This is a genomic window from Desulfobulbaceae bacterium DB1, from assembly GCA_001914235.1.
Taxonomy (GTDB): domain Bacteria; phylum Desulfobacterota; class Desulfobulbia; order Desulfobulbales; family SURF-16; genus DB1.
On record MQUF01000003.1, the window covers coordinates 402,286 to 576,926 of the forward strand.

A 174,641-nucleotide genomic window follows, 5' to 3' on the forward strand; every position below is an offset into this window, starting at 1 on the left:
ATCCGGCAACAGATTGCCCTGGTCCCGGATGCCGTGGGCCACCTTCTTCTGCTCGGCACGTTTCTCCTGAATGAAAAGGATTTACGCGGGGCCGAGGAGGCATTCCGCCTGGCCCGAGAGAAGGCGCCGCAGAGTATCGAACCCGCTGTTTTCCTGGCGGATGTCCTGGTCAAAGCAGGTAAGCCGGATTTGGCCGCAACGGAATTTCAGGCCATTCTTGCCGTAAAACCCGATCATATCCCGGCCCTGATGGGCCTGGCCAACCTCCATGCCCTGCAAAACAATCGGCAGGAGGCCAAGGTGATGTATCAGAAGATACTTGCGCTCTCGCCCAATCAGCCGACCGCGGCAAACAACCTGGCCATGCTCATGACGGATGAGAACAACCCGGATCTCGACGAAGCGCTCCGGCTGGCAATCCTTGCCAAGGAACAGCTTCCCGGCGACGCCAATATCCTTGACACCCTGGGCTGGGTTTATTTCAAGCGCAAATCCTACGGACTCGCCGAGGCGGAATTCAGGCAGGCCGTTCGTCTCGATCCGGACAACCCGGCGCTCAAGAAGCACCTTGAGCTGGCCGCGCGAGAGGCTCGGGGTAAAAAACGGCAGGAAGGATACGCCGCCGGTCGGGAGGAATTCAATCCCGCCGGACTTTCCCTGGACGGCTATGATGTGAACAACGACAAAAAGGAGGAGCTGCCGGAAAACCGCTGAAAGGTGTTGCGGGCCGGCAGGTGTTTGCGATGAAATTCCGCTTTCCGGGAAACCGAACCGCTATCCCGAATTTTCAGGCCCTTTTTTGTCTTATTGGAAGCGTTTTCCTTCCTTCCCTTCTCTTCTTTCCTTTCCGGGGGCAACGTATAATATGTTGAAATCATAAATGAAAAAAAGATAAGACACCAGGGGACGGCAGGAGACGCCGGGATTGTGCTTTCCTGTTTGGGTGGGGCGCGAAATTTGCATAATAATACCCAATAATCTGTTTTTTCCAGCGGTGAAAAGAACAACACACGACAAAAAAAGGAGAAAAAAATGAAAAAACACAAAGTGGGGATTCTGGCGGCGGCCCTGGCCCTGGGGCTGAGCGCCTCACCGGCCTTGGCAGCCATTGAATTGTGGGACTGGGCGTTCAATGTCGACGGGACAATGACGAGGGGATTAGACGACTTTGGCGATCCAACCGGTGACAGCATGCCGACCTCAGGTGCTCTCAATCCCGAAGGCTTGGGCACTCTCACGTGGACGACAAGTGGTGACGGTAATCACACCTTTCTCGCCTTTTTTGATTATGAGATCAATGAAGACGGCGATACTTTCTTTAATGAATATGGCGCGGTCAATAACGAATCCGCTTTGAAAACAGGCCAATCCTGGGAAATCGATGATCCGTGGTTTGGCGATATTTACGGGCATGTCGTCGATGGCACCGGGCTGGATAATGACAATGGTGCGGTCGATGGTGACGTCTCCTTTGCCATGGGCTGGGATTTTACCCTCCTCGCCGACGAGACGGCAACAATCACCCTGAAGCTTTTTGAGTTCGCCCTTGATGCCGCTGGTGCTGCTAATACGCCAACGGGCTTTTTCCTGAGCCACATGGATTATGACAATGATCGTGTGATCTATTTTACCAGTTCCCTGGATATCGGGGGCGGCAATCCTGTGCCCGAGCCTGCCACCATGCTGCTCTTCGGTACCGGTCTGGCGGGTCTGTATGGCGCTCGAAGAAGAAGGATGAAAAAGGCATAAAAGGGGAAAAGCGGCTGGGCGGCGAAGCCGTTTTCGGGGGAAAGCGGCGCCGGCAGCGGCCGGCGGGATACTGAAACCAGAAGTGGGGAAGTGAAAACAATACGATAAAGGGGGAAAAATGAAGAATAGAAAATTATATACCATTGCGGCCCTGACCGGGGCCGGGCTGTTGCTTTCGGCATCTCTGGCCTCGGCGGCGGTTGATAAAGTCCGCTGCATTACTTGGCAGGGCGACCCCGCCAAGTATCACACCGCTATCAGCGGCCAAAACACCAGGCTCAAGGCGGTCATCACTACGGATAATACCGGGACGATCTGGTATCGCTGGGTCTATGGCGATGGCACGACTTCAGCCGTGAGCAGTCTTTCCGGCAGCACGCGCTACAAGGTCGCCATTGATAAAGCCTACACCGCCGCCACCGGCACCCCGTTCACCGCGAAACTCCAGGTGGATGCCACCAGCTCCGCCATGACCAACTATGTGGAAGACACCTACCTGGTCAAGATCGAGGACAACAACTTGGACACCAGGGTCAATATCGCCATTGATAACGGGCTGTGGTGGCTGTACCAGCAGGGGGGCAATCATACATATGCCAGCTATCCCCATACCTATGACGGTTCTCCGCACATGACCTGGCTGCAAACAAGCTACGTCTCTACCCTGGTGACACCGACCGCCTCGGCGGTCCATGCCTTTGGCATCAACGGCCACAAGATCAAGGGGAATGTGAATGAGGATCCCTATGTCGAGGCCGTGCAGCAGGGCATGAATTATCTGGTGAAAGGGTATATGTATTATACGTATTGGCCGGCGCTTCGAGCCAATGCAATCAGCCCGGTCACGCATGGCAGTGTAACCGACAACCCCGAGGCGGGCCAAGCTGCTCCCAATAGCTACGGAATAGATGTCTATGATTGGAACGGTAACCACATTCCCTATCAAAGCGGCCAGATCATGGACGCCATTATCGCCTCCGGAGTCAGTCCCTCTGACCTGACCGGACGGGATTTCACCCGGACCGATGCCACCGTTGTCCGCAACTGGACCTACGGCGAACTCTTGCAGGACATGGCCGACATGCATGCCTGGGGGCAAAATGACTACGGCACCTGCAATGGCGGTATCTGTGGTTCCTGGTGGTACAACTGGAATTATGGTTCCCCTGGAGACAACTCGGCCAGCCAGTGGGGCGCGATCGGCATGCTGCCGGCTCAGCAGGCTCCCTGGAACGTGGTCGTCCCGTCGTGGGTAAAGACATACAATGCCAACTGGCTGGCCTACAGCATGGGCTGCAGCGGGCCATCCGCGGCAGTGACTGCCTGCTCGTATAATTATTTCAGTTATAACGGCGTGGGCGGCTGCGCCGGCGACTCCTGTGAGCAGACCACGACCTCCGGCATGGTGCAGATGATCTTCGATGGACAGACCACCACTGATCTTAAATGGGACAAGGCCGAGAAGTATATTGCCGACCGGTGGCGTTCCTTTACCCATCTCGGGTCATCCTGGGGAGGATCGCGAACCTATGGCTGGTATTCCTTTGCCAAGGCCATGCGGCTTGCGTTGCCCGACCCCACCACCCAGCTCGTGAAAACCTCCGGTGCCTCCTTTGACTGGTACTATGGCGATCCCACCACTACTGACTGCACCACCGAGGCCAACTGTGAGAAGGGCCTGGCGCAGCGCATCCTGGAGATTCAGTCCGCGGATGGGCAATGGGCAAGCGGCAATCTGACCAATCCGCCGTTGACCACCGCCTGGATGATCATCACCCTCAAGCCGTCGCTGTTCGCTTCGTCGCCCATTGCCTGCTTTGACTACAATCCCAAATCGACCTATTCCGGCGACACGGTGAGCTTTGATCCAACCTGCTCCGGCCATTCGGAGCCGGGCAAGACCATTGCCAACCTGACCAAGTTCGAGTGGGATTGGGACAACGACGGCGACTACGACGCGGAAACCACGATGCCCGACATTGAAACCAATGTCTTCACCTGTGATACGCCGCCCTGCACCTTCCCGGTGACGCTGCGGGTCACCGATGACAACGACCCGGCGCTCACCGCCACGGTCAAACAGAACGTCGAGATCACCAATCCGCCGCATCCTCCCACTGCGGAGGCCGGCGGCCCATACATGGTTTCCCTGTGCGTCGGTGATACCCTCACCTTGGACGGTTCGGCCTCCATTGACCCGAATGAGGGAGAATGGGAGGCGGGATGCACCACCTGTCCGCCTGACACCATTACCGCCTGGGAGTGGGATCTGACCCCGCCGCTCACCGGATTTGACGATGAGTCCGGTGAAATGGTGACCGTCGCGCCGGGGACGTACTTCGCTGCCGCCGGAAACCACGATGTCGGCTTGCAAGTGGCCGACAATACCTGGCTTTCCTTCCCCGGCAGCGGCGAGCCCAATCTGACTGATACCGACTTCGGCACTGTCGCCGTTTCCGACGATTGCCTCTGCACCCTCACCGCCAGGGCCAAGCTGAATAAGGTTCAGTTGGTATGGGCCGATACCGGGGCCGCCAGTTATGATGTTTATCGCAGCACAACCGGCCCCAACTCCGGTTTCAGCCTGATAAAGGATGACCTCGTCACGGACTATGCCACCTATCTGGATAGTCCGGTGACGATCGGCACCGCTTACTGGTACCGGGTCGTTGACAGCAACGGCTGCGGCTCCAAGGCTGTCCGTGTTGTGCCAACCGCAAGATAGTAGCCCGCGACAGTAATGTTGCGAAGTAACCTGCCACAAGCCGACAACCTTCCCGGTTGCGGCTTGTGGCTTTTTGTGCGCTGTGAAAAAAATCTTTCTCCTCTGCTGCCAATGACAAAGAATAAATCATTGTTTCTGTTGTTCGTGCGTTGTCGGTCGGCCTGGGTGCCCGCTGTACTTGCCCTGGTTTTTCTGATGGTTTTTCCCTCTCCTGGACCAACAGGCGAACCGCCACCGACATTTACCCTTGCAATGCATGATTCCCTGCTGGATATTGCGGCGGATAATGTGCCCCTGCGGGACATTATCACGGCGATGGCCAAGAAATCGGGGCTCACCCTGCGCTTCGCCGATCAGGAAACGGAGCTGGTCTCCTGTCATCTGAAATCCGTTTCCTTGCCGGAGGCTCTGGAGAAAATCCTAGGCAACTGGAACTATGCCGTGCTCTATCGCAAGAACAGTCAGGGGCGCTCTGTTCCCGACACCCTGTGGGTCATCAATAGAAATCCGCAACGGCCCACTGTGACCAACATGAACGGCCAGCCTCGTCTTGTGCCCATGGTGGAAAAAAACCAACCGTCGGTGGAGGAGCATTTGAAGCAATATAGGAAAGAGGACGTTGCCGCTGTTTTTGCCGACAGCGAAAAAATTCTTCTTGATTTTGACGCAGAACCGGTTGGCCCCTTGGAAGTAATCGACGGCGACCCATCTTCAGTGGGCAATGAGCCACTGCCGGTAAATGAGGGGCAGCCGGGGGGAATCAGGGTCACCAGGCTTTCCGCCACTTCTCCGTTGACCGAGATCGGCTTGCAGGAAGGTGATCAGGTGACGTATGTCAATGGGAATCCGGTTGGTTCTGCCGCCGATCTTGCCCGGAGTCTCTCCGTGCCGCCTGGCGGCGATGTCTCGGTTATCCGTATTACCAGGCTGCGCGACGGGCAAATCCGGCCGATTTACCTGCAACTGCGGTAGCCCTTTGTGTGTCCGTTTTTTTTCTGGAATCCATGTCTGTCTTTTTGGAAATAAGCGGTTTTTTTTGCCGGGGGATCGGTGCGGCTGTACAAAAAAACGACAATACTGAGAATAATTTGTACAGATGCTGCGCTCGGACAAGGAAGAGAAAGAGGTTTTCTTCGGAAATTTTTTCGTAAAATCATCTAGTTGGGGGTTTTTCAGCAGTGCTTTCTTTTTTTTCTTTCCCGGCAGCATTCTTGCTGTGTCAGTATTTTGATATGTCCCCCGCATATCGTTATTTTTCTTTCCCTCATTTTTCCACATATGATGATCTGACCAGACCACCCTCCCCCGGTGGTCTGGCCCGCCATCATTTTCCCACACCCTCAATGCCGCAATGAAAGAACTGGTGGTTCTGGTTGATCGAGCCGGAAAGGAACTCGGCTGCGAAGAGAAAATGTCGGCCCATGTCAATGGCGTCCTGCATCGGGCCTTTTCCATCTTTGTCTTCAACTCCCTGGGGGAATTGCTGGTCCAGCGGAGAAACAAAAATAAATATCATACACCCGGCCTGTGGAGCAACACCTGCTGCAGTCACCCCCGGCCCGGCGAGGCGCTCTCCCGTGCCGCGCGCCGCCGCCTGGCCGAGGAGATGGGTTTTGTCTGTGATGTGGCTGAGGTGTTCAGTTTTTGTTATGAATTGCAGTTGGAAAATAATATGATAGAGCATGAGTTCAATCATGTTTTTATCGGTTTTCATGACAACGACCCCGTGCCGGACCCGGCCGAGGTGGAGGACTGGCGTTGGCGGACAATTCAGGCTCTGTCCGCTGATATGAAGAGATCGCCTGATTCGTTTACCCCATGGTTCACACTGATGATAAAGGATTATAATTCCTTTTTCGCGAAAGCCCTCTTGGGCGGAGGAGCAGGAAACAGATAATGGCAACGGATGCACGGCAAAAGAAAAAGGTTGGACTCTGGCTGATCGGGGCGCGCGGTTCAATCGCGGCAACGGTGATGGTCGGCGTTTTCCTGCTGCGCAAAGGACTGTCCCCGGACTCCGGCATGGTGACCGCGGCCCCCGCCTTTGCGAGTCTTGATTTACCGCTCATGGATGATTTCGTCTTCGGCGGCTGCGATATCCGGAAGGAATCACTGCGGGAAACAGCTTGGCGGGCCATGCGGGAAGACATATCAGCCGACCGGGGACTTTTCGACCGCATTGCCGGGGATCTGGATGAGGTGGAAGCCGATATCAGTCCGGGCACCTGCCGCAACTGCGGCGACATGATTCAAGAGCTGGCTGATACGACTGTCAACGGCGGGAAAACAGTAGCCGAGGAGCTGGAAGAGGTTCGGCGGCAGCTCAGCGCTTTCAGGAGAAAACACGGGCTTGACTCGGTGGTGGTGATAAACATTGCCTCCACCGAGCCTGTTCTGCCCCTGGCGCCCTGTCACCACGACGTGGATATGTTTTTCGAACGGATCGCGGCAAATGACGGCGATGCGGCGCAGGCCAGCACCCTGTATGCCTGCGCCGCTATCATGGAAGGCTGCCCGTATATCAATTTCACTCCTTCCAACGGCGCGCTTATCCCCGCCTTGATCCGGATGGCGGAGCAGAAGGGGGTGCCGGTCATGGGCAATGACGGCAAGACCGGCGAGACCCTGGTGAAATCGGCCCTGGCCCCTTTGTTTCTTTCCCGTAATCTGCGGATTTTGAGCTGGGAAGGGGTCAATATGCTGGGCAACATGGACGGCAAGGTGCTGAACGACCCTAAGAACTGTCAGTCAAAACTGAAATCAAAGGATCAGGTGCTGCAGAAAATCCTTGGCTACGAGGCGCACTCCAAGGTACACATCCATTATGTTCCGTCCTTGGGGGATCAGAAAACCGCCTGGGATTTCATTCATTTCCAGGGTTTTCTCGGCGCGAAAATGTCGCTGCAGTTCACCTGGCAGGGTTTTGATTCCATCCTGGCCGCTCCCCTGGTACTTGATCTGGCGCGACTGGCGGAGCTGGCGCATCGCCATGGCGAAGGCGGGCTGATGCCTCAGCTCGCCGGTTTTTTCAAGTCCCCGCTGGGGGTAAACGAATACCGGCATGCGGCCCAGTATGAGATGCTGCTCGACTATGCGGCAAAAAAGAAAAACCGCTGAGCGGATACAACCTTGATGGTCTCGTAAAAACTAAAAATCAACCACAGAGAGCACGGAGCACGCGGAGATAACTGACTGTAATTCAAAATATTTTCTCTGTGCCCTTTGCGCTCTCAGTGGTAAAAAAAAGACTTTTTACGATTTCATCAACCTTATGAGAAGAGAGGAGGTAGGAACGGTGAAAAGAAAAATATTGAATTATTTTGTCATGTTGTCGCTGGTAGTGCTGTGCGGTGCCGGCACCTCGTTCGGACAACCGGCGCTGGTGTCGCCGGCCCCGCCGCCCCCCCCGGTGGATGACGCCATGGCCCCTCCTCCACCGGTAAAGATGGTTTCCCCCGGTGTCTATGAGATGGGCGGCATTCGGATCATCAAGAATGAGAACCGGATTGAATTCCCGGCCGAGGTTAACATGGACAAGGGGTTGCTGGAGTATGTCCTTGTCGGCAATTCCGGCAAGGTGCATGAAAGCCTGCTGCGCACCGCCATCTCTCCCTATGCCCTGCAGATTTCCTTGCTGCTCCTGGGGGTTGAAGGATCGATGAAGCCGCTGGGTGAACAGGGACAGGCGGCAATGCCGGAAGGTGACCGGGTCGCAATCCTGGTGAGCCGGCAGGACAAGGGAGCGGAAAAAAAAGTGCCGGTGGAACAGTGGATCGCCGGGGGCGTCCAGCCGGCCGGCACAATGCCATGGGTTTTTACCGGCTCCACCGTCATGAACGGAGTTTTCATGGCCCAGTCGGAAAAGTCAATCGTCGCCCTCTTTCATGACCCGGTCGCCCTTATCGATCATCAGTTGACCGAAGGAGCCAGTGATGATATCTGGCATGTTGACAGCGCAGCAGTTCCACCGGTGGGAACAAAGGTGACTGTTGTTATCGAAAAAATTAAATGACGGCAGGATGACGGAATGAAAAAGAGAATGAATTGGCTGATTTCCCCGGCTGCGGTGCTTTTCCTGCTTTTGTATGTGCAAGCGGCGCAGGGCGCGGTGCTGGGAGCTGGAGATCCCGCTCCGGCAACGGACCTTTCTTTGAAAAATGAGGTGCAGCATGCCATAGAACGCGGCCTCGGCTGGCTGGAGAAAAATCAGAACCCCGGCGGCTACTGGTCCCAGCCGGATCATCCCGCCCTCACCGCGCTTGTGCTGACGGCCTACATGGGCGAACCAAGCGGTCGGATGAGGTCAAAACCACCGGAATTTGTCCAGAAGGGGTATCGGTATCTGCTGCAATGCGTGAAACCGGACGGCGGAATTTATGTGCGGGATATGGCCAATTATAACACCTCGGTTTCCATGATGGCTTTGCTCACCGCCGCCAATCCGGCATATGAGGCGGTTATCAGAAACGCCAGAAATTTCGAAGTTGGATTGCAGGATGATTTTGACAAGAAAGGGGAAGCGGACAATCCGCTTGACGGCGGCATAGGCTATGGCGGGAAATATCAGCATTCGGACATGTCCAACACCATGTTTGCCCTGGAGTCCATTTATTACAGCCGCAATCTCGTCCAGGACGGCAAAGAGGCCGATCAGGCCAAGGAACTCAACTGGCAGGCTGCGACCAGATTTATTGAACGCTGCCAGAATCTGCCGGGCGTTAACGACCAGCCATGGGCCAGCGATGATCCGCAGAACAAGGGTGGATTTATCTATTTTCCCGGAGACAGCAAGGCCGGAGAGATGGTGCTGGCCGACGGCCGCAAGGCCCTGCGTTCCTACGGCAGCATCAGTTACGCCGGACTGCTCAGCTATATTTACGCGGATCTGCAAAAAGATGACCCGCGGGTGGTCGCGGCTTTTGACTGGCTGCAGAAAAACTATAGCCTGGATGAAAATCCCGGCATGGGGCCGGAGGGGCTTTACTACTATTATCACACCATGGCCAAGTCCCTGGCTGCGTATGGCGTAAAAGAGCTGGTACTCGCGGACGGCAGCAGGGTGGACTGGCGGCGGGATCTGGCGAAGCGGCTGCTCAATCTGCAGAACGGTGAAGGTTTCTGGATGAATGAGAACGGCAGGTGGTGGGAAAAGGACCCGGTGCTGGTCACCTCCTATGCGGCTATTGTGCTGGAAATCATTTATCGAGGGTTATAATTGAAACTTTCATTCAGCAGCAATGCGTATACCCGGCATTCGATTTTCACGGCGGTGGAAGGGATTGCCGCGGCAGGATATGCGGGGGTGGAGTTGCTGGCCGATATCCCGCATCTCTACCCGTTTTCCTTTGGGCCGGAGGATGTGCAAAAACTGCACGACTTGCTGCGCCGGCATAATCTGGCAGTCGCCAATATCAACGCCAACACGGCAATGGGCTACTACGGCAGGACCTTCTGGGAGCCCCTGTTCGAGCCATCTCTTGCCAATCCGGATCCGGTGGCGAGAAAGTGGCGAATCGACTATACCAAGAGATGTATCGTGCTGGCCCACAGGTTTGGCGCCCCTACCGTCAGTGTCACCTCCGGCTGCATGCTGCCGGGCATCTGGCCGGAAGACTCCCTTCTGCTGCTCCGCGATTCGCTCAAGGAAGTCGTCTCTTTTGCCCGGGACTATGATGTTCGCATCGGCATCGAGTATGAACCCGGGTTGCTCATCTCCTGCGCCGAGGAACTCGCTGCCTTTCTGGTCCTCTTCGATTCTTCTTTCCTGGGGGCAAATCTCGATCTGGGACACAGTCATGTGATCGGTGAAGACCACAACGAGGTGATTTCACTGCTGGGCGAGAAAATTTTTCATATTCATCTGGAAGACATCCACCGGCTCAAACATTATCATCTCGTTCCCGGCCAGGGGGATATGGATTTTCCCGCCATTTTCGCAGCCCTTGAGCAACAGCGGTACAACGGCTATATAACTATCGAACTCTACACATATTCCAATGCTCCAGACGAAGCGGCCCGGCAGTCCATTGCCTTTTTTCAGGCCCTTCCCTTCTGGGCGGACAGGGAGAAAAAATGATGCGCATGATTGAACCTCACATCCATACCATGGTGCGAACCACTGATGATTATTTCAACATGGCGGTAGCCGGAATCGCGGCCTGCGTCGAGCCCTCTTTCTGGTCGGGACTGGACCGCAGTGCGGTAGCCTGTTTCGAGGATTACTGGGAGCACATGATCACCACCGAAACGGCGCGGGCCAAGAAATATGGGATCCGTCATTATGTCATGCTCAGTCTTAATCCCAAGGAAGCCCGCAACGCAATCGCCCATGATGTGCTGGACAGCATGGAGAAATTTCTCGACCGGGAGAATGTGGTCGGCATCGGCGAGATCGGCTTTGACCTCATTGCCGGGCAGGAGGAGGAAATCTTCCGGCGGCAGCTGCGTATGGGCAATGACCGGAAAATGCCGATCTGCATTCACTCTCCCCATCACAACAAGTTGAAGGGCATTGAACGTATCATCGAGATCATTGAAGATGAGGGTGTGGCCCAGGAACGCATCGTCATTGATCACAATACCGAGGAGACCATCGAGCTTTCCCTGCAAACCAGATGCTGGCTCGGCATGACCGTCTATTATGTCACCAAGCTGAGCGCTGAAAGGGCGGTGAATATCATCGGCCGGTACGGCGCGGACCGCATGATCGTCAACGGCTCCGCCGACTGGGGCTACTCCGATCCCCTGGCCGTGCCCAAGGTGGCCATGCTCATGCGAAAAAGCGGAGATTTTCCCGAGTCGATCATCAAGCAGATTGTCTTTGACAACCCCTATAATTTTCTCAAGCATTCCAATAAGTTCGATCTTCCCGCCTAGGCCGCGAAAAAAGTGAAATTTTCCTTCAGCGCCAACGCCTTCCGCCGTTACAGCCTGGTGGAGACCATTTCCATCATTGCCGGGCTGGGGTATGACGGCATTGAAATCATGGCCGACATTCCCCATGCCTATCCGCCGCGGATGACGGCAAAGGATGTGCGTTTGATAGGCGCTGCCTTGGCGCGGCACAAGCTGCAGGTGTCCAATATCAACGCCTTCATGCTCTGGGCGGTGGGCGACACCTGGCATCCTTCCTGGATTGAAGCGGATGAAGCAGGGCGCGCTGTCCGCATCGAACACACCAGGGACTGTATCAGGCTTGCCGCTGAAATCGGGGCATCCACCATCTCCACCGAACCGGGCGGCCCTCTGGACGGCATGGCCCCGGAAGCAGCCCTGGAGCTGTTCCGGCAGGGGTTGATGGAGATTGCCGGTGACGCGGCGCGTTCCGGCGTCAAGGTGCTGATTGAACCGGAACCGGATCTGCTCATTGAAACAAGCAGCCAGTTCCTGGATTTTTTCCAGCAGCTTGATCCCGCCGTCTTTGGCCTCAACTTTGATATCGGCCATTTTTACTGCGCGGGTGAAGACCCGGCGGAGCTTGTTGCCCAATTGAAAGAGTATACCGGCCACTATCACCTGGAAGATATCGCCTCCTCCAGAAAACATCACCATCTCATGCCGGGCGAGGGCGCCATTGATCTCAAGTCGGTACTCCGGGAAATCGACGGAAGCGGCTATGATGGTTTTGTCACGGTGGAACTCTATCCATACGAAGACAGACCGGCGGAAGCGGCGGCCAAGTCGCTGGACTATCTGCGACACATCCGGACGCAGCGGCAGAGTCAATAACAATGGGTCGGATATCCCTTCGCAAAATCAAGGCCTGTCTGCAACTGATGCGGCTGCCCAATGTCTTCACCGCCGTTGCCGATATTGTCGCCGGATACGTCATTGTCCGGGGTTTTGCCGTTGACATTGCTGAACTCGGCGCTCTTGTTCTTGCCACCTCCGGCATCTATGCAGCCGGTTGCGTGCTCAATGATTTCTGCGACCGTGAAGTGGATGCCCGGGAAAGGCCATCCCGCCCGCTGCCCTCCGGCAAGGTGAGTGGCCGGGAGGCCCTGATAGTGACTTTTTTTCTGTTTGCCGCCGGTCTCTGCGGGGCTTATCTGGCCGGGCCTGTTTCGTTCGCTCTTGCCCTGGCCATTGTCCTGCTTGTTATCCTGTATGATTGCCGGAGCAAGCAGCATGACATTGTTGGGCCGCTCAACATGGCCGCCTGCCGGGCCGGCAATCTGCTGCTCGGCATGAGTCCGGCCCTTGCTGTTTCGCTTCCCCTGCTTTTTCCCCTGGTCAGTTTCTGCTATATTTTTCTGGTGACCATGTTCAGCCGTCTTGAAACCGAGGGAAATGCCGGTGGACGGGCATGGTTTATGACGGGCGGCATCGCTGCTGTTTTCCTGTTGTTTGCCGGACTTGTCGCCATGGGTGACGTCAAGGCTGATGCATTCATTTATCTGGTTTTGCTGGCCGGTCTGGTTCTGCCGCCGCTGCGCCGTGCGATCCGGCAAGACACCGCCTCGAGTGTGCAGCAGTCCGTCAGGTCGCTGATTCTGGCCATCCCCTTTCTTGATGCGGCATACGCCGCCGGCATGCAGGGGGTTGTTGCCGGCCTGCCCGTTGTCTTCTGTCTGCTGCCCGCCCTGCTGATAGCCCGTTTTTTTTATGTTACGTAGCATGGATGGAGACAATGCGATGAAAAAAAGAAGAGTTATTGTCCTTGATGTCGTCGGTTTACGTCCCGATCACTTTGCGGTGGCAGAAAAACTGCCTCATCTGGCGGCCCTTGCGGGCAGGGGCCGGCTGCACGGGATGAAAACCGTTTTCCCGGCGCTGACGCTGCCGGTGCAGGCGGCGCTGACCACAGGGGTGTTTCCTGGGCAGAACGGCATCGTCGCCAACGGTTTTTACAACCGGCAATTATGCGAAGTTTCTTTCTGGGAGCAGGCGGCAAGCCTGGTTCAGCATGACAGGATCTGGGATTACCTCAACCGAAGGGTGCCGGGCCTGACCACCGCCGCGCTTTTCATGCAGAATACCCTCCATGCCGATTGCGGCTGCATCGTCACTCCCCGGCCCATGCATACCGATGAGGGGCTCGTCCAGTGGTGCTATTCCAAGCCGGTGGGTTTTTATGAAGAGCTCGCGGCCGATATCGGCCCGTTTAATCTCATGCATTACTGGGGGCCGATGACCTCCATTGAGTCAAGCCGGTGGATAGCCGGGGCTGCGGTCCGAACCCTGGAACGCATCCGGCCTGATCTCATGTTTGTCTATCTGTCCCATCTCGATTACTGCTGCCAGAAGGTTGGACCGGACCATCCCGTTGTCATGGATGAGCTGATGCTGGTGGACGCGGAAGTGGGAAGAATCGTCCAGGCGGTGGATGACCTTGGCCTGCGGGATGAAACGGTCTTTGTCGTGGTGTCTGAATACGCCTTCAACAAGGTGCGGGGCGATATCGCCTTGAACCGGATACTGCGGGAAAACGGCCTGCTCGCCATCAGGTCGATCCAGGGACGTGACTATGTGGATTTTGAATTGACCCCGGCCTTTGCCATGGTTGACCACCAGATTGCCCATATTTATCTGAAGCCCGGATATGAAAAAACAGTGCGTCAGGTGCTGGAAAAGGTCGACGGCATCGATTTTCTCTTGGAAAGGGAAGGGAAAAGAAGATTTCAGGTGGATCACGCCAACAGCGGCGACATTGTCGCGGTGAGCGCCAGAAACAGATGGTTTTCCTATTACTGGTGGGATGACAGGCAGCGGGAGCCTGATTTCGCCGGGCAGGTGGACATTCATCGCAAGCCCGGCTATGATCCCCTGGAACTTTTTTTGGAACCGGGCAGCCGGAGAATTTCCCAGGATACCGGCCTGATTCACGGTTCCCACGGGTATCCGCCTCTGTCGGCGAGCGATGATGTGCCCCTGCTGATCAGCGGCGATCTGCCGGATCGTTTGCAAGCGCTCAACAGCGGGGCGGCGTGCATCACCGCTGTTCCGGCATTGCTTGCCGAGTTGTTGCAGGGGTGAGATCGCGGGTCGCCATGCCGCAATTTTACATTTGACTTCGTCGGATTCTTTATGAGAACATGAGTGCGTGACGGCCTGGTTTTGTTCCTTGACGCTCTTTCCCCCCGGCAAAAGGATGCAACGATATGGCGGAATCCCTTTTCCTGGTTCTCATTTTTTTCCCCTTTGTCGGAGGGATTGGTTGTTTCCTGTGCCGCGCAGCCCTTCCTCGCTTGGTCCTGGTCGGCGGGACGGTGGCGGTGCTGGCGTTCTGCTCGCTGCTTGTTGACAAGGCACCTTTTCCCTCCGTCGCTCGTCCTTTCCCGTCCTTTTACAACCGGTTCATTCTTGCCGCTGATTTTCTCGTGCTGCTCGTCGTTCTTTTCCTGGGCTGCCGTCGCCGTCATTGGCTGATAATTGCATTGTCGGTTTGCCAGGCAGGCATCCTTGCCTTTCTTGATTTTTTTGTCGTGCAGGGGGAAGCCGTCCATTCTCCCTTTTATGTTGATTCCCTTTCCCTTGTTTTGCTCAGGGTTGTCTGTCTGGTGGGCGGCATCATCTGTTTCTTTGCCGTTCCCTACATGCGGGCCCACGAAGAACACGGCCGGCTCCCGCACACAAAACAGCCCGCCTTTTTTGCCCTTCTGCTTTTTTTTCTCGGCGCCATGAACGGCCTTGTTGTAACCAATAATATGCTCCATTTTTATTTTTTCTTTGAACTGACGACACTCTGCTCGTATCTGTTGATCAGCCATGACGGCACGGCAGAGGCGGTGGCCAATGGTCTCACCGCCCTGTGGATGAACAGTCTGGCCGGTTTGTTGCTGCTGCTTGCCGTTTGGGGCTTCTATGGGCAGGCCGCGTCAACCGACATGCAGCTTCTGGCCAGGGGATCAGCCGACGGCTGGGCGGCCATGCTGCCCCTCGGCCTGCTGGTTCCGGCCGCATTTATCAAGTCCGCCCAGCTTCCCTGGCAGAAATGGCTGCTGGGGGCAATGGTCGCGCCGACTCCGGTGTCCGCCCTGCTTCATTCAAGCACCATGGTCAAGGCGGGGGCCTATCTTGTCCTGCGTTTCGCCCCGGCCTTTGCCGGAACCATGCTTGCCGAGGGCTTGACCCTGGCAGGTGGATTTGTTTTTTTTGCCGCCGCGGTCCTGGCAATGGGGCAGCAGAATGCCAAGAAAATTCTCGCCTATTCCACCATCAGCAACCTGGGGCTTATTTTTGCCTGTGCCGGGATCGGCACACCGTCCGCTATTTTGGCCGGCATCCTGCTTCTCGTCTTTCATGCGGTTTCCAAGGGACTGCTTTTCCTCTGCACCGGCGCGGCGGAGCAGCACCTGCAGAGCCGGGACATCGAGGTGATGCGCGGACTTTACCGGCAAATGCCGCTGACCGTGCTGTGTGCCGTGCTGGCCATGATAACCCTTGTCATGCCGCCTTTCGGCATGCTGGTCGGCAAATGGCTGGTTTTGGAGGCCGGGGCGCAGAGCATGGTTTTTTTCGTGCCGGTTGCCCTGGGCAGCGCCTTTACCGTCCTCTACTGGGTACGGCTGGCAGGCACGCTGCTCGGCATCAATGCGCCGGCAGACTTCATGCCGGAGAAAAAACCGCGGCTCACCTTGCTTTGCCTTGCCGGCCTTTGCGCCGCGGCCGTTATCCTTGGTTTTGCCTCACCCCGGCTGGCGGCATGGGTCGCGGCGCCCGCGGACCAATTGAACTTTCATGAATTACCGCCGGCGATCGCCGCCGGTTCGCCGGGATTGATGCCGTTTGTTTCTTTGTGCGCCATCGCCGTGCTGGTTGCGATCTGGTCGTTTCGCGCCGCAAGGAAGGCGATGAAGGATAAATCGGCAACCCCCTACCTGTGCGGGGCGAACAGCGGAATGCCGGGGCAGTTCACCGGTCCGCTGCAACAAGGCATCACGGCCGCAGCCGGCAACTCCTATCTGCTGCCGGTTTTTGGCGAAAAGCGCCTCACCGTCTGGCTTAATATTGTTGCCGGGGGACTTCTTTTCTTTATGCTGACGGGGGACCTATGGCGTTGACAGGTCATCCCCTTTTTATCGTCCCGGCATCCCTGGCTCTGGCGCTGTTTTTGGGCGGGCTGGTGCGCGGAATCGACAGAAAGCTGACCGCCCGCCTCCAGTCGCGCAAGGGGCCGATCCTGACCCAGCCGTTCTGGGACGTGATAAAGCTGATGGGAAAAAAGGCCGTGCTGGTCAATCCGTGGCAGGCGTTCTGCGCCCGGGTCAGTTTCGGGGCAACGGCAACGGCGGTGGTCCTTTTCGCCCTGCAGTCCAACCTGTTGCTTATCATCTTTGTTTCCTCGACCGCAGGGGGATTTCTGGTCCTCGGCGCCATGAGTTCCCTTTCTCCCTACAGTCAGATCGGCGCCCAGCGGCACCTGTGGCAGATGCTGTGCTGTGAATCCGTGCTTTTTTGCCTGGCCTGGGCCATCTATAAAATATGCGGCGGTTTTCGGATCGAGCTGGTTTTTTCACAGGCGGATCCCGTCATTTTTCGCGTCCCCTTGCTTTATGTGTCCTTTCTGTTTGCCCTGGCCGTCACCATGCACAAATCCCCCTTTGATCTTGCCGGGTCGCACCATGCCCATCAGGAACTTGTCCGCGGCGTTTACACCGAATACAGCGGCTCGCATCTCGCCTGGGTTGAAATAGCCCACTGGCTTGAGGTTATCCTTTGTCTTGGTCTCAGCGCCCTGTTCTGGGCAACACCATGGGGCATGCTGCTGCTGCCGGCTGTTTCGTTTCTGACGGTTCTTTTGCTGGATAACATTTCGTCGCGCCTTACCTGGCGGTGGATGACCGGCAAAGGACTTTTCCTGGCGCTCGGCATGGCGCTGCTCAACCTCTGCCTGCTTGCCTGGTGAAGGAAATGACACTTCTTGCCAAGCTGTTTCGTGCCGCGTGCGCCAAGTCGCCCTGGCTGCTTCATTTTGACTGCGGCAGCTGTAACGGCTGCGACATTGAAACCCTGGCCTGCCTGACTCCGCTTTATGACGTGGAACGCTTCGGGGCAATGAACGTGGGGAACCCCAAGCATGCGGATATCCTGCTGGTGACCGGCACGGTCAATTATCGCAACAAAAAGGTTTTACGCGTTTTGTACGAGCAGATGACCGAGCCGAAAGCGGTGGTGGCCATCGGCTCCTGCGGGCTGTCCGGCGGGATTTTCCGGCAGGCGCCCAACGTGGTGGGCGGCGTCGACAAGGTGATTCCGGTGGATGTTTTTGTCCCCGGCTGTCCGGCGAAACCGGAAGCCGTCATTGACGGGGTGGTGCGTGCCCTGAACACCTTGCAAAACAGGTTGAAAGAGGGGGACAGGTGATGATGGAGGCGGAAAGCATCAGCATGGGAAACATGGCCATGAGGATCGAACATCTCAAGGCCCAGGGATATCGATTCGTCACCATGACCTGCGCCGGAGTCACGGAGGGCCGGGCCGAACTGCTTTATCATTTCGACCGGGAGCTCCGTCTCCTGCATCTTCGCCTGTGGGCCGACGCCGCAAGGCCGCTGCCCAGCATCTCGTCCATTTTTTTTGCCGCCTATCTGGTGGAAAATGAAATTCAGGACCATTTCGGCCTTTCTTTTTCCGGATTAACGCCGGATTATAAAGGCACCCTTTATCTTGAGGAGGATAAGGGGGAGCCTCCCTTTCTCCGCAAACTGCAGGACGAAAGGGAGGGGTAAATGGCACAAACCGTGATCCCTTTCGGCCCGCAGCATCCGGTGCTGCCCGAACCCCTGCATCTCAATCTCACGGTTGAGGACGAAATCGTCACCAGCGCCATGCCCGCCTTCGGCTATGTGCACCGGGGGCTTGAGAAGCTGGCCGATATCCGCGATTTCCGCCGGATGATCCAGGTGGTGGAGCGGGTGTGCGGCATCTGTTCCATGATGCATTCGCTCATTTACTGTCAGTCCATTGAGTCCTTGCTCAAGGTGGAGATCCCGCCCAGGGCCCGTTTTTTACGGGTGATCTGGTCGGAGCTGCACCGGCTGCACAGCCATCTGCTCTGGCTGGGCCTTTTTGCCGATGCCATGGGCTTTGAAAGCCTGTTCATGCAGGTCTGGAAGGTGCGGGAGCGCATCATGGACATCAACGAGGCCACTGCCGGCAACCGGGTCATTTTGTCGGTCAATGTCATCGGCGGGGTCAAGCGGGATCTTGACCCAGGACAGATCAGCCGGATAAGGGATGAGCTCTGCCGGGTACGCGAGGAGATGGCGCGCCTGGAGAAGACAATTCTTGCGGATTACACCCTGCAGACGCGGACCAGGGGCAAGGGGGTGCTGACCGGAGACCTGGCCATGGAACTCGGCTGTGCCGGGCCTGTGCTGCGGGGCAGCGGGATCGGGCAGGACATGCGCATGCTCGGCTATGCCGCCTATGGCGAGCTTGATTTTCAGCCGGTGGTGGAAGAAGACGGTGACTGTTACAGCCGGAGCAAGGTCCGTTTCCGGGAGGTGCTGCAGTCGCTTGATCTGATCCGGCAGGCCCTTGATAAACTGCCCACGGGAGAGCTCGTGGTGCAGGTCAAGGGCAATCCCGAGGGGGAGATTGTTTCCAGGGTGGAGCAGCCCCGGGGCGAGTGCCTTTACTATATCAGGGCAAACGGTACCAAGTTTCTGGAAAGGTTGCGCATCCGCACCCCGACCTTTGCCAATATCCCGGCCCTGAGCTTCATGCTGCCGGGGATGGAACTGGCCGATGTGCCGGTGGTGCTCCTTTCCATTGATCCCTGTGTCAGTTGCACCGAGCGCTGAAAGGTGAACCCATGGTTTTCATGACGCCGATCGTTATCGTGAATCTTTGCAAGCGGCCCGCGACCAGGCTCTATCCTCTCGAAAAAAGAGATCCGTTTGCCGGCAGCAGGGGAAGGTTGGCCAACAACCCCGAAATTTGCATTCTCTGCGGCATCTGCGCCAAGGTCTGCCCTTCGCAATGCATTACGGTGCGGCGCAAGGATGAATTATGGGAATACGATCCGTATGCCTGTGTTTTCTGCGGCGTCTGCGCGGCGGCTTGTCCCACCGGCAGCCTTTGTCAGCGTGAAGAGCGGCTGCCGGTTGTTGCGGTCATGGAAAAGGTTGTTGTCACGGTTCATGTGGAAGGGCACACGGATACCGAAAAATCATCCCCCCGGTGACCTGAAGTGCGGCTGTCCCTCGATTCAGATTCAAATCAGTTCTGTAAAAAAAAAGCCTTCTTTCCCTTTTTCCTTTCGGCGCAGGCAGCCATAAATTTGCTTGATTAACCTCAAGGCATCTGCCTAATATATTGTTTAGTAAATCAAGTTGCTGACAGGCAGGCTGGGCGCTTGCCTTGAATCTGCAAGGAAAAACCGGGCAGCACGTCGCATGAAACCGCCTGAACGAAGAAATCTCCGAGCGGCACAAAAAAATATTTGGAGGCAATCCTGGATACGGCACATCTTTCAGGATTCCCCTTGCTGAGAGGGACATCCTGAGAAGCATGTTTTTTGACAAGTTTTCCAAAAAGACAGGTCCGACGCGGCATGATTTCCCTGACGCCTGGCGGCCCTCACTCGATTCCGCCATGGCGGAACTCCGGCAACTGGCCGGTGCCACTGAAAGCGAATTCCTGCGGATCGGCGAGCAGATGCAGGGGATTCACCGGCATTCCGGCGAGATTTCCGGGCTGGCCGATCATCTGGTGGATGCGGCCTCCGGCCCGCGCATGCAGGCCCTGCTTGAACGGTTGCGCCAGATGATGGGGGACATGGAGGATTATCTGGCCAGGGCACGGGCGCGAAGTGTTGAAACCTTCACCACCCTGCAGCGATTTCAGGATCTGCTGGTGCAGATTTCAAAACCATTGGAAGGATTCCAGAAAATGGACATGACCCTGCACATTCTGGGCGTGGCCATTAAGATTGAAAGCGCCCGCCTGGGGGATATGGGAAGCGGCTTTGTCAACCTTGCCATGGATGTAGAGAAACTTTCCCACCAGATAAACGAGAAGTCCGAAGCCATCCTGAAACACCGGCATTTGCTCACCTCGATGGTCAGCGAGAGCATGGCCCTTGTCCAGTCCACGGAATCGTGCCATGATGCCGAGGTGTCGTCAACCCTGGCCAATACGGCGGCAAGCCTGCGAGAGCTCGAAGCAGTCAATGAGCGCTTCACCCGGCTTGGCGCCCGGGTTGCCGCCGTGTCCGGCGAGATTGCCGGCAATATCGGCGAGGTTGTTTCCTCCATGCAGTTTCACGACATCAACCGGCAGCAGCTGGAGCATGTCGTCGAGGCGCTGGAAGGCCTGTCAACGGATATTGACGCTGTTCACGGCTCCGGCGCGGCTGATCAACGCCGGTCATTAATCATCGAAGCCGGCAATGTCTGTGAATTGCAGGAGGCCCAGCTGCATTTCGCTTCAACGGAGTTTCACACCGCGGTTTCGTCCATTGTCGGCAATCTGCGCGAACTCGCCCGCAAGCAAACAGCCATGGCGGAAGAAACGCTTGCCGCCATGGGATTGATGGACGCCTCCGATACCTCCTTTCTCGACGGAATCAGCCACGGCATAGCAACCGTCACCTCCTTGCTCGCTACCTTTACCGACACGGATCGGGACATGTCCGCGGCCATGAAGAAAGTGGCGGAGACAATCGGTGAAATCACCGTTTTTGTCGGCGATATTGAGTCCATCGGGTACGCAACCGTCCATATCGCGCTGAACGCACAGATAAAGGCGGCTCATACGGGAGCCGAGGGAGCGGCGCTGGAGGTGCTGGCAAAAGAAATCAAGCAGCTCTCCGATGAAACGGTGCATCAAACCGATTCGATCGCCACCGCCCTGACGGAAATCAATGCGGCGACCGGTCGTCTCTCCATGAAGACCGATGAAGCGGAAATCATTCTCGGCGCCAAGATCAGCGGCATGGGAAAAGAGGTGTCCGAAATTGTGGAAATGCTTGGCGGCATGAACGCCGAGCTGCTTGCCGTGCTGTCCAGGATGCACGGCATGGTCGATGCGCTCACCGAGGAAGTGGAGATGGTGACGGCGGGTATTGATGTGCATGAACGGAGCCGCGCCACGGCGGACCAGGTGGCGGCCGCCCTGCACGCCATTGTCGACCAGTCCCGCAAGCTGGAACCGGCCAGTGAGGAATTCAAGCAAAACCTGCGTCTCATGGAGGAGCGCTACACCATGGAAAGTGAACGGCGCATTCACGAAGCCATTGCCGGAAAACGCAAAGAGCCGACCGCAGCAGGCGGCCAGTTGCAGATCCCGGAGGCCACCCCCGGCAAGGGTGACTCGGAATTCGGCGACAATGTGGATCTGTTTTAACGGCGAACCGCCTTATCTGCCAGGAGAAAAGTGCATGGAAAATCCGACAACCAGCAGTTCCGGTCAAGCAAACGACCAGACCGTCATCAACAGCGGCAAACGATTGACCATTGAGAACGCCGCTGATTTCACCCAGCGTCTCCGGCAAGGGCTGGCCGGCTCCCGCAATGTCGCGGTGGAGTTTGAAGCCGATGTCGAAATGGACATCACCGCCCTGCAGATTCTTTGTTCGGCATGCAAAACAGCGGCAGCAGCGGGCAGCAGCTTTCGCTATCAAAATGAACGGCCCAAGGCCCTGATCGAGCTTCTTGACGCCTGCGGGGCGCGGTTTCGCGGCGTCTGCAAACATAACAACGGAAATATCTGCACCTGGTTTGGAGAAGGGAAATAATGGGAAAATTGATCATGACGGCCGACGATTCGGCCAGCGTCCGGCAGATGGTGGCCTTTACCCTCAAGCAGAACGGCTATGATGTCATCGAGGCGGTGGATGGGCAGGATGCCCTGAGCAAACTCGCCGCCCAGAAGGTCGACATGCTGCTCACCGACCTCAATATGCCCAATCTGGACGGCATCGGGCTGATCAAGGGAGTCAGAAGCGGCGGGCCCAACAAATTCATACCGATCATCATGCTGACCACCGAATCCCAGGATTCGAAGAAGGCGGAAGGCAAGGCGGCGGGCGCCACCGGCTGGATCGTCAAGCCGTTCAAACCGGAACAGCTGATCGCGGTAACCAAGAAGGTTTTAGGAGGATAACAGCCCGTTGAAAAACCCTGTTGTGGCCATTGATTGAGATTGAATGAATCGGCCGATCGGGTAAAATGTCGTGACAACTCATCACACAACAGGGGTTTTTCTTCATGGCCATCGGTAAACGCAAAAAACATAAACAGCTCCCGCTCTGGATCGCCCATAGCGACCTGGCCCCACGCGGTGGCCATCCCTTTTACACCCGCCTCAACCGTCTTTTTGATGACGATGGATTTGACGTCTGGCTGGAACAGGAATGTGCCCCCTTTTTCTCGGAAGCAGGTCGTCCCTCGATTCCTCCAGGTGTCTACTTCCGCATGCTCTTTGTCGGCTACCTGGAAGGGTTTCAGTCCGAACGCAGCATTGCCTGGCATTGCAGTGACAGGATGTCGTTGCGGGAGTTCCTCGGCTATCAGATTCACGAAAAAACGCCGGATCATTCAAGTTTCACCATCTGGCGGCAACGATTGCCGCTGGAGCTGTACACCAAGGTTTTCCAGCGTATCCTCTGCATTGTCCATCAACACGGGCTGATCGATGCATACGCGACTGGTGTCGACTCGACAACCATTGAAGCCAATGCCTCTCTGCGGCGTCTGGCGCGAAAAGATACCGGTTCCTCCTACACCGACTATGTCAAAACGTTGATGCGCGAGGCAGGTCAAGAGCCAGGTGATGCCGCCGACGTTGCCCGTTTCGACAGGAAACGCACAGGCAAGAAACTTTCCAATCGCGAGTGGCAATCGGAAACCGATCCCGACGCCCGTATCGCCAAGATGAAGAATGGCACGACCCATCTTGCCTACAAGGCGGAACATGCGGTCGATCTTGCCACCGGGGCCATGCTGGGCGTCGTGGTGCATCCGGCTGATCAGGGCGATACGGCAAGCATCGAGGAGACGCTGGAACAAGTCGAGGAGAACCTTGCCGTTCTCGGTGACGAAGCGCCGGAACTGCTGTGCGTGGTTACCGACAAAGGATACCACAAGGCGGAGTTGATCAGGAAACTCAATGCCGACAAAGGGATCACCACCTACATTCCGGAGCGGCAGAGCGAACAGAGACGAAGTTGGCATGGCGACAAAGAGGCCTGCCGGGAATTTCACGGCAATCGCCGCCGCACTCGGGGAGACCACGGAAAACAGTTGTCCCGTCGGCGTTCCGAGATTGTGGAACGAAGTTTTGCCATGCTCAAGCGAGGTGGCAATCTTGCCCGGATGACGCTTCGCGGTCTGGAAAATGTCAGTAAACGCTACCTGATTCATGCCGCTGCCTACAATTTGGGACTTCTCATGCGGGAAATCTTCGGACATGGTACCCCAAAAGGGATGGCCGATGCCCTGTGTCGCCTTATTTTGGGTATTTTTGTCATTTTTGCCACAGTTTCTGCCCTGCTACTGCCCGAAATATTGATCAGGCAGAGGTCTTTTTTGAAAATGACGGACTTTTCATACGGCTGTCGGTTGCGGCCGCTGTTTTTCGAAATTTAAGTTTTTTCAACGGGCTGCTAAGATTTAAAACAGAATAAGGGAAAATGGAGCTCAATAAGCCGATGACCTGAGTGATCAGCTATTCCCCATCACGACACAATGGAAGTCCACCTATCCCCGGAGACCCAAAGTCAAGATAAGTTCTCGAATTTTTCGGGCTCAACTGGGGTCTGACGATTTGGGATGAAGAAATCGTCCAGCAATCAAGAGCAATATTCGACGAGAATCCTGCTTGAAAAGTAAAGCTATCCCAATCCACAAAAGGTCAACCTAAGTCTTGAGGGGAGAACCCATTGACGATGCCGGTTTTCCTTCTTCCGGCGCACATAGATTCTCCGGCATCGAACCAAAAATTGCTATTGATGGATCGAGATTGAGGAAGGGCTACTTCAGGTAGGAGTCGACAAATTCGCGTGGTTTCAATACCGCAATGTCATGGAATCCAGAGACGCTCAATAAATGCCGGTCTCCACTGACTATCAGTTTGCATTTGCTGGCAATCGCACATTCGATGAACATATTGTCGTCAGGATCTTCACTGATCGTGACCGATATGCCTTCCGTATCCACAAATTCCGCGTGAATTGTGAAAAGCTCGATTATTTGCGAGATATCAACTGAAGGGAATTTTTTTGCCAACTCCTGGCCGACCCGACGATATTCATCGAGGATTTCCTTGGAAAGCACGATCTGGACTTTCTTCGCCCGCCATGCTTTCAGAATTTGCAAGGGCGGCCCACTGAAGAAAATACCAGAGATGAACACATTGGTGTCGAGGACGATTTTCATTTTTTTCCTCGAACTTTCAATATCGCTTCCTCAATATCAGTTTTTTTCACTCCTGCCTTTTTGCCTTTTCTCCTGGCGTCAGCAATAAGGGTGTCGAATTCTTCGAGCGAAGGAGGGGTTATGCTCTTCAGAATAACGACATCATTATCGCCTACCACTACGAATTGTGCTCCTGGCTGGAGATTTAACCGTTTACGAATATCCTCTGGAATGACGACCTGCCCTTTTGATGACATTTTGGTTGTTGCGACTTGAGTCATGTTGAACCTCCGCGTATTATTAATCTTACTGGTAAGATTATAAACTACCCTTGGAGGAAATGCAAAAAATATACGTATATGGCAGGAGCATATGATTCATATTCGCCTCTTGGTGTGGTCACATTTTCATTTTTTTCGACCGGTGATATATTGACTCTCAGGGAAGACGGAATGCCAGAAAGGCCTTTGCCCATGATAACAATACGATAATACAATTTTTTTCACCAATCGGGGGTGACCTTGGAAATGTCCATAGTAGGTGTGCGTATCATCCATGTAAATTTTCAATCCACCTGTGCGCTTCAACATCGGTTACTTTCCCAAGATACTGCTGGGTCGTCGCAAGATCTGCGTGGCGAAGGATCACCTTGCTGATTATCTCAAGCGGAACACCTGCCCTTGATGCAAACATTGCCGCATGCCGCCTGAGATCATGGGGCCGCAAACTGGATGTGTCCTATTTTGTAGCAATTCCGGGAAAACGGTCCAGAAATCCGGAAAAACACTCACTCATAGTGTGATTATTCTGGGCGGAATCATCGCAAGTTGTTGTATTAGTGTTTCTTATGTCCCAAACCGCTTGATGGCGCAAAAATTGCTTCATGCAAATGAGAGTTTTTGATATCTTTCAAAAAACCATCATAGTAAAACCTTAAAGCGAGGAATAAAGATGAAGAAGAAGTTATTGGCAGGGTTGGCAATTGGAGTAATGATGTTTGGTATGGACCGGGCAGCAAATGCCTCACCTATTACTTTGGTCGACCAGGGGGCTACTTGGCAATATTCTGTGTTAAGTAGCGATCTGTGGCCCATTTGGAATACTGCCAATTATTCTTCATTCGATTGGTCCAGTGCTACATGGCTCACCGGGCAAGCTGCTTTTGGAAATCCTTATTCCTTGCCATACAATACGACTTGGACTGCCAACACAGACATTGCACTCCAGAAAACATTTAATATTGATGGGTTATTATCAACACCAATTATTCTCAATGTCGCCTCTGATAACGGGTTCATGGTATTCATTAATGGCCAGCAAGTAGCGAAAGAGAATGCGGAAGCTTATACATCTTACTGGGAGTACACATTGAATCTAACTACACTTGGCTTCCTTTCTCCCGGTCAGAACATCATTCAGGTTCTTGCCGAGGACCATGGTGGGGCAACATTTTTTGACCTTAAATTGACAGGAGACGTTGCCCCCGTCCCCGAACCAGCCACCATGCTCCTCATGGGAACGGGATTGGCTGGACTCATCGGAGCACGCAGAAGAAAGAAAGCCTAATATCTGCTCCAACATTATCGGGCACATCACCAGGCAGGGTCATTCGTTTGGCTCTGCCTTTTTTTGTTCCCTCCCGAGTGGCAAGAAGGGGCTCAGGCCAGCGCCACTCTTCCTGTCCAGTTAAAACATCATTAAAAGCCCTTTTCAAGTCTACAGCATATCAAATCTTGACTCCCCTGCCATAGTGGCTATATAATAGCCTCAATCCAGATTCTTCATTCGCTGAAAAAACAACAATGGACTATTAATGGGCTATTATGAATTACTACGAGATGACAGATAAGGCGATAGAGGCCGAGATAGGAATGCGTATAAAATCGCTTCGGCTGCGAAGAAATCTGACCCAACAGCAGGTTGCCGAAGCGGCGGCAGTTTCACTTAACGTAATCAAGGCCCTGGAGTCGGGAAAGGGAAAACTTTCATCTCTCATTTCCGTGCTTCGGGAGCTTGGTGCCCTGGATGAACTGGACCGGTTTATTCAGGACCAAGTGGTCAGCCCATTACAATTGGCCAGGCGACAAGGCAAAAAGAGGCAACGAGCGTCAGGCACACGGAAAACCGTTTCCTCCGAAGAGAGCTCTGAATGGTAGAACAAGTCAGTACCGCCATAATCAGCTTATGGGGCGAAAATATCGCTGCGGTCTCCTGGCTTGCGGACAGGGGCTATGCTGTTTTTGAGTATGAGCCGAGTTTTCTCAAAAAGGGGCTTGATATTTCTCCTATCCACATGAGTCTGGCAGAAGCAGGACAAGGTGATGGTCTCTTTTCGTTTCCGACATTGAACCAAAATACCTTTCTTGGACTGCCCGGACTCCTTGCCGACGCACTTCCAGATAAATTCGGCAATGCCGTTATTGATACATGGCTGGCTCGAAACGGACGCTCCCCCGGCAGTTTCAGCCCGGTCGAGCGTCTCTGTTATACCGGAAGCAGAGGCATGGGGGCCTTGGAATTCAGCCCTCCGGTAAACAAGGAGCTCGACAATCCGGTTCCGATTGAAGTTGCTGAGCTGGTCAGACTGGCCCAGGAGATCACAAACAGCCGCTGCTCCCTGAAGGTCGATTTTTTCGGCGACAAGGGGGATCATGAGGCTATTATGGACATCTTGCGCGTCGGCACCTCAGCTGGTGGAGCAAGGCCAAAAGCCATCATCGCCATGAACGGAAACGGCAATGTCATATCCGGTCAGGGGAAGGCCCCGGCAGGATATGACCACTGGATAGTAAAATTCGACGGAGTAAGCGACCTCGAATTCGGAAAACCACAAGGGTACGGTCGGATCGAATATGCCTATTACCTGATGGCCAAGGAGGCAGGTATCGAGATGACGGAATGCCGGCTCCTTGAAGAACATGGCCGAGCCCATTTTCTCACCAAACGTTTTGACCGGCAAGGCAACAAAAAGATACACATGCAATCATTGTGCGGCTTAGCCCACTATGATTTTAATATGGCCGGAAGCTATAGTTACGAGCAGGCCTTTGCCGTTATGCGCAGACTGCGGCTCAGCAAGGCCGAAGCTGCCCAACAATATCGGAGAATGATTTTCAATGTCATTGCCCGCAATCAGGATGACCATACCAAAAATATCGCTTTCCTGATGAATCAGGACGGAAAATGGCACCTTGCCCCTGCTTTTGATATGACCTATTCCCATAACCCCGCAGGCATCTGGACCAACCAGCACCAGATGAGTATCAACGGAAAACGGGATCATTTCCAACTGGACGATCTCACGTCAGTTGGAGAGAGTATCAGCCTGCCGAGACCAGGCGAAATTATCGGTGAAATTGTAGATGCTGTGCGCAAATGGCCGATATTTGCCGAAAAGGCGGGGCTGAACGAAGAAAAAGCTTCAGAGATCAGCCGGTATCATCGCCTCGATATTTAGGAGCCGTTAGAAAATAACGTGTTCAATCCCGATATTTTGTTTACGGCTCCTTATGCCGATTGGATTCTCGCAAAGAGCTGGGTTAGTTCCATACAACGGCTTAATTCACTTCATGGAAGATTCGATGTTGCGTAATGCCCATGCCGAAAAGCGGATTCTTCGACGCTCTGACCGCGCCAAGTTCAGGAACCAGGTTCTCAGGCCTTTGCTTGATACCGGATTAATTGAAATGACTACCCCGAATAAGCCAACCAGCAGCAAACAGAAATATCGGCTGACGGAGACGGGAAAACAGATTTTGAATCAGGATAAATGAACCACGGAAGACACGGAAGGACGCGGAATAAAAAAATGTGGAGAGAAAAATCTTCTGTGTTTTCCGTGTATTCCGTGGTTAATAAAAAAACATGTTGATTTTCGAAAAGCGAAAAGCTCCCCCAGGTTTATAAACCCGATTTGATGTTGTCCATCAGGGCCAGGAGTAACAGAACTGTGAGAAAGAAAACAAATCATGTTTCAATATGCCGCGTCTTTCCATGATGTGTGGGAAAAAAGAAGATTCCGACCATGACTGAGTCCAACCGTATTGAAAATAAGCGAGAGTTGTCCGATTCGCTTGAAAAAGAAGTCATCGCCTTCCTGAACAGTGCGGAAGGTGGCGTTATTTATCCGGGTATCGACAAAGCAGGGAAAATCATCGGCCTGGAAGATGCCGATGAGGTACAACTCAAAGTAAAAGACCGGCTGAAAAACAATATCCAGCCATCTTGTCTTGGCTTGTTCGATGTCATCCATGAAAGCCACGAAGGTAAGGACATCGTCGAGATTGTCGTGGCCAGTGGTTCTGAAAAGCCCTATTACCTCAAAAAGTACGAAATGTCCGAAAAGGATTACGGCTTCTGCTGTCTCGTCAAGACCTGCAAGCAGGTGCTGGCCCGGCTTGAAGGCATTGAAAATCGAACCATCACCAAAATAACGCCGAGAGAACGGATAAACCGCAACCTCTGGAACCGGGTCGCCCTGCGCGAGGCAGTCATCAATACCATTATCCACAATGATTACACCACCGAACTGGTCCCCAAATTCGAAATATTCGCCGACCGTCTGGAAATGACCTCCGCGGGTTATATTCACCCTGGGGAAGAACGGGAGGACTTCTTTGCCGGGTATTCCATACCCCGCAACAAGACGCTGATGCGAGTGTTCAAGGATCTGGACATGGTGGATGCCTCGGCTCCGGCATGCCCCGGATTCTCAAGCCTTATTCCCGTGACGCGTACATCTTTTCTTCCCGATTCATCCGGACGGTTTTCCCGATGGATCAGGATGCGTTAGTCCTGGAAAAAGAAGAAATTATGGAGGGTGGTGCAATAGGTGGTGCAATCGAACTGACGGATCGACAAAGAGAAATACTGGGACTCATTAAGAACGACAGGAAAATCAGTTACCGGGCTATCGCAAGCACGCTGGGAATCAATGAATCGGCAGTACAAAAACAACTGGATATCCTTAAGGGAAAAGGGGTACTGAAACGAATGGGTCGCACGCGGGGGCATTGGGAGGTGTTGGAATGATAAAGAAGGGGTTATAAAGGGCATATTCAACGCCACGACATGATCGAGCGCTGCTGCGAGGCAGGTCTGCCGGAACCGGAATTCAAGTTGACCGACGGCTTTGTCACCGTTATTCGCCGGAAACCGGGAAAGGCTTTTGAGGCTGTCGGCGGGAAAGTTGGGCAAACATTTTTTAAAACAGATGGATGCAGAAGCAGCAAAACAAATCTTTTCCCAATAAGCTGAAAACAAGGAGAAAAACATTGTCCGTACCTGATTTTCAATCCTTCTTCCTGCCCCTCTTGAAATTCTGCTCGGATGGGAAAGCGCACAGCGCCAAAGAAGCCCATGCCGTCATGGCGAAACATTTCAAACTGAGCGAAGACGATCTGAAAGAGATGCTGCCCAGCGGTAAACAGACCACCTTTAAAAACAGGGTGGCCTGGGCAAAAGTCTATCTTGCCAAGGCGCTTCTCCTTGAAAGCCCGAAACGCGGCATTTTCCGCATCACCCAACGGGGCCACGATTTACTAAAATCAAACCCTGACGATCTTCGGGTCAAGCACTTGAAGCAGTTCCACGAGTTTGTCGACTTCCACACGTCAAGCAGCAAACAAGAAAAAGGTAATGAAAACGCCGGAGATGAGGAACGGACAGCGACCCCGGAAGAAACTTTTGAAAGCGCCTACCAGGAACTCCACCGCAGCCTGGCCGGCGAGCTTCTTACCCATATTTCCAATAATTCGCCGGAATTCTTTGAACATTTGGTGGTTAAACTCCTGGTCAAAATGGGTTATGGTGGCTCCATAAAAGATGCCGGCCAAGCCTTGGGCCGAAGCGGCGATGAGGGAATTGACGGCATCATCAAGGAAGATAAGCTCGGTCTTGATTTTATTTACATCCAGGCTAAGAGATGGAAAGGTTCGGTAGGACGCCCCGAAGCCCAGAAATTTGTCGGCGCCCTGCACGGCCAACGGGCCAAGAAAGGCGTGTTCATCACCACAGGAACCTTCACCAAGGATGCCGAGCAGTATGTCTCCACTATCGACCCCAAAGTGGTATTAATCGATGGCGGCAGGCTCGTTGATTTAATGATCGACCACAACTTGGGAGTTTCCATTGTGGATGTCTACGAAATTAAAAAAATTGATTCGGATTTCTTTTTGGAAGAGTAAGGCAATATCTTGATGAGCAACCAGCAGACTGATCTCACCTTTTTCACCAACGACCGGAACCAGACCCTCCTGGACCGGTTCAAGGCGACCCTTGCCGACACCCGACTGTTCGACGTGCTGGTCGGATATTTTCGCGCCAGCGGGTTTTACCAGCTCTGCGACAGTCTGGAACCCATTGGCAAAACGCGTATTCTTGTTGGCCTGGGCATAGATGACGAATCATATCGCGCCGTGGATGCCTTCCGAGCGCAAGCCGTGCTTGACTTTGAGTCACATAAAGACACCAAAAACCTGTTTCAGGATACGCTCATCAAAGAAATAGAAGTTTCCGAGGAAACAGATGCCAGGCTGGAGCAGGGCCTGAACAAATTCATTCAATTTCTCCAGGCGGAATGTTTTGTCCCTGATGCCGATAAAAAAGAAGGCGGCAACGGCAGAAAACTTGAAATTCGCGCCTTCCCCTCCAAAAATATTCACGCCAAAGTGTATATCGGCCGTTTCGCGCCCGAGGACCGAGATTATGGCTTTGTCATCACCGGGTCGAGCAATTTTTCCTATGCCGGACTCGTTGCCAATCGGGAGTTTAATGTCGAACTGCGCCAACGCCGCGATGTGGAATTTGCTCTCCATCAGTTCGAAGAACTCTGGCAGCAATCTGTGGATATATCCCAGGATTTTATCGACGCCGTGCAGAATAAAACCTGGCTCAATGACTCAATAACCCCTTATGAGCTCTATTTGAAACTGATTTACGAATACATGCAGGAAGATATCAACTTGCAAGACGATATTGAAATCTTCCTGCCCGAGGGCTTTATGCCCCTTCAGTACCAGCAGCAGGCTGTCTTGCAGGCCATCAAAAAGCTGAACGAACATAACGGCGTCTTTCTTGCTGATGTGGTCGGACTGGGAAAGACATTCATCACCGCCCAGCTGTTGCAGCAGATCAAGGGGCGTATCCTGGTGATCTGTCCGCCGGTGCTCAAAAACTACTGGGAAGAGAGTCTTCATGATTTCCGGGTACCGGCCCGGGTGGAATCCCTTGGCAAGATGTGAAGAGTGAGGCGAAAAGAAAGGCCGGGCAACTCGAACAGCTCCACCAGGATTTTTTTGCCGCCAGCTCCCCCGCGAAAAAGCAGGAGATACGGCAGAGCATCAGCGAATTGGAATGGGAGCTGATTGAAGCGACTTTGACGGAAAGAAAACAGCAGGACCTGCTGGACAAACTGCAAGATATAAGACAGAGCGGCGAGAAACCCTTCTTCCTCTGGAAGCTCAACTTCTCCGAGGTCTTCAAGGAGAAGGGCGGCTTCGACGTGGTGATCGGCAATCCGCCCTATTACAATGTAAAATTTAAGTTTTCGTATTTTTGCGTGATATTTGTTATAGTCGTCTTCAAAATACAAGGAGGACGACATGGCACCAAGATACAGAGTGACATTAACAAAAGAGGAACGGGAAGATTTGGAGGCTATTTCAACTAAAGGGAAAAGGGCAGCCCGCACCGTACTGTATGCTCGAGCATTACTTCTGCTTGATGCGGGGGAACATGGACCGAAGTGGGTTGTCACTCAGGTCGCAGAAGCTTTAGGGACAACGACGCGGAGTTTAGAACACTTAAAGAAACGATTTGTTGAAGAAGGTCTTTCTGCCGCCCTTGAACGTAAGGAGCGCGAGACCCCTCCGCGAGAAATTCAATTCGGAGGAGAATTTGAAGCACATCTTTTGGCTTTGGCATGTTCGGATGCTCCAGAAGGTAAAAATCGATGGACAGTACGTCTGTTGGCTGAGAAAATGGTCGAGCTGAAGATGGTAACGAGTGTTTCTCCGATGACGGTATGTAACACTTTAAAAAAAATGAACTTAAGCCTCACCAAAGCAAATACTGGAAGATACCGCCGGATCAAAACGCCAGTTTTGTAGCGGCAATGGAAGATATACTCGAAGTTTATGCGCGTCCGTATAGTCAAGAATTCCCGGTTGTGTGCATGGATGAATCGAGTGTACAGTTAATCGGGGAGGTGCATGAGCCTATTCCGGCAGCCCCTGGCCATCCTGTTCTGATGGATGATGAATATGTTCGCAATGGGGTCGCAAGCATATTACTTGAGGTAGAACCGCTTGGGGGAAAGCGCAAGGTAAAAATTACTGAACAGCGGACACGGATTGATTGGGCCCATTTCATCAAAGAGATGCTTGAAGAGCGTTATGCCGATGCCAAGAAAGTAGTTTTGGTCATGGACAACCTCAATACACACGACACGGCCTCGCTCTATGCGGCTTTCCCACCTGAAGAAGCCAGGGGCTTGGCGGAACGTCTTGAAATACACTACACCCCGAAACACGGGAGTTGGCTGAACATAGCAGAGATTGAACTCAGTGTATTGAAGCGGCAATGCCTTGCAGGCCGGATTGATTGTATCGAGAAGATGCGAGCTGAAGTGGCGGCATGGAACATTGATCGAAATAACCGCCAGACTAAGGTTGATTGGCAGTTTAGAACAGATGATGCGCGAATAAAACTAAAACGGCTTTATCCGAAACTTTAACATATACAATGTACTAGTAATTTAATCAGTGGTAAGAATCGGCTCTATTTATTGGCAATTTTAAATTCCACTGTGGGTGATTATTACATTCGCACCTTGGGGGTCACCCGCAACGGTGGTTATTTTGAATACAAGCCGATGTTTGTTGAAAAGCTGCCGGTTCCCATGTTGGAATGCGTGAGAAGAAAACCGTTTGAAACTCTGGCAAATTATGCCTTGCAGACAACCGCTAAGGATCTCAAACTCCAAGCCGCCTATTTCGAACAGCTCATCGACGGCCTGGTCTACGAACTCTACTTCCCGGACGAAATCAAGGCGGCAGGCAAGGAGATCCTCCCCCATCTCGGCGAACTGCCCCCCATCACCGATACCCAGAGCACTGAGAAAAAACTCGCCGTCATCCAGGCCGAGTTCGACCGCCTCTACGACCCCCGACACCCGGTGCGCAATCACCTGGAGACGCTCGACAGCGTCGAGGTGGTCAAGACCATCCGCGAGGCCCTGAAACGATGACTAATTCTGAAATTCTTATTTACCGGGCCGCCGACGGCAAAATCAAAATCGATGTCCGGCTGGAAGACGAGACGGTCTGGCTGAGCCAGGACCACATGGCCGAGCTGTTCGGGAAAAGCAAGAAGACGATTTCCGAACATATCCGCAATGTTTTTAATGAAGGCGAATTGGACGAGCAAGTGGTTGTCCGGAATTTCCGGACAACCACTCGACATGGCGCCATGCCGGACAAAACCCAGTCCAGAGATGTTCAATTTTACAACCTGGACGTGATCATCTCCGTCGGATACCGGGTCAGGTCCCACCAAGGCACCCAGTTCCGCATTTGGGCCACCCAGCGGCTGAAAGAATACATCGTCAAGGGGTTTGCTCTGAACGATGAACGATTCAAAACGGGCAACTCAATGGCCTATTTCACGGAGCTGCAGGAACGCATCCGCGAAATCCGCCTTTCCGAGCGCTTTTTCTATCAGAAAATTAAGGATATCTATACCACCAGCATTGACTACGACCCCAAGGACGAAAAGACCGTTGAGTTTTTCAAGGTCGTTCAGAACAAGCTGCTCTGGGCCATCAGCCGGCAAACAGCGGCGGAACTAGTGTATCGCCGGGCGAACGCCGCGCTGCCCCTGATGGGGATGCAATCGTTTGACAAGAAGGGTGATCTGGCAGTGCGCAAAAGCGATGTGAGCATCGCCAAGAACTACCTTGCCGAGGATGAAATGAAGTTGCTCGGCCTGCTAGTGGAACAATACCTGGCCTTCGCCGAAACCATGGCTCAGCAGAGAACTCCCATGCATATGGCAGACTGGATTCAGCGGTTGGATGCCATCATTCAGCTCAATGGCCGGGAGTTGCTCACCCATGCGGGTAAAATCAGCCACCAGTTGGCCCAGGAAAAAGCCGCTCTGGAGTATGACAAGTTCCGGGAATCGCAGCGGCGCATCCAGCATGAAGAGAGTCTTAAGGAGCTGGAACAGGACATTAAGACTTTGGCGCCTTACCGTAGAAAAGGAGAAGAGGCATAGAGCTTGATATCTTGGCTCTTTGTGGCATCAAGAGAAGAAGACGCAGATAGAGTGAACTTATGAGCGCCAAAGATATTGGCCGGGAACAGAAAGAAGGCAAACGCGATCCTGATTTCATCAATACTGAAATTGCCATGAAGCGCGCCGCGCAAAAGGCCCGTGAAAAGGCCAGACGAGTTGGGTCCGGTGTGGCAGTCTTGAAGGAAGGTAAGATTGTTGAAGAACAGAACAACCCTTGAGCCATTTCACCGACCCACTCGCCGACCCAGTCAATCGATCCAGTCGGTCGTCTTTTGTAAGCACTGGCAAAAGAAACGATTACTTAATTGATGGGTATTTGATAATCGCGGTTTTTTGAGCGCTCTATTTTTAGAAAACTACGTTTTTACAGTATGTTAGCTTCATATTTTTGATTGATGGGTATTTGATGTTTAACTGCCTTGGTTTCCCAAAATGAAAATTCAAACCATCGAAATAACCGACTACAAGGCCTTTCTTGGCAGCCATAAGATCAACGTGGGTGGCAAGAACCTGTTCATTTACGGTGAGAACGGCAATGGTAAAAGCTCGCTTTATTACGCCCTCAAGGATTTTTTTCAATCCGCCATCGAGGATATTGATATTGCCGGATTGGAAAATATTTTTGTCCCGATCGGGAAGGAAGGCAAGCATTATCGCTGGGACAGCGCCACGAACGATGCACGGGAGGCGGGAGACACCAGCATCCGCGACGGCAATAAACTCAAGAGCTTTCTTACCTACAAACACCTGCTCGCCATTCATCATCTGAAAAAGGACGAGGAGATCAATCTCTTCGATCTATTGGTTAATGGGGTTCTCAAACACTTCAAATACTCGTTGACCGGCGGCAAGGAGTTGGGTGAACTCTGGGCGGCGGTGGAAGATACCCTCTCCCGCCCCACCGGCAAGGAATATCAAACTCCCAAGAAGAAGGCGGATATGAATGCCGCCATCAAGGCCTTCAACGAGGCTTTTGGTGAACTGTTCAAGCAGGAAAGCCCGGAATACATCCTGAAACATGCCCAGCCGTTTCTCGACTACTTCAGCCACAACCTGACCTTGAAGTTGCGTTTTGCCCAGGTGCGTCCGTCCAGCGATTACCTCGGGATGGAAGGCGATCAGGTGCACGTTGAACTCTACTATGCCGGTAAACCCATTGACAAGCCCCACCTGTTTCTCAATGAGGCACGTCTGTCGGCCATTGCCATTTCCATTTATCTGGGCATGATCAAGCGGCATGTCCAGGGCATACCCTGCAAAGTGCTGTTTCTTGATGACATCTTTATCGGACTCGATATCGCCAACCGGCTGCCGCTACTCTCCATTCTTGAAAACGAGTTTCCCGACTACCAGGTTTTCATCACCACCTACGACAAACCCTGGTTCGAACACGCTCGCGGCTTCCTGGAACGACAGACCGGCTGGAAAACCATGGAATTTTACGCGCAATCCTGCGCGGACGGGACAGAAATTCCCATCATTTTCGACAACCAGGACCTGCTGGCCAAGGCAGAGTATCATTTGCAGCAATGTGACTACAAGGCGGCCGCCGTCTATACTCATTCCGCAGGTCAGGGACAGAATGGGTCAGTTTTGCCACCGGGCGAATCCCTGGCTGGAACGGAGAGGGAAGAAAAGCGGAGTGACGTATCATCTTTCTCGGACAGTGGCGGCTGAACTTCTCGGAAAAGGCGTATACACCAGATCCAAAGCCATTTACAAAGTGCAGTCGCCGGCCCTGATCCGGCAGTATGTGGAACAGCACGCCTCCATTAACAACAGCAAATGCCGTGATCTGCTCCTCCTGGGTAACAGGCCGTCCGGCCATACCACACTGAAGTGGGTGCCTGTTCACTGTCACGGTTCAGCGGAAGGGGTGGAAAGGTGCGGTGGCAGTAATTGGTTCGGAGAAAAGTATGGAAGCTGATCAATCGGTGCAGCTATGGCGGGATTCTATGTTCTCTCTGTACAGAAAACAGGGCTGATATTGCCCAAAGATCCACGGATACAAAGAAAACTCCAACTAAAATCAACAACATGGCCACAAATCCACAAAGTTTCTTCCGTTTTGCTGATCGACACTATTCACTGTTGATCGATCTTTTCTACCGCGGCACTGGGCTGACGGAAGCGGACCTGCGGGATTTGATTGAGGCCTCCCGCTCCGAAGGCGATCCCGGTTCCGCAACGACCATCAATCAACTTGCATCCTTCGGGATTATCGAGCCGATTCCCGATGCAACCGCCACTTTCGAACTCACCGCCCCCATTCGTGCTCTTTTGTCATTTCTTCTCCGCGAACACCGCCTGACCTCCGCCAAAGTCATCCAAGGATATCTGAGCGACCTGGAAGACCTGCGCAGCGAACTTGACGGTGCCGCTCTCCAGAAGTTGAACAACCAGGCAGCGAGGGCGCTCGCCGACATTTCACTGGTGGTCGAGCGCATCCGCCAGGATTCCCACGCAAATCGCGAGGCAATTATTGCCGAGGTTCTCAAGCTTAAATCCAACCGGGGTCAACGCAGTATCCGGGAGCGTTTTGAAATCATCAATCGGCTCTGGAACCGTTATCTAGAGCCGCTACGCGACTTAATCGATGTGAAAAAAGCGATGGATGCGAGCCTTGATGACATAGAGCGCAGTTTTATAATGAACGGGAAAACTTTTATCCTCGACGGAGCACTTTCGCGTGAATTTTCCCGCTGCCGGGCGCGGTTACTGCGATTGCGCCGGGAAGTCGCCGAAGATTTTTATGAATCGATGCGAGAGGTGGAACCCCTCTATGTATCACTCAAGCGGGACAGCGAGTTGGTGCGTGGGGCATCTCTTGCCCTGGAAAGGATCGACCGTGCGGGACTTGCAAGCCTGCAACTTGATGCATTGATTGCCATTCCGACTTGGCGGATCGAAGGAACTTTTTCTGATACCTCCTTGGAGGCGTTTTTTCATGGGGTGCACGGATACGAACCAACCGCTCCTGAACCTCTTCCCGGTGCGGATGAGACACCGCTTCATGAGTTTATTATGCCGTCGGAATTGTTTTATCGTCTGGAGTCATCTCTGCCGATTCCCGACCTTTTTACCTGGTTGTTGGAACAATATCCGGAAGCAACCGTTGGCGAACTAGTGAGAGCTTACGGTCGTATTTATCTTGGCGATCCGGGGAAAATGCATTTTGCCGAGGAGGAGCGACGATACGCGCTCCCCGATATTTTCCTGGTCGCCCGTCCCCTTCGAATAGAAAAACGCCTATGAGCCGGAATAGTCCATTTGCCCTGCCCCACCTGAATGAAATTTTCGATAACCTGCGACGGGGGCGACACCTGTGCGCCGAAGACGGCGGGATCTATTTGTCCCTGCGGGAGAATCTGGATGCCTTTCAAGATCTTTTTAAGCATCTTGGTTTCCGACTGGAAGTTCATCCTCGGGATTTTTTTTATTTCCGGGGCAAAGACAGTCTGAGTCCGCAAGCCTCCCGCATGGCGTTGTTCGTTTTCATCCTCATCGAGTCTCTTGCCGATCACGGCAATCCGATTGTCGACACGCTCATGACTCAGACTTTTTCAATCCCGGATCTGCCTCATCTCAAGGCGGCTCGTTTTCGAACCTACCTTAAAGAATCCGGTGTCGTCGATGGGGACGGCCTGCTCGGCATCGTGCGCCAACTGGATCGTTTCGGCTTTTGCCAACGCCTCAGCGATAACACTTTTCGTTTCCGAGCGCCGGCATATCGCTTCTTTGACCTCTGCCTGGAAGTGCTGAAACAGCATGAGGTTCCGCAGACCGAGGAGCAAACGACATGAACATCGTTGGTCCATCAAGACTGATACTCTTGCGCTCCGGCAAATACGACTATGGAGAGATCGAATTAATCAGTCCACTGCATTTGATCGGTCCCAACAACGTCGGCAAAACTTCACTGATTGCCGTTCTCCAGTTTCTTTACATCGACGATCAGCGCAGCATGCACTTTTCACGGGAAATGTCCGAAACGAGAAAATACTACTTTCCCGATCAGAACAGTTACATACTGTTCGAATGTTTGACACGGACCGGTTACCAGGTAGTCGGCGTCCAAGGACTGGGACCCATCCGCGGTTATGAATTTCAACGTTTTTCCTATCAGGGAATGTATGATCCCGCCGATTATCTTGACGATGCGCGATGCGTCCGCCCTTCGGATGAAATACGATCCCGTCTCGCTGTCAAGGATTTTCGTTTGCTCGAACCGCGACATTTGCGGGCCGCACTCACCGGATTGGGGGAGAACCGAGGGGTTAACCTTGGATTAGTGCCGATCCGGCAACGCGATCACTATGAACGGTTCCGCGCCGCGTTTGGAAATCTGCTGCGACTTGCCCATCTGCGCCAGAATGAACTGAAAGAATTTCTTCTGGAAATTAACCAGGGTGATTTCCAACAGCGGTCCATCGACCTGGACGCTGGTTATTCAAGTCAGTACGGCAAGGTCTGCCGGGAAGCCAAGGAGTTGCAGGAACTGCGCACAATTGCCGAGGACGTACGGCGTGTCCTTGAACTTGCTTTAACGCGTGACAGCTTACGCCGTTTGCTTCCAGGTCTCTGGAAAGAAATTACTCGCTCCCATTCTCTGAAAGAGGATGAATTTTCCCGGCAGGAAAAGAAAATCAAAGACCGCCTCGACCAACTCAGCGGCGAAAAACAATCGGTTATCGAAAATATCGAAAAAGGCGACAAGGAACAGCAAGAAATTAACCAGTCCATTGGGAAAATCCTGGGCGCAATTGAACGACATCAAAAGGAAGCACAAGAATTTCAAAATTACCTGGTCGATTTTGAAGTATCCAAGTGCAATCTGCTGGAAATGGAGATGGGGCAGATGGATGCATCTCTCGGGCAGGCATCCGACATTTCCCTTCCCCGAATGCAAGCCAGGATATCCAGAATGAAGGGAGAATTGGCAGGTCTTGAAAAACAGCGTGACCAGTTTTCGCATCTTGCCGCCACCACGATCCTCCGAATGCTTCCCGAAGAAGATATACAAAATGCTTTCAGACTGATCAACCCGGATTTATTAGGGTTAACCCAAGGTGAAGATGAAATGGAATTCCGTAATGAACAAAAAATCAAGAATTCCTTGGAACATGTCCTTGGACACGTACGGGACGGTGTATATCAAGACGACCGGATCCGCCTTGTTCTCTCTTCCCTGAATCCGCCTGATTTATCTCCGTATCGTGATGCCGATATACTCGATACACGCATTGAGGAGCAGAAAAAGGCTCTTGCCAGAGAGCAAATGTTTTATGACGCCGCGGAAAATGTTGAGCCGGCAAAAAGGAAAAAACAAGAACTGCAAAAAGAATGGCAGGAAGTAGCCGGTCGACTGAGCCGTTATAGAAACCACAGGAAAGATCTTCCTGAATTCGAAAAGAACAATCAAACCCTATGTTCTCTCAAAAATCAGTTGGAAGAACTGAATGGAAAAATGAAGCAGCTCAAGGATCGACAATCGTCCCTGAGAGATGAAGAGCGCTCCCTTAACCAAAGCTTGAAAACAATCGAAGCAAAGCGCGACACTCTTGTGCAAAGGCTCAGGAAACTATATAAACCGGATTCGTCATGGCCCCTCGAATCTTTCACCCGGGAAGACCGGGACATCGAATCGCTTTTTGAGATGTACGAACAAAAAAGCAGAGAGCAAAACGAAATCTCGCAACGCTTCAGCGAATATTTTCAAGGTATTAATCAACGCACTTATGATAAGTATCTTGGAGAAGACGAATCCGCCACATTGACTAATCTTCGAGCCGAAATCGAGGCCATTACGGAACGGGAAAATGCTGTCCAGGAACTCTGGAAAAGCCTGATTGCTGGTCTCCAGAGTTCCTTCAAAGGCCTGAGCCGCGACCTGCAAACGCTTATCACGCGGATAGATGAACTCAATCGTCGACTGGGCCGTATTTCCATTTCCAACCTGGCACGGCTGCGGCTCATCTTGCGTGAGCACCCTGAATGGACCAAAAGAATTAAAACCATGGTCGATGCGGAAGTTTCGCCCTTATTCGCGGACAAAGCGGCAGTCAGCGACGCACACAGCCGGCTGGGTGATCTCCTCAAGAAGCACCAGCGCGTGGAACTTGCCGATCTTTTTGACCTGCATTTCGAAGTGACCAGCGTTGATGGACACATCCGACGTTACGGCCATCTTGATTCCATTGAATCAAACGGCACGACGATTACAATCAAGGTCCTCATTAACCTGCTGCTCCTCAAAGGCCTTCTGGGAGACAAGGAGGTTGCCATACCTTTCTATCTTGATGAAGCCTCCAGCCTTGACCGGGAAAATCTGGCTGCAATCGTTCAAGAAGCGCGGAAAATGGGATTTGTCGCGGTACTGGCAAGCCCCGAGGCGATGGAAGCTGCTGATTCGCTTTATTTTCTGCGTGAAAAAAAGGGCCGAATCATGCTCGATCCGAAAACCGCCTTGGTGCGCATCGAAAGGAAAAATGAAAATGGCGGTTGATTCCCTTGCAGGAAAACTTATGCTGCTGCTGGCACAAGGATATCTCGCAGAGAGCCGATTGGGCGTTCGCGACCGAGTCCGCCTGCAAAGTTTGTATGATGCGGGAGTTTTGCGGGCAGCACGCAGCGGAGCGGGGAGACGTATAGTTTTACATGATGTAAACGCCCTTGAATCCTTTATCGCCGGAGCATATCCCTCCGGCCTGCAAGGAATTACTACGAAATTATCATCCCGCGGGAAAGCTGTCGCCGAACTGCGGGATTCCAAAAAAGCACGGGAGGGTCAACCGGTTGCTGTTTTGTTGCGTGGATTTAATAACAGTGTCCTCCACATCGGAAATCGGGTTCTGCCGGTTGCCGAATGGTCAGAAATATCGGGTGTTGCCGCTCTCCGGCTCGACGGCGAAACACTATGGGAATTTTCCGGCATTGTTGCCTTTGTGGAAAATCTTGAAGTTTTCTGGAATTTCGAAAAACTTGAAATTGCGGCTGACCTTGCTATTTACGCCCAGGGCCGTCTGAACAGTAAAGTTTTAAACTGGCTGGCCTCCCCGGCAATGCAAAATGCCCGGATCATACATTGCGGGGACTACGATCCTGTCGGATTGGATGAGTTTTTGCGTTTAAAAGCAGCTTGTCCAGGGCGAACAGAAATATACATCCCGTCGGATTTTGAAACGTTATTATTTCGATACGGCAAGAAAGATCTCCTCGTCGGCAATGCCGCCATTCTCGCAAGACTGAGAAAAAACGATGATCCTCACGTTTGTTTTATCGTGCAGCTGATGGACCGTTGGGGAGTTGGCCTGGAACAGGAAGCGTTATTACTAAATGCACCTGGACAATGATATGGCGCAAATGGAATTATCCAAACAAACCGGGCCACCTCTCCTATCCGAAAAACTCCAGGACATACTTTGTTGCGGTGAAAATGATAACAGCGGCCAGCATCCCCTTGATACCCCTGGCCGGCACGAATTTCTGGCAGCGTGCGCCGAGATACATGCCCATTGTTCCGCCGAGCCCGAACAAGACGCCCAATAACCAGTCCGGCGCCACTGAAACGTTCGGATATAAGGGTGCAATGGCCTGGTAGAAAGCCACTCCGGCCACCGAGGTAACAAAGGTTCCCATCAGGGCGGCTCCGGCCACGGTATAGACGGGCAACCCGAAGAAGGTGACGAAAAACGGAGCGATGATGGAGCCGCCGCCGATGCCGTAAATGCCGCCGACGATGCCGACCACGAAGCTGAGTGAGAAAATGCCCCAGAACGAGACATCAAAGGCCTCGTCATAAAATGTGTATCCGAGACGTTTCAAGTTGAAATGGGTGACCTTGACCGCGGGCAAAAGAGAAGTGTCGGCTGTTTGCCGATCGCACCCCTGCGTCCGGCTCCTTCGAACCATCTCCTGAAACCGCTTTTCACTGCTTGATTTACCGCTGCCGCCCACATCTTTTTTCAGAAGGTCACGCACCATCTTCAGTCCGATATAAAGCAGGACCGCCGCGGCAAACAGTTTGAAATGCTTCGGGTTCGGCAAATAGGCGACGCGCACGACAGCCCCGATAAAAACCCCGGGCAGGGTGCCGGCAATGACAACCCAGGTGAGCGGCCACACCATGCGGCCCTCCTTGCAGTAACGATAGACTCCGCTGGGGATGGCCACGATATTGAACAGTTGGTTGGTGGCGCTGACCGAGGGGTTGGTATAACCGAGAAAGGACATCTGGAAAGGCAGCAGCAGAAAAGCGCCGGACACGCCGCCCATGGAGGTGAAGAAGGAAATGACAAAGGCGACCAAAGGAGGAATCCAAGGAGAAACCTCTATTCCCGCGGTTTGAAAAAACATCCCCCACCTCCTGGATATCTGCTTGACGAAACAGTCACGAATACATATATATTCGTGTTGGTATTATGAATCCCTGCGAATGTCAAGCGATTTATGCTTCCATCCAGAACGCATAAATGTGTGACAACAGGATGTAATCACAGTTTTTTCAAAAAAAACCGGGCAGCCTTTCTCAAAAAAATGAAACAGACAAACAACGGCAAGGAGATTCCACGTGTTGCGCAAATGGAGCGCGCCCAGCACGGGCGCATAGTTGACGTTCCCGATGAAAGCCGATGCCTTAACACGGATCAACTGACCCGCCTGGAACAGTCATTCCGCGACTGGGCCGAAGATACCACGCGCCGGGATGTGCGATTGTCCCGCCGCCGTGTTTTGCTGATATTCTTGCTGATCCGTTACACCGGGGCAAAGCTGAACGAGGTGCTTTCCCTGGATCCGCTTCGGGATATCGACCCGAACCGTCACCTGGTGATTTACGGCAAAACGCAAACACCCACTGACCGGGACACACGGAAAGTTCAGCTTTCGGAAGCCCTTGCCGGTGAAATCGAAACACTGCTGGACGATGCGCGTGTCTCGTCGCATACAAATTTTTTCGCCGTTGATCCCGGCTTTCTCCGTCGCAAATTCTACGAACGAACGGAAAATTGCGGGTTTCCCAAGCGACTCGGCGCACCGGAGATGATTCGCAAGTCCCGCGGGGTGGAGTTGCTGCATAACAACATGCCCTTGCCGGCAGTGCAGATGCTGCTGGGCCATTCAACCCCGAACCGTACCGTTTCCTATGTCGCCTTTTCCGAGGAGGAAATCCAACGGCTGACCAAACGATTCCTGGAAAGGGAATCAACGCGCAACACCAGCGCCCGTAATGTTTTCTGGGGAAAGATCCAAACTATCCGCAAGGGAGACATCCAATCCCTGGTGCGGCTGGTTACCATCGGCGGCCACCAGGTGACCACGATGATCACCAATGACAGCCTGGAACGGCTCGCCTTGCAGGAAGGAAAAGTGTTCGCCGCCGAGGTCAAGGCTCCCTGGGTTATTCTCCAAAAAGGAGCGAATGCGTCGGAAAGCAGCGCCGAAAACCGGTTCCAAGGCGTGATCACACGAATCACCAGCGGAAAAGTCGCCACGGAGTATGTGATCCGGACAGCCGACGGAACTGAAATCTGCTCCGTCGTTTCCGATGAAAGCAACAGGCGATTGGGGTTACGGGAAAAAGACCTGGTTTGGGCCTTATTCAATAGCAGCGCCGTGGTGCTGCATACCGATGAGTAGCGACTTTCCCCTTCATAATCTTCTGCCGGCCAGGCATGGACCCTGGCCGCTCTGGAGAAGGAGGGAAAGATCAGCCGGGGGCACGGCGTCATCAAAATTCACCCTTGATTTCCGACAATGAGAAAAATCGATATGATCGAAATCATATCGCCAGGCAATAAAATCTACTATTGTGACTCATGTTTTCATGATTATTCAGACCGGCCGGGTTTGGTGTTTTACACAAGCTCCTCTTTAAAGCGGACAATGAGGGACCCATTTCGGTGCAATCGGAGAAACAGGCATGCATGACAAGGAAAAGGTTATTATTGAAGTGAAAGGGCTGACCAAGCGATTCGGTGAGGTGCAGGCCGTTGCCGGCGTCGACTTTACCGTGGCCCAGGGTGAGCTGTTCGGCTTTCTCGGCCCAAACGGCGCGGGAAAAACCACCACGATCAACATGCTTACCGGTCTGGCCCGGCCGGATGGGGGTTCGATTCGTATCGCCGGCATCGACTGTTCCGGGTCTCCCAAGGCGGCCCAGCATCTGATGGGCGTGGTGCCGGATGAAAGCAACCTCTATCCGGAACTTTCCGGGTACGACAATCTTTGCTTCTGCGGGGCATTGTACGGCATGCCCAGGCAGGAACGTGAAGACAGGGCGAAAAGCCTGCTGGAACATTTCAGCCTGAAAGACGCGGCCCACCGCAAGTTCGGCGGCTATTCCAAGGGAATGAAACGCAAGCTGACCATCGCCGCCGGCATCATGCATCAACCGCCCATTCTTTTTCTGGACGAGCCCACCACCGGCATCGACGTGGCGAGCGCCAGGCAACTGCGCCGACTGATCGCGGACCTCAACCGATCCGGCACAACAATCTTCCTGACTACCCATTACATCGAAGAAGCCGAGCGGCTCTGCCGGCGCATTGCCTTTATCGTCAAGGGACGGATTGTTCGCATTGACACTGTGGCAGAGCTGATGCGGCAGACGGACGGCCGGCATGTGATGCGATTCGCCGTGACCCATGACGGGACTGAGCTGTGCAAGGCGATCCCTGGAACCTTTCCCCGTCTTCAGTGCCAGGCGCTGTCCGAGGACGAGTTCCGCGTCGAATCTTCGGAAGAGGTCAAAATCGGACCCCTGGTGCGGTTCATCGAAGAGCGGGGCAGCGAGGTGACTGAGGCCCGCAAGGTTCGTCCGTCGCTGGAAGATGTCTTTGTGCAGGTGACCGGACTCGGCGCCTCCTCCCTGGTGCAGGAAAAGGAAAATGCAAAAAAAGGAGGCGCGGCATGAAACGGTGGATCGCTTTCTGGAACATTGTGCTCAAGGATATGCGGGCCTATTATCTGAAGCCGCCGAACATCAGCTGGGGGCTGATCTTTCCACTGGCCTGGACCGGCATGTTTTTCATCAAATCCGGCGGGGAAGTCGAAAACGTGCTGTCACTGCTGCCCGGCGTGGTGGCAATTTCCATTCTGTTCGGCACCACTTCCATGCTGGCCGTCACAGTAACTTTCGAGAAGAAAAATCGCTCTTTTGAACGGCTGCTGCTCGCCCCCATTTCCCTTGAGCTGCTGATGCTGGCCAAGACGGCAGGGGCGATTTTTTTCGGCATGGTCAATGCTTTTGTGCCGGTGGTCATGGCGCTCTTTCTGACTGATCTGTCACAGGTGGCCTGGGATACGGTTGTTCCAGCTATCATCTTGATCGCCTTCACCTCAACCTTTCAGGGCTTGTTTATTGCGGTGTCGGTGAACGAGGTTTTCGAAGCTCAGACCTTTTCCAATTTTTTCCGTTTTCCCATGATCTTTCTCTGCGGGCTCTTTTTTCCCATCTCGCAGCTGCCGGTATTTTTGCGGCCCCTGTCGTACGTGCTTCCCTTGACCTACGGTGCCGACATTCTGCACGGCGGCTTTGTCGGCGGCGGAAGCCGGATGCCGATGCCGCTGGATTTCGGCATGCTGTTTATTTTCTGCTCCGCACTTTTCCTAATTAGTCTGCGCAACATCCGGAAACGCTGGATTGCCTGACAAGAGCCCGGGACGACCGGCATCTTGACGGGCTACCATTTCAATAAAACGGCATGCTTTCTACAAACCTTTTTTCACCAAGCGGCGCAAAGGATAAAAAATGATGGAATTACGAAATATTACCAAATCATACCGGGATCAACGGATCCTGGCTGATGTCAGTCTCGAAATACGGGAACGGGAAATGGTCAGCATCATGGGCAAATCCGGGCCAGGCAAAAGCACTCTGCTCGCCGTTATGGCAGGGCTGGTCAAGCCCGACTCCGGGCAGGTGCTCCTCTGTGTCTCCATTCTTTTCGACTTTTTAATCTTCATCCTTGGTGCGGCTTGTTTTTTTCTGCTCTTCCTGGCGGTGAGCTTTTTTTGTTTCCGTCGGATAAAGAAAATAAAACCGGATGAGTTTGCGGCGTAACCAAGCCGCGTGCCGCTTCTACACCTCAAATCATCCGGACTCTCAAGTGGTTTCCCTTTATTGGGGCTTCTCTCGTTTGCCAAAGGGGAGTATTCCATGCTGACAGCCGACGGAACGGCAATCTATTCCGTTGTTTCCGGCGCATGCACCAGGCCGAAGCCTCCCTGCACTCTGCTCATCCGCCATTATCGCCTCGGTTGTGCCCATCGACTCGCATTCCCGTCGTTGCGCTCTTTTTGAGCGATTTTTCTGTTTTTGCGCTAAAATGAAAAAAACCGCCCCCCCGAACCTTTGCTCGGCGGCAGTGTCTTAAGGTGATAATGGAGAACAATATGAAAACACTTACAAGTATTCTTGTCTTTTTTTGGTTGTTGAGCCTCGGGCTTCCTGCTGCTTCCCATGCCGCCGATCTCGGCGAATTACGGCTCAGCCTTATTGAAGGGGATGTCCAGCAATGGAATATTGAGACAAATGAATGGATACCGGTTACCATCAACATGCCCCTTTACGAAGGGGACCGCCTTTGGATTCCCGAAGGAGGCAAAGCGGAAATCCAGGTCAGAAACGGATCATTTGTCCGCCTCAACGCCTATAGCTCCCTTGAAATCCTGCGCTCCGACGGCAATTCACTCCAGGCATATCTGTCCGAGGGACAGGCATATCTCAACTTCAGCGGCCGCAAGGACACCATGCTGCAGCTTGATACGCCGTTTTCTTCGACGCGTGCCTATGAAGGGACAAAGTTCCTGGCCGATGTGAACCGCACGGGTGAAACGAATATCGCTGTTTTAAGCGGCAAGGTCTTTATCGACAGCAGCCAGGGAAACGCTGAATTGATCAGCGGCCAGGAATTTTCCTTGGGTGATAAATATGCCAACATCGCTCCAATCGGCAGGCAGGGTGCCTGGGAACAATGGAACAGGGAGCGGGATTGGAAAATTGCCGACCGCCGGTACAACGATGAGTATCTGCCTGAGGAACTGAGTCCCTACGCCTCGGATTTCGACCAGTACGGCAGGTGGGTGCACGTCAATGAATACGGCCATGTCTGGACGCCGACCCTTGCCGTGTCCTCCGGCTGGTCACCATACAGCCAGGGCCGCTGGATCTGGCGCGGCGGCGATTACGTCTGGATTTCCTACGAACCGTGGGGATGGGCCCCCTATCATTATGGACGCTGGTCGTTTGTTTCGTCAATCGGCTGGTGCTGGATTCCCCCCCCGCGAGGAGCCGTTTACTGGGGTCCCGGTTATGTCGGCTGGGTCTCGACCCCGAATTATGTCGCCTGGGTCCCGCTCGCCCCCGGAGATACCTACTACGGGTACGGCGATTACGGGCCTTCCAGCATAAACATCATCAACATCAATGTCCATAAACACTATCCAAGACGTTCCTACAGGAATCTGCGGGCAAGAAACGCGGTGACCGTCATCCATCATGACACCTTTTTGCATGGCAGGCGTCATGACCTGAAGGTGAAGGAAAACCCTTTTCTCAAGGATGTCCCCCATGTCGGCCGACCGACAATTCGCCCGGCAAAGGAAACCTATGCCCCGGTTCAGCGAAACATTGACGAATCAAAACGCCCGCCCGAATACATCCGCAAAACCAAGGTGACAACGATTCAGCAAGAGCGCCCCCTGGTGAAAGACAGAAACCTGCGGGTGCTTCAAACCGAGAGCTTCGAAAGGAGCGGCCGGGAATGGAAACGCGAACGCGGCCTGCCGTTTGACGAGGCGAAACAGGGGCAGGAAATAAAGAAACGCGGTGATTCGGGGAAACAGCAGGAAACAATCAAAAATCGTGAAATGACGGCGCCTTCGCCCTTACAGCAGCAAGAACGAACCAGGGAAGAACAGCGCACCGGCGGCGAACCAATTCGTCGCGAGCCCGATTATTCCAAGCAGCAACAGCTGAAACAAGGCGACAGCCCCACCCGGGATAACGCTTTGCGAGATCAACCGGGAAACGGCAAGAAGAAAGGACCAGGCCCTGAACTAAAAAAACAGGATACCCCTGTCGTTGCGCCACAGACTTCCGGCAAGGCGCGAACTCCGGAAAGAGCGGAAAAGGCACCTGCTCCGGCTGTCGGCAAACCGATCACCGAGAGCAAACCGGCTCCGCTTCCCCCTCGTGTGCGCCAGGAGGAGAACCAAGGCGGAAAACAGGACCCAGCTCCTCATGGACAAGGCAGTCCGGATTGGAACACTCATCCTCAACGAGGCCGGCAACCGATACCACCAGAGGTCAGACAAAATTCCGGTCGTGAGCGACCCTCCGACAACGCGATAACGGCCCCGGCACCACGGCCGGGGCAAGCTCCCCAACCAGGTCAGGGAGACGCAAAACGGGGGAAACAGCCCTTCGGCAAAAACAAAAAAATTCCCCAGACTGAAGAAGGGACCGAGGCACAGGAAAATCTTCTCCTGTACCCGGCAGGCCCACCGATTCAATAGTAGAATTCAGTTCGCGCCAAAGAACCCGGTGAAAAATTAAAAATTTCCGGCAAAAAAAAAGCCCCGTTGTGAAACGGGGCTTTTTGCATTCGCGGGTCAGAAATTACTTTTTCTGAACAACATTTGCGGCAGAGGGACCTTTGGGCCCGTCAACAACATCGAAGGAAACCCGGGCGCCTTCCTGCAGGGATTTGAAGCCATCGGCCTTAATTGCGGAGTGATGCACGAAAACATCCTTGCCACCATCCTGTTCAATGAAACCAAAACCCTTTGAATCGTTAAACCACTTCACTGTACCTTCAGCCATCTTGTACCACTCCTTTGTGCTCGGTTCCTGGGCGGAACCTCTTTGTTAAAGAGCCGAGGCATCATTTGATACTTCGACTAGAAGTCTGGGTGTCCAGACAAAAACTGTTATCGCTGCGCAGTTTTGCTCATGCCGAAAACAGAGGAAGGCCCCCTGCCGGTTCGGCTTTTGCCGCGACTGACCGGGGCGGCCGCTTTCTTTCTTCTCGGCACGTCCCGTGAAAATCTTTCTCTTTTTTCTTCCCGGACATCATCTTCCGCGCCACAGGCACAAACAAAGGCCCCCTCCCGGTCCATTTTTTTGCCGAGATTGTTCTCAATGAGAGAAATCATTTTGCGGTCCTCGCTGGTGGCAAAGGTAAGAGCCGTTCCCGTGCGTGAAGCGCGCCCCGTGCGGCCGGTGCGATGGGTGTAGGTTTCCGCCGTGCTCGGGACATCGAAATTAATCACATGGGAAATCCCGGAAACATCAATACCGCGTGCCGCAATGTCGGTGGCTACGAGAATAGTATACTTGCCGCTTTTAAATCCATCAAGAGCAAGTTGACGTTTCTGCTGGGACATGTTGCCCTGAAGGGAAACGGATCTGCAGCCCGTTTTTTCCAATTGCAGGGCCAAAGTCTTGGCTTTGTGCTTGGTTCTGGTAAAAACGATGGTTGAAGTCGGCTGTTTTTCCTGCAGAATTTTTCGCAGGAGAGCGGTTTTGGAACTTTGCTCCACAGGATAAAGCAGGTGCGTAATAGTGGTTGCCGGACGGTCATGATCGATCTGCACGGTTTCCGGATTGGTAAGGATATCCTCGGCAAGGTGACGGATCTCGGCCGGCATGGTTGCTGAAAAGATCAGTGTCTGCCGTTTTCTGGGCAACTGTTTCATGATTTTGCGGATATCGGGCAAAAAGCCCTTGTCAAACATATGGTCCGCTTCGTCAAGGATGAGAATCTCAACCATTTTCAGGTCAATGGACCCATCATTGACAAGATCGAGCAGGCGGCCGGGGCAGGCCACAATGATTTCAACGCCCTCGCGAATCCGCTTGGCCTGTGCGTATTTACTGACCCCGCCATAAATAACGGCGCTTTCAAGATCGATGCCTTGGGCCATCTTGCCGAAATACTGGTGAGTCTGCTCGGCAAGTTCTCTGGTCGGTGCCACAATAAGGGCGCGGACTCTTTTTCGCGGACCGTTCATGAGGCGTTCCAGGGTGGGCAGCACAAAGGCCGCTGTTTTGCCGGTACCGGTCTGAGCCAGGCCAAGCATATCCTTGCCGGCGAGAACCGGGCCGATAGCCTTTTCCTGGATAGGGGTGGGGATGGTGTAGCCGCAATTTTCAACTGCGGCCTGAATCTTCGGGTGAAAATTAAACTTTGTAAAACTCATGTAACTCCTTTGGGTTAAAAAATGATGCGCCGGGATTGTTCCCGAAAAGGTGCACCTTGTCACGCGGCAGTCTCTGCCGCGTTAATCTGTTTATTATTTATTTAATCAGGATTTTCAGTCGGTTGTGGGAAAAAGATGAAAAGTGCCAGACAACTTCAGGGAGGATTTCAATATCCTCGGTGAGGAATGCTTCGGACTTCTCCGTGAATGTTTTTTAGCCTGACGCTCATTTTTCAACCCGGTCCGGGTCGTTTGCCCCGGATACAGGGTGCTTGTTGCCATGAGCCGCCTGTCGCGAATCCCGTCATTCAGTGTTGCACCGGCGTTGTGGCCAACGGTACGTTTTACCATTCCTGCAAAACCAAAACATTTTGACTGCTTGGCAAAATAATCGATGTATTTCGGCGATTTATCAACACGCGACAAGGGATGCGAAGAATGATTCCAGCTGGGGTCTCGATCATATAGTGAACCTGGTTCGGGCATACAGCCGCAATATGCTCTCCTTTGTAAGTGGTCGGCAGACGACTTTAACGATAGCAAACCAGGCAAATGCAACAACGTGGCGGGAATATAACGTGAAAGGAATATGCTTTTACTCCAAATATTATTTCCAGCATTTATAACTCGATAATTTCATAATGGCAACAGAATAATTTTACATAATAATTTCACGAACACGTTTCCCGCCCTCAAAAGGCTCGCCTTGCCGGCTCATGAAATATATCTGGCTTTTTCCTGGATTTCATATTAAATAAAGAGGTTCGTCTTTATGGGAGTGGTTTCCAGAATGCCGCCCAGGCGGAGACTATTATTTAACGTACTCACTGAAAGGAGAATCTCCCTGTGACAACCAGCAATGAAACTTCAGCCGGCGACGATATTGATTCCCGTTGCTTGAAATGCAAGGCCGTCACCAATCATACCATCATCGCCATGATCGCCGGGCAGGTTGCAAAGGTGCAATGCAACACCTGCGGCAGTCGCCACAACTACCGTCCACCCATTGTCGAAAAGGCCACGACCCTGCGCCGCTCCGCGGGGAAAATCGTTGCCGGCGGTCGAATCGCCAAGCCCCGCATGACCAAAGGAATGACGGCTGCGGCCCTGTTTGATGAAATTCTGGCCGGCCAAGACATCGCCACGGCCAAACCCTACAGCATGAGTGGCGATTTCAACTCCAACGACCTGCTCAATCATCCCACCTTCGGATTCGGGGTGGTGACCAAAAAAATAAATTCCACCAGAATAGAAGTCACCTTTAAAGAGGGAAGCAAGATTCTGGTCTGCAGCACAAGTTAGCTCCATGGCCCCTGCCCCTGTGACGCCGGGAGGGCATCTCTGTTTTCTTTGCAAAAAAGCGTCCTTTTTTTTTCCACCTGTGTTATCGTAAAATTTTTATTGAATTTTCCCTCTTGTCCTCCCTGACATGGGGCGAGTTCTTTTTACATATTTCATATTGAAGAGTCCCTGTACTCTGTGCCGCTGTCGATCATTTTTGTGCGTTTGGGGGGATGGCGTTAGTGCAATGAACGTACCTTACCGAGGAAAAAACAAATGAATATTTATGTCAGCAACCTGCCCGTTTCAGTGAATGAAGATGAGCTGAAGGTAATGTTTTCACAATACGGCGAGGTTGCAAGTATCAACCTTATCAAGGACAGATTCTCCGGTCAGTCAAAGGGGTTCGGTTTCATCGACATGCCGAACAATTCAGAGGCTGACGTGGTTATCAAGTCCCTGAACAAAAGCACCCTTCACGGCCGTGTCATCAAAGTCATCCAGGCCGAACCGCAACGCAAGAAACCTACCCGACGGGGCCGCCGATTCTAGCGGGAAAGCATCCCCGGAAATTCCGGCAGATTTTTTCCAAAATTCGACATGACGTGGCGCGACCGCAGGTTCGCGCCTACTCACCGTAATAAGCCGCAGCCAGATCCCGTCCGAGCTTCCTGAGAGCCGCCACGGTTTCCGGATTTTGCTCCAGGGTGTTTATGCCCACGTTCTCCGCCGCGGCATCCGGGCCGTGAATCATCTTGACGCCTGAAACCCGGCATTGGCTGCCGCTTTTGCATTTAACGCAGGGCACATTCCCAAGCACGGAAACTCCCCCCACGTAACGCATCCCCTCCTCCATCATACAAAACCGAATGGCCTGAAGGCCGTTTTCACCGGCGGGCGGCATGCCTTCCCTGCCCGGCGGAACAGCGCAGGTGACAACCGCGGCTCCCGGCTTGCCGGCCATCAACCCATGGCGATGCCGCAGGGCATAAAGCCGCTCCATGAAGGCCTTGGTGCGACTGTCCAGCGAGGAATACGGCGTATAGCCGCCGACAATGACAATATCCGCCTTGAATGCCTTTTCCGCCAGCATGACACCATCATCAGCAATGATGCAACGATTGGTTTTTACACAGCCCAGGCAGGCATTGCAGGGACTTATCGTATAATCGCTCAGCTTATAAAACCACTGTTTGCCGGCCATGGTTGCCTCCATGACCATCCTGACCGCGCGATCCGTGTTACTGTTTTTGACGGGTGATCCTGATATTCCGAGCACTATCATACTGACACTCCGTGAGGGGAAAAAAGATTGAACCAGGGGTATTTCCAATAAATGGCGGAGAGGGTGGCTGTCCAATCCGCAGCGCAACACCTTTAAATTAATGCATTTTTATGTTTTGTTTAAAATTTCTACCCGTTATCCTACCCGTTTGTGTCGCCGGTGAATGGGTTGACCTTATTCGCTCTTTCCATACCAACGGTTATTTTTTCACGCAAGAACTTTATCCAAAGATGCGGGAAGCAGAAAGGGTCTGCACTGAATGCAGGCCCTTTTGAGTAGTAAAATCATGCGGGGCAAAAATCCGGAAAGGCGTTCAGCCACTCTTGCGGATTGAACTCAAGCCCCCTCGCCCGTTTGATCTTTTTCCTTTTGGCGGGAAGTTCCTTGAACATATCCAGGACACCGCCGCAAATCATGTGCTGTGCCTGCTCCGAAGCATACATCATATAGACGGACCGGAAAAGCCGGTCGTGGGCCTCGCCTATTTCCTTTTTCCCGTTCTCCCATCGCGAAACGGTCGCGGCGGTCACGCCAAGCAGAGCCGCCAATTCTTTGGCTTTCAAGTGCAAATCCTTTCGTAAAAATTTTATCTCTTCAGGTTGCAGCAGTGCTTTTCTCTTCTGGCAGATATACGCGCCTATGAGCCTATGCAGTTTTTGCATCTTCGGGATTGAGGCGTATCCTTCACCGCATGACGGGCAAGAATATTGCGTTATGCCGTGCAAGACGACATCAAGCCCGCACTCCTCGTAATGGTATGGCTTGTCTTTAATTACCTTTAGTTCCCCGCCGCATGAGTAGCATTTATTCATCGTGTCCGCCTTTCAGCCCAAAACGGTTATTATGGCGCAAGCCTGACGGCTGACAATGACAGTAACAACTCCGCCCTCGTCGCCTTCAAGATCATCGCCTTTTATCGTGTAGGCCCAACTGTGTGTCGTATCTTTCAATTCCTTTCTCGTAATTTTCCCCCGCGTCAAGATATGCTCAACATCCTGCATTGAATATCGGCGCTCTATCATCCTTTTCTTGGCGTGGCTACTGACAATAACCTCGCCGCCGGAAACAATATCCCGGATGATGGAGTGTGCTTTTTCGTTGTCGATTTCTTCTGCCGGGTTGAATGTCATATTCCCATAATAAACAAAAAGTTGACTTTGGCGCAAGTTTTTTGCGTTTGAGCTAATGGCTTTCTTCGGACTGCACAGGAAACAAAAAACCCGCTTTCCTTTTCTGGAAGCGGGTTTCTGTGTGTTGCTGGGTCTTGTTGGATGCTGATTTGGCGGAGAGGGTGGGATTTGAACCCACGGTACCCTCACGGGTACACCGGATTTCGAATCCGGCTCATTCGGCCGCTCTGACACCTCTCCATTGACCGGGGGCGCCGCCCTGCGGATTGGTTCAACCATTGCTGAGCACCATCCGCAATGCAACTCTTCCGACACGCCCGTTTCCTCCATGATTAAAACAAATCCGCCTGAAAAACAACATGCATTAACGATCCGCCGGTGAAAAAATTCAAATCAGGGGCAAGAAAAAAAGCAAACCCGTGCGGATATTTCCTGAATTGTCCGAGCAAATAAGGTATTCTCCCACCAATATAAAAAAACCGGCCGGATCGTCACTTCTCATACCGTAAAAACATGAATTTCCCGAGATCATTGCTTCTTTTGCTGTCAGGCTGCCTGTTGTGGGCCTGCGCGCCGCATTTCACAATTCCGGGGAAAACAATGACGGAACCGCGACTGACAGACACCCTTTTCATCAGCTTCGACGGCACCGAACTGCCGCTCAAAACCTGGCTGCCGTCCGCTTCTCCCAAGGCAATCATGGTCGCCCTGCACGGCTACAATGATTATTCCAATTTTATCAAGGATGCCGCCGCGTTTTTCAATGACAGGGGTATCGGTGTTTATGCTTATGACCAGCGGGGATTCGGCAGCGCTCCCCACCCCGGCAAATGGCACGGCCACGAAGCCATGGTCCGGGATCTCCGAACCATTCTCCAACTCGCCCAAAATCGCCATCCGGATATCCCGCTCTATCTGCTTGGCGACAGCATGGGCGGCGCGCTGATCATGGCGGCGGACAGACCGGAAAATCCCCTGCCCGGGGACGGTGTGATCCTGGTGGCCCCGGCGGTCTGGTCGCGTGACACCATGCCCTTTTATCAACGCTGGGCGCTGTGGCTGGGGGTCCGGATCATGCCCTGGCTGCGGTTGTCAGGAAAAGGGCTCGACATCACTCCTTCCGACAACAAGGAAATGCTCCTCGCCCTGGGCCGCGATCCGCTGGTCATCAAGGAGTCACGCATCGATGCGATATACGGCCTGGCGAATCTGATGGACGCGGCTTACGCGGCAGCATCCCGGTTTGACAGGAAGGTTCTTTTTCTTTATGGCGCCAGGGATGAGATCATCCCGCCAAAACCGATGACGGATGTTTTCTCCCAAAGGCTGCACGGGCGTTTTGCAAACCGTCAGCGCCTCCTAGTGTACCCAAAGGGCTACCACATGCTGCTGCGGGATCTGCAGGCGGAGGTTGTCTGGAACGACATCCTCTGCTGGCTGGGTTCCCCTGGTGAGACGTTCCCTTCGGTCCGGGAAAAGTCGGCCGTCGAAATAACCAATGAAAACGATTTGCAGGATGTCCTGAACCGGAAAAAAGCAAACTGACCGGATTGCCGGCAAGGATAGCTGGCTTTTCTTTTTCCTTGCCGCCGCATCGTGAATTTTTTTTGAACTTAATCAGGAAAAAAGAGTCACAAAAAAGGAGATATGCATTATTTTTTTTGTTACATAAACAAATCACGTTCCTCGAATTTCTTTTTCTGCCTCCCTGTGCGATTCACAATGAAGCAATTTGGCTTGAAAACACTGACGCTGATCATTTCGCTTACTGCGTATCTCTGCAGCTTTCCCGGTCTGGGAAATGCGGGCATTGTTTGCATCGGCGAGGATGGGCACGTCGCCATTGAGTCAACCGCGACCCCTTCTCTGCCGGTTCACAGCGCAACAGAAACCAGCCATGGTCCCGGGATCGAGCAGGAGAACCACTGCGAGGAAGAGTGCCGCTCCTGCATTGATTTTCCCCTGTCTTTCACCACGGCAGTCCAGCACATCTGCCAAAACAAATTCGAATTTACCCTCGAAAAAAACCCTTTGTACCGCTCACAGTCAGACATGCCGCACATTGCTGCCGCATATTCCGACCATCCATCTCCCCCTGCAAAAAAACCGGTCATCGACCAAAGCATCACCTCCCTGCGGACAACTGTTCTGCTTATTTGATTCCTCTCGTTTTTCTCAAAAAAATCAATTTTCGTTGCCCAAACACACTTCATCCAACCCGCTGAAGTGAAACAAAAGATCCCTGCGGCTCTCTTTCCCTGCAAAGATCGCGTGATGCAAATGCAGGCGAGCTCGTCTTGCCGCACGCCCCAAGGCAACGAAATGGCCGGTTATTAACACACCCGAAATTTTGAAAACGACAAGAGAGGTTTCATCATGGCAATTCCCTATATCTACAAAAGCATTTCATTGCTCGCCGCTCTCGGCATGGCACTCTCGACCGGCGGTTGCAGTCCTCTTGGCCGCAATTTGGTGCAAGAAGATACCGCGAAACTGGAATTCCGCACGGCGAGCAACAGCATTGTTGTCGGCTCAGCGAACGTTTACGAGAAAAACGACAAACTTATCGTGTCCGGATCAGTCAACCGCGCATCAGGCAGCCGCGGCAGAATACGAGGCCATGTCGACATCAACGTCATCGATCCGGACGGCAAACTTCTTACAAGGCAAACAACAGCCCTTCTGCTCCCCGCAAATTCCCATTCAAACGGCAGGTCGTCCCGCTTTCTCGCATACCTCGACAGCGTCCCGCCTCCCGGCTCCGTTATCCAGGTTGCCGCACATAAGGGAAGTCATCAGTAGGCAGCCCAGCCCTTCACCACGGATGGGCGCAACTCGTTGTCTTGCACCAATCACATGAGAAAGGAGAGTCCATTGTGAAACCGGATACAATCCATATAGTCTTCATTTTAATTTTATCCTGCCTTTCGCCATTTACCGCGGCCATGGCCGATACCGCGGCAAAAGAGCAAAGAAAATTCATCGAGCCGACCGGCAAAATCACCCTGGCTGATGCCATTGCAGCGGCGTTGGCCAACAATCCGGACATTGCCGCGGCATCCCACGAAATCAGTGCGCGTCACAACGCGCAGCTCCAGGAAGGAGTGTTCGCCAACCCGACATTTTTCAGTGAGTTCGAGGAATTCGGCGGATCGGGAAACTTCTCGGACGCTGATGCCCTCGGGGCCAGCGCCGGCATCAGCCAGGAAATACCATTGGCCGGCAAACGGGCCAAACGTGTCCGCATCGCCGAATATGAAACAACTATCGCCGGCTTGCAAATGCAGGCAAAAATGCTGGCACTGACACGTGATGTGAAGAAAAAATTTCAGCGCGTCCACTCCCTTGAACAGCAGCTCCTCCTGGAAAATGAAAACATCGCACTGCTTCAGGATATCCAGGATGTCATTATCAGGCAAATTGCCCTGGGGGATATCCCGCCGCTTGATGAAAGAAAAGCGACTGTTGAACTCGCCTTGGCGAAATCCGCCCTGGCCCGGGCCGCGAGAGAGCTTGCAGTGGCCCGTATCGAGCTGGCTTCCAGCTGGGGCAGCAGGGAGGTCCATTTCGATCAAGTTGAACCCGTTGGTCGTGCAATACAGCCTCTCCCAACTGAAGACGAACTCTGGCGGGCGGCGCAGGGACATCCTGAAATGGAAATCAACCGTATCCGGGTCGAACGGTTCAAGGCATCACTGGCCTTAGCCCAGGCAAAGGCCGTTCCCGACCTGGAAATCGAAGGGGGCGTCAAATATTTTAATGAGTCCTCCGACCACGCCTATTTCATAGGATTCAGCATACCCATTCCGGTTTTTGACCGCAACCAGGGCGGCATTCGTGAAGCCTCGGAACATATCCGGGCAGGCAAAAAAGAACTCGACGGCACTGCCAATCGCCTGAGAGCGGAACTGGCTGTCCTGCGTGAACGCCTGCAAATTATCACGGCGGAATTAGAAACAACGGCAACGACGATTCTCCCCGCCGCCCAGGAAGCATATGAAGCTCTCGCAAAGGCTTATCAAGCCGGAGAAAAGGATTACCTCGAGCTTCTTGATTCGCAGCGAACCCTGATTGAGGTCAAACGGCAAAATCTGCTTTTGCAGACTGAACACCAAGAACTGTTGGCCGATCTCGAAGCGATCACGGGAAAAGCTGCCGAATCATTTCCCCGGAACCATCCGACCCTTTCAGAGTAAGGAATATCTCATGCGAAACAAAATTATTGTTTTCTTAAGCATCGTATTTTTTGCCGGTGTGCTCGTATCATTGCCGCTGGCTTCCCAGGAAGAACGACATGATCATCCCGCTGATCGTGAGGAAATTTCCGACAATCATGCAACCCCACACGGCACTGCCGCAGAACCCCATGACGACCATGACGGCCGTGTTGACCAGGAAGAGGACACTCACGCGGAACCTGTCGATAAATCCGACGGGGAAGCCGAACACGAGGAAGAAGAGTTGCTGCTCACCGATGAGCAAAAAAAAGAAATAGGCATTGCAACCGCACCGGCATCCTCGGGGAAACTCCACTCGGAGCTTACCTTGACCGGAGAATTGATGCTGAATGAGGATGCCGTCGCCCATATCGTTCCCCGGGTAAGCGGTGTGGCCGTGCAGGTCGATTTCACCTTTGGGGACACGGTGAAAAAAGGAGATGTCCTGGCTGTGCTTGAAAGCGCGGAACTGGGCAAATCCATATCCGAATACATGGTAAGCCGTAAAATATATGAAAGAAAACGGAAACTGTATGAAGAAAAAATCGCCGGCCAGAACGATTACCTTGAAGCCCTCAATCGCTTTGAACAGGTAACCGCGGATCTCTACATGAAGCTGGGCAAAGAAAAATATCTTCAGGCAGCAAGGATGTTTGAATCGCGTTACCTTCCCGCAACCGATGAACAGGCACATCCCCAGCCTCTCGCCGACAGCCTTGCCTTTGTCGAAAGGACAACCCGATACGAAATTACCGCGCCGATAAGCGGCACGATCATTGAAAAACATCTTACTCGCGGCGAAAAAGTGGGAGAAGACGTCTCCGTCTTCACCATTGCCGATCTAAGTACGGTCTGGGTCGATCTGCAGGTGCCGACCCGCGATATCTCAAGCATTCAGCAGGGAATGAGTGTCGCCATTGAATCGCAGGACGGGCTGAAAACAGAGGGAAAGGTCGCCGCAATCAGTCCTGTCGTCGATGCCGAAACCCGTACCGCAACAGCAAGGATTGCCGTGGAAAATCACCGGGGCGACTGGATGCCGGGCTCTTTTGTCACCGGATCCATCCGTGTTTCCGACGAAAACCTGCCGCTTGTCATACCGCGTAATGCCGTCCAGGGCTTTGAAGGAAAAGAGATCGTTTTTCTGGCCGATGATCATGGCTTTCGCCATGTTCCGGTTGTCAGCGGCCGCCATGACCGTGACAACGTGGAAATTCTGTCAGGACTCCAGGTCGGCCGGCGCATTGTGACAAAGGGTGCCTTTGAGCTGAAAGCCATACTCCAGACCAACGACATGGATTCCCATGCCGGACACGGCCATTAAGGGAGGACGGCATGATCAATAAACTTGTCGAGTTTGCCCTCAAATTTCCCGGCCTGGTCGTCGTCGGACTCATCGCCGTTCTTTCCCTCGGCATCTATAAATACCAGCATATGCCGGTGGACGCCTTTCCGGACATCTCCCCTGTCATGGTGCCGGTATTTGCCGAAGGACACGGCATGGCGCCGGAGGAAATCGAACGCCTGATTACCTATCCCATTGAATCGGCCATGAACGGTCTGCCCAAAGTCACGCAGATAAAGTCGACCTCCGCCTTTGGCATGGCTGTTGTCTATGTCTATTTCGAGGACGATGTTGATATCTATTTTGCCCGTCAGCTTGTTTCGGAACGTCTGACCAGCGCCATGGCGGAATTACCGGAAATGGACGAACCTCCCGCCCTGGGCCCTATTTCCACAGGTCTTGGGCAAATATTCATATATTATCTCAAGGCGGATCACGACAAAGTCAGGACAGACGGCAAGGATGTCAACACCTGGCTGCGGGAGTTGAATGACTGGGTTGTGAAATTTCAACTGCAGACGGTTCCCGGGGTTACAGAGGTCCTTTCGATGGGTGGCCATGTCCTGCAATACCAGGTGAAAGCAAACCCGAATTCCCTCCGGCGCTATGGGTTGTCCCTGCAAGACGTGGTGGCCGCCATCAAGGAAAACAACCGCAATGTCGGCGGCCAGTTTCTGGTGCTCGGCTCGGAGGAGCATCTGGTGCGCGGCGTTGGACTGATTGAGCAGCTTGAGGAATTGCAGAATATACCGGTCAAAGTCAGCAACGGCACACCGGTTTTACTCAAGGATGTGGCTGATGTCGATTACGGCAACGAAATCCGTCGAGGCGCCGTGACACTTGACGGCCGCCAGGAAGTCGTTTCCGGCATCGTCATGAAACTCTATGGGGAAAACACCTCCGATGTCATCAAAAGACTGCATGCCAAGGTGGCCGAGGTGACAAAGGCGCTGCCCGAGGGTGTGGAACTCGTTCCCTATTACGAGCAGTCCGAACTTGTTGAAAACGCCACAGGCACCGTCAAGTCGGCCCTCCTGCAGGGAGGAATCCTGGTTTTGTTCGTCCTGCTGCTTTTCCTCGGGAACTGGCGGACAGCATTCATAGTTGCCCTGTCCCTTCCCGTATGCGCCCTTTTGGCGGTCATCTTCATGGATTTGCAGGATATTTCAGCCAACCTGATGTCGCTGGGCGGCATTGCAATTGCCATCGGCATGCTTGGTGACGGCGCCATTGTCATGGTGGAAAACATTTATCGCCACATGGGTGAACGCAATGAGCTGAATGAACCCAAACTCACGATTATCCGGAAAGCGGCACGCGAAGTGAGCAGGCCCATCGTCTTTTCCATTGCAATTATTATCGTTGTTTTTCTGCCGATTTTTACCCTGGAAGGCGTTGAAGGAAAAATGTTTTCCCCGCTGGCGTTTACCGTGTCCTTTGCCCTGTTGGGATCGATATTCGCCGCTCTTCTTCTTGCGCCTGTTCTTTCCCTTTTCCTTCTGCAACACCGTGAGAAGAAAGAGTTCCGCCTCATCGTCCTGCTGAAAAACGCATACAGACCCCTGCTTGCCATGGCACTCCGTTTCAAAAAAACAGTGGTGGCCTTTTCCGCCGGTTGCTTTCTCCTCAGCCTTGCCTCCCTGCAATACCTGGGAACGGAATTTATCCCGACCCTGGAAGAGGGATCCATCTTGATAGGTGTTGCCATGGCGCCGTCCATTTCCCTGGAAAAGGGCACTGAAACCGTCATGGAAATCGAGCGTAAAATCCTGAAGTATCCCGAGGTGCTGGAAACGGTATCACGCGTCGGACGCCCGGAAGCAGGCAGTCATCCACACCCCGTCAATTACGCGGAGGTCCATATCACCCTGAAACCACATGACGAATGGAAGCGGTTCAGCAGCAAGGAAGAGCTTATCGCGGCCCTGGATAAGGAACTGCGGAAAGTACCGGGCGTCCAATTGAACTTTACCCAGCCCATCCAGAACGCTTTTGACGAACTTCTGTCCGGAATCAAGGCACAGCTTGCCGTAAAGCTGTACGGCGAAGATCTGCACATCCTCCGATCAAAAGCGGATGAAATCAAAAAAGCCATAGACAATATCCCGGGGCTTGTCGATCTGTCCGTTGAGCAGAGCTTTGGACAGCCCCAGGTTCAGGTTGTCGCGGACCGCGCCGCCTGTGCCCGATACGGCGTCAGCGTCAGCCGGATTCTTGAGATGGTGGAGATGGCGGTTGGAGGAGAGGTCATCGACAATATTTATCTCAACACGCGACGCTTCGGCATCCATTTACGGTATCAGGAGAAGTTTCGCGACAACCCCCAGGAAATACGAAACATTTTGCTGTCAACGGCGGACAATAACCTTATCCCTCTCGGGCAGGTTGCGGAAGTGCTTCAGGTGACAGGCCCCATTCAGATCAACCGGGAAAAAAATCAGCGCCGCTGGATTATTCAGGGAAATATTCGCGGTCGGGACATGGGAAGCGTTGTCGAGGACATCCAACAGAGGATTGCGGAAACGATAACTCTGCCGCCCGGATACACCATCGAATATGGCGGGCAATTTGAAAATCAGCAGCGGGCAATGTCCCGGCTGGCCCTCATTGTACCCATTGTCATCGGCAGCGTTTTTCTCATGCTGTGGATGACATTCGGCACATTCCGCCATGCCTTCATCATCATCTTCAATGTCCCCCTTTCCCTTATCGGCGGCATAATCGGGCTCTTTCTCATGAAAGAATATCTCTCTGTTCCCGCTTCTGTCGGATTCATCGCCCTTTTCGGCATCGCCGTGCAGAACGGCATGGTCCTGGTGAGCTATTTCAACGACTTGCGAGACCGAGGAAAAGCGATCCACGAGGCGGTGATGGATGGCGCATTGCTTCGTTTGCGGCCGGTGCTGATGACTGCGGCCACAACAGTTCTCGGCCTGCTGCCGCTGCTTGCCGCCCAAGGCATCGGTGCTGAAATCCAGCGTCCGCTGGCCTCTGTTGTTATCTTTGGGCTCACCACCTCCACCATGCTCACCCTTTTTGTCATACCTGCCGTGTACAGCTGGATAGAAGACTACAATGAAAAAAGGAGGGAAATCCGATGAAAAGAATTGTTGCCGTCATCAAGCCCATTATGCTGGATGACGTTATTTTTGCCCTGCATCAGATTAAGGATTTTCCCGGCGCCACCATGACGGAAGTCCGTGGAATGGGACGGGGATTTCAACGGTATGTTCAGCAAAACAGTCCGGATTTTGCATTCGGGTATCCGGCGCAAGTGCGCATCGAAATTATTTGCCGGGAAAATCAAACAGAGGCGATTGTCAATACTCTTGAGCAAAGCGCCCGCACGGGAAAATCCGGAGACGGTAAAATTTTTATTTCCCCTGTGGATGAGGCTGTCCGTATACGAACAGGCGAACGTGGCGATGGGGTGATCTGACGTTATTTTGAGCCGTCGTTGAAAATCAGGGGGCGGAAGCCGGAATGAAGAATCATCAAATCAACCATTCCGCCTCCAGCCTCCTGAATTCTCGCAAAAAGCCGCGGGAAAAAAACTATTCGCTCGAAGCGCTGCGGCAGGCCTCATCAAGACGGGTTTCAACGTAGCGGACAAGTTCATCATCCCGCTGTTCAATATCAAAGCAGACGGCATCCTCACCGAGCAGACCACCGGGAACAAAAGCACCTTTTTCTTCCGGGTCGGTTATCATTTCGCTGTAAAAACACACGGAAAGCCAGCGCGGGCTGTCTTCAATCACATCGACCATGACAAAAAGCCCTTTTTTTTTCTGCGCGGCATGGACAGCCCGGAGTGAATAGGTGAGGCCCGGCCTGGGGACGAATGCCAGGGAGACTCCCTCTTTTCGACCGAGGTATTCCCTGAAACGCCAAAAGACATCTCGGTTTCCTTCAGGCGTTTCCTGCCACTCCTTCATAAAAGCAATAAGCTCTGAATCCGTTTCTTTTCCCACATCAAACTCCTCAGTAATTCATTTTTATATTTTTAATTTCTTTTGTGACGCAACACAAAAAAACAAATGTACCCAGCCTAAAAACGAATGATCGCCCCGGCCCCCCAGCCGAAATCGGAATGCCATTGGCCGATCAGGGAAAAACTTTTCGACAGCATGTACGTGAGGCCCGCCTTGCCTTCCCATTGTGCGGCATGGGTATCATATTCGGCTTCACCGATCAGGGCCAGGCGCGGGGTCAGGGCGAATTCCTTGTCAAAGGAAAAACGACCGCCGCCGTCGCTGTCCAGCCAATAGCGGGACTCAATCAGCAGCGGCAGCAGCCAGGTGACACCCACAACTCCACGGGAATGTTCCGTATCGCTGCCCTGCCCCAGCATATCGAACCCGGCAAACACGGTGAAAAAACGATTGATATACCTGTCCCAGGACAGAAATCCTTCCCACTCATTTTTATCGACACGCTGCCAGCCCGACTCCCATTCCGCTGAAAGGGTGTTGCGGGTGCCGGCAGCCGTTAAAAAAACCTCGGCCATGTTGCTTGTCAACGCAGCCTCGCCCCAGGAGTGCCACATATCAATGTAAAGTTGCGGACGGATGGCGGCAACCTCGTCCGGCATCACAAAATTATCGTAGTGAAGCAGGCGGGCCATGCCGCTTTCCATGTGGTAAAGGAGATGGCAGTGAAAAAACCAGTCTCCGGTTTCGTTGGCGTCAAATTCGATAACCGTGGTGGACATGGGAGCGACATTGACCGTGTGTTTCAGCGGCGCATGATCGCCCTGTCCATTGACAACCCGGAAAAAATGGCCGTGCAGATGCATGGGATGATGCATCATGGTGCGGTTGATCATAATGAAACGGACAATCTCGCCCTGGCTCACCGGAATGACGTCGGTCTCGGAAAGCGCCTGGTTGTTCATAAACCAGACATAGCGTTCCATATCCCCGTCCAGGGTTAGCCGGATTTCCCGCACCGGCCTGTTGCCGGCAAAGGCGGTTGCGGAGACGGCCCGCAATTTTTCATAAGGCGGCCATGGACGGCTCTGATCCATGCCGTCCATGGCAAGACTGCCGGCCGAGGAAACATCGGAAGCCATCGGCCGGAAATCAGCGCCGTATTTTTTGCCGTTCCGTTCACCCCGGTCTCTTGTCCTTTGCTGTTGCGGCGCCATGTCCCCCATGTCATGACCGGCGTGGCTGACAACAGGTTGCGCCGCTTCACCTTCCCCCCTGCTTTCCGTGGTCGGGGCGGCATGACTCTCCATACCATGCCCCGTATGCGGGGAACCCGCGCCATGATCCATGCCGGGCATAACCGGTTTCTCCATCATCTCCATCCGGTCCATGCCATGCCCCACATGACCCATGTCACCCATGTCATCCATGCCGCCCATTGCCGTCATGCCGGGTTTGTCGAACATGCCGGCGGAGACCGCATCATCATCCATGCCCATTGAGGCCGCCGGGTTCAAAGCGAACAGGGTGCCCAGGCTGAGATCGCCCATGGCATGATAGAGATTCGGTTTCGGCACATCGGGCGCGGGACGGGAATCACCAGTGCCGAGCCACACCGAGGTGAAACCCGACCCATCGTGGGCGGTTGCCCGCAATTCGCAAGCGCCTTTTTGCGGAACCGTGATGAGCACGTCATAGGTCTCCGCAACGCCGATGAGCAAACGTTCCGTTTCCACCGGTTCCACATCGATACCGTCGGCCGCGATGATCCGCATGGGGCCGCCGGCGAATTCAAGGTGAAAAAAGGTGGTGGAGGAGCCATCAATGATTCGCAACCGGATTGTTTCTCCCGGTTGGGCGTCAAGATGCATTTCCGTGCTGCCGTTGGCAAGAAAACGGTCATAGGCGACATCGGCGATGTCCATGGCCGGCATGCGCCCCAGCTCGCGCTTGAAATAATCGGCAAGCATGCCGAGACGAATGGCGCCGACTATACTTTGCGCGCTGCCCTTTTCAACGGCAAACCACTCGCTGCCGCGTTTCAGGGTGCGGATAATCTGGTGCGGGTCTTCATCGGCCCAGTCGGAAAGCAGGATCACATAATCACGGTCAGCCGGGAAACGGGGAACAGTGGGCTCGATGACAATGGCGCCGTACACGCCGCGTTGCTCCTGCAGACCGGTATGGGAGTGATACCAGTAGGTTCCGCTCTGCCGAATGGGAAACTCATAGGTAAAAGTAGTACCCGGGGCGATTGGCGGAAAGCTGACATACGGAACCCCGTCCATGCCGGGGGGCACCAGGATGCCGTGCCAATGAAGAGAGGTTTCGACAGCCATTCTGTTGCTGACGTGAATACGGGCGAGATCCCCCTCCCGGAACCGTAATACCGGACCGGGAATGGAGCCGTTGATGGTCATCGCCGTGGTCGGCGTGCCGGTGATATCGACAGCCTGAGAGGCAATTTCAAGGTGGTACTGACTGGTTTTCGCATGCACCGTTGCCAGACCGAGCAGGACCATGATGACGGTGATCACGGGTTGCCATAAAAAGAATATGCGTTTTTCCCGGGGCATTGGCGTCTCCTTTTTTGCCGGTCGCGCTTCCACAGACATGATGAATCAATCCTACATATTCACCGGGCAAAAAGTCAAAAAAATTCCCGGCCGGATTTCCCATGGGCATCAAAACGCTCCATGGACTGCCCTCGGGCAATGATACTTTCCAGCTCGGAAACCTTTTTCGCGCAGATACCGACAATGTCCGCCATCATTTCGGAAACCTGATCATCCTCGCCCAGAAGAGTTTGCGCTTTGCGCAGCAAGTTTTCCCCTTGGGCCAGGTAGCTCTCCATATCTTTATGCAACAAGGCCCGGTTCTTCTGCTTCTGCTGCTCCGCATCTATCACCGGCAGCAGCCGCTGAATGGAAACCTCCACCAGCACATCCCGCGGAATGTTCCGTTGCCGGGCAACCAGGTCCAGCACCTCCAGGGAGCGCCTGCTGAGCACAAAGGTCTTCTGCCGCCGCTCCCCGTTTTCCGGGCTGTACTCATGGGCCTTTTTCGCAACTTTATCAAGCACGCTCACATCCTCGACAAGCTGATCGAACAGGGATTTCTGCTTGAGATTAAGATGCGCGGCAACGATGCCCAGAAGGTCAATGATATGGATCGGCAACCTGAAGGTGGCCCGCACCGACTGCTTTCCCTTGAGCCCTTCCGCGGAAATAAACAATCCCGCATATTCGGAAGAATTTTCCCCGTCTTTTGTTTTTCCCATAATGACCTCCCTCACAGGACCAGTTATCTTATATTACTATATTTATTTTTACATAAAAAGTAATTAATGAGAAAAAATCATAAAAAATAAATATGCGACATTGACAACACTCTTGATGTAATTATTTTTTTATCAAAGAAAAGCGCAGCAAAAAAAGTCTGATCCCAAAAATGAAAATAAAAAAAGGAGGTACACTATGTGGACACGGTGGAATGACATTGATCGCATGTTTACTGCCATGGATCTGCTGCAATCCAGAATGAACCGGATTTTCCCTGATTACGACAGATTCCGGGTAATGCCGGCCGGCTGGGGCGTGACGGAAAGCGGACCCAGGACAAATCTCTACGATGCCGGTGACCATTTTGAAGTCAAGGTCGAAGTTGCGGGTCTTGCCAAAGAGGACCTCAACATCAAGATTCAGGGCAACTATCTTGAGATAAGCGGCACCAGAAAAGCGGATGCGCCGGAAGGATACACCGCCCACCGGGTGGAACGTGGCACCACGTCCTTCACCCGCAGTTTCACCCTGCCTGCGGATGTCAATGCGGACAAGGTGAAGGCAACGCTGCTGAATGGACTGCTGACTCTGGCATTACCGAAATCAGAGGCGGCAAAACCGAAACAGATCACCGTCAACTGATATCCCGGACGAAACAAAAGGAGAATTGCCATGACCGATAGAAACGATATTGTGAAAAGAGAAGAAACCATGCCGGAAAGAAGCCGTGAGTTGCCGGCAGTTGTGCCTCTTGTCGACATATATGAAAATGAGGATGAAATTCTGCTTTACGCCGATATGCCGGGCGTGGAAAAAAACAACATCACCATCAATATAGAAAACGGCAAACTCGCCCTCTCCGCCATCCGCAAAATTACGGCAAGCGGCGCTGCGGGCTGGGAGGAGTTCAGCGACGTGGAGTATCAACGAACCTTTTCCGTGCCCCAGGCCATTGATGTCGGCAAAGTCAATGCGGAATTAAAAGACGGCGTCCTGCGTCTCCACCTGCCGAAATCAGAGGCGGCAAAACCGCGGCAGATCGAAATAAAAGCCGGCTGATACAGCTGCACTTGCGGCAGGAAAACAAAAACACAACCTGACTTCCGCTAAAAACGGGGCAGGCGTACTGAAAACGGGAAATCATCAGGGCATGGTTTCCCGTTTTTTATTGCGGGCAAACCGCAAGCAGACAAGACGATGTGACACGAGACCGTTGATATTTTGTCAAAATAGTGTTGTTATGATAATGGAAATCACGACAATTTTCTTCCCTTGCAGCAAGAAGCTTTTTTTACGGAATCATGCGACTGGCCATTATTTCCGACATCCACGGCAATTACCGGGCCCTGCAGGCTGTCTTGCGGGATATCGACGCCATCGGCGTGGATGATATCATCTCGCTGGGTGACAATATCGGCTATGGACCGGAACCGGAAGAGGTGGTGCAGACCCTGCTGCAACGAAAAATCGATTCGGTCATGGGCAATCACGAGCTCGGCCTGGCCAGCGCCAGCGCCTTGCAACGACTCAATGCGAGTCCACGCCTTTCCCTTGAACTCACCCGGCAACTGATGACAAAAGAGTCCCTGCAATTCTCCATATCCCTGCCGCCCTTTCTGGTCCGCCACAAGACCCGTTTTGTCCACGGCTGCCCACCCGCATCAATTACCGCCTATCTCTGGAACCCCACCGAAACGCGACTGTCGCGGCTCTTTGCCGGTTATGCCGAAACCATCTGTTTTTTCGGCCATACCCACAATCTCTCCCGCTTTCAAAGGCGAGCGGAACGCTGCTTCACGGAAAACGCCGGCCTGGGGGAATTTGCATTGCTGCCGGATGCCCGATACATCATCAACCCCGGCAGCGTCGGGCAACCCAGGGATACAATCAACAACAAGGCCAAATACGGCATCTGGCATATGGATACGATGCTTTTTGAACAGCGGGCCGTGAGCTATGATGTGCAAGCCACGGTTGCCCTGCTCGCGGAACGCGAATTCCCCTCATCGAACGCGATCAGGCTTCTTTGAGCGAAATCAGGTCATGGAAAAAATAGGTCGCTATCACATTCTACGCAAGCTCGGCAGAGGAGGAATGGGCTCGGTCTACAAGGCCGTCGTACCGGTCATCAACAAGGTGGTGGCGATAAAAGTCCTGGACCCCTTTGAAACGCTCGTCGCCCTCCTTGGAAATGAAAGGTTGCGGGAAATTTTCACATTCGAGGCGGTGACGATGGCCGGCCTCCACCATCCCGGGGTGGTCGATGTCTGGGACTTTGGAGAAGACGAACAGGGACGGCCTTATTTTGTCATGGAGTTCTTCTGCAATAACCTGGGCAATATGACGGGCGAGAGCTTCCAGATGGAAAAGGCCTGCCGCCGCATCAACCCGGACAAGGTCCTCAGCTATGGCAGGCAGATTCTCGATGGTCTTGCCTGCCTGCACCACAACCAGATTATCCACCGGGATATCAAGCCGTTCAACATCCTGATAACAGATGAAGACCGGGCCAAGATCTGCGATTTCGGCATGGCGCTTTCAAAAGGATTTTCTTTTTCCGAACCAAAAAAAAATGCAGATCGGGTCACCTTACTATGCAGCCCCCGAACAGGCGAGTCATCCGGACAGGGTTGACGGCCGGGCCGACCTCTATTCAGCCGGGGTGCTGCTTTACCGCATGCTGACCGGAGAACTGCCGAGCATGCGCAGTTTTTCCCTGAGCCGGGTGAATCCCCTCTATGATAATGCCTGGGACGATTTTTTTTCAAGGTCGCTGAGCCTCCATCCCGACAATCGTTTCCAGACGGCTGACGACATGGCGGAGGGTTTGAATCGACTCCATGTCCACTGGCAGACCGTCACCAGGCAGCAGACGTTGCAAAACCCAAAAAAGAAAAACGAGAAAAGGATCATCCTGCGCAAGGAGCCGAAAAACGTCTGCGGGAAAAAGGCCCGGATCCTTTTCGGCCTGAACGAAATGCACCGCCCTGACAACGCCGTTCCAAACCACTTCATCAATGCGGAAAAAGACATCATCCTTGACGAGGCAACCGGGCTTTTCTGGCAGCATGACTGCAACCAATACAGCCTGTCCTGGCAGGCAGCCGTGGACTATGTCGCAACCCTCAACAGTCAAGCGTTTGCCGGCAAAAACAACTGGCGGCTGCCCACGGTAAACGAACTCGTCTCATTATTGCGCGAAGAGGCCTGGCAATCCGCAACAACCCCCTTTGCCGATCGGGGAAAATGGTTGTGGAGCTGCGATCGCCATGGCGAAAGAGATGCCTGGTATGTCAACATGGATATGGGTTTTGCCGACTGGCAGGATATCACCTGCCGCAACTTTGCCCGGGCGGTCTCCGGCTAACCCCCATCCCCGTGGACGGGAACAACGAAGCATGAAACTTTAAAAGAAATAGGCCATAGTTATCTTCTTAATTTTTCTCGACAAAAAAAGAAGGAGGATAACCATGTGATCAACGGCAATTATTTTCCCCGTTCCCGCGACAATTAAAATTCCAAAAATCGGATTTAAGCTGCCCACTGTGACCGAATAAGGACAAATCAGGTGAAGCTATTATTTTTTTGTGCTATTATAAAAATTGTTCACTATCTTCACCAGCTTCGTCTTTTAGAGGGGGTTTTCTCAGAAACACTCACAGATGTCGAATCCGCGTTTTTCATCACTTTGTGAGTTTCCGCCCTTCATGAGGATATACCCCGATTTATCCGAATCTTCCGACGGTCGCTTAACCGCGAACTGATCTCTTTATATACCCCGAGGGAATTTCTTTGGGGAAATTTATCATTCAAAGTGCATCTCCGCACCGGCACTTTCTCGCTTACAGGACTGGAGCAATTTTCATTTCCGGCTGCAACCCTGCGAAAGCAATGTACTCCACGGTTTCCGGAAGACGGATTACTCTTCCTTGACGTTTGTTGTCCCGCAAATCTTCGCCAGGCGATGGCTCTTTAGTCGCATCACGGATTTCGGCGCGTCAAGAGTCATGGCAGAACAGTTTTCATCCGGGCATCACCAATCAGACTCGACGCCGAGGTCCGGCCGCCGGCCTGAAGAACATTCATCTCTTATGAGGAGCAAAACCATGAGTAAAGAACAAAAAAACATAAAGGCGGATAAAAAAAAACCGGCTATGAGTCCAAAAGAAAAGAAAGCTGCGAAGAAATCCAAGAAGGAATCGAAGAAGCTTTTTGCCTTTGACAAGACGAGCTGAATTTGACTCACTCCGGGACTCTGCCTTTTTTTACCCTGATGACCATCAATACCCGCCGAAACAGCTCATCAGGGTAAAATTATGCCCGACAGAGAATTGACTGATGGCGCTGAAAGCGGGCGGTATAAATTCCCCGAGTCTCACAGGTGAGCCGTTCCGCCGACTTCCTCGGATTTAAGCCGGGAGTATGTCATCGTCATAAAAAAATTGGATTTTCAGAACGCACACGGAATGTGCTGCGTAACGACCGGGATACCGAGCTCCTGCGTTCGGAACTGTTCAGCATCGAACAGCTGAAGCGTCACGCGGTAACCTTGGCCGGCCGGCATAGAATCAACCCACGTTCAGGTCCGGACAGGTTGCAGCCACGCCTGGCGGACAATCCGCGCGTCCTGCTGACAGCCTATGAAATTGTGACAGCTGCCGCAGCCACGCCGGACCGCCCCGCAGATCGATAGAAACGGTTCATTTATCAAAACAACCGGCAAGCAATTTACTAAAAACAATGTTTGAGTCCTCGAGAATATGGGAGTGAAGTTTTTTGAACTGCTCCATCAATTCTTGGGCAAAAGGCGTCAACCGTGACCCTTTTCCTTCCCGCACCACCAAGGTTTTTCCCAATCTCTCCTCCGAGGCCTTGATGCGGCCCCAAAGGGCCCGGTAGCCCATCTTCAGCTCCTTGGCCGCCGCCTGCAGTGATGAATGGCGGGCCACCGCATCGAGAATCCGGTAACGCCCAAGTCCAAATACCACCTTCCCTTTTTCATCCTCGATCCAGATTTTTGACCGTATGATAAACTGCTCACCTGCCATAAATTCCCCCACCGTTTTAATTTTTTTTCCCGCATCAGCCGTGATATTGCACGTCCTTTTACCCTGTTTATCAATACTTTTCCAGCGGACCGTGATTTACCATAGGTACATATGCCAATATTGACATAATAAACAATGAAAGGTAAGAGTAGATCCGGGTCAGATGTCTCTGAACGACCGCACCAGCAGCAAGCGCAAGAAGAATAACCAACCAGAATCGATACAACCAAACTGAAACCGTGTGCAATGAAACTAATTACCTTTTCCATTAATGCAGTCGAATTGACGGTAGCCGGCGGCACCACCATTCTGGACGCCGCGGAAAAAATCGGCATACCCATACCAACCCTTTGCCGTGTAGCGGACAAATCCGAGGCAGACTGCGGCATCTGCGCAGTGGAATGCGAAGGCAGCGAAGAATTGCTTCGGGCATGCAGCACGCAGGCTGCAGCCGGCATGGTCATCCGCACGGACACCGAAACGGTGAAGAAATACCGGCAAAAGCAACTGACTCGCCTCGCGGCAACCCATTTCGGCGACTGCAAGGCTCCCTGCAATCTGACCTGCCCCGGCCAGATTAATGTCCAGGGTTATATCGCCCATGTCGCAAAAGGACAGTATGAAGAGGCGGTTCGCCTGATCATGGAACGCAACCCCTTTCCCTTTTCAGTGGGGCGTGTCTGCCCCCGTTTCTGCGAAACCCGCTGCCGGCGCATTCTGGTTGATGAGCCTGTTTCCATCAACCACCTGAAACGATTTGTCGCGGACTGGTGCATGGCGAACAAGATTGATCTCAAAATCCGCCGCCGATCGCTGACCGGAAAAAAAGTGGCGGTGGTGGGCGGCGGCCCGGCGGGGCTCACCGCCGCCTACTTTCTGGCCGAAAAAGGTCACGCGGTTACGGTGTTTGAGGCCAATGACAAACTTGGCGGCATGCTGCGCTATGGCCTGCCGGAATACAAGATTCCCAAAAAGATCCTGGATTACGAAATCAGCAGCATTCTGCGCCTTGGAATCTCAGTACAGCTCAACCAGCACTGGGGGAGAGACTTTACCCTGGCAAGCCTGAATGAGCAAGGTTTTGACTCGGTGCTGCTGACCATCGGCACCACCGTTGACCAGCCTCTTGAAATTCCGGGTGCAACCCTGAACAATGTGCTGCCGGCTACCCGGTTTCTCCACATGGTCAATGAAGAGGTGGGAAGGGATTACGGCCGAAGAGCCGCTGTGATAGGCGGCAACAATGTGGCCATGGAAACGGCCCGCTGCCTGCTCCGCAACAATGTGGACCAGGTGACCATCATCTATCCCCGGGCGCAGCTCGAGATGCCGGCCAACCAGCGAAACATCCGTGAGGCGGAAAGGGAAGGAGTTCAGTTTCTACTCATGGCCTCCCCCATTCAGATCATGGAAAAAGACGGCGGTCTCGAGCTGGAACTGATCCGCATGAAACTGGGAGAGGCTGACGCCAGAGGAATCCGCCTGCCGGTGGCCATCCCCGGATCCGCCAATATTCTCAAGGTGGATACGGTAATCTATGCATTGGGACAGTCGGCCTGCGGGGAAGAGGGCATTCCCGGTGACCGGCAGGCGGACGACCTTGAATTCACCCCCGGCAACATTATCAAGGCCAACCCGAGAACCTCGCTTACCAATCTTGCTGATGTTTATGCCGCAGGCGATGCGACAAGCGGCCCCCGATCCGTCATCCAAGCCGTTGTTTCAGCCCGGCGAGCCGCGGAAAACATCCACGCCGCACTTATGGCGGTGAGTAAAGAACCGGCCGACAGCCGTTTTAATTTTTCCCGCGGCCGATCATTTGATGACGTTGACATGCGCAACTTCGACGGGGTCAAGGTGCGATTGCGGGAAAAAATGCCGTCACGGCCGCCGGAGCGATGCATCCAGGATTTCGACGAGGTCAAACTCGGTTTCACTGAACAGATGGCCAGGCGGGAGGCGGCACGATGCCTTTCCTGCGGCTGCACCGCTTTTGACCGGTGCGATTTCAAGCGACTGTGCATCGAAAATTTCGTTGATCCGAACAAAACCGGCATGGGGACGTCCCCGCGCTACAAAAAGGATCTGTCCCATCCTGTCATTGCGGTTGATCTCGACAAGTGCGTCTTCTGCCGGCGCTGCGTCAATTCCTGCCAATACGGGGCCCTGGAGATGTCAGCCGCCTCCCTTGACAACGAAGGCCGGCCCCAGGAAATACGTCTTCGTTTCAATGAAAAATGCACCCACTGCGGCCAATGCGTCGACAGCTGCTCAACCGGCGCCCTGAACAAAAAAGACATGTCCGTGCCGATCACGGGCGAAGCGACACGGGAGATACGCACCACCTGCCCTTACTGCGGGGCCGGCTGCCAGATGCTGCTCAAGGTGAAGGGCAATACCATCATGGAGGTGGAGTCGGAGCCTGATCTGGCACCCAATTACGGCGCGCTCTGCGTTAAGGGACGCTTTGCCTTTAACTTCATTCATCATCCGGACCGTCTGACTCGCCCGTTGATCAGGCGGAACGGCCAGCTGGTGGAGACCTCCTGGGAAGAGGCCTTAAATCATGCGGCAAAACGTTTTTTTGATATCAAGGCGATGTATGGCGCGGACGCCATTGCCGGATTTTCCTGCGCCCGGGCAACCAACGAAGAAAATTATCTGATGCAGAAATTCATGCGTACAGCGATCGGCACCAACAATATCGATCATTGTGCACGACTTTGACACGCGCCAACCGTGGCCAGTCTGGCCATCACTTTCGGCAGCGGCGCAATGACAAACTCCATTGCCGATGCAGTCAACGGCAAAACCGATCTCTTTCTGATGATCGGCAGCAATCCCGACACCAGCCATCCCACCATCGGCCTGCGCATCCACCAGGCCGTTGATCGAGGAGCCAAGCTGATCGTCATCGATCCGCGCAAAACAAAACTTGCCGAGCGGGCCGATCATTGGCTGCGCATTCTTCCCGGTACCGATGTGGCAATGCTGAACGGACTGATGCACATCATCATCGAGGAGGACCTCTGGGACAAGGAGTTTGTCGCGGAGCGTACCGAAGATTTCGATGAGCTGCGCACCCTGGTGAAAAAATATCCGCCGGAGATGGTGGCCCGCATCACCGGCATCACCGCTGAGCAACTGCGCCGTGTGGCCCGCATGTATGCCGCTCCGGGCCGGCACGCCATATACCACGGGATGGGAATCACCCATTACACCACCGGCACCGATCGAGTTAAATCCATCGCCAACCTGGCGATGCTCTGCGGCAAGGTCGGGATGGAGGGCGGCGGCTGCAACCCCCTGCGCGGACAGAACAACGTCCAGGGCGCCTGCGACATGGGCGCCCTGTTCAACACCCTGCCGGGCTACGGCGGGCTGGATGACGACGACCTGTTCGATTGCTACGAAAAACTCTGGAATGTCAAACTGCCGCGGCGTCCCGGCAAACCCGCCACCGAGGTGTGGGACAACATCATGAAGGGAGACATCCGCGCCCTCTACATCTTCGGGGAGGATCCGGCCATTGCCGACGCCAATATCGGTCATGTGCGTCAGGCACTGGAGGAAGTCGATTTCCTGGTGGTGCAGGATATTTTTCTCACTGAAACCGCCAAGGCAGCGGACGTGGTGTTTCCTGCCGCCTGTTTCGCCGAGAAAGACGGCACCTTTGCCTCCACCGAACGGAGGGTGCAGCGGGTGCGCAAAGCGGTGGATCCACCCGGTGATGCGAAACCGGACTGGCGGATCTTCTGCGAACTGTCCCGTAAGATGGGTTATCCCCTCGAGTACGAAAGCGTTGAGCATATATTTCAGGAAATCGCTTCCATTCTCCCCCAATACCGGGGTATAAGCTATAAACGGCTTGATACCGTCGGTCTGCAGTGGCCGGTGCCTGATGCGGACCATCCAGGCACCCCGGTGTTGCATATCGGCAATTTCACCCGGGGCAAGGGCTTATTTGTTGCCGAGGACTATATCCCGCCGCAGGAACCGGTAAACGATGAGTACCCGTTGCTCTTTACCACCGGCCGCCATTATGCCCGGTACAACTTCAGCAGCATGACCGGCAAAACCCTGGAGATCGATGATATCGCGCCCGAGGCACTGGCTGAGATCAACCCGAAAGACGCCGAACAGATGGGAATCAACGAAGGCGACATATTGCGCCTGACATCGCGGCGCGGCGCAGTCACCATCAAGGCGACCATTACCGATCGAACCCAGCAGGGCACCGTTTTCACCACCTACAACTACCATGACACGCCGGTCAACCTTCTTACCCTGGATGCACTGGATCGTTTGTCCCGTACCCCGGAATACAAGCTCTGCGCAATCAGAGTAGAGGTGGTTGAGAAAAAAACATCTTGTGAGAGATAAGTTCCCGCTCATAGCACGAAGCATTTTTTTAACGTGGAGGAAATCACATGCTGATTCATGACTGGATGGCAAAGCAGGTTGTCACTGTTGATGAAAACACATCACTGATGCTGGCAACCCGGACAATGAAGGAAAATTCGATACGCCGCCTGCCGGTTGTCTCGAACGGCAATCTTGTCGGCATCATCACCGACCGGGACGTGAAGGATGCTTCCCCAGCCAAAACAACGACGCTTGATGTGCATGAACTGTACTATCTGATGTCGGAAATGAAGGTCAAGGACATCATGACGTCCAATCCCATTGTCCTGCACGGACATGAATCATTGGAAAAAGCGGCGGTCATCATGCTTGAGTGCAAAATTTCAGGGATACCGGTTGTCGACAACGCAGGACAGATCATCGGTCTGCTCAGTGAAACCGATGTCTTGCGCGGTTTTATCCACAGCACGGGTATCAAGGACGGCGCCATGCAGTATGTCTTTGACCTGAAGGATGAACCGGGCGCCGTCACCCATGTGGTCAAGATCCTGCGCGAAAATAATGCCAGGGTCATCAGTGTTCTGACCTCCTTTGAAGATGCCCCGGAAGGCATTAAAAGGGTGGCTGTCAGGGTTTTGCCGGAAAATATCAATGCCGTCGAAAGTTTATCAAAAATACTCGCCGAGAAATTTACCGTTGTTTTTCAAGGCAAGGATGAGCTGAAAGACATGCCGACCAGAAAAGCCTAACACCATCGGTGAAAACAAGGGCCGCGCAACGATCAGCCGGCGGCCCCTCAGCTCCTTCCACGCAAACAAGACCGACAATACGGACTGCCTTCCAAGAGACAGCAATTCGCCGCTGCAACATTTCCCTTCTCCTTGCTGTTTTTTCTCTGCCCGGCAGTGCCGCGGATCTTGACATTTTTCACCTTTTCGACGCACCATGAAAAGAGTGCGAAACAAACACCCAACGCCTGGAAATTTCACCCAAAAGGAGAAAACGATGCTGGAAACCGGAATTTTACTCCTCCTGCTTGCCTCAGCCGTTCTCATGGTTATCGTCTTCTACAACCGTCTGATAACCTTACGAAACCGCTACAAAAACGCATTTTCCCAGATCGACGTGCAACTGCAGCGCCGTTATGACCTGATCCCCAATCTGGTCGAAACCGCCAAGGTCTACATGAAGCATGAACGAGAAACGCTGGAGGCTGTCATTACCGCCCGCAACAATGCCTCCTCGGCCGTTCGCCGGGCATCTGCCGACCCGGCCGACGCCACGTCAATGCAGGGCCTGTCTTCCGCCGACAACCTGCTGACCGGAGCGTTGAGCAGGCTTTTTGCCCTGGTGGAATCCTATCCCGACCTCAAGGCCAACCAGAACATGATGCAGCTTCATGAAGAGCTCAGCTCCACGGAAAACAGGGTTGCCTTTGCCCGTCAGGCATTCAACGATTCGGTCATGCAGTACAACACGGCGCGAGAACAGATTCCGGTGAATATCATTGCCATCCTGTTCGGCTTTGCCGAAGCGCCGCTGTTTGCAGCAGATGAGCCGGAAACCAGGAAAGCCCCGAAAGTCTCCTTCACCTGAGGCAAACCGATTCACGTCCATGCTTGATTTTTTTGAACGCCAGGAGTCCGCGCGCCGCAATACCTTTCTTCTGCTTTTTCTTTTCTTTCTGGCAGTGGTGGTGATCGTCGGCGTCGTTCACTGGAGCGTCGCGCTTTTTCTGCTCTTTACCCCGCGCTATGCCATGACCGCACAGTCATTCGGCAGCCTGTTGACTGACCCGGACATCTCTCTTGTCACCATACCATCCGTCCTGCTCCTGATCTTTATCGGCAATGCCTATAAGTTCTTCACCCTGCGCCGGGGTGGAAGCGATATCGCCCTGCGCCTCGGCGGCCGGCTCGTCCTGCCGGACACAAGGGATCAACGGGAACAACGGTTGCTGCATGTGGTCGAGGAAATGGCCCTGGCCTCAGGACTTCCGGTTCCCCTTGTTTATGTGCTTGACCGGGAAAGCGGCATCAATGCCTTTGCCGCGGGCTTTACTCCGGCCGATGCGGTCATTGCCGTCACCGACGGCGCGCTGGCCCTGCTCAACCGCGATGAACTGCAAGGGGTCGTGGCCCATGAATTCAGCCATATCCGCAACGGCGACATGCTGCTCAATATTCGACTCATCGGCATCGTGCACGGCATCCTGCTTCTTCATCTTGCCGGCGGGTTTATCCTGCGGAGCTTTGAAACAAACCTTTTTAACAAACGAAGGCAAAACGGGGCAATCATTATGGCGGTCGGGTTTCTCCTCTATGCTCTCGGCTTCATCGGCGGGCTGCTGGCCAAACTGATCAAAATGGCCGTATCACGCCAGCGGGAATACCTGAGCGATGCCTCGGCGGTCCAGTTTACCAGAAATCCCCTCGGCCTTGCCTCGGCGCTGAAAAAGATCGGCGGCCTGACGCTTGGATCAAACCTGCGCCATCCCTTGGCTGAAGAGGCAAGCCACATGTTTTTCGGCAACGGCCTGGGCGACAGCCTGCTCGATATTTTCTCCACCCACCCGCCTCTTGCCAAAAGAATCCTTTTGCTTGATCCCGCCTTTGACGGCACATTTCCCCGAGTCAAACGGATTGTCGAGGAGATACCCGTTGCCGTGAAAAGGGCCGCGCCTCCGCCGCCGATGGCGCAGTCGGCAATTGCGTCCGCGGGAAACCTTGCCGGGGCCGCGGTTCCCGCCAATGTTTCAGCCGCGGCGGAACCGCATTCTCAATCGCCAAACCACACCCCGGAACAGGTGATCGACCATCACATGCGGGAACGACGAAAAATGCTTGCGACCATACCGGAAATTGTCCGCAAGGCCTGCCGTGACAACTACGGTGCCCAGGCAGTGGTGCTGAACCTCCTCTTCAGCCCGGAAGAAACGGTGCGGACTGCGCAATGGGAACTCGTCAGAAACTTTGCCGACCTTAAACTCGTCAAGGAAACGGAAAGACTCTTCCCCCTATTAACCACTGTTTCCAGATCAACACGGCTGCCGCTGATCGATCTCTCGCTGCCTGCCCTCAGACTGCTCGACGAAAAGCAATACCGGGAATTCAGAAAACTTGAAAAGCACCTTGCCGACGCCGACCAGAAAACCGATCTTTTTGAATACATGCTGCATCGTGTCCTGGTGAGCCACCTGGAGCAGAATTTCGCCGCGCACCAGCCAAATGATGGGCAAAACGAACCAAAGGGGAATTTTGCCTGGGCATGCTCGATCGTCTTTACCCTCCTGGCGAAACACAGTTATAATAATGACGGGCAAGAAGCACGGGCCGCCTTTGACAGGACCGTATCTCGCATTGCCGCAGGCAAGCGGGACGGAATTATTTTTCTGGCCGATCCCCGCTTGCATCCCCTCCGGGATTTTGATCGTGCCCTGCGGATCCTGGCGGAAACGGGACTAAGCAGCCGAAAAAATCTGCTTGCCGCCTGCCTGGAATGTATCACCAGGGACGGCCGAATCAGTTCGCAAGAGGCGGAACTGTTTCGCGCCATCGGCGAAGGACTGCATTGTCCGATACCAGCGCAACTCATTGCCTGCTGACAAAAAACAAGAAGGAACATGGTATGAAAAAATACTCGGCAATCTTTTTCCTGCTGTACACGCTTCTTTTCCAGGCAGCGCCCCTTTTCGCGGCAAGCGAAAATTCCGTTGAGCCGGAGCCGGAGCCGCCCTCTGCGCCCCTGCAACAGATCCTGCCGCCAACCATTGATGCCGACAAAGAAAAATTGCGGCAAGACGCACGGGAACTCAGCCGGAACTTCCGCCAACTGTTTACCAACCTTTCATCCCTCAGCATGAAACTGGCCAAATCCGTGGTGGACTATATTGCGGAGTGGATAGAAATCAATTATGAAAAACTGACCGAGGAAAAACAGGAAAAACTGCGGCAATTTCTGAAAAAAATGCAAAACGAATACAGCAGTATGAAAGACATGTCGGCTCAGACCATGCAGAAATTCCTGGAAGATTTTCGCGACTTGCTCGAACAGCTCGAAACGCCGGACGACCCTCTTCCTGCCGGTAATGGACCGGAAAACATGGAGCGCATATAAATCCGACTCCTTTCGCCGGTTGTCTGCCCGCCCGGCCACTGACGCCCCAAAAAAAACGCATGAAATCGCCCGCCATGAAAAATCCGGCCTTGCCGCTTCGAGTTCTGCTCCTGCAGGCACTCTTCATCCTTGCTTTCCCGACCCTATCCAGCACCGCGCCACCCCCTTTTTTTCCCCATGGAGAAAAACTCACCTTTCAGATACGCTGGAGTTTTCTGCTGGCCGGGCACGCCACCCTTGAGGTGCGGCAAGGAGAAATAATAGACGGAGAAACGGCCAGCCACTTTGTCATGACGACCCGCACAACCCCTTTTATCGACACCTTTTACAAGGTGCGCGACGTGATTGAATCCTACACCAGCCAGGATATGCACCACTCCCTGCGCTACATCAAGAAACAACAGGGCAAAACAAAACGGGATATCATCGTCACCTTTGACTGGAAAAAAAACCAGGCCCGCTATGCAAACTTCGGCAAGCCGAAAACACCCATTCCCATTCCTCCGGGCACCATCGACCCCCTGGCCGCTCTTTATTTCATTCGCCAGTCGGATTTCAACCACGGGCCACTGATCGAGCGTCCCGTGACAGACGGAAAATACAACGAAATCGGCAAAGCAAAGATCCTGCGCCGCGAAGAAGTCCATGTTCCCGCCGGAATCTTTCAAACTATCGTCGTTCAACCAAACCTCGCCAAGGTGCGTGGCGTTTTCGAAAAAGACAAGAATTCAAGCATGTTGCTCTGGATTACCGATGACCGGAGCCGCCGGCTGGTCAAGGTAGCAAGCAAGGTTAAGGTGGGAAGTTTCGTGGCGGAACTGATCGCTTCAGAATAAATTTGACTCTGATTGACATTTTCCCCCTGAATCATTAAAATAGTAAATATAGTAATTTTTCTTCATGTTTTTCCATTCAGGGAGGCGGTTATGCAGGTCAACAACAAGCCATCCAATATTCCTTTCAAAACTCCCGCCGAGGTTGACGGACAGAACAGGCTGCAAACACGTCAGGCTGCGGCAGGACAAACGCAGCAGACTCAAATCCTTGCCTCCGGGGACAAGCTGTCCATTTCCGGCGAGGCAAAGGCATTAAGCAACAACCAGAATGCCGCCTATGACGCAACCACCCCGGCACGGAACCAGACGCAGGTGCGGGCGCGGACAAATGCGGCGGATGTTGCCGATAACAGCAGCAACACCGCAGCCCAGCTCCGAACCGCGCAAGAGCAGACAATGCGGATGAATCAGCCCCCTGCGCCACCCGAACAGCCCTCGGAAACGGCGGCAAGCCGACCGGAACCGACCAGCAACGGCCAAACCGCCCCGTCGGCGCCGCCAAATACCTTAGCGCCCTCCGCCCCGGAGAGCACGGCACCTGCAACCGCAACCCAGCGCCCGGAGCCCGCTGCTCCCCCGATCCAGACCCTGCCCCCGCAGAGCATGAATACGGCCCAGAAAGCGGCGCAGGAAAGCCCGATATCCGCTGCGGGCGGTATGGCTGCAGGACCATATAATATCAACCTCACGGTTTAGATTTAATCGCTCCTCTTTCCGACGGCAGCAGCCTCCAGCATGATGGACGGCTGCTGTTTTTTTTTGCCCTCCCAGCCCCATGCGATAATTTATCCTATGGCAAGACGTTTCGAGTCAATGATTGCCGACCAGGCCCTTTATTCGGCCAAATACAAGGGGAGAAACCAGGTAGTTTCATTTTCGAGTGCAAGCCGGCCTTCGAAGTGAAGCGCACTTGAAGCACTTCCCGCCTTTTTCCATCTCCTCCCTCGGCTATCATGCCGCTTCTCCTCAAACCGAACAAAATTGTTCGCGCCGAACTCGTTTTGCCGAAAAAGAAATGGGACAAACGACCACCCCGTGGTACAATCCCGGCGACAAACGGTCTTTCTGCAAACAACCCCATGAACACACTGTAAAATGAAAAAGAAACTGAGCAGCTATATTGCCGGCGCGTTTATCATCAATGTTTTCGCCATCCTCAGTGTAGGCGGCATCTGTACCTTGATGGTCAAAGACATGGTGACGAATATCGCCCGTCTGGAAAAGGAAAGCGGGAATGTCTCCACAATTTACCGACTGAACAACAAAATCCAGCATGCCGTCTTCATGGTTCACAATTCCATCGTTGATTATGATGAAACAGCGGAAAATGAAATCATGGCCACCATGGCCAAGGCGGAAAAAGACCTGCTCGACTATATGGGAAGTGAAAAGAGCGGGCACAATCTTCATACGCAGGAGGAATTCATTCTCCTGGAGAAACTTCACGACAATATCAGCGGCATCAAAACCCTTCTGCCCGAAATTTACCGCAACCTCACCCTTGCCGAGCCCCAGGATGAGAACGGGTTCAAACTGCTGGAAAAATATGCCTTTCACGCCCGGAACCTGACCCAGTCCATCAACGATGTTCATTTCAAAGTCGTGTCAGGCCTGGTCAAGGAATCTTACAACAAGATGTTTTTCATCCTGCTGCTCTACCTGACCTGTTCGGTGGTGGGGATCCTCGCCTCCTGCGTCGGCTATGTGGTGTTAAGCCGTCATACGATCAAGCCGATCATCAATCTTGCCACCGCGACCCGCAGAATTTCCGGCGGCGATCTCGGTATCCGGGTTGCAACCGATTCCGAAACCGAAATCGGCACTCTGTATCAATCATTCAATGCAATGACGGAAAAGCTGCAGGAACATCAGCGAAAACGGGAAGATTTCAACCGGATGCTGGAAAAACTGGTAAAGGAAAGGACCCGGGAACTGCTCGAATCAAATGAGTCTTTGTCCCGTACCCAGTCGGAACTGGTCAGGATGGAAAAAATCGCCACCCTGGGCCAGATCGCCACCTCGGTCAACCACGAAATCAAAACACCGCTGAATGTCCTGTACATGAATCTGCAACTGCTCATTCGCAAGATAAACCAGTGCCCCATGGAAGGGGACTCGCTGAAACAGGGCATGCTCGGTCTGACCGAGATCATCAATAATGAAATCGGCAGAATCAATGAAATAATTGAAGAATTCGTCAAATATGCCCGTTTCCCCGCCCCGAAAATCAAAGAAAGCGATATCAACAAAATACTTACCGACATCGCGGAGATGGTCACCCAGAATGCACGGGAGGCGGACATCAGCATCGATCTTCAGCTTGATGACAATTTACAGACCTGCCCGGTTGATGCTAAGATGATGATTCAGGCTCTGCTCAATCTCTGCATGAATGCCATCCAGGCCATGCCCTACGGCGGATCCTTGAAAATTGAAAGCAAAAAACTGGAATCATGCACGAAAATATCGATCATCGATACCGGACAGGGCATTGAAGCGGCCGACCTTGACCGCATCTTCGATCCCTTTTTCACCAAAAAAGACGGAGGCCTGGGTTTTGGGCTTGCAATTGTCCAGCGAATCATCGAAGATCACCGTGGTTCCATTTCCTGCCGGAGCGAGGTGGAAAAAGGGACCGAATTCACCATCATTCTTCCGACAACGACAAAGGCAATCTGTCAGGATATCATATAAGGTGCACCCATGCCGCAGACCACCATACTGATTGTCGATGATGACAAAATGACACGGCAGACGCTTTCCCTGGCTCTTGAGGATCATTATCAGACCATGACGGCCAAGGACGGGAAAACCGCCCTGGAAACGCTCAGGGAGCAGGAAATCGACATCGTCCTTTCCGATCTTTTCATGCCGGGGATGAACGGCATTGAGCTGCTTGAGCAAATCAATCAGTTGCCGGAAAAGCCGCCGGTCATTTTCATAACCGGCCAGGGCACGGTCGAAACCGCCGTGCAGGCCATGAAACTGGGCGCCTATGACTATGTCACCAAGCCGATCAACATCGACCGCCTGTGTCTTATCATCGAAAAAACCCTGGAAAATAAACGACTCAAGGAAGAAAACATCCTGCTGAAGGAAAAGATAAAGGAAAACTATCCCGACCTTTCCCTTATCGGCGATTCCCCGGTCATGCAAAAGGTCAAGGCACTGGCCCATCAGGTGGCCTCCACCACCGCAACCGTGCTCATTGAAGGGGAAAGCGGCACCGGCAAGGAACTGATCACCAACATCATCCACTACAACAGCCCGGTGGCCCACGGTCCGTTCATCAAAGTCAACTGCGCGGCCTTTGCCGAAGGCGTGCTGGAATCGGAACTTTTCGGTCATGAAAAAGGTGCCTTTACCGGCGCCGTGGCCGCGAAGAAAGGCCGTTTCGAGCTGGCCGACAACGGCACCCTTTTTCTCGATGAAATCGGAGAAATGCCCCAGTCGATCCAGGTCAAGCTGCTGCGCTTTCTCCAGGAGCAGACCTTTGAGCGGGTCGGCGGCACAAAAACCCTGAAGGTGCAAGTGCGGATTATCTCCGCCACCAACAGAAACCTGACGGAAATGATCAAGGAAGGGACCTTCCGGGAAGACCTTTATTACCGCCTCCGGGTGGTCAAGATCGAGATGCCCCCTTTACGGGACAGACGGGAAGACATTCCTCCCCTGGTGGACAATTTTCTGAAGAAATTCTCCCACCGGCACGGCAAACCGATTCAGCGGGTGTCGAACGAGGTTATGAACCTGATCAAACAGTATAACTGGCCGGGCAACATTCGGGAATTGATGAACTGTATAGAGAGCTCGGTGGTCATGGCGCGGGGCGACACGCTGACCATCGATTCCATACCGGAATACCTGACCTATACCGAAAATGGTTCGGAACCGGAAAGCAAGGAAGGGGCGCTGCATGAAATGGAGCGTCAGCTTATCACCGATGTGCTCAACAAAACGGCAGGCGACAAGGTGCGGGCGGCGAAAATTCTCGGCATCGGCCTGCGCACCCTGTACCGCAAACTGGACAGATGGGAGATGTGATCAGCCAATCATCCCGATTCGGTGCAACGCCGCCTGATCATCCATTTTTCTCCGCCGGGGAAAACAACGCGTGCGCGGCCTTGATTGCGGCGCAAGCCGGCCCGTCGTCAGGCGCGAGGGCGGAATCCCCGGCTATCCTCTTTTTCGAGGTGCATTCATAGACGATCTCCATTTCCTCCCGATCCAGGGTCTCATTAAGCAGCAGCATATCGGCCAGATAAATGACAAAGTCCTTTTCCGCTGTTAATATTTCCCGCGCCTCCTGGTAGCAGGATTCAACCAGTCTTTTCACCTCCCGGTCTATCCGCTGTCCCGTTTCTTCACTGTAGGCGGACCTGTTCAGCTGTTCCCCGAGAAAGCCCCCATCGTTCTGCAGATAGGCCAGCGGTCCGATTGCCTCACTCATGCCCCACTGGCACACCATCTTGGTGGCAAGACTGATGGCCTGACGGAAATCGTCCTCCGCACCGGTGGTCTGCTGTGACAGGCAAATCTCCTCCGCCACACGACCGCCCATGAGAATCTTGATGCGGCTGAGCAGGTATTCCCTTGAATAGGCGTGGCGATCAGTCAACGGCAATTGCTGGGTATGACCAAGCGCCTTTCCCCTGGGGATGATGGTAATCTTATGGACAGGATCGGTTTCCGGCAGGTGGCGGGCGAGCACCGCATGGCCTGATTCATGGTAGGCCATGGTCTTGCGATCCTTCTCGCTGATGACAAGCCCTTTTCGTTCAACCCCCATCAGGATCCGGTCCTTGGCCTTTTCCATATGCTCCGGCCGGATGGCGCTGTCGCCCATGCGTCCGGCAATAAGAGCCGCTTCGTTCATCAGGCTTGCAAGCTCGGCGCCGGTGAATCCCGGGGTGCTGCGCGCCACATTTTCAAGATCCATGTTCTCGGCAAGCGCCAGTTTCTGGGCATAAACCCGGAGAATCTGCAGCCTGCCTTTGACATCGGGTGGGAGAATACTGATCTGCCGGTCAAAACGGCCCGGCCGCAGCAGGGCCGGATCAAGGATATCCGGCCGGTTGGTGGCGGCGAGAATAATGATCGTCTCTTCAGTGGAAAAACCATCCATTTCAACCAGCAGGGCGTTGAGCGTCTGGCCGCGCTCATCCTGCCCGCCGGTCATGCTGCCCGCACCTCGGTGCCCTCCCACCGCATCGATCTCATCAATAAAAACAATGCAGGGCGTATTTTTTTTCGCCTCCTTGAAGAGATCCCGCACCCTGGAGGCGCCGACGCCGACAAACATCTCGACAAAATCCGAACCGCTGATGGAAAAAAAGGGGACGCCGGATTCTCCGGCGATGGCGCGGGCCAGCAACGTCTTGCCTGTGCCCGGCGGGCCCTGAAACAGGATGCCGCGCGGGATGACCGCCCCGAGTTTGCTGTATTTTTTGGGCCGCTGAAGAAAATCAATCACCTCCAGCAATTCCTCCTTGGCCTCCGGTACCCCGGCGACATCACGAAACGTCACCTGTTTATACTTTTTCTGGGGAGTAAAATGGGCAAGCTTCTCCCTGCCGAAATCCGCCTCGTTTTCCCCGGTCCCATGATTGCGCAGCAGGGAAAACCAGACAATGAGAATAAGCATCATCGGCACGGCGAGTTCGGCAACCTGCCACAGCATTGCCGCCTTTTTCTCCGCCGGCAGAACAACAACATTCTTGGCAAGCAGCCTGGGCAAGAGGGAAGGGACATCCGGGGCAAACGAGGAAAACTCGCGGCCAAATGTATCGGTAAGGGAAATTTGCCCCTGATCAAGGCGGACCTCGGCTATTTCGCCTCTTTCCAGGGTCTCAAGGAATTCGTTGTAACTGATTGGCGGAAGACGGTTTTCAATAGTCCAGAAGACGGCAACGATCCCGCCGACGACAATCAAGGCCACAACGGCAAACAACGTACGAATAAAAAGGGTCAACTCGGCAGACTCCGTTAAGGTGGATTGACGGTCACGACATCATCGACACAAAAATATACTATATAATGGCAACGTATTGCTTGCAAAAGTTATTCCGTAAATCTCCGCCCGCCGAACAGCCCAAACAAGGGCATCCAGCCCTTTCCGGAATCTCCCTTTTGTCAAAATGACAAAACAGCATGCCATTTTGACAACAAAAAAGACCGCCATTTCTCACAACATGTCGGAACAACACAAAAAATACCTTTGGCACGATAATGGCAATAAAACACAAGCAAGAGACACAACAAACAAATAATCCAAAACAGAAAGCATCAGCACCATGGAGGAAGCAAATGAAAGCAACGAACCCCGAAGCCAAGGCCCAGGTAAAAAAACGCTCCACCGTTTCAAGTTCGGAAAACATCCAGGCCAAGGTTGAAGTTTCCAAGGGCGTTGTCATTGCGCTGGGCACAGCTCCGGCGCTGATCGGCATCTGGGCGGCCGCCTGTTTTGTCGGAGGTCTCGTTGCAAGCGGCGGTCCCATCGGCATGGTGAAAAGCTGGTTTTCGGCAATAAGCGGCATGTAAGGATCCTTAAGCAATTTATTCCGAATGTAATCGACGACAACTGATGCAACGGAGGTGCCCCATGAAAGAAGCAACATTGACAAAAAAACAAAACAAGGCACGGACAGGTGAACATATTCAGGCACAGACGGGTCTTGACACGTTTGCCACAGGCACCATCTCCGTCATGGGCGGCATTTCCGCCATCATCGGCATCTGGGCTGCAGCCTGCTTCATCGGCGGTCTTCTCAGCAGCGGCCCGGTTGAATTGGCTTACGGATGGTTCAGGGCGATAACCGGCCTGTAAAACCCGCCCCGAGAGTGAGCATGCTGCACAGACAAACAATCCCTCCCCCTGAGTCCCGCCAACGAATGGACAAGAAAAGCACGCGGCAGAGCCGCGTGCTTTTCCCTGTTTGCGACGCAAATCACCTTCGTCTCAGCCGCCACTGTTGAGCCGAGGAAACCAAAGAAATGAGCAAATCGTCTCCCAGCTTCATGAAAGCGGCGGTCAATCGAATTTCCCGCAGCAAACTTTCCGTTATCGGCGCGGTTCTCCTCATCTTCGTCAGCCCGATTCTCAGCCTCTCCGTTTTTCTCGACATTCAGGGCATCGTCAATAATCCCTATTTCGGCTTTCTTATTTATCTTGTTCTCGGACCGCTGTTTCTTTTAGGCATTATCCTGCTTTTTATCGGCATCATTACCTCCAGGGGCAAGGAGGACATCGGCCTCTTCACCTTTGAATACATCGAAGAACAACTCGCCCGTCCCGGCCGTTACAGCCGTATCCGGCGGCATCTTTACTTCAGCGTCACCCTCACCCTGGTGACCCTGTTCCTGGTCGCCCTTGTTTCCTATACCGGCTTTCACTATACGGAATCAAATGCATTCTGCGGCCAGTTCTGCCATACGGTCATGGAGCCGGCTTTCACCTCGCACTCCAATTCCCCGCACTCTCGGATTTCCTGCGTCAATTGCCATATGGGCAAAGGTTCCCGGTGGATGACCAAAACCAAGTTCTCCGGTGTCAAGCAGCTTTTTGCCGTCATGTTCGACACCTATCACCGCCCCATCCGTCAGCCCATCGACACCCTGCGCCCGACACGGGCTACCTGTGAGGAATGTCACCGTCCAGACATGTTTCACGGCGACAAACTCTATATCAAGGACCGTTTTTTACCTGACAAAGACAACACCCACGTCCAGACGGCGCTGCTTATGCGGATAGGATCGGGCGGCTACCTCGGCAGAAAAGCCCACGGTATCCACTGGCATGTTTCCGAGGACAACCAGGTTTTCTACAAATACAGCGATCTGCATCAGGAGGAAATCGCCCAGGTCTGGCTGCAGAACGGAAACAAGAAAACCATTTACAGCAAAACCGCCTTGCAGCAGCAGGTACCGGCAACCCTGTTGAGTGGCACTGTCCGGAAAATGGACTGCATGGACTGCCATAACCGGCCCACCCACGTTTTTCTCAGCGCGGAAGAGGCATTGGACGAAAAAATTCTCATGGGGGTTATTCCCCGCACCATCCCCTTTATCAAGAAAAACGGGGTTGAAATCGTCAGCCGGCACTATGATTCGGTGGAACAGGCACTGGAAGCCATTTCACAAGATCTGTTCCAATGGTACGAAAAGAATTATCCGGATTTCACCTCAAGCAAAAAACATCTGCTTGACAAGGCGGTCGCTGGAATCCAGCAGGCCTACCGGGAAAACGTCTTTCCCGATATGGAGGTGGGCTGGAATACCTATGACAATTTTATCGGCCACAAGGACGGAAACGGCTGTTTCCGTTGTCACAAGGGAGAGCACGTCAGTGAAGAGGGCAAGGTGATCAGCCATGATTGCGACAGTTGCCATGTGATTCTGGCGGAAAACGAACCCCAGCCCGATGTTCTGCGCATTCTCAAGGAAGAAGCCGCCAAGTAAACGCCGGCAGGCTTGATTCAAAACAATAACGACATACCGACGGAGTAGTTTGCAATGAAAGATGATGAGCCAAATAACGACCAGGAAAACGACTATCCAAAAAATTATGACCACGAGGGAGCCTTTGACCGCCTGCTGAAGGGGCTATGGCGCTCACCCCTGGGCGTTTTCGGTGTGGCGCTGACCACTATCAGCATCACCCTGATGATGATCGGCACCATCATCGACATGACCGGCCTGATCGACAACCCATACGCATCCCTGGTGACATACACCATTCTGCCGGTGGGCATGCTGATAGGCCTTGCCCTGATCCCCCTTGCCGCTTTCCTGCGCAGACGGAAATGGCATAAATACGGTGTCGACCGCGACCATCTGCAGCTCAACCTGAGTAACCCCAAACACCGTCTGGCCCTGATCGGCTTCATCGTTCTTTCCGTGACCAACGTGGCTATTCTCGCGGTCATCGGTTATGAAGGCTATCATTTCACCGATTCGTCCTATTTCTGCGGTGTCGTCTGCCACCAGGTGATGGAACCGGAATATGTGGCCTATAAGCGTTCCCCCCACTCCAGGGTGGCCTGCGTCGAATGTCACATCGGACCGGGAGCGGAATGGTACGCCCGCGCCAAGCTTTCCGGATTGCGCCAGGTGGCGGCCGTTATGCGCAATACCTACAGCCGGCCCATTCCCGCCCCGGTCCATGAGCTGCGTCCGGCCAGGGATACCTGCGAACAGTGCCACTGGCCGGATAAATTTCACGGCAAAAGGATAAAAAGATTTGTTTCCTTCAGCAACAATGACCAAACAAATCCGGAAATCACCGAAGTTGCCCTGCATATCGGCGGCCACAACCCCGAAACGAACGTCTTTGAAGGAATCCACTGGCATGTCAGCCATGAGGTGGAAGTAAGCTATCTGGCGGCGGACGAAAAACGCACGCAAATCGCCAAGGTCAGGGTGAAACGACCGGACGGGACCGCGGATGAATTTATCAAGGGCGACATTGAAGTCCCGGCAACCGAGGAAGAAAACTGGCGGGTAATGGACTGCATCGACTGCCATAACCGCCCCACCCACATTTACAATATGCCGGAAGAAAGGGTTGATTTCGGTCTGCTCAGTAAAAAAATCAACCCTGAAATCCCCGGCATCCGCGAGGACAGCCTCAAGGTAATCACCAAGGAGTATGCATCCCGCGAGGAGGCAAAGGCTTCCATGACCAACGACCTGATTTCCCTGCAAAAACAACGGGATGCCGGGATGGCGGAAACAAACAAAAATGATCTGCTCAAGGCCGGCGATTTCCTGCTGGAAGCATACCTCGGCAACGTCTGGCCGGAAATGAAGGTTGCCTGGGGTACCTATCGCGATCATCTCGGCCACCAATGGGCTGATGACGGATACGGCTGCTGGCGCTGCCACGACGAAGAGCACGTCAACAGCGCAGGGGAAACCATTTCCCAGGATTGCTCCATCTGCCATGATGAACCCTGATCATTCCGCTTGATGATTGACCGGCCCGGTTCCTTTCCGCTCTCGTCAGGGGGGGAACCGGGACGGCAATTTATGAAAAAAAATACTCATCACCGGCGGACGGGTCAGCGACGAGGAAATCCGTGTGCAGGTCTCTGCCCTGCACACGGAAAAAGATATTGATTTTGTGCTCCATGTGTTACAAGGGTTGAAAAAGTCATAATCGGCCCAGGCCGGCAAAACCCAACCCTTTTCGTGACGCCAGTGCACTCAGAAACAGACGCAAATCACATGAATGGGCGCAGACGCGCCTGGCTGCTGCAACTTTACCGGGAACACCGGCAGATCAGCCTGCTGCACCGGCTGCATCTTTCGACGCCGATCATTGAAATCAGCGCGGCCTCGACATACTGGGGAAGCTGGCAGTCGGCGGGCGGCGCCATCCGGATCTCTTCCCGGCTCATCGAACTCCACACCTGGGACGTGGTGATCAATGTCCTCAAACACGAGATGGCCCATCAGGCGGTAAGCGAGCTTTTCCACAGCCGGGAAGGCCACGGCGACCTTTTTGCCAGGGCCTGCGACATGCTGGGAGTCCCGGACGGTTTCAGGGAAGCCGGCGGCGATCTGCCCCGTTCCCTGCCGACCATCCACGAAAAAGCACAAAAGAGTCCGCAACACGCCCTGCTGCTGAAAATAGAAAAAATCCTGGCCCTGGCCCGCTCAAGCAATGAACATGAAGCGCAGCTCGCCATGGAAAAGGCCAACCAGCTCATCACCCGCTACAACCTTGCCCGGGTCACCACGGAAAATGACACCGGTTACGACTGCATCATCATCAATCACAAGAAGAAACGGATCGAAAATTACCAGCGGAGAATCTGCGCCGTCTTGAGCCGCCATTTCTTTGTCCGTATCGTGCTGGCCGATCTTTATGATCCGGATCTCTGCTGCAGCCACAAAACCATCGAAATCCTGGGCGCCCGGGAAAACGTGCTGACCGCCGAATACGTCTATCATTTTCTTCTTTCCCGCATGGAGTCCTTCTGGGAAGAGTTCCGGCGCCGCAACCAAACCGGCGGCAACAGGAAACGATCCTACTGCCTGGGACTGCTGGATGGATTTGACGCGAAACTTACGGCCGGGGAGCAGGAAAACGCCGTTACTCCAAAGGCAGCCGCCGGTCAAAACATTTCCGCCCTGGTCTGCGAAGCCGACAGAGGGCTGAGCCTTTTCATCCGCAGGCGCCATCCCCGCCTGGCGCGCAGGAGCCATGCCGGGGCCGGCGTTTCCCGCCGGGAGTATGAAGCCGGCAGGCAGGACGGTGACAAACTGGTGCTGCACAAGGTGATGGAAAACCATGACGGCAACCGGGGCAAAATGCTGCCTTGTCGGTAATTCAAGAAAAATCACCGCTTCCCATGAAACCGAAAAATATTTTTGCCGATATCCCCGCGAAACTTCAGGATGAACATTTTGAGGCCGTTCTCCAAACCAACGCACTCCTGCTGGAACGGATCATCTCCAGGGGGCATGCCACTCCTCCCGGCCAGTGGTATGATCAGGATCGGGATGAGTGGGTCTTGCTGCTTGCCGGAGGTGCGGCGTTACGCATTGATGGGCAACAAGAACTCATTGTCCTGCGTCCCGGGGATCACACTCTCCTGCCCGCCCGTTGCCGCCACCGGGTCGAGTGGACTGACGGGAAAACGGAAACCATCTGGCTGGCGCTTCATTACAAAAGCTGAAACAGCAGCGGCAGGGTGACAAAAGAAAGAAAGATCCCCAGTCCCACCAGGGCGGCGGTCAGCTCCGGGGCAAGCCCCGCCATGATGGCAAGTGCCCCGGCTGAAACCATGGGCGGCATTCCCGCCTCAAAAACGGCTACCCGAGCCGCCTCGCTATCAAAACCAAAGAGCCGGCAGACGGCAAGAGCCAATAAGGGCGCCAGCACCAGTTTCATCAGCAGCCCGGCTGACATCGGCTTCAGCACCTCCGGCTTTAAGCGCAGGGTCAGCTGATATCCCACGGCAATCATGACCACCGGCACCAGGGTTGCGGCCAGTGCCTGCAGCAGGGCGGTCACCGCACCCGGATAGGAAAAAAAACGCAGGGCAAAGGCAACGAGCAGGGCAAGAAACGCCGGGAAGGTGGCGATTTTTTTGACCACCGAGCTCACGGTGGGCTTGTCCCCTGTCTGTCCGTAGAGAGCAATGATCAGCGACCCGTAGGTGGCAAGGCAGAGAAAGGAACCGAGCTGATCATACAGCACCGCGTACGGGATCCCCTGCTCCCCGAAAAAGGCCCGCACCATGGGAATGCCGAGAAACGAGGTGTTGCCGAGGGGTACGAGCAGCAGCAGGGCGCCCAGAGTCCGGTTATCCCAACGGCAGCAGCGGGAGAACAGGAAAACCAGGGCGGCGGAAGAAACGAGCATGAACCAGGGCATCAGGGCGGTGACGAGGAGCTCCCGGGAAAACACCAGCTCAGGCACCTTGATCAGCACCAGGGCGGGCAGCGAGACATAAATGACAAACAGGTTCAAAACCTGGGCGGTGTTGTCCGGAAACAGGGGCAGACGCCGCAGACCCATGCCGATCAGCAGAAAGGATATGGTGAGAATGAAGTTTTCCATGAATGCGGGGAATGCCGGCTATTTCCCTTCCTGCTCCTGGAGAAGATCCCCCAGGTATTGGGCGGACTCGCCCACCAGTTCAACGCAGATCCGGCGGCGGCCCTCGGGGTCGGCATAGTATTTTTTGACCTCTTCCCTGTTTCTCCAGTCCACCCGGGCAATATCGCAGCAATTGACGCTGCCGTGGTCTCTTGTCAATTCATCGAATTTTTTCATAAACTTATGACTGAGGAGCCACATGCGGGGATCTTCCTTTTCCTCCAGACTGCTCCTGCTGTAAAGCGAAGAGATCATCGCCACGGCGCCGAGCAAAATACCGCAGGCACCGCCCGAACCGGCGATGCCGCCGCCGAAAGCGCCCACCGCCTTGACGGACTGTTCGTCCACTCGCCCTGCTTTTTCCTGGCCCACGGCAAGGATCGCCTGGCTTCAATGAAACCGTTTTGTAAAAAGTTCCACGGCCTTCAGCCGCATCTCTTCCGAATTCATACTTCGCACCTCGGATATGTGTTGACGGGAGATTGGTTCATTGCAAACCGGCCAATGTACCGCATTCCCATCATTCTGCCCAGCTTAAAAATCATCTCCGGGCGGGCCGTTTTTTTCCGGATCAGCAAATCTTCCATCCGACTTGTGCCGCCTCACGGCTTGCACCGCTTCTTCAAGCCATCCGGTACGGATGTCCGCCTGCCCGTCAAATTCCGGCACATGGGGTTTGATATCGAGCAGCGGCGTGCCGTCAAGAATATCAACATTCTCTATTTCAAGCACACATCCCGCAACCCGGAGAAGCTTGACCACGGACATGCCGATGGGGTTGGGACGACGTGGGGCGCGGGTGGCAAAGACCCCGCGCGGCACGGTATCGAGAAAGGGAACAACCGTCAGCTGGAAACCCGAACTCCGGTGAAAATGGTAAAGGAGGACAATATGGGAAAAGCCCTCAAGGTCCTGCAACCCTGCCGCGTACTCAGGAAACACCACCACCCGGCCCTTGATGCCGGATGCACCGGCGGGTTGAATGGGCATGTCCTGCCGCGATGCGTGGGGGGAATGGATAATTCCTATCGGCACATATTCGATTTTCATAATGGCTCAAACCTCCCTGAGATTACATGCATGGGAAACACAAAAAACAACGAAGTGAAGCAGCAATCCGTCCATTCCTTCTTCCCTGTTAAAAGGCTGCATTGTCCAAGGATTGTCAAGTTTTTTCCCCCAGACAAGGGGTATGTCCTCTTTCCACCGGGCTGTTGCCTTGCATTTTCACAAACCTGATTTTTATCATTTGACCTCTGCAACCTGCCGGGCTTATGATCAAAGAAACAGCGCGCAGCAAACGCAAAAGGATCAAGCCAACCACGCGAGAAATTCATTTGATATTATTACATATTTTTTCAATTATCCTGTTATCGTCCTTTGTGCCCGCCCCACTGGCCGCAGGCGGCATGGAAACCATGGATGCCGGCAAATTCTCCGGTGCAACAGCCGACGAGCAGCTGCCCGCGGGATGGGAGCCCCTCCATTTCAAGGACATCCCCAGCCATACCGAATACAGCCTGATCCAGGACAACGGCACCACCGTGGTTCAGGCCGTAAGCCGGGCATCCTCATCCGGGTTGACCCGTAAAATCAACATCGATCCACAAGAATATCCAACCCTTTCCTGGAGCTGGAAGGTGTCGAACATCTATGATAAAGGAGATGTCACCCGCAAGGACGGCGACGATTACCCGGCCAGAATCTATATCACCTTTGCCTATGATGCCGATAAGGTCGGGTTCTGGGAGCGGGTGAAATTCAACACGGTCAAATTCATCTACGGAGAATATCCGCCCATCAATGCCATCAATTATATCTGGGCGAGCAAGGCGCCGCAGGAGCTGATCACCCCCAACCCCTTTACCGACCGGGTCAAGATGATCGTCATTGAAAGCGGCGCGGGAAAAATCAATCAGTGGATCCATGAAAAACGCGATATTGTCAGCGATTATCGGCAGGCATTCGGCGAAGAGCCGCCGCTTATTTCCGGCATCGCCATCATGACCGACTCCGACAACACCAGGGAAAGCGCCACCGCCTGGTACGGCGACATCGCCTTCTCCCGAAAGTAACGACCCTTCGAGACCGCGCCATGGGACACAAATCCCGTCATCATCATGAAAAACATGCCGAACTTCCCCGCCGAGCCGAGCGGCTGGAGGAAAAACCATTGACTCTTGCCCTGGTGGTCAAGGGTGATACCGACGGCTGCGAAGAAGCGGTTTGCAGCACCCTGTCGGCAAACCTCGTGCCGGGGGTTGACATGGAAATTCTGCACAAAGGCGTGGGCGACATCTGCAAAAACGATGTCCTGACCGCGGCAAGCGGCAGCCGCCTGGTGGTGGGTTTCAATGTGGGCGTTCATCCCAGAATAGACGAACTCTGCCGGGAGCTTGATGTCGAAATCCGCCTTTACTCGGTCATCTATCAACTGCAGAAGGATATTACCGAGATTGCCGAAAGCCTCCTTCCCCGCGAAGAAGAGGAAAAAATCCTCGGCAGCGCCAGGGTCATCGCCCTGTTCAAAAGCAGCCGTAAAGGCATCATTCTCGGCTGCCAGGTACAGCAGGGACGTCTGCAAACCGGCGACCGTTTCCGGATCATCGCCGCCATGGGGCCCATCTACTCCGGGGTCATCGAGTCACTGCATATTGAACAAAATGTGGTCACCAGGGCGACACCCGGTCAGCAGGTGGGTCTGAAAATAAGGGATTTCAAGGCGGCCAAACTGGATGACTATGTTGAATGTTATCAACCCATTCGCCCTTCGACAAAGGCCAGGTGGCAACCCAGTGGAAAAATTCTTTATCTGTAACGCCATTTTTCTCGCCCGCCGCAAAAAAAATGAAACCTTTTCCCTTCTCCGTTGTCTCATGAATTTCAAATACCGGACACGCATTTTTTTCGCGTCAACCTTGATGGATTCGTAAAAAGTCTTTTTTTCAGCACTGAGGGCGCAGACGACACAGAGAAAATATCTTGAATTACAGTCAGTTATCTCCGTGCACTCCGTGGTCTCCGTGGTTGTTTTTTTAGTTTTTACGAGACCATCAACCTTTTCAATTTCTTTCGCCATGATTGAAGTAAACAATTTAAGCAAAAATTACGATGAGGTCGCCGCCCTGTCCGACGTGACGTTTTCCGTGCGGGACGGCGAGGTGATCGGCCTGCTCGGGCCTAACGGCGCCGGGAAAACCACCCTGATGAAAATTCTCACCGGCTATCTTCAGCCCGATGCCGGATCTGCCAGGATCGGCGGCCATGATGTGCTGGAAGAAAGCGGCGCCGTCCAGCAAATGATCGGTTATCTGCCGGAAAATGCGCCGCTTTATCCGGAATTGACCGTGCAGTCATACCTCAGGATGATGGCCGACCTGCGCCGGATTCCCGAACAGGACCAGCCGGCGCGACTCTCCGAGGCCATTCGCGGCGTCGGCCTTGAAGAACGGCTTACCCTGCCCATCGGCACCCTGAGCAAAGGATACCGGCAGCGGGTGGGACTGGCCCAGGCCATGCTCCATCATCCCCGCCTGCTCATTCTCGATGAACCGACCAACGGACTTGACCCGACCCAGATCGCCCTGGTGCGCAACCTGATTAAAAAACTGGCCCGCACCAGCACGGTGATGATTTCCACCCACATTCTCTCCGAAGTGGAAGCCACCTGCGACAGGGCGATTATCATCATCAAGGGCGAAGTCAAGGCCGATGCCCGACTCTCCGACCTTGCGGCAACGAGCAGCGCCCGTTTGATTCTGGCGACTGCTGACTCGCAAGGCCCCCTGAAGGAACTCGGCCGCCTGGAGCAGGTGCGGGAAGTGAGCTGCACCAGCCTGCCGAACGGCCGCAGCTCCTATCTCATCAAGACGGTGGGCGACACGGATATTTGTCCCGATCTGTACCGGCTTGCCCGGGAAAAGGATTGGCCCCTTTGCGAACTGCACCGGCAGACCCGCACCCTGGAGTCGGTTTTTAACGAGCTTGCCGCCGGAGGTGTCCAATGAAGCAGATTCTCGCCATCACCGGAAAGGAGCTGCAGACCTCTTTCGGCACGCCGATGGCCTCCATCTTCATCGGCTTTTTCCTCCTCTGCTCTCTTTTTTCCTTTTTTTGGCTGGAAACATTTTTTGCCAGAAATATTGCCGACATACGGCCGCTGTTTTCCTGGATGCCGTTGCTCATGATCTTTCTTGCCGCCGCGCTCACCATGCGCCAGTGGAGCGAAGAGCAGAAAATGGGCACCCTGGAGGTGCTGTTGACCCTGCCGGTGCGCATCCATCAGCTTGTCATCGGCAAATTTCTTGCCGTGCTGCTGCTCACCGCCTGCGCCCTGTTTCTCACCGTCGGCCTGCCAATCACGGTATCAATGATGGGCAATCTTGACTGGGGCCCTGTGATCGGCGGTTACCTCGGCGCCCTGCTCATGGCGGCTGCCTACATCAGCATCGGTCTTTTCGTCTCCTCCCGCACGGACAGCCAGATCATCTCCCTCATGCTCACCGTGCTGCTGGCCGGTTTTTTCTATCTGATCGGTTCAACCGGCATTACCGATTTTTTCGGCAACCGCGCCTCGGATTTCCTGCGCGCACTCGGAACCGGCAGCCGTTTCACCAGCATCGAACGGGGAATCATCGATCTGCGCGACATCGTCTATTACCTGAGCATCGCCCTTTTCTTTCTCTGCCTGAATATCTTCTTTCTTGACCGAACCAGATGGAGCTTCGGCGCCACCACCGCCGCCTACCGCAAAAAGGCGCTTGCCGCCGTTCTGCTGATCAGCGCAAACCTTCTGGCCGCCAACATCTGGCTGGCCCAGGTCAACACGATCCGGGTCGACCTGACCGGCCAGAAGATATACTCCCTGTCGCCGGCTACCCGGGATATTATCGCCAATCTGCCGGAACCGCTTGTGCTGCGCGGCTACTTCAGCGCCAAGACCCACCCCCTGCTTTCCCCTCTGGTTCCCCGCATCAAGGATCTGATGAGCGAATACCAGCACGCTTCCAAGGGCACGGTGCAGGTCTCTTTTGCGGACCCGAAATTTGACGAGGAACTTGAAAGCGAAGCAAACCAGCTCTACGGCATCAAACCTGTTCCCTTTCAGGTTGCCGGACGCTATGAGGCATCGGTGGTCAATTCCTATTTCCACATCCTGATCAAATACGGCGACCAGCATGCGGTGCTGGGTTTTAATGACCTGATCGAAGTCAAACCCCAGGCCGACGGCACCCTCGATGTCGCTTTGCGCAATCTGGAATACGACCTGACGAAATCCATCAAGAAAGTAGTCTACGGTTTTCAGTCCCTGGCCTCGGTTCTCGCTGAAAACCCGGACAAATTCAACCTTGTTTCCATTGTTACCCCGGATTCCCTGCCCGAACCTTTCCGGCAACTGCCGGCCACAATCAGCACCGTGCTGGAAAAACTGGAAAAAGAGTCCGGCACCCGACTTCACGTCGAGGAAATCAACCTGGACGGCCAGACCGAGGAAGCCCGGGCCGCTGTTGCCGGCAAATACGGAATCGAGCCGATCACGGTATCTTTCTTCTCGGATGATACATTTTTTCTTCACCTGATGCTGACAACGGCTGACACCATGGAACGCATCTATCTCACTCCGGATATGGGCGAGGCAGAGGTGCGCCGGGAAATCGAAGGGGCAATCAAACGAAACGGCACCGGTTTCACCAAAACCGTGGGTGTCTGGACCCCGGCGAATGCGGAAAATCAGCCCATGCTGCAGCACGGCCCCGAGGACAGTTACCAGATCCTTCAGCAGCTGCTGAAGGAAAATTACAACCTGAAAAAAGTGGAGCTCGCCGCTGGACGGGTGCCGGGGGACATCGACGTTCTGCTCCTGGCCGCGCCCCGGGAAATGAAGGCAATCGACCTGCTGGCCGTTGACCAGTTCATGATGCAGGGTGGCGCGGTGGTGGCCCTGGCCGGGAATTACCTGCTTGACCTGTCTCCTTCCGCCCAGACCCTGCAAGTCAAAAAGGTCAAGGACGGCCTGACGGAACTGCTCGCATTTCACGGCATTACGGTGGATGAAACGCTGGTCATGGACAAGCAGAACGAGCCGTTCCCCATTCCGGTCACCCGCGATCTCGGCGGGCTGGTCATCCAGGAAATCCAGCGCCTCGACTACCCTTTTTTCGTCGATGTCCGGCCGGAAAACATGGCGCAGACCAACCCGATAACCGCAAGTCTTCCCGCGGTCACCATGAACTGGGCTTCCCCCGTGCTGATCGACGACACGAAGCTTGCGGGCAGGCAGGTCGCCGTGCTGCTCAAGTCAAGCCCGGAATCCTGGCTTCATGAAGGAACGTCCATCGAGCCTGATTTCAATCGTTATCCGAACAGCGGCTTTGCTCCGGGCGCTGATTTTACGCAGCAGAATCTCGCGGTGGCGGTCAGTGGAGCCTTCACCAGCTTCTTTGCCGATCGTCCCGACCCCAGACTGGAAAAGCCGGCGGAGAAGATGGAAGAGGATGAGTCCGAAGCAATCAAAGAATCGCCGCTGACACTTGAAGGCGAGGAGGATCAGGAGATCAAAGCGGCGCCCATCCCCCTGCTCCGCAAATCACCCGGGACCGCCCGGCTGGTGGTGGTCGGTTCATCCGAATTCGTCAACGACACGGTGCTCAGCATGTCCCAGGGTATGGGAATGGACCGCTTTCTCAACAGTCTTGAGTTCGTCCAGAACATCATCGACTGGTCGGTGGCGGATGAGGATCTCTTGACCATCCGCTCCCGCGGCTCCCACGCCAGGCTGCTGAAACCCATGAGCCGGCAGGAACAGACCTTCTGGGAGTGGCTGAACTACGGCCTCGCCATGGCAGCCCTTGTCGGACTTGGCATGTACGGCGCCGGGAGACGAAGAAAGGAACAACCCATGCGGCTGGTGGGGGAAAAATCATGAAAAAGAACATAAATCGCATCCTTTCCATCCTGCTGATCGGCCAGCTGGCGCTGATCGCCATTTTCTACTGGCCCGGCAAGGAAAAGAAAACGGCGCCAACCGAACTTGTCACGGGCCTCAACGCCGAATCGGTGCGGGAACTGACCATTACCGACGACGAGGGGAAAACCCTTGCATTGGCAAAGGATAATGCCGGACAATGGCAGGTGACCAGCGCGACGCCTTTGCCGCTGCCCGCCGACGGGAAACAGATGGAACGCACCATCGCCTCGCTCACCTCCCTTCAGTCGCAGCGGCTGGTGACCCGCACCAGGGCAAGCCATGTCCGTCTGCAGGTGGATGACCGCGTTTTCTCCCGCAAGATCACCCTGCGCGGCGAAAAGGATAAAAGCAGCACCCTCTTTCTCGGCACCACCCCCGGCCAGCAGACGACCCATGTTCGGGCGCAAGGTTCCGATGATGTGTATCTGGCCAGGGGAATTTCCGCCTGGGAGCTGATTACCGAGCAGGATTCCTGGATCGCCAAGGAATATGTGGCGATTGACCGGGAAAAATTACAGGAAGTACGGCTGACAAACGGACATGGCTCCTTGACCCTGATACGGGAGCAAGGCAACTGGAGGCTGGCCGGTGCCGACGAAGCGAGCTCCGCCGTTGCTGAGGATGCGGTTGACGCCCTGCTGCAAAGGGCGACTCGCCTTACCCTGCATGAATACCTGGGCAAGGACAAACCAACGGACGCCCTTGACGCGGCCACCCTGACCCTGGTCGCGGAAGGCCAAACCGTCACCGTTGATATCGGCAGCGGCCGGAAGGATTACGACAATTTTCATGTCATCAAGTCGTCGGCCTCGCCTTTTTATGTCACGGTCAGCGACTACCAGATCAAACCGCTCCTTGACATGACCAAGGAAGGTCTGGCCGCTCCGAAGAAGCCTGAGCCGGAACAGAAATAATCGCCCCTCGCAACCTCCCCAAACCAGACACGAACGGGGCAGGAAAAAACACAGGGAATTGCGCTTTCCTGAAAAACAGAGCAATGCACAATTCCCCGTTCAGCCCTTCAAACCCGAACCGCTTCCTCAGGGCAAGGTCACCTGCAGATCCGCATCCTCGCTGAGGGTGTAATCCACCTTGTTGTAGGCGGCGTCGATGGTCTGCACCCGGATATTGTAGGTTCTGCCGGCAAGGGTATAGACATGACTCATGACGGCAGCGGCCGGGTTGCTGTACACAGTGCTGCGGCGATCACCCCAGTAGACATAGGCCCTTTGCACATTCTCCGGGAAAGCCGCATTCAGGCTTACCGTCCTGCCGTTGACCGCGGTGGTGAAATCGATGACCGGGGCCTGCGATTCCACCAAGACCGCGGCGGCATTGACCACGGCGGTCGCGCTTTTGCCGCTCACCGATTCACGCATGGTCAGTGTCGCGCTATAGGTCCCCTCGCTGTCATACTGGTAAACGATACTCTCATTGCCGTTGCCGCCCGTGATGCTGCCGGTTCCCCCGAAGTCCCAGGTGTAGCTGCAGGTGCGCGCTAGCGCCACGCCATTGACGGTTTCGTAGCAGGCGGAACGGCTGGCGTCAAAACTCACCGTCCGGTCCGTGTCAAGGGAAGAAAGGGCTGAGACATGCGGCACAACGCTTATCTCAACATAGTTCTCCCATCTGACCGGGTCTGAATATCCCCAGTATGCATGGCAGGAGTTGGACGAACAGCTGCCGCCGCCCTCGGCCGGGGTATAGGTGAATGACAGAGCCTGATCACCGTCTCCGTTTCGCCCCGGAAAAGTCGGGCCAGGCGCGACATTGACCGTGCCGTTGTTATGGCTGGCGCTGATGTTTGATCCATCCGTGGTCGTCTCATAATGGCAGGTCTGGCAGCCATAGCCGATCTGGGTGTGGCGCCCGTGCCGGTCATTTTCCCCTTGTGCCGGTGGATAGTCATGGCAGGAATTGCAGCTGGGAAGAAAACCGTTCTTGTGCTCATGACAGGCCAGACAATCCTGACCCGCATTATGCTCAATACCGGAACCATCTGCCCGCCAGTAATTGGTCGTGGTGTGACAGACCTGACAAATGCCGTCCGGGGTGGAATCCGTCCCTCCTGCCCCGAGCCCGTCGTTTTTAGCCGCATCCTGACGGCCGAGAAAACGCACGGGAGAGCTGGTCCAGCTGGATGGAGCCGTCGTATCGGTATAGATTCGGGACAAAATTTCCTGGCCGTAAAAAACCCTGAGCACACCAGGAGGGTACGGCTCGAAAACATCATTTCTCAATTGTCCCTTGATCACAATCGTGCTGGTGCCGTCAGGGTTGGTGGCGGCATCGAGAATTTCGCCGTACCAGACACGGGGGCGATTGCCTGGGTCACGAATAATCTCCAGCATCAGCCCGCGTTCCGGTCCTGTTTTCTTATTCCAGCTGCCGAGATCGTTCCACTGTACCGCATTGACCGTCATCTGCACCCCGGAGAAGGTTGTCGTATCCATGGCCGGATCCCAAACCCCGGCGCTGGTATATGTCCCCTCGGCAATTGCCGGGGTAAGGAGCGGGTTGACATGACCAATCTGCGGCGGATGAAATTCGGCATTCTGGCTGGGGCCGTGATGGCAGGAACCGCAGCCCCGGATCAAGGTCCCCCTGGGGTCGCTGCCGAGTGCGGCGGCGGAATGCGATTCCATGGCCGGTGCGGAATGCAGGCTGTAGGGAGGCCCGTTTTCATTGACATGACAGCTTGCGCAAAGAAAACGATTGGAATAAAAGGACCAGCTTCCCGTGACCCCGTCATCCGTATGGCAGTTCCCGCAGTCGCGGAAACTGAAACCATCCGAGTTCATATAACTGGTTGCGTTATGAGGCGACTGCTCATAAAAACTGTAGGTCAACTGGGCCGCGGCCGCCCCAGGCATGGCCAGAACCACCAGCAGGGGCAGACTCTTCATCATTTTTTTCTTCATTTTTTTCCCTTTTCTTCATCTGAGCCGGGCCGGCGCAGCATAACCGGGCATTGACTGTTTCGTTATACCGGGATGTGCTGCGCCCCCGGATCCTCAACCAAGATTGCATGCAAGAAAAAATCCACCATACCACGATGTGGTAAATATTTTTTTCGTAATAATATCCGCATTTTCGAAACAAACACCGGGCGCAACAACGCCGGGATCGGGATTATTGCGTCCTTTCCCCCCAAAAAACAGGGCCACAGGGTTATTTACCCCAACGCTTGGGTAAACTTACGGAATCGATAGGGATATGATGCGGACAACAACAGAAAAGGAGAGGTGCGTGAGGGAAGGTTTAAAAAGGCTGCGGCAGCTTCCTGCAATACAAGAAGCTGCCGCAGCCGGACTTACGGGGGAGAAGCCCTTTCATTTTATTGAGGTTTCTCCCGCATCTTTCATCCGGCCAGGGTTTTGCCGGTAATTCTCTCCAGTGCCTCAAGGTAGCGGGCGCTGGTTTTATTGATGATATCCGCCGGAAGTTTCGGTGCCGGCGGCGTTTTCGGCCAGTCAAGGGAAGACAGATAATCCCGGAGAAACTGCTTGTCGAAACTGGCCTGGCCCCGGCCGATCTGATAGTCGTCTTCCGGCCAGAAACGGGACGAATCCGGCGTCAGCACCTCATCGATGAGCATCAGCCTGCCCTCATGCCAGCCCAGCTCGAATTTCGTGTCGGCAATGATGATCCCCCGGCTGCGCGCATAATCGGCCGCCTTGCGATACAGCTCGACGCATACCCGGGAAATCTCCGCTGTTTCCTGTCTGCCGACGATCTCCTCCATTTTCTCCAAAGAAATGTTTTCATCGTGGAGCCCCAGCTCCGCCTTGGTGGAAGGGGTAAAGAGCACCTCGGGCAACTTCTCCGACTCCCGCAACCCATCAGGCAGTTTGAAACCGCAAACCGTGGTGTTTTCTTTATATGCGCTCCAGAAAGAGCCGGAAATATAACCGCGGACAATGCATTCCACCGGCAGGGGTTTGGCCTTTTTCACCAGCATGCTGCGTCCCCTGAGTTGATCGGCGTAAGGGGCGCAGACCGCCGGATATTCGGCGGGATCGGCGGAAATGAGATGGTTCGGGATAATGTCGGCCAGATAGTCGAACCAGAAAAGAGAGACCTGGGTCAGCACTTCGCCTTTATGGGCAATGGGATCTTCCATGACAACATCAAAGGCGGATATTCTGTCGGTTGCTACCATGAGGAGCTTGTCCTCAACCTCGTAGAGATCGCGAACCTTACCGCGATGGATTAATTTCAGATCCGGGAAATTGGTTTTGGTAACCGGGGATGCACTCATCGTTAAACCTCAGCTTGCTGGAATATTATTTTGATTTAGAAATTGCAGAAAACAGCACGAACCACTCCTGATGCCGCAAACTCACTTTACCGTTTCTTTCATCGAAAAAACCATTTTTTTATGTCGGCTTCGCTAAAAAATTTCACCACCGGCCGTCCGTGCGGGCAATGGGAAAAAATACCCGCTTCCTCCATCCTCCGGACAAGCTCTTCTCCCTCTTGGGGCAGCAACGGATCATTGGCCTTGACCGCCGCCTTGCATGCCATCAGGGCAAGAATATCATCAATCCGCCGGGCGGTCACTTTTTCTTTGCCTTCGCGGTTGAGGAAACAGTCAAAAATACCGTTGATGATTTCAAGCGGGCCGAGATGGCCAAGTATGGCAGGCACCGCCTTGACGGCATAACTCTGACCGCCGAATTCCTGGATGTTCACGCCGAGCCGCCTGATTTCCTCGGCATGGGCAGTCAAGACCTCGATCTGGGCCGGAGTACATTCGATGATCTCCGGGAACAACAGCGACCGGCCAGGCAACCGCATGTCATGATACTGATTTTTCAGCTTCTCGAAAAGCAGTCGTTCATGGGCGGCATGCTGGTCGATCACCGCGATGCCCCCATCGGTTTCACAGAGAAGATACGACTGAAAAAACTGCCCGACATAGCGAAGTCGTCGACCTGTCGTTTTTTCCGGTTGCACGCTTTTGTCCTCCGCGTCCATCGCCTGCGATGGTGGAGGATGAACGCCGGGCGGTGGAGGTTCGGCAACGGTCAAAACGGCCGGCGCGTTCACCGGAACGGACGGCCGGGTCGTCTCAACAAAAAGCTTTACCGCCGGGACGGACAAGGAATCGGGCGTATCCCGGCGCCGGGGTGTTGCCGGAGAACTTGCGGCCAGGCCTGAGAATGGTTGCTTTTCACTTTTTTCAGGCCTGCCGAAGAGAGAAAACCGGACCTCGTTCTGATAATTTTCCATTGCCCGGCCCACGGCATAAACCACCATGCGGTGGACATGCTGGGAATCGCGGAAGCGGATTTCCTGCTTGGTGGGATGGACATTGACATCAACCAGCCGCGGATCAAGGGCAAGAAAGACGGCGCCGCCGGGCTTCCGGCCCTTCATGAGAAAATTATGCATCCCTTCGGCAACCGCATGGCTGATCACACGATCCCGCACCGGCCGCCGGTTGACGAAAATTTTCAGGCGCGCCGCAGGGGCCGCACCCTCATCCGGGGGCAGCAGAAAACCGGAAAGTGCCATTTCCCCTTCCCGCCCCTCGACAGGGATCAGATTTTTTTTCAGATGGGGGGCCATAATCTCGCGAACCCGCCACTCCAAGCTCTCACACCCGGCGGCAAAGGAAAGCACCTCTTTGTTGTCAACCGCACAGGTAAAGCCGATGGCCGGATAGGCAAGCGCACTGTTGATGACGATTTCGTCAATATGGGAAAGCTCGGTGCGGGTTGTTTTGAGAAATTTCCTGCGGGCCGGGACGTTGCCGAAAAGATCATGAACCTCCATGATGGTCCCTGGACCGCAACCCATTTCATGAACCTTATGGAGCTGCCCGAAACGAACCTCGGCCCGGTTGCCCAACGGCGCGTCGACGAGCCGGGACGTGATGGTCAGCCGCGACACCGAAGCGATGCTCGGGATGGCCTCACCCCTGAAACCAAGGGTATTGATCGCGGCAAGCTGTTCGGCGTTCCACAGTTTGCTGGTGGCGTGGCGTTCAAGGCAAAGGAGCATGTCGTCCTGGTCCATGCCGGAACCGTCGTCAATAACCCGGATCAGCCGGCTGCCTCCCCCTTCCACCTCGACCCGGATCCTGCCGGCCCCGGCATCAATGCTGTTTTCCACAAACTCCTTGACCACGGAGGCCGGTCTTTCCACAACCTCGCCCGCGGCAATCTGATTGGCCAGATTTTCCGGCAGAATTCTGATCTTGGACATGGTTCATCAACTTTCTGAGTTGGTTGCGTTCTGAAAATACAATATACGGCGCACGCGCAAACGGTTACCCACGAAGCCGCTGATCCGATTTCCTTGGATCTCTGCAGCACCCGCCTTTGCCTGTCTTATTTCAAATACGCATGTATATAGAGATCCATCCAGCTTTGATCCCACCACTCAATGGGATTTACCAGAATACCGTTTACCAGCATGCTGAAATGGAGATGGTCGCCGCCCGCCATTCCCGTTGTGCCGGTGGCGCCTATCACCGCATTTTTTTCCACCATGTCGCCGACCGCCACATTAATCGAACTGAGATGCGAATAAAGACTGGACACCCCCAGACCGTGATCGAGAATGACCATATTCCCGTAAATGCCGAGATAATCGGCAAAGAGCACTTTGCCCCGGTTGGCGGCCTGCACCGGATAACGCTCAGTGGCGGCAAGATCGATTCCCAGATGCACCTGCTTGTCCACCTCCTGGTCCTGATAATAATAGGTGCGATGATCGGCATAGCCGGCACGGTTGCTGCCCTCCATCCGCCCGAAACGACCATCCCACAGTTTCTCGGGCACCGATGCCCGGCACAGTTCCATTATTTTCTGATTATTGTCGAAACGAACCTTGTTATTGACAAACAGATACTGTTCCAGTTTGCTGCCGGTCATCTCGGGGTAATGCTGGGAAAATTCCGGAATCTTTGCATCCAGGAAACCGTCAGATACACTGATTTTATCGTGCTTGAAATTGACTTTTTTAAACACCATGCCGAACGGTGAACTGCCGACATTCCCCGCCTGATCAACCGCCTCAATCCGCGCCTGACGGATTTCGTCCGCATCAAACGCCAAGGCGACTATTGCCCCATAAAGCCCTTCCTTGGCCGGAATGGGGAATCCGGGATGGTAGGAATCGTTGAGAAATACGCCATGCTTGGCAACCGGTTCGCTGATCCTGTAGGTAATCATTCCGGCTCCGCCCGGCTTGATATAACGGGAGGAATCAACCAAACTCACCTGGGGTGGCCGGGTATCGAGGGTCACCGGGAAAATCAGCTGCACAACATTGCCGCGGGCAAAATTCCAGAAAGAAAAATCCCGTGCGGTGAAAACAATTTCCGCCGGGCCGTCCTTCAGTCCCAACACCTTGCTGTCAACGGTCACCTCTGTCTTGACGGTATGTTGCCCGGCGGACCTGAAATACCCCTGCCTTTCATAATCTTGCGCCAGAAGCTGTTTTTCCACGCCTCCCTGACGCACAACAGTACCAATATGGCGTATGCCGCTTTTTTCATCGTTGACCTCAAAGGCAATCCGCCGTTGACTGCTGATGAGATCAATATTTCCGGCAATATCGATGCGGGGTTTTTCCCACTCAAGCAGCAGAAAAAGAAGAACTGCCGCCGCAACCAGCAAAAGAAAAGGAATAAAAAGGAAAAAAGTCGATTTCCTGTTGATTGCCCGATCCACACCTAAGGATTTTGACATGATAAAAGCTCCTGAACCTTCATTTAGCGAGTAGTAACGTAAAAAAAAGATGGGCCGCCCATTCCCGTTGTTCCACTGCGTGGCGGCAAAAAGAATCGCCTGCGAGACAGACACTGAACACGAATTTGCAAAACCCGGTCAACATACCATGTTCTCCATCAAAATAAAACCTTTGCGTCTCTGTTTCTTTAACGTTACATTACTCGTTACATTCAGTCCGGCATCCGGAGATGCACCCCCTTTCGAGCATCCTGTCCGGCGTTCCGGCGCACCTGCGTGGATTCAGCTTCAACCTTATCCGTAGGCATGAAAACTCATTTTCACACGATCATCATCGGCGCCGGCCCCGGAGGGCTTTGCTGCGCGGAAAAACTCGGCAGGCAAGGCGCCGAAGTTCTTCTGCTTGAGCGCCGCAAATCCATCGGCCCCAAAGTGTGCGCCGGAGGAGTAACCTGGTCGGGGCTTGCCCGCCATCTCCCGCCGCATCTCATCGAAAAGGAATTTCATTGCCAGCATGTGCGCTCGGCCCGGCAACAAACCGTTGTCAGTGCTCCTGACCCGATCATCTCGACGATCAACCGCGAACATCTCGGCCGCTGGATGGCGGAGGAAGCGACCCGCGCCGGAGTGACCATCCTGACCGATGCCGGGGTCACTTCGATTACCGACCGGCAAGTCATCACTGACGCCGGCCATTTTTCCTACCACTACCTGGTGGGCGCCGACGGCAGCAATTCCCTGGTTCGCCGGTTTCTGAAAATCCCCACCTCCCGCATCGGCACCGGGATCCAATATCATATCCCCGGGGACTTTGACGACATGATCTGGCAGCTTGACCCCGCCCTTTTCTCCACCGGGTATGCCTGGATATTTCCCCACCGCGGCAGGGCATCGGTGGGAGCCTACGCCGCCCGCGCCGACATCTCCCCCCGGCTTCTTCAGGAAAATTTACACGCCTGGATGCAAAAACATGGTATAGAAAGAAAGGGCATCAAGCCCGAGGCCGCCGCCATCAATTTCGATTTTCGAGGTTATCGGTTCGGCAACATTTTCCTGGTCGGTGATGCCGCCGGACTTGCTTCAGGATTAACCGGGGAGGGAATCTACCCGGCCGTCTGCTCGGGCCGGACCGTTGCCGCAAAAATCCTTGATCCCGCTGCCGACGACAGCCGGCTCCGACGTCTGATCAGGAAACATTCCACCCATACCCGCTTGCTTGACATATGCGGCAAAAACAGATTCATGACCACATACATTCTTGAATTTCTTGTGACAGCCCTCAGACTGCGCCTGCTCCATTTCAATGCTCTGGAAATGGGGGATTCGTGACCGTGGATGGGGTTTCGGAAGAGGGATTCCCTATTCAACCAATTCAACCAACGTGCCGATTCAACAACTCATGGACAACAAAAAGAAAAAAAATCTCCTGGTTTACAATCTTGTTTTCATCCTTTTCTGCGGCGGAGCCTTTCTCTTTCTCTGGAATGCGCCACAGGAAACCACCGCCTTCCTTCCCCATGACGAAAACCATGAACGGTTCTACCCCATGGATAAAAAGGAAGCTGAAAAATTCTGCGAAGAATGCCATAATCCCAAAGGGGAAGCGCCTCTGCCGGTGGATCACCCCCCCAAATACCGCTGCCTTTTCTGCCACAAACGTCCTGCCCGATGACAGCAGCCCGCACCATCTCCCTGCCCACACTTGACGACACGCTCCGTTTTGGCCGTCATCTCGGCCGGACGGCCAGTCCGGGCGACATATTCACCCTGTCCGGCGACCTGGGTGCGGGAAAAACAACACTGACCCAGGCCATTGGCCAAGGGCTTGAAGTGCCGCCGGACTATTACATCACAAGCCCCACATTCAGCCTGCTCCATGAGTATCCGGGCCGCATCCCCCTCTACCATATGGATCTCTACCGGCTCGGTTCAGCCGAAGAAATTGAAGAACTCGGCTTTGAAGATTATATCTATGGAAACGGGTTGACCGTCATCGAATGGCCGGACCGACTCGAGTATCTCATGCCGGACAACCGCCTCGACATCTTCATTTCCACCGTTTCCGCAACATGCCGCTCCCTGCTGCTTACTGCCCATGGCAAGATGCTTTCCCGACTCCCCTCTTTTTTACCGGATTAAAAATTTGACTTTCCATTCCTGAAAAGCAAATAATATTTTTTATTAACGAGACCTCCTTTTCTTTTATATTTCGTCCCGCACATGGAAAACAAACAAGAAATCACCATTCTCATAGTCGACGATACGCCGATCAATCTGAAACTTCTACAGATTTCACTTGCGCGGGAAGGCTACCAGATCCTTACCGCCCGAAACGGTGTCGAAGCCAGGGAAACCGCGGTCCGTCATCTTCCCGACCTCATCCTGATGGACATTATCATGCCCAAGGAAAGCGGCTTCGAGGTCCTGGAAAAACTGCAGGCCAATCCGAAAACCAACTCCATTCCGGTTGTCTTTCTCACCGGCAATGATGATGTCGCGTCAAAAATAAAAGGTTTCGAACTCGGCGCCGTTGACTATGTGATCAAACCCTTCAATACCACCGAGGTTCTTGCTCGCGTCCGGCTCCATCTCAAATTGAGTCTGGCCACCAAGGCCCTGGTGAAACGACAAACTGAAAAATTGAAGCAGATCCATGACGCCCAAGCCGCCATGCTGGTCAACCCCGCTGATCTGCCCAAAGCGAATTTCGGCATCCATTATTCATCCCTCCATGAAGCCGGAGGTGATTTTTATGATGTCCTCCAGGTTTCCGACAACATCGCGGTTTATATGGTTGCCGATGTTTCCGGCCACGACATCGGCACAAGCTTTATCACCGCCGCGGTGAAGGCGCTTCTGCAGCAGAACTCATCCCTGATATACAGTCCGTCGGACAGTATGAAAATGATGAACAGTGTCCTGATCGACATCCTGCCGGAAGGCAAATACCTGACTGCGGTTTATGGCCGTCTGAACAGACAAACCCTGGTCATGTCGCTGGTCAATGCGGGGCACCCGCCGGTCCTTTATGTGCCGGTGGACGACAAGGCGCAATTCATTTCAGTGCGGGGTACCCCGGTCGGCATCTTAACCGACGCCTATTTCGAGGCCTGCGACATCAAGGTGAAGCCGGGAGATCGCTTTTACTTTTACTCCGACGGCTTGCTGGAACGGGCTGTTTCCCGCCGGGTCTGGACGGCACTGACTTCCGAACTGCTGCCTCTGGCGGAGGAGCTCAGGCAAATACCCGTGAGCCGGGCGGCGGAAGGACTGAAACATATAGTCTGCGACCGGAAAAGCGCCCCGGATGATGATATTGTAATCATGGCAATAGAGGTCTGAGATGCAGGATATTATTATCAAAGAAAGACCCGCGTCCATCACCTGCATCTTTCCCTCAACCCTGTTGAATGTCGACAAATCGGTCAACGCGATCAAAAAATTTATCATTGACAAAAAAATCTGCTGTAATCTTTTTGAATTAATCTATATCCTGAGAGAGGCACTCAACAATGCGGTCATTCACGGCAACCGAAATAATGACGCATTACAGGTGGAATGCACCGTCGCCCTTGAGCATGACAAACTCTCCATCGTGGTCAGCGATCAGGGAGCGGGATTTGACTGGCGTGCCCATCTCCTGAAAAAAAAGGTGCCGACCGACGCCTCCTCCGGCAGAGGCATCCATTCCTTGTCACATTACGGATTTACCGTAAGCTACAATGAATCGGGCAATACCCTTTATTTAACAAAAAAAATCATATAATATTATTGAAGAATCCAGACCCAACCCTTTAATCACTACCAAGGTAAAAAAACAATGAGCCACATAGAAAGAAAAGACGGCGTTGTCACGATGAAGCCGGGAGTCGATATCGTCGCCTCTCAATGCGTTGGTCTGAAAAAGGAATTTCTGGAAATCATCAACAGCGGCGAAAAAAAAATTTCAATCGATCTTTCCGAAACGGAAATGATTGATTCATCGGGAATCGGCCTTCTCATTTCAATACGTAACAGTCTTGCCAATAACGGCGGCGGCGAAATTGAACTGATTCATCTGTCTGATGATCTCCGTCAGCTTTTCAAGGTCATGCGGCTGGATAATCATTTTACCATACGTTAATAAGTGGCCGGGCGGCTGAGCCGGCCCGACTTCGCCGTCTATCGCGATCGGCTGCGCCAAACGCCGAGGAGAATAGTATATGCCCCTGATTGAAGATGATGAAACCCTGCATGCCTTTATCGAGGAATCAAAAGAGCATCTGGATGGGATAGAGGCGGATCTTCTGGCCATTGAAGAGGCCGGTGCCAATATTGATACCGATCTGGTCAATAAAGTTTTCCGTGCCGTCCACTCCCTGAAAGGAGGAGCGGGTTTTCTCGGCCTTGACAAGGTGAAGGAACTGTCCCATGCCTCGGAAAACCTGATGAACCTGATCAGAAACCAGGAACTTGTGCCGACCCCTGCCATTGTCAGCACCCTGCTGGATGCCACCGACCTGCTCGGCACCATGATTGAAAACGCCTCCACCAGCAACGATGTCGATATATCCTCCTATCTGCTGGCCCTGCAAAACGCGGTTTCCAACAACCTGGACGAAGAAGAAAAGCCCACCCTTGAAAACAGTGTTTCGCTGGGGACGGCAAATAACCCTGATCTCTTCACCATCAAGGAATTCGAGCTGAATACGATTCGCAAGGGGGCCAACAATCTTTTTATTCTGGAATACGACCTGATCACCGACATCGAACAGCAGGGCAAAACCCCCCTTGCCGTCATCAGGGAACTGCAGCAGACGGGCGAGCTGGTTGACAGCAAAGTGGACATTGCATCGGTGGGAGATCTCCAATCCGACCTGGAAGCAATGCGGATTCCCTTCTTTGCCCTCTTCGCCACTATCATGGAAATTGATCTGCTGACCGGCTTTCTCGGTCTGGATCCCGGGAAAATTCACCCGGTTGAATTTGACAAACCGGACGCAACCGCTCCGGCGCCACCAGCCGCCACGATTCCTGATGTTAAAGCACCGACGCCGCCGGCGTCAACGTCGGCTTACGAGGCACCTCCTGAAACGGCGGCAGCTCCTTCCCGAGAAAACCGGACCCTCCCTCCGCCGAATAAAGAAGAGGCACCTCCTTCCGCCGTTTCCGGGGCCAAAGCGCCGCCGCAGATCAAGGCAGAAACCAATTTGCGAGTCAGCGTGAAAATGCTCGACAACCTGATGACCCTGGCCGGTGAGCTTGTCTTGACGAGAAATCAGCTTGTCCAGGCGGTTTCCACCCATAACCAGCAGGGAGTTGACACCGTTTCCCAACGCCTTGACCTGGTCACCTCGGAACTGCAGGAGGCAATCATGTCCACCCGCATGCAACCGGTGGGCAATATCTTCAACAAGTTCAAAAGGGTTGTCCGTGATCTTTCCAAGGATCTCGGCAAGGAAGTCAATCTGATCATTGAGGGCGAGGAAGTTGAACTTGACAAAACCATCATCGAGGCCATCGGCGATCCGCTGACGCATCTGGTGCGCAACTCGGTGGATCACGGTATCGAAACTCCGGGGCAACGCGCCAAAAGCAACAAGCCGGAAATGGGATTGCTGCGCTTGAGCGCCTTCCATGAAGGCGGTCAGGTCATTATAGAAATCGAGGACGACGGCGCGGGCATCAATACCGAAAAGCTCAAGGCAAAAGTGCTGGAGATGGGCCTTCACGACAGGGCCCAGCTTGAAGCCATGTCGCAGAAAGAACTGGCCAAGTTGATCTTCCTGCCGGGCCTTTCCACCGCCAAGGAGGTAACGGATGTTTCCGGCCGCGGAGTCGGCATGGACGTCGTGCACACCAATCTTTCCAAATTGGGCGGGGTCATCGATATCGAAACCGCCATGGGCGCGGGGACAACCATTTCCATCAAGCTTCCCCTGACCCTGGCAATTATTCCCAGTCTCATCGTTACCTGCCAGCAGGAACGTTTTGCCATACCGCAAGTCAATCTGGTTGAGCTGGTGCGGGTCCCTGCCGGCCAGGTCAAGGAACGCATCGAGAAAATCGGCGATGCGATGGTCATGCGTCTGCGCGGCGAACTCCTGCCCCTTGTCCATTTACGCACCGCCTTGGGAATCAAGGACTGCGTCTATCTCGACCCGGATACCCAGACAACCAGAACAGACCGGCGCACGAACATCTGCGATCCCCGGGGCGGCAAAAGGCTGGAAAAACTCGAGGAAGAGCGCAGCGAACAAAGCGCCGTCGAAGAAAAAAGAAGCGGGGATGATCGGCGCACCAGCCCCATGAGCGCCTACAACATTCTCGTTCTCTCTTCCGGTGATTTTCACTACGGCCTGATCGTCGATCAATTGCTTGATTCGGAAGAAATCGTTGTCAAACCGCTCGGCTCGCATCTGAGAAATTGCAAATGTTACGCCGGAGCCACTATTCAAGGAGACGGCCGTGTTGCCCTTATCCTCGATGTGGTCGGCGTCAGCGCGCAAATGAAACTCAACCGGGTGGCCGAAAAGACGAAATCACAGTCCTTGTTGCTGAAAGAAAAACAGGAAGGCCTTGAAGATTCGCAATCTCTGCTCATCGTCATGAACGCACCCAATGAGCAGATGGCGATCCCCCTTGGACTTATTTCGCGCATTGAGAAAATCCAAACAGACGACATCATCGTCACCGCCGGCCGCCGGAACATTCAGTACCGGGGAGGCACCCTTTCGCTTTTCGGCGTTGAAGAGGTAGCCAATGTCGGTTTACGCGATGAAACGGGATCATCCTGCTATGTCGTCGTTTTCCCCATAGCCGGCAGGGAAGTCGGCATCATGGTCGGCGAAATCGTCGACATCCTCGATGCAACAATAAAAATTGATGATGTCACCCATCGCCAGACCGGCATCCTCGGCTCCATGATCATTTTTGACAAGATCACCCTGCTGGTCGATCTCTATGGCGTCGTTTCCGCCATCATGCCGGAGTGGGCTGTTTACACCAAGACACAATACGAAGAAACGGGTGGTGTTGCCGCCAATGTGCTTATTGTCGAAGACTCCAAATTTTTCATGAATCAGCTCGTCAATTTTGTCACCGAAGCCGGCTATAAGATTTTTACCGCTGAAGACGGCATGGAGGCACTACAGGTACTCGAGGAAGAGAAAATAGATTTAATTTTAACGGACATTGAAATGCCCAACATGGATGGATTGGAGCTCACCAGGCGCATCAGGAGCGAACCAAGGTGGTCGGCTATTCCGGTCATCGCCGTCACATCCGTCGCCGGCGAGGCAGCGGAAGAACGAGGCCGCCAGGCAGGGGTGGACGAATATCTAATTAAACTCGATCGGGAACAGATTGCTTCCAAGATTGATCTTTACATGAAAAAGCAGGGAGGAACGCGGTAAAAACATGCAGAAATCCGTTGAGAAAACATCAGAAGGCACCCAGGAACTGGCTATTTTCCAAATAGATGAAATGGCCTGCGGCCTTGACACATCGTGGGTCCGGGAAATCATCAAAAATACCCAGATTACCAAAGTTCACCTGGCGCCGGAGTATGTCACCGGGGTCATCAATCTGCGTGGTGAAATCGCAACCGTCATTGATCTGCGGAAAAAATTCGCTTTGGAATCTTCCGATGCGCCGGAAAAAATGGAAATTGTCGTCGTCAGGCAGGGATCGGAAAATATCGGTTTTCTCGTTGACGGGGTCCGCGACGTCATCTGGGCGGACAGGAAGAATATCACCCCGCCGCCGTCCAATATCAGCGGCATCACCGGTATTTATTTTGAAGGCATCTACAAGATGGAAAAGGAACTGGTGGCAATACTCAATATCGATGAACTGCTGAAGATGGGAGAATGAGACACTTCACTTTTTTTGTAATACCTCGCGAATCGCGGCGCCGATCTGATCCGCGGTAAAAGGCTTGGCCAGGATCATGTTGACGCCAACCTCAAAGGCCTCCCGGTGATCCGGACTTTCGCTCTGGGTTGTCACCATAATGATGGGTAATTCATTCGCACTATAAAGACCTCGCAGCTGGCGGGTCAACTCGATGCCGGTGATGTCCGGCATATTGAGGTCTGTCAGGATGACATCCGGTTTCATGCTTGTCGCCCTGTCAATGGCAACTGCCGGAAACTCAAAGAGCTGTACCTCCATGCCGAGCTGAAAAAGGGTGTTCTTGTAAATCGACAGGATCATCCTGGAGTCGTCAACCGCATAAACCAGCAACTTCTTCTCTTCGCTGCTCACCTCTTTGGCAACCAACTTGTCGGCAAGCTTATTGTACCCCTTCTGCCGGAACAGCTCTTCATACCGTTTTTTCAGATCGGGATGGGCCTTGGAGTTTAAGAATTTCACCGCCAGATTCTGAAATACATCCAGATCAATAATACTGAAAACAACTTTATGGGATTCGGAATTCAAAAAGGCATCCACCACATATTCCGCTTCGATTCCGCCCTGCATGACAAGATTACGGACACCGGCAATCAACACATCATCGCAGTTCCATTCAATCGCTTTTGCCGCGGCGATGCGAACCTGATCGACCCGGTCGGACAGCCCCTCAGCCAGCACATACGCGCCCTTGGACAGCGGCATCATCCCCAGTGCTTCATAGGCGGCAAAACGGACATTTGCATCGGCCGGTTCATCGTGAATCAGCTTGCGCACCGCCCGCACGGCGCTGATGTCGCCGATATAGCCCAGGACATTGAGTGAATGAACCAGCAGATCAGAATCGTTGCTGTTCAGATTCTCCACCAGCATGGGGATCGCCTTTGCCCCGATTCTGGTCAGCCGGCTCTTGACATGGTTGCGGATATAGGCATGAGAGGAGCCCAGTTCCCGGTTCAGCTGCTTCAGGGCAAGAGCGTCCTGGAGATTGGCCAGGGCGTCAATGATGATGATGTCAAGATCACTGTCGGTTCCCATTCGTTCCACCAGGCGCTGCACCGAGGTTGGCGTGTCGATGTTTGACAGGGCGTTGATGGCGGCGATAACCAGTTCACGATCTCCGGAATAAAGAAAATCGCTCAAAGTATTTATCGGACCGGGATCACCGATGCTGCCCAAGGCAACGAGACAGGTCTTCATTACCTGGGGGTCTTCGGTTGCGGCCAGAATTTCTTCTATAAGAGGGACCGCCTCTTCAAGCTGGATTTCACCGGCAATCTCCACCAGGATCTGTTTATGGCGGAACTGATCGCTTTTCAGCAGCACCAGCAGATGCCCCGGCTTCTTCATGACCCGGCTGAACAGCAGATTGCGGATAACAGGTTTGGGTATCAAGAATTCCTGCTCGTTGACAACCAGACGGGCCAGCATGGTGATGACGATTTCACCTTCCGAACCGGCCAGCACCGCGATAAACTGATTCTGCCCCTTGCCGTCCAGTTGATCAAAATGATTCAGGAGAACGGTGCCCTTGATAATGTCGTTTGCCGCAATGACATGCCGCAGTTCCGCCAGGAAATCATCCAGATTGATATGTGCCATAAGTCCTCAAGGTTACTTCGCGTAACCGCCTTGATATTTCACAACATTATAAAGAGCAATGGAACTGTCGGGATCCAAGGTCACATATTCAAGCCCCATGCCGAAAGGCCTGCCGCTCTCAACGCCGACGACTCGAGTGACGCGACATTGCGCCCGCACCTCGATGCGCTCTTCTCCGCACTGGAGAAGAAGAAACAGATTCCCCTCCGTGCCCACCGGCAGTGGTTCCCGGGTGCGGAGAAAAATACCGGACATGCTGATATCCTTGCATTGATGATCCGTACGAACATGCTCGCCTGTTTCAAAAACGGCTTGAATTGAAAAATCAACCCGCGGATGTTTTCGTTTTTCCCATGTCTCCATTCGATCGGCTTCCTATTTTAATGAATAAAAGACCGAATTGTGATATTCCCGCCGCACAAAACGATCCGTGACGCCGAAAAGAGATTCGGTGGCGCCGATGAGAAGCGCGCCATGGGGATGGAGCTGGGACGCCAGTCGTTCAAAAAGAGATTTGCGGTTCGGCATGCTGAAATAAATGGCAACATTGCGGCAAAAGATAATGTCGAACTTCCCCATGGCGGAAAATGACTCCATCAGGTTTATTTTTCTGAAAAAGGTCATGGCCCGCAATTCATCCTTGACCCGCAGATTCTGGCCGTCGGGAACGAAATACTTATTGATGAGCGGGCGCGGGAACCCTCTGCCGATTTCAAACTGGGAATAACTGCCCCGGCTTGACTGCATCACTGCCGTATCGGAAATATCCGTGCCGGTAATCTTGATCCTGTACTGCGAAATGGAGCTGCCGAGGAGCTCATGCAAAGTCACCGCTATCGTGTAAACCTCCTGCCCGGTGGAACAGGCCGCGCTCCAGATGGAAATCGTCCGGTTAGCGCCCGGACGAGATGAATTGGCGTCAATGACATCCGGAAGAATTTTATATTTGAGCAGCTCAAAGGGTTTCTGATCCCGAAAAAAAGAGGTTTCATTGGTGCTGATCGCGTCAACGATTCTATTGGCAAGAAGGGGATCGCGGCTTGCCTGGTTATGCAGATCCGTGAAGGAGGAAAACCTCTTTTCCCTGATAAGCGGCAACAGGCGTGACTCCACCAGGTAGGCCTTGGTGGAATCAAGCACGATGCCGCTTTTATCATGGATAAATTTGGCAAAACGCTGCAGTTCATCAGGGGAAATATTCATTACTTGACCCGATTGACGATTTCAGCCGAGATCTGATGCAGCGGCACCACAACATCCGCAACCCCTGCCTTGATCGCCTCCATGGGCATGCCGAAAACGACGCAACTCGTCTCATCCTGAGCAATGACCTGAGATCCCTGCTGTTTCATCAGACGCAGTCCCTTCACGCCGTCCGACCCCATACCGGTCATGATGACCCCAAGCGCCCTGTTGCCGTATATGGATGAAACCGAACGAAAAAGATAATCCACCGCCGGTTTGCAGTGATTTTCCGGCGGATCATCGGTCAGTTGCAGAAACTCACCCGTCGCTTTTTTCACCACCTTCATCTGCTTGCCGCCGGGGGCGATATAAACATTACCGGCCTCTAAACGCTCCTCTCCCTGCGCCTCGATCACATTCACCGCACTTTTCTGATTGAGTGAATCGGCAAGCGCCTTGGTGAAAACCGGCGGCATGTGCTGGACAATAACCACCGGAACGCGAAGATTTTTCGGCAAGCGAGGAATGACCTCGGCCAGTGCATTCGGGCCTCCGGTTGAAATACCGATGGCGACAACGGCAATTCGACCGGACGGCAGAACGGGCCTGATCGCGGATGCAGCCGGCGAAGTCGCCGGCGGCATTTCTTGACGGCGGACAGGTGCGGTTGCAGGGCGAGAAGCAGCAGACACCGGTTGCACCGGAGGAACGGAGCGCGGTATGCCTGTCAAAGCCGGCCGCAGAATCCGCCTGGTAGCAACCGTTTGCACAACCGGACGCAACTGGCTGAGCAAGGATTGCCGGTTCTTTTCCAGCGATGCCCCATCCGGCTTGGCGATAAAATCAAAAGCACCATGCTCAAGGGCCTTCATGGTGACTGCCGCGCCTTCACTGGTATGGGCGCTCACCATGATCACAGCGACATCGGACTTCATCCTTTTCAATTCAAGCAATGTCGCAAGCCCGTCCATTACCGGCATTTCAAAATCAAGGGTCATCAGATCAGGCGTGAGCTGTTCGACCTTGGCCAGGGCTATCTTGCCGTTGTTGGCTGTACCGACCACCTCAACTTCCGGAATCATGGCCAGGACATCGCTTATCACCTTGCGGTAGAGAACCGTGTCATCCACCACAAGAACCCGTACTTTTTTCCCCGTCATATCTTTTGCGCCCTTATTTTATCAATCAACATCATAAGTTTTTCCTTCACAATCGGCTTGGTGAGAAAATCATCCATGCCGGCATCAAGACACTCCAGCCTGTCCTCTTTCCTCGCATGAGCGGTCAGTCCGACAATATAAAGGCGATTATTCCGGCCCGAAAGACCGACATACGCCCGCCTTTCCGACGACCCCTCTATTTCCCTTATTCTGCGGGTGGCTGCATGCCCATCCATGGTGGGCATCTGCACATCCATCAAGACAAGATCATAATGGTTCTTTTTCAGCATTTCCAGCGCTTTTATGCCGTCGCCGGCGATATCCGATGAACACCCGGCTTTTTTCAATAAAAGGGTTGCCAGCCGCTGATTGACCGGATTATCCTCAACAACGAGAATATGAAGATCACACGCGGCAGGGGCAGACTCCTTCGCCTCTCCCACGGGCCGAGCCTGCCGGCCGGAAGATTCGGCATTCGGCACTCTTTTTTCCAGGCCAGCGGCTACCTCTTTCACTTCCGCATCGTCAACCTTGGGTAAGGTGACGACGAAACTGAAGGTGCTTCCCTTGCCGGGCTTGCTTTCCAGCTCCACCCTGCCGTTCATGAGGCCGACCAGCTGGCTGGTAATGGCAAGACCCAACCCGGTGCCGCCGTATTTTCGCGTTGTTGACCCGTCAGCCTGGGTAAATTTCTCAAAAATAGCCTGCTGACGTTCGGGTGGGATGCCGATACCCGTATCACGCACGGCAAAACGAAGTGAGGCGTTTTTCTCATCTTCCCGCACCGTATCGACTTTGATGCAAATCTCGCCGTTTGCCGTAAACTTCATGGCATTCCCCACCAGGTTGACAAGGATTTGACGCAGACGGTTTTCATCGCCGCTAAAGCGCACAGAGGGAGCGCCGTCAATCTGGAAAAACAGCCTGTTTTTTTTCTGCAACGCCTGGGAACGAAACATACTTTCAACACTTTTAACTAGTCCATGAAGCTGAAAAGGCGCCGCGTCAAGTTCGAGTTTTCCGGCCTCGATCTTGGCCAGATCAAGAATATCGTTGATCAGAACCAACAAACTGGCGGAAGATTTACGGATCGTTTCGGTAAACTCCTGCTGCTCTTCCGTAAGCTCGGTTTCCAGCAAAAGTCCGCTGAAGCCGATAATCGCATTCATCGGTGTCCGCAGCTCATGACTCATGTTGGCAAGAAATTCACTTTTCAGGCGGCTCGCCTGTTCAAGACGCTCGTTGGCGTCGCGCAATTTCTTTGTCTTCCGGGCAATCTCGCTTTCCAGCCTTTTTGCATATTCAAGTTCTTTCTCCCTGATAAGAAGAAACTGCTGATGGTTTTCGTCCAGCAACTTTGTATGCTTGTGACTCACCACCCCCATCCTGCGGATCAACTGTTCATTTTCAATAATTGCTTCCTGATGATGCCGACGCATCAGGGCGAATTGAATCGAATTGCGGTACAAAAGGGCAAGCTGACCGTTTTGCTCAAGTTCTTCACAAAGTCCTTCATGGCTGAAACAAAGAAACGCCTTGTATTCATTGAGCCGCAGACAATGGATCCATCGTTTTTCCGAAAGAGGGACGCTGCGGAAACAGGTATCATCGGCTCGTCCCTGGCGCCGCTCTTCCCCGGCAACAGCATCTGCATCAGGAATTGGCCCGCCAACGACCGTACCATTGTCGCCGTAGAGAACAAAAGCCGTCCTCGGGAGGATTTCGGCCAGAACCCGATGGAAATCTCGAAGCTCTTGGTCGGCATCGGCAAAGTCGGCAAAAACATTATCGATCAGACTGTTCATGCCTGCTCCTGATCCGCGTCATACAATTCTCGGGCTTTCGCCATTTCCGCCGGCAGGGCCTTGAGAAGCACCTTGTACTCAGCCATCTTGCTTTTCAGATGATCGGCCAGATATGCCGGTAAGGGATCACTGCGACCAATCACCACCCCTTGATTCATCTTGCAGGCCATGAACTCGGCAAGTTGCAGAATGGCAATCACGCTTGGGATGGGAAATTGCTTGTCATGCCGGTGGTGAAAACGAATTGCCTCGACCACCTCATCGGAAAGATGCCATTGTATCGCCAGCAATCTGCCGATCTTGGAGTGATTGGTGCCGATGAGACCGTCCTCGAACCCGGTTATTGACTCTTCGCCCTGCTCCTGCGAATAGATTGAACAAACCTGTCGCAATTTTTCTCCGCACAGCTGATCCTCGACAATGAGTCCGATATCATGGATAATGCCGGCCAGGAAAACATCCTCACCGTCTTCTCCGAATATTCTCCGGGAAATCATCTGGGCAAGAATGGCCACTGTTGCCGAATGAGTCCACAGATTCTTGCGGGAAAAAATTGTTTCCTCCGCCCTTTCCCTGAACAAATTGCGCAATCCCTCAACCGCCACCAGGTTGCGCAAATGTTTCATCCCGATGAAAATAACCGCCTTGGCAATGGATTCCACATGGCTGCTCAAGCCGAAATAGGGACTGTTGACCAGACGCAGGAGACGGACAACCAGCACGGGATCGAGTTTGATGACTTCCTCAAAATCCTGCATGGTGGCCGTCTCGGAACCGGCCATCTGCGTCACCCTGATGGCAACATGGGGTAACGTCTTTAAATCATTAAATTTATCTACAAGCTTTTGCGCTGAGGGCATAATATGTCATGACGCTGCCGTTCAAGGATTGATAAATTCGCCAAACACCCGACTCACCACGGAGCACGCCGAAATCACGGAGAAATTTCTGTGATTACAGCGATTTTTCCCGACAGCTTTAATAAATTTATTTGTAACTACTCAGGTGTTAAGGCTACAGACTGAAGACTATAGGGCTGTTTGTCCTGCATGAGTTCATATTTTGCGATGCCTTTCCTACAGCCTACAGCCTTTAGCCTATCTACCTGGATAGAGTTACATTTATTTTTCACAAAATGATCACGGTTACCGGTTGACGGCTTCAAACTCGGCAAGCAACATCTCAAGACCGGGGATGAGAGACTCCGCCTTTTCCCTGTCTCGGTTGCGCCCCGCCTTCTCCAGATCGGCGGAGACTGCTCGAATGCCTTCTATGCCAAGGCTTGCCGAAGCGCCTTTGATACTGTGAGCAACATCAGCCATGGCTTCCAGGTCATTATCCAGGGCACATACTTTTATCTTTTCCAGATCAGTCGCGCATGAATCGTGAAACAGGTCGATCAACTCGTCCAACAGCTCCTCATCATCCCCAACCTGTTCCAAGGCAAAGGAACGATCCCATTGCAAGCCGGCCATATCAAATATCCCCCCTCGCATTAAAAAAATACACATTCCGCCAGATTATAATTAATTACATGAATACGTTATATTAAATTAAACAAGAAGGAAGCAATTTTTTACAAAATCTTATTTGCGATCCGCTCATTGAGTACACGAAAATCAATGATTCCATCGCGTATCAGGACAAGCTTCCGCCCCAGCAGCCCAACCAGGGTTGAACCTTTCCCGCCCGGAGTCTGCCCCCCGTCAAGGATAAAATCGACATCCGCACCAAAAGCCGATGCCACCTCGGCTGCGCTGGTGGTTGGAGGACGACCGGAAATATTGGCGCTTGTCGCCGTAATCGGATGGCCGACGCGGCTGACCAGCTGATGGGCAAGGGGGTGGGAGGAGATACGGGCCCCGACTGTTCCGGTATCGCCGGTAACAAGGGGCGAAAGAGTCGAAAGGGCCGGAAAAACAAGAGTCAGCGGCCCAGGCCAGAAATCCAACAAGGGCATATAAAGGGAAGGAATGGCTGGGGTGAGACGGCGCAGCTGGGCTTCATCGGCAATCAGCATTAAAAGCGGCTTGGCTGAAGGTCTTTTTTTCAAGGCGAATAAACGGGCCACCGCCACCCTGTCAAAAGGATTCACGGCCAGTCCGTAATACGTTTCCGTCGGAAAGGCGACAATGCCTCCCCGGCGGATAACGTCAACTGCCTTATCGACATCGGAAGCAGACTCCCTGAAATTTTTCCCCACGTTACATCCTTTTCATGAAGTCTGCCTGCCAAAAGAGGCCATAGAGCCCCCCTGCATCAATAAACAAGCCTTGCGGCCTTCTCGTCCACTTCGCGGGCCATTTTCTTCTTGAACGCGTCCATTTTAACGGCAAATTCTTCCTCCGCCACCGAGAGAATCTGGGTCGCCAGAATTGCGGCGTTTTTCGCGCCTGCCTTGCCGATGGCCATGGTAGCCACCGGAATCCCCGGCGGCATCTGAACAGTGGAAAGCAGTGAATCCAAGCCCTTCAGGGAAGATGAGTCGATGGGCACGCCGATAACGGGCAGGGTGGTATGGGCGGCAAGCACACCGGCAAGATGGGCAGCCATGCCGGCGCCGGCAATAATCACCTTCAATCCCCGTGACCGCGCCGTGGAGGCGTATTCCGCCGCCCGCTCAGGGGTACGATGGGCGGATGCCACCGTCATTTCGCACCCGATACCCATCTCCTTCAGAAAATCGCTTGCCGCCTTCATCACCGGCAAATCCGAGTCACTGCCCATGACAATGCCCACTTTGATATTTCGCTGCTCGCGGCCCAGGGCTTTCATGCCGATATCCTTTCGGTAATAACAATGTTTCCAGGAAATAAGATCCACCGTGGCGTATGCCTTGTCAATTGCGGCGCGAAGCGAATCTCCCAAGGCCGTAACACCGAGTACCCTGCCGCCGTTGTTGACAAAATCCCCTTTTTTCATTGCCGTTCCGGCATGAAAAACAACCACATCATTTTGTTGTGCCGCCTTATCCAGGCCTTTAATTTTTTTGCCTTTTTCATAGGAACCGGGATACCCGCCGGAAGCCATGACCACGCAAACCGTGGGGCGAGGATCGATATCAAGGGTGACCTCGGCAAGTTTTCCATCAATCACCGCCTGGAAAATGTCGACCAGATCATTTTTCAGGCGCAGCAAGAGCGGCTGCGCTTCCGGATCGCCGAAACGGCAATTAAACTCCAGCACCTTGGCAACCCCCTGATGAATCATCAGTCCGGCATAAAGCATCCCTTTATATGGACGACCTTCAGCCGCCATGGCCTTCACGGTGGGCAGCATAACCCTTTCCATCACCTGCTGATGGATTTCATCGGTTACCACCGGCGCAGGAGAATAGGCGCCCATTCCACCCGTATTCGGCCCCTTGTCGCCATCGAAGATGGCCTTATGATCCTGGGAGGTGGGCAGGGGAAGCACGGTTTCGCCATCGGTAAAAGCAATAAATGACGCCTCTTCACCCTGGAGAAATTCTTCAATCACCACCTTGCTTCCCGCTGCGCCAAAAGCCTTGTCGGTTAGAATGAGGTCAACCGCCTTGCGCGCTTCTTCAAGTGAGTGCGCAACAATAACCCCTTTCCCGGCAGCCAGACCGTCCGCTTTGACCACCACCGGCACACCCACTTCGTCAAGATAGGCCAGAGCCTGGTCCCGAACGGAAAATACTCTGAAAAAACCGGATGGAATATCATATTTTTGCATGAGATTTTTGGTGAAAACCTTGCTTCCCTCAAGAATCGCCCCCTTGCTGTCAGGACCGAAAATGCGCAACCCCTCGGCGGAAAAACGATCAACAATGCCCAAGGTGAGCGATTCTTCCGGGCCGACAACGGTGAGATCAACCTTTTCCTTATGGGCAAAGGCGAGCAAAGCATCTATATCCGACACTTTGATGTCGACACATTCCGCCAGCGAAGCAATACCGGCGTTGCCGGGCGCGCAATAAACCTTGTCAACCTTCTCGCTCCGGGCAAGTTTCCAAACCAAGGCGTGCTCACGTCCGCCTGAACCCACAACTAAAATTTTCATCTTTCCTTCTCCGTGATTTTGATATGCATGGGCAAAGAACTTTTACCATCATTAATCGCATGCGAACCCATTGAAAAACTTTCCCTGACAGTTAAAAAAACAAAATTTACGCTTGACAGAGCGGTATGGTAAATCTATCATGAAAAAAATGAATCATTATTCACAAAAATTACACACTTTCCACTTTTCCCGATAGTTTTTTTAAACAATTATATCTTTTATTTTCCCGAACCAAAATATATTTACGCAAAAAAAAAGAATCAACATTTTGATTTTATTCACTTATCAAAAACAGAACCTGAGCGCAACATCTCGAAAGATATCAACACATACGACATTTTACTACTGATGAGAGTTTCAGATAAACATCAAAAAATCACCCAGGCAGCGGTCAAGGTATTTGCCCGCAAAGGTTTCTTCAACGCCAGGATTTCAGACATTGCCAAAGAAGCCAAGGTGGCGGATGGAACAATCTACCTCTACTTCAACAACAAATACGATATCCTCATATCGCTTTTTGAAGATGAAATCGGCAAAATCATTGTTAAAGTCAAATTACTCCTGGAAAATGAAACCGACCCCGTAAAAATGCTTGAAATCTACGCCATCCATCATCTCAGCCTGCTGGATGACCAGAAGGAACTGGTGGAGGTACTGCAGATGGAACTCCGGCAGAGCAACAAGTTCATCAAGGAGTACCGCAACACCAAATTCATCGAATATATCGATATCGTCTCCGATATCGTCCACAAGGGTCAGGAGTCAGGGCATTTCCGCAAGGAAGTGATGCCGGGAATCGTCAAACGTGCCTTTTTCGGTGCGCTGGATGAAATGTCGCGGCTCTGGTCCCTGTCGGCAAAACCACACTACAGCCTTGAGGAAACCGCGAAACAGATCAGCGACATCTTTTTGAATGGACTCATCGCGCGAAGCAACTGAGGGTGAAATGACGGGGTGTTGACGATTTTCCGCTAACGGTTTTCCGTCGATGGTTTCAAGCTTGAAACCGCCGACGGAAATCGACAACAGAAAAACTATCTCATGCCTCGGGGCCTTTCTTGATATCAATTATTTCCAGCTGCCGGACCCCGGAAGGAGTCTTCACCTCAAATTCATCGCCTATCATTTTGCCGAGCATGGCCTTCCCCCATGGCGACAGCACGGAAATGCTCCCTTTTTTCACATCCGCTTCTTCCGGCCCGAGCAACTGGTAAACAATCTCCTGGCCGTTGTCCAGATCTTCCACGGTCACCACCGTTCCGAAAACGACCCGATCACAGCTTACAGCGGAACAATCGATAATTTCGGCCCGCCCCAGCTTGTCTTTCAACTCGAGAATTCTCCCCTCAATATGGCCCTGTCGCTCCTTGGCTGCATGATACTCGGCGTTTTCCTTCAAATCGCCATGCCCCCTGGCCACCTCGATGGACTTAATAACCTCCATGCGATCCACCCGCTGCAAGCGAATCAATTCATCCCGCAAACGGGAATGACCGTTTTTCGACATTGGCACTCTTTCAATCATCTATAAAACCTCCCGCCCCGGAATCACCGGAGCGAATCAATAATGAAGCAAACCAAACAAAAAAAAGAGAGATCCCCAACCGAGATCTCTTCAACAAAAAACACAAAAAGAACATCAGCAATGACACCAGGCAAAAAAAGGCGGACATGAATCCGTCAATGGGCCTTTACCAGCGGTAGACGGCGGATAAGGTGAGGTCTTTTGCTCGATACTCATCGGACACGACCAGACGGAGTGAGGATTCGAGCATCCAGTTCCGGGATAATTCAAGAAAAAAGAGACCCCGGAGAGTCTGGAGCATATGTCCGTCGGCATCATATTCAACCAGATATTCGCCACTATAATAACTTGGCGTCCCGCGTTCAAGAGTATCGGCGGATAATTTATGCTTCCATAAAACCGAATAACCGTTTTTCCAATAATTCCTGGGGGTCCAGTAGGGATGATCGTCGTCGGTAAAACCGTCGTCACGCATCGGTCCCAAGGTACTTCCGCTTTCTCTTGTATCTCTGAACTCATAGTTGAAGGTGAATTGCAGATAAGTGGGTTCCGGCAACAAAATATACGAAGCCCAAAATGAATACCCCTTCATATCGTTGCCGTCGGAATAATTTGTGTACTCGTAATCGCCACCGGTCAACACCCGGGGGAAAACACCGAGAAAAAGTCCGGCCTGGACATTTTCAGCCACTATATTGCGACTGAGACTCGCCACCGTATCTTCCACCACATCCCGCTCATACCTGACTTCACCCTGCACCCTGTCGCTCAACTTACCCGTCACGCCGCACTCCAAAAGCGCGGTGTTGGCGTAATCGCCTTCAAGGCTTTGCACACCACCCCCAAAATCAACATCAAATCTAGTAAACAGGCTCGCCTCATAAGAAGCAAAAGCCCGCTTCGCCCGGACGGTTTCATCCGCATCGGCGGAGCTGTATCTGATTCCGGAGAGCATCACCTCCAGATCATTGCCGGGGTGCAAAGAGGCCCACGTGCCGAAATCCACCGCATTTTTCTTGATGGATTTATACCCGTCCCTCCCATCCTCGGTCTGATAGCGATAGGAGCCGATAACCCGAGGCAGCCGCTTGAGCTTGTTCCTTTCAAATGCCTCCCGCAGACCGGGAAAGCTCGGCTCCATGGACGCCAGACGCTCATAAAGAAGCGCCTCATCGCCCAATTGGCCGAGCCTGCTGTAAACGCCGGCAAGATCAAAAAGAAGGGATTCATCTTCGGGATATCTCTCAACCAACTGCAAAAACAGATTAACCGCCTGAAAATCATCCCGCTGCGCAACAAAACGCCGGGCCGACAACTCAACGGCAAAACGCTGCTGCCACTTATAGCGGGAAAAAAGCGAAGCGGCAATTTTCTTCAACTCTTCGTTCCCTTTCCCCATGACAAAGGAAGGAGTCATTGCCCTGTCAACAAAACCGTCCTTTAACGGAGCGGCAAAGGTCAGACGCTGCCAGACGGAGATTTCCTCCTCCTCCGGCAGAGCCACTCCCACGGCATCGGACTGTTCGGCTAAAAGGTCGTCAACTTCCGGAATCAGATAATTCTCATACACCTTGAAGGATTCATCCCATTCAAGCTGCCGCCAGAAAATCCTGGCTTTCAGCAATTGGATGTCCGCGCGATAGGGCTGACGGGCCAATATGACATCACAAGAAGACAAGGCCTCATCATCCAGGCCCATGGTAAAAGCGAGTTCGGCAATCAGCGCCTCGACAGCCGTATTCCCAGGATAGGCAGCGTCAAGATTTTTCAACATAGCAAAAGATCGAGGTAAATCTCCCGCGGCTGCGTGAAACTTTGCCTGCCGGAACAGAGCGGCAAACGAATCAGCGGACATGCCTGTTGCGGCGTCAGAACCGCCGACCATGGCCGTCTTTATCCCTGCTTGCCGATATGCGTCCGCAAGCAGGAACATCCTCCCCAGATCCCGGCTCGCTTCCTCCAATGCCTTTTCATGAAGTGCCGAGGCAGAGGCCAAATCGCCCTGTGCCGTATAAATCTGATGGAGAAGGACCAGACAGTCCAGGCCGTCGACATCATGGTCTTTCAACAACCGACACTGTTTTTCAGCATCATCATATTCTTCCAGCCCCAGAGAGGCCCTTGCAAGTTCAAGACCCGTCAGATACTGCAAGGGTTTTCCCTGATGGATAGCCGCCCCGCCCACGCCTTGCGCGGCCATCTCTTTTTGCAGTGTCCGGGCTTTTTTCTGGGCAGCGGAAAATTTGCGGGTGGCATTGAGCAACCGAACCTGCAGCAATTCCGGCAACCAGCGAGTCAAATTCTTTTCGTCCTCGCTTGCCGCTGAAGAATGAACGAAGCTCTCAAGCTGCGCCAGCCAAACTGATGCATCGGCCTTGTGTCCTGCGCGCAGATGCAGATCAACAAGTCTCGCCAGCACCACAGGCTTCTCCGGACTTTCCAGCAATGCTATCCGCAAAACCTGTTCCGCCTCAAAGGAAAGATTCTGCTGTTCATAAGACACGGCAAACTGCAACAGAATTCGGCTGCGGATTTCAGGATCAGTGCTCTTTTCGAGCAATTCCTGATAAAGAGAGTGCGCCATATCATAATCACAACCGTCCCTGAAACCATTGGCGGCTCGGAGAATTTCCTCCACACCCGGCTTTCCGCTGAGAAAAACATCCAGATATGTGGCCGCCAATTGTCTCCGACCCAAGGCGGCGGCAATCTCCAGGCATTTAAGTCGCAACTCCGGTCTTTCATCACCGGTTGCCGAAATTGCCATGTAATCCTTCAAGGCATGCTCCGGCATGCGAAGCCCCTCAAAAATTTTCGCCCTCATCTCCAAAAGGGAAAGATCGGCTATTTCATTGGCGGCAACAGGCAGAAAAACATCCTCCGCCTCTTTCACCTTGCCGTCGGCAAGAAGCGCGGCGGAAAGCCGCAGGGCGACTTCGACATCGTTCGGGTCCTGTTTATTAATTTGCGCAAGCACATGAACAAGCTCTTCCCGACGATCAAGGCGGATCAGCAGCTCCATCATGGAACGATAAACAGCCTTGCTGTCCGGAGAGATACGGGCAAGGTCGGCCCATATTTTCAATGCACCGTCATCTTCTCCGACAGCAAGCAGATCACGGGCCAGGGTCGCAAGAATATCGGAGTCATCGGGGGTAATTTCCAGCAGGCGGCGATAAAGTGGGATGGCGTCATGGTATCGGCCTGCCGCATCATAAAGACGAGCGGCCTGCCGCAAGTTTCCAGGAGACGGATCAGGCTCGATGACAAAATAACGGTCAAGAGCGGTCAGTGTTTCCCTTTCTTCGCCGAGGCCGGCATACATGCTGACCAGTTGCCGGATGACATCCTTGTCCTGCGGAAAAAAGACAAGATACCTTTCATAAAAAGGCACCGCCTTTTCCGGTTCGTCGAGCTGAAGGTAGCACGTGCCGACACGGTGCAGCAGTTCGCCGTTCCGCTCGTCCCGATCAAGCAAAAAAAGGAGGTGGGGAAGCGCTTCACGCCAACTTCCCTCATCCTCCAGATAGGATGCCAGCCAGGCATGCGCGGAAACGTCTTCCGGCGCCGCGGCCACCACTTTTCGCCAATATTTGGCGGCAAGATGTTTCAACCCTGGTTCATCATGGGATTTTGCCGCGCATCTGAAATCTTCAATCGTGGCATCGGATCTTTCCGCCAGCCGAACAGCCAAAGGCCGTGCCTTGGAGGCAAGTTGCAACTCCAGATAAAGGCAGACAAGCCGTTTCTGCAGCACGACGTCATCAACCTGCCGTTCGTTCAGTTCCTCGAGCCGGGGTAATGCCCTGCCCAGATTGCCAAGGGCGAGCAGGCCCTCGCTGATTCCGCTCAGTGCGACAATGTTGGCGGGGTCAAGGCCGGCGGCACGGTCGAAAAGCTCCACGGCCCGGTCAAAATGTCCTTTTTTCTGCATGACATAACCGAGTCCGTTCAAATACTCGACCCGTTCCGGAAATTCCTCCAGCAGCATCTCCAGCAGCCCGGCAGCCTGATCAAATTCATTGCCGGAAAGAAGCAGCGCGGCAAATTCCCAACGAGCCTCAACCAGATCGCCTTTTATTTCAAGCAACCGGGAATAAGCGGAGCGGGCGGCCGCATAGTTTCCCGCAACGGCGTGCCGGCGAGCTTCCTGCCAGATTGTCAGCCATGGGGCGGAGCTTGGCGAGGACGCACCTATTTCCTGCCGAGGAATCTGCGGCGTGCCGAAAAAATCTTCCAGGGAAGATGCGGCGGACACATCAATGGACAAATGAAGAACCAACCCCAGCACAAAGAAAATCGTCTTGCCGGCCGGAATTTTTTCAACACCCTTCCTATTTCTTATAAAATGCACAAATCCGGTCGACAACATGCTCCTGCATCTTCGAAGTGAGTTCAGGATAAATCGGCAAGGCCAGGGTTTCGGCGGCAGCCCTCTCCGACTCGGGCATGGAACAACGACTGCACGCCAGATCGGCGATGCATTTCTGTCGGTGCAGGGGAATCGGATAATAGACCGCCACCCCGATTGATTCCTTCAGCAGAAAATCACGCAATTCATCCCTTCGCGCGGCACGGACAACATACTGATTGTAAATGTGATAATCAACACCGCTTTCGCCGGCGGCCAGATCAGCATAGACGGCCTCAGGCAGACGAATGGCCCCCTCTTCCACCAACCCCGCCTCCTTGAAAAGGGCATTGTACAGGGTGGCATTCTGTCTTCTCGCGGCATGCCATGTCTGGAGATGCTTCAGCTTGACATTCAGAATAGCCGCCTGAATGGCGTCCAGACGAAAATTGCCGCCGACAACCGCATGCTGGTATTTGCCGATATCGCCGTGAACCCTGACCAGCCGGAGGTCATTGCCGAGTTTTTCACTGTTGGTTACCACCATGCCGCCGTCGCCCATGCCGCCGAGATTCTTGCTGGGAAAAAAAGAAAAACAGCCGCAATCTCCCATGCTGCCGGCCCTTTTCCATTCGATGGCGCCATTTACCCGGAAGGGATACGAGGAACCGATGGCCTGGGCCGCATCCTCCACCACGGGGATGTCATGCTTGGCCGCCAGCTCCAGCAAGGGTGCCATATCAGCGCACTGCCCAAAAAGATGCACCGGCATCATCGCCTTTATTCTCGGTGCAATTTTTGCGTCCGCAAGAATCTCCGCAACCTTGGCCGGATCAATGTTATAGCTGACCGGATCAATATCGACAAAAAGAGGCTGGGCGCCGAGACGGAGGATACTGCCCATGGTGGCGAAAAAGGTGTAGGGCGTGGTCAGCACCAGATCGTCGTTTTTTATTCCAAGGGCCATGAGACTTGCCAGCAGCGCATCCGTGCCGCTGGAAACGCCGACAGCCGACTTTGTCCGGCAATAGGCGGCAACATTTTTCTCAAGGGCCTCTATCTGCGGCCCCATGATATAACAGGTTGAACGAACCGTTTCGCCAATGGCCGTCATGATTTCGTCATGGAGTGTATCAAGCTGCGCTTTCAGATCAAGTAAGGGTATATTCATAATTTCAATTCGACGTTTCAAGTTTATTGGTTTCAGATTACATCTCAAGGGCAAAACAGCCGTTCCTGTCTCCTGAATTCTGATTTCCTTTCCTGCGTTACACCTGCCACTGCTTATCGACATGATCGAGAAAAAAGCCGATATCGGGCACTTCCTGTTCAAGGTACTTCTTCATCTTCTTGAGCAGATTCGCCTCGATCTGCCGCACTCGCTCCCGAGAGATACCGAACTGATCCGCTATGTCCTGCAGGGTGAGAGGCTCATCACTGAGCAGACGGGCGGCCAGAATGGTCTGCTCCTTTTCATTCAGGGTATCCTGCAGCTTATCGAGAATCTCGCCCATACGTTCCTTGATCTCAATATCCGCCACCGTCTCCTCGACGGAAGGCCCGGTCGCCGGCAGAAAACTCTTCTGCTCATCATCGGAATCCTCCCGCACCGGACTTTCCAGCGACACATCCCAGTTATCCATCCGCTGGGACATTTCGATGACTTCGCTTTCCTTCACCCCCAGCCTTTCCGCCAGCAGCTTTGTTTCCGGCTTGAACCCCTGGGATTCCAGCAGTTTTTTTTCCTTGTTGAGACTGAAAAAAAGTTTACGCTGGGCCTGGGTGGTGCCGATTTTTACCAGCCGCCAGTTATCCATGATAAATTTCAGGATATAGGCCCGGATCCAGTAGGCGGCATAATAGGAAAACTTGACGCCGCGGTAGGGGTCGAATTTTTTTACCGCCTGCACCAGTCCGACATTGCCTTCCTGAATAAGATCAAGAAAATTCTGCATCCAGTATTTCTGAAAATCCATCGCCACCTTGACCACAAGCCGCAGGTTGGCCGTCACCAGCTGATACGCGGCTTCCGGGTCCTGGGTTTCGTGAAAACGCTTGGCGAGTTCTTCCGTTTCTTCCCGGGTAAGAAGCCGGTGCTGGTTGATTTCCTGCAGATATCGATGCAGGCCGGGGTGACTGAGAGCAGGCAGGTGCTTGTCATCCGGCAGGGCCAGCAGGGGATGGAAGGTTTGCTCCTCATCCTCAAAAGAGTTGTTTATATCCGTTTCTTCTGTCATGATTCTCTTTATAGACTGAATGGAAGGCTTCCGTTTCTTTCTTGACAAGCAGAAGCCGCCACTATATATCCACCTATTTTAGCAGATTGTCCACCTTTCTCCACGAAACTTATATTCAAAACAACTTATTGTACTTCATTATAGTCAATTCCGCCAGAAAAACGAGGTAGCGACCCACCAATGCAGCAAAAAAATATACGCAATTTCAGCATCATTGCCCATATCGACCATGGCAAATCAACCCTTGCCGATCGACTCATCCAGAAATGCGGGATGGTCACCGATCGCGAATTCAAGGACCAGCTGCTCGACAACATGGACATCGAACGAGAACGGGGCATCACCATTAAGAGCCAGACCATCTGCCTCCCCTATAAGGCCAGGGACGGACAGGAATACAGCCTTAATCTGGTCGACACCCCCGGGCATGTCGACTTCAGCTACGAGGTATCCCGAGCCCTTTCCTCCTGTGAAGGCGCCCTGCTCTTAATCGACGCGGCCCAGGGCATTGAGGCGCAAACCCTGGCCAACCTTTACCTGGCCATGGAAAACGATCTGGAAATTATTCCCGTGATCAACAAGATTGATCTCCCCTCCGCCGACCCGGATGCCGTGGCCATACAGATCGAGGAAGACCTGGGACTTGACGGCGCAGCGATCCGAAAGTGCTCGGCCAAAACCGGCGAAGGGGTCGACGAAATACTTGAAGCCATTGTCACCCTGCTGCCCGCTCCGGAAGGTGACCCGGATGCGCCGCTCCAGGCCCTTATTTTTGATGCCCATTATGATTCATTCCGCGGCACCATCATCTCCTGCAGAATTATCAACGGCAGGATCAAGGCCGGCGACACCATCCTCTTCATGTCAAACAAGGCGGCCTACCGAGTGGACGAGGTCGGCCTCTTCCACCTTGAACGTTTACCTCAGAAGGAACTGCGGGCGGGTCAGGTAGGATATATCCTGGCAGGAATCAAAACCGTGAGCGACACCAGGCCGGGCGACACCATCACCCTGAAAGACAATCCCTGCGCCGAACCGCTGCCCGGCTTCAAGGAAATCCAGCAGGTCGTCTTTTCTTCCATCTACCCCATTACCACGGATGACTATGAAAACCTGGCCGCAGCCATGGAAAAACTCACCTTAAACGATGCCTCGCTCTCCTACCAGAAGGATTCATCTTCAGCCCTCGGCTTCGGCTTCCGCTGCGGCTTTCTCGGCCTGCTCCACCTGGAGGTCATCCAGGAACGGCTGGAAAGGGAATTCGACATCCCGCTTATTCTCACCGTCCCTTCGGTCTGTTACCATTTCTACCTGCAGGACGGCACCATGAAGGAGGTGGACAACCCCACATATTTCCCCGACCCGGGCTCCATTACCCGCACCGAAGAGCCTTTTATCAAGGCAACCATTCACATTCCGGAACGCTACATGGGCGCCGTTATGACCTTGTGCATGGAGCGCAGGGGAGAAAACACCCATTACCATTACCCCATGCCGGGCAGAATCGAATTCACCTGTGAACTGCCCCTGGCCGAGGTTATCTATGATTTTTACGACCGGCTCAAATCAATTACCCAGGGGTACGGCTCCTTTGACTATGCGCTGATCGATTACCGGCCCAGCGATCTCACCAAACTTGATATCCTGGTCAACGGTGAAAGGGTGGATGCCCTTTCCCAACTCGTCCATCGCACCAAGGCGCGCGAAAGGGCGCTGCACGCCTGCGAAAGACTGAAGGAGGAAATCCCGCGCCAGATGTTCAAGATCGCCATCCAGGGTGCTATCGGCGGCACCGTCATTGCCCGTGAAACCATTTCCGCCCTGCGTAAAGACGTCACGGCGAAATGTTACGGCGGTGACATCTCCAGAAAACGAAAACTGCTGGAAAAGCAGAAGGCCGGCAAAAAACGAATGAAAACCGTGGGCAATGTGGATATTCCCCAAAGCGCATTTCTGGCGGTGCTGAAATCAGACGAGCGATAACCGGTGCAGCATCGCCTTAAGCGGCGGATGCCGGAGGAAAGCCTGAGAGAAAATGGGGGGGAAGAAAAAAACAGCGGCCACGCCTGCGGCGAGCCGAGGATGGGCAGAAAACCGGCCGTCTCCGCATGCGGCTCCAGGATGGAGCGGCGGCCGGAGAAGGGAAGAAACTGAAGGAAGTCGTACAAAGCGCACGCAGGTGTCAGCCGATCTCGGCTGACACCTGCGTGCGCCTGTTAAAATTTATTTCAGATTATGACATTTTTCCATGAGAAGACAGACCCCTTTTTTCTGCAAAATCTCCTCGATTTCTTCCCGGCTGAGCACGCTGTTCTGATGTTGACTGAGATACACCAGGCAGTCCGAACAGACATTTAAGGCAGACCTGTAATCATCCAGTTCATCGGCCACCTCCCAGCAGGCCTTGCCATTTTCACGCGCGGAACACCTTTCATTGTCACATTGCATGATATTCCAGCAACTGACTTTAGAATCTGACGACATACTCTCCACCTCTGTAAACACAAACTGTCCAAGCATTGTCACCTCTCCTCCAAAAAGTTACTCTTCATTGGGTCCAGCCGATCATCAGTTGTTATGTCATTTTTCCATCAACGGTCGTATCCTTTCCATAAACCGACAATAAACCACTATCAGGCAAACTGTTCAAGTCTGGAAATAAGATTTTCCCTTCCTTCTCCTGTTTTTGCGGAAAACAGCACCCGGTCGTCTTGCCCGATACCGAATCCGGCATCAAGGATGGCGGCCTGCTGCGCCTTTTTATTGCCGGTCAGCTTATCCTGTTTGGTGTAGACCAGCAGCAACGGGATATTTTCACTTTTCAGCCAGGTAACCAGTTCAAGATCCCGGCTTTTGACCTCATGCCGGATATCAATGATCACCACAACACAAAGAAGCGTCGGGCGATTGAGGATATAGGATGCAATCAGCCCCTTCCAGTCATTCTGCACCTTGCGGGGAACCTTGGCAAAACCGTAGCCCGGAAGATCGACCAGATACAGCCTTTCGCCGGCGGTAAAAAAATTCAGGCTCTGGGTCTTGCCCGGCTGGGAACTGACCTTGACCAGATTCCGACGATTCAGGAGACGGTTGATCAGGCTCGATTTGCCGACATTGGAGCGCCCGGCAAAGGCGATCTCGGCAAAATCCGCGGGCGGCAACTGGGATGTATTATAGACACTCTTGACAAAAAAAGCCTCGACGTCCTGGAAAAGGGCCATCTCAGATAACCTTGTTCAAGGCGTATTCGATAATACCTTCCGCTCCGGCCTTCAGCAGTTTCGGCACCAGATCCCGCACCTGATGCTCGGAAATAACGGTTTCAACCGAGAACCACTTCGTATTGTAGAGCGGCGCCACAGTAGGGCCTTTCATGCTGGGCAGCATGCCGATCACCGCCTCCAGTTGTTCCTCCGGCACGTTCATCTTGAGGCCGACGATATTGTCCGCCCGCAGGGCTCCCTGGAGCAGCATGGCGATATTTTCGATTTTTTCCCTTTTCCACGGGTCGGTCCAGGCTTGCTTATTGACAATCAGTTGGGTATTGGAACTCATCAGCTCATGGATGATCTTCAGACCGTGGGCACGGATGGTGGATTCGGTTTCCGTCACCTCGACAATGGCATCGGCAAGCCCGGATACCACTTTCGCCTCGGTGGCGCCCCAGGAAAATTCAATTTCCACATTGATGTTTTTCGAGGCAAAAAAACGCCTGGTATAACTGACCAGTTCGGTGGCGATCTTTTTGTCCTTAAGATCCTCGATGGTCTTGATATCGGAATCACCCGGCACGGCGATGACCCATCTGGTCGGTTTCCGGCTGACCTTGGAATAGACCAGGTCTTCCACCACAACAACATCGGACTCGTTTTCAAGAATCCAGTCCTTGCCGGTGATGCCGGCATCGAGAATACCTGCTTCAATATAGCGGGACATCTCCTGGGGCCGACAGATGGAACAGGAAAGCTCCGGATCATCAATCTCGGGAAAATAATTACGGGAAGAAAGCTTGATCTGCCAGCCGGACTTGGCAAACAGTTCAATGGTGGCCTTTTCCAGGCTGCCTTTGGGAATGCCCAATTTCAATTGATTCATTTTTTATATACCTCCCGGGGATTAAACACGGGTTCACCCATGACAATGAAATCATCCCCCTGTAAACGTCTGAAAAAACAGCTGCGATATCCTTTATGACAGGCCGCGCCACCCAACTGTTCAACCTTGTAGATGACCGTATCCTCGTCGCAGTCGACCAGGATTTCCTTGACAAGCTGCACATGCCCGGATGATTCACCCTTCAACCACAATTTATTGCGCGACCGGCTCCAGTAATGGGCCTTGCCGCTGGCAACCGTTTCCGCAAAGGCCTGGGCATTGATGTAAGCCAGCATCAGCACTTCACCCGTCTGAAAATCCTGGGCGATTACCGGCAAGAGCCCCCCGCCTTTTTCAAATTTGAGTTTCAGCATTTTCTTCTTCCTGTTTCCGCCGGCGTTCTTCCCGCTCGTTTTCCTTTTCCACAAAATGGATCATGCATGAAGTCCTGAAACGGCAGTATTCCACCGGATGCGAACAACGCGCCTGGTCGGAATCAACTTTTTCTTTGTATTTCTCACACAACAAATCCACAATATCACCCGGCCACGTCCTGAAAAAGGGCAACGGCTCCATTCCGGAAAAAACTGGTATTAAGCACAAAAACCTCTCTTTGTAAAGGGTTTGGCTGGACCTGCGCTAAGTCATCAAAGTATGCGGATCAGAAACTTTTGTCAAGCTCGCAACGAATGAATATCCATACGCACCCGCAGACAGCAGAGGAGCAAGACGAGCTGATCCTCAAAATCGGTAATAGAACCGATTCATTCATTTCGCTTGAATTTCACTCCGGCCGTTGATAAATTAAAAACACTATGAATGAAATCCAATCACGCCACCAAATCCTCCTGGTTGATGACGAAAAGATCATCTGCGATACCTTCTCCCGACTGTTGAATTACGCGGGCTATGAATGCCGGACAGCCCACAATGGCCGGGAGGCTCTCACGCTTCTTGCAGAGCAGGAATTTTCCCTGATGCTGTCCGACATCAACATGCCGGAGATGAGCGGCATCGAACTGCTCGAGAGTGCGCGGAAGAACTTTCCCGAACTGGCAGTGCTCATGATAAGCGGGGTAGACGACCGGGAAATCGCCATCAACTGTCTTGAAATGGGCGCATTCGGCTATATCATCAAACCGGTGCAGATGAACGAACTGGTCATCAATGTGGCCAATGCCCTCCATCGACGGGAACTGGAAATCGACAACAACAGATATAATCAGCAACTGGAGGAACTGGTTGCCGAGCGAACTCTTGAATTGCACCTGGCGCGGGAAGAAACCATCATGACCCTCGGCAAGGCGGCGGAGTTCCGCGACAATGAAACGGCCCAGCACACCATGCGCATGAGCCATTACTGCCGGCTGCTGGCAAGGAAATCAGGGCTGCTTGAAAAGGAATGCGAAAAGATCCGGCTGGCAAGCCCCCTGCACGATATCGGCAAAATCGGTATCTCAGACACCATCCTGCTCAAACCGGGCCGCCTGACCGACGAAGAGTTTCGCACTATCCAGCTTCATCCGGAAATCGGCTACCGCATTCTTGCCGACGCAAAATCAGAACTGCTCCGCCTGGGAGCCTCCATCGCCTATACCCATCATGAAAAATATGACGGATCCGGTTATCCGAGAAAACTAAAAGGAAAGGATATCCCGATTGAGGGAAGAATTGCCGCCATCTGCGACGTCTTTGACGCCCTCACCACCAACCGGGTTTACAAAGACGCCATTCCGGTCGACAAGGCAGTCGATATCCTCGTCGAGGGCCGAGGAAAACACTTTGACCCCGAATTACTGGACATCTTTCTGAATAACATGGATGAGATCCTGCGCATCCGGGAGGCATGCGCCGATCCGGAACAGTAAGCATATCTGCAAAAAGATGAAGTCGCAAAATGTCTGTTTTTTCACCGCAGAGCACACGAAGGACACAGAGTTTTCAGTTACAAGAAGTTCGCTCTGTGCACTCCGTGGTAAACTTCTGATTTTCTCGGGATAATCAAACAAAAACCGGGCGGCAAACTCAAGAAGAAATCCTGAATTTTTCCACCAGCTCCTGCAGACTGGCGGCAAGCTCGACAAGTTCGCTGGTTGACTCGCTGATCTTCCGCAGCTCGGCGCCTCCGGCCTGGATCTCCTGATCAATGCGCCGGATATTTTCCCGCACCTGCGCCGCCTCGGAAGAAACAAGATGAATGGCTTCGGCAACATGCTTGACACCGGAGTGGGATTGCGACACCTTGCTGGTTATTTCACTGTTCATCCGGCTCTGGCTTTCCACCGAAGAGGAAATGGTGCTTGATGAGGCATGCGCCTTCTGCACGATTTCCGCCACATCGGCAATGGCCTTCACCGCCTCCTGGGTATTTTTCTGCACATCGGTAATCTGAACGGCAATCCGATTTGCCGCCTGGGCGCTCTGCTGGGCCAGCTCTTTCACCTCGCCGGCCACCACGGCAAAACCCTTGCCCGCTTCACCTGCCCGCGCCGCCTCGATGGTGGCATTCAGCGCCAGCAGCTTGGTCTGCTCGGTGATGTCGTGAATGACCTTGGTAATCTCGCCGATTTCTTCCGTGCCCGCATGCAATTTTTCCATGGACAGCCGCGCCTGCTCAGACATATCGAGAGCCGACTCGGTGATGGTCGCCCCTTGGCGGGCATGATTGCCTATTTCGCCGACCGCCGAGGACATCTGCTGGGATGATTCCACCACCATTTCCATGTCGCGCAGCATGTCGCCGGCAATCAACGAGGCCTGTTCAACCTGGAGGTTCATCTCGCTTGTCGCGTCATTTACCTTGGCCGAATTGGCAATCATGCCGTCGGAACTGGTGGCCAACTGGTTGACGATATCGGTCAATTGATCCGATGAATTGTTAAGCCGGGCGGAATTGGCTTGAATCTGCCGGATCATGCCGGCCAGATTTTCCACCATGCGACTCAAGGAATTGCCGAGCAGATCATGCTCGGAATAGACATTGACCTCCCGGGTGAGATCACCCTCGGCAATGGCCTGAGCAAGTTCCGCCCGTTTCCGCAGGCCGACGATCATCAGATCCATGCTTCTGCCCAGATCGCCCACCTCATCATTCTGCTTCAGATTCAAATTTTCCCGCACATCACCCTGCGCCACCCGGTCGGCCATGGAAACGCAGGAGAGAATCGGCTTGATGATCGACACCGCAACAGTTACGGACAAAACAATGCTTATGACAATTCCCGCCAACCCGACAATACCCATCACCAGGGCGGCGGAATCAATCTGCTTCAGGGTCTGTTGCTTGATCAGGGCCATCTTCTCCTGACTGGAACGGATATGATCCGCCTGAAAGACGCGCAGGGCATTCAGGGTTTCTTCCAGGGCCTGGGTGCTGTCATCGCGCAGTTTCAGGGAAACGGCACTGTAGCCGGCCCAGATGTCAGAGTAATCCTCCAGGCTGTATTTCAGATCCTGCCCCACCCCCTGCACCGCCTGCTCAAATGTTTTTTCTATTTCATCCTTTGCTTTCGGATCAGGGCTTTTCATGTCCGCACTGACCAGATCGATAAATGCCAGTATTTCCTGGGTCTTTTCCGGTGTGATGGACGAGGTCAGACCGCTGCGGATCTCCTTGATCAGGTCGAGAGAACTCTTCTGCTGCTTGGCAAGGGCGTCAAAACGAACACCGGCTGCATCAATGAGCTGCGCCAGCCGGTCAAGGGCCGTCATCACTTTTTTTTCAGCGGCAATGGTTTCAAGCGCCTTCAGCTCGGCAATGGTTGCCTTTGCCTCTTGCTTGTCCGCCTCCTGGGCAAAATAAAAATAGCGGCTCGCAGTCTGCTGGGTCTGACCGATCAGCACGGTGAGCCTGGTTTCCGAGTTCAGGGTCTTTTCCGAACTGGTGATGATTTCCGAAACCGTGCCGCCGAGGGAATGAAAATTCCTGAAACTCAAGGCGGCGATGCCCACCAGAAAACAGATAATGATAAACGACGGGATAAGAATTTTCAGTTTCAATGAACAGTTACAGCGAAATGAAAATCTTCGTGATTTCTTTTCTTTCTTCATTCGTTAAACTCCACCGGCAAAATGGGTAAAATCAGCATCTCCACCACAAAGTGGAGCAAATATTCCCGTCATTTTCTTTTTATTCCCGCGGCCACGAAAAAAAAAGACCGTTCACGCACTCGACATGAACGGTCTTTCATAGCGGAATCATGCTGCCGCACAAATCAGAAACGGCAATCCATCAACAGATAGTAGTTGCTGAGTTCGGCATCGGTTTCCTGGGGCTGGCCCAGATGGGAGCCGCTGCCGGTGTAATCGTAGTTGATCATGGTATAACCAACCCGGAAAAAGAGATTTTCATTGACCGGCTGGATGTAATAGAGCTCATAGGCATCGCCCCGGGTGGCCAGTTTGTTGAACATCTCGGTGCTGGCCATGGTCATGCTCATCCAGTATTTGGAGCCGTGGTTGTACTCAAAGCCGATTTTCGGATTCTTGAGCGGCGTATAGGGCACGGTGTAGCGCACACCTGCGTAAATACTGGAACCGGAACGGTCGTCCTCGCCGTCGGGGGACAGGAGACCCATGGTCACGGTCCCCGGAGGCGCGGCAAATACCGCAGAGTAATCAACCGATTCGCCGGCGCCATCCGTCCTGTTACCCGCCCAGGAGAGGAAAAGATCAAAATTCGACTCCAGCAGGCTGGAGGCCTGCAGATGGACGCCGTAGAGATCCATATCACCCAGGCTCACCGGGGCGTCCTCCCCCAGGAAGGAGCTGGGGAGATCGGTCATGTGAGCGTAACTGAGCACCACCAGGCTGTTTTTCAGCCCCGGGATCTCGCTTTCGAGAAAGGTGGCGTACATGTCGGTGTCACCGGCGTTGTCATCGTCAAAAAAGGAGAAATTGGACGAATCATCGTCATCGGAATGATAGCCCTTGCCGTAGGCAAACCGCCAGCCCGAATTTTTCAGGCCGGTATAGCGTTCAAGCCCCAGGGTGACGACAATGCCGTCGTTTTCCGCGTCAAAGAGCAGCGACGGAAGGTGGACTGGCGCTGCCGGTTTTCCTTGTATTCCACCGGCGGGCCCTCGGTGGACGGGTGACGGCCGATGGTAACGGCGATGGGCAGGATGAAATCCGGCACCCAGTCGATATAGGCGCGGTCAAGCTTCACCCCGCTGGTACCCGGCCGGTGGGCGCGGTTCATGTCGTTATAGAGGGACGTTGTGGTGATATCGGAATCACCCCAGTTCTTGTAGACGGTCATCCGGCCGTGGAAACTCAAGGTCGGGTTGATTTTGGCATCCATATTGAGGCGGACGCGGTTGGTCCAGTTATTGTCGTCATATTTTCTTCTTCACCCGGGATAACCAATACCGGACAGCCTGCAGTGCTGCGAATCATGGCGTCCACCGCCGACAAATCGGACAGCTTGTAATTATTCACCTTGGTGCGCAGCTCAGCGCCCCAGTTGATCCGGTCCTGCAGCGCCTTGGTTTCCACCACGTCCAGAGTGTCATAAATAGTATTGACGTCCCCTGCCAGCTTGTCGTATTCCTCGCGGGATACAGCCGAAACAGGCGCGGCAGCGGGCGCGGCCGGTTTTTCCTCCAGCATGTCAACTCGTTTCTGCAGAGCGTCAAGCTTCTGCAGAATGGCATTATAGGTTTCTGAGGGCAGGGTAACGGTATCTCCGGTTCCACCGGCACATACCGTTCCGGTCCATAACAGCAGCGCCCCGGCGGTCAGTAAGCATTTTTTCATCTCTTTATCTCCCTTCACTTTTACTTTGGAATTGCGGCTGTTTCAGGACGGTCACTGTCGGCGGCGAATTGCTTCAGATATGCGACAACACTGGCCAGCTCGTCGGGAGCCAACGCTCCGGACAAATCGACACTGTGCCGGTTTCTGTCGAAAAATTTCTCCCGGACCACGGCAGCCTTGTCAGCCGGATTCACCGGTGCGGCCTGTCCCCCTTTTTGATGACAGGCGCCGCATTTCTGCCGGAAAAACGCGCCGCCGTCAGCAGAGGCGATGCTTGCGGCCATTGCCGTTGCCAGCAGCAGACAGCAAAAAATTCTCCATTTCATTTTCCCCCCCTTTCTCTGTTTGTTCATGAAAATCGCATCTCGTTGATGCAAATCACTTTTTGCCATGCGCCCACATTGATGCATCTCACCCGCCGAGCACCAGGCAATCCCCTTAAATGACAAACAATTTTTATCATTTTTTCATGGCAGATTGAGCCTCTTTCAAAATGACGAGACGCGCCACACAAAAGATATTATCGCGTAACATATTGAAATAATTGAACTTCACGGCGTTTTCTGGTATTGTTTTGTAACCAGCAAAACAGAACACAGGAGAACGCCGTGAAGCTCACCGACAAAATATCATGGTTGATGGGGTATGTCCAAAGAAGTCTGTTTCCCCATCTGAACAAATGTTTGCAAGCTCCGCTCACCGCGCAGGAGGAACGCCTGGTGTCTATTCTGGAGATTATCCAGGTTGAGCAACACGTACCAAGGAACATACGTCGATATCAGTATCCCGGGCGCAAGCCTCTTGACCGACAGGCTTGCGCCCGAGCATTCGTGGCAAAGGCGCTCTACCGATATCCGACGACCAGCGACCTGCGTCGGGCTCTGCAATCAGCAGGGAATCTGCGGCAGATATGCGGATTTGCCACTTCCAATGCTATCCCGTCGGAGCCTACCTTGTCGCGGGCCTTTGCCGAATTTGCCGCCGGCAGTCTTGGTGGGCGGGTCCATGATGCACTGGTGAAGGAATACCTTGGCGAAGAGCTTGTCGGACACATCAGCCGGGACTCCACGGCCATTGCCGGACGTGAGAAAGCGGCGAAGAAGGTGGCCAGGGAGCCGAAGAAGCCTCGCAAGAGGGGGCGTCCCGCCAAAGGCGAGCAACGGACGCCGGCCATCGAGAAGCGGCTTGACCGTCAGGTCCGCCAGAGTGCCGAGGAAGCCATTGGTGAGTTGCCGGTTGCCTGTGATCGTGGCACCAAGAAGGACGCCAAGGGGTACAAAATATCATGGAACGGTTTCAAGCTGCATCTGGACATCAACGATATCGGCCTGCCAATCAGTGCCCTTGTAACCTCTGCTTCGCTGCATGACAGCCAGGTAGCGATTCCGCTGATCAAGTTGACCAGCGGAAAGGTGACCTATCTCTACGATTTGATGGATGCAGCCTACGATGCCAAGCGGATCGAGGAGACCAGCCGGAAGTTCGGCCATGTTCCAATCACAGATAAGAATGGCCGCGGCCAAGAGGTTGTCCCCATGGCACCGCACGAGGCAGAGCGCTATAAAATCCGGTCCAGCGCGGAACGGGCAAACAGCCGATTGAAAGAAGACTTCGGCGCTAACAATGTCATGGTCAAGGGACACTGCAAGGTGACCCAGCACTTGATGTTCGGGGTCATCACCCTGTTTGCGGATCAGCTCCTACGCCTGATCGGATAGATTGTCAAAGATCAAATTGTGGACAGCCTTGTAGGCTGTTCATTTTGAAAGAGGCTCAGATTATGTTATATATAGCACCGAAGTAACTTGTCAAACCTTTGCCTCATTTTTTTAGCAGGTTAAAAAAACAGTGCCGGAAAAAGCAGCAGATACCATAAATTTTCTCAAAATCCTTTTCCATCAATGCCGAACCGAGGCGGAGAGCGTCCTGCGGGGTGACCGGATCGTCACCCCCTGGGCCGCTGTGGATATCGAGAAATACAACCCCATGCTCACCGCCCTGCAAATCAACTCCTGGCAGGTCGCCACGGCAGCACAAAATATTCATAAAAACGCAAAAACACTATTGCAGGACGGGAAAAAATGGGAAAACATTCTGAGTAACCTGGAGGCTGATATCCGTCTCACCAACAGACCGGAACAGGATGCGTCCCGGGAAGCACTCCACCTGAAACATAACTGCCGGGAGCTGCTCCACTTGCTCACAATCCTGCGTCAACAAAAAGCCGTTCTGATCGAGGCAGCCGAAATTATCCTCAAGCATCTTTCCCTGGCCAACCTGCTGAACGTGGCGAGTGCCGTGGTTGACACGTCGAAAAAAAATAATGAAATCTTCAATGAAGGACTCCGGGTTTTCCGCCTGGTAACCGACAACAGGGAATTGATGGCAAGCGATCTCAACATCCATCGCCTGACAATAAAAGCGGAAAAACTTGAGGCCGCGTTGCAGGAAATACAATTGCCCGGCATACCCGAACTTGCCAAGGTCGTTCTCCAGTGCCAAATCGACATCTGTCATTCCGCCATCAACGAAATTCACCTTTACCTCGGCAGCATCAGCCGCACCCTGGTTCCGGAGATGCGGAAAATCAAGGAAATCGAGGAAGAGCTGCATCACGTGCACGATAAATCTATACCGGAGACGCTGGAAGCACTGGATCGCAATGCCGGAAAATTACGTCGCCACATCGGCGAATTTGAATACAAATCCCAGTTCATCAAGGACGCACGGGTCATCTCGATCCTTCTGGAAAATCTTGCGGTCTTCATTGACGTTTTCCGGGATTCGTACCTCCCTCATCTTGCAGGAAAAATCGACAAGTCCGGTTCATCCCTTAATCCATACATGTTTGCCGAGGAAACGACATCGAGTTATTTCCATGGGCTGAAAGGGCTCTTCCGGCTGATCAGACTTCTTTTTTTCAGCAGGTGCAAAAACGGGCCGGTGAACGAACAGACCCTGACGGCAAAAATATCCATTGCCCTGACAAGCTGCCCTTATTACTATTGCAAGGATGAAAAGCAGGCGGCAAAAATCGCGGACTTCATCGATTCATTGATTGACGGATACGAGAAGCCCTATCCCCATGACGATTTTTTTCAACTGATCAAAAATGCCATTGAGGCATACGGATCGCTGATCGAAAAAAATTTTTCACACTTTGAAACGGGCGACAAAACCGCGGCGCAGGATGAGACCGGCGGCACGGCGGCAACCTCGGCGCTCGGCGGGTTACCGCTTGGCCGCCTGATCGGCAAAATCGAGGTGCGCACCGTGCAGCTCAACTCCCTGCAGCCCCAGAACACGTCACCCACTGCAAAGTGACAGACAAAAAAAGGAGATCAAGAAAACCATGAAAACAGCTGAACCCGGAGATTTTGTTACGGTCATGTATGACGGCTTGCTGGAAAACGGCGAAGTCTTTGAAACATCGCGGGATACCGGCCCCCTCGAGTTTCAGATCGGCACCGCAAGCGTGCTGGAAAGTTTTGAAAAGGCGGTGATCGGCATGGCTGCCGAAGAAAGCAGGGAAATCGCATTAATGCCGGAAGAGGCTTACGGCTTGCACCTGCCGGAACTCGTTCATACCGTTAATCGTTCCTGCTGGGACAAAAAGGCCGACATCAGGCCGGGCGTGGTGGTCGGCATGAATATGGAAAAAGACGGCGAGACCCATCAGGTTCCGGCCATGATTACCGATGTTGCCGCCGACAAGGTGACCATCGACTTCAACCACCCCCTGGCCGGGCAACATATCACCTACAAGATAACCCTGAAAAAAATCAGCAACGCGCCGGCAGAAGAACCTGCTGCCTCCGGCGGCTGCGGGTGCTCTTCCGGCTGCGGCTGCTCTTCCTGAACAGGAATCAACCAACCGGGTCGAGCCATGTCTGTTCCCGCCATACAAATTCCCGCCGCGCTGTCCATCGCCGGCTCCGATCCTTCCGGTGGCGCCGGCATCCAGGCGGACATCAAGACCTTCGCCATACTCGGTGTTTATTGCGGTGCGGCCATTACGGCGCTCACCACCCAGAATACCCTCGGCGTCTCTTCCTATATGCCCTTGCCTCCTGACTTTGTCAAAAAGCAGGTTCAGGATGTGCTGGATGATCTGCGGGTGACCCATATCAAGATCGGCATGGTCGGCAGTGCCGGCATTGCCGACGCCCTCTGCGAAATTCTCCGGGATTTTCAAGGAGAAATTATCTATGACCCTGTTTCCGGCTCCTCCGCCGGGGACTCGCTGGTGATGGAGAAAAATTATGCGGCGATAAAAAGATTGGCCGGTCATTGCACGGTGCTGACCCCCAACATCGGAGAACTGGAAATACTCTCCGGTTGCCGCTGCAGGGACCAAAATCGTGCGATTGAGGCGGCCAAAACCCTTTTCTCCCTCTATCCTCGATTGAAGGCGGTCTGCCTGACAGGAGGGCATCTCAATATGAAAAGCGAGATCGTCACCGACTTCCTCATTCAGCCCGCAGCCGGGACAAGAAAAAAAGAGCCCCCCCCCCTGCTCATCCAGACCGCCCATCATCCAAGGATCAGCTCAAACAATACGCACGGCACCGGCTGCAGCTTCGCCTCCGCCTTTACCGCCTATCTTCTGAAAACAAACAACCTCTCCACGTCGTTTACCAGGGCTTCTTCATTTCTCGACAGATTGATCAGCAAAAGCGCGGGCCACCATATCGGCCATGGCACAGGCCCGTTGCTGCATCATCTGATGATACGTTGAGGGAGTCGGGAGAAAGGAGAAAGTATAGCTGGAAATCAGTTATGCCGGCTGCAAAACAATCAATAGGTCATGCGCACCCGGCCGCAGTCAGGACACACCCAGGTTGGACCGTTGCTGATCCCCCAGAGATTTTCCGCAAAACAACTGTCGCAGATCTGGAAGCCGCAGGGACAATTACGGCAGTAAGGGAATTTTTTTTTGCAGCAGTGACAGACGTAATCGCCCTTCCCGGGACGCCGACGGGCCGGCTTCTTCTCGTCCATGAAAAACCTTACTCACGTATTCCTTCGATTTCACGGAGGGGCAGTTTAACGACAAAAGTTGCGCCGCTGCCCGGTTCACCTTCAACATGAATGGTGCCGTTGTGATAATGGAGGATATAACGACAGATTGCCAGGCTGATCCCCTGGCCCTTTTGATGGTGGGCAACGTCTTTAATGGCAAATTCGTCGAATATCTGCTCCCGCATGGACGGTTCCACCCCTTCCCCCTCGTCTGTCACACTGACTATCAGCATGCCGTTCTCGCTTCGACTTGTAACGGTAATGGTGCCGTTTCTCGGTGAAAACTTATAGGCATTTTCAATAACCATACGGAAAACATTAATCAGCAGAGGCCAATCCGCCTGCAGGATGATCGCGTCATCAAAATCGGTTATTACCCGTATCTCATCATCCTGATGATCTTCAACAAGGTTATTAATCACATTGGCCAGCATACCGGTCACCGGCTCAGGATTATAATGCAGTTCAATTCCGGCTTTCAGCTTGCAGAGCAGCACCGCGTTTTTCATGAATTGAAAAAGCTGCTGCCCCGACTTGGCGATCAACACGGCCAGCTCCCTGCCTTCCTCGGACAGCGATGGATCATTGGCCAGCAGTTCGGCGCAGCCGATAATGCCGCTGACCGGTGTTCTGGTTTCATGGGTGATCAGGGTGAGCAGATCGCCTTTGACCTGATCCACCTCCTCTTTGTTTTTCAGTTGCGCAAAAACCCGAACCTTGGCCAGCAGTTCCTCATTGTCAAAAGGCTTTGCGATATAGTCATCCGCGCCGGCCTCATAGCCGCGCAATCGCTCATTAACCCGGGCATGACCGGAAACCATAATGATTTTCGTGAATCGGTACTGGTCATCCGATCTGATTTTCCTGCACACTTCATAACCGTCCATGCCGGGGAGCTGAATATCGAGAAGAATAAGGTCCGGTTTGAAGGCCGACAGAATATCCAAGGCTTTTTCTCCGGAATCAACCGATTCGATGATATAGTTACCCACCGTCCCGAGAAGATCCTGAATGTAAAACAGGATAATGGGCTCATCATCGACGATTAAAATTTTATTTTGAACCTTCACGCGTCTCTCTTCGTCTCAGATATCAGGGCGGCAAGGGACGATGCCGTCTCAAAACGGGAACCAGAACCATCTTTTCCGTGCGCCATGGCGCTTAATTCGGTTATACTATTCCACAATTCATTCGATGTAAAAAGAATTTTTCCAAAGAATTTCAACAAAGGGAAAAACAATGCTGCTTGCGGTTGACGTGGGAAACACCCACATGGTTCTGGGTCTTTTCCAGGGGGAGAAACTGCGCTGCGACTGGCGCATTCAAACCAGTCGCGGCACCACGGTTGATGAACTGGCCGCTCGGCTTCATGGCCTTTTCCAGCTGAGAAATCTCCATTTTGAACAAGTCACCGGGCTTATCATCGGTTCGGTGGTGCCGCCCCTGGAAACGATCTGGAGCGGACTGGCCCGCAAATATCTGAGCTGCGAGGCCATGCAGGTCAAAGGCAAAAACCTTGACACCGGCGTGGCGGTGGTCACCGATAATCCGGACGAGGTGGGGGCGGACAGGATCATCAACTCGGCGGCGGCATTTGCCCGCTACAAAAAACCGCTTATCATTGTCGATTTCGGCACCGCCATCACCCTTGACTGTGTTTCTTCCCGGGGAGAGTATATCGGCGGTGCCATTGCCCCTGGCCTGGGAATTTCGTTTGACGCCCTGATCAACCAGACCTCAAAACTGCCGCGGATCAATATCAGCATCGCGCCGGAAAAACCCATCGGCACCAACACGGAAACGGCCTTGCGCTCCGGCCTGCTCTATGGTTTCGGCGGCCTGGTGGAAGGTCTTGTCCTGCAGATGATGCACCAGTTTGCCCCGCTTACCCCAAAGGTGATTGCAACCGGGGGGATGGCAGGTGTCATCGCCCCGTATGCCCCCAGCATCGAATCGGTTGAACCCATGCTCACCCTTGAAGGCCTGCGGATTATCCATGAACGCAACAGCTGACCCCCCCCCGATTTTGCTGCCTCCCACCCTTTGCAAAGGAGACACCATCGGCCTGGTGGCCCCGGGCGGCGCCTGGAACGAAAAAGATTGTGCCAGGGGGATACAGCTGCTTGCCGACTTTGGTTTTCATGTAAAGATTCTGCGAAATCTGGATGCAAAAGAGCATTACCTGGCCGGTACGGACCACCATCGGCACACCGTTTTCAATCAGGTCTGGCGCGATCCGGAAGTAAAAGCGGTCATGGCGGTGCGGGGTGGGTACGGCTCCCTGCGTATCCTGGCGGACATCGATTACGACCTGATCCGTGCCAACCCGAAAATATTCGTCGGCTTCAGCGATATCACCTCCCTGCACCAGGCAATTGCCAAAAAAACAGGGCTGATCACCTTCCACGGACCCATGGTCACCACGCTCCCCAAAAGCGACAAAGAGTCTGTTCAATCATTTTTCACCACCCTCACCCGTGGTTTTCCCGAACCCATTGCCTCCCGCCCGGTTGAAATAATCAAACCGGGGCATGGACGGGGACCGCTCATCGGCGGCAATCTGACCACGGCCGTGCATCTCATCGCCACTGCCTTTGAGACATCATGGCGGGACAGAATTGTTTTTTTGGAGGATATCGGCGAAGCGCCCTACCGGATCGACCGCATGCTCACCCACCTGAAAATGGCGGGCAGGTTTGCCGGGATAAATGGTCTTCTGCTCGGCTCGTTTACCGACTGCGGCGACGAGGAAATGATATGGACCAGGGTACGGGAACTCTTCAGCGATGAGACATTTCCCATCTGGGCGAACTTCCCCATCGGCCACGGTGCCGGCAACAGGATCGTGCCCTTGGGCATCGAAACGGTCATGGATCCCTCATCGGCGGTTCTCACCTTCACCGGACCATGCTGCCGAACGGTTTAGCCGTCCGGCAATAAGGTGGTTTGGTTTTCCCGCCCCTGGAATGCACAACCGAACATACCGACACAAAAACAAAATGATGTTGCGCTCAGGGGGTTACGGATTATCCAGCAATCGGGCCACTGCATCATGCATTCTTTCCGCCAGTTCCTGTTTCTGTCCGGCGCCGACCCCCTTTGTTTCCACCGGAGCGCCCACCCGGATGGTGACCCGACCCGGCTTTGCCAGTAATTTCCCCTTGGGCAGCACCGGAAAGGTCCCGGAAATGGCCACCGGCACCAAGGGCACCCCTGACTTGATGGCCAGCACCATGCCGCCTGTTTTGAACGGATGCAGTTTGCCGTCGAGACTTCGTGTTCCTTCCGGGAAAAGAATAACCGATGTGCCGGAGGCAATCCGTTCCGCCGCCTCCTTTAAACTCTTCAGGGCCTCCCGGCCATGGGACCGATCGATCGAGATATAGCCGGCCAGTTGCATGGCCCGGCCGAAAAGCGGAATCTGGAAAAGTTCTTTTTTGGCCAGCCAGCGGAAATCAAAATTAAAGCAACCCTGCATGGCAAAAATATCAAACTGACTCTGGTGATTGGCGGCAAAAATGTAGGGCCTGCCCGGTGCGATGTTTTCCAGTCCTTCCACCTTCACCTTTACCCCGGCGGCAAGCAGAATTATCTTTCCCCAGGTACGCGGCAGCACCTGGGCTTTTCGGGCAGAACCGCGGAAAACAACCAGATAAATGATTGCCAGCAGACTGGTGAGAAAGGTGAGCAAGGGAACCAGCAGCAACACGAGAATCCCTCTGAAAAAATGAATGCATTTCATATTGTAATCCCTGCCGGACAACGGTTTGCGCCGGGCCGTTTCTCCCTGTTGACAATTATGGAAAAGAAAGTCATATCATGGTAAGAGAAAAGCACCATGTTACGATGTAATTTTATTCATGACGTTTTTAAACGGAAAAATGGAAAATTGCCACTTTTTCAACAGACCATCATCCCATGGCAGAAGAACCCCCTGATCCCTTTGGATCAATAAGCATAGCAGAGGATCAACCCGATCGACAACCTGATGACCAGGAACCGGAAGTTGTCATCGGTCCCCCAGAAGCCGAGACCCGGGAGGAGACTTCCGGCCCCCTCCCGTCCGAGCAGCACCATTCCGGCCTCCCTCACGAAGGTCCGGGGAAGAGGAAAATCCCCTCCCGCTCTTCCGGCCGAGGCAAACAGATGCTCGCCGCCACGCTCCTCTTCTTTCTCACCTACTGCCTGATCGGCTTTCTCGGTGTTCCCTATTTTCTCCAATCCCTTCTGCCCGGGATAGCGGCAAAGAACATGCAGCGGCAAGTCACCTTCGGCTCGGTCCGTTTTAATCCCTTCACCCTGGTCCTGCAGCTCGACAACACAATCATCGGCCCGCAGCTCGACAACGCTGATGACACCATCGATCCCATCTTTTCCGCTGCACGAATCGAGGCAAACATTTCCTCCCTGTCCCTCCTGCAAGGACAATTTATCTGCTCCAGCCTGACCGCGGAAAACCTCTTTCTGCATATTCTCCGCCGGGAAGATAATACCTATAACACATCACGCCTCATTCCCTTGCAGCGCAGCAGGACTTTTCCTTTCCTCCGCCTCCCCTTTTCCTATTTCATCAGCAATCTGACGGTCACGGACAGTCGGCTGCTTTTTGACGATCTACCTGCCGGCCGAAGCCACAGCCTCGATAAAATCGATCTCTCGCTGCCGCTGCTTTTCCAACAGACGGGCCAGGGTTTTTTTTCTTCTTTTTTCATCGCAGGCAGCGAAACGCACTTGACCAATCCCCATTTTTCCGCCCTGATCAACGGCAGCCCGGTGGATATTTCCGGTGAGAGCAGCGTCCAGAACAATGATTTCACCGCAAAACTCAAACTCCAGTTTCAAGCGGTGGATGTGCCCTCCTATCTTGCTTATCTGCCTGCCCGAAAAACGACCATAGAAAAGGGAACCGCCGATATCGTGGTGGATACGACCTTTCACCTCGCTGCCGGGGAAAAAACCGACCTGACCGTTGACACCCAAATCCGTTTCATCGACCTCGTGCTGCTCGACAACAAGAACAACCGCAGCACCTTTCCGCAATCAACCATCAACGCCTCGCTCTCTCCTCTTGAATCGCGCTATTTTTTCCATGAAATCAGCCTGATTGCCCCCAAAATACGCGTGGGCAGAACGGCAGACGGCGAGTGGTCCTTTCCCTTGACCTTTCCGCCGCCCGCAGCCGAACGGAACAATGAACAACCTTTTGATCTTATTCTTGAAAAAATAGAAATGACAAACGGTGTAATCGATTTTTTTGATGCCAACGGCCGCAAAGCGGTTTCTTCGTACTCCGGCATCAATTTCTCCCTCAGCGCCTTTGACCGCGGCAGCACCACCCCTGCTCCCTTTTCTCTGTCGGCGATGACGCCGGAAAAAGGCCGGGTCTCCGCGCAGGGAGAGATTGATCCCTTCTCCCTTGCTGCCGCTGGTCTTTTCACCGGCGAAGCAATCGGTCTTTCATCCGCAGCCGGCTCGCTTCTCCCAGCCGGGATGAAAATAACCAGCGGGAAAATCGATACGGCAACAAGCCGCTTCACCTGGCGGGACGGCAAAGCAAAGAAAAAAGAATTACTCTTCCATGACGGCTCGGTTGCCATAAAAGACATCGTCACAACCGGCCAGGACACGCCGCTTTTTTCCTCGCCCTCACTCCATCTCGCCTTTGGCGAATTCGATCCCTTTGGTCGACGGGCCGATAAAATCACCGCAAAAGTCATAAATCCCGAGATCAGATTCTTCTGGGACAAGGACAACAGGTGCAACTGGTCCGGTCCGGAGCAAAAGAAAAACAGCGGAGAAAATAAGAGGCAATGGGACATCAACGTGACGTCCCTGACCCTGGAAAACGGCAACATTATCCTTGCGGACAACTCGCTCCCCACCCCCCTCATGATGACCCTGGAAAAAATCGGCCTGACCGCAACAAATCTTTCCAGCAAAGAGGGCGAAACGGGAGAAATCAAACTGGACAGCACGAATTTCGGGCAGGGCAGCCTGACCATGCAAGGGCCTGTTTCTTTTTCTCCTTTTTCCGCTTCACTCAATTGCAGCATGAAGAATTTCCAGCTGGAAAAGGCGCCGCCCCTCTTCACCGATTGGCTCAATTTCCCCCGGTTGTCAGGTGAGGCCGACAGTGACGGCGAGCTGCATTTGCCAGGCTTTTCCTACACGGGTTCGCTGGAAATCCGCAATTTCGCGGCAGGAAAAAAAGATGAAGCCGACATGGCCGGCTGGACAAAAGCACGCAGTGAACGGATCAGCCTGAAACTTGTTCCGTTTTCCCTGCAGGCGGAGACGGTGACCCTGGAAGAACCATCGTTGCAATGGGTTGTCGATGCCAAGGGGATGATGAATATTGCCGATTTTTTCAACCAGACAGGTTTACGGGAAAATGGCTTTGTCAATGACGGACGGATTGCCCTGACCACCATTGACCTGAAAAACGGAAAGCTCGACTTTCTCGATCAGCGCGTTAGCCCGCCATACGCCAAACAGATCGAGATTGCGGGCACGATAAGCAACCTCGTCAATCAACCGGCGAACCGCCTTTCTCTCAATCTTGCCGCAGCCATCGGCGGCAAGTCGCCGGGCAGCCTGCGCGGCGAACTCGGTTTTTTCGACGGACCACTTTCCGCCGACCTGCAGGCCGAGATCAACCAGATGCCGGTCAAAGATTTTTCACCCTACCTCGTTTCGCTGCTGGATTATCAGTTGACGAAGGGCGACTTCAACCTGGCAGTCCATTACAAACGCGAGAATCATGAGATAACAGCCGACAATTCCCTTGTCATCAATGACCTTGAACTTGCTTCTTCAACGGGCAAATCATCGGCGTCATTGCCGTTTGCCGTTGCCCTGCTTACCGACCCCCAGGGAAAAATGAATGTCGGCCTGCCCTTCACCGGTAGCACAACGGATGATTCCTACACCTTTCCCAGGTCGTTGGGCCGCGCCATCCGCGCCATGATGCTGAAAAGCAAGGTCTCCCCGACAACCCTGCTCAAGGCCGATTTACAGGAAACGGATCAGCTGGTTGATCATCTCCTTTTTTCTCCGGGCAAATCCGCCCTGAAAGAAGAAAACAAAACCGCATTGAAGATGATTGCCCGTGTGCTGGAGGCCCGTCCCCTTCTCCTCCTTGCGGTGAAAGGCTTCAGCAGCCTGGAGACGGACAAGGCCGCCCTGCTGCAGGAAAAAAAAGAACGATTAGACCGGAGCAGACTTGAAGAGGAAGAAAAAAAATCATTGCAAATTACGCAAAAATACGGCCGCGAAGAGATAGGCCACCCCCGTTCCGAGCAACAGGAACCACCACCGGCTCCGCCGACAAAAATTTCCGTCAGTAAAAAAGAATTGCAGGAACTGGCGGAAAAAAGAAAACAACAGGTCATGGATTTTTTTGCCGTTGAATTAAAGATACCAGCGTCCCGTCTCAAAGCTGACAGCACCGACCTGATACCCGCCGGCGCTCAGGGTCGCCCGGGCAACAGGGTTGATCTCCGTTTTGATGCGGCCTTAGACCGACAGTGATCCTTGCTGCCGCATACACGTTGCAAATCAAGCTCATTGAACTTTCGCCAAAAGACACGACATGCTGCGCCCACCTTATGAATCATACAACAGACTCTATGTCTACCATCTTGACCGAAACGATATTTCAGACCTAAACGACCCGGACCTGATCGGCATCTGGATCGAAGACGACACCTCAGTGCTTTTTTTTCATCAGCCCAAGGATCTCCTTGTCACGGACCTCTGTCTGCGTTATAAGTGCAACCTTATCTATCAAGCCGACCTCGACTACCGGGACTGGGAAGCAGGGCAACGGATAACCACCTTCCGTGTTGCGGATGTCACGGTCGCGCCTGTCTGGGAAAAGAAGCACGGCGCCATCCGACTTGACCCGAGTGTCATTTTCGGCAGCGGATTCCATCCCACCACCAGGCTCTGCATGGAGGCACTGCTTTCCGCTCTGCGGGCTCCGGAATCAAAAATAAACAGCGTCCTTGACCTGGGAACCGGCACCGGTCTTCTCTCCATTACCGCCGCCCTGCACGGCGCGAAACAGGTCACGGCTATCGACAACAACCCCCTGGCCTGTGAAGTCGCTCGTTCCAATTGCCGCCTGAACAATGTTGAACATCTGGTCACGGTACGGCAGCAGGATCTGCGCCGTGACATCCCCCAGATACACGAATATAATCTGGTAATCGCCAACCTCTACCGCGGGTTACTGGAACAGCTCTTCAATTCTCCCGCCTTTTGGGAGGCCGACTTCTACATCCTTTCAGGTTTTATTCAAGGCATGGAAGGAGAACTTCTCGGGCAAATTCCAGGTGACAGACTGCGCTTTCTCAACAGATTGCGCAGTGAAAAATGGTGCATCTGGGTGTTGGCCAACAGAAAAATTAGCGGATAATATGTTTACAATCGACGATTTATATTTCAGCAATGTCCCACGGAAACTTGCCTGTGCCCGAAGTATCTATGAGAAGGCAGGCGCAACCCTTCTGGACATGCCGGGAATGCGGGAAAAATTATCCCACATTACCCTGCTGGCCTCTCGCCTGCAGGAGCAGATGGCTGCCATGGGAATGTTTTCACTTTGTACAGCCTGTGGCGAAAAAAATGGTGGAGGGTGCTGCAGTGCCTTTATGGCCAATGAAACGGACGCAGTCCAGTTACTGTTGAACCTGCTGTTGGGCATTGAAATAAAGCCCCAACGGGATGATTTGCTTGAATGCTGCTATTTGGGATCGCATGGATGTATTTTCAGGGTCAAACCGATTTTCTGTCTTAATTACAACTGTCATCACATCCTGAAAAACGCTGAGAAAAAAATCATTCGTGATCTTGAGCTATGCGCGTCCGCCGTGCTGCAGGAGCAGACGATTGTGGAAAATTTACTCCTAGAACAGGTAGTTGCAAGATAAATCAATTTCCTCGGTTCAGGCAACCCCATCAACCCTGCTCACTTTCTCGTGCTTATGCATTTCGATCTTGCGCGGTACAAGCCCGCTTGCCATGAACGCGGTGCACTGTTTCCGTTTTTCAAAGGGACAATCCGCGATATTCCAGCAGGGGGTGTACTGCAAAAGTTTTTTGATGGCCGCGATGCTGATGCCGCTTTCGTGAATCATTCCCCGCAGACATTCAATCCATTTGATATCATCCATGGTGAAGTAACGCCATTTTCCCTGACGAATCGGCCGAATCAACCCTTCTTTTTCATAAATTCGCAAGGTTCTCGGATGAACACTTAACATCTTGGCTGCTATCCCGATTGTAAAGATTGCTTTGTCGTCAGATATCATTTTCAACTCCTTACAACTCTGGTTGGTGATGACCGGGGTGCCGTTTCGGCACCCCGATCTGTTTCGCGCTACTCAGACCGTTTGATCCGATCCTTGAATTAATGCTCGCCGTGATGTTCGAAGGCACGACCGAAGAATCTTTCTCCAAGGATGAAAGCTGCACCGACGACGCCGAGACCGGCCATGGTCACCATAATCTCACTGACCGAAGGAACGTAGCTGAAGTAGTTGGGCAGTTTGTCCCAGCCGGCGTATTGAGGAACAAGCTGACCGGCAACAACCAGGTCGTAACGGGAGAAGAACTGACCGACCAGCACCATCAGAGCGGCTGCCGACATTGCAGGCAGGCTTTTCATTTTCGTCATGGCAAGAATAGCAAGAGGAAAAAGCAGGCCGATACATACCTCAAATACCCAGAAGTTGGTTGCCAGGGGGCCGCTTAACAGTGCACTGGCAGCTTCACGGCCGGCTTCGGTTCCACCGACGTAGAAAGTGATTGTTCTCCAGGTAGTGGCGACAGTTACCAGGAAGAGCATCAGGGTAAGAACCTTGGCAGCACTCTGCACGCCGGTAAATGTTGCTTCGTTCATCTGCTCGTTGCGCATCTTGTATGCATAATGGGTGAACAGGATCGCTGCGGCGGCACCGGACATGAATGAACAGGCCAGAAAATAAACCGGCAGCTGAGCGCCATACCAGTAAGGTCGAGCTGACAGGGTGGCAAATACCGCGCCGAGATTGGTGTTGGCGGCTACTTCAGCCAGCGCACCCAGAACCCCGAGGGTAACGGCAAGTTTGTATTGACGGGTAAGGATAAGGAAAAATTCAACAAACATGAAACCGACAGCCAAACCGTACAGGGTTCCCATCCACCAGATATTGGAGGTCATATTGGGAGAGGTGACATTATAGATCGCCATTCGCCAGGGACTTTCCAGCTCAAGCCCGATCAAGGTAAATCCGGCGATAATGGTGATGAGTGACAGCCAGACCATCCTGTTGGCCAGGGGTGCCAGTTTGTTGCCGCCGAAAATGTGGCTGATTGCGGCCAGCAGACAAAGACCGGTTGAGGTAATGGCAAAAAAAGCATACGAGGAGATCAGAATACCCCAGGGCATCTCCCTGGTATTATTGTACACATTATGATGGCCCGCATAAAACCCGTAAAGTCCCGCTCCCACACCGGCGACGGCCATCAACACAAAAAGCAGTGTGACTTTATTGATCCCCGGGGTGGCTACCTTTGGTTCCGCTGTTGCTGCTAGTGAAAATCCGTTTGACATTTTGAACCTCCTTAACATTGTTCGTGATGTGATTGAAAACTCTTATAACCCGCTTGACAGTCCTGCTGTCAGAAAGAAAACTTTAAAAACCCTTGTTTCATCACTGCTTGCCTGCTAAAATAACTTTTGTTTTGTGGTCGTGAATCACTTGAGCTCCAGGCCGCCACCTGTTTCCCCCTGAACACGATACGATTTGCGTTACGCCGTTTCCGGCTCATTCTGCTTTTGTCCCTTCGTCGCCAGGTGATGGAGGCCGATCAATACCGCGAATACTGAAAAGGGCCCCATGACCAGGAACAGACAGAGAGAGAGAGTAAACCAAAATGCCTCACTCAACTGGCTCATTCCGGCAGCCAATTTGCTGATGATTGATTTTTGTTCGTTTTTTCTCTGACAGGTTGAGAGCAGATGGATTAAGGCACTCATTTTACGCCTCCTTTCTTTCTCGTTTTGGCTAGGCTTTGTTATCTCGTTTGCTTATTCATAAGAGCAAGGGGTATGCCAAACAGAGAGTAAAGAGAAGATAAGAAGGCAGCATTTTCCGCCCTTTCCTTTAAAATCAAGCACCGACAGACTTAAAAATATTCATTTCCACTACTTTCAATAAAAAATTGCAGGCAAATAATCTGACAACAAGGAATCAAAATTCGCCCTCTCCGTTTTGTGAAAATATCGCAAAATGCGCCTAAAAATGCCCTGCATCCGCCCTGCTTTCCTTTTTTCCCGCAACATCTCGCAGCACAAAAACGCAATAAATCGTAAAATATCAACAAGTTACTGGTGCGACATTTTGCCTCAGACAAATAATGCGTCCGCATTTTAGTCCACCAACAGCGAATACGCTCACAATACGCCCACAACATCAACACGCCATCAGCGCCCGGAGCGAGGCTTGAGATCAGGATTTACTTATACAAACGAAAGGGGTTATCCCGCTCCGCTTCAGACTTGACAGCAAAGACGCAACAGCTGCAAGGCTTCGCGGATCGTGAATAAAGGTATAGTGAGGGGTGCGGACAAAGGACAGAGACAGTTGTTGGAGGAAGAAAGCAGCAGAAACAACCTTATAAATCGAGAGCTACAATATGAGGGGGATTTTTTCTTTATCTGCCGCCGACAAATACCAAGCGAAAGATAAAATTTAATTGAAAGGATGGCGCAAAAAGCGCGCTATTTTACAGACGGGGTTTTCAGGAGTAACAAAAACCGGAGGAGGAAAAATCGAGCAACTCTCCTCCCCCCGGTTTACAAACAATCCGACGATCAAAACAAATCAGTGCCCGCCGCCGTGGCCGTCGGTTTTTTCGCCGCCGCCGTGCAGGCGGTCAAAACCCTTGACGCCGATATGACATACGGTACAACGGGTGTTGGAGGCAAAGGCGGTTTGGCCGTCATGACAGACGCCGCAATACTTGCCGTCATACAGGGATTGCATGGTAAAATCGTCACCGGCCTCGGCCGCGCCGATTTCCATTTGAAAAACCTCATCATGGCAGCTGTCACAGGAAAGCCCTGCATCCATGGTATGGGTTTTATGATTAAAAACTACAGCCTTAACCGGCTGTGTGAAAACAATAGGCGCCTCAGGACCATATGTGTCCTCATCATACTGCTCCTCACCGATTGCCTGTCCGCCCACGCAGAGAATCAGACCGGCAAGGGCCATGACACCAAAAAAACCTGCTACACCTTTATGCTTAATATTCATAGTCATCCTCTCCGGCAAATTAGTCGTTCATGTAAAATACGTTGGGAAGCGCACCTGTTTCAGGACGCAGTACCCAGACAACCTTTTCAGGGGCATGCACCAGCTGATACACCCTGCTGGCCGGATCAGCCAAATCACCGAACACGCGGACATCCGCCGGACAGGCAGCAGCACATGCGGTCTGCGTTTCACCCTTGGAGAGACGAGTATCAATACAGAAATTACACTTGTCGACGGCGCGGTTTTCTTCCTTGAAGTAACGGGCGTTGTAAGGACATGCAGCCATGCAGGTCTTGCAGCCGATGCACTTTTTGTAATCCATCATGACAATGCCGGTTTTCTCATCCTTAAACGTCGCTTTTGTCGGGCATACACGGACACAAGGCGGACGATTGCAATGGTTGCAAAGAACAGGCATGAAAATTCTTTCCGTGGTATTCGGCCCGGACTCTCTTTCCATTTCCAGAATTGTTGTTCTGTAGCCATAGGAAGGCACATGATTGGTTTTAGCGCACGCCTCTTTGCAGCGCTCGCAATCAACGCACCTGTTTTGCCTCATGACCATGGAATAATGCGGGCTGTAGGGGAATTTTTTTGCCTGGGGCATTGCACCGATCGCCCCCTGAACGTTCCGGGCGGAAGTCAAGGACAGCACGGAACCACCAAGAAAAACACCGGTTACCGAGAGGCCGAATTTTAAGAAACTCCGCCGCTCTTCAGAGGGCAAATTTTCAGCGCCCTCGTTTTTGAGCTTTTCCAAGTCACTAATTTTCATAATGGATCTCCCTCGAAAAATTATTAATACGGCAGCCGGTTTTATTGGGGGCAAACCGCCTTTTATTAACTTACGCCTTGATCCTTCCAAAAAACAGTCGGAAACGATTCGGCGTGCCAGCAATCGACAAAAAGAAAAAACATCTGCGTCGCACAAAAAATCACACAATAGCAAATGTGTCAAGTCAATTTTCACTATTGATTTTCACACACAAATTGACAGCTTGACTGCCCACCCACATCGGACTACATTTAAAATTTGCGTTTCTTCCATGTTTGAAGCGCCGACAACAATCTTTTCACACGACATCCGCAGCCAAATGACGCAAGCGAACAGCCCTCAACCACAGGTAACCCTGGCGGTCTTTACCGTTAATTCAATGTGGGAAATCACCTCCTTCAGCCATGCAGCCGAGGAACTCCTCGGACTGCAGGCCAAGGAAATGATCGGTAAAAACTGTCACGACTTTTTCGCCCACCAGGAACGATTCTCTGATCTTTTCCAGCAGTGCGCTTCCATCACCAGCGGCAAGTCGGTTGCTTCCTTTCACATGGTATTGAAAAATCCGGCAACCCAAAACAATCTCGCGGTGCTGGTCACGGCAATTCCCGTACCCGACCGGTTCGGCAATCTCTCCGGCGCCATCATCAGTTTTCAGGAAACATCAAAATCCGCCATTACCACCCAACTCGTCCTCGACTCCATTGCCGACGGGGTTTTTACCGTCGACAGCCATTGGCGGATCACCTCTTTCAACAAGGCGGCGGAGGAGATAACCGGCTGGAAGCAGCAAGAGGCCCTGGGCAAGTCCTGCAGTGAAATTTTCCATTCCAGCATCTGCGGCACATCTTGCGTACTTGCCGAAAGCGTCCGCGACGCCAAGGCCATAACAAATCGTCCCATTTTTATTCGAACCAAGCATGGCGACACCGTGCCCATCAGCATCAGCGCCGCTCCGCTTGTCGATCAGGACGGCAAGGTTATCGGCGGGGTGGAAACCTTCCGCGACATCACATCCAGCATCAGCAAAGATCTCATCTTCGACTCCATCGCCGACGGTGTCTTCACCGTTGACCGCAACTGGAAGATAAGCTCATTTAACCATGCGGCGGAATCCATCACCGGCTGGAAACAGCATGAGGTTATCGGCAAATCGTGCAGCGCGATTTTTCACTCCAACATATGCGGCGAATCGTGCATTTTGTCCCAGAGCGTCACACAAAGAAAAAAGATCACCGATAAGCCGATTTTCATCAAATCGAAAAAAGGAGAAACGATCCCCGTCAACATCAGCGCCGCACCGCTTCTGGACCCGCAGGGCAACATTATCGGCGGCATCGAGACCTTCCGGGACATAACGAGCAGCATCCGCAATCAGCTTATCCTTGACTCCATTGCCGACGGCGTCTTCACCGTGGACCGCAACTGGCGGATAACCTCCTTCAATCATGCCGCGGAACAGATAACCGGCTGGTCAAGCAACGACGCCATCGGCAAATCGTGCAGCGAGATTTTCCACTCAAGCATCTGCGGGAAAAATTGCGCCATTGCCCAATGCATTTACACAGGAAAACCGACATCGAACCTCTCCATCACCATTTCCGATTCAACTGGAAAAAAGATACCGATCAGCATCAGCGCCTCCCCCTTAACCGACAATGAAGGGAATATCATCGGCGGGGTTGAAACCTTCCGGGATCTCACCGCCATCACCAGCCTGCGCAAACAGCTCTCGCAGAGCTACACCTTTGACGAAATCGTCAGTAAAAGCGCGGCAATGCAGCGCATATTCAACATCCTGCCGGATATCGCCAAAAGCCCGAGCACGGTCCTGATCCTGGGAGAAAGCGGTACCGGCAAGGAGCTTGTCGCCAGGGCCCTCTACAATGCCAGCAACCGGGCCGACAAACCCTTTGTTATCGTCAACTGCGGCGCCCTGCCGGAAACATTGCTCGAGTCGGAACTTTTCGGCTACAAGGCCGGCGCTTTTACCGACGCCAAAAAAGATAAGCAGGGCCGCTTCGCCGCCGCGCAAGGCGGCACCCTGTTTCTTGACGAAATCGGCGATATCCCCCAATCGGTTCAGGTAAAACTTCTCAGGGTTCTACAAAATAAGGTATATGAACCGCTGGGCTCCAATGTTCCGGTTGCCGCCGATGTCCGCATTATTACCGCGACAAACAGAAATCTCCAGGAACTGGTCCAGCAGGGGATCTTTCGCGAAGACCTCTTTTACCGGCTCAACGTGGTCAAAATTCTCCTCCCGCCGTTACGGGAAAGAAGAGAAGACATCCCGATTCTTGCCGACCACTTCATCAAGCAGTTCAGCGCCGTTCAGGGCAAGGATATTGTCGGCATTTCGAGCAACGCCCTCAACATCCTGATGCGCTACGAATATCCCGGCAATATCCGGGAACTGCAAAACATCATTGAATATTCCTTCATTCTCTGCGACGGAGGCATTATTCAAATCGAGCACCTTCCCGAACCTTTTTATTCTCCCGGCGCTGCGGCCGCAGCCAAAACCAACCAGAAAACCTCATCTGCCGAGGGTTTGCTCACCCTGGAAGAAACAGAAAAACAGGCCATCTATCTCTCGCTTGAACGCAACAAATGGCGAAAAATGGGCACCTGCCGGGAACTCGGCATCTCCAAAGATACATTACGCCGCAAAATCCAACGCTACGGCCTGGTTAATCCGGCAGGCGACACGGGAGAACTCGACGAATAAGCTTGTGCAAAAAAACAGCCGCAAAATCGCAAATCGGGCGCGGCAAAAAAACGGCAACAAAATAGACTCAATCTTTATTCCACAACGCCGTAAATAAAAAAGGCGGAACTCTTTCAACAAGAGATTCCGCCGTTTCTGCATCAATCAAAAAAAACCATCAGGAAGCGCGACGGATCGACTTATCGGCCCCATCTGCCGCCGGCTGATACGAACTCAACCACACAATTTTTTTGCCTGCTCGTGAAATGTATGGCAGACAGGATAATCGCGATGGAAAATCAACCTGGTAATTGTTGCTTTTTTTTTTCCACTGGTTTTTTTTTCTTTTCCTCATCAGCAATCTTTGCCTGACGTTCCGCTACTTTATCCCCGACCCGATGCAAACTCCGCGGGACGGACCAGTCAACTCTCGAATTGCACCCATCACATATATCGGGTGGACAATTTCCAACTTCCCAACAGGGGATCAGACTCAACAACTTCTTCAAGCCCGGAATACTTATCCCCTGATCATGAATCATGGAACGTAAACATTCAATCCAACGAATATCGTTGGGAGAAAACATCCGCCGTGATCCTCGATGGGCAGGTTTTATCAATCCTTCGGCCTCGTATATACGAAGCGTTCTCGGATGGACATTGAGCAACTTCGCCGCGACCCCGATCGGGTAAATCGGCAAATCAGGCCGCAAGGGCTGAATATCAGTCTTCTTCCTGGCCATTATCATCTCCTTTGACTCTTTGTCCCATTCATGATTTGCACCCGGACCAAGGGAAAGGAACAAACCTCTCCCCCCGCCCGTCTTCAACAAATCACTCATTAATGATCCTCGGACAAATGCCCTTTGAACAGACGCTCGCCCATCAGAAAACCCATGGCGCACAGTGACATGCCGCCGACAACCACCATGATTTCATGAAGGCTTGGGGTGTAGGCCCAGAGGTGGGGCTGACCGACTATACCCATCTCATGAAGCTGGGGGACAATCATGCCCACGACGACCAGGTCGAAACGCATGAAGAAGATGCCGATCACACTTGATACGGATGCAACAAAGAGGGCGGTAAGATTTTTGGCCCTTACCGCGAGAATGATGCAAAAGGGAATAACCATACCCATCATGACTTCAGCGATCCAGAAATTCACCGCATACGGACCGCTCAGGATTGCCTGCATAGCCTCATATTTTCCCGGGGGCTGACCGCTGACACCGGAGATAATTTTCCAGCAGGTGAAAAACATGATAACAGTCATCAACAAAGCGCCGAGTTTGGCGGTTGACTGCAGTGAAGACTCAAGAGCCGGGCTCATCTTCCAGCCATTGGCCTTATAACCGATCCAGTGGAAGAAAATAACCGCCGCACAACCGGACATCATTGCCGAGGTGATGAAATAAATGGGCATATAGGGTCCGTGCCAGAACTCGCGACCATTGAGCAGTCCGAATACGGCGCCGAGGTTACTGTGAGCCGCGACACCGGCAACAACGCCCATCAAACCCAGGTACCCGGCATATTTGTGCTTGCCGGCCTGCAGCAAGGCAAATTCAATCAGCATAAAGAAAAGATAGGCGCCGTAGAGGGTGCCCATCCACCAGATGTTGGAGGTCAGGTTCGGAGAAATAACGTTGTAGATGGCCATTCTCCAGGGATTCTCTATCTCGAAAGCAATTACGAGAAAACCGGCGATAATGGTGGTGATGGCCATAAAAACCGAACGCTTGGCAATCGGCTTGAACGCCTCGACATTAAAAACATGACCAATTGAAGAAACAAGACAAAGACCGGTTGAGGTGACGACAAAGAAAACGTAGGTGGCGATCAGCAGCCCCCACGGCACTTCACGGGTAACATTGTATGCATTGTGGTATCCCTGAAAAAAGGCATGCACGCCAAAAGAAATACCTACCAAAGTAAGCAGTCCGAACACTGCCACCGCAGCGTTGTAACCGCTTGAGGATTTCACGGTAAGGCCTTCACCCTCCTGGGGAAGAACTTGAGCTAATATATTGTTCATTGGTTTCACTCCTTCGATTTTATTAATGGATCTCAAGGACAATCAATAAAACAGTGACTAGGAAAAATCACTTTCTTCACGTACCGCACGAAGCACAGGTCTGACCTTGAGATCAAAAACCGTATGGAGCGAAGCGCAACCTAGCCAAAAAACGAGAAATAGTATGCCGTCCATTTGCTTCTCCTTATTCACAAAAAAGGGGCCGAGCCCGTAAAAACTTTTTTTCTCTCTCCTTCCGGGACAAATTGGCGGATCGGAACCGGAAAGCCATCACAACTCTGTCTTTGCACCTCCTTTTCAGTGTAGAAATTTATTCCGTAAAAACCTTATAACCAACGCATCAAAAAAACGTTTATCTTTTATGCCAAATTTAAAACGGTACATTTGCATTGTCAAGAAAAAATATCATCGCAATTACAATTTAAACTACAAATCAAGCGATCAATTTACGCCCAAAAACACTCAAATTAAAATTTTTACTAAAATTAATGAAACAATTCAAGGTAGTTAAAGAACAAGCCGCACTAAAAAAACCACAAACCACACACCGCACTTCACGCCCATACTTTTGCCAATATCGCGCAATTTGCGCCCATATCCACACCAACAAGGGCGCGAATTGCGCCAACAAGGTCAATTGAAGCGACCTGTCCCCCAAAACAAGTCAAACAGATAACTCATTAAAACTAAACAAGAAAATCAGAATAACAAAAAAATACCAAACAAACCAGCGACGATGGCATCATGTCTGCATTAACAAAAACCATCTTGCTCAACAAATAAGCCAAAGCGAGAAAACTTCTCCTAATTGATCCCAGGGTGGCGGCCCTGGGATCAATCAAAATTCACAGTTTATACACCGAACCAAAACAAAAAACAACCCGACACTTCCATATAAAAGCCTGCGCCCAGCGCGGGCTTTTTTCTTTTTCAGCAGCCACCATCCCTTTCTCCATCCGGCAACCATTCGCTCCTTTACCTTTTACCAAACTTGTGGTTATATCTGATAAAAATGAGTGGAATCCTCTCCGGGGCAATCCGCTCTTACTAAAAAACTCAGGCGCACATTGCGCCCTGTTTTTTTGTTTACCGCGAAACCAATCATCCAGGAGGCTTTCATTGAAGTATTTTTACAAGAACCTTTCCATCTGGCTTATTGTGGGGATTATCGGCATCGTGATTATCAATGTTGTCAAGCAACAGCCCGATAACGTCAATCACGTCACCTACACGGACTTCCTGAAAAAGGTGGACAAAGGCCTTATCAGTGACATCAGGCTTGAAGGGAACACCATCTCCTGGACCGATTCCAATGGGGAGATGTTCAAAAGCGTTTCTCCGGATAACCCTGAAACCATCAAACCGCTGCTTAAACCAGGTATCAACATCGAGGTGCAGGAATCAAAAAAGCCCCACTGGTTTTTCCAGACCTTCCTTTCCTGGGTTCCCTTCCTGCTCATTATCGTTCTCTGGTTTTTCTTCATGCAGCAAGGCGGCAATAAAGGCGGCGGCAACAAGGCGATGGCTTTCGGCAAGAGCAAGGCCCGTCTCATAGACGGTCAGGAGTCAAAAATCAAATTCAAGGATGTTGCCGGGGTCGACGAAGCCAAGGAAGAGCTCGTGGAGATTGTCGATTTCCTCAAAAGTCCCCATAAATTTACCGAGGCCGGCGCGCGCATTCCAACCGGCGTCCTTCTTTATGGAGAACCGGGTACGGGAAAAACCTTGCTGGCCAAGGCGATTGCCGGGGAAGCAGGTGTCCCATTTTTTTCCATCAGCGGTTCGAACTTTGTTGAAATGTATGTTGGTATCGGCGCTTCCCGGGTCAGGGATTTATTTAATGAAGGGAAGAAAAAAGCGCCTTGCATTATTTTCATCGATGAAATCGACGCCGTCGGCCGACACCGGAGCGCAGGCGGCGGGGGTGGCAATGACGAACGCGAACAGACCTTGAATCAGCTTCTTGTCGAAATGGATGGTTTTGAACCGAACGATGCGGTAATCATCATCGCCGCCACCAACCGGCAGGATATTCTCGACCCCGCCCTTCTCCGGCCGGGACGTTTTGATCGTCAAGTCATGGTCCCGGTTCCCGACGTGGGCGGCCGCGAACAGATACTGCGGGTTCATGCCCAGAAAATCAAGGCGGACGCGGATGTTGACTGGAAGCTTGTGGCCAAAAGCACTCCCGGCTTCTCCGGCGCGGAGCTTGCCAATATGATTAATGAGGCAGCCCTCATGGTGGCAAGGAAAGACGACGGCAGCAAGGTGACCATGGAGGTCATTGAAAAGGCCAAGGACAAGGTCATGATGGGCGCGGAAAGAAGAAGCCTGATTATCACGGAAAAGGAGAAGAAAATCACGGCGGTGCATGAAGCCGGTCACGCCCTGGTCGCCTGGATGCTTCCAGGAGCCGATCCGGTGCACAAGGTCACCATCATTCCCCGGGGGAAAGCCCTGGGACTCACCATGCAGCTTCCGGAGGAAGAAAAACTGTCTCATTCCAAATCATATCTCTTCACCACCCTCTGCATCCTGCTGGGCGGCCGCATTGCCGAAGAAATCGAGTTCGGTGACATCACAACCGGGGCGGGCAACGATATTGATCGCGTCTCCGATCTGGCCCGGAAAATGGTATGCGAATGGGGGATGAGCGAGGAAATCGGAACAATTACCTTCAAGGCGTCCAGTCCTGCCGCGGGTCAGCCGGGACCCATTATCAGCGAGACAACCGCTGTCAAAATCGACAGCGCCGTCAAGTCGCTGATCGCCTCGGCCTATGACAAGGCAAAGGAGATTCTGACCGAACACAAGAATGTTCTCGATGCACTCTCCCAGGCACTTCTTGACCATGAAACAATCAACACCGCAGATATCAGACAAATTGTCGAGAAAAACAGCTAAACGGCTCTTGACGTCTTCCTTCTTCATGTGCTAAAAGGGTATCCACGGAAAGCACAGGGCCGTTAGCTCAATCGGTAGAGCATCTGACTCTTAATCAGCAGGTCCCCGGTTCGATCCCGGGACGGCCCACCAAGCAAATTCAAGCACTTATCTCTTTACGAGGTAGGTGCTTTTTTTGTTGTTTTTTCTTTTTGTCCCCACTCTGTCCCCACTTTTTTTCTTCACGGCACAAAAAAAGCGGCACCCACTCCAAGGTGGACACCGCTTGAAAACAACCGTCAATTTTCAGCAAATCAAGCCGGGCAGCAATCAGGCAGACAATTCACCTTTAAAAAACCCAGGCAAACCGCCCAAGGTGGGCACTGCTTGCTGTAAATGGCAACCCACAGTCTTAAAAATCATCGTTCTATAGATGTATCAATTCGCTCGGTATAAACATCTGCATACGCTAATTTTTCCTTAGATGTCATATCGAAAATAATTAATGTCAAGTTGGGTTTTTCTCCTCTTTCTTTCGCTAATGCACGAAAAAAGATTCCAGCCTGTCTGCAAAATTGCTCTTTTTCTTGATGCATCATAGAGTTCCATAATTTTGGTTCGGTATTTAGAAAAACAAAAGAGCTTTGTGAAGTATATGAAACATACCCCTTGCTGCCTAAAGAAGCCATGATAGCGGCTGCTTGTATTTCTTCATCGGACAACTTTTTAACATCTGATATGGGCTTTGATTCTGGAATATTGCTGATTGCGGGGGATGCCGTTTTTTGTGGTGAGGGCGAGTCTTTATGGTCAACCTTTAAATATTTATTAATGGCGGGAACGATAAAGACCCAAAAAATGAGAATAAAAAGAAGCAATTTGTAGGGAATTTTTTGTTTCTTTTTCCCCTGTTCAGGGGCAGGGTTCGAAGGAACTGCAGGCTTGAATGTGGCTGGATTTACCCCGCATGTCCGGCACAAGCCATTTTCATCAATTGTCCCGGTGCATGTTCCATCAGGACAACAAACACGCTTTGTCTCTGGTTCTGGTGGGTCATTTCCAACGGGGGCCATCGGCATCCCACAATGAGGGCAGGAACTTGCAAAGGTTGATACATCATTCCCGCATTCTGCGCATTTCACCAGAGCCATAAAGTCACCCAAAGCAACAAGTTATGTAAATCGATATCACGGACACATAGAGGGTGTAAAATAGTTTGTGTAAATGGCTATGACTGAGTAAGTCATGTCAATCGGCATTGAAAATTGACCCACCATCGGCGTTCAAAATTGACCCACCTCAGGCAGTAGTTTTCAGTTATTGATTCTTGTTTTGATTCTCCAACTTTCGTTGCCGGTTTCGATTATTTCGCAGTGATGCGTGACCCTATCCAAGAGAGCGGTGGTCATTTTGCCGTCGCCGAAGACTTGGGGCCATTCTCCGAAGGTCAGGTTGGTGGTAATGATCAGTGAAGTCCGCTCGTAAAGCTTCGAGATCAGGTGGAACAAGAACTGTCCACCACTCTTGGAGAATGGCAGGTAGCCCAGTTCATCGAGCACAACCAGGTCATGTCTGCCCAAGAGTTCCACCAACCGGCCTCCCCGGTTATTGAGCTTCTCCTGCTCCAGTTGATTCACCAGGTCAAGCACATTGTAGAATCTGGCTTTCCTGCCATTTCTGATGCTTTGCCTGGCAATGGCAATGGCCAGATGCGTTTTGCCGGTGCCGGTGCCGCCAACCATGATGACGTTGGTGTGATCAGAGAGAAAGCTGCCACCATAAAGGCTGCGTACCTGCATCTCGCTGACCGGGGTTGCCGTGAAGTCGAACCGGTCCAGATCCTTGTCTACAGGGAACTTCGCCAGACCCATACGATAACGGATGCTTCTGACCTGCCGCTCCGCCAACTCCGCCTCCAGGAGATCACAGAGTATCTTGTCGGGTGTCGCCCTGCTCTTGATGCCCGAGGCCAGTATCTCGTCAAAGGTGTCCTTCATCCCGTACAGCCCAATGGCTCCGATTGCCTCCATTATCCGGTCACGTAGTACCATAAGCACCTCCGGAAAGCAGCTGATCGTAACGGCAACAATCCACCACCGGAATTAACGTGATCAGCGGCAGTTGGGCTGACAGCGGCAACGGTTCCGACGGTGGCTCCTCGTGTTCTCTGGATAATATACTGAGGACGATGTCACTGCTGACGGTTTTGTCTTCTACAACCTGGGCACAGGCAACGGCCACCGATTCGAGGCCATAACGGCTTACCACAGACAGGATATTGACAAACTGCCGATCGCCGCCTACTCGATTTTCAAGGATTCGCCTGACTTCGACTATTGCTTCCGGCAGATCCCATTGCTTGAAAGGGGCTCCGTCTCGCAATGCTCCCGGTTTCCTCTCCAGAACGGCCAGATAATGCCAGGGGTCGTAAATGACCTTATCGCGACCGAGATGGCGACGATGGCTGCCAACCTCAGTACCGTTCATCACCATGACGATTCGGTCAGCGTATGCCCGTACCGACACTGTCTTGCCGGCCGCCATGGCATCTACGCTGTAACGGTTGCGGTCAAAATTGATCAACAGTTGCGGAGATACACGGCTAACGCTTTCCTGGTAACCGTCGAACGGTGATGCCGACAGTGCCAGAAGTTTGTCTTTCTCCTCGGCAAAGACCTGGGCGACGGTTTGCTCCTTGCGCTCGGGATGCCTGGTGGTGGCTGCATGATTCCGGCATTCATCCGCCAACCATTCGTTCAGTTCTTCAAGGGAGGCAAAGCGGCGGCGCTTGGCAAAGAAACGTTTTCTGACCACGCCGACCTGATTCTCCACCTGCCCTTTCTCCCAGCCGGCGGCAGGGGTGCAAGCCACAAGGTCAAACAGATAATGGGAAGCCAGGTTCTGGAATCGGCGGTTGAATACCCTGTCCTTGCCCATCAGCACCTTGCTGACCACCGTCTTTAGATTATCGTAAATGCCCCGGCAACAGACACCACCAAAAAAATCAAAGGCCCGGATGTGGGCATCAAGGAGCATCTCCAGGGTCTCGCGAGTATAGGCGATGCAGAACGGTTTGCGACTATGGCAGAGGCGGAACTGAGCGATCTTCGCTTCCACCGGAACCCCAGCCAGCTCAACCTGTTCATAGCTCCAGTCGAACTGGAAGGCGTCGCCGGAAACAAATTCAAGAGGTACGTAGGATTGAACAATAGCAGTGCCACTCGACCTCTTCCATATCCCCACGTAACGACGGACGGCATCGTAGCCACCCTCGTAGCCTTCTCGCTGCAGTTGTTCAAACAGCAACTGGGCAGTCCGACGGTGACGGACCGGCTTGTCGGCATCCTCATGCAAGAGCTCACGCAGCCTCTCAATAAAGGAACCCAACTTGGGATGGGGTTGGGAGACCCTCTCGTACTTCTGATCGGTTATGCCACTTCGGATGATGTTTCTGACGGTGTTGCGGGAAAGGTTCATCTCGCGGGTGATCGCTCGAATTCCTTTCCCCTCTCTAAAATAGGCCTGTCGGATTTTACGGATTGTTTCCACGTTCAGCATCTCCTTTCTTTTCTCCTCTCTCTGATAGATTTCCAAAGAGTATGGAGCAGGGGCTGAGGTGGGTCAATTTTGAATGCCGATTTCCCCCTTTAGTGGGTCATTATTGCATGCCGATTCACAATCAGATTCAAGAAAGTGCTTTCGATGCTACATGGAAGCAAGTGACAAATCAATCAGAACGACAGTTTGGAGCATTTTTGTTTCTTTATTTGCTCGAGCAAAAAACAGAATTCGATCAAAAAAAATACAAAATTGAAGAACTAAAAAAATTTAGGAATAAGGTGATTCATAAGGGGTATCTTCCTAACGAACAAGAGACCATAAAATA

160 protein-coding genes, 2 tRNA genes and 6 pseudogenes (1 of these 168 running past the window's edge) are annotated in these 174,641 nt (G+C 53.1%); 109 read left to right on the forward strand and 59 right to left on the reverse strand.

Annotated elements, in window-relative coordinates:
* Positions 1–714: the 3' end of a hypothetical protein gene (locus BM485_04205; protein OKY76445.1), read on the forward strand. It extends 1,584 nt beyond the left edge of the window; 714 of the gene's 2,298 nt are visible here — the last part of the coding sequence; the start codon falls outside the window, past its left edge; it ends in the stop codon at positions 712–714.
* Between the two features lie 90 nt (positions 715–804).
* Here BM485_04205 and BM485_04210 read toward each other — a convergent pair whose 3' ends face one another.
* Positions 805–1,044 carry a hypothetical protein gene (locus tag BM485_04210; GenBank protein OKY76446.1) on the reverse strand — a complete coding sequence of 80 codons (240 nt, stop codon included), beginning with the start codon at positions 1,042–1,044 and terminating at the stop codon, positions 805–807.
* On the opposite strand from BM485_04210, the gene BM485_04215 reads away from it, so the two are divergent.
* The 22 genes from BM485_04215 (at position 1,033) to BM485_04320 (ending at position 24,009) form a co-directional block, all read left to right on the forward strand.
* Positions 1,033–1,749 carry a hypothetical protein gene (locus tag BM485_04215; protein ID OKY76447.1) on the forward strand — a complete coding sequence of 239 codons (717 nt, stop codon included), beginning with the start codon at positions 1,033–1,035 and terminating at the stop codon, positions 1,747–1,749. The genes BM485_04210 and BM485_04215 overlap by 12 nt on opposite strands.
* A 118-nt stretch (positions 1,750–1,867) precedes the next feature.
* Positions 1,868–4,474 (forward strand): hypothetical protein, encoded by a 2,607-nt coding sequence (locus tag BM485_04220; protein ID OKY76448.1) that lies wholly within the window; start codon positions 1,868–1,870, stop codon positions 4,472–4,474.
* Positions 4,475–4,726: 252 nt separating this feature from the next.
* Positions 4,727–5,446, forward strand: coding sequence for a hypothetical protein (locus BM485_04225; protein ID OKY76449.1), 720 nt, complete (start codon positions 4,727–4,729; stop codon positions 5,444–5,446).
* 379 nt (positions 5,447–5,825) lie between these two features.
* Positions 5,826–6,371, forward strand: coding sequence for an isopentenyl-diphosphate delta-isomerase (locus BM485_04230; protein ID OKY76450.1), 546 nt, complete (start codon positions 5,826–5,828; stop codon positions 6,369–6,371).
* Positions 6,371–7,591, forward strand: a complete 1,221-nt coding sequence (locus BM485_04235; GenBank protein OKY76451.1) for a hypothetical protein — start codon at positions 6,371–6,373, stop codon at positions 7,589–7,591. The genes BM485_04230 and BM485_04235 overlap by 1 nt, the downstream gene beginning before the upstream one ends.
* A gap of 178 nt (positions 7,592–7,769) precedes the next feature.
* Complete coding sequence (locus tag BM485_04240; protein OKY76452.1) at positions 7,770–8,486, forward strand: hypothetical protein; 717 nt, start codon at positions 7,770–7,772, stop codon at positions 8,484–8,486.
* A 27-nt stretch (positions 8,487–8,513) separates the two neighbouring features.
* Complete coding sequence (locus BM485_04245) at positions 8,514–9,689, forward strand: cycloartenol synthase (protein ID OKY76624.1); 1,176 nt, start codon at positions 8,514–8,516, stop codon at positions 9,687–9,689.
* Positions 9,690–10,550: a xylose isomerase gene (locus BM485_04250; protein OKY76453.1), complete on the forward strand. Its 861-nt coding sequence runs from the start codon at positions 9,690–9,692 to the stop codon at positions 10,548–10,550.
* Entirely contained in the window at positions 10,550–11,350 is an 801-nt protein-coding gene (locus BM485_04255) for a hypothetical protein (GenBank protein ID OKY76625.1), read from the forward strand. Before BM485_04250 ends, BM485_04255 begins: the two co-directional genes overlap by 1 nt.
* Before the next feature lie 12 nt (positions 11,351–11,362).
* Positions 11,363–12,202 (forward strand): xylose isomerase, encoded by an 840-nt coding sequence (locus BM485_04260; GenBank protein ID OKY76454.1) that lies wholly within the window; start codon positions 11,363–11,365, stop codon positions 12,200–12,202.
* Between the two features lie 26 nt (positions 12,203–12,228).
* Entirely contained in the window at positions 12,229–13,089 is an 861-nt protein-coding gene (locus BM485_04265) for a hypothetical protein (protein OKY76626.1), read from the forward strand.
* A gap of 19 nt (positions 13,090–13,108) precedes the next feature.
* Positions 13,109–14,449 carry a hypothetical protein gene (locus tag BM485_04270; protein ID OKY76455.1) on the forward strand — a complete coding sequence of 447 codons (1,341 nt, stop codon included), beginning with the start codon at positions 13,109–13,111 and terminating at the stop codon, positions 14,447–14,449.
* Between the two features lie 125 nt (positions 14,450–14,574).
* Positions 14,575–16,476 carry a hypothetical protein gene (locus BM485_04275; protein ID OKY76456.1) on the forward strand — a complete coding sequence of 634 codons (1,902 nt, stop codon included), beginning with the start codon at positions 14,575–14,577 and terminating at the stop codon, positions 16,474–16,476.
* Positions 16,467–17,321, forward strand: a complete 855-nt coding sequence (locus BM485_04280) for a hypothetical protein (GenBank protein OKY76457.1) — start codon at positions 16,467–16,469, stop codon at positions 17,319–17,321. Before BM485_04275 ends, BM485_04280 begins: the two co-directional genes overlap by 10 nt.
* A 5-nt stretch (positions 17,322–17,326) precedes the next feature.
* Positions 17,327–17,779 (forward strand): NADH:ubiquinone oxidoreductase, encoded by a 453-nt coding sequence (locus tag BM485_04285; GenBank protein OKY76458.1) that lies wholly within the window; start codon positions 17,327–17,329, stop codon positions 17,777–17,779.
* Positions 17,779–18,144 carry a hypothetical protein gene (locus tag BM485_04290; protein ID OKY76459.1) on the forward strand — a complete coding sequence of 122 codons (366 nt, stop codon included), beginning with the start codon at positions 17,779–17,781 and terminating at the stop codon, positions 18,142–18,144. Before BM485_04285 ends, BM485_04290 begins: the two co-directional genes overlap by 1 nt.
* Complete coding sequence (locus BM485_04295; GenBank protein OKY76460.1) at positions 18,145–19,221, forward strand: NADH dehydrogenase; 1,077 nt, start codon at positions 18,145–18,147, stop codon at positions 19,219–19,221.
* An 11-nt stretch (positions 19,222–19,232) separates the two neighbouring features.
* On the forward strand, positions 19,233–19,604 hold the full coding sequence (locus BM485_04300) for a hypothetical protein (GenBank protein ID OKY76461.1): 372 nt from the start codon (positions 19,233–19,235) through the stop codon (positions 19,602–19,604).
* A 326-nt stretch (positions 19,605–19,930) separates the two neighbouring features.
* Positions 19,931–21,766, forward strand: coding sequence for a hypothetical protein (locus BM485_04305; GenBank protein OKY76462.1), 1,836 nt, complete (start codon positions 19,931–19,933; stop codon positions 21,764–21,766).
* A gap of 34 nt (positions 21,767–21,800) precedes the next feature.
* Positions 21,801–22,157: a hypothetical protein gene (locus BM485_04310; protein OKY76463.1), complete on the forward strand. Its 357-nt coding sequence runs from the start codon at positions 21,801–21,803 to the stop codon at positions 22,155–22,157.
* Complete coding sequence (locus BM485_04315; protein ID OKY76464.1) at positions 22,157–22,525, forward strand: two-component system response regulator; 369 nt, start codon at positions 22,157–22,159, stop codon at positions 22,523–22,525. Before BM485_04310 ends, BM485_04315 begins: the two co-directional genes overlap by 1 nt.
* Positions 22,526–22,629: 104 nt before the next feature.
* Complete coding sequence (locus BM485_04320) at positions 22,630–24,009, forward strand: hypothetical protein (GenBank protein OKY76465.1); 1,380 nt, start codon at positions 22,630–22,632, stop codon at positions 24,007–24,009.
* 384 nt (positions 24,010–24,393) lie between these two features.
* On the opposite strand, the gene BM485_04325 is transcribed toward BM485_04320, so the two are convergent.
* The 3 genes and pseudogenes from BM485_04325 to BM485_04335 all read right to left on the reverse strand — a co-directional run bounded on the left by BM485_04325 (position 24,394) and on the right by BM485_04335 (position 25,503).
* Positions 24,394–24,798, reverse strand: coding sequence for a putative toxin-antitoxin system toxin component, PIN family (locus BM485_04325; protein OKY76466.1), 405 nt, complete (start codon positions 24,796–24,798; stop codon positions 24,394–24,396).
* A complete protein-coding gene (locus tag BM485_04330) occupies positions 24,795–25,058 on the reverse strand; it encodes a hypothetical protein (GenBank protein ID OKY76467.1) in 264 nt (87 codons plus the stop codon). The genes BM485_04325 and BM485_04330 overlap by 4 nt, the downstream gene beginning before the upstream one ends.
* Positions 25,059–25,326: 268 nt before the next feature.
* Positions 25,327–25,503, reverse strand: a pseudogene (locus tag BM485_04335) (integrase).
* A 225-nt stretch (positions 25,504–25,728) separates the two neighbouring features.
* Between BM485_04335 and BM485_04340 the strand changes: the two are divergent.
* From BM485_04340 to BM485_04435, 20 genes and pseudogenes are all read left to right on the forward strand, one after another.
* Positions 25,729–26,343 (forward strand): hypothetical protein, encoded by a 615-nt coding sequence (locus tag BM485_04340; protein ID OKY76468.1) that lies wholly within the window; start codon positions 25,729–25,731, stop codon positions 26,341–26,343.
* Between the two features lie 272 nt (positions 26,344–26,615).
* Positions 26,616–26,933, forward strand: coding sequence for a hypothetical protein (locus BM485_04345; GenBank protein OKY76627.1), 318 nt, complete (start codon positions 26,616–26,618; stop codon positions 26,931–26,933).
* Positions 26,927–28,234, forward strand: a complete 1,308-nt coding sequence (locus tag BM485_04350) for a toxin HipA (GenBank protein OKY76469.1) — start codon at positions 26,927–26,929, stop codon at positions 28,232–28,234. The genes BM485_04345 and BM485_04350 overlap by 7 nt, the downstream gene beginning before the upstream one ends.
* 124 nt (positions 28,235–28,358) lie before the next feature.
* Positions 28,359–28,550: a hypothetical protein gene (locus BM485_04355; protein OKY76470.1), complete on the forward strand. Its 192-nt coding sequence runs from the start codon at positions 28,359–28,361 to the stop codon at positions 28,548–28,550.
* A gap of 251 nt (positions 28,551–28,801) precedes the next feature.
* A pseudogene (locus BM485_04360) lies at positions 28,802–29,808 on the forward strand (hypothetical protein).
* A 39-nt stretch (positions 29,809–29,847) separates the two neighbouring features.
* On the forward strand, positions 29,848–30,033 hold the full coding sequence (locus BM485_04365; protein OKY76471.1) for a hypothetical protein: 186 nt from the start codon (positions 29,848–29,850) through the stop codon (positions 30,031–30,033).
* 17 nt (positions 30,034–30,050) lie between these two features.
* Positions 30,051–30,962, forward strand: a complete 912-nt coding sequence (locus tag BM485_04370; GenBank protein ID OKY76472.1) for a restriction endonuclease — start codon at positions 30,051–30,053, stop codon at positions 30,960–30,962.
* A gap of 12 nt (positions 30,963–30,974) precedes the next feature.
* Positions 30,975–32,015 (forward strand): annotated as a pseudogene (locus BM485_04375) (helicase).
* Positions 32,015–32,446, forward strand: a complete 432-nt coding sequence (locus BM485_04380; protein OKY76473.1) for a hypothetical protein — start codon at positions 32,015–32,017, stop codon at positions 32,444–32,446. The pseudogene BM485_04375 and the gene BM485_04380 overlap by 1 nt, the downstream one beginning before the upstream one ends.
* Positions 32,379–32,885 (forward strand): IS630 family transposase, encoded by a 507-nt coding sequence (locus BM485_04385; protein ID OKY76474.1) that lies wholly within the window; start codon positions 32,379–32,381, stop codon positions 32,883–32,885. The genes BM485_04380 and BM485_04385 overlap by 68 nt, the downstream gene beginning before the upstream one ends.
* Positions 32,886–32,890: 5 nt before the next feature.
* Positions 32,891–33,511: an IS630 family transposase gene (locus tag BM485_04390; protein ID OKY76475.1), complete on the forward strand. Its 621-nt coding sequence runs from the start codon at positions 32,891–32,893 to the stop codon at positions 33,509–33,511.
* A gap of 51 nt (positions 33,512–33,562) precedes the next feature.
* A complete protein-coding gene (locus BM485_04395) occupies positions 33,563–34,024 on the forward strand; it encodes a hypothetical protein (GenBank protein OKY76476.1) in 462 nt (153 codons plus the stop codon).
* Positions 34,021–35,052 (forward strand): cell filamentation protein Fic, encoded by a 1,032-nt coding sequence (locus tag BM485_04400; GenBank protein OKY76477.1) that lies wholly within the window; start codon positions 34,021–34,023, stop codon positions 35,050–35,052. Before BM485_04395 ends, BM485_04400 begins: the two co-directional genes overlap by 4 nt.
* A 59-nt stretch (positions 35,053–35,111) precedes the next feature.
* Positions 35,112–35,291, forward strand: a complete 180-nt coding sequence (locus BM485_04405; GenBank protein OKY76478.1) for a hypothetical protein — start codon at positions 35,112–35,114, stop codon at positions 35,289–35,291.
* A gap of 214 nt (positions 35,292–35,505) precedes the next feature.
* Entirely contained in the window at positions 35,506–36,750 is a 1,245-nt protein-coding gene (locus tag BM485_04410; GenBank protein ID OKY76479.1) for a hypothetical protein, read from the forward strand.
* Complete coding sequence (locus BM485_04415; protein OKY76480.1) at positions 36,740–37,000, forward strand: hypothetical protein; 261 nt, start codon at positions 36,740–36,742, stop codon at positions 36,998–37,000. The genes BM485_04410 and BM485_04415 overlap by 11 nt, the downstream gene beginning before the upstream one ends.
* Positions 37,001–37,110: 110 nt before the next feature.
* Positions 37,111–38,328 (forward strand): hypothetical protein, encoded by a 1,218-nt coding sequence (locus tag BM485_04420; protein OKY76481.1) that lies wholly within the window; start codon positions 37,111–37,113, stop codon positions 38,326–38,328.
* Complete coding sequence (locus BM485_04425) at positions 38,325–38,876, forward strand: hypothetical protein (protein ID OKY76482.1); 552 nt, start codon at positions 38,325–38,327, stop codon at positions 38,874–38,876. The genes BM485_04420 and BM485_04425 overlap by 4 nt, the downstream gene beginning before the upstream one ends.
* Positions 38,873–41,578 carry a hypothetical protein gene (locus tag BM485_04430; protein OKY76483.1) on the forward strand — a complete coding sequence of 902 codons (2,706 nt, stop codon included), beginning with the start codon at positions 38,873–38,875 and terminating at the stop codon, positions 41,576–41,578. Before BM485_04425 ends, BM485_04430 begins: the two co-directional genes overlap by 4 nt.
* A complete protein-coding gene (locus BM485_04435; protein OKY76484.1) occupies positions 41,568–42,425 on the forward strand; it encodes a hypothetical protein in 858 nt (285 codons plus the stop codon). The genes BM485_04430 and BM485_04435 overlap by 11 nt, the downstream gene beginning before the upstream one ends.
* 43 nt (positions 42,426–42,468) lie before the next feature.
* On the opposite strand, the gene BM485_04440 is transcribed toward BM485_04435, so the two are convergent.
* Positions 42,469–43,428, reverse strand: coding sequence for a hypothetical protein (locus tag BM485_04440; GenBank protein OKY76485.1), 960 nt, complete (start codon positions 43,426–43,428; stop codon positions 42,469–42,471).
* A 180-nt stretch (positions 43,429–43,608) separates the two neighbouring features.
* Between BM485_04440 and BM485_04445 the strand changes: the two genes are divergently transcribed.
* From BM485_04445 to BM485_04465, 5 genes are all read left to right on the forward strand, one after another.
* The gene (locus tag BM485_04445; protein OKY76628.1) at positions 43,609–44,709 is read left to right on the forward strand and encodes a transporter; all 1,101 of its coding nucleotides are present in this window, start codon (positions 43,609–43,611) and stop codon (positions 44,707–44,709) included.
* A gap of 283 nt (positions 44,710–44,992) precedes the next feature.
* Positions 44,993–45,985 carry an ABC transporter gene (locus BM485_04450; GenBank protein OKY76486.1) on the forward strand — a complete coding sequence of 331 codons (993 nt, stop codon included), beginning with the start codon at positions 44,993–44,995 and terminating at the stop codon, positions 45,983–45,985.
* Positions 45,982–46,722 (forward strand): ABC transporter, encoded by a 741-nt coding sequence (locus tag BM485_04455; GenBank protein ID OKY76487.1) that lies wholly within the window; start codon positions 45,982–45,984, stop codon positions 46,720–46,722. Before BM485_04450 ends, BM485_04455 begins: the two co-directional genes overlap by 4 nt.
* A 100-nt stretch (positions 46,723–46,822) precedes the next feature.
* Positions 46,823–47,134 carry a hypothetical protein gene (locus BM485_04460; GenBank protein ID OKY76488.1) on the forward strand — a complete coding sequence of 104 codons (312 nt, stop codon included), beginning with the start codon at positions 46,823–46,825 and terminating at the stop codon, positions 47,132–47,134.
* A gap of 332 nt (positions 47,135–47,466) precedes the next feature.
* Complete coding sequence (locus tag BM485_04465; protein ID OKY76489.1) at positions 47,467–49,590, forward strand: hypothetical protein; 2,124 nt, start codon at positions 47,467–47,469, stop codon at positions 49,588–49,590.
* A gap of 103 nt (positions 49,591–49,693) precedes the next feature.
* On the opposite strand, the gene BM485_04470 is transcribed toward BM485_04465, so the two are convergent.
* Positions 49,694–49,897: a cold-shock protein gene (locus tag BM485_04470; protein OKY76490.1), complete on the reverse strand. Its 204-nt coding sequence runs from the start codon at positions 49,895–49,897 to the stop codon at positions 49,694–49,696.
* 107 nt (positions 49,898–50,004) lie between these two features.
* On the reverse strand, positions 50,005–51,276 hold the full coding sequence (locus BM485_04475) for a DEAD/DEAH box helicase (GenBank protein OKY76491.1): 1,272 nt from the start codon (positions 51,274–51,276) through the stop codon (positions 50,005–50,007).
* Positions 51,277–52,122: 846 nt separating this feature from the next.
* Here BM485_04475 and BM485_04480 point away from each other — a divergent pair.
* Both BM485_04480 and BM485_04485 read left to right on the forward strand, forming a co-directional pair.
* Positions 52,123–52,578, forward strand: coding sequence for a hypothetical protein (locus BM485_04480; protein OKY76492.1), 456 nt, complete (start codon positions 52,123–52,125; stop codon positions 52,576–52,578).
* 255 nt (positions 52,579–52,833) lie between these two features.
* Positions 52,834–53,109, forward strand: coding sequence for an RNA-binding protein (locus BM485_04485; protein ID OKY76493.1), 276 nt, complete (start codon positions 52,834–52,836; stop codon positions 53,107–53,109).
* A 76-nt stretch (positions 53,110–53,185) separates the two neighbouring features.
* Here the strand turns inward: BM485_04485 and BM485_04490 are convergent, their stop codons facing one another.
* From BM485_04490 to BM485_04505, 4 genes are all read right to left on the reverse strand, one after another.
* Positions 53,186–53,842, reverse strand: coding sequence for an NADPH-dependent FMN reductase (locus BM485_04490; protein OKY76494.1), 657 nt, complete (start codon positions 53,840–53,842; stop codon positions 53,186–53,188).
* Positions 53,843–54,126: 284 nt separating this feature from the next.
* A complete protein-coding gene (locus tag BM485_04495; GenBank protein ID OKY76495.1) occupies positions 54,127–54,654 on the reverse strand; it encodes a hypothetical protein in 528 nt (175 codons plus the stop codon).
* 12 nt (positions 54,655–54,666) lie between these two features.
* Positions 54,667–54,972, reverse strand: coding sequence for a hypothetical protein (locus BM485_04500; GenBank protein ID OKY76496.1), 306 nt, complete (start codon positions 54,970–54,972; stop codon positions 54,667–54,669).
* A gap of 150 nt (positions 54,973–55,122) precedes the next feature.
* A tRNA-Ser gene (locus BM485_04505) sits at positions 55,123–55,212 on the reverse strand.
* Between the two features lie 273 nt (positions 55,213–55,485).
* Here BM485_04505 and BM485_04510 point away from each other — a divergent pair.
* The 7 genes from BM485_04510 to BM485_04540 all read left to right on the forward strand — a co-directional run bounded on the left by BM485_04510 (position 55,486) and on the right by BM485_04540 (position 63,973).
* Positions 55,486–56,517: a hypothetical protein gene (locus BM485_04510; protein OKY76497.1), complete on the forward strand. Its 1,032-nt coding sequence runs from the start codon at positions 55,486–55,488 to the stop codon at positions 56,515–56,517.
* 102 nt (positions 56,518–56,619) lie between these two features.
* Positions 56,620–57,132 (forward strand): hypothetical protein, encoded by a 513-nt coding sequence (locus BM485_04515; protein OKY76498.1) that lies wholly within the window; start codon positions 56,620–56,622, stop codon positions 57,130–57,132.
* 216 nt (positions 57,133–57,348) lie between these two features.
* Positions 57,349–57,774, forward strand: a complete 426-nt coding sequence (locus BM485_04520; GenBank protein ID OKY76499.1) for a hypothetical protein — start codon at positions 57,349–57,351, stop codon at positions 57,772–57,774.
* A 74-nt stretch (positions 57,775–57,848) separates the two neighbouring features.
* Positions 57,849–59,168 carry a hypothetical protein gene (locus tag BM485_04525; protein OKY76500.1) on the forward strand — a complete coding sequence of 440 codons (1,320 nt, stop codon included), beginning with the start codon at positions 57,849–57,851 and terminating at the stop codon, positions 59,166–59,168.
* A gap of 10 nt (positions 59,169–59,178) precedes the next feature.
* Positions 59,179–60,513, forward strand: coding sequence for a hypothetical protein (locus BM485_04530; protein OKY76501.1), 1,335 nt, complete (start codon positions 59,179–59,181; stop codon positions 60,511–60,513).
* Positions 60,514–60,524: 11 nt separating this feature from the next.
* Entirely contained in the window at positions 60,525–63,635 is a 3,111-nt protein-coding gene (locus tag BM485_04535; protein ID OKY76502.1) for a metal transporter, read from the forward strand.
* Complete coding sequence (locus BM485_04540) at positions 63,632–63,973, forward strand: hypothetical protein (GenBank protein OKY76503.1); 342 nt, start codon at positions 63,632–63,634, stop codon at positions 63,971–63,973. Before BM485_04535 ends, BM485_04540 begins: the two co-directional genes overlap by 4 nt.
* A 115-nt stretch (positions 63,974–64,088) precedes the next feature.
* On the opposite strand, the gene BM485_04545 is transcribed toward BM485_04540, so the two are convergent.
* The 3 genes from BM485_04545 to BM485_04555 form a co-directional block, all read right to left on the reverse strand.
* The gene (locus tag BM485_04545; protein OKY76629.1) at positions 64,089–64,469 is read right to left on the reverse strand and encodes a hypothetical protein; all 381 of its coding nucleotides are present in this window, start codon (positions 64,467–64,469) and stop codon (positions 64,089–64,091) included.
* Between the two features lie 113 nt (positions 64,470–64,582).
* The gene (locus BM485_04550) at positions 64,583–67,039 is read right to left on the reverse strand and encodes a hypothetical protein (GenBank protein ID OKY76504.1); all 2,457 of its coding nucleotides are present in this window, start codon (positions 67,037–67,039) and stop codon (positions 64,583–64,585) included.
* Positions 67,040–67,113: 74 nt separating this feature from the next.
* Positions 67,114–67,743 carry a hypothetical protein gene (locus tag BM485_04555; protein OKY76505.1) on the reverse strand — a complete coding sequence of 210 codons (630 nt, stop codon included), beginning with the start codon at positions 67,741–67,743 and terminating at the stop codon, positions 67,114–67,116.
* Between the two features lie 196 nt (positions 67,744–67,939).
* On the opposite strand from BM485_04555, the gene BM485_04560 reads away from it, so the two are divergent.
* From BM485_04560 to BM485_04580, 5 genes and pseudogenes are all read left to right on the forward strand, one after another.
* Positions 67,940–68,386 carry a heat-shock protein Hsp20 gene (locus tag BM485_04560; GenBank protein OKY76506.1) on the forward strand — a complete coding sequence of 149 codons (447 nt, stop codon included), beginning with the start codon at positions 67,940–67,942 and terminating at the stop codon, positions 68,384–68,386.
* A 30-nt stretch (positions 68,387–68,416) separates the two neighbouring features.
* Positions 68,417–68,803 (forward strand): heat-shock protein, encoded by a 387-nt coding sequence (locus BM485_04565; GenBank protein ID OKY76507.1) that lies wholly within the window; start codon positions 68,417–68,419, stop codon positions 68,801–68,803.
* 242 nt (positions 68,804–69,045) lie between these two features.
* Entirely contained in the window at positions 69,046–69,774 is a 729-nt protein-coding gene (locus BM485_04570) for a hypothetical protein (GenBank protein OKY76508.1), read from the forward strand.
* A gap of 13 nt (positions 69,775–69,787) precedes the next feature.
* Positions 69,788–71,111: pseudogene (locus BM485_04575) on the forward strand (hypothetical protein).
* A 1,101-nt stretch (positions 71,112–72,212) separates the two neighbouring features.
* Entirely contained in the window at positions 72,213–72,437 is a 225-nt protein-coding gene (locus tag BM485_04580) for a hypothetical protein (protein OKY76509.1), read from the forward strand.
* A 7-nt stretch (positions 72,438–72,444) separates the two neighbouring features.
* Here the strand turns inward: BM485_04580 and BM485_04585 are convergent, their stop codons facing one another.
* Complete coding sequence (locus tag BM485_04585) at positions 72,445–72,792, reverse strand: ModE family transcriptional regulator (protein ID OKY76510.1); 348 nt, start codon at positions 72,790–72,792, stop codon at positions 72,445–72,447.
* A 246-nt stretch (positions 72,793–73,038) separates the two neighbouring features.
* On the opposite strand from BM485_04585, the gene BM485_04590 reads away from it, so the two are divergent.
* The 10 genes from BM485_04590 to BM485_04635 all read left to right on the forward strand — a co-directional run bounded on the left by BM485_04590 (position 73,039) and on the right by BM485_04635 (position 86,153).
* Positions 73,039–75,519, forward strand: coding sequence for a (2Fe-2S)-binding protein (locus tag BM485_04590; protein OKY76511.1), 2,481 nt, complete (start codon positions 73,039–73,041; stop codon positions 75,517–75,519).
* Between the two features lie 12 nt (positions 75,520–75,531).
* On the forward strand, positions 75,532–77,175 hold the full coding sequence (locus BM485_04595; protein ID OKY76512.1) for a formate dehydrogenase: 1,644 nt from the start codon (positions 75,532–75,534) through the stop codon (positions 77,173–77,175).
* Between the two features lie 47 nt (positions 77,176–77,222).
* Positions 77,223–77,906, forward strand: coding sequence for a hypothetical protein (locus tag BM485_04600; protein ID OKY76513.1), 684 nt, complete (start codon positions 77,223–77,225; stop codon positions 77,904–77,906).
* Positions 77,907–78,165: 259 nt separating this feature from the next.
* Complete coding sequence (locus BM485_04605) at positions 78,166–78,753, forward strand: hypothetical protein (GenBank protein OKY76630.1); 588 nt, start codon at positions 78,166–78,168, stop codon at positions 78,751–78,753.
* Between the two features lie 19 nt (positions 78,754–78,772).
* Positions 78,773–80,761, forward strand: a complete 1,989-nt coding sequence (locus BM485_04610) for a hypothetical protein (GenBank protein OKY76514.1) — start codon at positions 78,773–78,775, stop codon at positions 80,759–80,761.
* Positions 80,762–80,784: 23 nt separating this feature from the next.
* On the forward strand, positions 80,785–81,273 hold the full coding sequence (locus BM485_04615) for a hypothetical protein (protein ID OKY76515.1): 489 nt from the start codon (positions 80,785–80,787) through the stop codon (positions 81,271–81,273).
* Positions 81,274–81,347: 74 nt separating this feature from the next.
* Positions 81,348–82,109, forward strand: coding sequence for a hypothetical protein (locus BM485_04620; GenBank protein OKY76516.1), 762 nt, complete (start codon positions 81,348–81,350; stop codon positions 82,107–82,109).
* Positions 82,110–82,199: 90 nt separating this feature from the next.
* Positions 82,200–82,805: a hypothetical protein gene (locus BM485_04625; GenBank protein ID OKY76517.1), complete on the forward strand. Its 606-nt coding sequence runs from the start codon at positions 82,200–82,202 to the stop codon at positions 82,803–82,805.
* Between the two features lie 399 nt (positions 82,806–83,204).
* Positions 83,205–84,803 (forward strand): hypothetical protein, encoded by a 1,599-nt coding sequence (locus BM485_04630; GenBank protein OKY76518.1) that lies wholly within the window; start codon positions 83,205–83,207, stop codon positions 84,801–84,803.
* A gap of 9 nt (positions 84,804–84,812) precedes the next feature.
* Entirely contained in the window at positions 84,813–86,153 is a 1,341-nt protein-coding gene (locus BM485_04635; protein ID OKY76519.1) for a hypothetical protein, read from the forward strand.
* Positions 86,154–86,190: 37 nt separating this feature from the next.
* On the opposite strand, the gene BM485_04640 is transcribed toward BM485_04635, so the two are convergent.
* Positions 86,191–88,059: a cell division protein FtsH gene (locus tag BM485_04640; GenBank protein ID OKY76520.1), complete on the reverse strand. Its 1,869-nt coding sequence runs from the start codon at positions 88,057–88,059 to the stop codon at positions 86,191–86,193.
* 356 nt (positions 88,060–88,415) lie between these two features.
* Here BM485_04640 and BM485_04645 point away from each other — a divergent pair, with 356 nt between their 5' ends.
* The 6 genes from BM485_04645 to BM485_04670 all read left to right on the forward strand — a co-directional run bounded on the left by BM485_04645 (position 88,416) and on the right by BM485_04670 (position 93,790).
* Entirely contained in the window at positions 88,416–88,649 is a 234-nt protein-coding gene (locus BM485_04645) for a hypothetical protein (protein OKY76521.1), read from the forward strand.
* Positions 88,650–88,710: 61 nt separating this feature from the next.
* The gene (locus BM485_04650) at positions 88,711–88,935 is read left to right on the forward strand and encodes a hypothetical protein (protein ID OKY76522.1); all 225 of its coding nucleotides are present in this window, start codon (positions 88,711–88,713) and stop codon (positions 88,933–88,935) included.
* Between the two features lie 167 nt (positions 88,936–89,102).
* Positions 89,103–90,566 carry a hypothetical protein gene (locus tag BM485_04655; protein ID OKY76523.1) on the forward strand — a complete coding sequence of 488 codons (1,464 nt, stop codon included), beginning with the start codon at positions 89,103–89,105 and terminating at the stop codon, positions 90,564–90,566.
* 132 nt (positions 90,567–90,698) lie between these two features.
* Entirely contained in the window at positions 90,699–92,063 is a 1,365-nt protein-coding gene (locus BM485_04660) for a hypothetical protein (GenBank protein OKY76631.1), read from the forward strand.
* Between the two features lie 270 nt (positions 92,064–92,333).
* Positions 92,334–93,440, forward strand: a complete 1,107-nt coding sequence (locus BM485_04665; GenBank protein OKY76524.1) for a hypothetical protein — start codon at positions 92,334–92,336, stop codon at positions 93,438–93,440.
* 23 nt (positions 93,441–93,463) lie between these two features.
* Positions 93,464–93,790: a hypothetical protein gene (locus BM485_04670; protein ID OKY76525.1), complete on the forward strand. Its 327-nt coding sequence runs from the start codon at positions 93,464–93,466 to the stop codon at positions 93,788–93,790.
* Here BM485_04670 and BM485_04675 read toward each other — a convergent pair.
* The 3 genes from BM485_04675 to BM485_04685 all read right to left on the reverse strand — a co-directional run bounded on the left by BM485_04675 (position 93,778) and on the right by BM485_04685 (position 95,766).
* On the reverse strand, positions 93,778–94,677 hold the full coding sequence (locus BM485_04675; GenBank protein ID OKY76526.1) for a hypothetical protein: 900 nt from the start codon (positions 94,675–94,677) through the stop codon (positions 93,778–93,780). The genes BM485_04670 and BM485_04675 overlap by 13 nt on opposite strands.
* 18 nt (positions 94,678–94,695) lie before the next feature.
* A complete protein-coding gene (locus tag BM485_04680; GenBank protein OKY76527.1) occupies positions 94,696–95,088 on the reverse strand; it encodes a hypothetical protein in 393 nt (130 codons plus the stop codon).
* A 162-nt stretch (positions 95,089–95,250) separates the two neighbouring features.
* A complete protein-coding gene (locus BM485_04685) occupies positions 95,251–95,766 on the reverse strand; it encodes a tRNA (N6-threonylcarbamoyladenosine(37)-N6)-methyltransferase TrmO (protein ID OKY76528.1) in 516 nt (171 codons plus the stop codon).
* Positions 95,767–96,053: 287 nt separating this feature from the next.
* Here BM485_04685 and BM485_04690 point away from each other — a divergent pair, with 287 nt between their 5' ends.
* The 5 genes from BM485_04690 (at position 96,054) to BM485_04710 (ending at position 102,597) form a co-directional block, all read left to right on the forward strand.
* Positions 96,054–96,791 (forward strand): hypothetical protein, encoded by a 738-nt coding sequence (locus BM485_04690; GenBank protein ID OKY76632.1) that lies wholly within the window; start codon positions 96,054–96,056, stop codon positions 96,789–96,791.
* A gap of 20 nt (positions 96,792–96,811) precedes the next feature.
* Positions 96,812–97,534, forward strand: coding sequence for a hypothetical protein (locus BM485_04695; protein ID OKY76529.1), 723 nt, complete (start codon positions 96,812–96,814; stop codon positions 97,532–97,534).
* Between the two features lie 259 nt (positions 97,535–97,793).
* Positions 97,794–98,723, forward strand: coding sequence for a hypothetical protein (locus BM485_04700; protein ID OKY76530.1), 930 nt, complete (start codon positions 97,794–97,796; stop codon positions 98,721–98,723).
* Positions 98,720–101,641 (forward strand): hypothetical protein, encoded by a 2,922-nt coding sequence (locus BM485_04705; protein OKY76531.1) that lies wholly within the window; start codon positions 98,720–98,722, stop codon positions 101,639–101,641. The genes BM485_04700 and BM485_04705 overlap by 4 nt, the downstream gene beginning before the upstream one ends.
* Positions 101,638–102,597 (forward strand): hypothetical protein, encoded by a 960-nt coding sequence (locus BM485_04710; protein ID OKY76532.1) that lies wholly within the window; start codon positions 101,638–101,640, stop codon positions 102,595–102,597. The genes BM485_04705 and BM485_04710 overlap by 4 nt, the downstream gene beginning before the upstream one ends.
* 126 nt (positions 102,598–102,723) lie before the next feature.
* Here BM485_04710 and BM485_04715 read toward each other — a convergent pair whose 3' ends face one another.
* The 4 genes from BM485_04715 to BM485_04730 form a co-directional block, all read right to left on the reverse strand.
* Positions 102,724–104,604, reverse strand: a complete 1,881-nt coding sequence (locus BM485_04715) for a hypothetical protein (protein ID OKY76533.1) — start codon at positions 104,602–104,604, stop codon at positions 102,724–102,726.
* Positions 104,605–105,044: 440 nt separating this feature from the next.
* Positions 105,045–105,944 (reverse strand): phosphoribosylaminoimidazolesuccinocarboxamide synthase, encoded by a 900-nt coding sequence (locus BM485_04720; GenBank protein ID OKY76534.1) that lies wholly within the window; start codon positions 105,942–105,944, stop codon positions 105,045–105,047.
* A 98-nt stretch (positions 105,945–106,042) separates the two neighbouring features.
* Positions 106,043–107,896, reverse strand: coding sequence for a hypothetical protein (locus BM485_04725; GenBank protein OKY76535.1), 1,854 nt, complete (start codon positions 107,894–107,896; stop codon positions 106,043–106,045).
* Positions 107,897–108,021: 125 nt separating this feature from the next.
* A complete protein-coding gene (locus BM485_04730) occupies positions 108,022–109,386 on the reverse strand; it encodes a hypothetical protein (protein ID OKY76536.1) in 1,365 nt (454 codons plus the stop codon).
* Between the two features lie 306 nt (positions 109,387–109,692).
* Here BM485_04730 and BM485_04735 point away from each other — a divergent pair, with 306 nt between their 5' ends.
* The 8 genes from BM485_04735 to BM485_04770 all read left to right on the forward strand — a co-directional run bounded on the left by BM485_04735 (position 109,693) and on the right by BM485_04770 (position 117,240).
* On the forward strand, positions 109,693–110,715 hold the full coding sequence (locus BM485_04735; GenBank protein OKY76537.1) for a hypothetical protein: 1,023 nt from the start codon (positions 109,693–109,695) through the stop codon (positions 110,713–110,715).
* A gap of 70 nt (positions 110,716–110,785) precedes the next feature.
* The gene (locus BM485_04740) at positions 110,786–111,058 is read left to right on the forward strand and encodes a hypothetical protein (GenBank protein OKY76538.1); all 273 of its coding nucleotides are present in this window, start codon (positions 110,786–110,788) and stop codon (positions 111,056–111,058) included.
* Entirely contained in the window at positions 111,055–111,525 is a 471-nt protein-coding gene (locus BM485_04745) for a tRNA (adenosine(37)-N6)-threonylcarbamoyltransferase complex ATPase subunit type 1 TsaE (protein ID OKY76539.1), read from the forward strand. The genes BM485_04740 and BM485_04745 overlap by 4 nt, the downstream gene beginning before the upstream one ends.
* Before the next feature lie 81 nt (positions 111,526–111,606).
* Positions 111,607–112,728: a histidine kinase gene (locus tag BM485_04750; protein OKY76540.1), complete on the forward strand. Its 1,122-nt coding sequence runs from the start codon at positions 111,607–111,609 to the stop codon at positions 112,726–112,728.
* Position 112,729: 1 nt separating this feature from the next.
* Positions 112,730–113,152 carry a hypothetical protein gene (locus BM485_04755; GenBank protein ID OKY76541.1) on the forward strand — a complete coding sequence of 141 codons (423 nt, stop codon included), beginning with the start codon at positions 112,730–112,732 and terminating at the stop codon, positions 113,150–113,152.
* 54 nt (positions 113,153–113,206) lie between these two features.
* Positions 113,207–113,509 (forward strand): hypothetical protein, encoded by a 303-nt coding sequence (locus BM485_04760; GenBank protein ID OKY76542.1) that lies wholly within the window; start codon positions 113,207–113,209, stop codon positions 113,507–113,509.
* Between the two features lie 85 nt (positions 113,510–113,594).
* The gene (locus tag BM485_04765) at positions 113,595–116,780 is read left to right on the forward strand and encodes a hypothetical protein (protein OKY76633.1); all 3,186 of its coding nucleotides are present in this window, start codon (positions 113,595–113,597) and stop codon (positions 116,778–116,780) included.
* 4 nt (positions 116,781–116,784) lie between these two features.
* Positions 116,785–117,240: a hypothetical protein gene (locus BM485_04770; protein OKY76543.1), complete on the forward strand. Its 456-nt coding sequence runs from the start codon at positions 116,785–116,787 to the stop codon at positions 117,238–117,240.
* A 6-nt stretch (positions 117,241–117,246) separates the two neighbouring features.
* Here the strand turns inward: BM485_04770 and BM485_04775 are convergent, their stop codons facing one another.
* From BM485_04775 to BM485_04815, 9 genes are all read right to left on the reverse strand, one after another.
* Positions 117,247–118,881: a hypothetical protein gene (locus BM485_04775; protein OKY76544.1), complete on the reverse strand. Its 1,635-nt coding sequence runs from the start codon at positions 118,879–118,881 to the stop codon at positions 117,247–117,249.
* A 12-nt stretch (positions 118,882–118,893) separates the two neighbouring features.
* Entirely contained in the window at positions 118,894–119,244 is a 351-nt protein-coding gene (locus BM485_04780) for a hypothetical protein (protein OKY76545.1), read from the reverse strand.
* A 12-nt stretch (positions 119,245–119,256) separates the two neighbouring features.
* Positions 119,257–120,084: a chemotaxis protein CheR gene (locus BM485_04785; GenBank protein OKY76546.1), complete on the reverse strand. Its 828-nt coding sequence runs from the start codon at positions 120,082–120,084 to the stop codon at positions 119,257–119,259.
* Complete coding sequence (locus BM485_04790) at positions 120,084–121,226, reverse strand: chemotaxis response regulator protein-glutamate methylesterase (GenBank protein OKY76547.1); 1,143 nt, start codon at positions 121,224–121,226, stop codon at positions 120,084–120,086. The genes BM485_04785 and BM485_04790 overlap by 1 nt, the downstream gene beginning before the upstream one ends.
* The gene (locus BM485_04795) at positions 121,223–123,031 is read right to left on the reverse strand and encodes a hypothetical protein (GenBank protein ID OKY76548.1); all 1,809 of its coding nucleotides are present in this window, start codon (positions 123,029–123,031) and stop codon (positions 121,223–121,225) included. Before BM485_04795 ends, BM485_04790 begins: the two co-directional genes overlap by 4 nt.
* Complete coding sequence (locus BM485_04800) at positions 123,028–123,891, reverse strand: metal-dependent phosphohydrolase (protein ID OKY76549.1); 864 nt, start codon at positions 123,889–123,891, stop codon at positions 123,028–123,030. The genes BM485_04795 and BM485_04800 overlap by 4 nt, the downstream gene beginning before the upstream one ends.
* 285 nt (positions 123,892–124,176) lie before the next feature.
* Entirely contained in the window at positions 124,177–124,506 is a 330-nt protein-coding gene (locus tag BM485_04805) for a histidine kinase (protein OKY76550.1), read from the reverse strand.
* Between the two features lie 101 nt (positions 124,507–124,607).
* Positions 124,608–125,234, reverse strand: a complete 627-nt coding sequence (locus BM485_04810; protein ID OKY76551.1) for a threonylcarbamoyl-AMP synthase — start codon at positions 125,232–125,234, stop codon at positions 124,608–124,610.
* 56 nt (positions 125,235–125,290) lie between these two features.
* Positions 125,291–127,057: a 5-(carboxyamino)imidazole ribonucleotide mutase gene (locus BM485_04815; GenBank protein OKY76552.1), complete on the reverse strand. Its 1,767-nt coding sequence runs from the start codon at positions 127,055–127,057 to the stop codon at positions 125,291–125,293.
* A gap of 348 nt (positions 127,058–127,405) precedes the next feature.
* Here BM485_04815 and BM485_04820 point away from each other — a divergent pair, with 348 nt between their 5' ends.
* Positions 127,406–127,996 (forward strand): TetR family transcriptional regulator, encoded by a 591-nt coding sequence (locus BM485_04820; GenBank protein ID OKY76553.1) that lies wholly within the window; start codon positions 127,406–127,408, stop codon positions 127,994–127,996.
* 100 nt (positions 127,997–128,096) lie between these two features.
* Here the strand turns inward: BM485_04820 and BM485_04825 are convergent, their stop codons facing one another.
* The 4 genes from BM485_04825 to BM485_04840 form a co-directional block, all read right to left on the reverse strand.
* A complete protein-coding gene (locus BM485_04825) occupies positions 128,097–128,582 on the reverse strand; it encodes a transcription elongation factor GreA (GenBank protein OKY76554.1) in 486 nt (161 codons plus the stop codon).
* A 166-nt stretch (positions 128,583–128,748) separates the two neighbouring features.
* Positions 128,749–132,954 (reverse strand): hypothetical protein, encoded by a 4,206-nt coding sequence (locus BM485_04830; GenBank protein ID OKY76555.1) that lies wholly within the window; start codon positions 132,952–132,954, stop codon positions 128,749–128,751.
* Positions 132,917–134,104 carry a transcriptional regulator gene (locus BM485_04835; GenBank protein ID OKY76556.1) on the reverse strand — a complete coding sequence of 396 codons (1,188 nt, stop codon included), beginning with the start codon at positions 134,102–134,104 and terminating at the stop codon, positions 132,917–132,919. The genes BM485_04830 and BM485_04835 overlap by 38 nt, the downstream gene beginning before the upstream one ends.
* Before the next feature lie 97 nt (positions 134,105–134,201).
* Complete coding sequence (locus BM485_04840; GenBank protein ID OKY76557.1) at positions 134,202–135,170, reverse strand: RNA polymerase subunit sigma-70; 969 nt, start codon at positions 135,168–135,170, stop codon at positions 134,202–134,204.
* 180 nt (positions 135,171–135,350) lie between these two features.
* Here BM485_04840 and BM485_04845 point away from each other — a divergent pair, with 180 nt between their 5' ends.
* Positions 135,351–137,153 (forward strand): elongation factor 4, encoded by a 1,803-nt coding sequence (locus BM485_04845; GenBank protein ID OKY76558.1) that lies wholly within the window; start codon positions 135,351–135,353, stop codon positions 137,151–137,153.
* Between the two features lie 240 nt (positions 137,154–137,393).
* Here the strand turns inward: BM485_04845 and BM485_04850 are convergent, their stop codons facing one another.
* The 5 genes from BM485_04850 to BM485_04870 form a co-directional block, all read right to left on the reverse strand.
* Positions 137,394–137,618: a hypothetical protein gene (locus BM485_04850; protein OKY76559.1), complete on the reverse strand. Its 225-nt coding sequence runs from the start codon at positions 137,616–137,618 to the stop codon at positions 137,394–137,396.
* Between the two features lie 185 nt (positions 137,619–137,803).
* Positions 137,804–138,391 carry a GTP-binding protein gene (locus tag BM485_04855; protein OKY76560.1) on the reverse strand — a complete coding sequence of 196 codons (588 nt, stop codon included), beginning with the start codon at positions 138,389–138,391 and terminating at the stop codon, positions 137,804–137,806.
* Between the two features lies 1 nt (position 138,392).
* Entirely contained in the window at positions 138,393–139,265 is an 873-nt protein-coding gene (locus tag BM485_04860; GenBank protein OKY76561.1) for an ATP phosphoribosyltransferase, read from the reverse strand.
* A complete protein-coding gene (locus tag BM485_04865) occupies positions 139,262–139,639 on the reverse strand; it encodes a phosphoribosyl-AMP cyclohydrolase (protein OKY76562.1) in 378 nt (125 codons plus the stop codon). Before BM485_04865 ends, BM485_04860 begins: the two co-directional genes overlap by 4 nt.
* Positions 139,620–139,799 carry a hypothetical protein gene (locus tag BM485_04870; GenBank protein OKY76634.1) on the reverse strand — a complete coding sequence of 60 codons (180 nt, stop codon included), beginning with the start codon at positions 139,797–139,799 and terminating at the stop codon, positions 139,620–139,622. The genes BM485_04865 and BM485_04870 overlap by 20 nt, the downstream gene beginning before the upstream one ends.
* Before the next feature lie 281 nt (positions 139,800–140,080).
* On the opposite strand from BM485_04870, the gene BM485_04875 reads away from it, so the two are divergent.
* The gene (locus BM485_04875; GenBank protein ID OKY76563.1) at positions 140,081–141,133 is read left to right on the forward strand and encodes a hypothetical protein; all 1,053 of its coding nucleotides are present in this window, start codon (positions 140,081–140,083) and stop codon (positions 141,131–141,133) included.
* Between the two features lie 157 nt (positions 141,134–141,290).
* On the opposite strand, the gene BM485_04880 is transcribed toward BM485_04875, so the two are convergent.
* From BM485_04880 to BM485_04900, 5 genes are all read right to left on the reverse strand, one after another.
* Complete coding sequence (locus BM485_04880) at positions 141,291–143,315, reverse strand: hypothetical protein (GenBank protein ID OKY76564.1); 2,025 nt, start codon at positions 143,313–143,315, stop codon at positions 141,291–141,293.
* Positions 143,316–143,479: 164 nt separating this feature from the next.
* Positions 143,480–144,121 carry a hypothetical protein gene (locus BM485_04885; protein OKY76565.1) on the reverse strand — a complete coding sequence of 214 codons (642 nt, stop codon included), beginning with the start codon at positions 144,119–144,121 and terminating at the stop codon, positions 143,480–143,482.
* A 104-nt stretch (positions 144,122–144,225) separates the two neighbouring features.
* Positions 144,226–144,567 carry a hypothetical protein gene (locus tag BM485_04890; GenBank protein OKY76566.1) on the reverse strand — a complete coding sequence of 114 codons (342 nt, stop codon included), beginning with the start codon at positions 144,565–144,567 and terminating at the stop codon, positions 144,226–144,228.
* Positions 144,540–145,022 carry a hypothetical protein gene (locus BM485_04895; GenBank protein OKY76567.1) on the reverse strand — a complete coding sequence of 161 codons (483 nt, stop codon included), beginning with the start codon at positions 145,020–145,022 and terminating at the stop codon, positions 144,540–144,542. Before BM485_04895 ends, BM485_04890 begins: the two co-directional genes overlap by 28 nt.
* 20 nt (positions 145,023–145,042) lie before the next feature.
* The gene (locus tag BM485_04900) at positions 145,043–145,414 is read right to left on the reverse strand and encodes a hypothetical protein (GenBank protein ID OKY76568.1); all 372 of its coding nucleotides are present in this window, start codon (positions 145,412–145,414) and stop codon (positions 145,043–145,045) included.
* 246 nt (positions 145,415–145,660) lie between these two features.
* Between BM485_04900 and BM485_04905 the strand changes: the two genes are divergently transcribed.
* From BM485_04905 to BM485_04920, 4 genes are all read left to right on the forward strand, one after another.
* Entirely contained in the window at positions 145,661–146,740 is a 1,080-nt protein-coding gene (locus BM485_04905) for a hypothetical protein (protein ID OKY76635.1), read from the forward strand.
* Between the two features lie 130 nt (positions 146,741–146,870).
* Positions 146,871–148,346: a hypothetical protein gene (locus BM485_04910; GenBank protein OKY76569.1), complete on the forward strand. Its 1,476-nt coding sequence runs from the start codon at positions 146,871–146,873 to the stop codon at positions 148,344–148,346.
* 28 nt (positions 148,347–148,374) lie between these two features.
* A complete protein-coding gene (locus tag BM485_04915) occupies positions 148,375–148,881 on the forward strand; it encodes a hypothetical protein (GenBank protein OKY76570.1) in 507 nt (168 codons plus the stop codon).
* A gap of 27 nt (positions 148,882–148,908) precedes the next feature.
* Positions 148,909–149,760 carry a bifunctional hydroxymethylpyrimidine kinase/phosphomethylpyrimidine kinase gene (locus BM485_04920; GenBank protein OKY76571.1) on the forward strand — a complete coding sequence of 284 codons (852 nt, stop codon included), beginning with the start codon at positions 148,909–148,911 and terminating at the stop codon, positions 149,758–149,760.
* A gap of 59 nt (positions 149,761–149,819) precedes the next feature.
* On the opposite strand, the gene BM485_04925 is transcribed toward BM485_04920, so the two are convergent.
* Positions 149,820–150,023: a hypothetical protein gene (locus tag BM485_04925; GenBank protein OKY76572.1), complete on the reverse strand. Its 204-nt coding sequence runs from the start codon at positions 150,021–150,023 to the stop codon at positions 149,820–149,822.
* An 8-nt stretch (positions 150,024–150,031) separates the two neighbouring features.
* Positions 150,032–151,114: a hypothetical protein gene (locus BM485_04930; protein ID OKY76573.1), complete on the reverse strand. Its 1,083-nt coding sequence runs from the start codon at positions 151,112–151,114 to the stop codon at positions 150,032–150,034.
* A 169-nt stretch (positions 151,115–151,283) separates the two neighbouring features.
* On the opposite strand from BM485_04930, the gene BM485_04935 reads away from it, so the two are divergent.
* Positions 151,284–152,057, forward strand: coding sequence for a type III pantothenate kinase (locus BM485_04935; GenBank protein OKY76574.1), 774 nt, complete (start codon positions 151,284–151,286; stop codon positions 152,055–152,057).
* Entirely contained in the window at positions 152,041–152,970 is a 930-nt protein-coding gene (locus BM485_04940) for a hypothetical protein (protein ID OKY76575.1), read from the forward strand. The genes BM485_04935 and BM485_04940 overlap by 17 nt, the downstream gene beginning before the upstream one ends.
* 93 nt (positions 152,971–153,063) lie before the next feature.
* Here BM485_04940 and BM485_04945 read toward each other — a convergent pair whose 3' ends face one another.
* The gene (locus BM485_04945) at positions 153,064–153,786 is read right to left on the reverse strand and encodes a 1-acyl-sn-glycerol-3-phosphate acyltransferase (GenBank protein ID OKY76576.1); all 723 of its coding nucleotides are present in this window, start codon (positions 153,784–153,786) and stop codon (positions 153,064–153,066) included.
* A gap of 404 nt (positions 153,787–154,190) precedes the next feature.
* Between BM485_04945 and BM485_04950 the strand changes: the two genes are divergently transcribed.
* The 3 genes from BM485_04950 (at position 154,191) to BM485_04960 (ending at position 158,977) form a co-directional block, all read left to right on the forward strand.
* Positions 154,191–157,574, forward strand: coding sequence for a hypothetical protein (locus tag BM485_04950; GenBank protein ID OKY76577.1), 3,384 nt, complete (start codon positions 154,191–154,193; stop codon positions 157,572–157,574).
* A gap of 61 nt (positions 157,575–157,635) precedes the next feature.
* A complete protein-coding gene (locus BM485_04955) occupies positions 157,636–158,463 on the forward strand; it encodes a hypothetical protein (protein OKY76578.1) in 828 nt (275 codons plus the stop codon).
* Between the two features lies 1 nt (position 158,464).
* A complete protein-coding gene (locus BM485_04960) occupies positions 158,465–158,977 on the forward strand; it encodes a hypothetical protein (GenBank protein OKY76579.1) in 513 nt (170 codons plus the stop codon).
* 15 nt (positions 158,978–158,992) lie between these two features.
* On the opposite strand, the gene BM485_04965 is transcribed toward BM485_04960, so the two are convergent.
* The 5 genes from BM485_04965 to BM485_04985 all read right to left on the reverse strand — a co-directional run bounded on the left by BM485_04965 (position 158,993) and on the right by BM485_04985 (position 163,124).
* A complete protein-coding gene (locus tag BM485_04965; GenBank protein OKY76580.1) occupies positions 158,993–159,358 on the reverse strand; it encodes a MerR family transcriptional regulator in 366 nt (121 codons plus the stop codon).
* A 98-nt stretch (positions 159,359–159,456) separates the two neighbouring features.
* Positions 159,457–160,641 (reverse strand): polysulfide reductase NrfD, encoded by a 1,185-nt coding sequence (locus BM485_04970; GenBank protein ID OKY76581.1) that lies wholly within the window; start codon positions 160,639–160,641, stop codon positions 159,457–159,459.
* Between the two features lie 198 nt (positions 160,642–160,839).
* Positions 160,840–161,067, reverse strand: coding sequence for a hypothetical protein (locus BM485_04975; GenBank protein OKY76582.1), 228 nt, complete (start codon positions 161,065–161,067; stop codon positions 160,840–160,842).
* Between the two features lie 847 nt (positions 161,068–161,914).
* The gene (locus BM485_04980; GenBank protein ID OKY76583.1) at positions 161,915–162,349 is read right to left on the reverse strand and encodes a hypothetical protein; all 435 of its coding nucleotides are present in this window, start codon (positions 162,347–162,349) and stop codon (positions 161,915–161,917) included.
* Positions 162,350–162,368: 19 nt separating this feature from the next.
* Entirely contained in the window at positions 162,369–163,124 is a 756-nt protein-coding gene (locus BM485_04985) for a twin-arginine translocation pathway signal protein (protein OKY76584.1), read from the reverse strand.
* A gap of 379 nt (positions 163,125–163,503) precedes the next feature.
* Here BM485_04985 and BM485_04990 point away from each other — a divergent pair.
* The 3 genes and pseudogenes from BM485_04990 to BM485_05000 all read left to right on the forward strand — a co-directional run bounded on the left by BM485_04990 (position 163,504) and on the right by BM485_05000 (position 165,855).
* Positions 163,504–163,788: pseudogene (locus BM485_04990) on the forward strand (hypothetical protein).
* A 21-nt stretch (positions 163,789–163,809) separates the two neighbouring features.
* Positions 163,810–164,142: pseudogene (locus tag BM485_04995) on the forward strand (Fis family transcriptional regulator).
* An 18-nt stretch (positions 164,143–164,160) separates the two neighbouring features.
* The gene (locus BM485_05000) at positions 164,161–165,855 is read left to right on the forward strand and encodes a hypothetical protein (GenBank protein ID OKY76636.1); all 1,695 of its coding nucleotides are present in this window, start codon (positions 164,161–164,163) and stop codon (positions 165,853–165,855) included.
* Between the two features lie 278 nt (positions 165,856–166,133).
* Here the strand turns inward: BM485_05000 and BM485_05005 are convergent, their stop codons facing one another.
* Both BM485_05005 and BM485_05010 read right to left on the reverse strand, forming a co-directional pair.
* Entirely contained in the window at positions 166,134–166,676 is a 543-nt protein-coding gene (locus BM485_05005; GenBank protein ID OKY76585.1) for a hypothetical protein, read from the reverse strand.
* Entirely contained in the window at positions 166,676–167,872 is a 1,197-nt protein-coding gene (locus BM485_05010) for a polysulfide reductase (protein OKY76586.1), read from the reverse strand. The genes BM485_05005 and BM485_05010 overlap by 1 nt, the downstream gene beginning before the upstream one ends.
* Positions 167,873–168,991: 1,119 nt before the next feature.
* Here BM485_05010 and BM485_05015 point away from each other — a divergent pair.
* Both BM485_05015 and BM485_05020 read left to right on the forward strand, forming a co-directional pair.
* A complete protein-coding gene (locus BM485_05015; GenBank protein OKY76587.1) occupies positions 168,992–170,776 on the forward strand; it encodes a cell division protein FtsH in 1,785 nt (594 codons plus the stop codon).
* A 56-nt stretch (positions 170,777–170,832) separates the two neighbouring features.
* Positions 170,833–170,908, forward strand: a tRNA-Lys gene (locus BM485_05020).
* A gap of 266 nt (positions 170,909–171,174) precedes the next feature.
* Here BM485_05020 and BM485_05025 read toward each other — a convergent pair.
* The 3 genes from BM485_05025 to BM485_05035 form a co-directional block, all read right to left on the reverse strand.
* Complete coding sequence (locus BM485_05025) at positions 171,175–171,633, reverse strand: hypothetical protein (protein OKY76588.1); 459 nt, start codon at positions 171,631–171,633, stop codon at positions 171,175–171,177.
* 435 nt (positions 171,634–172,068) lie between these two features.
* The gene (locus BM485_05030) at positions 172,069–172,806 is read right to left on the reverse strand and encodes an ATPase (GenBank protein ID OKY76589.1); all 738 of its coding nucleotides are present in this window, start codon (positions 172,804–172,806) and stop codon (positions 172,069–172,071) included.
* Positions 172,793–174,313, reverse strand: coding sequence for a transposase (locus BM485_05035; GenBank protein OKY76590.1), 1,521 nt, complete (start codon positions 174,311–174,313; stop codon positions 172,793–172,795). The genes BM485_05030 and BM485_05035 overlap by 14 nt, the downstream gene beginning before the upstream one ends.
* 41 nt (positions 174,314–174,354) lie before the next feature.
* Between BM485_05035 and BM485_05040 the strand changes: the two genes are divergently transcribed.
* A partial coding sequence (locus tag BM485_05040) for a hypothetical protein (GenBank protein OKY76591.1) occupies positions 174,355–174,641 on the forward strand: 287 nt, incomplete at its 3' end.

Excerpts from the sequence above, each read along its gene's own strand:
- BM485_04800 (OKY76549.1), bottom strand. The coding sequence starts at position 123,891 with ATGCCCTCAGCGCAAAAGCTTGTAGATAAATTTAATGATTTAAAGACG.
- BM485_04295 (OKY76460.1), top strand. The coding sequence starts at position 18,145 with ATGGCACAAACCGTGATCCCTTTCGGCCCGCAGCATCCGGTGCTGCCC.
- BM485_04455 (OKY76487.1), top strand. The coding sequence starts at position 45,982 with ATGAAACGGTGGATCGCTTTCTGGAACATTGTGCTCAAGGATATGCGG.
- BM485_04655 (OKY76523.1), top strand. The coding sequence starts at position 89,103 with ATGAGCAAATCGTCTCCCAGCTTCATGAAAGCGGCGGTCAATCGAATT.
- BM485_04610 (OKY76514.1), top strand. The coding sequence starts at position 78,773 with ATGCTTGATTTTTTTGAACGCCAGGAGTCCGCGCGCCGCAATACCTTT.
- BM485_04695 (OKY76529.1), top strand. The coding sequence starts at position 96,812 with ATGGGACACAAATCCCGTCATCATCATGAAAAACATGCCGAACTTCCC.
- BM485_05005 (OKY76585.1), bottom strand. The coding sequence starts at position 166,676 with ATGAGTGATTTGTTGAAGACGGGCGGGGGGAGAGGTTTGTTCCTTTCC.
- BM485_04895 (OKY76567.1), bottom strand. The coding sequence starts at position 145,022 with ATGAAAAAATGCTTACTGACCGCCGGGGCGCTGCTGTTATGGACCGGA.
- BM485_04460 (OKY76488.1), top strand. The coding sequence starts at position 46,823 with ATGATGGAATTACGAAATATTACCAAATCATACCGGGATCAACGGATC.
- BM485_04510 (OKY76497.1), top strand. The coding sequence starts at position 55,486 with ATGAATTTCCCGAGATCATTGCTTCTTTTGCTGTCAGGCTGCCTGTTG.
- BM485_04650 (OKY76522.1), top strand. The coding sequence starts at position 88,711 with ATGAAAGAAGCAACATTGACAAAAAAACAAAACAAGGCACGGACAGGT.
- BM485_04495 (OKY76495.1), bottom strand. The coding sequence starts at position 54,654 with ATGAATAAATGCTACTCATGCGGCGGGGAACTAAAGGTAATTAAAGAC.
- BM485_04325 (OKY76466.1), bottom strand. The coding sequence starts at position 24,798 with ATGAAAATCGTCCTCGACACCAATGTGTTCATCTCTGGTATTTTCTTC.
- BM485_04950 (OKY76577.1), top strand. The coding sequence starts at position 154,191 with ATGCTCGCCGCCACGCTCCTCTTCTTTCTCACCTACTGCCTGATCGGC.
- BM485_04720 (OKY76534.1), bottom strand. The coding sequence starts at position 105,944 with ATGAGTGCATCCCCGGTTACCAAAACCAATTTCCCGGATCTGAAATTA.
- BM485_04450 (OKY76486.1), top strand. The coding sequence starts at position 44,993 with ATGCATGACAAGGAAAAGGTTATTATTGAAGTGAAAGGGCTGACCAAG.
- BM485_04700 (OKY76530.1), top strand. The coding sequence starts at position 97,794 with ATGATTGAAGTAAACAATTTAAGCAAAAATTACGATGAGGTCGCCGCC.
- BM485_04270 (OKY76455.1), top strand. The coding sequence starts at position 13,109 with ATGAAAAAAAGAAGAGTTATTGTCCTTGATGTCGTCGGTTTACGTCCC.
- BM485_05030 (OKY76589.1), bottom strand. The coding sequence starts at position 172,806 with ATGGTACTACGTGACCGGATAATGGAGGCAATCGGAGCCATTGGGCTG.
- BM485_04320 (OKY76465.1), top strand. The coding sequence starts at position 22,630 with ATGGCCATCGGTAAACGCAAAAAACATAAACAGCTCCCGCTCTGGATC.
- BM485_04685 (OKY76528.1), bottom strand. The coding sequence starts at position 95,766 with ATGAAAATCGAATATGTGCCGATAGGAATTATCCATTCCCCCCACGCA.
- BM485_04400 (OKY76477.1), top strand. The coding sequence starts at position 34,021 with ATGACTAATTCTGAAATTCTTATTTACCGGGCCGCCGACGGCAAAATC.
- BM485_04635 (OKY76519.1), top strand. The coding sequence starts at position 84,813 with ATGCCGCAGACCACCATACTGATTGTCGATGATGACAAAATGACACGG.
- BM485_04945 (OKY76576.1), bottom strand. The coding sequence starts at position 153,786 with ATGAAATGCATTCATTTTTTCAGAGGGATTCTCGTGTTGCTGCTGGTT.
- BM485_04835 (OKY76556.1), bottom strand. The coding sequence starts at position 134,104 with ATGAATATACCCTTACTTGATCTGAAAGCGCAGCTTGATACACTCCAT.
- BM485_04665 (OKY76524.1), top strand. The coding sequence starts at position 92,334 with ATGAATGGGCGCAGACGCGCCTGGCTGCTGCAACTTTACCGGGAACAC.
- BM485_04875 (OKY76563.1), top strand. The coding sequence starts at position 140,081 with ATGAATGAAATCCAATCACGCCACCAAATCCTCCTGGTTGATGACGAA.
- BM485_04890 (OKY76566.1), bottom strand. The coding sequence starts at position 144,567 with ATGGATGCCAAAATCAACCCGACCTTGAGTTTCCACGGCCGGATGACC.
- BM485_04315 (OKY76464.1), top strand. The coding sequence starts at position 22,157 with ATGGGAAAATTGATCATGACGGCCGACGATTCGGCCAGCGTCCGGCAG.
- BM485_04790 (OKY76547.1), bottom strand. The coding sequence starts at position 121,226 with ATGACGGGGAAAAAAGTACGGGTTCTTGTGGTGGATGACACGGTTCTC.
- BM485_04770 (OKY76543.1), top strand. The coding sequence starts at position 116,785 with ATGCAGAAATCCGTTGAGAAAACATCAGAAGGCACCCAGGAACTGGCT.
- BM485_04615 (OKY76515.1), top strand. The coding sequence starts at position 80,785 with ATGAAAAAATACTCGGCAATCTTTTTCCTGCTGTACACGCTTCTTTTC.
- BM485_04470 (OKY76490.1), bottom strand. The coding sequence starts at position 49,897 with ATGGCTGAAGGTACAGTGAAGTGGTTTAACGATTCAAAGGGTTTTGGT.
- BM485_04520 (OKY76499.1), top strand. The coding sequence starts at position 57,349 with ATGGCAATTCCCTATATCTACAAAAGCATTTCATTGCTCGCCGCTCTC.
- BM485_04935 (OKY76574.1), top strand. The coding sequence starts at position 151,284 with ATGCTGCTTGCGGTTGACGTGGGAAACACCCACATGGTTCTGGGTCTT.
- BM485_04290 (OKY76459.1), top strand. The coding sequence starts at position 17,779 with ATGATGGAGGCGGAAAGCATCAGCATGGGAAACATGGCCATGAGGATC.
- BM485_04920 (OKY76571.1), top strand. The coding sequence starts at position 148,909 with ATGTCTGTTCCCGCCATACAAATTCCCGCCGCGCTGTCCATCGCCGGC.
- BM485_04975 (OKY76582.1), bottom strand. The coding sequence starts at position 161,067 with ATGAGTGCCTTAATCCATCTGCTCTCAACCTGTCAGAGAAAAAACGAA.
- BM485_04590 (OKY76511.1), top strand. The coding sequence starts at position 73,039 with ATGAAACTAATTACCTTTTCCATTAATGCAGTCGAATTGACGGTAGCC.
- BM485_04725 (OKY76535.1), bottom strand. The coding sequence starts at position 107,896 with ATGTCCAAGATCAGAATTCTGCCGGAAAATCTGGCCAATCAGATTGCC.
- BM485_04555 (OKY76505.1), bottom strand. The coding sequence starts at position 67,743 with ATGGGAAAAACAAAAGACGGGGAAAATTCTTCCGAATATGCGGGATTG.
- BM485_04280 (OKY76457.1), top strand. The coding sequence starts at position 16,467 with ATGGCGTTGACAGGTCATCCCCTTTTTATCGTCCCGGCATCCCTGGCT.
- BM485_04885 (OKY76565.1), bottom strand. The coding sequence starts at position 144,121 with ATGTACGCCACCTTTCTCGAAAGCGAGATCCCGGGGCTGAAAAACAGC.
- BM485_05035 (OKY76590.1), bottom strand. The coding sequence starts at position 174,313 with ATGCTGAACGTGGAAACAATCCGTAAAATCCGACAGGCCTATTTTAGA.
- BM485_04845 (OKY76558.1), top strand. The coding sequence starts at position 135,351 with ATGCAGCAAAAAAATATACGCAATTTCAGCATCATTGCCCATATCGAC.
- BM485_04705 (OKY76531.1), top strand. The coding sequence starts at position 98,720 with ATGAAGCAGATTCTCGCCATCACCGGAAAGGAGCTGCAGACCTCTTTC.
- BM485_04425 (OKY76482.1), top strand. The coding sequence starts at position 38,325 with ATGAGCCGGAATAGTCCATTTGCCCTGCCCCACCTGAATGAAATTTTC.
- BM485_04285 (OKY76458.1), top strand. The coding sequence starts at position 17,327 with ATGACACTTCTTGCCAAGCTGTTTCGTGCCGCGTGCGCCAAGTCGCCC.
- BM485_04755 (OKY76541.1), top strand. The coding sequence starts at position 112,730 with ATGCAGGATATTATTATCAAAGAAAGACCCGCGTCCATCACCTGCATC.
- BM485_04390 (OKY76475.1), top strand. The coding sequence starts at position 32,891 with ATGGAAGATATACTCGAAGTTTATGCGCGTCCGTATAGTCAAGAATTC.
- BM485_04715 (OKY76533.1), bottom strand. The coding sequence starts at position 104,604 with ATGAAGAAAAAAATGATGAAGAGTCTGCCCCTGCTGGTGGTTCTGGCC.
- BM485_04960 (OKY76579.1), top strand. The coding sequence starts at position 158,465 with ATGTTTACAATCGACGATTTATATTTCAGCAATGTCCCACGGAAACTT.
- BM485_04435 (OKY76484.1), top strand. The coding sequence starts at position 41,568 with ATGGCGGTTGATTCCCTTGCAGGAAAACTTATGCTGCTGCTGGCACAA.
- BM485_04340 (OKY76468.1), top strand. The coding sequence starts at position 25,729 with ATGAAGAAGAAGTTATTGGCAGGGTTGGCAATTGGAGTAATGATGTTT.
- BM485_04745 (OKY76539.1), top strand. The coding sequence starts at position 111,055 with ATGACAGCAGCCCGCACCATCTCCCTGCCCACACTTGACGACACGCTC.
- BM485_04820 (OKY76553.1), top strand. The coding sequence starts at position 127,406 with ATGAGAGTTTCAGATAAACATCAAAAAATCACCCAGGCAGCGGTCAAG.
- BM485_04565 (OKY76507.1), top strand. The coding sequence starts at position 68,417 with ATGACCGATAGAAACGATATTGTGAAAAGAGAAGAAACCATGCCGGAA.
- BM485_04750 (OKY76540.1), top strand. The coding sequence starts at position 111,607 with ATGGAAAACAAACAAGAAATCACCATTCTCATAGTCGACGATACGCCG.
- BM485_04955 (OKY76578.1), top strand. The coding sequence starts at position 157,636 with ATGCTGCGCCCACCTTATGAATCATACAACAGACTCTATGTCTACCAT.
- BM485_04310 (OKY76463.1), top strand. The coding sequence starts at position 21,801 with ATGGAAAATCCGACAACCAGCAGTTCCGGTCAAGCAAACGACCAGACC.
- BM485_04600 (OKY76513.1), top strand. The coding sequence starts at position 77,223 with ATGCTGATTCATGACTGGATGGCAAAGCAGGTTGTCACTGTTGATGAA.
- BM485_04760 (OKY76542.1), top strand. The coding sequence starts at position 113,207 with ATGAGCCACATAGAAAGAAAAGACGGCGTTGTCACGATGAAGCCGGGA.
- BM485_04350 (OKY76469.1), top strand. The coding sequence starts at position 26,927 with ATGGTAGAACAAGTCAGTACCGCCATAATCAGCTTATGGGGCGAAAAT.
- BM485_04860 (OKY76561.1), bottom strand. The coding sequence starts at position 139,265 with ATGAATCAATTGAAATTGGGCATTCCCAAAGGCAGCCTGGAAAAGGCC.
- BM485_04550 (OKY76504.1), bottom strand. The coding sequence starts at position 67,039 with ATGCCCCGGGAAAAACGCATATTCTTTTTATGGCAACCCGTGATCACC.
- BM485_04900 (OKY76568.1), bottom strand. The coding sequence starts at position 145,414 with ATGGCAAAAAGTGATTTGCATCAACGAGATGCGATTTTCATGAACAAA.
- BM485_04540 (OKY76503.1), top strand. The coding sequence starts at position 63,632 with ATGAAAAGAATTGTTGCCGTCATCAAGCCCATTATGCTGGATGACGTT.
- BM485_04710 (OKY76532.1), top strand. The coding sequence starts at position 101,638 with ATGAAAAAGAACATAAATCGCATCCTTTCCATCCTGCTGATCGGCCAG.
- BM485_04880 (OKY76564.1), bottom strand. The coding sequence starts at position 143,315 with ATGAAGAAAGAAAAGAAATCACGAAGATTTTCATTTCGCTGTAACTGT.
- BM485_04440 (OKY76485.1), bottom strand. The coding sequence starts at position 43,428 with ATGTTTTTTCAAACCGCGGGAATAGAGGTTTCTCCTTGGATTCCTCCT.
- BM485_04230 (OKY76450.1), top strand. The coding sequence starts at position 5,826 with ATGAAAGAACTGGTGGTTCTGGTTGATCGAGCCGGAAAGGAACTCGGC.
- BM485_04355 (OKY76470.1), top strand. The coding sequence starts at position 28,359 with ATGTTGCGTAATGCCCATGCCGAAAAGCGGATTCTTCGACGCTCTGAC.
- BM485_04965 (OKY76580.1), bottom strand. The coding sequence starts at position 159,358 with ATGATATCTGACGACAAAGCAATCTTTACAATCGGGATAGCAGCCAAG.
- BM485_04840 (OKY76557.1), bottom strand. The coding sequence starts at position 135,170 with ATGACAGAAGAAACGGATATAAACAACTCTTTTGAGGATGAGGAGCAA.
- BM485_04670 (OKY76525.1), top strand. The coding sequence starts at position 93,464 with ATGAAACCGAAAAATATTTTTGCCGATATCCCCGCGAAACTTCAGGAT.
- BM485_04905 (OKY76635.1), top strand. The coding sequence starts at position 145,661 with ATGGGGTATGTCCAAAGAAGTCTGTTTCCCCATCTGAACAAATGTTTG.
- BM485_04545 (OKY76629.1), bottom strand. The coding sequence starts at position 64,469 with ATGAAGGAGTGGCAGGAAACGCCTGAAGGAAACCGAGATGTCTTTTGG.
- BM485_04570 (OKY76508.1), top strand. The coding sequence starts at position 69,046 with ATGCGACTGGCCATTATTTCCGACATCCACGGCAATTACCGGGCCCTG.
- BM485_04445 (OKY76628.1), top strand. The coding sequence starts at position 43,609 with ATGAAACAGACAAACAACGGCAAGGAGATTCCACGTGTTGCGCAAATG.
- BM485_04530 (OKY76501.1), top strand. The coding sequence starts at position 59,179 with ATGCGAAACAAAATTATTGTTTTCTTAAGCATCGTATTTTTTGCCGGT.
- BM485_04485 (OKY76493.1), top strand. The coding sequence starts at position 52,834 with ATGAATATTTATGTCAGCAACCTGCCCGTTTCAGTGAATGAAGATGAG.
- BM485_04915 (OKY76570.1), top strand. The coding sequence starts at position 148,375 with ATGAAAACAGCTGAACCCGGAGATTTTGTTACGGTCATGTATGACGGC.
- BM485_04830 (OKY76555.1), bottom strand. The coding sequence starts at position 132,954 with ATGTTGTCGACCGGATTTGTGCATTTTATAAGAAATAGGAAGGGTGTT.
- BM485_04925 (OKY76572.1), bottom strand. The coding sequence starts at position 150,023 with ATGGACGAGAAGAAGCCGGCCCGTCGGCGTCCCGGGAAGGGCGATTAC.
- BM485_04940 (OKY76575.1), top strand. The coding sequence starts at position 152,041 with ATGAACGCAACAGCTGACCCCCCCCCGATTTTGCTGCCTCCCACCCTT.
- BM485_04515 (OKY76498.1), top strand. The coding sequence starts at position 56,620 with ATGCATTATTTTTTTTGTTACATAAACAAATCACGTTCCTCGAATTTC.
- BM485_04795 (OKY76548.1), bottom strand. The coding sequence starts at position 123,031 with ATGAACAGTCTGATCGATAATGTTTTTGCCGACTTTGCCGATGCCGAC.
- BM485_04560 (OKY76506.1), top strand. The coding sequence starts at position 67,940 with ATGTGGACACGGTGGAATGACATTGATCGCATGTTTACTGCCATGGAT.
- BM485_04475 (OKY76491.1), bottom strand. The coding sequence starts at position 51,276 with ATGAGTTTTACAAAGTTTAATTTTCACCCGAAGATTCAGGCCGCAGTT.
- BM485_04620 (OKY76516.1), top strand. The coding sequence starts at position 81,348 with ATGAAAAATCCGGCCTTGCCGCTTCGAGTTCTGCTCCTGCAGGCACTC.
- BM485_04305 (OKY76462.1), top strand. The coding sequence starts at position 19,931 with ATGTTTTTTGACAAGTTTTCCAAAAAGACAGGTCCGACGCGGCATGAT.
- BM485_04490 (OKY76494.1), bottom strand. The coding sequence starts at position 53,842 with ATGATAGTGCTCGGAATATCAGGATCACCCGTCAAAAACAGTAACACG.
- BM485_04855 (OKY76560.1), bottom strand. The coding sequence starts at position 138,391 with ATGGCCCTTTTCCAGGACGTCGAGGCTTTTTTTGTCAAGAGTGTCTAT.
- BM485_04630 (OKY76518.1), top strand. The coding sequence starts at position 83,205 with ATGAAAAAGAAACTGAGCAGCTATATTGCCGGCGCGTTTATCATCAAT.
- BM485_04405 (OKY76478.1), top strand. The coding sequence starts at position 35,112 with ATGAGCGCCAAAGATATTGGCCGGGAACAGAAAGAAGGCAAACGCGAT.
- BM485_04740 (OKY76538.1), top strand. The coding sequence starts at position 110,786 with ATGGACAACAAAAAGAAAAAAAATCTCCTGGTTTACAATCTTGTTTTC.
- BM485_04300 (OKY76461.1), top strand. The coding sequence starts at position 19,233 with ATGGTTTTCATGACGCCGATCGTTATCGTGAATCTTTGCAAGCGGCCC.
- BM485_04735 (OKY76537.1), top strand. The coding sequence starts at position 109,693 with ATGAAAACTCATTTTCACACGATCATCATCGGCGCCGGCCCCGGAGGG.
- BM485_04970 (OKY76581.1), bottom strand. The coding sequence starts at position 160,641 with ATGTCAAACGGATTTTCACTAGCAGCAACAGCGGAACCAAAGGTAGCC.
- BM485_04980 (OKY76583.1), bottom strand. The coding sequence starts at position 162,349 with ATGAATATTAAGCATAAAGGTGTAGCAGGTTTTTTTGGTGTCATGGCC.
- BM485_04850 (OKY76559.1), bottom strand. The coding sequence starts at position 137,618 with ATGCAATGTGACAATGAAAGGTGTTCCGCGCGTGAAAATGGCAAGGCC.
- BM485_04780 (OKY76545.1), bottom strand. The coding sequence starts at position 119,244 with ATGGAGACATGGGAAAAACGAAAACATCCGCGGGTTGATTTTTCAATT.
- BM485_04220 (OKY76448.1), top strand. The coding sequence starts at position 1,868 with ATGAAGAATAGAAAATTATATACCATTGCGGCCCTGACCGGGGCCGGG.
- BM485_04255 (OKY76625.1), top strand. The coding sequence starts at position 10,550 with ATGCGCATGATTGAACCTCACATCCATACCATGGTGCGAACCACTGAT.
- BM485_04275 (OKY76456.1), top strand. The coding sequence starts at position 14,575 with ATGGCGGAATCCCTTTTCCTGGTTCTCATTTTTTTCCCCTTTGTCGGA.
- BM485_04430 (OKY76483.1), top strand. The coding sequence starts at position 38,873 with ATGAACATCGTTGGTCCATCAAGACTGATACTCTTGCGCTCCGGCAAA.
- BM485_04815 (OKY76552.1), bottom strand. The coding sequence starts at position 127,057 with ATGAAAATTTTAGTTGTGGGTTCAGGCGGACGTGAGCACGCCTTGGTT.
- BM485_04625 (OKY76517.1), top strand. The coding sequence starts at position 82,200 with ATGCAGGTCAACAACAAGCCATCCAATATTCCTTTCAAAACTCCCGCC.
- BM485_04420 (OKY76481.1), top strand. The coding sequence starts at position 37,111 with ATGGCCACAAATCCACAAAGTTTCTTCCGTTTTGCTGATCGACACTAT.
- BM485_04225 (OKY76449.1), top strand. The coding sequence starts at position 4,727 with ATGCATGATTCCCTGCTGGATATTGCGGCGGATAATGTGCCCCTGCGG.
- BM485_04500 (OKY76496.1), bottom strand. The coding sequence starts at position 54,972 with ATGACATTCAACCCGGCAGAAGAAATCGACAACGAAAAAGCACACTCC.
- BM485_04985 (OKY76584.1), bottom strand. The coding sequence starts at position 163,124 with ATGAAAATTAGTGACTTGGAAAAGCTCAAAAACGAGGGCGCTGAAAAT.
- BM485_04730 (OKY76536.1), bottom strand. The coding sequence starts at position 109,386 with ATGTCAAAATCCTTAGGTGTGGATCGGGCAATCAACAGGAAATCGACT.
- BM485_04385 (OKY76474.1), top strand. The coding sequence starts at position 32,379 with ATGGCACCAAGATACAGAGTGACATTAACAAAAGAGGAACGGGAAGAT.
- BM485_04775 (OKY76544.1), bottom strand. The coding sequence starts at position 118,881 with ATGGCACATATCAATCTGGATGATTTCCTGGCGGAACTGCGGCATGTC.
- BM485_04330 (OKY76467.1), bottom strand. The coding sequence starts at position 25,058 with ATGACTCAAGTCGCAACAACCAAAATGTCATCAAAAGGGCAGGTCGTC.
- BM485_04645 (OKY76521.1), top strand. The coding sequence starts at position 88,416 with ATGAAAGCAACGAACCCCGAAGCCAAGGCCCAGGTAAAAAAACGCTCC.
- BM485_04235 (OKY76451.1), top strand. The coding sequence starts at position 6,371 with ATGGCAACGGATGCACGGCAAAAGAAAAAGGTTGGACTCTGGCTGATC.
- BM485_04535 (OKY76502.1), top strand. The coding sequence starts at position 60,525 with ATGATCAATAAACTTGTCGAGTTTGCCCTCAAATTTCCCGGCCTGGTC.
- BM485_04410 (OKY76479.1), top strand. The coding sequence starts at position 35,506 with ATGAAAATTCAAACCATCGAAATAACCGACTACAAGGCCTTTCTTGGC.
- BM485_04785 (OKY76546.1), bottom strand. The coding sequence starts at position 120,084 with ATGAATATTTCCCCTGATGAACTGCAGCGTTTTGCCAAATTTATCCAT.
- BM485_04345 (OKY76627.1), top strand. The coding sequence starts at position 26,616 with ATGACAGATAAGGCGATAGAGGCCGAGATAGGAATGCGTATAAAATCG.
- BM485_04805 (OKY76550.1), bottom strand. The coding sequence starts at position 124,506 with ATGGCCGGCTTGCAATGGGATCGTTCCTTTGCCTTGGAACAGGTTGGG.
- BM485_04365 (OKY76471.1), top strand. The coding sequence starts at position 29,848 with ATGATCGAGCGCTGCTGCGAGGCAGGTCTGCCGGAACCGGAATTCAAG.
- BM485_04215 (OKY76447.1), top strand. The coding sequence starts at position 1,033 with ATGAAAAAACACAAAGTGGGGATTCTGGCGGCGGCCCTGGCCCTGGGG.
- BM485_04865 (OKY76562.1), bottom strand. The coding sequence starts at position 139,639 with ATGCTGAAACTCAAATTTGAAAAAGGCGGGGGGCTCTTGCCGGTAATC.
- BM485_05010 (OKY76586.1), bottom strand. The coding sequence starts at position 167,872 with ATGAACAATATATTAGCTCAAGTTCTTCCCCAGGAGGGTGAAGGCCTT.
- BM485_04825 (OKY76554.1), bottom strand. The coding sequence starts at position 128,582 with ATGATTGAAAGAGTGCCAATGTCGAAAAACGGTCATTCCCGTTTGCGG.
- BM485_04675 (OKY76526.1), bottom strand. The coding sequence starts at position 94,677 with ATGGAAAACTTCATTCTCACCATATCCTTTCTGCTGATCGGCATGGGT.
- BM485_04585 (OKY76510.1), bottom strand. The coding sequence starts at position 72,792 with ATGGCAGGTGAGCAGTTTATCATACGGTCAAAAATCTGGATCGAGGAT.
- BM485_04465 (OKY76489.1), top strand. The coding sequence starts at position 47,467 with ATGAAAACACTTACAAGTATTCTTGTCTTTTTTTGGTTGTTGAGCCTC.
- BM485_04245 (OKY76624.1), top strand. The coding sequence starts at position 8,514 with ATGAATTGGCTGATTTCCCCGGCTGCGGTGCTTTTCCTGCTTTTGTAT.